The sequence below is a fragment of the Pseudomonas mucidolens genome, from assembly GCF_900106045.1.
GTDB lineage: Bacteria > Pseudomonadota > Gammaproteobacteria > Pseudomonadales > Pseudomonadaceae > Aquipseudomonas > Aquipseudomonas mucidolens.
Genome location: NZ_LT629802.1, coordinates 5,439,269 through 5,669,954, shown reverse-complemented (window position 1 = coordinate 5,669,954; position 230,686 = coordinate 5,439,269). Strand labels below are relative to the sequence as shown.

The following is a 230,686-nucleotide window of genomic DNA, read 5'->3' as shown; positions in this document are numbered from 1 at the left end:
CAATAATGATCCAATCCGCAAACTCTCTACCTTGGGTATTTCGAGCCAAGGTCGAGATCAGCTCACCGTTCCAATAAGTTTCCTTGAAAGCGTCGAATTGATTCGAACTGGTGCCACAAAAATAAATAGTCAAAACTCTCATAGCGTCTCTCTCATATTAAGTTCATTAGAAGTTCTATGCCAAGAGCACAGCAAAACCACACTATTCCCTCACAGAGAATAACCACTTAGCGCATTACCCAATTGAATGCATGGACATGAGTTATGGAATTACACGCACACAGATATATAGTTTAACTTTTCAACACACTCCTCTGATTCTCCACACCGGTTTTAGTCATTGATCACATTTGAAAATATCCACACCAACAGTATTCACGCTAAGCAAATATAAACTGCCTTTAAATTCCGCCAAACAAGGTGAGCCTTTTAACCTCAACCCATGGATAGCTTGGGGTTCAGACCAGACCGAGTCTGAGTAACTGGAGATCAAACAGGCATTGGTTGACTTGTGAGCAGATGCGCAGTAAAGCTTGCCTTTTGATGCACAAAGCGACGGCGAGCCTGCTGCTGAATAGGTCAAATTTATTTCGGTCTGAGGAACATCATAAAGCATAGGCATTATGTACGTCCCCTCCCCTATCATTATGTCGTTCAAAGCCACATAAACCATATCTTCAAAAGCAGCCACCGCTACACCACCCAAAGGTACAGTGGGGTTGGAATCCAGATCTCTCGAACTCCATTTGCTACCGTTATAATGACGAATGCTTAGCACGCATTTGGACATCTCTTGAAAAACCAATGTCAAGTCAAAACTCCATGCATCATACTCCACCGCCACTCCCGGCCCGCTCATGCTATCCACTGGAGCACGGTGGGGCCCAGTCCACTTCGCACCATCATAGATTGAATAACACATAGCCTTATCCGTGCGAACATAAAAACAATAGAGTAAATGTTCATAAACAAGCACCGCTGGCCTAAGCCCGCTGATACCCGCGAACTCAGGGCCGTCTGCTACTGTTATCACTCGGTTCTTATCAGCGCTCCCGATGAATTGGGTATGAGCCAAAACATTCCCGTTTTCGGTCTGCCTGACATAAAAAATCTCCAACACGCCATTAAACTCAACAGCCGCCGCGGGACTCGCTACCGCCCGGTCTCTGACATAATCGATGTAGGGCCAATTCAACTCAGTTTTCTGCAGTTCTTCGGGCAGCTCGGTTTTTTTAGGTTCAGGAAGATCAAACATTTAAACCTCCACATATTTTTTTTCGAAAAGATGGTTACATGTCTGCTGCTCCATCCCGCTCGTCCATGCTCTTCACAACCTATTTAATGAAAGGTCTGATTCATGACAAAACCTACATTTAAACCATTATCCAATTGAATACGTGGGCATGGCTAATGGAATTATAAGCACACCAATATATAGCCCATTTCCAACGCACCTTTACAACATGCTTAGTTATTGCTCACTTTTGAAAATGTCTACACCAACAGCATCTACGCTAAGTAAATATAAATCGCCTTTAAACTCCGCCAAACAAGGTGAGCCCTTTAATCTCAGCCCATGGATAGCTTGGGGTTCAGACCAGACCGAGTCTGAGTAACTGGAGATCAAACAGGCATTGGTTGACTTGTGAGCAGATGCGCAGTAAAGCTTGCCTTTTGATGCACAAATCGACGCCGAGCCTGCTGCCGAATAGGTCAACTTTATTGCGAGTTGGGTATAGGGTTGGGTATCGTCATCGGACGGAGGAAGAATGTACGTATTATCTGTTAATATATCATTAAAAGCCGCATAAAATTTATCTTCAAAAGCAGCCGCCGCAATACCAGAGCGTGGTGCACTTGGGGTAGAACACCTACGAAATGTTGACCGCCATTCGCTACCACTGTTATGTAGAAATATAAACTCCCTTGGATTAATCTCTTTAAAAATCAAGGTCAATTCCAAATCATCCCATTTGTTACGTCTTACCGCAGCTCCCAGTTCACTCAAGGTACGCCCCTGAATTCTGTGAGGTCCCTTCCACCCGGTGCCATCGTACGTTGAGTAGCACACTGCCGCATCATCCGCATGAACATAAAAACAAAAGAGTAAGTCTTCATAAACAGCCACCGCAGGTTTGAACTTGCTGATGCCCACAAACTCAGGCCCGTCTGCCACTTTTATAGCCCGGTTCTTATCAGCGCTTCCCGTGAACTGGGTATGAACTAACACATTTCCATTTTCGGTCTGCCTGAGATACAAAATTTCCAGTTTCCCGTTAAATTCCACAGCCGCCACGGGACTTGCTACCGCCCCATCTCTGACATAATCGATGAAGGGCCAATTCAACTCGGTTTTCTGCAGTTCTTCGGACAGCTCGGATTTTTCGGGCTCTGGTAGATCAAACATTTTAACCTCCATCTATTTTTGCATACCTGTTGTTTTGTACCACTCGACGATGTCTTTCACCATTTATTTAAAGTGAGACATCCGCCTAAAATGATGAGTTACTTATTTAACCTTTCGAGGCTCAAGGTAACCGTCATGTCAAAGTTCGTCACCTGTAAGAAGCAACAGTTTTTAATACGCAATAGTGATAAGCACCCAAACAAACCACACTTCACAGAATAAGCGGTGAAAAGCATACAAGTATTTTCTTTATCTCATGCCAATACACACACTTTTTCACAACAGACAATCTCTAAGGTCGCTACCCAATTGAACATATGGAAATTACTCAATGAGTATAAATATACGGGACTATAGTTCACTTTCAACACGCCCTCCCCCTCTACAATACGCTTAATCATTGCTCTTTTTAAAAATATCTACACCAACAGTATTCACACTAAGCAAATATAGGCTGCCTTTAAACTCTGCCAGACAAGGTGAGCCTTTTAATCTCAGCCCATGGATAGCTTGGGGTTCAGACCAGTCTGAGTTGGGGTTGGGGTAACTGGAGATTAAACAAGCATTGGTTGGAGCGTGAGTGGTTGCACAATAAAGTTTTCCGTGTGACGCACAAAGCGACGGCGAGCCTACCGCCAAATAGGTAAAATCCACTTCGAGCTGGAGAGGGAGAGAACCATTGGGCATAGGCATAATGCACGCTCCCTCTGCGGACACATCGTTAAAAGCCACACAAGCCGTACCTTTAAAAGCAGCCACCGCTACACCACTTTGTGGTCGGTCTGGATTAAAATAAGCAAGATTCATCGAATGCCACTCCTTACCATCATTATTATAAGAAGCGCTTAACGGTCCTTCCTCTTGAAAAATCAAGGTCAATTCCAAACCCCGTACATCCGTCACCGCCACTCCCGGCCCGATCACGCTATTCGCCTCAACACTGTGAGGCCCATTCCACGCAATGCCATCATACGTTGAGCACCACATTGCCATGTCCGTGCGAACATAAATACAATAGAGTAAGTCATTATAAACAGCCACTGCTGGCCGGAGTTCGCTCATACTCGCGATTTCAGGACCGTCTACCACTTTTATGACCCGGTTTTTATCGGACTTCCCAGTGAACTGAGTATGAGCCAATACATTTCCGTTTTCGGTCCGCCTGACATAAAAAATTTGCAAACTGCCATTAAATTCCACGGCCGCCACGGGACTCACTACCGCCCCATCTCTCACATAATCGATGAAGGGCCAATTCAACTCGGCTTTCTGCAGCTCTTCGGGCAACTCGGATTCTTCAGGTTCCGGTAGATCAAACATTTTAACCTCCCCTTATTTTTGATTGCATACCTGTTACTTCGTACCGTTCGATGATGCCCTTCACCATTTCTTAAAGTGAGTCATCCGCCTAAAAAGATGAGCCACTTATTTTGCCTTTCGAAATCAAATGTAGCGGGAATGACAAGAGCCGTCAGCTGTGAAAAGTGACAGTTTTTAATACGCATTAGCGATAAGCAGGTATATGCGATACAACTCATCGAATAAACAGCGGCTAGCATACAAGTAGTTTTTTGTTTACATCACTCAAATAAAAAAGCCCACATCTACGATGCAGGCTTTAAGTCAGCGGACAGTTACAGTGTGGACATTTGCATTATCGCCTCAGCAAGCGCACCCATCCTTCACTCATAAGCATAGGTATCTACACACCTTTGCCTCAACGTTTAAATCCAAGCGGATAGGGCTGTTGTGGCGAGCGGGCTTGCCCCGCGCTGGGCTGCGAAGCAGCCCCAGTAAGCCGAATGCGGTGTGTCAGATACTTCGTAGCGGCTGGTTTTGGGGCTGCTTCGCAGCCCAGCGCGGGGCAAGCCCGCTCGCCACAGGGAAGTTCGTCAGTTTTTGAAAGTTGTGTAGATGCCTATGCTCATAAGCATAGGTATCTACACAACTTTGCCTCAACGCTTAAATCCAAGCAGATTGAGCTGCTGTGGCGAGCGGACTTGCCGGGGGAATACCCTCAGTGATGGCGTTTGGCGAGCAAGGCGTCAGGCAGGTGCGGACCAATAAAACCTGCGCCGTCGATGATTGATACAAAGCCTTCAGCCATGGCGATAGAACCTATCCAACAAGACCGGGAGTGCGGCCCGCCACGCGCGCGGCTTGATGCCGAAGGTGTGGAGGATTTTCTTGCAGGCCAGCACCGCATGTTGCGGTTCATCGGCGGCGTCCGGCCGGGCGGCGTGAGCCTGGGGCGTGGGGGACTCGACCGCCAGCGCATGAAAATTGCGCGCCTCGCTGAGGATCGCCTGACCCAGCGCCACTGGCGTGGTCGCTTCTTGCCCGGCGTAGTGATAGGTGCCCCACAGCGGCGCCGCGCAATCGAGCTGCTTGAGTACGGAAATAATCACCCGCGCCGCATCGTCCACTGGCGTCGGATTGCCCCGTCGGTCATCGGCCAGCAACAATTCCTGCAGTGTCTCGGCACGTGCCAGGAAACGCCCGAGCGTGCCGTCGACGCTGTCATCGAGCAGCCAGCCAAAGCGCAACAGCACATGCTGCGGACAGGTGGCGCGTACACTTTGCTCGATCCGCCATAACGCCTGCCCGCGCAAGCCCAGCGGCACCGGTTCGTCTTTTTCGCTGTAGGCCGTGGCACGCGAGCCGTCGAACACCCGATAGCTGGAGGGTTGCAGCAACGTGATGGTGTGATGCTGACACAGCTCGGCCAGCCGTTCGACCGCCAGTTCCTGCGCGGCCAGACGGGCCTCGTTGACTGCCTCCGCCTGAAACCAGTCGAAGTAATAGGCGAGGTTGATCAAGGCGTCGGGACGGGTGTCGTCGAGCAATTGGGTGAGGCTGGCGGCATCCCAGCCGTCCTGGGGCGGACGCGGGGCGAGGAAGCCGATGTCTTCCTCCGCACCGAGGCGAATCAGCGCCTGCCCAAGGGCATTCCCGCCGCCCAGTAACATAAGGCGCATTCGCATAGATTGAGCAGGCCCGGCCTGTTTGGAACGATGGCTATTATCGACAGGCGGATAAGCCGTGCCGTGGGTATTTTCCAGATCGTGGCATTTTGCGGGTTTGTAGCGCAACCGTCACTTATAAAGTGCCTTGGCCCGTGAGTACCCTTTGGGTCCTGCGCTTTGCCGCTGGAGGTGTGCCGTCCGTAGGACCATCGAAACTTTCTCTGGAAAATCATAGTCAGCCTTAAACGGAGGTCATTCGACATATCATCCAGAGGAGCAACCATGGCTGCGATTCCAGAATGGGTGCCTGTCACGCCCAGCGCCGCCATCACGCGCTTTACCGTGTTGACGGTCAACACCCACAAGGGCTTCACCGCCCTGAACCGACGGTTCATCTTGCCGGAGCTGCGCGAAGCGATTCGCAGCGAGGCCGCCGACGTGGTGTTCCTGCAGGAAATCCACGGCACCCACGAGCGGCATCCTCAACGCTACAGCAACTGGCCGAGCATGCCCCAGTATGAATTTCTCGCCGACAGCATCTGGCCGCAATTCGCCTATGGCCGCAATGCGGTATATCCCCACGGCGATCATGGCAACGCGCTGCTGTCGAAATTCCAGATCATCCAGCATGAAAATCTCGACATTTCCCAGAGCGGCCATGAAAGTCGCGGACTGTTGCACTGCGTATTGCGCCTGCCCGGCAGCACCAAAGAGCTGCATGCCATCTGCGTTCACCTGGGGTTACGGGAAGTGCATCGCCAGCAGCAACTGAAGTTGTTGGCCCGGCGCATCAGCGAAATCCCTGACGACGCACCGTTGATTGTCGCCGGCGATTTCAACGACTGGCGCCAGCAGGCCGACCTTAGCCAGAGCGGTCTGCAAGAGGTGTTTGCGCACGCCCATGGCAAGCACGCACGCACGTTCCCGGCGCGGCTGCCGCTGTTGGCGCTGGACCGCATCTATGTGCGCAACCTCAAGGCGCATCGACCGCACGTGCTGACCTCCCGTCCCTGGTCCCATCTGTCCGATCACGCGCCCCTGTCAGTGGAGGTCGAACTATGAACAGTGCCCCCGTGGAAAAGGTCGCGGTGGAGCACATCGCCACCGATCAGCCGCCGCAGGAAGCCAATACCCGTGACCTGGACTACGGCTGGCAGCCTGGCAACCAGATTGAACTGCTGGAAAACGGCGAGGCGTACTTTCCCAAGGTCTTCGATGCGTTGCGCGAGGCGCGCCGGGAGATTCTGCTGGAGACCTTTATTCTGTTCGAGGACAAGGTCGGTCACGAGCTGCAAGGCATTCTGATCGAGGCGGCGCAGCGCGGCGTAAACGTGGTGGTCAGCCTCGACGGCTTTGGTTGCGGCGAGCTGAGCCCGGGCTTTCTGGGTGAACTGGCAGCGGCCGGGGTGTCAGTGCAGATCTTCGATCCAGCCTCCAAGACCCTGGGGGTGCGTACCAACTGGTTCCGCCGCCTGCACCGCAAGATCGTGGTGGTCGATGCCACTGTCGGGTTTATCGGCGGGATCAACTTTTCCGCCGATCACCTGGGGGATTTCGGTCCCGAGGCCAAGCAGGATTACGCGGTGCAGGTGACCGGGCCGGCGGTGGCAGATTTGCACCACTTCGCCTTGGCGCAAAGCGGTCGCCAGGTGCGCACGCGGCGCGGCTGGCGGCGCCGGGGACAACGCCCGTCGCTCTGGGCTCCGGGTGACGGTGATGGCTGGGTACGGCTGATCTACCGCGACAACCTGCTACACCGCTCGGACATCGAAGAAGCTTACCTGCACGCCTTGCGCAAGGCACAACAGCGGGTGGTGATTGCCAACGCCTATTTCTTTCCGGGCTATCGCTTGCTGCGGGAAATCAGAAATGCCGCCCGACGTGGTGTGCACGTACAACTGATCCTGCAAGGCGAACCGGACGTACTACTGGCCAAGCTGGCGGCGCGCATGCTTTACGACTATTTGCTCAAGGAAGGCGTGGTCATCCACGAATACTGCGAGCGGCCGCTGCACGGCAAGGTGGCGCTGGTGGACGATGACTGGAGCACCGTGGGTTCGAGTAATCTCGATCCGCTGAGTCTGTCGTTGAACCTGGAAGCCAATGTGCTGATTCATGACCAAGGCTTCAATCAACAGCTGTATGAACGCCTGGAAGTGTTGAGCAGGAACCATTGCAAGACCATGCCGGAAAACCGCACCCCACGCGGCTGGTTATGGCGGGTCACCGTGGGTTTTATGGTGTTCCATGTGTTGCGTCATTTCCCGGCCTGGATCGGCGGGCTGCCAGCGCATAAACCGCGCTTGAAACCCTTCATCCAACAGCCTCGGAGCCAGGATCATGACCCAAGCCCACGCGGCTGACGGTAGACAACCAGGGTTTTTCGCGCGCTGGAAAAAGCCCCTCACCATCGCTTTTTTCCTGCTGCTGATCGTGCTGTTCACCCTGCTCGCCCGGCGTATCGACTGGAGTGAAGTGCTCGCGACCCTCAGCGACTTCAAACTGCGGACCTTGCTGATCGCGGCCGGGCTGACCCTGTGCAGCTTCCTGGTATATGCATGTTTCGACTTGATCGGTCGCACCTATGTGCGCCAGCCCTTGCGCTGGAAACAGATCCTGCCGGTAGGGTTCATCAGCTACGCGTTCAACCTCAACCTAAGCGCCTGGGTCGGCGGTATCGCCATGCGCTATCGGTTGTATTCACGACTGGGTGTCAGCAACGGCAATATCGCAAAAATCCTTGGCTTGAGCCTGGCCACCAACTGGTTTGGCTACATGACCCTGGCCGGCGCGGTGTTCTGCAGCGGCCTGGTGACACTGCCGCCAGGCTGGAAACTCAGCAGCGGCGCATTGCAAGGGGTCGGCGTTCTGCTGCTACTGGCCAGTTTGAGTTACTTGGCGGCCTGCCGTTTTTCCCAGCGCCGGTCTTGGTCGGTGCGGGGCATCGAGATCAATCTGCCGTCTTTGCGCATGGCGCTGCTGCAACTGGCACTCGGCGCGCTGAATTGGTCGCTGATGGCTGCGGTGATTTTTACCTTGTTGCCGAAAAACCTCGAGTATCCGGTGGTGCTGGGCGTGTTGTTGATCAGCAGCATCGCCGGGGTGGTGACGCATATTCCTGCGGGGCTTGGCGTGTTGGAGGCGGTGTTTATCGCGCTGCTGCAACACGAAGCATCACGCGGCAGTCTGCTGGCCGGCTTGATTGCCTATCGGGCGATCTATTTTATCTTGCCGCTGCTGGTGGCGCTGGTGATGTACCTCGGCGTGGAGGCCAAGGCCAAGGCACTGCGGGTGAAAAAGACACCCTCTTGATCAACCCTGGGATTGGATAATGCTCAAGCGCTCGCCCACCACCATTTCGGTCACCCAGCTCACCAGGATCGAGGTGTAGGCCTGCTGGGACACCGGATCAGTCAATGAATGGTCGGCACCGTCGATGATCCGGTGGGTCAAGGAATGGGTCTGCTGGCAGGCTGCCCGATAACTCATGATGGTGGAATGGGGCACATGATCATCGGTTTCCGATTCGACGATCAGCACATCACCGGTAAACGCCGCACACGCGTGTAACGCGCGGTTGGTTTGCGCGTTTACCAGGGTACTGCGGTAATCGAGCAAATCGACTTTATCCAGGTCGCGCTTGGGTGTATGCCATTTCTCGTCGCGGTACAGCGCCGGCACTCGCAGCGCCAGCCAGCGTACCGGGCGCAACGAGGTGAGGATCGCCGACAGATAGCCGCCGTAACTGGTGCCCACCACCGCCACCGCCGAGGTGTCGATGGCCGGATGTGCCAGCAATCGATCGTAGGCCGCCAGCAGGTCGCGCAGATTGTCCTCACGGGTAACCCGCGACAGCGGAATGCCATTGTCGGCATGCCCGCGCAAGTCGAAGGTCAGGCACACGCAACCCAGCCCGGCGATGCCTTTGGCGCGCTCCAGGTCGCGCTCCTGGCTGCCGCCCCAGCCGTGCACAAACAACACGCCCGGCACCTTGGATTTGGGGCTGAGGAAGGTGCCGTTCATCTGCTCGTCGTCGATTTCGATAGTGATGGTTTCGCTTCTAGCCGTCATAGGATTTGACCGTTACATATTTGAGAAGGAAGTCACTGCTGTCTGCCGGTCCTCGATAAACCTCAATGGCACCGGTGGGCAAGGCCTGCTCGACATAGGTTTCCACGGATGACACGCGAACCGCCTTCAGCCCGGGGTTGTCGATGAAGCTTTGCAGCGCCGCGACTTCCGCGCCGCTGGCGCCGCCCATGCGCCAGGATTGCTCCAGCACACCACTGCGGCGTTGACCTTCAGCATCCAGGCCCTGGGCAATGTCGTAGTTGCGTCGGGACGCATAAAAACCAGGATAGGCCTCATCTGCCGCGTTATCGAATGTCTGGGCCTGATTGATGGCCAAGCGCACATCATCCGGCAGCTCAAGGGCGAGCAGATCTTCGTAGTAACCCTGAACCACCAGCAGCTCAGAACCGCCATAGACGGCTTCGCCCTGCCCGTCCTCGGTCAGGAACTGTTCACCGCAATAACTGAAGACATGACCGCCGATAAAACTCTGGCCGACGCTGTGGGTCACCACTTCTTGCAAGTCCTGCTCCAGCACCACGCCTTCGCTGAACAGCTGCGCGGCATCGGGACGAGCGAGTATGGCCTCGAATTCGTCGAGGCTACGCACCACTTCCTGACCGCGCCCGGCGCAGGCATGCACCGGTTTCAGACGCATCGGGCCGCCATATAGCACGTGCGTGGCCGCATCGAGCGCATCCTGCAGGGCAAACACGCTCAGGCCGTCCAGCACCACCCCACGCACGCGCTCGGAAAACAACGGCGACCAGCCCTCGGGCGCAATCGCGTCGCTACTGCGCAGGCCGTGGCTGATAGCCTTGGTGCAGATGAAATCGTGATCGACATACCCGCCCCACAGGTCTTCCGGCCCCTTCACGCCGAGGGACAACGCCTGCGCCGGTCCCACAAGGGTCTGGGTCGGCAATAAATACACCTCCAGATGGGCATGTTGCTCGGCGCTATAGCTGCCGCCGAACTCAAGCCCGAGCGTGCGCGCCAGCCAACGGGCGAGCTGGAGGTTGGTATTCACTTCATGGAGCGGCGCCGTCGGACAAACCGAATGGGCGACGACGAGGTTTTTGCGCTGATTGGAGTTCATGCAGCCCCCTTGGCGATCCAGCCAGGTATGTAGGCTTTGAGTTGCAGGGATCAGGCCAAGCCGCAGGCGGACCGAGGAAGCCGACGCAAATCAAACAGATGCGAGGCGCGTGATAGCACTTGGCCCGTTTGCTTATGCACGATGCGCCAGCCGTGACGCGGTAATTTGCACGATCCAGGCATTGCTCGATAATCGAGCGCTCCTGAGCCATCGTCAGTTTGCCTCCCTGCTATTGTCGGTGTGGCCAATCCCAAAACCATGCGCCAGCCACGATACTGAACGCATCAACCCATCACGAGGCAACCTTTATGACCAAGCAAGCACTCATCCTAATCGATATCCAGAAGGACTACTTCCCCCAGGGCAAATGGCCGCTTGACGGGGTGGAAGCGGCTGCAGATAAGGCACAGCGACTACTCAAAGCATTTCGCCAGGCCGGCGATGCGGTGATCCATGTGCGTCATGAGTTCACATCGCAAGATGCGCCTTTCTTCACGCCGGGCTCGGAAGGCGCACATCTGCATCCCAAAGTGTTGAACGAACACCACGAGCCGGTGGTACTCAAACACTTCGTGAATGCGTTTCGCGAGACCCACCTGCGCGAACTGCTGGAACAACGCAGCATCACCGATCTGGTGGTAGTCGGCAGCATGAGCCACATGTGCATCGATGGGGTCGTGCGGGCAGCGGCAGACCTGGGCTACAAGGTCACGGTGATCCACGATGCCTGCGCCACGCGCGACCTGGAGTTCAACGGCGTGACCATCCCGGCAGCCCAGGTGCATGGCGCTTATATGGCCTCATTGGCGTTTGGTTATGCGAGCGTAGTAGCGGCAGATGAATTTCTGACGACTCAAGTGGCAATCTGACCGCCACTTGAGCGCCTGAGACGTTAGCGTGTGGCGATGATGAACAGCCGCGGAAAAGCCAGTAATACGCTGCCATCCTCCAAGGCCGGATAGGCCTCGGTGATCCGCGCCAGATAGGTGTCGAGGAATGCGCTTTTCTCGGCATCGTCCAGTGGCGCCAGGAATGGGCGCAATGCCGAAGCCTTGAACCACTCCACCACCGCGCCATGGTCACTGAGCGGATGATGATAGGTGGTGCGCCATACGTCGACGGTGTCACAGCACCGGCCAAGTAGCTCGAAGTAGTAGCTCGCGGTGTGGCGCTCGTTGTGCTTGACCGTACCGATCTTGCCCGCCCAACGGACGTCTGCCGCCACTTCACGCGCCACTGCGTGGGCGGGCTCATTGAGGTTGTCCGGGGTTTGCACGGCCAATACGCCTCCAGGCGCCAGTTGCTCGGCCAGATGCGGATACAGCGTGGCGTGGTCCGGCAGCCATTGCAGCGAAGCATTGGCGAGGATCACATCGACTTTTTGCGCTGGATTCCAGGTGCCGATGTCGGCCAGTTCGAAGTGGAGCGCGGGCAACCTTTCGCGTGCGCTGACCAGCATGTCTTCGGAGCTGTCGAGGCCGGTCACGGTCGCATTGGGGAAGCGCTGCGCCAGGATTTCAGTGGAGTTACCGGGGCCACAGCCCAGGTCGACTGCGGCGCGCACAGCCATTTCCGGGATCGCCGCAACCAGATCCCGCACGGGTCGGGTACGCTGTTGTTCGAACATCGAATACTGCTTGGCGGACCAGGTCATCGGTGGATTCCTTCTTCGCTGCGGGTTAGCGGCACAGCCTAGATCTAATGACGCGTCAGGACAAACTTCAGGGCTGAGGCGCTACGGATAAAGTCGGCATGCGTGATGGCGCGTACGACAAGCATATCCAAAACATATCAATCTGACACTTTCTATATATTTTCAATCTGACGACCAAATCGTTAGCCTGCGCTAGCCGGGCGCGCCTCCCTGTCGCCGCCCAGCCACACAACTCTAAAAACAAGCAGCAGCCAACGGGAAACAACAATGAATAAATCCCCTATTGCCCTGGGCCTCACGTCGGCCACCCTGGGTTTGACCCTGGCGTTCCCCTCTTTCGCGGAGGCGGATTTTTTCAAGGACAGCAAGGCTGACCTGGAACTTCGAAACTTCTACTTCAACAGCGACTATCACCAGGATGGCGCCAGGCAATCCAAGCGCGATGAATGGGCCCAAGGCATGATCCTGAACTATCAGTCGGGGTTTACCGAGGGGCTGGTGGGCTTCGGTATCGATGCCAGTGGGTTGCTGGGGTTGAAGCTCGACTCCGGTCCCGACCGGCAGAACAGTGGCCTGTTGCCGGTAGGCGATGAAAAGGCTCCAGACAGCTACAGTCGCCTGGGCGCGGCGGCCAAGGTGCGCATTTCCAAGTCAGTGTTGAAAGTCGGCACCCTGGAGCCAAGACTGCCCATTGCCCTGTCAAACGACAGCCGCCTGCTGCCCCAGACCTTTCGCGGTACTCAGTTGAGCAGTCAGGACATCGACGGCCTGACCTTCAACGCCGGACGCCTGACGAGCAACACCCTGCGCAACGTCAGCGGCCATGACGACCTCGAAGTCGCCGGCAAAGGCATCAAGGGGGCGACGCCCAGCGACAAATTCGACTTCGCCAGCGCCAGCTACAAGTGGACGAAACACCTCACCACCGGATACCACTATGCCGGCCTCGAGAATAACTACAAGCAACACATCTTCAACCTGTTGCACACCCTGCCCCTGGGCAAGTCGCAGTCATTCAAGACCGACCTGCGCTACGCCGACTCCAATAAGGCGGGCAACACTAACGTCGACAACCAAGCCTTCGGCGCCCGGTTCACTTACAGCATTCAGGGCCACTCGTTCGGCGCTGCCTACCAGCGCATGAAAGGGGCTACCGGGTTTCCACACTTGGATGGCACCGACTCCTACCTGGTCAACTACGTGATGGTCTCGGCGGACTTCGCCAGTCCGGAAGAGCGCTCCTGGCAAGCGCGCTATGACTATGACTTCGCGGCCATCGGCTGGCCCGGGCTGACCTTCATGACGCGCTACGTCAAGGGCGATAACTTCGAGCGTTCCCGTGGCGTGGAAGGCACCGAGTGGGAACGCGACACCGACATCGGCTATGTATTTCAGAGCGGTACGCTGAAGAATCTCGGCGTGAAATGGCGCAACGCAACCTACCGAAGCAACGGCTCAGGCAACGACGTTGACCAGAACCGCTTCATCGTCAGCTACACCTTGCCCCTGTTGTAATTTTTTCGGAGCCTTGCCGTGAATACCAAAAAAACCTTGATCCACCTCGCCGTCGTCGTCGCGCTGCTCAGCAGCTACGGCGCCTATGCCGCCGACACTGGCCAACTGCCGTGCAACACCACTGAACAATGCGCGGCCCAGGCGGCGAAAATCGGTGCCACGCCGGACGCGTCGCAAACGCAGCGCAAGACCAAGGGTGACCCCACCCAAACTCAGTTCGCCTGGCTCAACCGCATCAACAAAGCCTCGATTGTGATGCTGACCGAAGAGCGCATCGTCACGCCCCAGATGGGCCGCAAGATCGCCGGCGGCGTGCGCTACGCCATTGACCAGGCCGACCAGCCTGGCGGCAAGCGCCCCAGCGATGTGCTGCAACTGGAAAAGATCATGACCGACAAGATCGGTCCCGAAGGCTCGCTGATTCACTCAGGCCGCAGTCGCCAGGACATGCTCGCCACCTACCGCCTGGCCAACCTGCGAACTCAAGTGCTGGCCTACAGTGGCGCCTTGAATGCCACTCGCCAGCGCATCCTGGCTCTCGCGGAAAAGAACGTCGACACCCTGGTACCGGCCTACACCAACGGTGTGCAGGCCATGCCCATCAGCTATGCCCATTATTTGCTGGCGTTTGAAGCGGCGTTTGAGCGCGATGGCCAGCGCATCCGCGAACTCTATGCCCGCCTTAACCTGAGCCCCATGGGCACGGCAGTCCTGGCAAATTCTGCTTACCCGTTGAACCGCGAGCGCCTGGCCCTGTTACTGGGCTTCGATGGCGTAAGGGAGAACTCACTGGACTCCAGCCAGGTCTCCACCTATGACATTCCGATCGAGGCCGCCAACCTCGCGGCATCCTCAGCGATTCGCGTCGGAGCGATGATTGGCGATATCCATACTCAATATCACCAGATCCGTCCGTGGTTGCTACTGGATGAACAGTCCACCTACACCAGCAGCGCGATGCCGCAAAAACGTAACCCTGGATTGCTGATGCGTACCCGTGAAGCGGCCTCGAATGTGGTGAGCCAGGCACAAGGCGTGACGCTGCGTGCCCATAACGTCACCACGGGAATGACCGATTACAAGTTCGCCTTCGACTCGCTGGGACTGTTCCGCTCCACCGCCTCCATGTTCAAGAACCTGGATGCGGTGCTGGACGCCTTGCAGGTCAACCCGCAGCGGGCGCTAGAGGAACTGGAGTCGGAGTGGACCACGTCCATGGAGCTGGCCGACACTTTGGAGCGTCAATACAAGGTGCCGTTCCGAATTGGCCACAGCTTCGCGTCGCTGATCGTGACAGAAGCACGCAGCAACGGCAGCACACCGAAAACCTTCGCCTACGCGGATGCGCAGAAGCTGTATCGCCAGGCCGCGGACAAATACAAATGGGCGCCCAACACGCTGCCACTGGATGAGGCTGCCTTTCGCGCAGCGCTGTCCCCCACCACCATGGTCAAGACTCGCAAGGGCACGGGAGGACCGCAGCCCGAAGAGGTCAAGCGCATGCTGGTTGAGGCCCGCAAATCCCTGGACAGCGACCAGCAGTGGCTGGCCGAGCGTCGGGTGAAGCTGATGAAAGCCGAAGGTGATCTGGATAAGGCGTTCGATAAGCTGGCCAATCAACAGGATTAACATGCGATCAGTCCGTGGGACGGGGCTTGCTCCTTCCCACTGTTGAGCCGCTGGAGCGCTGAAAGATGAAGCACCTTCAGGTCGCCAACTCGCGGCGCAATACCTCACGGTCCACCGCTCCCTGCCATCTGCAAATCGCCAGGCACGCCACGCAATTGCCCAGCACATTGGTCAACGAGCGACACTTCATCAGTCGCTCCACGCCCAACAACAAGCCGACCCCTTCCACCGGCACCAGTTGCAGGATGTTCAAGGTGGCGATCAACGTAAACAAGGCGGAACCGGCCACACTGGTCGAGCCCAGTGACGTGAACAAACAGACCAGCAACACCGCCAGCAGCTCCGGCACGCCAATTTCCACACCTGCCAGATGCGCCAGGAACATGAACGCCGTGGTCAGGTAAATATTGCTGCCGGACAAATTGAAGGTATAGCCGGTGGTCAGTACCAATCGAACCAACTTTCGCTCACAGCCCAATGCCTCAAGTTTCCCGACAAACCCCGGAAGTGCCGCAACCGAAGAACCGGTAAACACCACCAACAGCAACTCTTCTTTCAAATATATAATCAACCGGGATAATCGAACACCTACCCACTTAGTAATCACCGCCAATACACCCACAATAAAAACCGCGCTGGCCAGGTAAATAACCAGAATAAATTTCAGCAACGGCAATATCGATTCCGGGCCATATTTCCCCACCACAAACGCCATGGCGCCAAAGGCTGCCAGCGGTGCGAACTTCAAGATAATCCGCAACAGGCGAAACAGCCCTTGTACGGCAACTTCCATATAACCGAGACAACGATTGCCGACAGCGCCCCCGCGACCGATCAGCAACCCGCAGAGCAGGGCCAGGAACATCACTTGCAAGACCAGGCTTTGGGAAAAAACCTTGTAGACGCTGGACAAAACAGATGTCATCGACAGTTCATGCAGGCTTTCACCGAGGACTGCCGGCGCCGCTAAATGGCCTGAGAGCAGCGATTGATCCAGCTCGAACAACAGCCCCGCCGCCATGCCCAGCGCCAGCGCGGCGAGGGACATCAGTTGAAAATACACCACGACCCTGGTCACCATGTGGCGATGTTTTTGCTCACGCCTGATGCCGGAAACCCCTGTGCATACCAATACAAACAAGAGAAACGGCATCACTACCCCCACCAACTTGATGAAGGCATCACTGAGCGGTTTCATATCGATAGCCAAGGCCGGGTAAATCCAGCCCAGCATCATGCCCAGCACAATGGCAATCACGATGGGCAATGTTCCGTGCCTGGCAGATAGAGAGTTCATTCAGGCTCCGTGGCACTTTTTAATTATTGTTATTGTGGTGACAAGCCACTTTCGGCATATTGCTCGCCAACGGTCGATTCAAGCTCCGAATAATAAAGTCTTGGCACGGGATATACCACCATGGAACTTCGCCATTTACGCTATTTCATCATGGTGGCCGAAGAACGCCATTTCACCCGCGCCGCCGCCCGCCTGAACATGCAACAGCCGCCTCTCAGCCAACAGGTTCGCGCGCTGGAGCAAGAACTGGGATTCGACCTGTTCAAGCGTCACGCCAAAGGCGTCGACCTGACGGCTGGTGGCCTGGTGTTCCTCGAAGAAGCCCGAACCCTCCTCGCCCGTCTTGAACAGGGTTGCCGCAAGGCCTACCGAGTTGCCCACGGCATCGAAGGGACCTTGATGATCGGCTTCACCAGCTCCACCGCCGCGCATCCGCTGATACCGAAAATCATCCGGGCCTACCGCGAACGGTACCCCGGGGTGGAGCTCTCTCTCAATGAAGGGAGTGCGCGGGAAGTGACCGAGGACACCCTCGAAAAACGCATCGACATCGGCATTCTCCGCGCCCCGGTAAGCGGAGCCCAGGACTTGACCTACCACCCTCTGCTCAGCGAAGAAATGTTGCTCACCCTGCCCATCGGACATCCATTGTTCAAAGGGACCGACGTCAGGATCAGCATCCATGATCTCAAGCATGAACGCCTCATTCTGGTGCGCCGTCCCGGCGCGCCAGGCATGTATGCCAGTCTGATTGAGGCTTGCCGGAACGCAGGCTTTGAGCCGACGATCGCCTTTGAGGTCGAACGCATGCTGACCAACGTCAGCCTGGTAGCGGCTGGCGAAGGGATCTCGGTGGTACCGGCGTCGATGCGCGGTGTACATAGCGAAAGCGTGGTGTATTGCCGAATCAGCGACGCTCAACCGGAACTGGTGGCACCGATCAACCTTGTGCGACGCACGTTCAATCCGTCGACACCGTTGCAGAACTTCATAGACCTGGCGCAGGAGCTGGCACAGGTTTAACGCAAGCGCCAAGACCGACCGCCGTGATGTTTCAGGCAGAAAAAAGCCCAGCGTCCTTGGGGACGCTGGGCTTTTTTAGCAAATCGGTGGTAGCTGTTTCTTAGAACGGAATATCGTCATCAAAGCTGTCGAAATCCTGAGCCGGTTGCGGTGCTGCCTGCTGTGGCGCTGGACGCGACTCACGCTGTGGCTGCTGGCTTGGCTGCGGACGGGACTGCTGTGGACGCGGCGCCGAGTTGGACATGCCACCCTGGCCTTGTTGGTCGCCTTGTGGACGGCCGCCCAGCAGTTGCATGGTGCCTTGCATGTCGACCACGATTTCAGTGGTGTAACGCTTGATGCCGTCTTTTTCCCACTCGCGGGTTTGCAATTTGCCTTCGATGTAGACCTGCGAACCTTTGCGCAGGTATTCACCGGCGATCTCTGCAACCTTGCCGAACATCGACACACGGTGCCATTCGGTTTTCTCGACCTTCTGGCCGGTTTGCTTGTCGGTCCACTGTTCGCTGGTCGCCAGACTCAGGTTGGTCACGGCGTTACCGTTAGGCAAGTAGCGAACTTCGGGATCCTGGCCGCATGTACCGACCAATATGACTTTGTTAACCCCACGGGCCATAACGTTCTCCTAGGCTGGGCGCGCTGTCGGCACTGGGTTGACCAACTGCTCGAGCGTCGCGCGATCCAATAATTCGGTGTCCAATTTGATGTAAATCGCAGCTTCTTCTGCGACCACTACTGCATCCGTCACTCCGACGACGGCCTTCAGGCGCTCGACCAGGCCGACTTCGCGGATCGCTTCAGGCGATAACGGCAAGCGCAGGCTCGTCACATACGGAGGTTCGCGCATGGTAACAGCAAAGGCCAGCCAGAGGGCAGCCAGACCTGCGCATCCCAAGAACACAACCGACAAACCGCCATGCTGAAACATCCAGCCGCCCAGGATGCCGCCCAATGCAGAACCGAGGAACTGGCTGGTGGAGTAAACCCCCATCGCCGTGCCCTTGCCGCCGGCCGGTGAAACTTTGCTGATCAGCGACGGCAACGAAGCCTCAAGCAGGTTGAACGCGGTGAAAAACACCACCGTGCCGATTACCAGTGCGCGCAGGCTGTCGCCGAACTGCCAGAAGAATAGCTCAGTGAGCATCAATGTCGCGACGGCGCCCTGCAGAACTCGTTTCATTTTGCGTTTCTTCTCGCCATAGATGATGAACGGGATCATGGCGAAGAACGAAATCAGCAGCGCGGTGAGATACACCCACCAGTGCTGCTCCTTGGGCAGCCCGGCTTTTTCCACCAGGGCCAGGGGCAATGCGACGAAGCTGCACATCAGCATCGCGTGTAATACGAAGATACCCAAATCCAGACGCAGCAGGTCAGGATGCTGGAGGGTCGGCAATAAATCCTTCCGTGCGACGCCGGACTCACGGTGCTGGAGCGTCCCGGTGGAACGCGGGACCATCCAGGCAACGATCACGATACCGAACAATGCCAGGCCGCCCGTGACCAGGAACAGCCCGTGCAGGCCGAAGGCACGTGTCAGCAACGGGCCAACCACCATGGCCACGGCAAACGACAGGCCGATGGTCATGCCGATCATGGCCATGGCCTTGGTGCGATGCTGTTCGCGGGTCAGGTCGGACAGCAGCGCCATGACCGCCGCGGAAATCGCCCCGGCACCTTGCAGGATACGTCCGGCAATCACGCCCCATATCGAGTCGGACTGAGCCGCAAGCACGCTGCCCAGGGCAAAGACGATCAGCCCCAGGTAAATCACTGGCCGCCGACCGATGCGGTCGGAAACAATCCCGAACGGAATCTGGAAAATCGCCTGGGTCAGGCCATAGGCACCAATGGCCAGGCCGATCAATGCGGGGGTCGCTCCTGCGAGATCCATCCCATAGGTCGCCAGCACCGGCAACACCATAAACATGCCAAGCATACGGAACGCGAACACTAGGGCCAGACCACTTGCCGCTCGGGTCTCGCCGCTACTCATGCGTTCGCTGTGGGGATCGTGCATGGAAAAACCTCGTGTGAACCGGCGGCGATTCTACCAGTCCCATCGATTGAGAGGGTATATGCGGCGCTTTGCCGCGCAGGTTTCATGTAAGGCTGCACCCGGCACTTTGACAGTGTATATTCATCCAGTCTTTAGCCGTATACTCCCGCATTATTTAAGCCCGCCGTGCGAGGCCATCTTGGACAAGATCCTGATTCGTGGGGCTAGAACCCACAACCTGAAGAACATCGACCTGACCCTGCCCCGGGACAAACTGATCGTCATCACCGGCCTGTCGGGGTCCGGCAAGTCGTCCCTGGCTTTCGATACCCTGTATGCCGAAGGCCAGCGCCGCTACGTGGAGTCGCTGTCGGCCTACGCCCGGCAGTTTCTGTCGATGATGGAAAAACCTGACGTCGACACCATCGAGGGCCTGTCGCCGGCGATTTCCATCGAACAGAAATCCACATCGCACAACCCTCGCTCCACTGTCGGCACCATCACCGAGATCTACGACTACCTGCGTCTGCTGTACGCCCGCGTCGGTATTCCGCGCTGCCCGGATCACGATATCCCGCTGGAAGCCCAGACCGTCAGCCAGATGGTCGACCTGGTGCTGACGCAGCCGGAAGGCGCCAAACTGATGCTGCTGGCGCCGGTGATTCGCGAGCGCAAGGGCGAACACCTGTCGGTCTTTGAAGAACTGCGGGCACAAGGTTTTGTGCGGGCGCGGATCAACGGCAAGCTGTACGAGCTGGACGAAGCACCGAAGCTGGATAAGCAGAAGAAGCATTCCATCGACGTGGTGGTCGACCGCTTCAAGGTGCGTGCAGATCTGCAACAACGCCTGGCGGAGTCGTTCGAGACCGCGCTGAAACTGGCGGACGGTATCGCCCTGGTGGCGCCGATGGACGACGAGCCCGGCGAAGAAACCATCTTTTCCGCACGCTTCGCCTGCCCGATTTGTGGGCATGCTATCAGCGAGCTTGAACCCAAACTGTTCTCCTTCAATAACCCGGCTGGTGCCTGCCCGACCTGCGACGGCCTGGGGGTCAAGCAGTTCTTCGATATCAAGCGCTTGGTCAATGGTGAGTTGACCCTGGCCGAAGGGGCGATACGTGGCTGGGACAGGCGTAACGTCTACTATTTCCAGATGCTCGGTTCCCTGGCCTCGCACTATAAGTTCAGCCTGGAGGTGCCCTTCAAGGAGCTTCCGGCGGAGCAGCAAAAAGTTATCCTGCAGGGCAGCGGTTCGCAGAACGTCGACTTCAAATACTTGAACGATCGCGGCGATATCGTCAAACGCTCGCACCCGTTCGAAGGCATCGTGCCGAACCTGGAACGGCGCTACCGCGAAACCGAATCGGCCAGCGTCCGTGAAGAACTGGCCAAGTTCCTCAGCACCCAACCTTGCCCGGATTGCCGAGGCACTCGCCTGCGTCGTGAGGCGCGGCATGTGTGGGTCGGTGAAAAGACCCTGCCGGCGGTGACCAACCTGCCGATCGGTGATGCGTGCGAGTACTTTGGCGTACTCAAGCTGACGGGACGCCGGGGGGAGATTGCCGACAAGATCCTCAAGGAAATCCGCGAGCGTTTGCAGTTCCTGGTCAATGTCGGCCTGGACTATCTTTCGCTGGACCGCAGCGCAGATACCTTGTCCGGCGGCGAGGCCCAGCGGATTCGCCTGGCCAGCCAGATCGGCGCCGGCCTGGTGGGCGTGCTCTACATTCTCGACGAGCCGTCCATTGGCTTGCACCAACGGGACAATGATCGCCTGCTGGGCACGTTGAAACATCTACGCGACATCGGCAACACGGTGATCGTGGTCGAGCACGATGAAGACGCGATTCGCCTGGCCGACTATGTGGTCGACATCGGCCCGGGCGCGGGTGTGCATGGCGGCAATATTGTTGCAGAGGGCACCCCGGCCGAGGTCATGGCCCATCCCGACTCGCTGACCGGCAAGTATTTGTCCGGCCGGGTGAAGATTGCGGTGCCAGCCAAGCGCACCCCACGCAACAAGAAGCTGACACTGCAGCTCAAGGGCGCACGCGGCAACAATCTGCGCAATGTCGACCTGGAGATCCCGCTCGGCCTGCTGACCTGTGTTACCGGCGTGTCCGGCTCGGGTAAATCGACACTGATCAACAACACGCTGTACCCGTTGAGCGCCACCGCGCTGAACGGCGCGACCACACTGGAGGCCGCCGCTCACGACAGCATCAAGGGCCTGGAACACCTGGACAAGGTGGTCGATATCGACCAGAGCCCGATTGGACGGACGCCGCGCTCCAACCCGGCGACTTACACCGGCCTGTTCACGCCGATTCGCGAGTTGTTCGCCGGCGTGCCGGAGTCGCGCTCCCGCGGTTACGGGCCGGGACGTTTTTCGTTCAACGTCAAGGGTGGGCGCTGTGAGGCCTGCCAGGGCGATGGCCTGATCAAAGTGGAGATGCACTTTCTGCCGGACATCTATGTGCCGTGCGATGTGTGCAAGAGCAAGCGCTACAACCGTGAAACCCTGGAGATCAAGTACAAAGGCAAGAACATCCACGAAACCCTCGAAATGACCATCGAGGAAGCCCGGGTGTTTTTTGATGCGGTTCCGGCACTCGCGCGCAAGCTGCAGACACTGATGGACGTCGGCCTGTCCTACATCAAGCTCGGGCAATCGGCGACCACGCTGTCGGGCGGTGAAGCGCAGCGCGTGAAGTTGTCTCGCGAGCTGTCCAAGCGTGACACCGGCAAGACCCTGTACATTCTTGACGAACCAACCACCGGCCTGCACTTCGCGGACATTCAGCAATTGCTGGACGTGCTGCACCGCTTACGCGACCACGGCAACACCGTGGTTGTGATCGAACACAACCTGGACGTGATCAAGACCGCCGACTGGTTGGTCGACCTCGGGCCGGAAGGCGGTTCCAAGGGTGGCCAGATCATTGCGGTGGGTACGCCGGAGCAAGTTGCCGAAATGCCACAATCGCATACCGGTTATTACCTGAAACCCCTGTTGGAGCGCGACAGGGCCTGATTCGTCAGCCCCATGAAAAAGCCCCTGTCACTTTCTCGGCGACAGGGGCTTTTTTGTAGCTGATGGAATCAGAATTGCGATTGCAGGTAATTCTCGAGGCCGACCAGCTTGATCAGACCCAACTGCTTTTCCAGCCAGTAGGTGTGGTCTTCTTCGGTGTCGTTGAGCTGGACCCGCAGGATTTCCCGGGTGACGTAGTCATTGTGTTGCTCGCACAACTCAATGCCCTTGCACAGGGCGGCGCGGACTTTGTATTCCAGGCGCAGGTCAGCGGCCAACATCTCCGGTACGGTGCTACCGGTATCCAGGTCGTCAGGACGCATGCGCGGCGTGCCTTCGAGCATCAGGATACGGCGCATCAGTGCGTCGGCGTGTTGCGCCTCTTCTTCCATTTCGTGGTTGATGCGCTCGTAGAGCTCGGTAAAGCCCCAGTCTTCGCACATCCGCGAGTGAATGAAATATTGGTCACGAGCTGCCAGTTCGCCCGTCAGCAACGTGTTGAGGTAATCGATTACGTCGGGGTGACCTTGCATCGCCCTAAATCTCCCTGCTTGAAAGTCTGTAGTTTGAACCATGACGACTTGCAGGTCACGGGACGAACGGCAGAAAAGTGAAGATTTTCAGAGAAAAGTAGCCGAAATAACGCAAAAACAGCCCAAATGAGGGCGGTTCTGCTTATCACTTAGAGTTAGTTAAGCGATACACCCAGCGCCTTTGCGATTCCTTCTCCATAAGCGCGATCGGCCTTGAGAAAGTGTTGCAATTGACGCTGAACCACATCGCTGGAAACGCCGTCCATCGCGCCGGCGATATTGTTGATCAACAGCGTTCTCTGCTCATCACTCATCAGGCGAAACAGCGCTCCGGCATGGCTGTAGTAGTCGGTATCCTCGCGATGATCGTAACGATCAGCCGCCCCGCTAAGTGCCAAGGCTGGCTCGGCATATTGTGCAGCCTGCTTCGGAGCATCGGCGTAGCTGTTTGGCTCGTAATTCGGAGCTGCACCGCCGTTGCCGCCAAATGCCATGGAACCATCGCGCTGGTAGCTGTTGACCGGACTGCGCGGCGCATTCACCGGCAGTTGCTGGTGATTGGTACCCACACGGTAACGGTGAGCATCCGCGTAAGCGAACACACGGCCTTGCAGCATGCGGTCCGGTGACAGGCCGACACCTGGAACCATGTTGCTCGGACCGAATGCCGCCTGCTCTACTTCAGCGAAGTAATTCAGCGGGTTGCGGTTCAATTCCAACTCGCCGACTTCGATCAGTGGAAACTCTTTTTGTGACCAGGTCTTGGTCACATCGAACGGGTTTTCGTAATGTGCATTGGCCTGAGCCTCGCTCATGATCTGGATGCAAACACTCCATTTCGGGAAATCACCCCGTTCGATCGCACCAAACAGATCACGCTGCGCGTAATCCGGATCCGTACCCGCCAGGCGCGCCGCGTCTGCCGGCGTCAGGTTCTTGATACCTTGCTGAGTCTTGTAGTGCCACTTTACCCAGTGACGCTCGCCATTGGCGTTGATCAAGCTGTAAGTGTGACTGCCAAAGCCGTGCATATGACGGTAGCCGTCCGGAATACCACGATCCGAAAACAGAATGGTGACCTGGTGCAGCGCCTCAGGGGAGTGCGACCAGAAATCCCACATCATCTGCGCGCTTTTCAGATTGCTTTGAGGAAGGCGTTTTTGGGTGTGGATAAAATCCGGAAATTTCAGCGGATCACGGATAAAGAACACCGGGGTGTTGTTGCCTACGATGTCCCAGTTACCTTCTTCGGTGTAGAACTTCAACGCAAAGCCACGCGGATCCCGCTCAGTGTCGGCCGAACCGCGCTCGCCACCCACGGTGGAGAAACGCAGGAAGGTCGGAGTCTGTTTGCCAACGGACTCGAAGAGCTTGGCGCTGGTGTATTGAGTGATATCCCGGGTGACAGTGAATGTACCGTAGGCGCCCGAACCTTTGGCGTGCACACGACGCTCTGGGATATTTTCACGATTGAAGTGAGCGAGCTTCTCGATCAGGTGAAAATCGTCGAGCAGCAACAGGCCACGCGGGCCAGCGGAACGGGAATTCTGGTTATCCGCAACGGGAGCACCGCTGGCGGTAGTAAGGACTTTATTCTGGCTCATGCTCAATTTTCCTTAGGTCGGACTTAGAACTGCCGGCTAATCGGCTTGGAGGGAGTATTGATCATCAATATGAAGACTACCAATTCATTAACCCGTAGGCATCAATAGAAAATAACTACCACGACTCCCAACGTCCATAGTGCCAATCACCACCGCTGGAAACTTGTACAAAACGCGCTTTTATCACGCGCACAAAAAACCGGGCGCTAGGCCCGGTTCTTCGTTGCAGACTGTCGTCTTACTCGGCGGATACAGCTTCGCCGGCAGTAGCACGATCAACCAACTCGACGTACGCCATAGGCGCGTTGTCGCCAGCGCGGAAACCGCACTTGAGGATGCGCAGGTAGCCACCCTCACGGGTAGCGTAACGCTTGCCCAGGTCGTTGAAGAGCTTACCAACGATAGCTTTCGAGCGAGTACGGTCGAAAGCCAGACGGCGGTTAGCCAGGCTGTCTGTCTTGGCCAAAGTGATCAGCGGCTCAGCAACGCGACGCAGTTCTTTAGCTTTCGGCAGTGTAGTTTTGATCAGCTCGTGCTCGAACAGCGACACCGCCATGTTCTGGAACATGGCCTTGCGGTGCGAGCTGGTACGGCTCAGGTGACGACCACTTTTACGATGACGCATGGTTCATTCCTTACCAAACTCACGTTCGGTGATTACGACGATCAGGCAGTCGCCTTGTCGTCCTTCTTAAGACTTGCAGGCGGCCAGTTGTCGAGGCGCATGCCGAGGGACAGACCGCGGGAGGCCAGAACGTCCTTGATTTCAGTCAAGGATTTCTTGCCCAGGTTCGGAGTCTTCAACAGTTCTACTTCGGTACGCTGAATCAGGTCGCCGATGTAGCAAATGTTTTCCGCCTTAAGGCAGTTAGCCGAACGTACAGTCAGTTCCAGATCGTCAACCGGGCGAAGCAGGATCGGATCGATCTCGTCTTCCTGCTCGATTACCACTGGTTCGCTGTCACCCTTGAGGTCGACGAACGCAGCCAACTGCTGTTGCAGAATGGTTGCAGCGCGGCGAATAGCCTCTTCAGGATCCAGAGTACCGTTGGTTTCCAGATCAATAACCAGCTTGTCCAGGTTAGTACGCTGTTCGACACGGGCGTTTTCCACCACGTATGCGATACGGCGAACCGGGCTGAACGAAGAGTCAAGCTGCAAGCGACCAATGCTGCGGCTTTCGTCTTCATCGCTCTGACGCGAATCGGCCGGTTCATAACCACGACCACGAGCTACGGTGAGCTTCATGTTCAGGACGCCGTTAGACGCCAGGTTAGCGATTACGTGATCGGGGTTAACGATCTCGACATCATGATCCAGCTGAATATCGGCAGCGGTAACCACCCCCGAACCCTTCTTCGACAAGGTCAGCGTAACTTCGTCACGGCCGTGTAGCTTGATAGCCAGACCTTTAAGGTTCAACAGGATTTCAATTACGTCTTCCTGTACACCTTCGATGGCGCTGTACTCGTGGAGCACACCGTCAATCTCGGCCTCGACTACTGCACAGCCGGGCATTGAGGACAACAGGATGCGGCGCAGCGCGTTGCCCAGGGTGTGGCCAAAACCACGCTCGAGAGGCTCGAGAGTGATCTTGGCGCGGGTTGGACTGACAACCTGCACATCAATGTGGCGGGGTGTCAGGAACTCATTTACCGAAATCTGCATGGATGCACCTATTTTCTAGCCCTTACTTGGAGTAGAGCTCGACAATCAGGCTTTCGTTGATGTCGGCGGACAGATCACTGCGAGCAGGAACGTTCTTGAAAACGCCCGACTTCTTCTCAGTGTCTACTTCTACCCATTCTACGCGGCCACGTTGGGCACACAGATCGAGAGCTTGGACAATGCGAAGTTGATTTTTTGCTTTCTCGCGAACAGCAACCACGTCACCAGCACGAACCTGGTAGGACGGAACGTTTACGGTCTGACCGTTAACGCTGATCGACTTGTGCGATACCAGCTGACGGGATTCGGCACGAGTAGAACCAAAGCCCATACGGTATACAACGTTGTCCAGACGGCATTCGAGCAGTTGCAGCAGGTTTTCACCGGTTGCACCTTTCTTGCCAGCAGCTGCCTTGTAGTAGCCGCTGAATTGACGCTCGAGAACGCCGTAGATACGACGGACCTTCTGCTTTTCACGCAGTTGGGTGCCGTAATCGGACTGGCGACCGCGGCGTTGGCCGTGGATACCAGGTGCTGCTTCAATGTTGCACTTCGATTCGATCGCGCGCACGCCGCTCTTCAGGAAGAGATCGGTGCCTTCGCGACGAGCGAGTTTGCATTTTGGACCAATGTAACGAGCCATTCTTTACGATCTCCTGGATTACACGCGGCGCTTCTTCGGCGGACGGCACCCGTTGTGCGGGATAGGCGTCACGTCGGTGATGCTGGCGATCTTATAGCCACAGCCGTTCAATGCACGGACAGCGGACTCACGACCTGGACCTGGACCCTTGACGTTGACGTCGAGGTTTTTCAGGCCATATTCCAGCGCAGCTTGACCAGCACGTTCAGCAGCTACTTGAGCAGCAAACGGGGTGGACTTGCGGGAACCGCGGAAACCCGAACCACCGGAGGTAGCCCAAGAAAGCGCGTTACCTTGACGGTCGGTGATGGTCACGATGGTGTTGTTAAAAGAAGCATGGATGTGGGCGATGCCATCAACCACTGTCTTTTTAACTTTTTTACGAGGACGAGCAGCAGGTTTTGCCATGATTAATTTCCTGTCGATTCGCTGGGGCGATTACTTGCGGATCGGCTTACGCGGACCTTTACGGGTGCGCGCGTTAGTCTTGGTACGCTGACCGCGTACTGGAAGACCACGACGATGACGCAGACCGCGATAGCAACCGAGGTCCATCAAACGCTTGATTTTCATGTTGACTTCGCGACGCAGGTCACCTTCAGTGGTGAACTTCGCCACTTCGCCACGCAACTGTTCAATCTGCTCGTCGCTCAGATCCTTGATCTTAGCGGCTGGGTTTACCCCAGCGTCTGCGCAAATTTTCTGCGCAGTTGTGCGACCAACACCATAGATGTAGGTCAGCGAGATAACAGTGTGCTTGTTATCTGGAATGTTAACGCCTGCAATACGGGCCATTCAGTGGGACTCCAATTGACAGCTACCTACGCCCCGGAAGCCAAGAAATAGGGCGCGAGATAATATCGCTGTAATAACAAATAATCAACCCGGTAGCGCACTAGCTACCGGGCTTCAAGCGGATCACACTCAGCCTTGGCGCTGTTTGTGACGCGGTTCCGCGCTGCAAATTACTCGAACAACACCTTCGCGGCGAATAATCTTGCAGTTACGGCACAGCTTTTTCACCGATGCACGAACTTTCATCACCAACTCCTCGAACCTTATGGGTACTCAGCGCAACATGCCGCTGCCGTAACCCTTCAGGTTGGCTTTCTTCATCAGGGATTCGTACTGGTGCGAAACGAGGTGCGATTGTACTTGGGACATGAAGTCCATCACAACCACGACCACGATCAGCAACGAGGTCCCGCCAAGGTAGAACGGAACGTTTGCCGCGACCACCAGGAACTGGGGAAGCAAACATACGGCCGTCATATAAAGAGCACCGAACAGGGTCAAACGAGTCAAAACGCCATCAATGTAGCGCGCCGACTGCTCGCCCGGACGGATACCCGGAATAAAGGCACCGGACTTCTTCAGGTTTTCCGCTACGTCTTTCGGATTGAACATCAACGCCGTATAGAAGAAGCAGAAGAAAATAATCCCTGCACTAAACAGCAGAATATTCAACGGCTGACCAGGAGCGATCGACTGCGAGAGGTCCTGCAACCAGCCTAGACCATCAGACTGACCGAACCAGGCCCCCAGCGAAGCCGGGAACAGCAAAATGCTGCTTGCGAAAATGGCCGGAATAACACCAGCCATGTTCACTTTCAAAGGCAAATGGCTAGTCTGTGCAGCAAACACCTTGCGGCCCTGCTGACGCTTGGCGTAGTGAACAGCGATACGACGCTGACCACGCTCAATGAACACCACAAAACCGATAATCGCTACTGCCAGCAGACCGATGGCAACCAGGGCGAAGATATTGATATCACCCTGACGCGCAGACTCGAAAGACTGCCCTATTGCCCTCGGAAGACCGGCGACGATACCTGCGAAAATCAACATCGAGATACCGTTGCCAACTCCACGCTCAGTAATCTGCTCACCCAGCCACATCATGAACATCGCGCCAGCCACAAATGTGGTTACCGCAACGAAATGGAAGCCAAAGTCACCAGTGAACGCTACGCCCTGCCCCGCCAAGCCTATGGACATGCCAATAGCCTGGACGAGAGCAAGAGCGACAGTGAGGTAGCGGGTGTACTGGCTTATCTTGCGACGACCAGCTTCACCTTCCTTCTTCAACTGCTCCAGCTGCGGGCTCACGGCGGTCATCAGTTGCATGATGATCGATGCCGAGATGTACGGCATGATCCCCAGTGCAAAGATGCTCATCCGTTCCAGCGCGCCGCCGGAAAACATGTTGAACAAGCTAAGAATGGTCCCCTCATTCTGTCGAAACAGGTCTGCGAGTCGGTCCGGGTTGATACCTGGAACCGGGATGTGTGCGCCTATTCGGTAGACGATAATCGCCAGGAACAGAAAACGCAGACGAGCCCAAAGTTCAGACATACCGCCTTTGCCGAGCGCTGAGAGAGCACCTTGCTTAGCCATTTATTCCTCGAACTTGCCGCCAGCTGCTTCGATAGCCGAACGCGCACCTTTGGTGGCGCCGATTCCCTTGCCGATAGTGACAGCGCGAGTCACTTCACCGGACAGCATGATTTTCACACGCTGTACGTTGACGTTGATCACGTTGGCATCTTTCAGGGTCTGCACGGTAACGATGTCGCCTTCCACTTTGGCCAGCTCGGACAGACGCACTTCTGCGCGATCCATGGCTTTCAGGGAAACGAAACCGAACTTCGGCAGGCGACGATGCAGCGGCTGTTGACCGCCTTCAAAGCCTGGAGCGATGGTGCCACCGGAGCGGGAGGTCTGACCTTTGTGACCACGGCCACCAGTCTTACCCAAACCGCTACCGATACCACGGCCCGGACGATGCTTTTCGCGACGGGAACCCGGCGCTGGACTCAGATCATTGAGTTTCATCGATTAACCCTCGACACGCAGCATGTAGTAAGCCTTGTTGATCATCCCGCGATTCTCGGGAGTATCAATGACTTCTACAGTGTGACCGATGCGACGCAGACCCAGACCCTTAACGCACAGTTTGTGGTTAGGGATGCGGCCGGTCATGCTTTTGATCAGCGTTACTTTTACGGTAGCCATGATCAGAAGATCTCCTGGACGCTTTTGCCACGCTTGGCGGCAATGGATTCAGGGGACTGCATAGCCTTCAAACCTTTGAAAGTGGCGTGAACCACGTTTACCGGGTTAGTCGAGCCGTAGCACTTGGCCAGAACGTTCTGAACGCCAGCAACTTCGAGAACGGCACGCATAGCGCCGCCAGCGATGATACCGGTACCTTCAGAAGCAGGCTGCATGTACACCTTCGAAGCGCCGTGGGCGGACTTCATTGCGTACTGCAGCGTGGTGCCGTTCAGATCAACCTGGATCATGTTGCGACGAGCAGCTTCCATTGCCTTCTGGATCGCAGCAGGCACTTCACGTGACTTGCCACGGCCGAAGCCAACGCGCCCTTTACCATCACCCACCACGGTCAACGCGGTGAAAGTGAAGATACGGCCGCCTTTAACGGTTTTGGCTACGCGGTTAACTTGAACCAGCTTCTCGATGTAGCCTTCGTCGCGCTTTTGGTCGTTATTTGACATAACTTAGAACTCCAGCCCAGCTTCACGAGCAGCATCAGCCAGCGCCTTGACGCGACCGTGGTACTTGAAGCCAGAGCGGTCGAAAGCCACCTGCGAGACGCCAGCGGCTTTAGCACGCGTAGCGACCAGCTGGCCAACCTTAGTGGCCGCGTCGATGTTGCCAGTGGCACCATCACGCAGTTCTTTATCCAAAGTCGAGGCGCTTGCCAGGACTTTGTTGCCGTCGGCCGAAATGACCTGGGCGTAGATGTGCTGCGACGAGCGGAACACGCAGAGACGCACGACTTCGAGTTCGTGCATTTTCAGGCGTGCTTTGCGAGCGCGACGCAGTCGAGTAACTTTTTTGTCGGTCATTTGCTATGCCCTACTTCTTCTTGGCTTCTTTACGACGGACGACTTCGTCCGCGTAGCGCACACCTTTGCCTTTGTACGGCTCTGGTGGACGGAAGTCGCGGATCTCAGCGGCCACCTGACCTACCAGCTGCTTGTCGATACCCCTGATCAGGATATCGGTCTGGCTAGGGGTCTCAGCGGTGATGCCTTCCGGCAGTTCGTAATCCACTGGGTGCGAGAAGCCAAGGGCCAGGTTCAAAACCGAGCCTTTTGCTTGCGCTTTGTAACCAACACCGACCAGCTGGAGCTTACGCTCGAAGCCTTGGCTTACGCCCTGGACCATGTTGTTTACCAACGCACGCGTGGTACCGGCCATTGCGCGAGTTTGTTGATCGCCATTGCGAGCAGCGAAACGCAGCTCACCAGCTTCTTCAACGATCTCAACGGACGAATGGATGTTCAGTTCAAGAGTGCCCTTGGCACCCTTCACCGAAAGCTGTTGGCCTGCGAATTTGATTTCGACACCGGCTGGCAGCTTAACGGGGTTCTTAGCGACGCGAGACATGCTTATCCCCCCTTAGAACACAGTGCAAAGAACTTCGCCGCCGACACCGGCAGCGCGCGCAGCACGATCCGTCATCACACCTTTGTTGGTGGAGACGATAGACACGCCGAGACCGCCACGAACTTTCGGCAGATCTTCAACGGACTTGTACTGACGCAGGCCTGGACGGCTAACGCGCTTCACTTCCTCGATGACCGGACGGCCTTCGAAGTACTTCAGCTCGATGGACAACAGCGGTTTGCTTTCGCTGCTGATCTGATAACCCGCAATGTAGCCTTCGTCTTTGAGAACTTTGGCAACAGCTACCTTCAACGTGGAAGATGGCATGCTTACGACGGACTTTTCAGCCATCTGGGCATTACGGATACGAGTTAGCATGTCCGCTAACGGGTCCTGCATACTCATGGGCTAGACGCTCCTAATACAAAAAAATCAGCCTTGCGGCTACATATGTCGCCGAGAATCTCCGAGCACAAAAAACACGGGCTCAGGCGAGCCGCGTATTTTAGACACACTGCAGAAATGAAACAAGCCCCAAAAGGGGCTTGTTCCAGATTCTAGGCCACCGGCGGTCAGTATCTTGCGATTCTGACCGCTTGGACGTCGAAAGTACTTACCAGCTGGCTTTAACCAGACCCGGTACGTCACCACGCATTGCCGCTTCACGCAGTTTGTTACGGCCGAGGCCGAACTTGCGGTAAACGCCGTGTGGACGACCGGTCAGGCGGCAGCGGTTACGCATGCGCGAGGCGCTTGCGTCACGTGGCTGCTTCTGCAGGGCAACTGTAGCTTCCCAACGCGCTTCTGGACTTGCGTTCAGATCAACGATGATAGCTTTCAGTGCTGCACGCTTTTTGGCGTACTTGGCAACCGTGAGCTGACGCTTCAGCTCGCGGTTTTTCATGCTCATCTTGGCCATGGTCCTACTCCAATCAGTTGCGGAACGGGAATTTGAACGCACGCAGTAGAGCGCGGCCTTCATCATCGTTCTTGGCAGTGGTGGTCAGGGTGATGTCCAGACCGCGGAGAGCATCGATCTTGTCGTAGTCGATTTCCGGGAAGATGATCTGCTCTTTAACGCCCATGCTGTAGTTACCACGACCATCGAAGGACTTGGCATTCAGGCCGCGGAAGTCGCGAACCCGAGGCAGGGAGATCGACAGCAGACGATCCAGGAATTCATACATACGCTCACGACGCAGGGTCACTTTGACGCCGATCGGCCAACCTTCACGGACTTTAAAGCCAGCGATGGATTTCCGAGCGTAGGTCACAACGACTTTCTGGCCGGTGATCTTTTCCAGGTCAGCAACAGCGTGCTCGATGACTTTTTTGTCGCCGATCGCTTCGCCCAGACCCATGTTCAGGGTGATTTTTGTAACGCGCGGAACTTCCATCACGTTCGAAAGCTTAAGTTCTTCCTTAAGCTTAGGAGCGATTTCCTTCCGGTAAATCTCTTTTAGTCGTGCCATGGTCTCATCTACCTAGCAGTGTTCAAGCATCAACCGCTTTTTGGGTCGACTTGAAGACACGAATTTTTTTGCCGTCTTCTACTTTGAAACCAACGCGGTCAGCCTTGTTGGTTTCGCCGTTGAAAATGGCAACGTTGGAAGCGTGCAATGGCGCTTCTTTCTCGACGATACCGCCCTGTACGCCCGACGCCGGGTTAGGCTTGGTATGACGCTTAACCAGGTTCAAACCACCAACGACCAGACGGTCGTCAGCGAGAACCTTAAGCACCTTACCGCGCTTACCTTTGTCTTTGCCGGCGATCACGATGATCTCGTCGTCACGACGAATCTTTTGCATGTCGGATCTCCTTACAGCACTTCTGGGGCGAGCGAGACGATCTTCATGAACTTCTCAGTACGAAGTTCACGGGTCACTGGCCCAAAGATACGGGTGCCGATCGGCTCTTGCTTGTTGTTCAGAAGAACAGCAGCGTTGCCATCAAAGCGGATAATGGAGCCATCTGCACGGCGCACGCCGTGACGAGTGCGGACTACAACAGCAGTCATCACTTGGCCTTTTTTCACTTTACCGCGAGGAATTGCTTCCTTCACGGTAACTTTGATGATGTCACCGATACCAGCGTAACGACGATGGGAGCCACCCAGCACCTTGATGCACATAACACGGCGAGCGCCGCTGTTATCGGCCACATCGAGCATGGATTGAGTCTGAATCATATAATTTCTCCGACCCCTAGCCCTTAGACTTCCACAGCGCGTTCGAGAACATCAACCAGTGCCCAAGACTTAGTCTTGGCCAGCGGACGAGTTTCACGAATAGTGACCTTGTCGCCGATGTGGCACTGATTGGTTTCGTCGTGCGCGTGCAGCTTAGTCGAACGCTTAACATATTTACCGTAGATCGGGTGCTTAACGCGACGCTCGATCAAAACGGTGATGGTTTTGTCCATCTTATCGCTGACAACACGGCCAGTCAGCGTACGGACAGTCTTTTCGGCTTCAGCCATGATCACTTACCTGCCTGCTGGTTGAGCACAGTCTTCACGCGAGCGATGTCACGCTTAACTTGCGAGAGCAGATGAGACTGCCCCAACTGGCCAGTTGCTTTCTGCATACGCAGATTGAACTGGTCGCGCAGCAAGCCGAGCAGTTGCTCGTTCAGCTGCTGTGCGGATTTTTCACGAAGTTCTTTCGCTTTCATCACATCACCGTCCGTTTAACAAAGGAGGTGGCGAGCGGCAGCTTTGCAGCAGCCAGGGCGAAAGCCTCACGCGCCAGCTCTTCAGAAACACCCTCGATTTCATACAGGACTTTGCCTGGCTGAATCTGGGCAACCCAGTACTCCACGTTACCCTTACCTTTACCCATCCGAACTTCGAGTGGCTTTTTGGTTACAGGCTTGTCCGGGAATACACGGATCCAGATCTTGCCGCCACGTTTAACGTGACGGGTCAGTGCACGACGCGCTGACTCGATCTGACGAGCGGTGAGACGACCACGAGCTACAGACTTCAGCGCGAACTCGCCGAAGCTGACTTTGCTACCGCGCTGAGCCAGACCACGGTTGTGGCCTGTCATCTGCTTGCGGAACTTCGTACGCTTAGGTTGCAACATTTGGCGTACCCCTTACTTAGCAGCTTTTTTACGAGGCGCTGGTGCTTGTGGCTTCAGCTCTTCTTGGCGACCACCAATTACTTCGCCTTTGAAGATCCAAACCTTTACACCGATCACACCGTAAGTGGTGTGAGCTTCGTAGTTGGCATAGTCGATGTCGGCACGCAGGGTGTGCAATGGCACACGACCTTCGCGATACCATTCAGTACGTGCAATTTCAGCACCGCCGAGACGACCGCTCACTTGGATTTTGATGCCTTTGGCACCAATGCGCATGGCGTTCTGTACTGCGCGCTTCATAGCGCGACGGAACATTACACGACGCTCCAGCTGCTGAGCTACGCTCTGCGCAACCAGCATACCGTCGAGCTCCGGCTTGCGGATCTCTTCGATATTGATGTGCACAGGCACACCCATTTGCTTGGTCAGGTCCTGACGCAGTTTCTCAACATCTTCACCTTTCTTCCCGATAACGATACCTGGGCGAGCGGTGTGGATGGTGATACGTGCAGTTTGAGCCGGACGATGGATATCGATACGGCTTACGGACGCGCTTTTTAGTTTGTCTTGGAGATACTCGCGCACCTTCAGATCAGCGAACAAATAGTCCGCATAAGTCCGACCGTCTGCGTACCAGACGGAGGTGTGCTCCTTGACGATTCCCAGGCGAATGCCAATGGGATGTACTTTCTGACCCATCTCTTCGACTCCGTTACTTGTCAGCAACCTTGACAGTGATATGGCAAGACCGCTTGACGATGCGATCAGCACGGCCTTTGGCACGTGGCATGATGCGCTTCAGCGAACGCCCTTCGTTGACGAAAACGGTGCTGACCTTCAGGTCATCAACGTCTGCGCCTTCGTTATGCTCGGCGTTGGCTACGGCCGACTCCAGCACTTTTTTCATGATCTCGGCGGCTTTCTTACTGCTGAAAGCCAACAGGTTGAGCGCTTCGCCCACCTTCTTCCCGCGGATCTGGTCGGCGACCAAGCGGGCTTTCTGGGCGGAGATTCGAGCGCCCGACAACTTAGCGGCTACTTCCATTTCCTAACCCCTTAACGCTTGGCTTTCTTGTCTGCCACGTGCCCACGATAAGTGCGGGTACCGGCAAACTCGCCTAGTTTGTGGCCGACCATGTCTTCGTTAACGAGAACCGGGACGTGTTGACGACCGTTGTGTACTGCGATGGTCAAACCGACCATTTGTGGCAGGATCATCGAACGACGCGACCAGGTCTTAACTGGTTTGCGATCGTTCTTTTCCGCCGCCACTTCGATCTTCTTCAGTAGGTGAAGATCAATAAAAGGACCTTTTTTCAGAGAACGTGGCACTGTCGTATCCCTCTATTTACTTGCGACGACGGACGATCATTTTGTCGGTACGCTTATTACCACGAGTCTTCGCGCCCTTAGTCGGGAAGCCCCATGGCGATACCGGATGACGACCACCAGAGGTACGACCTTCACCACCACCATGTGGGTGGTCAACCGGGTTCATGGCAACACCACGAACGGTTGGGCGAACGCCACGCCAGCGTTTGGCACCAGCTTTACCCAGCGAACGCAGGCTGTGCTCGGAGTTCGAGACTTCACCCAAGGTCGCGCGGCATTCAGCCAGCACTTTACGCATCTCACCAGAACGCAGACGCAGGGTCACGTAGACACCTTCACGAGCGATCAGCTGAGCCGAAGCACCAGCGGAACGAGCGATTTGCGCGCCTTTACCTGGCTTCAATTCGATGCCGTGTACGGTGCTACCAACTGGAATGTTACGCAGTTGCAGAGCGTTGCCCGGCTTGATCGGCGCCAAGGCACCTGCGATCAGCTGGTCGCCAGCACTCACGCCTTTAGGCGCGATGATGTAGCGACGCTCGCCATCTGCGTACAGCAGCAGAGCGATGTGAGCAGTACGGTTTGGATCGTATTCGATACGCTCGACGGTGGCAGCGATGCCATCCTTGTCGTTGCGACGGAAGTCGACCAGACGATAATGCTGCTTATGGCCACCACCGATGTGACGAGTGGTAATGCGACCATTGTTGTTACGACCACCAGACTTCGATTTTTTCTCGAGCAGCGGTGCGTGAGGAGCGCCTTTATGCAGCTCCTGGTTGACCACCTTGACCACAAAACGGCGGCCAGGGGAAGTCGGTTTGCATTTAACGATTGCCATGATGCACCCCTTCCTTACTCAGCACTGCTGCTGAAATCGAGATCTTGGCCTGGCTGAAGGGAGATAACTGCCTTCTTCCAGTCATTACGCTTGCCCAGACCGCGAGCAGTGCGCTTGCTCTTACCCAGAACATTCAGGGTAGTAACACGCTCTACTTTCACGCTGAACAGGCTTTCGACGGCCTTCTTGATTTCCAGCTTGGTTGCGTCAGTTGCAACCTTGAAAACGAACTGACCTTTCTTGTCAGCCAGAACCGTAGCCTTTTCGGAAACGTGCGGGCCAAGCAGAACTTTAAATACGCGTTCCTGGTTCATCCCAGCAGCTCCTCGAATTTCTTCACGGCCGACACGGTGATCAACACCTTGTCGTATGCGATCAGACTAACTGGATCGGAACCTTGCACGTCACGTACATCAACGTGGGGCAGGTTGCGAGCAGCCAGGTACAGGTTCTGATCAACAGCTTCAGACACGATCAAAACGTCGGTCAGGCTCATGTTGTTCAGTTTGCCCAGCAGATCTTTGGTCTTCGGACTTTCAACAGCGAAGTCCTGAACCACGACCAGACGGTCAGTACGCACGAGTTCAGCAAGGATGGAGCGCAGAGCTGCGCGGTACATCTTCTTGTTGAGCTTCTGCGAGTGATCCTGCGGACGAGCTGCGAAAGTGGTACCACCGCCACGCCAGATTGGGCTACGGATAGTACCGGCACGAGCACGGCCAGTACCTTTTTGACGCCAAGGGCGCTTACCGCCACCACGAACGTCGGAACGGGTCTTTTGCTGCTTGCTACCTTGACGGCCGCCGGCCATGTAGGCCACGACTGCTTGGTGAACCAGCGTCTCGTTGAACTCGCCGCCAAACGTCAGTTCGGAAACTTCGATCGCTTGAGCGTCATTTACATTTAATTGCATGTCAGCTTCCCCTTAACCGCGAGCCTTGGCCGCTGGACGTACAACCAGGTTGCCGCCAGTAGCGCCAGGAACAGCACCCTTGACCAACAACAGATTGCGTTCAGCGTCGACGCGCACTACTTCGAGGGACTGCACGGTCACGCGCTCAGCGCCCATATGACCGGACATTTTTTTGCCCTTGAATACACGACCAGGAGTCTGGCACTGGCCAATAGAGCCCGGGACGCGGTGGGAAACGGAGTTACCGTGAGTGTTGTCTTGACCACGGAAATTCCAACGCTTGATCGTACCCTGGAAGCCTTTACCCTTGGACTGACCGGTTACATCAACCAGTTGACCAGCGGCGAAGATTTCAGCGTTGATCAGATCGCCAGCCTGGTAGTCGCCGTCTTCGAGACGGAACTCCATAACAGTGCGACCAGCTGCAACGTTTGCTTTAGCGAAGTGACCCGCTTGAGCAGCAGTCACACGCGAAGCACGACGCTCGCCGACAGTGACTTGCACTGCACGATAGCCATCGGTCTCTTCAGTTTTGAACTGGGTGACGCGATTCGGTTCGATCTCAATGACCGTGACCGGAATGGAGACACCTTCTTCGGTGAAAATACGGGTCATACCGCATTTACGACCGACTACACCAATAGTCATGTTGTAAACCTCATGAGTGTACGGGGCTTTCACCCGCTATGGCCGCCCATTTCAGAGCGTTACACGACTAAGACCCGAGTCTTAGCCGAGGCTGATCTGTACTTCCACACCGGCCGCCAGATCAAGCTTCATAAGTGCATCAACGGTTTTATCCGTTGGCTGGACGATGTCCAGAACGCGCTTATGAGTACGGATCTCGTACTGGTCACGCGCGTCTTTGTTGACGTGCGGAGAGACCAGAACGGTGAACCGCTCTTTGCGGGTAGGCAGTGGAATAGGACCACGCACTTGAGCACCAGTACGTTTCGCGGTTTCCACGATTTCCTGGGTGGATTGGTCGATCAGGCGATGGTCAAAAGCCTTCAACCTGATACGGATTTGCTGATTTTGCATTGGATTTCAGACTCCGGCTGCTATTCCCACCGGGCGCACTGCGCCCGTTAAAAGGAGGCGCAATTCTATAGACGCCCCTGATAGGTGTCAACCCAATAAAAAAGCCCCCGCTGAGCGGGGGCTTTTTCAAAACATCAAAGCTAACTCAAAAGAGCTTACTCGATGATTTTAGCTACAACACCAGCACCAACGGTACGGCCGCCTTCACGGATAGCGAAGCGCAGACCGTCTTCCATTGCGATGGTCTTGATCAGGGTGACAACCATTTTGATGTTGTCGCCCGGCATTACCATCTCAACGCCTTCCGGCAGTTCGCAGTTACCAGTCACGTCAGTAGTACGGAAGTAGAACTGTGGACGGTAGCCTTTGAAGAACGGAGTGTGACGACCGCCTTCTTCTTTGCTCAGCACGTACACTTCAGCTTCGAACTTGGTGTGCGGCTTAACCGAACCTGGCTTGACCAGAACCTGGCCACGCTCAACGTCGTCACGCTTGGTACCACGCAGCAGAACGCCGCAGTTCTCGCCAGCACGACCTTCGTCGAGCAGCTTACGGAACATTTCAACACCGGTGCAGGTGGTGACGGTAGTGTCACGCAGACCAACGATTTCCAGTGGATCCTGAACCTTGACGATACCGCGCTCGATACGGCCAGTTACAACAGTACCACGACCGGAGATCGAGAATACGTCTTCGATTGGCATCAGGAACGGCTTGTCGATAACACGAACTGGATCTGGAATGTAGCTGTCCAGAGTCTCAACCAGCTTACGAACGGCAGTGGTGCCCATTTCGTTTTCGTCGTTACCTTCCAGAGCCATACGAGCAGAACCGATGATGATCGGAGTGTCGTCGCCTGGGAAGTCGTAAGTGCTCAGCAGATCGCGCACTTCCATCTCAACCAGTTCCAGCAGCTCAGCGTCGTCTACCAGGTCAGCCTTGTTCAGGAAAACCACGATGTACGGAACGCCAACCTGACGGGACAGCAGGATGTGCTCACGGGTTTGTGGCATCGGACCATCAGCGGCCGAGCAAACCAGGATTGCGCCGTCCATCTGGGCAGCACCGGTGATCATGTTCTTCACATAGTCAGCGTGACCTGGGCAGTCAACGTGAGCGTAGTGACGGATCAGCGAGTTGTATTCAACGTGCGCGGTGTTGATGGTGATACCACGAGCTTTTTCTTCTGGCGCGCTGTCGATTTTATCGAAATCAACGATTGCCGAACCGAATACTTCGGAGCAAACGCGAGTCAGAGCAGCAGTCAGAGTGGTTTTACCATGGTCAACGTGACCGATAGTGCCAACGTTGACGTGCGGTAGGGAACGATCAAATTTTTCTTTAGCCACGACAATTAACTCCTTGCCTAAAGGACTGAATCAGCCTTGTTTTTTGGTAACAGTTTCGACGATATGCGACGGCGCTGTATTGTATTTTTTGAATTCCATAGAGTAGCTTGCGCGACCTTGGGACATGGAACGAACGTCGGTTGCATAACCGAACATCTCACCCAACGGAACCTCGGCACGAATTACTTTGCCGGAAACCGTGTCTTCCATACCCAGGATCATGCCGCGACGACGGTTAAGGTCGCCCATCACGTCACCCATATAGTCTTCAGGCGTAACAACTTCTACTGCCATGATTGGTTCAAGCAACTCACCACCGCCCTTCTGGGCCAGTTGCTTGGTAGCCATGGAAGCAGCCACCTTAAACGCCATCTCGTTGGAGTCGACGTCATGGTAAGAACCATCAAAAACGGTCGCCTTCAGGCCGATGAGCGGATAGCCGGCAACAACACCGTTCTTCATCTGCTCTTCGATACCCTTCTGGATCGCCGGGATGTATTCCTTAGGAACCACACCACCAACCACTTCGTTCACGAATTGCAGACCTTCCTGACCTTCGTCAGCAGGAGCAAAACGGATCCAGCAATGACCGAACTGGCCACGACCGCCGGATTGACGAACGAACTTGCCTTCGATTTCACAGTTCTTCGTGATGCGCTCACGATAGGAAACCTGAGGCTTACCGATGTTGGCTTCGACGTTGAACTCACGGCGCATCCGGTCAACCAGGATGTCCAGGTGCAACTCGCCCATGCCAGAGATGATCGTTTGACCAGTCTCTTCATCAGTTTTGACGCGGAAAGATGGGTCTTCCTGAGCAAGCTTGCCCAGAGCGATACCCATTTTTTCCTGGTCATCCTTGGTCTTGGGCTCAACGGCAACCGAAATTACCGGCTCCGGGAAGTCCATGCGAACCAGGATGATTGGCTTGTCAGCGTTGCACAAAGTCTCACCAGTGGTGACGTCCTTCATGCCGATCAGGGCCGCGATGTCGCCAGCGCGCACTTCCTTGATCTCTTCACGGGCGTTTGCGTGCATTTGCACCATACGACCCACGCGCTCTTTCTTACCCTTGACCGAGTTGATTACGCCGTCGCCGGAGTTCAACACGCCCGAGTAAACACGAACGAAAGTCAGGGTACCCACGAATGGGTCGGTAGCGATCTTGAACGCCAGAGCCGAGAACGGCTCGTTGTCGTCTGCATGACGCTCCATTTCCTTTTCCTCGTCATCCGGGTCAGTACCCTTGATGGCAGGAATGTCGCTAGGAGCAGGCAGGTAGTCGATAACAGCGTCGAGAACCAGGGGAACACCCTTGTTCTTGAACGAGGAACCGCAAACAGCCAAGACGATCTCGCCAGCGATAGTACGCTGACGCAGAGCAGCCTTGATCTCCGCGAGGGTGAGCTCTTCACCTTCGAGGTACTTGTTCATCAGCTCTTCGTTGGCTTCGGCCGCAGCCTCAACCAAGTTGTTACGCCACTCGTCAGCCAGTTCCTGCAGCTCAGCAGGAATAGCTTCACGACGAGGAGTCATGCCCTTGTCAGCATCGTTCCAGTAAACAGCTTCCATGGTCAGCAGATCGATCTGGCCCTGGAAATTGTCTTCGGAACCGATTGCCAACTGGATAGGCACCGGAGTGTGACCCAGACGCTGCTTGATCTGACCGATCACGCGCAGGAAGTTCGCACCAGCACGGTCCATCTTGTTGACGTAAACAAGACGCGGAACGCCGTACTTGTTGGCTTGACGCCATACGGTTTCCGACTGAGGCTCAACGCCCGAGGTACCGCAGAACACAACGACAGCGCCGTCGAGTACACGCAGGGAACGCTCAACTTCAATAGTGAAGTCAACGTGGCCCGGGGTATCGATTACGTTGAAGCGGTGCTCGTCTTTGTACTGCTTGGCAGAACCTTTCCAGAAGGCGGTAATAGCAGCAGAAGTAATGGTAATACCACGCTCCTGCTCCTGAACCATCCAGTCTGTGGTCGCGGCGCCATCATGCACCTCGCCCATTTTGTGACTTTTGCCGGTGTAAAACAGTACGCGCTCGGTGGTGGTGGTTTTACCAGCATCCACGTGAGCAACGATACCGATGTTACGGTAGCGGCTAATCGGAGTAGTACGAGCCATAAAGCCCTCGCAAAATTAGTGAAGCTAAGATTAGAAGCGGTAGTGCGAGAAAGCTTTGTTAGCTTCAGCCATACGGTGCACGTCTTCACGCTTCTTAACAGCAGCACCTTTACCTTCAGCAGCGTCCAACAACTCGCCGGCCAAACGCAGAGCCATAGACTTCTCGCCGCGCTTACGGGCGAAGTCTACCAACCAGCGCATTGCCAGAGCGTTACGACGGGACGGACGAACTTCGACCGGAACCTGGTAAGTAGCACCGCCTACACGGCGCGACTTCACTTCGACCAGCGGAGCGATGGCGTCGAGAGCTTTCTCGAAGATTTCCAGGGGGTCGCTGTTCTTGCGTTCTTTAACCTTTTCCAGCGCGCCATAAACGATACGCTCGGCAACGGCTTTCTTGCCGCTTTCCATCACGTGGTTCATGAACTTGGCCAGAATTTGGCTTCCGTATTTTGGATCGTCAAGCACTTCGCGCTTGGCTGCTACGCGTCTTCTTGGCATGGATAAGCCCTCAAACGGTCTTCAGGTTCGTTCGGAATCGGTGCCCTTGCGGGACGCCTCCGACCTTACTCTTATCGACTCAGAAAATAAGATGATTCAGTTTTACAAAAAGCCGCTACTACTTAGGCTTCTTGGTACCGTACTTCGAACGACCCTGGTTACGACCTTTAACGCCGGAAGTATCCAAGGAGCCGCGTACGGTGTGGTAACGAACACCTGGCAAGTCTTTTACACGACCGCCGCGGATCAGTACCACGCTGTGCTCTTGCAGGTTGTGACCTTCACCACCGATGTACGAGGAAACCTCGAAACCGTTGGTCAGGCGCACACGGCATACTTTACGCAGTGCCGAGTTAGGTTTTTTCGGCGTAGTGGTATACACGCGAGTGCATACGCCACGACGTTGCGGGCAGTTCTGCAGCGCAGGCACGTCGGATTTCTCGACGATACGCTTACGCGGCTGACGTACCAGCTGGTTGATAGTTGCCATCTACTAGCTCCACTGTTGTCTTGCGACGCTATTGTCTTGCAAGAAAAGCAAAATGGCAGGAACGAATTCCCGCCAAATTTAGGGGTACAAGAGTCTAAAGAGGATCTTGTCCCCAGTCAAGGCAAGGCCCCGACCTCCCCTCTCATCGATCCGGGACAAAATTGCCTCGATCCGACGAATGGGGCTGCCAGGGCCCAGACTTATCTATCGCAGAACTCAGTTACCGCTTGAGTTCAGCGCTTCGGTCAGTGCAGCTTCCACTTCACTGGCGCTTACGCGCAGCGGTTTGTCAGCTTCACGGCGGCGCTTACGCTCGCTGTGGTAAGCCAAACCGGTACCGGCCGGGATCAGACGACCCACGACTACGTTTTCTTTCAGGCCGCGCAGGTAATCGCGCTTGCCGGTTACCGCCGCTTCGGTCAGTACGCGAGTGGTTTCCTGGAAGGAAGCCGCCGAGATGAACGATTCGGTGGACAACGACGCCTTGGTGATACCCAGCAGCACACGAGTGAACTTGGAAACGAATTTCTCGTCGCCAGCCAGACGCTCGTTCTCTACCAGTACGTGAGTCAGTTCCATCTGGTCGCCCTTGATGAAACTGGAATCGCCGGATTCAGCGATTTCAACTTTACGCAGCATCTGACGCAGGATGGTCTCGATGTGCTTATCGTTGATCTTCACGCCCTGCAGACGGTAAACGTCCTGGATCTCGTTGACGATGTACTTGGCCAGCGCGCTCACACCCAGCAGACGCAGGATGTCGTGCGGATCGCTTGGGCCGTCGGAGATAACTTCGCCGCGGTTTACCTGTTCGCCTTCGAACACGTTCAGGTGACGCCACTTCGGAATCAGCTCTTCATACGGATCGCTACCGTCGTTCGGGGTAATGACCAGACGGCGCTTGCCCTTGGTCTCTTTACCGAACGCGATGGTGCCGCTGACTTCAGCCAGAATCGAGGCTTCTTTCGGACGACGAGCTTCGAACAAGTCGGCAACACGCGGCAGACCACCGGTGATGTCACGGGTTTTCGAAGTTTCTTGCGGGATACGCGCGATAACATCACCGATCGCGATCTTCGCACCATCCGCTACACCGACCAGGGCGTTGGCTGGCAGGAAGTACTGAGCGATTACGTCAGTGCCTGGCAGCAACAGATCCTTGCCGTTGTCATCGACCATCTTCACGGCAGGACGGATGTCTTTACCGGCCGCTGGACGATCTTTGGCGTCGAGTACTTCAATGTTGGTCATACCGGTCAATTCGTCAGTCTGACGCTTGATCGTGATGCCTTCTTCCATGCCCACGTAGGTCACGGTACCTTTCATTTCGGTAACGATTGGGTGAGTGTGCGGATCCCACTTGGCCACGATTGCGCCAGCGTCGACCTTGTCACCTTCTTTAACCGAAATCACAGCACCGTACGGCAGCTTGTAACGCTCGCGCTCACGACCGAAATCATCAGCGATCGCCAGCTCACCGGAACGGGACACAGCCACCAGGCAACCATCCACTCGCTCAACGTGCTTCAGGTTATGCAGACGGACGGTACCGCCATTCTTCACCTGAACGCTGTCGGCTGCGGAGGTCCGGCTTGCCGCACCACCGATGTGGAACGTACGCATGGTCAGCTGGGTACCCGGCTCACCGATGGACTGGGCAGCGATAACGCCGACCGCTTCACCGATGTTCACCTGGTGACCACGAGCCAAGTCACGGCCGTAGCACTTGGCGCAAATGCCATAGCGGGTTTCGCAGCTGATCGGCGAGCGAACAATCACTTCGTCGATGCTGTTGAGTTCGATGAACTCGACCCACTTCTCGTCAACCAGAGTGCCGGCAGGAACGATAACGTCCTCGGTACCTGGCTTGAAGACGTCACGGGCAATGACACGACCCAATACGCGCTCACCCAACGGCTCAACAACGTCACCGCCTTCAATGTGCGGAGTCATTACCAGGCCATGTTCGGTGCCGCAATCGATCTCGGTCACAACCAGATCCTGCGCCACGTCTACCAGACGACGAGTCAGGTAACCGGAGTTCGCAGTTTTCAACGCGGTATCCGCCAAACCTTTACGAGCACCGTGAGTGGAGATGAAGTACTGAAGTACGCTCAAACCTTCACGGAAGTTCGCAGTAATCGGCGTTTCGATGATGGAACCGTCCGGCTTGGCCATCAGGCCACGCATACCGGCGAGCTGACGGATCTGCGCAGCAGAACCCCGCGCGCCCGAGTCAGCCATCATGTACATCGAGTTGAAGGACTCTTGGTCGACTTCGACACCGTGGCGGTCGATGACTTTCTCTTTCGAGAGGTTGGCCATCATCGCCTTGGAAACTTCGTCGTTGGCCTTGGACCAAAGGTCGATCACCTTGTTGTACTTCTCGCCCTGGGTTACCAGGCCGGAGGCGTACTGGCTCTCGATTTCCTTCACTTCGTCGGTAGCAGCACCGATGATGCGCGCTTTTTCATCAGGGATAACGAAGTCGTTAACCCCGATGGAAACGCCGGAAATGGTCGAGTAGGCAAAACCGGTGTACATCAACTGGTCAGCGAAGATCACGGTCTCTTTCAAACCAACCACGCGGTAGCACTGGTTGATCAGCTTGGAGATCGCCTTTTTCTTCATCGGCAGGTTGACGACGTCGTACGACAGGCCTTTTGGCACAACTTGATACAACAGCGCACGGCCAACAGTGGTGTCGACGATACGGGTGTTGGTCACGCTGCCGCCATCACGGTCGTTGACGGTTTCGTTGATCCGCACTTTGACCTTGGCGTGCAGTGCGGCTTCGCCAGCACGGAACACACGGTCAACTTCCTGCAGATCCGCGAATACACGGCCTTCGCCCTTGGCGTTGATCGCTTCACGGGTCATGTAGTACAGACCCAATACAACGTCCTGCGACGGAACGATGATTGGCTCACCGTTGGCTGGCGACAGAATGTTGTTGGTCGACATCATCAACGCACGCGCTTCCAACTGGGCTTCCAGTGTCAGCGGTACGTGCACGGCCATTTGGTCGCCGTCGAAGTCGGCGTTGTACGCAGCACAGACCAGAGGGTGCAGCTGGATAGCCTTACCTTCGATCAGTACTGGTTCAAACGCCTGGATGCCCAGACGGTGAAGGGTCGGCGCACGGTTGAGGAGAACCGGGTGTTCGCGAATCACTTCAGCGAGAACGTCCCAAACCTCAGGCAGTTCGCGCTCGACCATTTTCTTGGCCGCTTTGATGGTGGTCGCGAGACCGCGCATTTCCAACTTGCCAAAAATGAACGGCTTGAACAGCTCGAGCGCCATCTTCTTAGGCAGACCGCACTGGTGCAGACGCAGGGTCGGACCTACGGTAATTACCGAACGACCCGAGTAGTCAACACGCTTACCGAGCAAGTTCTGACGGAAGCGACCTTGCTTACCCTTGATCATGTCAGCCAGGGATTTCAGAGGACGCTTGTTCGAACCGGTGATAGCGCGGCCACGACGACCGTTGTCGAGCAGAGCATCGACAGCTTCTTGCAACATACGCTTTTCGTTGCGCACGATGATGTCCGGAGCGGACAGATCGAGCAGACGCTTCAAGCGGTTGTTACGGTTGATCACGCGGCGGTACAGGTCGTTGAGGTCGGACGTCGCGAAACGACCACCGTCCAACGGTACCAGCGGACGCAAGTCTGGCGGCAGAACCGGCAGAACGGTCAGCACCATCCACTCTGGCAAGTTGCCGGAACCCTGGAAGGCTTCCATCAACTTCAGACGTTTGGACAGTTTCTTGATTTTGGTTTCGGAGTTGGTTTGCGGAATTTCTTCGCGCAGACGACCAATCTCGTGCTCCAGGTCGATCGCGTGCAGCAGCTCGCGGACAGCTTCGGCACCCATGCGGGCATCGAAATCGTCGCCGAACTCTTCCAGCGCTTCGAAGTACTGCTCATCGTTCAGCAGCTGGCCTTTTTCAAGCGTGGTCATGCCTGGATCGATAACGACGTAGCTCTCGAAGTAGAGAGCACGCTCGATATCACGCAGGGTCATGTCCATCAGCAAGCCGATACGGGACGGCAGCGACTTCAGGAACCAGATGTGGGCAACCGGCGAAGCCAGTTCGATGTGCGCCATGCGCTCACGACGAACCTTGGCCAGTGCAACTTCAACGCCGCACTTCTCGCAGATCACACCACGGTGCTTCAAGCGCTTGTACTTACCGCACAGGCACTCGTAATCCTTTACCGGGCCAAAGATCTTGGCGCAGAACAGGCCGTCACGTTCAGGTTTGAACGTACGGTAGTTGATGGTTTCCGGCTTTTTAACTTCACCGAACGACCACGAACGGATCATCTCAGGCGATGCCAATCCAATACGGATGGCGTCGAACTCTTCGACTTGACCCTGGTTTTTCAGCAAATTCAGTAGGTCTTTCAAGGCCTTTCCTCCTGGCGGAGCAGAGAGCGGGCATCACTGCCACGCTCTCGATTCGCGTCACGTGTTATTCGGTTTCCAGATCGATATCGATGCCGAGGGAACGAATTTCTTTGATCAACACGTTGAAAGACTCGGGCATGCCCGGCTCCATACGGTGATCGCCATCCACGATGTTCTTGTACATCTTGGTACGGCCGTTCACATCGTCCGACTTCACTGTGAGCATTTCTTGCAGAGTGTATGCGGCACCGTATGCTTCCAGTGCCCAGACCTCCATCTCCCCGAAACGCTGACCACCGAACTGCGCCTTACCACCCAGCGGCTGCTGGGTAACCAGGCTGTAAGAACCGGTAGAACGAGCGTGCATCTTGTCGTCTACCAAGTGGTTCAGCTTCAGCATGTACATGTAGCCAACAGTAACCGGGCGCTCGAACTTGTTGCCGGTACGGCCGTCGAACAGCTGCATCTGGCCGCTTTCTGGCAGGTCTGCCAGTTTCAGCATGGCCTTGATTTCGCTTTCCTTGGCACCGTCGAACACCGGGGTAGCCATTGGAACGCCGCCGCGCAGGTTCTTCGCCAGATCCAGGATTTCCTGGTCGGAGAAGGTGTCCAGCTCTTCGTTGCGACCGCCGATCTCATTGTAGATCTCGTGCAGGAACTTACGCAGGTCTGCGACCTTGCGCTGCTCTTCGATCATACGGTTGATCTTCTCGCCCAGACCTTTGGCCGCGAGGCCCAGGTGGGTTTCGAGGATCTGACCAACGTTCATACGCGAAGGTACGCCCAACGGGTTGAGGACCACATCGACCGGGGTGCCATTGGCATCGTGCGGCATGTCTTCAACCGGCATGATCACGGAGACCACACCTTTGTTACCGTGACGACCGGCCATCTTGTCGCCCGGCTGGATGCGGCGACGGATTGCCAGGTAGACCTTGACGATTTTCAGCACGCCTGGAGCCAGGTCATCGCCTTGCTGCAGTTTGCGCTTCTTGTCTTCGAACTTGTCGTCCAGCAGACGGCGGCGATCAACGATATAGGCCTGAGCCTTCTCGAGCTGCTCGTTCAGAGCATCTTCAGCCATGCGCAGCTTGAACCACTGGCCGTGCTCAAGACCGTCGAGGACTTCGTCGGTGATTTCCTGACCTTTCTTCAGACCGGCGCCGCCTTCGGCTTTGTGGCCGACCAGAGCGGAACGCAGACGTTCGAAAGTGGCGCCTTCAACGATACGGAACTCTTCGTTCAGATCCTTGCGGATCTCGTCGAGTTGAGTCTTCTCGATCGACAGTGCACGAGCATCACGCTCAACGCCGTCACGGGTGAAGACCTGTACGTCGATGACGGTACCCTTGGTGCCGGTAGGCACACGCAGGGAGGTGTCTTTAACGTCGCTGGCTTTTTCACCGAAGATGGCACGCAGCAGTTTTTCTTCCGGAGTCAGTTGGGTCTCGCCTTTCGGAGTGACCTTACCCACCAGGATGTCGCCTGCGCCAACTTCAGCACCTACGTAAACGATACCGGCTTCGTCCAGTTTGTTCAGTGCAGCTTCACCCACGTTCGGGATGTCCGCAGTGATTTCCTCAGGCCCAAGCTTGGTGTCACGCGCCACACAGGTCAGTTCCTGAATGTGGATCGTGGTGAAACGATCTTCCTGAACAACACGCTCGGACAGGCAGATGGAGTCTTCGAAGTTGAAGCCGTTCCATGCCATGAACGCGATACGCATGTTCTGACCCAGAGCCAGCTCACCCATATCGGTGGACGGACCGTCGGCCATGATGTCGCTGCGCTGAACCCGATCACCCTTGCTCACCAGCGGACGCTGGTTGATGCAGGTGTTCTGGTTGGAGCGGGTGTACTTGGTCAGGTTGTAGATGTCGACACCAGCTTCGCCGGTTTCAACTTCATCATCAGCAACACGAACCACGATACGGCTAGCGTCGACGGAGTCGATCACGCCGCCACGACGAGCCACGACGCAAACGCCGGAGTCACGGGCTACGTTACGCTCCATACCGGTACCGACCAGCGGCTTGTCAGCGCGCAGGGTGGGTACAGCTTGACGCTGCATGTTCGAACCCATCAACGCACGGTTGGCGTCGTCGTGCTCGAGGAACGGGATCAGCGACGCTGCAACCGAAACTACCTGCTTGGGCGATACGTCCATCAAGGTGACGTCTTCCGGCGCCTTGACGGTGAACTCGTTCAAGTGACGAACAGCTACCAGCTCGTCGATCAGGACTTTCTTGTCGTTCATCGTGGCCGAAGCCTGAGCGATCACGTGATCAGCTTCTTCGATGGCGGACAGGAATACGATCTCGTCGGTGACCAGAGCGTCTTTCACCACACGGTACGGGCTCTCGAGGAAGCCGTACTGGTTGGTGCGCGCATAGGCCGCCAAGGAGTTGATCAGACCGATGTTCGGACCTTCCGGCGTTTCAATCGGGCATACACGACCGTAGTGAGTCGGGTGTACGTCACGTACTTCAAAGCCAGCACGCTCACGAGTCAAACCGCCAGGGCCGAGTGCAGAAACACGACGCTTGTGGGTGATCTCGGACAGCGGGTTGTTCTGGTCCATGAACTGGGAAAGCTGGCTGGAACCGAAGAACTCTTTCACCGCCGCAGCCACTGGCTTGGCGTTGATCAAGTCTTGCGGCATCAGGCCTTCGCTTTCAGCCATCGACAGACGCTCTTTGACCGCACGCTCAACACGTACCAGGCCAACGCGGAACTGGTTCTCGGCCATTTCGCCTACACAGCGAACACGACGGTTACCCAGGTGGTCGATGTCGTCGACGATGCCTTTACCGTTACGGATGTCGACCAGGGTCTTCAGTACCGCGACGATGTCTTCTTTGCACAACACGCCCGAACCTTCGATCTCGGTACGACCGATACGACGGTTGAACTTCATCCGGCCGACCGCAGACAGGTCATAGCGCTCTGGACTGAAGAACAGGTTGTTGAACAGGGTTTCGGCTGCGTCTTTGGTAGGTGGCTCGCCAGGACGCATCATGCGATAGATCTCGACCAGCGCTTCCAATTGGTTGCTGGTGGAGTCGATCTTCAGGGTGTCGGAGACGAACGGACCGCAGTCGATATCGTTGGTGTACAAAGTCTCGATGCGAACAACCTGGGCCTTGGCGATTTTTGCCAGGATCTCGGTGTTCAGCTCGGTGTTGCACTCAGCCAGGATTTCGCCGGTGGCCGGATGCACGATGACCTTGGCGGTAGTGCGACCCAGGACGTAGTCCAAAGGCACATCCAGCGAGGTGATACCGGCTTTTTCGATCTGGTTGATGTGGCGCGCAGTAATACGACGACCTGCTTCAACAATGACCTTGCCCTTCTCATCCTGGATGTCCAGGACGGCAATTTCACCACGCAGACGCGATGCGATCAGTTCCAGGCTGAGGGTTTCATCCTTCAGGCTGAATACGTTGGTGGTGTAGAAGGCGTCCAGCACTTGCTCAGTGGTATAGCCGAGCGCGCGCAGCAGTACCGAGGCCGGCAGCTTACGACGACGGTCGATACGCACGAACACGCAGTCTTTCGGATCGAACTCAAAGTCCAACCACGAACCGCGGTACGGAATGATCCGCGCGGAGTACAAGAGTTTGCCGGAGCTGTGCGTCTTGCCGCGGTCGTGGTCGAAGAACACGCCCGGGGAACGGTGCAGCTGGGAAACGATAACACGCTCGGTACCGTTGATAACGAAGGTACCGTTTTCAGTCATCAGTGGGATTTCGCCCATGTAGACTTCTTGCTCTTTGATGTCCTTGATCGCTTTATTCGACGATTCTTTGTCGAAAATGATCAGACGGACTTTTACCCGCAAAGGTACGGCGTACGTAACACCACGCAACACGCATTCTTTGACATCAAATGCCGGTTCGCCCAGGCGATAACCGACGTACTCCAGCGCAGCATTGCCGGAGTAGCTGATGATCGGGAAAACGGATTTGAAGGCCGCATGCAGGCCCACGTCGCGGAACTGATCTTTGGTCGCTCCCGCCTGCAAGAATTCACGATACGAATCCAGCTGGATAGCCAGAAGGTACGGGACATCCATGACGTCCGGCAACTTGCTAAAGTCCTTGCGGATACGTTTTTTCTCAGTATATGAGTAAGCCATCAGCGTTCCCCAGCTTGGTCACCTGCTTGTTTGGCCCTCCCGACGGGAGCAGCCAGAAAATCTTGCAAACCCCATGGTTTGCACCACCGCATCGGGTGGCTACAGCGCGTTAATGGCGGCGACCGAGTCGACAGCCAAGAACGGAAAAAGGCCGGTGGCAAGAGCCACCAGCCATCAGCCTTCAGCTTAACGCTTGGGCTGGAGACGCAAGGTCGATGCTTACTTCAGCTCGACTTTAGCGCCTGCTTCTTCCAGAGTAGCTTTGGCTTTGTCAGCGGCGTCTTTCGACACTGCTTCCAGAACCTGGGCAGGAGCGCCGTCAACTACAGCCTTGGCTTCTTTCAGGCCCAGACCGGTCAGTTCACGTACTGCCTTGATCACGTTTACTTTCTTCTCGCCAGCTTCCAGCAGCATGACGTTGAATTCGGTTTGCTCTTCAGCAGCGACAGCAGCAACAGCTGGGCCAGCGGAAGCAGCAGCAGCGGAAACGCCGAATTTTTCTTCGAAAGCTTTGATCAGCTCAACAACCTGCAGAACCGACATTTCAGCTACGGCGTTGAGGATATCGTCTTGGGAGATAGACATTGCTGTATTTCCTGAATTGGGGGACGGCCTACGCGGCCATCGAAATAAACAAAAATACGCGAGAGAAAGTGCTCAGCCTTAGGCTGCGGCAGCTTCTTTTTGCTCGCGAACTGCAGCCAGAGTACGAGCCAGCTTGCTGGTAGCGCCTTGAATCACGCTCATCAGCTGCGAAATAGCTTCGTTACGGGTCGGCAGTGTTGCCAGTACGTCGATTTGGTTAGCTGCGAGGAACTTGCCCTCGAACGCAGCTGCCTTGATCTCGAACTTATCCTGACCCTTGGCGAATTCCTTGAACAAACGGGCAGCAGCGCCAGGATGTTCGTTGGAAAATGCAACCAGGGTCGGGCCAGTGAACACGTCGTTGAGCACATCATATTGAGTGCCAGCAACGGCGCGCTTGAGCAGGGTGTTACGTACAACACGTACGTATACGCCAGCTTCACGAGCCTCTTTACGGAGTCCGGTCATAGCGCCTACTGTCACACCACGGGCATCAGCCACGACAGCGGACAGAGCAGCTTTGGCAGCCTCGTTGACTTCAGCGACGATGGCCTTCTTGTCTTCGAGATTAATTGCCACGGGTTTAACTCCTGCTTGTTACCGTTTCATCTGGCCGAAGCCGGATGTCGTTTTGGTGTCTGATTCGGTAAGGAACCGGGAGCACCATCTGCGTAGGCTTGATGGTTTAAGACTTGCGTCGCCTACGGTCTTGGATAGCCCCCGCCAGGCAGGGACCCCAATTTTTCAATTGACGCAATCGCTTGCGCCAACGTGTGTCTTATACGTCCAGCGAGCCTTGGTCGATGACCAGACCTGGGCCCATAGTGGTGCTCAGGGTAACGCGCTTGACGTAGATGCCTTTCGAGGAAGCTGGCTTGATACGCTTGAGATCAGCGATCAGGGCTTCAACGTTTTCCTTCAGCTTGACGGCATCAAAGCCGACTTTGCCAACGGAGGTGTGAATGATGCCGTTTTTGTCGGTGCGATAACGAACCTGACCAGCCTTGGCGTTTTTAACCGCGGTAGCTACGTCCGGGGTTACGGTGCCGACTTTTGGGTTAGGCATCAGGCCGCGTGGACCGAGGATCTGACCCAACTGACCGACAACGCGCATTGCATCCGGGGATGCGATAACCACGTCATAGTTCAGGTCGCCGCCTTTCATTTCGGCAGCCAGGTCGTCCATACCAACGCGATCAGCACCAGCAGCCAGAGCAGCTTCAGCTGCCGGGCCTTGGGTGAAGACAGCAACACGTACAGTCTTGCCAGTACCGTGTGGCAGCACAGTAGCGCTACGAACGACCTGGTCGGATTTACGCGGGTCAACACCCAGGTTTACAGCAACGTCAACGGACTCGCTGAACTTGACAGTCGACAGCTCGGTCAGCAGAGCAGCAGCGTCTACAAAATTGTAGGACTTGCCCGCTTCGATTTTGCCGGCGATAGCCTTTTGGCGCTTGGTCAGCTTAGCCATTACACACCCTCCACGTTAAGGCCCATGCTACGAGCAGAACCGGCGATGGTACGCACGGCTGCATCCATATCAGCTGCAGTCAGATCCGCGTTTTTGGTTTTCGCGATTTCTTCCAGCTGAGCACGAGTTACGGTGCCAACCTTAACGGTGTTCGGACGAGCGGAACCGCTAGTCAGACCAGCAGCTTTCTTCAGCAGAACCGAAGCCGGGGTCGACTTGGTTTCGAAAGTGAAGCTACGGTCGCTGTATACAGTGATGATCACTGGAGTCGGCAGACCTGGCTCAATACCCTGGGTACGGGCGTTGAAGGCCTTGCAGAATTCCATGATGTTCACGCCGTGCTGACCCAGAGCTGGGCCGACGGGTGGACTTGGGTTGGCCTGAGCGGCCTTCACTTGCAGCTTGATGTAAGCGGTAATCTTCTTGGCCATGAGGCACTCCAATTACGGGTTCAAACGCCTCGAAAGGCTCCCCGGTTACTTGCGCGTTTATCCCAGTGACGACAAAACCCCACAGCCTTAGGCTGCGGGGTTGGGATGCGTTTCCAGCTAGACCTTTTCGACCTGGCTGAACTCCAACTCCACCGGAGTGGAGCGTCCGAAAATGAGCACCGCCACTTGGATCCGGCTCTTTTCGTAGTTAACTTCTTCGACGGTACCGTTGAAATCAGCGAACGGACCATCAGTGACACGAACAACCTCGCCTGGCTCGAACAACGTCTTCGGCTTCGGCTTGTCACTACCGTCAGCAACACGACGCAGAATTGCTTCCGCCTCTTTGTCGGTGATCGGAGCAGGCTTATCAGCGGTACCGCCGATGAAACCCATGACGCGAGGCGTATCCTTGACCAAGTGCCAAGTACCCTCATTCATGTCCATCTGAACCAGCACATAGCCAGGGAAGAACTTGCGTTCGCTTTTGCGCTTCTGGCCATTCCGCATTTCAACCACTTCTTCAGTGGGAACCAGAATTTCGCCGAAGCCATCTTCCATGCCTGCCAGCTTTACGCGCTCTAGCAAAGAGCGCATGACATGCTTCTCGTAACCCGAGTAAGCATGCACAACGTACCAACGCTTAGCCACGGGACACCCTTAGCCAACAATCAAGGAAACAAGCCAGCCGAGCAGGGAATCAAGCCCCCACAACAGCAACGCCATAACCAGAACAACAGCCACTACGATCAACGTGGTCTGCGTGGTTTCTTGGCGAGTCGGCCAAACGACTTTACGAATCTCGGTGCGAGCTTCCTTAACCAGTACAGCGAAAGACTTGCCCTTGGCAGTCTGCAGACCTATAAAGGCAGCTACAGCAGCAAGAGCAAGCAAAGCGAGTACACGGTACAGGATCGGCGAAGCAGAATAATACTGGTTGCCAACAACGCCCACGACCACCAAAGCGACGACAGCGAGCCACTTAACCAGATCGAAACGAGAGCTTTGAGCTTCAGCCTTAGGAGTCATCTATGAAGATCCTGTGAAAAGAAAGCCAGACACACAAGGTGAATCTGGCAGGTCAGGAGGGAATCGAACCCCCAACCTACGGTTTTGGAGACCGTCGCTCTGCCAATTGAGCTACTGACCTAAAACAAAATCAGGCCGACCATTATGCAGGCCTGAAAAAGACTTTACAACAACCAACCCCAATAGACCTGAAATCACCCAGCATTTAACGCCAGACAAAGAACAATCAAGCCGAGACAGCTGTTAAAACAAAGGCAGATATTTTCATATCTGCCTTGTTATATGGAGCTCTTGAGCGGATTTGAACCGCTGACCTCACCCTTACCAAGGGTGTGCTCTACCAACTGAGCTACAAGAGCAAAACACCTTGCACAACCTGCAAACATGGAGCGGGTAGCGGGAATCGAACCCGCATCATCAGCTTGGAAGGCTGAGGTTCTACCACTAAACTATACCCGCGGAGCTTACAGCTCACGCTAAAAATGGTGGAGGGGGAAGGATTCGAACCTTCGAAGTCGTAGACGTCAGATTTACAGTCTGATCCCTTTGGCCGCTCGGGAACCCCTCCTAAGCGAGCCGGCATTTTACTTCATACCAGCCTTCTGTCAAGCATTTTCTCATTAAAAAATATGAGGTTAGCTGCGTTGACGTCGCTTCGCGCCGTTTCCCTCGAAAGGTCATCACTGCGAAGCGGGCGCCATTCTATGCAAACTAATCGACACTTGCAATGCCTTCGCACGGCATTATTTTGTGTTTTAACTCATTGAATTCGTTGGCAAGGCTTTCAAAGGGCAGATCATCCGCCAAACGCCTGCTTTCAGGCGCCACACGCAGCCAAAACGTTGAAACACCGGACACGTCCAATGAAAGCATCTTGGCCTTGATATCCAGACTGATCAGCCGCTGCTCTACAAAGTGCGCATCATCCTTTCGGGCAAAGCCACCGATATATAGGCAGCCGCTTTGTGTTTCAGTTGCCCTGGAACCATCACGGCGCACCTTCACATCAGCCGACTCACTCAATAACCGGATATCTTGCTGGGATCCGCGATAGAGCGCCAAGGGGGTCACGTCTTTCGCACGCAACGGAGCCTCTTGTTGATGCCAGATGTAATAGAAGACATTGAGAACCAGTAATAACAGGAACAACCAACGCATAGAGACCTCAGGACAAAGGACACGCCATCGCCAAACCGATGAAAACCAGATCCGGGACGAGTTCGGCCTGCGGCACAGCAGCCGACACCAGGTCAGCATCCCCGCCCGTCAGGAATACAGTGAAATCTTCCCCCCAATAGCTGCGAGCCAGCTCTAACTGCGTCAATACGAAGCCTCTCAACATCAGCGTACAACCGCGCTCGACAGCCTCAACGGTAGTGCGCCCCGGGGACAAGCGCTCGAGCGCCTGCTCAGCAGCCTCATCGTTGTAACGGATCTTACGGGTGTGGGTTCGCAGTTGGTTGCGCATCAGCGGCATGCCCGGACAAATGAACCCTCCCAGGTGCTCACCATCGGCAGCAATGAAATCCGCGGTCGCGGCCGTACCAAAATCAAGCACCAGGCAGGCCCCCGACGCCAACTTGAACCCACCCAGCATCGCTAACCAACGATCGAGGCCAAGTCGCTCAAAATCTTTATAGCCATTACGCACACCTGCCATCTGTGTTGCAGAAGTAGCACACGACACAGTAACGCCGAACGCATGAACCAGAGCATCAACCAACTTACTGGTCTCCTCCGCGGCTCGGACGCTTACCAGTCGGCAGCGCGTCAGCAACAAATCAGGGAGCGCTATCAGGCTATCAATCAATGCAACGTCCGACCCCACGATCCCTTCAGCGAAGGCAACTGCCTTGACCGGGTCAAATACACGCCATTTGATAAAGCTATTCCCACAGTCGAGCTCAAGAATCATCACGCAACCTCAGGCTTAGCTCACCACCGCTGAATACTTTCTCGACACCATCCACACTCAAGCGTAGTGCGCCCTGACCGTCGATACCCAACACCAGTCCATCAACTTGATTAAGACCGGCAATAACGGATACAGGCCGCCCCTGCCAGAGATGGTTCAGCTCCCACTCCTCCTGGAGAGCAGCAAAGCCTGAGGCTCTGTGTCGATCCAGATAGCTTTGTAGCTGCAAACCCAGTTTCGCTATCAGATGATTGCGATTAACGGGGCCGCCCGTCTCCAACTGCACGGAAGTCCATTGCTGATCAACATCATCCGCGCTCTGCATATTCACGTTGATACCTATACCCAGGACGACGTGACAGATATCCGCAGGATCCCCCACCAACTCCAACAGAATACCGGCAATTTTCTTTTGCCCGACCAAGACGTCGTTTGGCCACTTCAAGCCAGCAGCTTGCACGCCCGACTCTCGCAGGGTCTGCATGACGGCCAGACCGACCACCAGACTCAGGCCTTCCAACTGACGCAGGCCACCTTCGATACGCAATACGAGGCTGTAATAGATATTCTGAGCCAGTGGACTCACCCATTTTCGCCCGCGCCTTCCTCGCCCCGCCGCTTGCTGTTCCGCGAGCACCAGGAACGGCGCAGCTATGCCCGCGTCAATCAGACGCAGCGCCTGCGCATTAGTAGAGTCAATAGATTCGGATATGTAGACAGGCCAGGCCGAAGAGGGTGCATTCGCCGCAATTTCGTTTGCATCCAGCAGGACCAGCGGCGAAACCAACTGATATCCCCTGCCCCGAACCTTATGGATAGGCAGACATAACTCGGCCTCAAGATGCTGCAGCTGCTTCCACACCGCACTGCGACTGACGCCCAAAGCAGCACCCAGCGCTTCTCCGGAATGGAATCGGCCATCTTTCAGAAGTTTCAACAACGTCAGCATGCATGTATCGCCTCACAATAAGGCACGCATAATAGCCATGCCTAAGGCCATTGCATAGAAAGTAAGCGGCAAGCGAGGTGCGTGATATCAGGTAGCAAGCATTATCGTTGACGCTCTTCGCCAGCAAGGGCCAGGCGCGCCCCTCGCTCCTACAGATCGCCCAAAAACAAAACCCCTGTCTGCGTGAGCAGACAGGGGTTCTGGAATTTAATCTTGACGATGACCTACTCTCACATGGGGAAACCCCACACTACCATCGGCGATGCATCGTTTCACTACTGAGTTCGGGATGGGATCAGGTGGTTCCAATGCTCTATGGTCGTCAAGAAATTCGGTAGCCGGCGCGTTTTCTCTAACGAGATCACGTTCCAGCGAATGGGTATGTAATAGATTTGTGTGTGCTGCAAACTTTCGGTTTGTATCGTCTTCACACACCGCAATCTGGTTGCTCTGGATTAGAGAGCCGACGCAAATTGCTTGGGTGTTATATGGTCAAGCCTCACGGGCAATTAGTATTGGTTAGCTCAACGCCTCACAGCGCTTACACACCCAACCTATCAACGTCGTAGTCTTCGACGGCCCTTCAGGGAACTCAAGGTTCCAGTGAGATCTCATCTTGAGGCTAGTTTCCCGCTTAGATGCTTTCAGCGGTTATCTATTCCGAACATAGCTACCCGGCAATGCCACTGGCGTGACAACCGGAACACCAGAGGTTCGTCCACTCCGGTCCTCTCGTACTAGGAGCAGCCCCTCTCAAATCTCAAACGTCCACGGCAGATAGGGACCGAACTGTCTCACGACGTTCTAAACCCAGCTCGCGTACCACTTTAAATGGCGAACAGCCATACCCTTGGGACCGGCTTCAGCCCCAGGATGTGATGAGCCGACATCGAGGTGCCAAACACCGCCGTCGATATGAACTCTTGGGCGGTATCAGCCTGTTATCCCCGGAGTACCTTTTATCCGTTGAGCGATGGCCCTTCCATACAGAACCACCGGATCACTAAGACCTACTTTCGTACCTGCTCGACGTGTCTGTCTCGCAGTCAAGCGCGCTTTTGCCTTTATACTCTACGACCGATTTCCGACCGGTCTGAGCGCACCTTCGTACTCCTCCGTTACTCTTTAGGAGGAGACCGCCCCAGTCAAACTACCCACCATACACTGTCCTCGATCCGGATAACGGACCTGAGTTAGAACCTCAAAGTTGCCAGGGTGGTATTTCAAGGTTGGCTCCACGCAGACTGGCGTCCACGCTTCAAAGCCTCCCACCTATCCTACACAAGCAAATTCAAAGTCCAGTGCAAAGCTATAGTAAAGGTTCACGGGGTCTTTCCGTCTAGCCGCGGATACACTGCATCTTCACAGCGATTTCAATTTCACTGAGTCTCGGGTGGAGACAGCGCCGCCATCGTTACGCCATTCGTGCAGGTCGGAACTTACCCGACAAGGAATTTCGCTACCTTAGGACCGTTATAGTTACGGCCGCCGTTTACCGGGGCTTCGATCAAGAGCTTCGCGTTAGCTAACCCCATCAATTAACCTTCCGGCACCGGGCAGGCGCCACACCCTATACGTCCACTTTCGTGTTTGCAGAGTGCTGTGTTTTTAATAAACAGTCGCAGCGGCCTGGTATCTTCGACCGGCATGAGCTTACGGAGCAAGTCCTTCACCCTCACCGGCGCACCTTCTCCCGAAGTTACGGTGCCATTTTGCCTAGTTCCTTCACCCGAGTTCTCTCAAGCGCCTTGGTATTCTCTACCCAACCACCTGTGTCGGTTTGGGGTACGGTTCCTGGTTACCTGAAGCTTAGAAGCTTTTCTTGGAAGCATGGCATCAACCACTTCGTCACCCAAAGGGTAACTCGTCATCAGCTCTCGGCCTTAGAATCCCGGATTTACCTAAGATTCCAGCCTACCACCTTAAACTTGGACAACCAACGCCAAGCTGGCCTAGCCTTCTCCGTCCCTCCATCGCAATAACCAGAAGTACAGGAATATTAACCTGTTTTCCATCGACTACGCTTTTCAGCCTCGCCTTAGGGACCGACTAACCCTGCGTCGATTAACGTTGCGCAGGAAACCTTGGTCTTTCGGCGTGGGTGTTTTTCACACCCATTGTCGTTACTCATGTCAGCATTCGCACTTCTGATACCTCCAGCAAGCTTCTCAACTCACCTTCACAGGCTTACAGAACGCTCCTCTACCGCATCATCCGAAGATGATACCCGTAGCTTCGGTGTATGGTTTGAGCCCCGTTACATCTTCCGCGCAGGCCGACTCGACTAGTGAGCTATTACGCTTTCTTTAAAGGGTGGCTGCTTCTAAGCCAACCTCCTAGCTGTCTAAGCCTTCCCACATCGTTTCCCACTTAACCATAACTTTGGGACCTTAGCTGACGGTCTGGGTTGTTTCCCTTTTCACGACGGACGTTAGCACCCGCCGTGTGTCTCCCATGCTCGGCACTTGTAGGTATTCGGAGTTTGCATCGGTTTGGTAAGTCGGGATGACCCCCTAGCCGAAACAGTGCTCTACCCCCTACAGTGATACATGAGGCGCTACCTAAATAGCTTTCGAGGAGAACCAGCTATCTCCGAGCTTGATTAGCCTTTCACTCCGATCCACAGGTCATCCGCTAACTTTTCAACGGTAGTCGGTTCGGTCCTCCAGTTAGTGTTACCCAACCTTCAACCTGCCCATGGATAGATCGCCCGGTTTCGGGTCTATTCCCAGCGACTAGACGCCCTATTAAGACTCGCTTTCGCTACGCCTCCCCTATTCGGTTAAGCTCGCCACTGAAAATAAGTCGCTGACCCATTATACAAAAGGTACGCAGTCACCCAACAAAGTGGGCTCCCACTGCTTGTACGCATACGGTTTCAGGATCTATTTCACTCCCCTCTCCGGGGTTCTTTTCGCCTTTCCCTCACGGTACTAGTTCACTATCGGTCAGTCAGTAGTATTTAGCCTTGGAGGATGGTCCCCCCATATTCAGACAAAGTTTCTCGTGCTCCGTCCTACTCGATTTCATGACTAAGAGATTTTCGCGTACAGGGCTATCACCCACTATGGCCGCACTTTCCAGAGCGTTCCGCTAATCTCAAAGCCACTTAAGGGCTAGTCCCCGTTCGCTCGCCACTACTAAGGGAATCTCGGTTGATTTCTTTTCCTCAGGGTACTTAGATGTTTCAGTTCCCCTGGTTCGCCTCTTGCACCTATGTATTCAGTACAAGATAACCATCTTATGATGGCTGGGTTCCCCCATTCAGACATCTCCGGATCAAAGTCTGTTTGCCGACTCCCCGAAGCTTTTCGCAGGCTACCACGTCTTTCATCGCCTCTGACTGCCAAGGCATCCACCGTATGCGCTTCTTCACTTGACCATATAACCCCAAGCAATCTGGTTATACTGTGAAGACAACATTCGCCGAAAATTCGCAATCACTCACAAATTTTACCTTAGCCTGATCCGTTACCAGTGAAAGTAACGTTCAGTCTATCTTTCTATCACATACCCAAATTTTTAAAGAACGATCTAATCAAAGACTAGAAATCAACATTCACCATCATCACAATGGAATGCTCATTTCTAAGCTTTAAACAGTAGAAGCAGTAGTGGTGGAGCCAAGCGGGATCGAACCGCTGACCTCCTGCGTGCAAGGCAGGCGCTCTCCCAGCTGAGCTATGGCCCCGTATTTCTACAGGCGTTTCCCACACAAAATTGGTGGGTCTGGGCAGATTCGAACTGCCGACCTCACCCTTATCAGGGGTGCGCTCTAACCAACTGAGCTACAGACCCAATTTCGGGCTGCTTCTTTCGTCTTCTTCAATGAATCAAGCAATTCGTGTGGGAACTTATGGAGCAGCTGATGTCGTCGATTAAGGAGGTGATCCAGCCGCAGGTTCCCCTACGGCTACCTTGTTACGACTTCACCCCAGTCATGAATCACACCGTGGTAACCGTCCTCCCGAAGGTTAGACTAGCTACTTCTGGTGCAACCCACTCCCATGGTGTGACGGGCGGTGTGTACAAGGCCCGGGAACGTATTCACCGCGACATTCTGATTCGCGATTACTAGCGATTCCGACTTCACGCAGTCGAGTTGCAGACTGCGATCCGGACTACGATCGGTTTTATGGGATTAGCTCCACCTCGCGGCTTGGCAACCCTTTGTACCGACCATTGTAGCACGTGTGTAGCCCAGGCCGTAAGGGCCATGATGACTTGACGTCATCCCCACCTTCCTCCGGCTTGTCACCGGCAGTCTCCTTAGAGTGCCCACCATTACGTGCTGGTAACTAAGGACAAGGGTTGCGCTCGTTACGGGACTTAACCCAACATCTCACGACACGAGCTGACGACAGCCATGCAGCACCTGTCTCAATGTTCCCGAAGGCACCAATCTATCTCTAGAAAGTTCATTGGATGTCAAGGCCTGGTAAGGTTCTTCGCGTTGCTTCGAATTAAACCACATGCTCCACCGCTTGTGCGGGCCCCCGTCAATTCATTTGAGTTTTAACCTTGCGGCCGTACTCCCCAGGCGGTCAACTTAATGCGTTAGCTGCGCCACTAAGAGCTCAAGGCTCCCAACGGCTAGTTGACATCGTTTACGGCGTGGACTACCAGGGTATCTAATCCTGTTTGCTCCCCACGCTTTCGCACCTCAGTGTCAGTATCAGTCCAGGTGGTCGCCTTCGCCACTGGTGTTCCTTCCTATATCTACGCATTTCACCGCTACACAGGAAATTCCACCACCCTCTACCATACTCTAGTCAGTCAGTTTTGAATGCAGTTCCCAGGTTGAGCCCGGGGATTTCACATCCAACTTAACAAACCACCTACGCGCGCTTTACGCCCAGTAATTCCGATTAACGCTTGCACCCTCTGTATTACCGCGGCTGCTGGCACAGAGTTAGCCGGTGCTTATTCTGTCGGTAACGTCAAAATTGCAGAGTATTAATCTACAACCCTTCCTCCCAACTTAAAGTGCTTTACAATCCGAAGACCTTCTTCACACACGCGGCATGGCTGGATCAGGCTTTCGCCCATTGTCCAATATTCCCCACTGCTGCCTCCCGTAGGAGTCTGGACCGTGTCTCAGTTCCAGTGTGACTGATCATCCTCTCAGACCAGTTACGGATCGTCGCCTTGGTGAGCCATTACCCCACCAACTAGCTAATCCGACCTAGGCTCATCTGATAGCGCAAGGCCCGAAGGTCCCCTGCTTTCTCCCGTAGGACGTATGCGGTATTAGCGTCCGTTTCCGAACGTTATCCCCCACTACCAGGCAGATTCCTAGGCATTACTCACCCGTCCGCCGCTCTCAAGAGAAGCAAGCTTCTCTCTACCGCTCGACTTGCATGTGTTAGGCCTGCCGCCAGCGTTCAATCTGAGCCATGATCAAACTCTTCAGTTCAAACATCTTTGGGTTTTTAAGAAACCCTAAACTTGGCTCAGCAATCGTTGGTTACATCTTTGATTTCTCGCGGAGTAACTTGTGATGCTGATAATCTTGTTGACTATCAGTCTTACTCCACAAGCACCCACACGAATTGCTTGATTCAGTTGTTAAAGAGCGGTTGGTTAAGATCTTTCGTCTCAACCGAGGCGCGCATTCTACAGCAGCCTCTGTTGCTGTCAAGCGGTTATTTTAAGAAGTTTTCAAAGTTTCCTCTGCAACTTCAACCACTTGCGCTTCCGATCTCTCGTTAGCGGGAGGCGAATTCTACAGCGTTACACGCTGCTGTCAACACCTCTTTTTTACCACTTTCGACCGAGAAGATCGAACCGTTGATAGAGCCATACAACCTTGCTCCAGCAACTTCTTCCAGGCTTCGATGATCTGAAGCAGGCCGCTGTCGAACTCTGCATAACTCTTTGTTTACCAAGGAGTTTTCCGTTTCGACTGCGCCGGAAGTGGGGCGAATTATAGACAGATATAATTCGCCGTCAACCGTTAATTTCAGGATTACTCGGATTTAAGCGTAATACGCGCAAATGCCTTCTTTCCGGCCTGGCAAACGTGGGTAGCACCCAGCTCGTATATAAAGGTGCGATCCACCACCTCACCATCTATGCGCACACCACCGGAGCCGAGAAGGTCCCGCGCCACCGCCGAGTTCTTCACCAGCCCCGCCTTATTAAGGACCGCGGCAATCGGCATCGCCTCAGCAGCGCTCAACTCAATCTCCGGCAGATCATCCGGCAACTCACCATCCTTCATACGATTGCCCGCCGCCCGATGAGCATTGGCCGCCGCCTCATCACCATGGAAGCGCGCGACAATCTCTTCAGCCAGCTTGATCTTGACGTCACGCGGATTGGCGCCTGCCTCTACATCAGCACGCAGCGCATTGATCTCATCCATCGAACGGAAGCTCAGCAACTCAAAGTAACGCCACATCAGCGCATCGGGAATCGACACCAGCTTGCCGTACATGACGCCCGGCGCCTCCTGGATCCCCACATAGTTACCCAGCGACTTGGACATCTTCTTCACGCCGTCCAACCCTTCCAGCAACGGCATGGTCAGAATGCACTGGGCTTCCTGCCCATACGAACGCTGCAGTTCACGCCCCATCAGCAGATTGAACTTCTGATCGGTGCCACCCAGCTCGATGTCCGCGCGCAACGCCACCGAGTCATACCCCTGAACCAGCGGGTACAGGAACTCGTGAATCGCAATCGGTTGATTGGTGGAGTAGCGCTTATCGAAGTCGTCACGCTCAAGCATACGAGCGACGGTGTACTGAGACGTCAGACGAATGAAATCCGCAGGCCCCATCTGATCCATCCAGGTGGAGTTGAATGCCACCTCGGTCTTGGCCGGATCAAGAATCTTGAATACCTGATTCTTATAGGTCTCGGCATTGTCGAGGACCTGCTCCCGCGTCAACGGTGGACGGGTAGCGCTCTTGCCGCTAGGGTCACCGATCATCCCGGTGAAGTCACCTATAAGGAAGATCACCTGATGCCCCAGCTCCTGGAACTGGCGCAGCTTATTAATAAGCACGGTATGACCCAGGTGCAGATCCGGCGCCGTCGGATCAAAGCCAGCCTTAATACGCAGCGGTTGACCACGCTTGAGCTTTTCAATCAGCTCAGCCTCAACCAACAATTCTTCCGCACCACGTTTGATCAGCGCTAGCTGCTCTTCAACCGACTTCATAACAGACCCGCAAGGCTCAGATTCAAAGGGAACCAACCATACAAGATCAGGGACTAATTACAAGTTTTGCCCTGCAAACGGACACCATTCAGCAAGCCCAGCGTTCGCGAGCTTGCACCACAGATGATTTGGTTATATTTTATACAGTTATTTCATCTTCATCATGTCATTCATCTTTTCCATTTCATCTTTTCAAAGTCAAAATTACCTATGACCACTGAACCATCTAAAGCGCCACCGCTTTACCCGAAGACCCACCTGCTCGCCGCAAGTGGTATCGCCGCCCTTCTCAGCCTGGCACTTCTGGTATTCCCTTCCAGCGACGTAGAAGCCAAACGGACTACCCTGAGTCTTGACTTGGAGAGTCCGGCTGAACAACTGACACAAGATCAAGACGCTTCCGACGCCCAACAAGCCACAACCGATGCAGTCGAGACGCCGTTTGCACAGATTGAAGACAGCCAAGATGACGCCAAGGAAACCGCTCAGGCGCCAACTGGCCCGCAACACCGCGAAGTGATCGTGGCCAGTGGCGACACACTGTCGACGCTGTTCGAAAAAGTCGGGCTGCCGGTCTCGACCGTCAGTGAGATACTGGCCAGTGATAAGCAGGCCAAGCAATTCGCCCACCTCAAGCGTGGCCAAAAGCTCAATTTCGAACTGAGCCCCGAGGGTCAACTGACCAGTCTGCAGACCGATCTCAGCGACCTGGAAAGCATAACGCTGACCAAAGACGCCAAGGGCTTTGCCTTCAATCGCATTACCACCAAGCCTGTCGTACGTTCCGCCTATATCCACGGCGTAATCAACAGCTCCCTCTCCCAGTCCGCCGCCCGCGCAGGACTGTCGCACAGCATGACCATGGACATGGCCCGCGTGTTTGGCTACGACATCGACTTCGCCCAGGATATTCGCCAAGGCGACGAGTTCGACGTGATCTACGAACAGAAAGTAGTCAAGGGCAAAGTGGTCGGCACCGGCAATATTCTTTCGGCACGCTTTACCAACCGCGGCAAAACCTATACCGCCGTGCGCTACACCAACAAGCAAGGCAATAGCAGCTATTACACCGCCGACGGCAAGAGCATGCGCAAGGCGTTCATTCGTACGCCCGTTGACTTCGCTCGTATTAGCTCGCGTTTCTCCATGGGCCGCAAGCATCCAATTCTGAACAAAATTCGCGCCCACAAAGGTGTGGACTATGCCGCGCCTCGCGGCACACCGATCAAGGCTGCGGGTGACGGCAAGGTGCTGCTGGCCGGTCGCCGTGGCGGCTACGGCAATACCGTGATCATTCAGCACGGCAATACCTACCGCACGCTCTACGGCCACATGCAAGGTTTTGCCAAAGGCATCAAGACCGGCGGCAACGTCAAGCAAGGCCAGATAATTGGCTATATCGGCACCACCGGCCTGTCCACCGGACCGCACCTGCATTACGAGTTCCAGGTCAACGGCGTCCACGTCGACCCATTGGGCCGGAAGCTGCCCATGGCCGACCCGATCGCCAAGGCCGAACGCGCGCGTTTCATGCAACAAAGCCAGCCACTGATGGCACGCATGAACCAGGAGCGGGCAACCATGCTGGCTTCGGCGAAGCGCTGAGCCATGCCGCTCTATATAGGCGTAATGTCCGGGACCAGCCTTGATGGCCTGGACATTGCGCTGATTGAACAGGACCCGGCGATCAAACTGATTGCCACTCACTACATCCCGATGCCCGAGCCTCTGCGGGCCGAGTTGCTGGATCTGTGTACCAGTGGTCCGGATGAGATTGCCCGCTCGGCAACTGCTCAACAAAGCTGGGTAACACTCGCTGCACAAGGTATTCACGCACTGCTCGAGCAGCAGCGACTCGCACCCCACGACATCCGGGCGATTGGCAGTCATGGGCAAACCATTCGCCACGAGCCAGGACGCGGCTTTACCGTGCAGATCGGTAATCCGGCACTGCTCACCGAATTGACCGGCATAACCGTCGTCAGTGATTTTCGCAGTCGCGATGTCGCCGCTGGCGGCCAAGGCGCGCCCTTGGTACCTGCCTTCCATGAAGCCTTGTTCGACACCCACAGCGGCCATCGGGCAGTGTTGAATATCGGCGGCTTCAGCAATCTCAGCCTGATTGAAACCGGCAAACCGGTCACCGGCTTCGACTGCGGCCCCGGCAACGTCCTGCTGGACGCCTGGATTCAGCAGCAGCGCGGTGAAAATTTCGATCGCGATGGCCAATGGGCTGCCAATGGAAAAGTTGCGCCCGCATTACTCAGCGCACTGCTCAGCGACCCATTTTTCCTGACTAAAGGCCCGAAAAGCACCGGCCGCGAAGTTTTCAACCTTGTTTGGCTGGAGCACCACCTTGGCCGGTTGCCGGCATTCAGTGCTCAAGACGTACAAGCGACGCTGCTGGAACTCACAGCCTTGACCATCGTCGACGCCTTGAAAGCCGCACAGCCTCAGACCGACACCCTGCTGGTCTGTGGCGGAGGCGCCCATAACACCACACTCATGAACCGTCTCAGCGCCCTGCTACCTGGCACACGAGTCAGCAGTACCGCCACTAACGGCGTGGATCCCGACTGGGTCGAGGCCATGGCCTTTGCCTGGTTGGCCCACTGCTGCCTTGAAGGTATCGCCGCCAACCGTCCTGGCGTGACCGGTGCGCGTGGTCTTCGCGTGCTCGGCGCGATCTATCCCGCCTGATCCGCAGATAGCAAAACGCCGGTTGGCTCCATGCGAGCCAACCGGCGTCTTTTCCAGCCCAATATTGATCAGATCGAGAACGACGAGCCACAACCACAGGTCGTGGTGGCATTCGGGTTCTTGATCACAAAGCGCGAGCCTTCCAAACCTTCCTGGTAATCCACCTCGGCACCTGCCAAATACTGGAAGCTCATTGGGTCCACAACCAGGCTGACACCTTCGCGCTCGACGATGGTGTCGTCATCGGCTACATCTTCATCGAAGGTGAAACCGTACTGAAACCCGGAACAACCGCCACCCGTAACAAATACGCGCAGCTTCAACCGGTCATTACCCTCTTCATCGACCAGGCTCTTCACCTTGTGCGCGGCACCGTGGGTGAATTGCAAAACCGTGGGGGTGAAGGATTCAACGCTCATGCTGATAATCTCCCGGCGTAACGCCGCCATATGCGTGATAGCCGACATTATCCGCTTCTCCTAGAAAAGCGGTCAACTATTGTTACGGTATATCAATCTGCACATCGCCCCTTAAAAACACAAAAGGCCCGATCAACGGGCCTTTTGCACAGCAGCCAAGGCCTTACGGCATCATGCCCGCGTGAGACAAGCCCAGTTTCTCATCCAGCCCGAACAGGATATTCATGTTCTGCACAGCCTGGCCGGACGCGCCCTTGACGAGATTGTCGATGACCGAAAGCACCACCACCAGGTCACCGTCCTGCGGGCGGTGCACGGCAATACGGCAGACATTCGCGCCACGCACGCTACGGGTTTCCGGGTGGCTGCCGGCCGGCATCACATCGACGAACGGTTCGTTGGCATAACGCTTCTCGAACAACGCCTGCAGATCTACCGAGCGGTCCACGACGGTTGCATATAGTGTCGAGTGGATCCCGCGGATCATCGGGGTCAAGTGCGGCACGAACGTCAGGCCGACATCCTTGCCCGCTGCACGGCGCAGGCCTTGGCGAATTTCCGGCAAGTGACGATGCCCTTTAACCGCATAAGCCTTCATGCTTTCCGAAGTCTCGGAGTACAACGATCCCACGGCCGCGCCGCGACCTGCACCACTGACACCCGACTTGCAATCAGCAATCAAGCGCGAAGCGTCGGCCAGTCCCGCCTCCAACAGAGGCAGGAACCCCAACTGCGTGGCAGTCGGATAGCAGCCCGGCACGGCAATCAGGCGCGCCTGCCTGATCTGCTCGCGATTGACTTCCGGCAGGCCATAGACCGCCTCCTCAAGCAGCTCTGGAGCACCATGCGGCTGGCCATACCATTTGGCCCATTCCTGCGCGTCTTGCAAACGAAAGTCCGCCGAGAGGTCAATAACCTTGGTTCCAGCCGCCAGCAACTCACCGGCCAGGGCATGGGCGACACCGTGAGGCGTGGCAAAGAACACCACATCGCAGGCCCCCAGGGTCTTGATATCCGGAACGCTGAAAGCCAGACCGTCGTAATGACCGCGCAGATTGGGGTACATATCGGCAACAGCCATGCCGGCCTCGGATCGGGAAGTGATGACCACCACTTCCGCTTGCGGATGCTGGGCCAACAGACGCAGCAATTCGACACCGGTGTACCCCGTGCCGCCGACAATACCGACCTTGACCATAAACCTGCCCTCAACGAACCACTGGAAAGCCGTCGATAATAGGGGCCGTATCGTTCTGCGACAACCGCCAAGGTGACGTGCGGGCGCGCTAACCTCTACTATCCCCAGTTACCGTGAACCTGGGATAACTAAAAATGCTCTATCTATGGATAAAAGCCTTTCATATCGTCAGCATCGTCTGCTGGTTTGCCGGGCTGTTTTACTTGCCGCGCCTGTTCGTCTATCACGCGCAAAGCGAAGACAGCACCAGCAAAGAACGTTTCTGCATCATGGAGCGCAAACTGTACCGCGGCATCATGCTGCCTTCGATGATCGCCACGCTGGTATTCGGCATCTGGTTGATCAGCCTCAACCCGAGCGTGTTCAGCCAAGGCGGCTGGATGCACGCAAAACTGACCCTGGTGGTGCTCCTGATCGGCTACCACCATATGTGCGGCGCTCAAGTGAAGCGCTTCGCACGTGGCGAAAACACCCGCAGCCATGTCTTTTATCGCTGGTTCAATGAAGTGCCAGTTCTGATATTGCTGGCGATTGTAATTTTGGTTGTCGTAAAGCCGTTTTAACTCTCATCAGCCGCACTTTAATCCGGGGTACTTCCAATGTCGCTGCCCGCTTTGCTTGAACACCGTTTACGGCTGCCCGTAGTGGCAGCGCCGATGTTCCTGATCTCCAACCCGCAACTGGTCCTGGCTTGCTGCCGCAACGGCGTGGTCGGCAGCTTCCCGGCGCTCAACCAGCGCGAAAGCAGTGGCTTCAAGGCCTGGCTGGAAGAAATCGAGACGGGCCTGGCGCTGCTGGACAACCCCGCGCCCTACGCGGTCAATCTGATTGTGCATAACAGCAACCCGCGCCTTGCGGCTGACCTGGCGATTTGTGTCGAGCACAAGGTGCCAATTGTCATCACCAGTCTGGGAGCAGTGAAAGAACTGGTGGACGCTGTACACAGCTACGGTGGACTGGTCTTCCATGACGTCACCACAAGGCGCCACGCAGAGAAGGCCGCAGAAGCCGGTGTCGATGGCCTGATTGCGGTCGCGGCGGGCGCTGGTGGCCACGCCGGAACGTGGAGCCCGTTCTCGCTGATCGCCGAAATCCGTCAGTTTTTCGACAAAACCCTGCTGCTGGCCGGCTGTCTCAACCACGGGCACGAAATTCTGGCGGCGCAATTGCTCGGGGCGGACCTTGCCTATTTCGGCACCCGGTTCATCGGCACCACCGAAAGCCATGCCCCGGATGCGTATAAAGAGATGTTGCTCACATCGCGCGCCGCGGACATCGTGCACACGCCGGCCGTTTCGGGTGTACCCGCAAGTTTTATGCGCCAGAGCCTGGAAAACGCCGGTTTCGACCTCGCCGCCCTACAAGGCAAGGGCGAAGTCAATTTCGGCTCCAAGCTCAAGCCATTGAATGATGAAGCCAAGGCCTGGAAGACTGTCTGGTCGGCAGGCCAGGGCGTCGGACAAATAGATGACTTGCCCAGCGTGGCTGAACTCGTCGCGCGACTGGATAGCGAATACCGCAAAGCGCTCGAACACACGGCACAATTGTCGAAACACTGGCCGCGCTGATTGAGCAAGGATCCATCGCCTGCCCATCGGGGCAGGCGCTACACTTCCGACACCACACTTACCTACTTCAAGTGACAAGGATGCCCGCATGAGCGACAACCGTTTCAAGATTGTGTTTGAGGGCGCATTGCTGCCCGGTGTCGAACCCACCACCGCCAAGCTGAACCTCGCCGATCTGTTCAAAAGCGATATCGAGACAATCGAAAAGCTGTTTACCGGGCGCCCGGTTGCCCTTAAGCGCGACCTGGCCCACGCCGACGCTCAAACCTATCTTGAAGCGCTGACCAAAACCGGCATCGAAGCGCGCATCGAAGCCGAACAACCGGTGGCCTTCAGTCTGGCGGAGACACACGAAACCCATTCCGAACGCAGCACCTCGGCAACCTCGCCTTACGCCCCACCCCGCGCCACGGTGGGCGACGACCTGCCAGAGTTCTCGACGCTGAAAGTCTTCACCATCAACGGGCGTATCGGCCGACTGCGCTTTCTGGCGTGGACGCTGGTGCTGACGCTGGTCATGCTTGCCGTCCTGGGCGTGGCAGTTAGCGTTGGCCTGGGGATCGCGGCGGTATCTTCCACCGCGGCCATCGTCCTTGGCAGCCTGGTGGGCTTCGCACTCTTTGTCGCGTTTATCTGGGTCAGCGTGCAGATTACCGTGCAACGCTTGCATGACCTCGGTTGGTCCGGCTGGTTATGGTTCCTTAATCTGGTGCCGTTCGTTGGCAGTATTTTCCCGATCCTGTTGATGGTGCTGCCAGGCAACGGCGGCGCCAACCAGTATGGCGCGCCACCGCCACGCAACAGCACTGCCGTCAAAGTACTGGCCGTGATGTGGCTGGCATTCATACCGTTGCTGTTCTGCGCTGTATTGCTCTCGGGCCTGAGCGGCATGCTGGATGAGATGGACACTCACTTGGAAAGCAGCTCGATGAGTACTTATGACGGGGTTGAGCAGAGCGTTATCGTCGACGAAGAAGATGGGCAAAGTGCTGATGACGTGGCCGAACCTGTAGACTCTGCGCAAGAATGAAGAAACACGCCGCACCTGTGATGCCTCTGTTACAGGTGCGGCGGCGTTGCGATGGAGAAATACATGACCCGTTACGCTCTGATCACCGGTGCTTCCAGCGGCATTGGCCTGGCTTTGGCCGAAGCACTCGCGCGGCGTGGTCGCAGCTTGATTCTGGTGGCCCGCCAGCGTGATCAGTTGGAAAGTATTGCCATCGAGCTGACCCAACGCTTTGGCGTCGACGTACTGTTTCGCGCCTGTGACCTGGGCGAGCCGTTGCGCCTCTCCGGCTTTTTGCTGGAGCTGGAAGAAGGCGAGCGGCAGATCGACTTACTGGTCAACTGCGCCGGCATTGGTAGCAGTGGTCCGTTCCTGGCCCAGGACTGGATGACCGAGCAGGACCTGATGGAGGTCAACATCCTGGCCTTGACCCGCCTGTGTCATGCCGTTGGTAACTCCATGGCCCTGCAAGGCGGCGGGCAGATTCTCAACGTTGCCTCGGTTGCGGCCTTTCAGCCTGGGCCGTGGATGAGCACCTACTACGCCAGCAAAGCCTATGTCTTGCACTTTTCCGAAGGTTTGCGCGAGGAGCTGAAAACCTGTGGCATACAGGTTTCGGTACTCTGCCCAGGCCCGACGCGCACCGCTTTCTTCGGCAGCGCACAGATGGATACCGCCAAACTCGACCGCAGCCAGCAACTGATGAGTGCCGAAGAGGTTGCGCTCTACACCGTGCGCGCCCTGGAAAAGAACAAAGCCATCATCATTCCCGGTCGCCGGAACCGCTGGCTGGCGTTCAGTCCGCGCTTGAGCCCACGCTGGCTGACCCGCAAAATCGCCGGTGCAGTCAACAAGGCCTATTGCTCACGATAGCGGCTCACACCAATGGCTGTGTGCATGCAGTACACTCACCCGGCACTTTCACTACGGAGAAACAGCTGTGGATACTCTGTTCACCAAGATCATCAACAGAGAAATACCTGCGAAGATCATCTACGAGGACGATCAGGTCCTGGCCTTCCACGATATCGCCCCACAGGCACCGGTACACTTTCTGGTTATCCCGAAGAAGCCCATCCGCACGCTTAACGACCTGACCGAGGCCGACAAGGCCCTGGCGGGACATATTCTGTTCACTGCCCAGCGCCTGGCCGTGGAACAGGGCTGCGAGAAGGGGTTCCGCGTTGTGATGAACTGCAACGAAGACGGCGGGCAAACCGTCTATCACATTCATATGCATGTACTGGGGCAACGCCAGATGAACTGGCCGCCGGGCTGATACCCCAGGCGTCTGCAGGCGCTGCCTCGCCAGCGCCTGCAGAAAGCACGCAAGATCCTGACCCAGCGCAAACGCTCGCCCTTCTCTTGCGGTAAACTGCTCGTCGAGATTTTTCCCGGAGGTCAGCATGACTACCCAGCGTCACTACTCGCCAATTGACCGTCTGTTGCTGCAAGCCGACACCGCCATGCGTACGTTGCTGCCTTTCAGTGGCCAACCGCAGCGTCCCTCGCCCGCCATCGTGCAACCCGAAGCACAGATGAGCGAAACCGAGAGCCGTCATGTCGCCGGCCTGATGCGTATCAACCATACTGGCGAAGTGTGTGCCCAGGCGCTGTATCAGGGACAGGCCCTGACCGCCAAGCTGCCGCAGGTGCGCGCAGCCATGGAGCATGCTGCCGAGGAAGAAGTCGACCATCTGGCGTGGTGTGAGCAACGTATCCGCCAATTGGGTAGCCACCCAAGCGTGTTGAACCCACTGTTTTACGGTTTGTCATTTGGCATTGGGGCGGCTGCCGGACTGATCAGCGACAAGATCAGCCTCGGTTTTGTCGCGGCGACTGAGCACCAGGTCTGCAAACACCTTAATGAGCATCTCGAACAGTTGCCGGCCGAAGACGAAAAATCCCGGGCGATTCTCGAGCAGATGCGCACTGACGAAGAACTTCATGCCGAAAGCGCGCTGGATGCCGGTGGTTTGCGCTTTCCCGCACCGGTGAAGTTCGGCATGAGCCTGATGGCCAAGGTCATGACCAAAAGTACTTACCGCATCTGAGCGGCGGAAAAAGCGCGCTCAAAGCACCAATGCCGATCAGTTAGCCCTTGTAGGAGCGAGCTTGCTCGCGAAAACCGTCAACGTTAACGCGTGCAGCCAGGGTAACGCGGCGCTTGTAAGTTTTTCGCGAGCAAGCTCGCTCCTACAGATTGCTAATCTGATCGGCATTATGCGCTAAGAGCACCCTGTCTTTTTGCCTGAAAACCGCTCGTTCAACCTAACTCAATGATCTCGTAGTCATGAGTAATGGCCACGCCGGCCGCCCCGAGCATGATCGAGGCCGAGCAATACTTTTCGGCCGACAACTCGATAGCACGCTTGACCTGGGCGTCCTTCAACGCCCGCCCCTTGACCACAAAATGCATATGGATCTTGGTAAACACCTTCGGATCTTCCGTGGCGCGCTCGGCTTCGAGAAAGGCTTCGCAACTTTCCACCGCCTGACGGGACTTCTTCAGGATGCTGACCACATCGAAGTTGCTGCAACCGCCGACACCCAGCAGGAGCATTTCCATAGGCCGTACGCCCAGATTACGGCCACCGGCTTCCTGCGGGCCATCCATGACCACCACATGGCCGCTGCCCGACTCACCGAGGAACATGGCTTCGCCCGCCCATTGGATGCGTGCCTTCATCGCCCAGACTCCACTGCTAAAAAAGGGTCGCCAGCTTAGCACAGGGCCTTGAAGCAGCAGTGTTTAGCCTGAAAACGATCATGCGGCGGGATACAGAGACAAATTCCCTGATCGTGCCAGAACGTGTCTGTTAAGCTGGCGCCAAATCAATGACGCATAGCCAGCTACTACGCAGCAGTGTGTAACCGTTGATTGTGCTCGATAAAAATACAAGTCCTACCACACCCTGCCGTCTTTTTTCGGGATACAACCATGGTTGCTATTACTCCCACACTCACGATCAAGAACCTCGACAAGCTCCTCATGCATTGTCAGCGCCGCCGCTATCCGGCCAAGCACAATATCATCTGCGCGGGTGAGCGCTCGGAGACCCTGTTCTTCATCATCAAGGGTTCTGTAACCATCCTGATCGAGGATGACGACGGTCGCGAAATGATCATCGCCTACCTCAATTCCGGTGATTTTTTTGGTGAGCTGGGGTTGTTTGAGCAAGCCGGGAGAGAACAGGAACGCAGTGCCTGGGTAAGGGCCAAGATCGAGTGCGAAGTCGCCGAAATCAGCTACACCAAATTCCGCGAATTGGCTCAGCAAGATCCGGACATTCTGTATGCCTTAAGCGGTCAGATCGCCCAGCGTCTGCGCGACACCACTCGCAAGGTCGGCGACCTGGCGTTCTTCGACGTCACCGGACGCGTCGCCCGTTGTCTGCTGGAACTGTGCAAGCAGCCGGACGCGATGACTCATCCGGACGGCATGCAAATCAAGATCACGCGTCAGGAAATCGGGCGTATTGTCGGCTGTTCCCGAGAGATGGTCGGACGGGTGCTCAAGGATCTGGAAGAGCGCAACCTGGTTCACGTCAAAGGCAAGACCATGGTGGTGTTTGGTACGCGTTAAGGCGCCAGGAAGCCTGCGAGCATTTGCCGGTACAACGTATTGAGCCGGCCAATGGCGTCCGGCGCAGCAAAGGCTTCATGCAACGCGATATGACTTTCAGCACGCACCCGTTGCTCAAGGCCGCACGCTTCGTTGAAACGATTGACCGCCGCAATCAACTCGACGCGATCGTCATCCAACAATAGCGCGCCATGCACCAGCCCTACCGGCCGCCCACCACTCTGGCGCCAGCGCTGGGCAGTACCGACCATTTTTCGACCGTCGAGATTGACGTTGTAACGACCGTCGCAAAACGCACCGTCGATTTCTCCCACAGACGCATCGCCACCCAACTCGATGAGCAAATCGCAGATTGGCTGGCACAGCCGCTGGTAGCCGGTTTCGATTCGCCCCTGATCGCCCTCGCTGCGCGGCGGCGCGTAGACCAGCGCGATATTGACCGTGGCCGCCGACTGCGGTACTGGCTCGCCGCCGGTTTCCCGCAGCAAGACCGGCCAGCCGTGATCGGCGGAGACCTTGCTGGCGGCTTCAAAAGCCGGAAGGCGGCTCAAGCGTCGGGGCATGACCAACGCCTGATCGCAAGGCTGCCAGAACAGCAGGCCGAAGGATTGTTCACCCGCACACACGGCGGCCAACAGATCCTGTTCGGCCTGCAAACCGGCCTCGACCGTCATGGCGATGGGCTGGATCATGCTCAATCCAGCGTCGAACCACTCACCGGAACACCACGCTCCGGGAAGAACAGGCGCTGCAGTTCAACTCCCGGATTCTCGGCGCGCATAAAGGTTTCGCCCACCAGGAACGAGTAGACGCCGCTGATCTCCATCAGCTCTACATCAGCCCGGTTGACGATCCCGCTCTCGGTGATCAGCACTCGGTCGCGGGGTATACGCGGCAACAGGTCGAGGGTGTTTTCGAGGTTGACTTCAAAAGTGTGCAGGTTGCGGTTATTGACGCCCACCAACGGTGTATCGAGGGTTTTCAGTGCACGTTCCAGTTCGTCACCGTCATGAACTTCGACCAACACATCCAACCCTACACTTTTAGCCACAGCCGCCAGTTCGGCCAGCTTCACATCATCCAGCGCGGAAACGATCAGCAATACACAATCGGCGCCCAGCGCCCGCGCTTCGACGATCTGGTACGGATCGACCATGAAGTCCTTGCGGATCACCGGCAGCCTGCACGCGGCGCGTGCCTGCTGCAGGTAGAGATCGCAACCCTGGAAGTAATCGATATCGGTCAACACTGAAAGACAGGTCGCCCCGCCCTTCTCGTAGCTCAGTGCAATCTCGTCCGGCACGAAGTGCTCGCGGATCACGCCTTTGCTTGGCGAAGCCTTTTTGATTTCAGCGATAACCGCTGGCTGCTTGAGTTTGGTCTGTGCAATCAGGGCATTGGCAAAACCACGTGGCGCATCGGCGCTCTTCGCCAACCCTTCCAGCTCCGCCAAGCTCACACGAGCACGACGCTCGGCCACCTCTTCGGCCTTGCGCGCGAGGATTTTCTCCAGAACTGTCGGAACGCTCATCCTTCATTCTCCATCTTGAATACCGCGGTGAATGCTCCCAGCTCTTCGAGCTTTTCACGCGCCAGCCCGGTATGCAAAGCATCATGGGCCAAGGCAACGCCTTCCTTGAGACTATAAGCGTGATCTGCCGCATAAAGTGCCGCGCCAGCATTCAGAATAATCATCTCCGCGGCTTTCTGACCATTTTCGGTCTTGCGACGTCCCAAGGCATCACGAATCAACTCAAGGGAAGCCGCCGGGCTTTCCACCGCCAGCCCGTGCAGACTCTGGCTCTTCATGCCCAGGTCTTCAGGCTCGACCCAATATTCGGTGACCTGATCATTTTTCAGCTCCGCCACAAAGGTCGGTGCCGCCAGGCTGAACTCGTCCAGGCCATCCTTGGAATGCACCACCAACACATGCTTACTGCCCAGACGTTGCAGGACTTCAGCCAATGGACGGCACAGCGCCTGACTGAACACACCCACTACCTGATGCTTCACACCGGCCGGATTCGTAAGCGGGCCGAGCATGTTAAACAGGGTGCGCAGGCCAAGTTCCTTGCGCGGGCCGGCCGCGTGCTTCATTGCGCCGTGATGGGACTGGGCGAACATGAAACCGATACCGACGTTATCGATGCAGCGTGCCACTTGCACAGGCGTCAGGTTCAGATAGATCCCCGCCGCCTCCAGCAGATCGGCGCTGCCGCTTTTACCCGAGACGGCACGGTTACCGTGTTTGGCCACGGTGCAGCCGGCTGCCGCCACCACAAAGGAAGAGGCCGTGGACACGTTGAAAATATTCGCACCGTCGCCGCCGGTACCGACCACATCGACCACGCCGTCGAGGGTGTTGAGTTCAACCTTATCCGCCAGTTCGCGCATCACCGACACAGCACCGACGATCTCGTCGATGCTTTCGCTTTTCATGCGCATGGCCATCATAAAGGCGCCAATCTGCGCGTCGCTGCATTGACCGGTCATGATTTCACGCATGACGTCGCTCATTTCAGCGGTGCTCAGGTCCAGATGGCCGACGATACGGCTCAGGGCAGTCTTGATATCCATGGAAAGTCCTTAGCGCGTGCCGCCGCTTTGCTTGAGAAAATTAGCGAACAGCTCGTAGCCCTGCTCGGTCAGAATTGATTCAGGGTGAAACTGCACCCCTTCGACATTCAGTGTCTTGTGCCGCAGGCCCATGATCTCGTCGACCGAGCCATCCTCCAATTGAGTCCAGGCCGTCAACTCGAGGCATTCGGGCAAGGTGTCGCGTTTGACTACCAATGAATGGTAGCGGGTCACCGTCACCGGCAGATTCAGTCCCTGAAAAACCCCTTGATCATGGTGGAACACCGGGCTGGTCTTGCCATGCATCACCTGGCGGGCGCGAACCACGTCGCCGCCAAACGCCTGGCCGATGGATTGATGTCCCAGGCACACGCCAAGAACCGGCAGCTTGCCAGCGAAGAATTTAATCGCTTCCAGAGAAATACCCGCTTCGGTCGGGGTACACGGGCCAGGAGAAACCACAATCCGCTCTGGATTCAGGGCGGCAATTTCGGCAACCGTCATTTCGTCGTTGCGCACCACTTTGACGTCGGCACCGAGCTCGCCCAGGTATTGCACGACGTTGTAGGTAAAGGAATCGTAGTTATCAATCATCAGCAACATGCGGGTTAAAACCTCTTGAATTCACTGACTTCTAATGACGACCTTCCATGGATTACCCGCTGCCAGACGCACTTGCGGGTGTCGGGTTGGGCCGACAAGGCGCGTCAAACAAAAGGTGAAGAAGGTAAATCGGTACAGGTCCGGTCGAGCCGGCAAAGAAAATTCAGGCGCGCCAACGCCAACGGGCGTGTGCCTTGATTACTCGCATCAAGAGCTTGCTGATGATCAACACGGGGAGGGTCTCGTTCATACGTTCAGGCACAGTAACGTAGCCTCGTCAGCGGTGCAATATGGAGCAGCAAATACGGGGGAAACGTCGCGCAGGTTATTTGCCGTCGAAAGCACTTTTGCGTTGAAGAAAAGCGCAAATACTTTGCTAAGGTTTTGGCTGCCTGTCCCAACAATAATTAAATGGACGATTTCATGCTCAGACCACCGTTCTTTGTGCCGCTCGCCGGCTGCCTCCTGTCACTGGCCTGTAGCCAGGCGATTGCGGGACCGTCGCCCTATTCAACCATGGTGGTTTTCGGCGACAGCCTGGCCGATGCGGGCCAGTTTCCTGACGCTGCCGGCCCGGCGGGAGGGTCACTGCGGTTTACCAACCGTACCGGCCCCACTTACCTGAACAACGGCACCGAGAATTTTGCCCTGGTCTCCTCCACCTTGCTCGGCGCGAAACTGGGCGTTGCGCCTAACGACCTGAACGCTTCCACCTCGGTGGTCCGCGCCGCCCAGGGTTTGCCGGACGGTAACAATTGGGCGGTGGGCGGTTACCGTACCGATAATATCCTCGACTCCATTACCAGCGTTTCCAATACCGCCATTCCACCGGGCAACCCGGGGGCCGGCACCGTGCTGCGCAGCCGCGACGGTTATCTGCCGGCGAATGGCGGCCGGGCAGATCCGTCGGCGCTGTATTTTCTCTCCGGTGGTGGCAATGACTTCCTTCAGGGGCTGGTGCAAAGCCCGACGCAAGCCGTCGCCGCTGGCGGGCGCCTGGCTGACAGCGCCCAAGCCCTGCAACAGGCCGGCGCGCGCTACATCATGGTGTGGATGCTGCCCGACCTGGGCCTGACGCCTGCCATCAACGGGACGCCAAGCCAAGCGGCGAGCAGCGCCTTGAGCGGCGTGTTCAACCAGGCGCTGGTGCAACGCCTGGCGCAGGTCGACGCTCAGATAATCCCGTTGAATATCCCGTTGCTGCTCAATGAAACCTTCGCCGACCCCGCCCGCTTCGGACTGGCCACCGGACAGAATCTCACGGGCACCTGCTTCAGCGGCAATGGCTGCACCGCCAACCCCGTCTACGGCATTGGCGGCACGAATCCGGACCCGAGCAAGTTGATCTACAACGATTCGGTCCACCCCACCGAAGCCGGGCAACGCCTGATCGCCGACTGTGCCTACTCACTGTTGGCCGCGCCGTGGGAAGTGACACTGCTGCCGGAAATGGCCCACGGCACCTTGCGCGCCCATCAGGACGAACTGCGCAATCAATGGCAGGCCGACTCGGGCAATTGGCAAGCCGTGGGCCAATGGCGCGCGATTGTCGCCGGCGGTGGCCAGCATCTGGATTTTGATGAGCAAAGCAGTGGCGCCAAGGGTGATGGCAGCGGCTATAACCTGAACATTGGCGGCAGCTACCGACTCAACGAAGCCTGGCGCGTCGGCGTCGCGGCGGGCTTCTACCGCCAAACCCTGGAAGCCGGCGCTAGCGATTCGGACTACAAGCTCAACAGCTATATCGGCACCGCGTTTGCCCAGTATCAGCAAAATCACTGGTGGGTCGATGCGGCGTTGAGCGCGGGCAAACTGGACTTCGACAGCCTCAAGCGCAGGTTTGCCCTGGGCGTCAGTGAAGGTGCGGAGAAAGGCGATACCGACGGCTGGCTGTGGGCCTTGAGTGGCCGGGTCGGGTATGACATTGCCCAGCCGGGCAGTGAATGGCATCTGTCCCCCTTCATCAGTGCCGATTACGCGCGGATCGAAGTCCAGGGTTACGCGGAAAAAGACAGCCGCTCCACCGCCCTGACGTTCGATGACCAACAACGCGACTCCAAGCGCCTTGGCGTAGGCCTGCAAGGAAGTTATCGCCTCACGCCCCACACCCAGGTATTCGGCGAAGTGGCTCATGAGCATGAATTTGAAAACGATACCCAGCGGGTGAACATCGCCCTCAACAGCGTCCCCGGGATTGATTTCAAACTGGACGGGTACACGCCGCGCAGCAATTCGGATCGCCTGAGCCTGGGGGTCAGCCACAAACTGACGAAGGAGTTGGCGTTGAACGCTGCTTATAACGTGAGGAAGGACGACAGCCTGACCCAGCAAGGGGTCAGTGTCGGCGTGACACTGGACTTCTAGCCCAACCACTGACCAATGTGGGAGCGGACTTGCTCCCACATTTTGACCTGCATTTAGTTTCAGTCCTGCGGCGTCTGCTCGGCCAACGCCACAGCCCGGAACATCGCACGGCGCTTGTTCAGGGTTTCTTCCCATTCCAGGACCGGCACCGAATCGGCAACAATCCCGCCGCCCGCCTGCACATGCAGTTCACCGTCCTTGATCACCGCCGTACGGATCGCAATGGCGGTATCCATGTTGCCGTTCCAGGCGAAATAACCCACGGCGCCGCCGTAGACGCCACGCTTGACCGGCTCCAGCTCATCAATGATCTCCATCGCACGAATCTTCGGTGCGCCCGACAATGTGCCCGCCGGCAAAATCGCACGCAACGCATCCATCGCCGTCAGGCCAGCCTTCAACTCTCCGGTGACGTTAGACACGATGTGCATCACGTTGGAGTAACGCTCGATCACCATCTTCTCGGTGAGTTTCACCGAACCGATTTCCGAGACGCGCCCGGTGTCGTTGCGGCCCAGGTCAATCAGCATCAGGTGCTCGGCGATTTCCTTGTCATCGCTGAGCAAGTCTTCTTCCAGCGCCAGATCCGCTTCTTCGGTTGCACCACGAGGGCGCGTGCCGGCAATCGGACGTACGGTGATCAGGTTGTCTTCGACACGCACCAGGACTTCCGGCGAACTGCCCACCACGTGGAAGTCGCCAAAGTTGAAGAAGTACATGTACGGCGTCGGATTGAAACAGCGCAGCGCGCGATACAAGTCAATCGGCGCAGCCTTGAAATCGATGGACATGCGTTGCGACGGCACCACCTGCATGCAGTCACCGGCCAGGATGTATTCCTTGATGGTGTCGACGGCACGCTCGTAATCATCCTGGGTAAAGCTGGAACGGAACACCGGGTCGGCGGCCGGTGGACGGCTGAGGTCGAGGCCGCGACGCGGGGTGATCGGCTGGCGCAACTTTTCCAGCAGGGCTTCGAGGCTGGCCTGGCCCTGCTCGAAAGCGTCCGGACGGGACGGGTCCGCGAGCACAATCGCGTGCATCTTGCCGGCGAGGTTGTCGAACACCACGACCGCGTCGGACACCATCAACAGAATATCCGGCACGCCCAGCGGATCGGGGTTCGGGCACTTACCCAGGCGCTGTTCCACATACCGCACACAGTCGTAGCCGAAGTAGCCGACAAGACCGCCATTAAAGCGCGGCAACCCGGCAATGGTCGGCACGTTATACCGAGCCTTGAACGTCTCGACGAAGGCCAGCGGGTCTTCCACATCATGGCTTTCGATTTCGACGCCGTCGTGGCTGATGCTGACGTGATGGTCATAGACACGCAGCACCGTGCGGCACGGCAAGCCGATGATCGAGTAACGCCCCCACTTTTCGCCGCCCTGTACCGACTCCAGCAAATAGGAGTTCGGCTCGTCGGCCAGTTTTAGGTAGATCGACAGCGGTGTGTCGAAGTCGGCCAGGGTTTCGCAGGCCAGGGGAATACGGTTGTAGCCGGCAGCGGCCAAACGCAGGAATTCTTCGCGGATCATGAGGTGCCTCGTGGCTTGAGGATCTGACAGTCAGGTATGCAAACGTGCCGCAGCGCGGCGAGGATCAGTCAGGCGCGCCAACGCCAGCGGGCCAGGGCCTTGATGACTTTCATCCAGAGTTTGTGAGTGACCACCACGATGGCATTTCCAGAAGGGGGAGAAACAGCGTCGGCCAACGTTATCTCAGCGCCCGTCGCCAAGCAACCGGGGATTAGCAGGCGCAGGTCATCAATCACCAACGCCGGCGACTCTTCGGCGATCGGCCGACCATGGTTATAGCCATAACTCAAGGCCACGCACTTCACTCCCGCCGCTTTCGCCGCCAGCACATCACTGCGTGAGTCACCGACAAACAGCGATTGAGACGCCGGGATATTGGCCATTTTCATCACGAAAAACAGCGCCGCCGGATCGGGCTTTTTCTGCGGCAAGGTGTCACCACCGATGATCCAGCGGAAATAACGACCGATTTTCATCTGATCCAGCAACGGCGCGACGAAGCGCTCCGGCTTGTTGGTGATCAGGGCCATTTCCACGCCCTGCTTGTGCAGCCATTTGAGGGTGTCGCGCACGCCGGGATAGACCACGGTCAATTCGTGGCCACGTTCATAGGCTGCGTTGAACAACCCCAGGGCATGTTCGGCTTCGACTTCATCGACATGCTCGGCGTCCAGGCTATTGGCCAGGGCCCGGCGCACCAGCATCGGCGCACCGTTGCCGACCCAATTGCGCACCGACTCGATACCCGCCGGCGCACGCCCCAGCTTGAGCAGCATGTCATCCACCGCAGCCGCCAGATCCGGCACCGAGTCGATCAGGGTGCCGTCCAGGTCGAACATCACCAGCCGAGGCATTGTGCCTGGAAACAACTGCTCAAAACCGCTCATGGACGTGCCAGCGCCAACTCTGCACGCATTTTGCCGATCACTTCCTGATAGTCCGGGGTGTTGAAGATCGCCGAACCTGCGACAAAGGTGTCGGCGCCAGCGGCAGCGATCTCGCGGATGTTGTTGAGGTTGACGCCACCGTCGATCTCCAGGCGGATATCGCGGCCGCTGGCATCGATCAGCGCACGGGCTTCGCGCAGCTTGTCGAGCGTGCCCGGGATGAACTTCTGCCCGCCAAAACCTGGGTTGACGCTCATCAGCAGCACCATGTCTACCTTGTCCATCACGTACTTGAGCGTATCCAGCGGGGTTGCCGGGTTGAACACCAGGCCGGCCTTGCAACCGCCTTCGCGGATCAGTTGCAGGGAACGGTCGACGTGCAGCGTGGCTTCCGGATGGAACGTGATATAGGTCGCACCGGCTTCAATGAAGTCACCGATGATGCGATCTACCGGGCTGACCATCAGGTGCACATCGATGGGCGCGGTCACACCGTACTTGCGCAAGGCCGCGCAGACCATTGGACCAATGGTCAGGTTCGGCACGTAGTGGTTGTCCATGACATCGAAGTGGACGAAGTCGGCACCGGCGGCCAATACGCTGTCCACTTCCTCGCCCAGGCGGGCGAAGTCGGCGGAGAGGATCGATGGAGCAATAACGAAGGGCTGCATGACGCACCTTTTCTGAGCTAAATCACGATGGCGCGCATTGTATACCTCATGCTTTGTCGCGCGCACCGTGACCTGACTCAATGCTAGTAGGCAGCGCGATAGATTTTCTCGATATCCGCCACGCTGAGCTGGCGCGGATTATTGCGCATCAGGCGCTCAATGCCCGCCGCCTCTACCGCCATGGCCGCAATGGCCTCTTCGGGAACGCCGAAGCTGCGCAGCCCCGAGGGGATTTCAACTGCGGCACACAGTCGCGCCATCGCCTCGACGGCCTGATCGGCGGCATCATTGACACTCAACCCGTTGAGATTGACGCCCATCGCCTGGGCGATGTCCCGCATGCGCTCGACACATGCCAGCTTGTTCCACTGCATGACGTAGGGCAGCAGCAAGGCATTGCTGACGCCATGGGCAATATTGAAGCGCCCGCCCAGCGGGTAGGCCAAGGCATGCACCGCGCCCACCCCGGCATTGCCGAAGGCCATGCCGGCCATCAGGCTGGCGGTGGCCATATCGTCACGCGCCTGCAGGTTGACCGGGTTGGCGTACGCCTTGGGCAACGCATTGGCGATCAGTTTGATGGCGCCAATCGCCAGGGCGTCGGTAATCGGCGAGGCGTTAAGCGACAGGTACGACTCGACGGCATGCACCAAGGCATCCACGCCGCTGGCGGCGGTCACGCTGCGGGGACAGGTCAAGGTCATTTGCGGACAGATCAACGCGACATCCGGCAGCAGGAAGTCGCTGACGATGCCTTTCTTCAATTGCGCGACCTTGTCCGAAAGAATCGCCACATTGGTGACTTCCGAACCGGTCCCGGCCGTGGTGGGAATGGCGATCAATGGCGGGCCTTTGCGCGGCACCTGATCAACCCCGAACAGGTCCGCCAGCGCACCGTGATAACCGGCATAGGCGGCGACACTCTTGGCAATATCAATGGCGCTGCCACCGCCCACCCCGATCAGGCCGTCATGCCCTCCCTCGCGGTAGACCTGCATACAGTCTTCGACAATCGCGATTTCCGGATCGGGCAAAACCCGATCGAAAATTTCGTAGCTGCGGTCACCCAACTGCGCCAGCGCCAACTGCACGGTGCCCGACTTGACCAGTACCGCATCGGTGACAATCAGCGGGTTGTCCACATCCAGCCGCGTTAATTCGTTAGCCAATTGCTCGATGGCACCTGGGCCGGTGAGCAGTTTATGGGCAATCTTGAATGAGGATGTACTCATGTGCGCGGCCTCTTATAAGTGGGGGGCTGGCACAAGAGTAACTCCGAATTCAGGGTTGTCTGCCATTCAGCGGCTGAATGGTCGTCAGACCGGTGCCGTACGCAACTTCTCGCTACGGCCGCGCAACCATTCCAGGGTCAGCAGCAGCACCACCGAGAAGGCGATCAACAATGTCGCCGCCGCGGCAATGGTCGGGCTGAGGTTTTCGCGAATGCCGCTGAACATCTGCCGAGGCAGGGTCGCCTGTTCCGGACCGGCAAGGAACAACGTCACGACCACCTCATCGAACGATGTGGCGAACGCGAACAAGGCCCCGCTGATGACACCGGGCGCGATCAGCGGCAATGTCACCCGGCGAAAGGCCGTCAACGGTGACGCCCCCAGGCTGGCCGCCGCCCGTACAAGGTTATAGTTGAAACCCTGCAACGTTGCCGACACCGTGATGATCACAAAGGGCACGCCGAGCACCGCGTGCACCACGATCAACGAAAAGAAGCTGTTACCCAGCCCCAGCGGCGCGAAGAACAGATAACTCGCCACCCCGACAATCACCACCGGCACCACCATCGGCGAAATCACCAGCGCCATCACCAACGCCTTGCCGGGGAAATCGCCACGGGTCAGGCCGATCGCCGCCAGCGTGCCGAAGACCATCGCCAGCACCGTCGCCGCCGGGGCGACGATGATGCTGTTTTTCAAGGCGCGCATCCATTCCGCTGACGCGAAGAAGTCCTGGTACCACTGCAGTGAAAAGCCCTGCAGCGGATACACCAGGAAACTCCCGGCGTTGAACGACAGTGGAATGATCACCAGCACCGGCAGGATCAGGAATAACAGGATCAAGCCGCACAGTATCCGCAGGCTGTAGTACCAGATCCGCTCTATGGGTGACATGTAAGCGCTCGTCATCTCAAGACTTCCTCAGCTCAGGCGCAGGCGGCTGGCGCCCACCAGCCAGTTGTAGATCAGGTACAGCACGACCGTGGCCAGCAGCAGCAAGCCGCCCAGCGCCGTGGCCATGCCCCAATTGATGCTGGTATTGGTGTAAAAGGCCACGAAATAGCTGACCATCTGATCGTTCGGACTGCCCAGCAAGGCCGGGGTGATGTAGTAACCGATCGCCAGAATGAACACCAACAGGCAGCCGGCACCGACACCGGCATAGGTCTGCGGGAAGTACACCCGCCAGAAGCTGGCGAACGGGTGACACCCCAGGGAAATGGCCGCGCGCATGTAGGTGGGGGAAATACCCTTCATCACGCTGTAGATTGGCAAAATCATGAACGGCAGCAAGATATGCACCATGGAGATGTAGACCCCCATCCGGTTGAAGACCAGTTCCAGTGGCTTATCGATGATCCCCAGGCTCATCAGCGCACCGTTGATCAACCCGCCGGATTGCAACAGCACAATCCAGGCGGCCACACGCACCAGCACTGACGTCCAGAACGGCAGCAGCACCAGAATCATCAGCAGGTTGCTTTGCCGCGCAGGCAGGTTGGCCAGCAAGTAAGCCAGCGGATAGGCCAGCAACAGGCAGCAGACCGTGATCACCAGGCCCATCCAGAACGTACGGACAAAGATATCGAGGTAAATCGCCTGGTCCGGGGTCGCGGGTGCCACCTCACCGAGGTCGTCGATACGATGATCGACCGCGGCCAGCAGGTAGTAAGGCGTGAAGCTGCTGGTGTTACGCCGGATCGCCTGCCAGTACGCCGGGTCGCCCCAGCGCTCATCGAAGTTTTCCAGCGCATCTTTATAGGAGGAGCCCGGCGCTTCGCTGAACGGCAGCGCCCGGGCGGTTTTGGTCAACAGGCTGCGGTAGCCCGCCAACTCCATGTTCAAGCGTTTGGACAAATCGCCCAGGGTCTGGTTTTTACGGGCTTGCGCCAAATCCTCGGTGATCGCCTGGTACACCGGTTCGCCAGGCAAACCGCGACCATCCCAGGCCGTGACCGCGACCACGGTGCGCGGCAGGCCAGCCACCACTTCAGGATTACCCACACTTTTATAAAGCAGCGCAACAATCGGCACCAGGAACACCAGCAGCAAAAACACCACCAGCGGTGCAATCAACGCCTGGGCCTTCCAGCGGTTGAGCCGTTCGGCACGCGCCAGGCGCTGCTTCAAGTTGGGTGTGGTGACCTGGTTCGAGGGAACGGCGAGGGCCATGGCAAACTCCGGGACAAAAAGAAAACAATCCCCTCGTAGGAGCGAGCTTGCTCGCGAAGAACCCGAGAGCGCCGCGCTCATCCAGACACGCTGCGTTCTCGTTGACGACCTTCGCGAGCAAGCTCGCTCCTACAGGGTAAACGGTGAGGCGTATTACTTGGCGGCCCAGGAATTGAAGCGCTGTTCCAGTTGCTCACCGTTGTCCGCCCAGAAACTGACGTCGATCTGCACCTGGTTGGCGATGTTTTCCGGCGTGGTCGGCATGTCCTTCAACACCTCCTTGGCCAGCAACGGCACCGCCTGAGTGTTGGCCGGGCCGTAGGCGATGTTTTCCGAATACGTCTTCTGCTGCTGTGGCGCCACCGAGAAGGCGATGAATTTCTTCGCGGCTTCTGCACGGTCCTTGTCCAGGCCCATTGGAATAGCCCAGGCATCAAAGTCATAGATGCCGCCGTTCCACACCACTTTCAGGTTGCTTTCGTTTTGCACGGCAGCGATCCGGCCGTTATAGGCCGAACTCATGACCACGTCGCCCGAGGCCAGGTATTGCGGCGGCTGGGCGCCGGCTTCCCACCATTGAATGGACGGCTTGAGTTCGTCGAGTTTCTTGAAGGCACGATCCTGACCGTCTTTGCCAGCCAAGACCTTGTAAACGTCCTTGGGCGCCACGCCGTCTGCCATCAAGGCAAATTCCAGGGTGTACTTGGCGCCTTTGCGCAAGCCGCGCTTGCCGGGGAATTTCTTGGTATCCCAGAAATCCGCCCAACTGGTCGGCGCGGTCTTCAGCTTGTCAGCGTTGTAGGCCATGACGGTCGACCACACGAAGAAGCCTACGCCGCAGGGCTGGATTGCGCCCTTCACGTAATCCTCGGCCTTGCCGAACAACGCGGGGTCCAGCTCTTCGAACAGGCCTTCGTCACAACCACGGGACAGCTCCGGCGATTCGACCTCCACCAAATCCCAGGACACGCTCTTGGTGTCGACCATGGCTTTGACCTTGGCCATCTCACCGTTGTATTCCCCGGCGATGATCTTGCCGTTGCCCGCGCTTTCCCACGGCGTATAGAAGGCCTTGACCTGGGCTGCCTTGTTCGCACCGCCGAACGACACCACCGTCAGGTCCTGAGCCGCCATGACCTGTGAAGCACCCGCCAGGCCGATGGCCAAAGCAGTCAATTTGAGGGATTTCAACATTTCTTATTCTCTCCACGTGCAGGGTTGGATGAAGCCAAGGGGGCGATCAACTCGCCTCTAAAAGTGGGTCGAGTGCGCGAACGTGCTCGACTTGCCAGCCAATCGGTACCACATCGCCAACCGTCAACGTCGCGTCCAGCTCGGCGATCGGTTGTTTCACAAAAAAGTCGCCTTTACCGCAGACTTCCAGGCGCACCCGCACGTGGTCGCCCAAGTAGATAAACTCCGCCACCCGCCCGGAGAAGCGGTTGACGCAGTGCTCGCTGGTACCATTGAGACTGACCCGTTCCGGGCGCACCGACAGGGTGACCGGGCCGCCGACCTGGCCGACATTCACCGCCAGCGCCTCGACCTTCTCGCCCCGCGCCAACTCGACCACGCAACGCTCACCGGTGTGGCTGTGCAAGCGGCCGTTGAGACGGTTGTTCTCACCGATGAAGTTGGCAACGAAGGTGTTTTTCGGTTCTTCATACAAGGTGCGCGGCGCAGCGATCTGCTGGATCTCGCCTTGATGGAACACCGCGACACGATCAGACATGGTCAGCGCTTCACCCTGATCGTGGGTCACGTAGACCACAGTCAGTCCCAGGCGCTGGTGCAGGTGCTTGATCTCCATCTGCATGTGTTCACGCAGTTGCTTGTCGAGGGCGCCAAGCGGTTCGTCCATCAGCACCAGCTGCGGCTCGAATACCAACGCCCGGGCCAGCGCCACCCGCTGTTGCTGGCCACCCGAGAGTTGCGCCGGATAGCGTTGGGCAAAAGCGTCGAGCTGGACCATATTCAGTACACGTTTGACGCGCTCGCTGATATCGGTCTTGCTCAGACCCCGTACCGACAGCGGAAAGGCCAGGTTTTCAGCCACCGTCATATGAGGGAACAACGCATAGTTCTGGAACACCATGCCGATGTCACGCTTGTGCGGTGGCACGTTATTGATGGAGCGCCCGGACAGTTGGATCTCGCCGGCGGTCGGTGTTTCGAAGCCGGCGAGCATCATCAGGCTAGTGGTCTTGCCCGAACCGGAAGGGCCCAGCAGGGTCAGGAATTCGCCTTTGCGAATCTCCAGGTTGAGGTCTTTGACGATCAGGTTCTCGCCGTCGTAGCTCTTCTGCACACCACGAAAGCTGACCAGCACATCATTTGAATCCACCTCGTTCATACCTGCACCTTTTTGTTTTGGACTGCTGTAAAGCCAGCGTAGTCCAGGGGCAAGCCCCCGGAAATCGGGGTGCAGGAGAGATTCACATCAGCCTGTTGGAAGGTTTTGGGTAGGGATCGCCCTACACGGATGGCGGGCATGGGACAGTGCAGTGGCAAGTTTCAAGCAACAAGCTGCAAGAATGGGTCCGGCGGTATTCGGGGGATGTCGCAAACAGATACGGTCCTACAGCAGTTTGTGCTCCATCGCGTACTTCACCAGTTCCGCCAGCGAGGTGATATTGAGTTTCTGCATCAGCCGTGCCTTGTGGGTACTGATGGTCTTGCTGCTCAGCGCCAGTTGCTGAGCAATCTCATTGACATTGGCGCCCTGTGCCAGCCGCTCGAATACCGAGAACTCGCGCTCCGACAACAGTGAATGCAGGGGCCGCGCATCGGTGAGACCGACTTCAAAGACCATCCGGTCGGCCAGGTCCGGGTCGATATAGCGCCCACCCGCCGCCACTTTGCGGATAGCCGTCAACAACAGTGCGGGATCGCTGTCCTTGGTGGCATAACCGGCCGCGCCGACCTTCAGCGCGCGGGCGGCCATTTGCGCTTCATCGTGCATGGACAGCACCAGGATCGCCGGCGGATTGTTCAGCGCGCGAATCCGCGCAATCGCTTCCAGCCCGTTGACACCCGGCATCGAGATATCCAGCAACACCACCTCGCATGGCACATGCCGCAAGGTTTCCAGCAACTGTTCGCCGTTGCTCGCCTCCCCGACCACCAACAGGTCTCTGGCCAGGCCGATCAACTGCTTGATGCCTTCACGAACGATGGTGTGGTCTTCAGCTACCAGTACACGAATCACGGGGTTTTCCTCTTTTTATAGTGATGCATCCAACGGCACCGTCACACTCAGGATAGTGCCCTCCCCCGGTTCACTGTCGAGGGTCAACTGTCCGCCCATGATCAGCACCCGCTCGCGCATCCCCACCAGACCAAACGACACCGGACGACCTGGCGCGGCAACAAAACCGACGCCGTCATCGCTGATGGTCAGCCGCAGGTCAGCGCCTTCCACCACCAGGGTCAGCTCGACAGTATGCGCCTGGGCATGCCGCATGACATTGGTCAGCGCTTCTTGCAGGATGCGAAACAACCCGATGGCCTTGGCATCGCTGAGCGCGGGCAGGTTATCCGGCACTTGAACCAGGCAGGGGATCTGCGTGCGCGCCTCAAACCGTCGTGCCTGCCACTCAATGGCCGAGGCAATCCCGGCGTCGAGAATCGGCGGGCGCAATGCGGTGGCCACATCACGGACCAACTGGAACAGTTGGGCGATCAGGCGCTTCATACTGTTCAAGCGTTCGTGCAGGCCAGGGTCAAGTTGTGCATACGCCAACTCACACATTGAGGTTTCCAGCTTGAGCACGGTGAGCATCTGCCCCAATTCGTCATGCACCTCACGCGCAATGCGCGCCTTCTCTTCTTCCCGCACGCTCTCCAGGTGTGCTGACAGCTCGCGCAATTGCGCACGAGAGGCGTCCAGCTCCAATTCGATACGCTTGCTTTCGCTGATGTCCCAGACAATCCCATCCCACACCACTGAGCCATCCTCCTGACGGCGGGTGACGGCCTTGATATCCGCCCAACGCTGCTCACCGTGACGCGTCAGGATGCGCCCTTGCCACGACCAGTTGCTCTCCGTGTCGATCGCCTGGTCCTGGGTGCGGTGATAACTGGCGCGGTCGTCGGGATGTACGAGGCTGCGCAGGCCCACGTCATGATGCCTGAGCACCGTCGGGGAATAGCCCACCAGACGCTCGCTGCCTTCGCTGATATAGGCAAACTCGATCGCGGCGCTTGAAGACGCGCGCTCCAGCCGGAATACCAGCCCCGGGACATTGGCCGCGATCCCTTGCAGGCGCGCCTCACTTTCCTGCAGCGCGGCCAATGCCCGGCGCCGCTCGGTGACGTCATTGAGATAAACCACCAGGTATTCACCCCCGGCAAAACGCAGGAAGCTCAGTGAGACGTCCGTGGGCAATAGGCTGCCGTCTGCCCGCAGGCATTGCGTGGCGTAGCTTTGCGGCCCGTCTTCACTGGCGCGGGCGCGCTTCCACAGGTTCAGCCAGCGGTCCATGCTCAGGGTGGGTTCGAACTCGACCAGCGGCCGTTCGATCAGTGCACCGGGGGCATAACCGAGCATGTTTTCAGCGGCTACGTTGGCATAGCGCACGTGACTGTCCCAATTGACCCAGAGGATTCCGACGGTGCTTTGATCAATCGAAAACTGCGTCAGGCGCAACGCTTCAGCGCCGGCAGCACGGGCCGCGCTTTCTTCCCGCGTGGCCAGCAGTTCCTGCTCCAGGGCACGTTGATGGCGGCGCTGCCACGCGACAAACACCACGCTGCTGAGCAACAGAAGGCCCAACAACAGACTCAGGTGTTGCCAGAACCTGGGAGATTGGGGCAGACGCGGGTATTTGGGCTGCAACCAGCGCGCATGCAACTGATCCAGCTCACGCGCCGGGATTGCCTGCAGGGCACTCTGCATGATGTCGGCCAATTGCGGCCAGTCGCGGCGGCTGGCCACTCGCAGCAGTTGGGGCAAGCCGATATCACCGACCACCGCCAATCCATCGAACTCGGGCTCGACGGACAACCGGCTCAACTGCGCCTCATCAATCACCGCGTAGCGCGCTTGCTGGCTCAACAATAACTGCAACGCCTCGCGCTCCCTCGGAACGCCTTGCAGGTTCAGGGCCGAGTAATTGCCGCGCAGGTAATCGGCCACGGCGCTGGGCATACGCACGGCGACTCGGGACCGTCCGTCGAGGTTTTCCAGATCCACCGTTCCACTGCCGTCGCGGACCCCGACAATCAGCTGGGGAATCCGCATATACGGGTCGGAAAACCGCCACAGGTGCAGGCCGTCCGGGGTTTGCAGCAGCCCGGGAGCCACATCCACCTCATCGTTGCGCACGGCGGTTTCCAACTGTTCCTGATTAGCGAAGTGGCGCCAGCTCAGCTCAATATTCAACGCTTTGGCCAGCGACTGCATCAATTCCACATTCGCCCCGGACAAATGCTGCAAGCGTCTGTCGTACTGCGCATAGGGCGCCTGCAACACCAGGCCGATCCGCAATTGCGGGTGTTCGGCCAACCACTCGCGCTGTTGCGGGCTGAGCACGGCCGCTGGCACGACAGATGCAGCCGCGCCCCCCACCATCAAGGGAAAGCACAGCCAGCCAATAATCAGCAGACAGCGAAAATTCATGATTCACATCTCACATCACTGACAAATACTGACCAACCCATTAGGCTGCCGGAATCACTTCTGGCCGGGAATCCACGATGCCGTTTCTTCACCGTTCGACACTGCCAGCATTGTGCCTGTCGTTACTCTTTACCAGCACCTTTTATGTCCAGGCCGCCGACACAGCACCGGTTGCCGCGGAAAAACCGCTGGAACGCCAGCCGCTGCCCGAACGCAGCCAGGAAGAAGCCCGCGCGCTCGAGCGGCAACTTCCGCAGCAGGAGCAGCAACAACTGCAGGCGGGGGATGATTCTTTCCTGGCACTCTGGAAACCGGCCAATAGCGCCGAAGCAGAAGGTGTGGTGATCATCGTCCCGGGAGCCGGGGAAACGGCGGACTGGCCTCAAGCAATCGGGCCGTTGCGGCAAAAATTGCCGGACGCCGCCTGGAGCAGCCTGAGCCTGACGCTGCCGGACCGAAGCCTGGACACGCTGCCCCCACGAGTGATCGAAGCACCCGACGCCGCGGTGGATACCAGCGCCAAAGACGCCGATAACGCCGCGCCCAAACCCATAGAGCAAGCCGCCAGTGCCGAAGCCGAAGGCACCGACCCGGCGGTGGTGGCCGGCGCCGATGAGCAAGACAAGACCGACGCCACGCGAATCTTCGCCCGCATCGATGCCGCCGTTGCTTACGCCCAGACCCAAAATGCCCGCAGTGTGGTGCTGCTTGGGCACGGTACAGGTGCCTGGTGGGCAGCCCGCTACCTGAGCGAAAAACAACCGAGCCAGGTGCAGAAATTCATCATGGTTGCGGCCCGGACGCCGGCGGGACGCATGCCGGACTTGCAACAGCTGGCACCCGCCCTAAAACTGCCCACGGCTGACTTTTTCTACCAGGACCATGCCCTGGCGCGCAAAAATGCCCGGGAGCGGGCCCAGGCCAGCAAACGCTTGAAAAATGACACCTATCAACAGGTGTCCTTAAATGCGTTTCCCGACAACAGCCCCGCCGGGCAGGAACAGCTCTATCGACGTGTGCGTGGCTGGTTGAGCCCCCAAGACAGCGGGAGCTGATCATCCCTAGCGCAAATCCCGTTGCTGCCGAATCAGCGCATACGCGCTATGCAGCTCGCGGGTTCTCTCCGTCGCCTCGCGCACTTGCGCGGGGGTCGCGCCACTGCCGGCAATCTTGTCCGGGTGGTGGCGGCTGAGCAGCCGCCGATACGCCCGCTTGATGACCGCCGACTCCGTGGTGGCCGTCACGCCGAGGATCCGCAGCGCCTCCTGATAACTCCCGCCGCGGTTGGCCAGCGGTTTGCGTTCAGGCTGGTAGTCATGAGCGAGTGCCTGGACTTGTTGCGGTGTCCAGCCCAACCACTTGCCCCACAGCAGAATCAATTCGCGTTCGGCGCTGCTGGCCTTGCCATCGGCCCAGACCATACGCCAGCAAGCGCGCAACACGCCTTCCGCCGCATAGGGTTGAACCTTGAGCAGCCGCAGGTAGCCACGCACCTGGTCCGATCCCGTCTTGCCGCGATTGAACGCGGCAATCGCCCGCCGCCGAGCCGCTTCGGACATCTCCAGAGCGCTCATTTCCACCCGCGCCTGCTGGATATGCCCATCCACTATCCGCCCATTGCTCTTGGCCAGGCGGCCCAATAAGACAAACAACAATTCGTCGTTGCGCAGCGCCGGACGGCCGCCCAAGCGCTCGCGCAACTGTGCCCAACTGTGCAGTTGCAAGCGCCGATCCAGCGCCTGGCCCAGCAGTGCACCGAGCATGGCCCCGGGGATACTGGCGATGGCAAAGCCCGCCCCGGCTCCAATCAGAGTCCCTGGCCAGAGCATCTTACTGCTCCGCGGTCAGCAGGGTTTCGACTTGCGCCAGCCGCTCTAGCGTACCGACATCGATCCAGCGTCCGTCCATGTGTTCTCCCGTCACTTGACCTTTGCTCATCGCCGCACGCAACAACGGCGCGAGCTTGAAGGCACCGGCACTGCAGCCCTCGAACAGCTTGGGGTGCAGCACTGAAATGCCACTGAAGGTCAGGTTATCGGCACCGGCCACGGCATCATGAACCACACCGCCCTGAATGTAGAAGTCGCCGCCGGAGGGGTGATGAGCCGGATTGTCGACCATCACCAGGTGAGCGAGGCCTTGCAACGGGCGTTTCAAGGGGGCGAAGTCGTAATCGGTCCAGATGTCGCCATTGACCACCAGAAACGGCTCATCGCCCAGCAGCGCCAAGGCCTTGAAGATCCCGCCACCGGTTTCCAACGGTTCGCCCTCGGGGGAGTAGCGGATCCGCAGGCCAAACTGCGCACCGTCGCCGAGATAGCGTTCAATCTGCTGGCCGAGCCAGGCATGATTGATGACGATATCGCTAAAACCGGCCTTGGCCAGCGCCTCCAGGTGATACTCGATCAGACGCTTGCCTCCCGCCTGAACCAGCGGTTTCGGAGTGTGCAAGGTCAGCGGACGCATCCGCTCACCCTTGCCGGCGGCCAGGATCATGGCCTTCATACACCCACCTCCGCCGGCTGACGCAGACTCGCCAGCAACTCAGCCAAGTCGTCCAGTTCCGCACGCTCCGCGAGCACCGCCTCTATATAAGCGAAGAAGCGTGGTACATCCGCCAAGTAGCGCGGCTTGCCGTCACGGTGGCAGATACGCGCGAAGATACCGATCACCTTGAGGTGACGCTGCACGCCCATCAGGTCACTGGCGCGCAGAAACGCTTCAAAATCCGCCTGCACGGGAATCCCCAGTTGGCCAGCACGCACCCAATAGCCGTGCTGCCATTCGCGCACGCGGGCCTGAGGCCAACTGAGAAACGCATCCTTGAACAGGCAGGTAATGTCGTAGGTCACCGGTCCGTAGACCGCGTCCTGGAAATCCAGCACGCCCGGGTTCGGTTCGCTGATCATCAGGTTGCGCGGCATATAGTCACGGTGCACCAGCACCTTGGGCTGGGCCAGCGCGCTGTCGATCAGCAGGTCGCTGGCACGCTGCCATAGCGCCAGCTGCTGCGCGTCGAACTCAATGCCCAGGTGCCGGCGTACATACCATTCGGGGAACAGTTCGAGTTCCCGGCGCAACAAAGCCACGTCATAGCTGGGCAGTGGCGCGTCCATCGGCAATTGCTGGAATGCCAGCAAGGCGTCGATGGCATCGGCAAATAATTGATCGGCATTTGCGTCGTCAATCACGTCCAGGTAGGTTTTTTTGCCCAGGTCATTGAGCAAAAGGAAGCCTCGCGGCAAATCTTCTGCATAAATTTGTGGAACATTAATTCCTGATTTCGCCAGCATTTGCGCAATTTCGACGAAAGGCTTGCAGTTTTCCTGGGGGGGAGGCGCGTCCATCACCACCAGGCTGCGGCCACCGCCCTCCCAGCGGAAGTAACGCCTGAAACTCGCGTCGCTGCTGGCCGCGGTCAACGTGGCCGGGGGTACGGCACCCCAGCCCTGGGCATTGAAAAGGATCGGCAACTGCTCATCGAGCCAGACTTTCAGGTATTGCAAACGTAGATCTTGGTCGGGCATTACAAGGGTCTCCGACGGCGCTAGCCGTCAAGCGGGTCATGCTTTATTATCACGCATCTTTTTCAGACCATCGAGAGGCGTGCGGCCCACACCGCGGGCAGATGGCACGCAGGAAGCCCGGACTAATAAGATGGCATTGAAATCCCCCGCGTTTCGTAGAAAATTTCCGTTGCTGGTAACCGGCAGTCTGCTGGCCATGCAACCCTTCGCCACCTCATTCGTGGTCGCCGCGGAACAGTATGACTGCTCAGTCTCTGCTTCGGGTGCCTGGGATTGTGCACCGAAAACCAGCGCCGCCCCACTACCACCGCGCCCGGTGCATGACGGCAGCGCCGTCAGCTCGGCCAACAGCACGCCGCAAGGCGAGGCTGCCAGTGCCGAGGCCGAACCCAAGACCCTGCTGGTCACTGAATCCAAGGGCCGTGGCCTGCGTTCGCGCAGCGCCGACTACAGCCACCTGGACTGGGTTCCGCGCGAGAAACTCACCGCTGCGCAACTGGCCGAAACCGGTCCTTATTGCGCCGGTGCGTACATCGAGCCGATCCGCCCCGGCATGAACGACAAGACGGACAAGAGCGACGCCCCAACCTTCATCGGTGCCAAGGCGTCCCGTTACGAGCAGGAGCAGCAGATCGCTTCCCTCGCCGGCGACGTGGTCATGCGTCAAGGCAGCATGCAGATTGAGGCCGACGAGGCCAACCTGTACCAGGCCGAGAACCGTGGCGAGCTGAACGGCAAAGTCCGTCTGCGCGACAACGGTGCGCTGATCGTCGGCGATCGCGCCGAGGTCCAACTGGACACCGGTGCGGCGCAGATCGACAACGCCGAATACGTCATGCACAAATCGCGCATCCGCGGAAACGCGCTGTACGCCAAGCGTGCCGAAAACGCGATCATCCGTCTCAAGGACGGTACGTACACCACCTGCGAGCCAGACAGCAATGCCTGGCAGCTGCGGGGCAACAACATCACGTTGAACCCGGCGACCGGTTTCGGTACCGCCACCAACGCGACGTTGCGGGTCAAGAACATTCCGATCCTGTACACCCCGTATATCTATTTCCCGATCGACGACCGTCGTCAGTCCGGCTTCCTGCCGCCAAGCTTCAGTACCGGCAGCGAAACCGGGTTTACCTTGACGACCCCGTACTACTTCAACCTGGCGCCAAACTACGACGCCACGTTGTACCCGCAATACATGACCAAGCGCGGCCTGTTGATGGAAGGCGAATTCCGCTACCTCACCAAGTCCAGCGAAGGTCAGTTCGGCGGCGCGTATCTGAATGACGACAACGACGAGCGCAAAAAACAGACCGATTACGAAAAAACTCGGTACATGGTGAACTGGCAGCACAAGGGTGGTTTGGATTCGCGGGTATTGACTGAAGTCGATTACACCGACATCAGCGACCCATTCTATTTTCAGGATCTGAAGTCCAATCAGATTGGCATTGAAACTCAGGACGTCGTCAACCAGCAAGGTGCTGTCAGTTATCGCGGTGATGGCTACACGGCTCGCCTGAATCTGCAAGCTTACGAGCTGGCAACGATTTCCCAGATAACCCCGTATAATCGGCTGCCTCAACTCACCTTCAACGGTGCACTGCCTTATCATCCGGGTGGACTGAATTTTGCCTATGAAACCGAAGCGGTCCGATTTGATCGGAACCTCAGGACCGGCAATGTAACCAACGAAGATGGTGGGCCGTTCAACGATGACGGCACTGTAGGCGAACTTCGCCTGGATGAAAACGTTCGAGGCTTGAAACGCGCCAACGGTACTCGACTGAACTTCGCGCCAAGCATTTCGCTGCCGATGAATGCGTCCTACGGCTATATCACGCCGAAGCTCAAGTACGTCTATACGAAGTACGACCTCGACCTGGATAACAAAGGCAAGGATGCTCTTGTTGCAGCTGGCGACGAGTTCAAAAGTTCCCCGGATCGCTCCGTTCCGATTGCCAGTATCGACAGCGGTCTTTACTTCGATCGCTCCACTCAATGGTTCGGCAAGAACTACAGTCAGACCCTGGAACCGCGTCTGTTCTATCTTTATGTACCCGAGAAAGATCAGACCGACATTCCGGTGTTCGACACCAGTGAATCGACCTTCAGCTACGCCTCGCTGTTCCGTGACAACCGCTTCTCGGGCGGCGATCGGATCGGCGACGAGAACAAGCTGTCGTTTGGCCTGACCAGTCGCTGGATTGAAGAGAACGGCTTTGAACGTCAGCGCGTAGCTATCGGCCAGGCCGTGTATTTCAAGGATCGTGAAGTCCAGCTGCCAGGCGTCCTTGCCGCCGACCGCGCCGACTCCCAATCGAATGTCTCGCCAATCGCCCTGGACTACGAGTTCCGCTTCAACCGCGACTGGCGCGCCACTGCCGACTACAACTGGGACACCGACAGCCACAGCCCGCGTTCGGGCAGTGCAATGTTCCACTACCAGCCGGAAGACAACCCGAACAAGATCGTCAACATCGGTTATCGCTATCGCAACGACCAGGTGGTCTACAACCAGCTGACGGGTGAATGGCAGTTTGGCGGTGACTACGGACGTCCCGGCCAAGCGAACTACGTGGAGGATTACTACAAAATCCAGCAACACGACTTCTCGATGATGTGGCCGATCATTCCGCAGTGGAACCTGATCACCCGCTGGCAGTACGACTACGCCCGCAACCGCACGCTGGAAGCCTTCGGTGGTTTCGAGTATGACAACTGCTGCTGGAAACTGCGTGTGATCAACCGTTATTGGGTTTCCAACGACGAATACACCCAGCTCGCCCCGCTGAACGAAAAAGGCGACCATGGGCTCTTCTTCCAAATTGTCCTGAAGGGACTTGGTGGCCTGACCGGCGCCAAGGTAGAGAGCTTCCTCGACAAAGGCATCCAAGGTTATCGTAAACGTGAAGATCAAGCTTTCTGATTGTCTGCGCCCGCTGATGCTGGGCGCGCTGTTCCTGGGTACTGCAACGGCACAGGCTGCCGTTCAACCGCTGGACAAGGTCGTGGCCATCGTCGACAACGACGTGATCATGCAGAGCCAACTGGACCACCGGGTCAAGGAGGTTCAGCAGACTATCGCCAAGCGTGGCGGTGGCGTGCCGCCGACCAGCGTGCTGGACCAGCAAGTCCTGGATCGCCTGATCGTCGAAAACCTGCAATTGCAGATCGGCGAACGCTCCGGTATCCGTATCACCGACGAAGAGCTGAACCAGGCGATCGGCACAATTGCCCAGCGCAACAACATGAGCATTGATCAGTTCCGCGCCGCCCTGGCCCGCGACGGCCTGTCCTATGAGGACGCCCGCGACCAGATTCGCCGCGAAATGATCATTAGCCGTGTACGCCAGCGCCGGGTGGCCGAGCGGGTTCAAGTATCGGAACAGGAAGTGAAGAACTTCCTGGCGTCGGACCTGGGCAAAATGCAGCTTTCCGAAGAGCTGCACCTGGCCAACATCCTGATCCCGACGCCAGACAGCGCCAACGCCGAGCAACTCAACGCAGCCGCGGCAAAAACCCAGGCGATCTATGAGCGACTGAAAGCCGGTGCCGACTTCGCACAAATGGCGATTACCCAGTCCGGCAGCGACAACGCACTGGAAGGCGGCGACATGGGCTGGCGTAAAGCGGCTCAATTGCCCCCGCCGTTTGACCGCGAACTGAGCGCCATGCAAGTTGGGGACATCACCCAGCCTGCTCGTACGCCAGGCGGTTTCATTATCCTCAAGTTGCTGGAGCGCCGTGGCGGCGAGACTTCGCTGAAAGACGAGGTGCACGTTCGTCACATCCTGGTCAAACCCAGCGAAATCCGTACCGAAGCGCAAACCAAGGAATTGGCCGAGAAGATTTATGACCGCATCGAAAGCGGTGAAGACTTCGCCACCCTGGCCAAGAGCTTTTCGGAAGATCCAGGTTCCGCCCTCAACGGCGGCGACCTGAACTGGATCGATCCGAAAGCACTGGTACCCGAGTTCCAGCAAGTAATGGCCGAGACCCCGCAAGGCGTATTGTCCAAACCTTTCAAGACTCAATATGGCTGGCATGTCCTGGAAGTCCTTGGCCGCCGCGCCACCGACAACACCAGTCAGGCCCGCGAACAACAGGCGCTGAACGTGCTGCGTAACCGCAAATACGACGAAGAGCTGCAAACCTGGCTGCGTCAGATCCGTGACGAAGCCTACGTGGAAAACAAGCTTCCTGGCGCCGAGCAGATCGACACCGACCAGGCTGCTCAGTGAAACCCCAGCGTTTCGCGGTAACACCCGGCGAGCCGGCCGGCATTGGTCCAGACCTGTGCCTGCTGCTCGCCACGCAACCTCAGCCACATCCCCTGATTGCCATTACCAGCCGCGACCTGCTCCTCGAGCGGGCCGCGCAGCTGGGTGTGGCTGTCGATCTACTGGACGTGGCGCCCGGCAACTGGCCCGACCTGCCCGCCCCGGCGGGTAGCCTGTATGTGTGGGATACCCCGCTTCAGGCGAAGGTCGTCGCCGGAACACTGGACAAGGCCAACGCGGCCTTTGTCCTGGAGACCCTGACCCGCGCCGGGCTCGGCTGTGTCCAAGGCGACTTTGCCGGCATGATCACCGCGCCTGTGCACAAAGGCGTGATCAACGAAGCGGGCATCGCCTTTTCCGGCCATACCGAGTTTCTTGCCGAGCTGACGAACACCGCACAAGTGGTCATGATGCTGGCTACACGCGGGCTGCGAGTCGCGCTGGTGACCACGCATCTGCCGCTGCGCGATGTCGCCGATGCCATCACCGCCGAACGCCTGGAGCGCGTAACGCGCATCCTGCATGCCGACCTGCAACAAAAATTCGGCATCGCCCATCCGCGCATCCTGGTCTGTGGCCTCAACCCCCACGCCGGCGAAGGCGGTCATTTGGGCCATGAAGAAATCGACATCATCGAACCGACACTAGAGCGCCTGCGCAACGAAGGCATGGACCTGCATGGCCCATTGCCTGCGGACACTCTGTTTACCCCTAAATATCTGGAGCACTGTGATGCAGTGCTGGCGATGTACCACGACCAGGGACTGCCCGTACTGAAGTACAAAGGCTTCGGCGCCGCAGTCAACGTGACACTTGGCCTGCCGATCATCCGCACTTCCGTCGACCATGGCACCGCCCTGGATCTGGCGGGCAGTGGAAAAATCGACACCGGCAGCCTGCACGTGGCCCTGGAAACCGCCTACCAGATGGCCGAGACCCGTATATGACCGAGCATTACCAACACCGCGCGCGCAAGCGTTTCGGGCAGAACTTCCTGCACGACGCTGGCGTGATCGACCGCATCCTGCGCTCCATCCATGCCAAACCCGAAGACCGTCTGCTGGAAATCGGCCCTGGCCAGGGCGCCTTGACCCAAGGCTTGCTCAACAGCGGCGGCCAACTGGATGTGGTTGAGCTGGACAAGGACCTGATCCCGATTCTCAACCAGCAGTTCGCCAGCAAACCCAACTTCAACCTGCACCAGGGCGACGCGCTGAAGTTCGACTTCACTAGCCTGAACGCCGCGCCGAACAGCCTGCGGGTGGTCGGCAACCTGCCTTACAACATCTCCACCCCGCTGATCTTTCACCTGCTGAACAACGCCAGCATCATCCGCGACATGCACTTCATGCTGCAAAAGGAAGTGGTCGAGCGCCTGGCAGCCGGTCCTGGTGGTGGCGACTGGGGGCGTTTGTCGATCATGGTTCAGTACCATTGCCGGGTTGAACATCTGTTCAATGTCGGCCCGGGGGCATTCAATCCGCCGCCCAAGGTCGACTCAGCCATCGTGCGCCTGGTGCCTCACGCCGTCCTGCCGCACCCGGCCAAGGATCACCGTCTGCTCGAGCGCGTGGTGCGTGAAGCCTTCAACCAGCGCCGCAAGACCCTGCGCAACACCCTCAAAGCCTTGCTCAGCAACGCCGAGATCGAGGCCGCGGGCGTCGACGGCAGCCTGCGCCCCGAGCAACTGGACTTGGCTGCCTTCGTGCGCCTGGCCGATCAACTCGCGATCCAGCCCGCGCCGGCAGCGGAATAAGGCGTAGGACAGTCACTCGACGCGATCTAAAAGGTGGGAGCAAGCCCGCTCCCACATTGAACCGCGCCCCATCGACAGAACTTTTTCATCTGGCAGGCGTGCATTACTACATGTCTGGTCTAGCGCCTGATAATTGGCCTAGACTGATCGACATCAGTTGTTCCCCCGCTTTTGCTTTTAAGGCCTCTCGCATGTCCGATCCTCGTTATCAGATCGACGTCAGCGTCGTCACCCGCTTCCTGACGGAACAATCACAACCCGAACAGAACCGCTTCGCCTTCGCTTACACGGTAACCGTGAAGAACAACGGCTCGATTGCGGCCAAGCTGCTGTCCCGCCACTGGGTCATCACTGATGGTGATGGTCAGGTGGAAGAAGTCCGCGGCGCCGGCGTCGTCGGCCAGCAACCGCTCATCGCCCCCGGCAAAAGCCACACCTACAGCAGCGGCACGGTGATGACATCGCACGTGGGCAACATGCAAGGCAGCTATCAAATGCTCGCCGACGATGGCAAACATTTCGACGCCATCATCGCCCCCTTCCGCCTGGCCGTGCCCGGAGCCTTGCACTGATGGCGACGTATGCCGTCGGTGATCTGCAGGGCTGCCTGGAGCCACTCAAGCGCCTGATGGACCGTGTAGCTTTCGACCCGGTGAAAGACCGTCTCTGGCTGGTGGGTGACCTGGTAAACCGCGGCCCGAAGTCCCTTGAGACACTGCGTTTTCTCTATGGCATGCGCGACGCCCTGGTGTGCGTGCTGGGCAACCACGACCTGCACCTGCTGGCAGTCGACAGAAACATCGAGCGTCTGAAAAAGGGCGATACGCTGCGCGAAATACTTGAAGCACCCGATCGCGCCGAGCTGCTGGACTGGCTGCGCCGGCAAAAACTCGTGCATTACGATGAAAGCCGCAACACCGTGCTGGTCCATGCCGGCATTCCGCCACAATGGACGCTGAACAAAGCCCTCAAGTGCGCTGCCGAAGTCGAAGCGGCCCTGGCCGATGACAATCTGTTCGCAACCTATCTGGACGGCATGTACGGCAACGAACCGGTGAAGTGGGATAACGACTTGGCCGGCGTTGCGCGGCTGCGAGTCATCACTAACTACTTTACCCGCATGCGCTTCTGCACCGCCGATGGCAAGCTCGACCTCAAGAGCAAGGAAGGCGTCGATACCGCACTGCCCGGCTACAAGCCCTGGTTCGAGCACCAGGAGCGCAAGACCGCTGAGACCCGGATCATCTTCGGTCATTGGGCAGCCCTTGAAGGAAAATGCAATGAGCCCGGCGTGTTCGCCCTCGATACCGGCTGTGTCTGGGGTGGCGCCATGACCCTTATGAACATCGACACCGGTGAGCGCCTGGACTGTCAGTGCGACACTCTTCTTTTTGAACAACACCAAGCCACGACAAAGCGCTAGACAGCGCTTTCACTCAGCCCCAGGATCCCGTGATGAGCGAATTCAAACGTATCCCTCCCGAACAAGCCCAGGCGCTGCGCGAACAAGGCGCGGTGGTCGTCGATATCCGCGACCCGGCCACTTATGCTGCGAGCCACATCAGCGGCGCCCGGCATCTGGATAACCATTCCATCGCCGACTTCATCCGTGCCGCCGACCTCGATGCGCCGGTGATCGTGGCCTGCTACCACGGCAACTCCAGCCAAAGCGCGGCGGCCTATCTGGTCAGCCAAGGCTTCAGCGATGTCTACAGCCTGGATGGCGGCTTTGAGTTGTGGCGGACGACGTATCCCGAGGAAATTGCCTCGATCGATTCACAATAATTTTTTTCAAACCTCGCTAGCCCACGTGATGCTTGGGCTAGCGCCGCTTCTGACAAACGGTACGCGCAAACTAATTGCGTATCTCGCCTTGAACTCCCGGATTCCGAACTATCCTTAAGCGCAGGCCATCCAAAACAGGGGAGAGCCGGTACACCGGCGTACGGGTCATCGGTAGCATTTTCAGGGTGTTCTGGGGGGAAAACAGCCACGGCCAACACCCGTGGCTGCCAGCATCGACTGATTGATCCGGCGTCGGCTCCACGTATCGAGCGAGGTGACGACGTCATGAGTATTTTTAGCCACTTCCAACAACGCTTCGAGTCCACACGCCAGGAAGAGCTCTCGCTTCAGGAATACCTTGAGCTGTGCAAAGCGGACCGCAGCGCCTACGCATCTGCCGCTGAGCGCTTGCTACTGGCGATTGGCGAGCCGGAGCTGGTGGACACCGCGTCCAACTCGCGGTTGTCGCGAATCTTCTCCAACAAGGTGATCCGACGTTATCCGGCGTTTGAAGACTTCCATGGCATGGAAGAATGCATTGACCAGATCGTCTCCTATTTCCGCCACGCCGCCCAAGGCCTGGAAGAGAAGAAACAGATTCTTTACCTGCTCGGCCCGGTGGGCGGTGGTAAATCGTCTCTGGCAGAAAAACTCAAGCAACTGATCGAAAAAGTACCGTTCTACGCGATCAAGGGTTCCCCGGTGTTCGAATCGCCACTGGGCCTGTTCAATGCCACGGAAGACGGCGCGATCCTCGAAGAAGACTTCGGCATCCCTCGTCGCTACCTCAACACCATCATGTCGCCCTGGGCAACCAAGCGCCTCTCCGAGTTTGGCGGGGATATCAGCCAGTTCCGGGTGGTGAAGCTGTATCCGTCGATCCTTAACCAGATCGCCGTGGCCAAGACCGAACCGGGTGACGAGAACAACCAGGATATCTCGGCGCTGGTGGGCAAGGTCGATATCCGCAAGCTCGAGGAATTCCCGCAGAACGATGCCGATGCCTACAGCTACTCGGGCGCGCTATGCCGGGCCAACCAGGGCCTGATGGAGTTCGTGGAGATGTTCAAGGCACCGATCAAGGTGCTGCACCCACTGCTGACCGCCACCCAGGAAGGCAACTACAACAGCACCGAAGGCCTGGGCGCCATTCCGTATAGCGGGATCCTGCTGGCCCACTCCAACGAATCGGAATGGCACACCTTCCGCAACAACAAGAACAACGAGGCGTTCATTGACCGGATCTACATCGTCAAGGTGCCGTATTGCCTGCGTGTCAGTGATGAAATCAAGATTTACGACAAGTTGCTGTTCAATAGCTCTCTGGCCAAGGCACATTGCGCACCCGACACCTTGAAAATGCTCGCGCAGTTCACCGTGCTGTCGCGTCTCAAGGAGCCGGAAAACTCCAATATCTACTCGAAGATGCGCGTCTACGACGGTGAAAACCTCAAGGACACCGATCCCAAGGCCAAATCGATCCAGGAATACCGCGACACAGCCGGGGTTGATGAAGGCATGAACGGCCTGTCGACGCGTTTTGCCTTCAAGATCCTGTCCAAGGTATTCAACTTCGACCCGCACGAGATCGCCGCCAACCCGGTCCACCTGCTGTATGTACTCGAGCAGCAGATCGAACAGGAACAGTTCCAGGCCGAAACCCGCGAACGCTACCTGCGCTTCCTCAAGGAATACCTGGCACCGCGCTATATCGAATTCATCGGCAAGGAAATCCAGACCGCGTACCTGGAGTCCTACAGCGAGTACGGCCAGAATATTTTCGACCGCTACGTGCTGTACGCCGACTTCTGGATCCAGGACCAGGAATACCGCGACCCGGAAACCGGCGAAATCCTCAATCGCGTGGCACTCAACGAAGAGCTGGAGAAGATCGAAAAACCGGCGGGCATCAGCAATCCGAAGGATTTCCGCAACGAAATCGTCAACTTCGTCCTGCGCGCACGGGCCAACAACAACGGCAAGAATCCGACCTGGCTCAGCTATGAAAAGCTGCGGGTGGTCATCGAGAAGAAAATGTTCTCCAACACCGAGGACCTGCTGCCGGTCATCAGCTTCAACGCCAAGGCCAGCAAGGAGGATCAGCAAAAACACAACGACTTCGTCACACGCATGGTCGAGCGTGGCTACACCGACAAACAGGTGCGCCTGCTCTCCGAGTGGTACCTACGGGTCCGGAAATCGCAGTGAAACAGCTGCAAGCTTCCAGCTACAAGCTGCAAGGGAAAAGCGGTTGAGCATCCGGCTCGACGGTTCTTCGCTTGCGGCTTGAAGCTTACGACTTGAAGCTCCCCGGAGGGGCCTATGAGCTATGTGATCGACCGACGTCTCAATGGCAAGAACAAGAGCACGGTAAACCGCCAGCGTTTCCTGCGGCGCTACCGTGACCACATCAAAAAGGCCGTCGAAGAGGCCGTCAGCCGCCGCTCCATTACCGACATGGAGCATGGCGAACAAATCAGCATTCCCGGCCGGGATATCGATGAACCGGTGCTGCACCATGGGCGCGGCGGCAAACAGACCGTGGTTCATCCGGGAAACAAGGAGTTCACTACCGGTGAACATATCCAGCGCCCCCAAGGCGGCGCCGGTGGTAAGGGTCCTGGCAAGGCCGGCAGCTCCGGCGAAGGCATGGACGAATTCGTGTTCCAGATCACCCAGGAGGAATTTCTCGAGTTCATGTTCGAGGACCTGGAGCTGCCCAACCTGATCAAACGCAACCTGACCGGCACCGATACCTTCAAGACCGTACGCGCCGGGATCAGCAGTGAAGGCAACCCTTCGCGGATCAACATCATCCGTACCCTGCGCTCGGCCCATGCCCGACGCATTGCGCTATCGGGCAGCAGTCGCGCCAAATTGAGGGAAGCCAAGGAAGCGCTGGCGCGCCTGAAGCGCGAAGAACCAGACAATTTCGGCGATATACAGGAAATAGAGGCCGAAATAGCGAAACTCAGCGCGCGCATTCACCGCGTGCCTTTCCTCGATACCTTTAACTTGAAATACAACCTGTTGGTCAAGCAGCCCAATCCCAGCTCCAAGGCCGTGATGTTTTGCCTGATGGACGTTTCCGGCTCCATGACCCAGGCCACCAAAGACATCGCCAAGCGCTTCTTTATCCTGCTGTACCTGTTTCTCAAGCGTAACTACGACAAAATCGATGTGGTGTTTATTCGTCATCACACCAGCGCCCGTGAAGTCGACGAGGAGGAGTTCTTCTACTCGCGAGAAACCGGCGGCACCATCGTTTCCAGCGCCCTGAAGCTGATGCAAGAGATCATGGCCGAGCGTTATCCGGCCAACGAATGGAACATCTACGCCGCCCAGGCCTCCGATGGCGACAATTGGAACGACGACTCACCTATCTGTCGCGACCTGCTGATCAACCAGATCATGCCGTTCGTGCAGTACTACACTTATGTGGAAATTACCCCCCGCGAACACCAGGCCCTGTGGTTCGAATACGAGCGCATCGCCGAAGCCTTCGCTGATACGTTTGCCCAACAACAACTGGTCTCGGCCGGCGATATCTATCCGGTCTTCCGTGAACTCTTCCAGCGCAGGTTAGTGACATGACCGCCAAAGAGCATAAGCGCCAACCCCTTTCCACGGGGTCCGAATGGACCTTCGAACTGATCCAGGCCTACGATCGGGAAATCAGCCGCATCGCGGCCGGGTATGCCCTGGACACTTATCCCAACCAGATCGAAGTGATTACCGCCGAGCAAATGATGGACGCCTATGCGTCGGTGGGCATGCCGCTGGGCTATCACCATTGGTCCTACGGCAAACACTTTCTCAGCACCGAAAAGTCCTACAGCCGCGGCCAGATGGGCCTGGCCTATGAGATCGTGATCAATTCCGACCCTTGCATTGCGTACCTGATGGAAGAAAACACCATCTGCATGCAAGCGCTGGTGGTTGCGCACGCCTGCTATGGGCATAACAGCTTTTTCAAGGGCAACTACCTGTTCCGCACCTGGACCGACGCCAGTTCGATCATCGATTATCTGGTGTTCGCCAAGCAGTACATCATGCAGTGTGAAGAACGCCATGGCATCGATGCGGTGGAGGACCTGCTGGATTCCTGCCACGCCTTGATGAATTACGGCGTAGACCGCTACAAGCGTCCGTATCCGATTTCCGCCGAGGAAGAACGGCTGCGCCAGAAGGAACGTGAGGAGCATCTGCAAAAACAGATCAACGACCTGTGGCGCACCATTCCCAAACGCGCCGACAAGAACAGTGACAAGGACAATGCGCGCTTCCCCGCCGAGCCCCAGGAAAACATCCTGTATTTCATCGAAAAGCACGCGCCGCTGCTGGAACCCTGGCAACGCGAGATCGTGCGGATCGTGCGCAAGATTGCCCAGTACTTTTATCCACAGCGCCAGACCCAGGTGATGAATGAAGGCTGGGCGACCTTCTGGCACTACACCCTGATGAATGACCTGTACGACGAAGGCCTGGTGACCGACGGCTTTATGATGGAATTCCTGACCTCCCACACCAGCGTGGTGTTTCAACCCGGTTTTGACAGTCCGTACTACAACGGCATCAACCCCTATGCGTTGGGTTTTGCCATGTATCGGGACATTCGTCGCATGTGCGAACACCCCACCGAAGAAGACCGTCGCTGGTTCCCGGAAATCGCCGGAAGCGATTGGCTGTCGACGATCAAGTTCGCCATGAGCAGTTTCAAGGACGAGAGTTTTATCCTGCAGTACCTCTCGCCCCAGGTGATTCGCGACCTCAAGCTGTTCAGCATTCTGGACGACGACCTCAAGGACGACCTGCTGGTGCCGGCGATTCATGATGAGGTCGGTTATCGCACCATCCGCGAGACCCTGGCCGCCCAGTACAACCTGGGCAACCGCGAGCCGAATGTGCAGATCTACAACATCGATGTGCGCGGCGATCGCTCACTGACCCTGCGCCACCAACAACACGACCGCAAGCCCCTCGGCGACTCCACAGACGAAGTCCTCAAGCACCTGCACCGACTGTGGGGGTTTGATATCCATCTGGAGACACTGCAAGGCGACCAGGTGATGAAAACCCACCATGTGCCGCCGCGCAATGAATCCAGCGACAACGAATATGGGCGCCTGGACTTGGCCGTTATCCACCTTTGATGCGGCAAAGCCTCCCTTGGCCGAACACAGGCGTTATCCTGTAAGGCTAACGGAGGCTTTTTCATGCAAATCTACAAAGTCGGCGGAGCAGTGCGAGATCGTCTGCTGGGGATTCCTGTCACCGATATCGACCGTGTCGTCGTAGGCGCCACCACCGAGGAAATGCTCGCCAAGGGCTTCAAGCCCGTAGGTGCTGACTTTCCGGTTTTCCTTGATCCGAAAAACGGCGACGAATATGCCCTCGCCCGCACGGAGCGCAAGAGTGGCCGCGGTTATGGCGGTTTTGTTTTTCATGCCAGCCCCGACGTCACGCTGAAAGAAGACCTGATGCGCCGCGACCTGACGATCAACGCGATGGCCGAAGATGACGACGGCAATCTGACCGACCCGTATCACGGCCAACAGGACCTTGAAGCGCGCATTTTGCGCCACGTTTCCCCCGCATTCGCCGAAGATCCCCTTAGAGTACTGCGCGTTGCCCGCTTTGCCGCACGCTACGCGGGACTTGGCTTCAGCATCGCTCCCGAAACCCTGGAGCTGATGCGCCAACTCAGTGAATCCGGCGAACTCGAAGCGCTGACGCCCGAACGTAGCTGGAAGGAAATTTCCCGGGCACTGATGGAAGATCAGCCACAAGTATTTATCCAGGTACTGCGCGATTGCCACGCACTGAAAACCTTGCTGCCGGAAGTCGACGCGCTATTCGGCGTGCCGCAACCCGAAGCTCACCATCCTGAAATAGACACCGGCGTGCACACCTTGAGCGTATTGGAGCAGGCAGCGCGTCATGGCCAACCCTTGACCGTGCGCTGGGCCTGCCTGATGCATGATCTGGGCAAAGCGCTGACGCCTGTGGATAAGTTACCGCGGCATATTGCCCACGAGCAGAAGGGCCTGAAGCTGATAAAAGCGGTCAACGAGCGCTTCAAAGTGCCGAAAGACTGCCAGGAACTGGCCCTGCTGGTGGGTGAATATCATACCCACGGCCACCGGGCGCTGGAGCTCAAGGCCTCGACATTGCTGGAGCTGTTGCAGAGTTTCGACGTCTATCGCCGTCCGCAGCGTTTTGAGGAGTTTGTCGTCGCCTGCGAAATGGACGCGCGAGGCCGCAAGGGCTTTGAGCAGAGAAGTTATCCACAGGCGGATTATTTACGTAAGGCCGCGTTGGTGGCGCGCGGCGTGGCCGTGGCGCCGCTGCTGGAGAAAGGCTTCAAAGGCCCGGCGCTCGGCGAGGCACTCAAGCGCGAACGACTCAACGCGCTCAAAGCCTACAAGGCACAACACCCACTGTAGGAGCGGGCTTGCCCGCGAAGATCATTAACGATTACGCGAACTTGCGGGTTAACGCGGCGCCCTCACACTTTTCGCAAGCAAGAACCAGGCGCCTCCTCGCCCCTACAGGAGTGTGGCAGGCGTCAGTTGCTGGTCGCGCCATTCGAACGCCACGGGCGCCAGCACCTGATCGATCTGTGCATCGCACCACAACACCGCAAACGTTTTACCCACTGCGGGATGCACACGCTCTGGCGCCATCAACGACAGCGGCCACAGCACAAAGGCATTCTTCAGTATTTCCGCCCGAGGCAACACCAACCCCTCGAAATCACCGCTCAGGTCGCCATACAACAGCACATCGATATCCAGCGGCAGCCCTTTGCGGTCCGGCGCGTAACGACCGTTGTCGGCTTCAATGAGCTTCAACCGGCGATCCAGCTCTTTCAACGGCAAATCGGTATACGCCGAGACCACCAGATTGAAGAACGGTCCGCTCTTGATACCCACCGGCTGACTTTCGAACACGGCCGAGCAACGCAGATCCGTCAAAAAGCCAGCCAGCGCATCGAGGCCCGCCCGCAAATGGGATTCGCGCTCGATATTACTGCCAAGGCCAAGGTAAACCTGAGTTAGCGACATCCGCGCTCGATCTCCACGCCCACGCCTTTGGCTGCCGGGACGGCACCGGGCTTGGTCAATTTGAGGTGCAGCCAGGGAATCTGGAACTCGCTCATCAACACTTCGGCCAGGCGCTCGGCGAAGGTTTCCACCAGCTGGAACTGTGTTTGCGCGGCAAAGTCCTGGATGCGTGTGGAGACGCTGGCGTAGTCGAGCGCCAAGGTCAGGTCGTCACCGGCGGCGGCCGGACGGTTATCCCAGGCGAAACTCAGATCCAGACGCAAGCATTGCCGGATACCTCGCTCCCAGTCGTAGGCCCCGATCACGGTGTCGACTTCCAGGCCTTCGATAAACACTCTGTCCAAGCACTCTTCTCCACAGCACGACAAGGGCGCAATGCCCCGTTAGAATCAAGGCGTCCTCGCCCGGAATAGTTAGCATGTTTTGGTTACTGGCGATCCTCGCCTACCTGCTCGGCTCTCTGTCCTTTGCCATCTTGCTCAGCCGCCTGACGGGAAATCCCGACCCGCGAATGAGTGGTTCAGGCAATGCTGGCGCCACCAATATGTTGCGCCTGGCCGGCAGGAAACTGGCCGTCCTGACGCTGCTGGGTGACGCCTGCAAAGGCCTGCTGCCGGTACTGATCGCCCACCTCGCCGGTCTTTCCCTGCAACAACAAGCCTGGGTAGGCGTGTGTGCCGTCCTCGGCCACCTGTTCCCGCTGTACTTTCGCTTCCGTGGAGGCAAGGGCGTCGCAACGGCCGCCGGCATGTTGCTGGGTATCTACCCACCCGCCGCCCTGCTGGCCGTGGCCGCCTGGCTGCTGACGTTCTACCTGACCCGCACCAGTTCCCTGGCCGCGCTGATCGCCACGCCATTGACCCTGCCATTACTGGCCTGGCAAGAGCCCGCGGCGCTGATACCGATGAGCGCGCTCACCTTGCTGATCGTCTGGCGCCATCGCGGCAATTTACGCGACCTGTTTGCCGGGCGCGAACGGCATTTTTAAATACGCCGCCGAGCCCGACTCAGATTCGCTGCTTACAACGCTGACAACTGCTCCATGGGCCAACGCGCCTGCACGCTGATGGCCAGGCTTTCCTGCTGACCGGCCTGCAGCCGCTGACAACCCGCAAAGGCAATCATCGCGCCGTTATCCGTACAGAACTCGGGGCGCGCGTAAAAAACCTCACCCTGCATGTCGCCGAGCATTTTCTCCAGCGACACGCGTAATGCGCGGTTGGCGCTAACGCCGCCGGCGATCACCAGGCGCTTCATGCCCGCGTGCTTCAACGCCCGCTTGCACTTGATGGTCAAAGTCTCTACCACGGCTTGCTGGAACGCCAGTGAGATGTCGCAACGGGCTTGTTCGCCGTCGTCTCCGGCGCTGACACTCTGCTGCCAGGTGTTCAGCGCGAAGGTTTTCAAGCCGCTGAAACTGAACATCAGGCCGGGCCGATCACACATCGGACGCGGGAACGTGTAACGACCCGTCACGCCCTTTTCTGCCAGACGCGCAATTTCCGGACCGCCGGGATAATTGAGGTCCATCATTTTCGCGGTCTTGTCGAAGGCTTCACCGGCAGCATCGTCCAGGGTTTCGCCCAACAGTGTGTATTGACCAATGCCGTCGACTTGAACGAGCTGCGTATGCCCGCCCGAAACCAACAAAGCGACGAACGGGAACTCCGGCGGGTTTTCTTCCAGCATCGGCGCCAGTAAATGGCCTTCCATATGGTGCACGCCCAAGGCTGGAATACCCCAGGCGAAGGCCAGCGCCTGGGCACAGGAAGCCCCCACCAGCAGGGCTCCAACCAAGCCTGGGCCCGCGGTATAGGCAATCGCATCAATCTCGGTCGGCACACACCCCGCCTCGTCCAACACCTGTCGGATCAACGGCAGCATGCGTTTTACGTGATCACGGCTCGCCAGCTCCGGCACCACGCCGCCATAGGCGCGGTGCAAGTCGATCTGACTGAACAGTGCATCGGCCAAAAGCCCGCGTTCACTGTCGTAAAGTGCGACACCGGTTTCGTCGCAGGAGGTTTCTAAGCCCAGAACTAGCATGGGTTTGCGCCTTGTAGCGGCTGAATTCGAAGGCGCGCATAATAGTCGCCACTCCCCCTCCCGACTAGCGGTTTTCGATCAGAGGCTTTGCATTCCGGGCAATGAGGGGTTAACATCCGCAACCCTTAAAAACCGACGACCTCAGCCGCGAATTTTTTGCGACGAGAACGTTGATTCCCGGTAATGAAAGAAGGTAGCTCTGGATGCCAGCCGTCAAAGTAAAAGAGAACGAACCCTTCGACGTAGCTCTGCGTCGTTTCAAGCGCTCCTGCGAAAAAGCCGGTGTTCTGGCTGAAGTTCGTAGCCGCGAATTTTATGAGAAGCCAACTTCTGAGCGTAAGCGCAAAGCAGCAGCCGCTGTTAAGCGTCACGCCAAGAAAGTTCAGCGCGAGCAGCGCCGCGCCGTTCGTCTGTACTAATACACAGACGTTCGTAGCAAGCTTCTGCCAAGCCCGGCCCTCAGCCGGGCTATTGGCATTTGCGGATATCGCTTGATGCTTCACCGTCAACGCCGCACACGCGACCGCGACAAACTGCTTCACACGTCAGACCTGGCTCTTTTGCCAGCGGTGCACGTCTCTTCTGACGAGCCTATCAAGGCTACTGACGAGCACACCTTAATTTTCAGACAGGCGATCAACAGGTCGACTGTGCCCGACACTGAGCTTCCGAGGCCGTCTTTGGCCGTGACCGGACGCCGGGGCAACACGCTCAAGCACGTCGAAGGCTGATTGAACTAACGTCAGTGAATGTTCGACAGATACACTCCCTGAAGCCCCAGCAGACGACAGATGATCGAGCCACCGACATGCGTGCCTTGAGTGCGTCGCGGGCCCGCACTTATACGCAGTGATGACGAGAACGCCATGGCCGGGCTAATTCCCCAGAGCTTTATTGACGACCTTCTGAACCGCACCGACATCGTCGATGTCGTCAGCTCGCGCCTGCAAATGAAGAAAGCCGGCAAGAATTACACCGCCTGCTGCCCGTTCCACAAAGAAAAAACCCCGTCATTCAGCGTCAGCCCCGACAAGCAGTTCTACTATTGCTTCGGCTGCGGCGCCGGTGGCAACGCCCTCGGCTTCATCATGGACCACGACAACCTGGACTTTCCCCAGGCCGTCGAGGAACTGGCGAAAGCCGCCGGCATGGAAATCCCCCGCGAAGAAAGTGGCCGCCCGCACAAGCCGCGCCAACCCACCGACTCGCCGCTGTACCCGCTGCTCACCGCCGCCGCCGACTTCTACCGCCAGGCACTGAAAAGCCACCCGCAGCGCAAAGCCGCTGTCGACTACCTCAAGGGCCGCGGCCTGACCGGAGAAATCGCCCGCGACTTCGGCCTCGGGTTTGCCCCGCCCGGCTGGGACAATCTGTACAAGCACCTGAGCAGCGATACCCTGCAACAAAAAGCCATGATCGACGCCGGCCTGCTGGTGGAGAACGCCGAGACAGGCAAGCGCTATGACCGCTTCCGCGACCGGGTGATGTTCCCGATCCGCGACAGTCGCGGCCGGATCATCGCCTTCGGTGGCCGGGTCCTGGGCGACGACAAGCCGAAATACCTGAATTCACCGGAAACCCCGGTGTTTCACAAAGGCCAGGAACTCTACGGCCTGTTCGAAGCACGCAAGAACAACCGCAACCTCGACGAGATCATCGTGGTTGAAGGGTATATGGACGTGATTGCCCTGGCCCAGCAAGGGCTGCGTAACGCGGTGGCGACACTCGGCACCGCTACCAGCGAAGAGCACTTGAAGCGCCTGTTTCGCATCGTGCCCAACGTGCTGTTCTGCTTTGACGGCGACCAGGCGGGCCGGAATGCCGCCTGGCGCGCCCTTGAGGCCGCACTGTCGAGCCTTCAGGACGGGCGCCGCGCACGCTTCTTGTTTCTGCCCGAAGGCGAAGACCCGGACACTCTGGTCCGTGCTGAAGGCACCGATGCGTTTCGTGCACGCATCAACCAGCACGCACAGCCGCTGGCCGATTACTTTTTCCAGCAACTGACCGAAGAGGCCGACCCGCGCTCGCTCGAAGGCAAGGCTCACATGGCCACCCTCGCCGCGCCACTGATCGACAAGGTGCCTGGCGCCAACCTTAAGGCCCTGATGCGCAAGCGCCTGCTGGAAATCACCGGACTGAGCGGCGAAGCGGTCAGCCAACTGGTGCAGAGTACGCCGCAAGACGCGCCACCGACTTACGACCCAGGCATCGATTACGACGCCATGCCGGACTATTCGGACTTTCACCAACCTCAAGAGGCCTACGCGCCTCAACACGAGTGGACCCCGAAGAAACCCGGCGCCGGCGGCAAGAAGTGGGATAAAAAACCCTGGAGCAAGAACGGCAAGCGTGGCGACCGCGACGAACCCTACGCACCACGCACACCGGTTGCCGTAGAAGCCCCGACGCTCATCGCCCTGCGCACCCTCATCCATCACCCGCAGCTGGCGGGCAAGGTGGAGAGCGCCGATCATTTTGCGAACGAAAGCAACACTTATGCCCAGGTACTGATTGCCCTGATCGAGGCGGTACAGAAAAATCCTAAGCTAAACTCTATTCAACTGATGGCTCGCTGGCACGGCACCGAACAAGGACGCCTCTTGCGAGCGCTCGCAGAAAAGGAGTGGCTAATTGACGGCGACAACCTTGAACAACAGTTTTTAGACACCATTACTAGGTTATCCGCGGGCCAGCACACGCAGACCCTCGACGAACTTATCAAGAGAGCAAGACAGCCGGGATTGTCGGCTGAAGAGCAAATTCAGATAGCAAAACAGATGCGCGACCTCTTAAAACAGAATGTTTCAGCATCAAACCCGACCTCAGCTGGCGCGTGAGGTCATAGCTCGGGTATAATCCTCGGCTTGTTTTTTGCCCGCCAAGACCTTCAGTGGATAGGGTGTTATGTCCGGAAAAGCGCAACAGCAGTCTCGTATCAAAGAGTTGATCACACTTGGTCGTGAGCAGGGCTACCTGACTTACGCGGAGGTCAACGACCACCTGCCGGAGGATATTTCAGATCCGGAACAGGTGGAAGACATCATCCGCATGATTAACGACATGGGGATCAACGTATTCGAAGTTGCGCCAGATAAGGACTCCCTTATGCTGGCCGACGCTGATACCGACGAGGCCGCCGCTGAAGAAGCCGCTGCCGCGCTGGCTGCAGTAGAGACCGATATCGGCCGCACCACCGACCCTGTGCGCATGTACATGCGCGAAATGGGTACGGTAGAGCTGCTGACACGTGAAGGCGAAATCGAAATCGCCAAGCGTATCGAAGAGGGCATCCGTGAAGTGATGGGCGCAATCGCGCACTTCCCTGGCACGGTTGACCACATTCTCTCCGAATACACCCGCGTTACCACCGAAGGTGGTCGCCTGTCCGACGTCCTCAGCGGTTATATCGACCCGGACGACGGCATTACGCCGCCTGCGGCTGAAGTGCCAGCACCTGTCGATCCTAAAGCGGCCAAGGCTGACGACGACTCCGACGACGACGAAGCTGATGCAAGCGACGACGACGACGAAGTCGAAAGCGGTCCAGATCCGGTCATCGCGGCCCAGCGTTTTGGCGCTGTTTCCGACCAGATGGAACTGGCCCGCAAGGCGCTGAAGAAGCACGGTCGCGGCAGCAAGCAGGCAACCGCCGAGCTGCTGGCCCTGGCCGAGCTGTTCATGCCGATCAAACTGGTGCCGAAGCAATTCGAAGGCCTGGTTGAGCGGGTGCGTGGCGCGCTTGAGCGTCTGCGTGCACAAGAGCGGGCAATCATGCAGCTCTGTGTCCGTGATGCGCGCATGCCGCGCACCGACTTCCTGCGCCAGTTCCCGGGCAACGAAGTTGACGAAAGCTGGACCGACGCACTGGCCAAAGGCAAAAGCAAATACGCTGAAGCCATTGGTCGCTTCCAGGCCGACATCGTTCGTTGCCAGCAGAAGCTGACAGCATTGCAGACCGAAACCGGCCTGACGATTGCCGAGATCAAGGACATCAACCGTCGCATGTCGATCGGCGAGGCCAAGGCCCGCCGCGCGAAGAAAGAGATGGTTGAAGCGAACTTGCGTCTGGTGATCTCCATCGCCAAGAAGTACACCAACCGTGGCCTGCAGTTCCTCGACCTGATCCAGGAAGGCAACATCGGCTTGATGAAGGCTGTGGACAAGTTCGAATACCGTCGCGGCTACAAGTTCTCGACTTATGCTACCTGGTGGATCCGTCAGGCGATCACTCGCTCGATCGCCGACCAGGCCCGCACCATCCGTATTCCGGTGCACATGATCGAGACGATCAACAAGCTCAACCGTATTTCCCGGCAGATGTTGCAGGAAATGGGTCGCGAACCGACCCCGGAAGAGCTGGGCGAACGCATGGAGATGCCCGAGGATAAAATCCGCAAGGTATTGAAGATCGCTAAAGAGCCGATCTCCATGGAAACGCCGATTGGTGATGATGAAGACTCCCATCTGGGTGATTTCATCGAAGACTCGACCATGCAATCGCCGATCGATGTCGCCACCGTTGAGAGCCTCAAGGAAGCGACACGCGACGTGCTGTCCGGCCTCACCGCCCGTGAAGCCAAGGTACTGCGCATGCGTTTCGGCATCGACATGAATACCGACCACACCCTTGAGGAAGTCGGTAAGCAGTTTGACGTGACCCGCGAACGGATCCGTCAGATCGAAGCCAAGGCACTGCGCAAGTTGCGCCACCCGACGAGAAGCGAGCATCTGCGCTCCTTCCTCGACGAGTGATCACAAAACCCCCGGCCCTGCCGGGGGTTTTGCTTTGTGCAGATTAATGCCCCCCGCGTCACCTCCTCCCGCTATGCCCGTCTACACTCGAACATTCCCCGTGCCATAACGAGACCGTTATGCCCAGATTGCCGATTGTGCTACTGCTGTCGCTGCTGACCTGGACCGCAACGGCTGCTGCGCTGACTCTCACCGATGAAGAGCATGACTGGCTGGCGGACCACCCGGAGTTACGTCTGGGCGTTGATGCAGCATGGCGGCCGTTTGAGTATCGATGAAGACGGCCGCTACCAGGGCCTGGCGGCAGGCCACATGCGCCTGATTCAGAAGCGCTTGGCGGTCACCCGATTGGCGACCTGCTGCTCAAGGGCATCGCCGTTCGGCTCAAGGATCAGTTGCGCGACATCGATACGGTAGCCCGACTGGGAGGCGACGAATTCATCATCCTGTTACTGGAACAAGCCTGCCGACAGAAGCGTGCCTGGAGAAAGTCCCATGACGACTTCGGTACAGACTACTACTCCCTCCGTTACCTGAAACGCCTGCCGCTGGACTTCCTGAAAATCGACCAATCTTCGTCCGCGGCCTGCCGAACGCCCCCCACGACGCGGCTATCGTGCGCGCTATCATCGCCCTGGGTCACAGCATGCAATTCACCATCATCGCCGAAGGCGTGGAAACTACCGCCCAGCAAGCCTTCCTCGCGGCAGAGGGCTGCCAACAGATGCAAGGCTACATCGTCAGCCTGCCCCTGCCCGCCGACATCTTCGCCACAACCGTCCTTCGTATGACCCATTCGGATTTTTCGGATAGCACAGTAGAGAAACCATCGTTATAATCCGCGACCTACTGAGGGCCTATAGCTCAGTTGGTTAGAGCAGAGGACTCATAATCCTTTGGTCGTAGGTTCGAGTCCTACTGGGCCCACCATATAAATCAAGGGTTGCAGCAACGCTGCAGTTTCGAGAGGGTGTTTTGGAATGCCTCCGAGGTACAGTTTCGGTACAGTCCGTGCCGATGTCTTCGGAGAACAGCATGGCAACTCTCGTAAACACCCCTTCAGGCACGTGAAAAGCGGTCATTCGAAAAATCGGATGACCGACAGCTTCCAAGACGTTCCGCACCAAACGCGATGCAGAAGACTGGTCACGTCGAGCCGAAGACGAGATGGTCAGAGGTGTCTACATCCAGCGGAGCGGATCAGAGCGGATGACCCTAGAGGCGGCGCTGAAGCGTTATCTGTCTTATCCCCACCAAAAAGCCTCCGACTCAGAAAGGCGAGGCGAGCAAGGCAAAAAAGCTCACTACCGAGCTGGGTAAATACTCGCTTGCAGCCCTCTCCAGCGAAATCATTGCGGCTTACCGTGATAAGCGACTGTCTCAGCCCGCAGCCCGCAAGAGCACATTGACCAGCAATAACACCGGTCGGCTTGAGTTGGCGCTCCTGGACCATCTTTACTCCACAGCAATCAAAGAATGGGGGCTCGGCCTCACGTTCAACCCTGTCGTGGGCATTCGAAAGCCCAAACCTGGAAAGGGTAGAGAACGGCGCTTCGTAGGAGACGAAGAAGGGCGGCTCCTGGGCGCAGCTATACGCGTATCGCGAGACCTTTCAGACTGAGTGACGCCATACGGGCCCGGAAGAAGCTGCGCTCGATTGGTTCATCAGGGTATCGTCCCGAATCGTGGAAGACTTCAATGCAGTCGACAACGCCGACAAAAACACGAGGCTGGAGTCAGAGCAATTCTACACAAGGCAAACCGCCCTCCCCGGCCACAGGCGCAGGGAGGGGGGAAGGTGCAGGTGCCGGGATCAGCTCCGGGCTTTGCTCAGGCGGGTGAAAAGCTCGGTGGGTACTTTCTTGCCGTTGGAGGTGTACTGGTTGCTCCTGAACGTGTAGACCTCGCCCTCGGAGAGGTAACCATCGTTGTTGGTGTCCATCGCTTTGAATTCCTCACCACCCTTCGGAGCCACGGTCAAAAGCTCCTTGAGCGAAACGAGGCCATCGCCGTTGGTGTCGGTGCTGGTGAAGGAGTCGTCGCCACACTTGCCTTCCCCGCATTTACCCTCGACCGTGGTGGCCTTCGTACTGGCTTCGCTGGAACCACACTTGCCTTCACCACATTTGCCCTCGGCCGTGGTGGCTTTCGCACTGGCTTCGCTGGAACCGCATTTGCCTTCACCACACTTGCCTTCCCCGGTTTTTTCCGCCGCGGCCAATTGGTAGCCCTGAGGCAATGCTTCCACGGCAAAGGCGGCGGACGACGCCAGGCTCATGCCGCCGGCCAAAGCAATGGTGGCCAGGCCGAGACTGGTTTTGTTCGAGAACGGGATACGGTACATAGTGTTTCTCCAGATACTGTGTGCGGCCAGGCCGCGGGTCATGCCACAAGGACGGGTAAACCCTCAAGGAAGCGCAAGGCGAAGTGGAAGAAGCCGGGAATCCCCGAGCGGCATGCGCGTAAGCATCCTCCACCTCGACAGGGCAAACTTCATTCGGGCAAGACCATTTAGCCGTAGCAATGTATCTACGGTGTATCCACTGGAAAGAGCATTTGTAAGCCAACTCCCGGATGTCACGCCCGGATACACAGGGGTACAAGTCACACGGAGTTTCGGCCAACGGGAAACCCGTTCCCGGCGGCGTGGTGCTTCAAGATCGAAAGGGAGAAACAGGTGAAGTGTCCGACAGCGTCGGCTGATGAGGTGAATGTTTCGCAGGGTATTGCAAGGCACAGTTCATGCTGGAGAAATCAAGGCGATTACCGAAGACGCACGGATGTGGCCTGGCTCTGGATCGAGCCAGGCCTTGCAAGCCCGACGGTTATTGGAGCGGGTACTTCTCACGTACCAGATGCCCAATCCCCATGCGGTCGAGGATGTCCATAGGACATAGGAAAGTGACGCGGACGGTGCCGGGTAATCGGCTGATTTCTATGGAGCCGGTGATCGTGGCGCGGTTGAGGACTTCATCGTAGGGCAATCCGGTTACTGCCGCAGCGCGCTGCAATCCATTCTCGGTTGCACGGTTGAGGTTCACGCCGCTGCCAATGAAGGTGATCGGGCCATTTCGCTCGACCTCGAGTTGGCCCCAACGCACACCCAGTTCAAGCACTTTTTGATGTTGCTCGGCACTCATTGGCCGCGCCATGGGAGGCAGGTCGTCGATGTTCTGCAGCAGGATCGGGCCTTCGAGCATGAGGTTTTTGATGACCTCCACCGTCAACTCCGTTTCGCCCGAGACATCCGTGGCGTGCCCAGCGATCTCGCCATTTCCTTGCTGCGCGTGCATGTCGCCCATGTACGAACCTTGACCGGGCAGATCAGGATGGCTCCTTCGCGCACCGAGTTCGTGTCCATGTGCCCATCGGTCTTGGCTGCATGCAGTTCGTCATGGGTCAGGCCGTAACGATGCGGGGCTCCAACCAGATACTGGCCGAAATCGGCACAGTTGTGCGAGTCCGGAATATCCCGAGCGGGCGTGGTGCCGATGTTGCCGAGAAACGGCCGCATGTGAGCGGCCAGGCCGGGAATCTCAGCGCGAGCCAGCGAGAGAATCGAATGCTGCGCCGCCAGCTCCGGCAATGCAGCCATTTGCGAGGCGTTACCCGCCAGGCGGTTCGCCACGTCTTGGTTGACCGTCAGACTGACCTGGTTTTCCTGGTCAAACACGATCACGTAGCCATGGCTGAACTGGAAGGCGCTTACCTCCTCGCCACAGTGATTGCAGCGTATCGCCTCCTCGCCAATCCCTTCGACATGACTGGCCGGATGTTCAGTGCCACAGGTCGAACAAAACTTGGATACGAACGGGTCACCGTGATATCGACCTTCGACAAACTTCATCACCCCTGAAGAGGTGGCAAGCGAGGTGACGCGCATGCGCTGGATCTTCAGTGCGACAGCATCACCGACTTCGGCACCGACTATCGCAACCGGCTGGGTCACCTCGTGGCCACCCTGGAATGACGGTGTGATCATCGGGCCCCAGCAGCCCGGTGGGGTACCCGTGATCAGGGTTCCACCATCGGATAATGGTCCCAGCATTGGCAGGCTGGGACCAATTATGCCGTTGGTGTAGGTCTGGACCCTTAGCCGGTCCACTGCTGGACGCCCGGATTTCATATCAGATTGGATTTTGCTCATTGCTTACTCCTATGCCCACATAGCGTGCGCAGTGATACCGCTAAAACTAGGCGCGCTCGCCGTGCCGACGACGGCCTGTTTATGCAGCTGGCGCAAAAGCACCAGCGCGTCGGCAACGAAGCTGGCCAGGTCTGGCGCGCCAACCTCCCCGGCCAATGCCTGCAACTGCGCTCGGCCATCCAACGCTGGGAACTGCTCGATCCGCTGCAGCAGGCGCCATGCCAGCGGGCTGAGCTCGGAGAATCGCACCTGCCCACCCGGTACACGGCAGATCAGGAGTAACGTTGGCGGCTCCAGTGCTGCGGCTGGTAGGTGACCAGGCCCGAGCCGGTGTACAGCCCATGTGTAGGCCAGCGGCCAGGCGAGCGGTGATAACCGAAGCGGACGTTCGAGTAACTGCTCGGCATCGCCTGTCTGAAACGGCGCCGCATCGACCTGTTGCAACGCCATCTCCATCCACTCGTAATGGGCGAGCTCAGGCAGGAACGGGTACCAGGGGTGTTCCTGGCCTGGCGACTCCTCCAGGCTGGCGACGAACGCTACAAACTCCCGGGCAACTTCACCGAAGTACGGCGTTTGCGATCGGTAGTCACGCAAGAATCTTCGCACCAGGGCCCGCCAACCGGCCTCACCCAGCACGGCAATCAATACCGGAAATGTTCCGCCCAACAACCCCAACAGGTTGTTGAGAATCAGGTTGAGATAGACTTTCGCCCGTACGGGGTCCATCCCCGCCGGGGGCGCATGGCCGTCCGGGTCACGCAGGTAACGGGTCAGCGCGAGCTGTTGGCTGTGCAAACTCGGGGAGAAGTCAGCCATCGACGGCCACCCGCACCATCGCATTCGCCTCGCATTGCAGCCGCCTGATGATATCCAGCTCGGCGACCAGCGCGTTGTAAGGTGGAAAGTTGAAATCGCGTTCGAGCAGCGTAGGTTTCGTTCCAAAGAGCTCATAGGCTTGGGCCAGCAACGACCAGACTACCGGTTTGACCGAGGCACCATGGCTGTCGATTATCAAATCATCGGCTTCGTCATAGTGTCCGGCCACATGCATGGCGATCACACGGTTTGGCTCCACACCTGCCAGGAAAGCCTTCGGGTCAAAACCGTGGTTCACCGAGTTGACGTACACATTGTTGACGTCGAGCAAGAGGTCGCAGTCGGCTTCGCGCAGTACCGCATTAGTGAAGGCCAGCTCGTCCATGTCCTGATGTGCAGCGGCGTAGTATGAGACGTTCTCCACCGCCAGCCGACGGCCGAGGATGTCCTGCGCGCAACGGATGCGCGCTGCGACGTGATGTACCGCCTCCTCGGTAAATGGTAACGGCAGCAGATCGTAAAGATGTCCGTCGTCGCTGCAATAACTCAGATGCTCGCTGTAAAACGGCACGTTGAAACGATCGAGAAACCCGCGTACCTGCCCAAGAAAGGCTTTGTCGAGCGGCGTACTGCCACCTAGCGATAGGGACAGGCCGTGGCACGACAGCGGATAGCGTTCGGCCAGCGATTGCAGGGCCTCACCGTGAGCGCCACCGATACCGATCCAATTTTCCGGAGCCACCTCCAAAAAGTCGAAATCACCGAAGGGTGCGTCACTCAGCATGTTGAGCAGTGCACGACGCAACCCAAGCCCTACGGAAGCCTGAAAAGGTGGCCGTGAAGCCTCGGGAGGAGCCATATGTATAGGTGAGGAGATGTTTGTTTGCATGAGTTTGATTCTCCGATCCAGTATTAGAAAGGTGAGGACACCCCTGTACGCGATGGATAGACGCACGGCCGGGTTTCAGCGTGTTTACCGACGCTTGACGCATCGCTCAATGAGCGCATCCAGGCTCAGCTTGCCGGCGCCCGTGAACAACAACGGCAGGAGCGCTACGAGGTAGATCAAGGGCAGTTTGTAATTGCCGTAGCCTTTGTTGCTGATGGAGTAGCCTTGGGCTAGTTCGCTCAATGTCGACCAATCGGCTGGCCAATGGACTGCGGCAGTTGCCACGACGGTTACCGCTATCAGGATGAGTGCCGAGAGGCGTGTTCCAAGGCCCACAAGCAGGGCAATGGAGCAGAGCAATTCGGCCCACATTGAGAGCTGCCAATTCAGCGTCGCCGGCACATAGTTAAATGGAAAAGGAAAGGCGGCCTGAATGCTCTGGAACCAATTTTCACCGTTCCATTTCTCCAGGCCCGCCTCGAGAAATTCCCATGCCAGGAAAACTCGCAGGCTCAGTGGTGCGACCCAGGCTCCAGCACGATCAAGGTTAAGGTGCAGCCACTTCAGGGCTGATGAGATGTTTGCTTGCATGGGTTTAATCCTCCGATTCATTGTCAAGAAAGTGGCTGCCGGACCTGACTGCGTTTGTTGGCCTGAGCCAGCTTGCCGACCAGGCGGATGGTTATGGCGGCACAGGTGATACCAAACGGCAGCACGTACCAGGCGTTCATGGGGATGCGCTTGAAGTTGGCGTAGGCGAACACAGCAACGATGATCCACATGCCGGTGGTATGCAGAACCTTCCAGGCTTGCGCCCCCAGCAGGTGTGCCGGGCCTTTGAACGAGGTGAGTGCCATCAGCAGGATGAACACATAGGCGACCGTGCCTGGGGTGTTGTCGACTACCGTGCGCATTGGCCAGAATTCTGTGTTCAGTTGCCCGTAGGCATAGATCAATACGGCATGGACAAAATGGGAAAAGGCGAAGGCCAGACCGATAAAGCGTCGTTCGCGTACCAGGGCTTTAGAGAATGGCGAGGGGACCAGGACAGCAAAGGCAGAGGCGGTAAAGGCCGCGAAAAACAATGCAAAGGATGAACGTGCAGTGGCGCGAACGGCACTGCGTAACCCCTCGACCAGATCCGGCTGCAGCGCCACGGCCAGCGCACTCATCACCAGGATCAACAGTGCGAGCAGGCTGAACAGTTGCCAGCCTTTGAAGGTTGGGGTTTGGCTGATCATGACAATACTCCTGTGGCAAGGGCCTTCGCCATCCGGGGTGTCCGGATAGCCAGCCGAAGGTTGGGAGTCTTGCAAGAGCATGTACGCCAGTCATGTCTGAAACCGGCCGTTGCGCAACATTGTGTGTGTACTGCAGCGGTCGATACAGTCCCATACAAAAGGCCAGCCGGCCTGAACCAAAACCGCCGTACATCGGTGTGTTCTATTGGCCCCCGGCCAGGGTCAGAGTTACGCAGAGGCCACCGCCCTCGCGGTTGCCCAGGGTCAGCGAGCCGCCAATGGCCTCGGCCAATTGCTGGGCGATGGCCAGGCCCAGCCCCGTACCGCCACTGCTGCGGTTGCGGGAGCTTTCCACGCGGTAGAACGGTTTGAAGACTTCGTCCAGCACGTCTTCATCAATGCCGGGGCCACGGTCCAGCACCTTGATCGATAGGCCCGCCCCTGCCCGGCCTTCCACCAGTACCTCGGCGGCACCGGAGAACTTCACTGCGTTGTCCACCAGATTGACCAGAATCCGTCGCAGGGCATGGGGGCGGGTATCGATAACTGCGCCATTTTTTCCTGCAAGCGTCACGGCCTGCCCGGTGTCCTGATAGTCGAAGACCAGGCTGTCGAGGAACGAGTCCAGGTTGATGCGACAACTGGTCTCGGTGGCGCCATGGATGCTGCGTGCATAGGCAATGCCTTCGCGCACCAGGTGTTCTATTTCATTGAGGTCATGGACCAGCTTGTCCTTCTCGGCCGACTCGTCGGCGAATTCAGTACGCAGCTTCATTCGGGTAATGGGTGTTTGCAGGTCATGGGAGATCGCTGCGAGCAGTTGCATGCGCTCCTTGAGGTAGGTGGCGATGCGCTCCTGCATGGTGTTGAAGGCTTTGGCAGCATGAGCCACCTCTGTGGGGCCGCTTTCATCCAGGTGCACGGGATGTGCATTGGGGTCGAGATTCTCTACCGCCTCGCCCAATCGGGTCAGCGGCCGAACCGCGATTCTGACGGCGAGCCAGGTGCAGCCGATCATCAGCATGAGCTGGCCGAGCAGGACGAAAGGCAGCCATGGCGACAGCGGCACCATGGCGGGCCAGACGTCGATGGTGACCGGGTTGCCGTCACTTAACTGCAACTGCACCTGGAAGTGTTGCCTGAGGCCGGGAATCTCAACGAACGTCAACGCGTAATCATGGCCGATGGCGGTTTCGATCGAGTTCACTGCGATGGGTATGTTGTCCTGATCCATCGGCACACCGGGCTCGCGCTCGCTCAGCAGATAGCCGTAGGTACGGCGCTGCAGACGATCGAGCCAGCCCGGGCGCTCGTCGGCAGGCAAACGGTCGAGGATCGCGATGGAGGTCGAGACGTCGGTTTCAAGGTTGCCCAGCATCGTCGACTTCGCACTCTGGTAGCGCTCGTAGTACTGGGCACCGAACGACAGGGCTTGCGTGAGAATCAGGCCAACGAGAAAGATCAGCGACAGGCGTGAGGCCAGGGTGCGCGGCCAATGCAGCGCGACGTTCATGGCTGTTCCGGGAGGATTTCGACGGGAAAGGTGAACACGTAGCCTTCACTGCGCACCGTCTTGATATAGGCCGGATCGCGCGCGTCATCCAGCAAGCGCTGGCGCAGGCGGCTGACCAGCAGGTCGATGGAACGATCGAACAGGTCGGCATCGCGGCCCTGGGTCAGGTTGAGCAATTGATCGCGACTGAGCACCCGCTGTGCATGATCGAGGAACACCCGAAGCAACCGGTATTCGGCCCCGCTCAGGGCGACCAGCGTGCCATCTTGATCGAGCAGGTGGCGCGCGGTGGTGTCGAGGCGCCAGCGACCGAACCCCAGTAGCCGACCACTTTCGCTGACCACCAGGTTGGGCGGCAGCATCCGCGTGCGTCTGAGCACGGCGTTGATCCGCGCAAGCAACTCACGGGCGGAGAACGGTTTGCTCAGGTAATCATCGGCACCCATCTCCAAGCCGATGATACGGTCGGTTTCGTCGTTGCGCGCGGTAAGCATCAACACGGGAATCTTCTTGTGCTTGCCGGCGCGTAGTTCGCGACACAGCAATAGACCATCGTCGCCCGGCATCATGATGTCGAGCACGATCAGGTCAACCTGATTGGCTTCCAGGAAGGCCCGCATCTGGCGGCCGTCTGCCATTACCGTGGTGCGCAACCCATTCTTCTTCAGGTAGTTGCCCACAAGCTCTCTGATCTCGCGATCGTCATCAACGATCAACACATGATCGACATGTTCCATACCCTCAACCTCTCAGTGTGTGCTGGTTACCCAGTGTAACGAGGCGTCAGGCTTCTGCCCGCAAGCCTTTGTATTGCAGTGTATCGGGCGCGTCATGGATACACGCGTATGCAAATCGGGGCGATCGTATCCCTCTGTATCGAACCCCCTCTTCGACACTTAATGAATTCAACAGCGGTAATGCCCGACACATCCGAGATACCCGGCAGGCTTTCAATGGGCTCCATCGAGGCGTTATGACTGGCCTCACCAGCCCCACAACGATCTACCCATTGAATGCGAGGAAAAGATCATGAACCACATAAAGAGCTTTTTGACCGCGGTTTCCTTTTCCATTGCAGGTGCCGCCGCGCACGCCAACGCAGCTATTGAACAGAGTAGCGGTGGCAGCGCCACGTGTTTTCAACTGACGCCCGTGAGTGGAAAAGACACGCATGCCCTCCTTGCTACTGACGGCTCCAGCCGCACTGCGCAAGAACAACCGGTGCATGACCAGACTGCCTGAAGCACTCCTGAAATCAACACCCGCGTGCCTCGTTGATCGGGGCACTTTGTGAACACATTTGCCAGGTGATCTCATGCTCCTTATTGCTTTCCTGGGCGGCATCTTGACCGTCCTCAGCCCCTGCATTCTTCCGGTGGTGCCGTTTCTGTTCGCTGGCTCCGACCGTAAGCGCTCATCAATCCTGCTGACCCTCGGGGGTATGGCCCTGACTTTCGCCTTGATCTCCAGCCTGGCCGTGGTCAGCAGCGAATGGGTCATTCAAGCCAGCAATGCCGGGCGGTATGTTGCACTCATGGTGATGGCGCTGTTCGCGTTATCACTGATTTTCGCACGGGTCGGCGGATGGCTGGCACGCCCATTGGTGGCGCTCGGTAACCTAATTTCCCCCAACACACGACAGATGTCCGGTCCGCTGGGTTCAGTGATGATTGGTGTCGCCACCGGGCTGCTGTGGGCGCCATGCGCCGGGCCTATCCTCGGAGTAATTCTGACGAGTGCCATGCTCCAGGGCGCCAACGCGCAAACCAGTCTTTTGCTGGTTGCATACGGTCTGGGCAGCGCCCTTTCGCTCGGCACCCTGATCTTCGCCGGCCGCGGGCTGGCCAAACGACTGAAACCGTCGATCCCCATCACTGGCATGCTGCGACGCTTAGGTGGAGTAGTCGTCCTGGCAACAGCAGCGGTGATCGCCACCGGAACCGACAACGCGCTGCTCGCCAGTACATCTTCCGAAGGTGTTGCCAGCATCGAGAGACGTGTGCAGGAAACCATCCCGAAAATTATCGATTACTTCGCCAGCCAGGTTAAGGCAGACACCTCATTGGACGCGGCTAAAGGTGCTATGCCCTCGATAGCCGGTGCTGTGCAATGGATCAACTCGCCAGAGCTGAGCAACGAATCACTGAAAGGTAAAGTGGTGCTGGTTGATTTCTGGACCTATGACTGTATCAACTGTCAACGCACCCTGCCTTACGTTAAGAACTGGGCGCAAAAGTACGAAAAGGATGGACTGGTGGTGATTGGCGTCCATACGCCAGAGTACGGTTATGAACGCATCATCGATAACGTCAAGGATCAGGTAAAAAAACTCGGTATCACCTTCCCAGTAGCGATCGACAACAACTATGCGATTTGGCGTAATTTTGATAACCAGTACTGGCCGGCTCATTACTTGATCGATGCCAAGGGTCAGGTGCGTTACACGCACTTTGGTGAGGGGCGCTACGACACACAAGAGAAGGTGATTCAGCGACTGTTGGAAGAAGCCAATACAAGTACCACTCCACCAACAGCCGCCTAACCGCTAAGTCAATAGTTCATGGATAAGTCCATGAACTATTGACCTGTTTGTTCAGAATGGCTGCATAGCTATCAAGACCACTTTATAACGACTACATCGACGTCGAAAAAGCGGCACGCTGCCCACACTTCACACGCTTTCTAAACATTGTGTACCCGTCTGTATCAGAACCCCGGACGGATACGCAGGCACCGATTTGGATGCGTTTAAGCACACATCACCGATACACCCAAGCGTTTAACTATGTTCATCGGATAGCCGCAGCTACCGACCCACTCAAACCAAATACGCGGAGCAACTCCTATGTTCAATTTCTCGAAAGTTTCATCACTGGCACTCGGTCTGGCACTGGTAGGCGGTCTCGGTTTATCGAACCTGGCGTCGGCCAATACCCTGAGTACTGTGTCTCACGGCCAGATCCAGCAATTGCTTGTGGAAGGTGGCTCTGATCGTCTGAACCAGAATCGCGTGGCTGAAGGTGGCTCTGATCGCCTGAACCAGAATCGTGTGGCTGAAGGTGGCTCCGATCGCCTGAATCAGAACCGTGTGGCTGAAGGTGGCTCCGATCGCCTGAATCAGAACCGTGTGGCTGAAGGTGGCTCCGATCGCCTGAACCAGAACCGTGTAGCTGAAGGCGGTGCCGAACGGTTGCAAGAAGTGCGCGAGCGTGTCGCCTAACGCAGTGCGCGCGGTGTGATTGTTGCGAAGTTCGGCTAGAAATATCAGCGGTATTGATTCCGACAAGCCAACACCCCAAGCCCGGAGGCCAAAAGCCCTGGGCTTTTTTTCACGTTAAAAACCGCTTAACGAATTATCGGGTTAGACGCTCTTGGCCGTCATAAAAAACATCGAGGTGAGATGCTTACTTGCGTGCCCTTTTCCGGCGACTTTTGTATTTACGTGTATCAGTGGTCACCCCAGATACGCACCGAATTACACGGGCCTGTTTTCGACACAGACGAGATACCTCGCGGGCTTCTAATAGGTTCCATCGAGGCAAACCCAAACCCCTCGATTCAATTGAACGACCTACCGATTAAAGCCTTTAGGAAATCACAATGAATACCAAAACTGTCGTCGCCGCTTGCCTGTTTGCCGCACTGAATATCTGCACCCTGTCAGCCCGTGCCGAAGTGGATATCACCCCCAAAACCTACACCTACGGCACGCACCTGGACATCAAGAAGGTCGTGTCGCTGCAGCAGGACGCCACGCCTTCCTGCGGGATCGTGAATGCCCGGATGACCTACCTGGATTCCCAGGACAGAACCCAGGTCCTGGATTACAGCAAAATTTCTGGCAACTGCAACTCAGACAACTGAGTCCCTCGCTTGCCCATTGCCCACATCGATCCTCGAGTACAGCCACCTGTCGTTAAAGGTCCAGATATGAACCATCAGTTGAACCGCGTCATCGAGGCCCTGCCCGCCATCGTCTGGACGGCAACGGCAGAAGGCTGGATCGGTTTTTTCAATCAGCGCTGGTACGACTACACCGGCCTTGAACTTGAGCAGGCCCAACACCGGGGGCTGGAGGCGGCCATCCACACGGAAGACCTCAGCCGCCTTGTCCAAAGCAGGCAAACCACAGCGCCATCGTAACCGCTCCACGAACCCCAAATTCAAAGCCAGCAGTTGATCCCCGAAGCTGTATTCCGATTTCTCTCTGGAGCCAGCACGTCACACTACAAACAGATATCAGTCCAGGGCAGCAAAAGCATTGCATGCTGCCAGGAAGGGCCTCACGGCGCTCCACAAGGTTTTTAAATAATTTCCCTATTCGGAATTCACCTACCAGCATACGGCCAGAGAAGGGGTTTCCCGGTAGCGCACAGTGGTGGAAAACCTGAAGGCCCTTGCATATAGCCGGAATTCTTCCCCCTTTTAAGTCCAAGGATCGTATGGCTGATTGGAAGAAAAGGGAGGGGGGCTGTGTATGTGATGCTCAAGCGCACGATGATGGAAGAGCGGGACGAGTGACATGTGCATCGTGCCCCCCGACACTGCTAGGCACTATCCAGGCGACACGCTTCTGTTAACCACTCACGAAATGCCACGATCTTTGGTGAATTTCTCTGCGTGTGCCGATAGCAAAGAAAATGGATTTCGCACATCACAGACCGACAATCTTCAACAAAGTATTTGACCAAGCTGCCGTTGGCCAACTCCTGCTGGGAGAAGCGCACACTCTCCAATGCCAAGCCCAAACCGTCGACTGCAGCGGCTAGCGCCAGGGCGCCTCGGTCAAATGACGGGCGATGCATAATCTCGGGTATACGCTTTCCATGCTGACGAAAGTAGTCTTGCCAAGAGAGAGGGTTGAGCTGTGATTCGATCAGCGGAATGGTGTCCAACTCGTCGAACATGATTTCAGTTCGACCGCCCAACAGCATCGGCGCACCGAGGGTGCAGCACTCTTCGCCCCCCAAGCTCTGGACACAAATATCAGAGCTTTTTAGTGCAGCTCCGTAAGCAATCACCATGTCCAATTCAGAATGCTTATGCAAATCTATCGGAGTAGCACTGGATGACAGCTGAATAGTGAACTGGGGATATCTGGCGAAAAAATCTGGCAGCCTTGGGCCAAGCCATTTACTTGCGAAGCTAGGCGAGCAATGAACCGAAAGCTTCTCCGTCTCAGCAAAGGGGCGAAGCTCCATGCAAATCTGATCGACCGCATTGAAAGCAGGCTGGATGACATCGAACAACCTACGACCCTGATTGCTGAGCTCAAGATGTCGACTATGACGGATGAACAGCGGAAAGCCGAAAAATCCTTCGAGATTTTTTATCTGGTGGCTGACCGCAGATGGGGTCTGGTGTAGCTCAGCAGCAGCAACACTGAAATTGCCGTGCCTCGCAGCGGCCTCAAAAGCTCTGAGCGCTATCAAGCTAGGTCGATTACTCATTATTGTTATCCTGTGAAATTATTTCACAGTGCAGTGAAATAGCATCGTTTGTGAGTGTTTGCAAGGTTTGTGAAGGTACAACCTCAACCGAGCCAATGGCGGATGCCCAGATGAATATCAGCGTTAAACAAGCTGACACCACACTGACCAAATCTAAAAACAGAATCTCTATTTATCAGCCCGAACAAGAGGGCTTGATCTATCCGGAGGTGCCTGAGTTCGAAACTTACGCCGAACAACGCAAGCATCTGAAAGAGCGCCTGGTTGCCGCGTGTCGTGCATTCGCTCTGCAGGGCTACGACTATGGCTTCGCAGGTCACTTGACCGTAAGAGATCCGGAGTTTCCAGAGCTTTATTGGACGAACCCTATGTGCGTCCACTTCTCTCAGGTCAAGGTGTCCAATCTGATCCTGGCTGACCACAATGGCACAATCGTCGAGGGTGAGTACGCCATCAACCGCGCCGGTTTCGTGCTGCATGCCAACGTCCATGAAGCTCACCCGCACATTGTTGCAATGTGCCATGCCCATACCGTGTATGGGGGCGCATGGGCCAGCACCGGCTTGCCGCTGGAACCTATCACACAGGACGCTGCTGCATTTTTCGAGGATCAGTTGGTGATCACTGCCGAGGCGGGCGCCGTGGCAGTCAAGACTGATTCAGGCAAATCCATCGCCTCGCTCTTCGGCAAACACAAAGCCATTCTGCACCAAAACCACGGCCTGCTGACTGCGAGTAGCCACAGCATAGAAAGCGCTGCATTTTGGTTCATTGCGCTTGAGCGATGCTGCCAGCAGCAGTTAATGGTTGCGGCGACCGGTATCAAGCCAAAATTGGTCACTGACGAACGCGCCCGCTTCAGCCGTGAAAACGTCGGCAGCGATTACATCGGCTGGCTGCACTTCCAACCTATATGGGGGCAATTGCTGCAAACCCAGCCAGACATGCTGGATTGATAGCTTTCTGACTCTCAGCCCCTGAAAAATACGACACCCCTTGCAGCGCTTGAACACCGGGCAAGGGGTGAGACGCGAGCCTTATAAATTTAACAATGCTTGGAGGCGTCCTCATGAACACCATTGCCGACCGTGCCCAGCCACTACCAGGAATACTGATTAATACAGAAGACCTCATCTATAAAAAGGTGATGTTCCGACTCATTCCATTCCTGTTCCTCTGCTACGTCTGCTCCTACCTCAACCGCATCAACGTGAGTTTTGCGAAGCTCCAGATGGCTCAAGACCTGGCATGGAGCGATGCCGTTTATGGACTCGGAGCAGGTATGTTTTTCATTGGCTATTTTGCTTTTGAAATCCCGAGCAACATCATCATGTATAAAGTTGGAGCAAGACGCTGGATTGCCAGGATCATGGTGACCTGGGGTGTGATTTCTGCAGCCATGATGTTCGTCAACACACCGATGCAGTTCTATGTCATGCGGTTCCTCTTGGGCGTAGCTGAAGCCGGTTTCTTCCCGGCGATCCTTCTATACATTTCCCAATGGTTCCCTTCATCCAGAGGCGCAAAGGTCACCGCTCTTTTCATGGCAGCGATTCCAATGTCAGGCGTCATCGGCGCTCCGCTGTCAGGGTGGATCATGCATTCGCTGAGCGGTGTGCAGAATCTCGCAGGTTGGCAATGGCTGTTCATACTCGAAGGTCTTCCCACCATTATTGTCGGTATCTGCGCTTATTTTTATCTGACGGATCGGATTGAGGATGCACACTGGCTGAACGAAGAAGACAAGAAGATTCTCCGCCACAACATCGACAGGGAATCTAATGGTAAACACCTTCATCGGATGATGGATGGACTCAAAGATCCCAAGATATGGCTGTTGAGCTTTATCTATCTGTTTTTCACCATGGGGTTGTATGGCGTTAGCTTTTGGCTGCCTACGCTAATCCAGGCGTCCGGTGTAACAGACTCAATGCACTTGGGCCTGCTTACAGCAATACCTTATGCCTGTGCTGTAGCTACGATGGTCGTGGTCGGCAGGAGCTCGGATCGCTTCAAGGAGCGCCGTTGGCACCTTGCTATTCCTGGAATTCTCGCGGCAGCCGGCTTCCTGATCAGCGCATCGTTTCAGGCAAATCTGATGATTAGCCTTCCTGCATTATGTTTAGCAACGATGGGGGTCATGACTACAATTTCTCAGTTCTGGACGTTACCTCCTGCAATTCTCACAGGTGCTGCAGCCGCTACCGGCATTGCACTGGCTAACTCAATCGGAAGTGCTTCCGGCTTTATCAGCCCATACGCGATGGGCACGATTAACGCTGCGACGCAAAGTACCTCCTCAGGGATTATCTTGCTGTCGGTCGTTCTAGTTGGTGGTTGTCTGCTTGTATTTTTAGTCCCTAAAAATTTACTGACATACAAATAATCAAAGCCCTCGTAAGAGGGCTTTTTTTCGAGCCACTGTTGATCAAGCATATTGGCCATCTCATACAAATACAAAATGGTCATTGAAATGCGAGAAATTAAATTTTTGGCACTGTGTGGCAACCTGCGTCATGAGCCCAACAATGCGGCGATCCTTCGCACCATAGCCTGTGAGCTGCTACCCCCAAAAGTTTCGCTACATACTCATTCGCTGCATGACCTCCCGTTGTATGACAGCGATCTCGACATGGGGGATACGCCTGCATCTGTTAATGATCTGCGCAGGGCGATAACGGAATCGGAAGAGGTGGTGATCGCCGCCCCTGAAATAAGTTATGGGATGTCAGGTGGACTGGCTGTCTAGCCAAGCGTCTCTCTGCCCACTCAAAGGCAAGCCCGTGATGACGCTCACTGGTTCACCAGCCGTTACAGCTGGTGCACGTGCGCAGTTGCAGCTCAGCGAAACGCTCTGGGCAATTGAAGCAATGCCAGTTTCATATCCACAAATAGTCATTGCCGGTACGAAGTCGAAAATGTATGAGGGTCGTCTAGCGGACGAGGCTACCCGTCAGTTTCTGGCTGCAGGTATGCTGGCGATGGAGGAAATGATCCGACTGCAAAATGTCTCCAGACTGCCGTTTACCTGGGCGTAGGGGGGCACGGATAACTGAAATGTTCGCTGCAACTGTTCAAACGATGAACAGCCAATTGATGACCGCTGACCCGCAGCGGTATACCGACGACATACCCTACAAACCGCCGCCCTCCGTAGAAGCCCCACGTCAAAGATGTTGGGCTTTCATATCACGCGTACAAAAGCCGATTTGTTGACTGCTCTCGCTCTCACGAGTCATCAACCAAATCGGCCTTTCAGGTTCCGTAATTTCTTGACGGAAGATACGTTCGCTATCTTTAAAGGTCTAGGACTAGGGTGCCGCTCGCTGCCCGCGAGACGCAGCAAGTGAGGAAGTCAGGTCTCTCGCTGTCATCGAGTATGAAGTCCTGATGGTCGACAGTGCCGGCCAAGTAACGCACCTTGCATGTCCCACACAAGCCAGACTGGCAGGACGTTTCCACGGGATAACCAGCGCTGTTCAAAGCCTCTGCCAAGCTCTGGTCGGGCGCCACCTCCAATCTCTCACCTGTGCTGGCGATCTGGGCAATGAATCCCCCGACAATCGAGCACTCATCGGTCTGCGACTTGACGGGAGCCTTGAAGTGCTCGAAATGTACCGATCCACTAGGCCAGTGTTCCGAAGCGTCCTTGCAGGCCTGCATGAAGCCCCCTGGCCCGCAGTAGTAGAGATCGCACGCACCCTCGGGATTTTTCAAGATCGAAGAAATATCTAGCTTATTACTGGGATCCCCACCATCGAAATGGAAGCTGATTCGACCCGATTTCGCTAACCCTTCGAGCTCGGATTTAAAGGCAGCGTATTCCGGCCCTTTGGCGCAGTAGTACATCTCATATGAAATGTTCTGCGCCTCTAGATGGTGGGCCATCGACTTCATCGGTGTTACCCCAATGCCACCAGCAAGCAGGACGACCTTGGTGGAGCCTGGGTGCAGCTCAAAATTATTCCTGGGTGCGCTCACGCGCACCCTGTCACCTACTTTGATGCTTTCATGAACAGCCGCCGATCCACCGCGACCATTAGGATCCTTTAACACAGCAATCATGTAGCGATGATGTTCTGAAGGAGAGTTGCAAAGCGAATACTGACGAATTACGCCAGAGCCGACGTGAATATCAATGTGCGCGCCGGCAGTGAAAGGCGGCAGAGCGGATCCGTCCGGAGAGACGAATTCGTACGAATTTACGCCGTTCGCTTCCATCCTGATTTGTTTGACCACCAGCTCCAGATCCTTAGCGGCAGTGTTATCTACAATTGCGTTCATACCTCACCTCGGCGATGCGCTTACAACTTCCGAGATAAGGGCTATCTCGGAAGTTGACGTGGGCCTTTTTTTTATTTTTTGAAGCTTTGCTCAAGCTGCTCGAGCCGTTCCTTAACGAACGTGGCTCGCTCATCCCCCTTCAATTGATCAGCCTCAGTAAGGATGGCCACCGTTTCTTTGGCCAGTCGGCGGCGGTTAGCAACTTCTTGCTCCACGGTGTCGGCGATAGGCATTTCGAAGACATTACCCGCGCAGTAGCTGTTAGGTGCCCCGTTCATGGAGCGCAGCCACTCTGCGAAACCATGCGCACCTGCTGCCGGGTTGGTTCCGCGAACAGCGTCACGGAGCATTTTGCGGAACGCATACACACCCGCATCGAACTTCGTAGGGTTTTCGAGCTTGTGTACCGCGATGGGACGCTGCGAAATGATCGCCTCGTAGTCACCTGGCGCGTATTGGGCGTCTTTATATATCTCACGTTCACGGTGATTCGTAGGGATAGGCGGCAATTCATCCAGTTTGTATTTGCCGAAACGCTCAGGCCGGCGCATAGCCACCTGCCCCTCAAGAAAGTCGATGGTTTCGTAACCGACCATGCTCTTGTCACCGATCCCACGTGTATCGATACCTGGCCCCATCACGCGCCAGCCCATCATCTTGCTATTCTCGTCGTCGACTGGAACTGTCCAGCGAACGATATGGAACCGGCTGAAGAGCTTCTTCGCCGAGCCATCTTCGGAGGTGTACGCGTGCAAGCTCAGGTTGGGCAGTACCTGGTGTTGGATACGCAGGAACATCCTATCGTCATTAACTCGACGTGCGCCGGCGCAGGCAAGACTTCGGCCTTGATGGACTGGGATGAACTGCATGTCTGGTGCGACTTCCATGGACGCTGCGCCCACTTCATCGAAGGTTGTGCCTTGGAAGTTTTTGTTCACCACATTCTTGGCTGAGTGCAAGGCGGTGGGGTGGAAATTGTCTGCTGCGTTGTCCTGAACCTGCATCCAGTTGCAATGCTGGAAGTTGCTGTAAGGAACCAGCTCATCGCCTTCAGCAACGGTAAAGTTTTCTTCCCACTCTGGAAATGGCGGCTCTTCATCTGGTGGGCCCATGTAAGCGAACACCAATCCATGACGCTCAAACGCCTTATACGCGCCTTGGCGAATTGAGCAGGCATATTTTTCCGCCTCTTTCTCCTCGCCAGCAGGAAATGGTACGTGCAAACAAGCACCATCCACGTCAAACACCATGCCGTGGTAGCAGCACTTGATACCGCGCTCTTGGATGGCGCCATATTCCAGGGATGCCCCTCGGTGGCAGCAGTGAGCATGCAATACGCCGATCTGGCCACTGCCGTCACGGAATGCCACGAGCTCCTCGCCAAGGATCTTCATGAAGCGAGGGGTATCAGTCAGCTCAAGCGACATACATACTGGATGCCAGAAACGGCGCAGGTATTCTCCCATTGGAGTACCAGGCCCAGTTTCAGTCAATTCAGGATCATGTCCCGGAACATTGTTGGTGTGGTAACCACCATAAGCTATAAGTTTTTTGGCAATCGGTGCACCGGCGCCGCTCGACTGTTTGGCTTCGTGCTGTTCGAATTTCTCGGTCATGACCATGTCTCCGCTCTTATTTTGTCGTCAGAGCTCAGGCTACGGAACTCTGTATACATATTATTTGAACACGCTGGTACCATCGGTAGTGCTTAGGTGACGTCTAATGCCTCATCGTTAAGTTTTGAGATTCAGTTGTGAGCTTTATCAACCAAGGCTGAGGCCTTGATCCAAGGCATCATTGCCCTGAGCTGCTCACCCACAACTTCAATCGGATGACGTTTGAGTTGATTTCTGCGAGCAGTTAGCAGTGAGTTACCAGCCTTGCTTTCAAGGATGAATTGTTTCGCGTACGAACCATCTTGAATGAACGCTAGAACCTCACGCATGGCTTGCTTGGTTTCAGCAGTCACAATCTTGGGCCCAGAGACGTATTCGCCAAACTCAGCATTATTAGAGATGCTGTAGTTCATGTTAGAGATGCCACCCTCGTAGAGCAGATCCACGATCAATTTCAACTCATGCAGGCACTCGAAGTAAGCGAGCTCTGGGGAATACCCGGCCTCTACCAAAACCTCAAAGCCGCCTTTGATAAGCTCTACCGCACCGCCGCACAAAACTACCTGTTCACCAAAGAGGTCGGTTTCTGTCTCCTCCCGGAAATCGGTTTCGATGATGCCTGCCTTGCCGCAACCAATGGCCGAGGCATAAGCCAGTGCCAGATCCTTGGCAAGATCGGAAACGTTTTGAGAAATGGCGATCAGGGCTGGCACGCCACCACCCGCCGCGAATGTAGAGCGTACAGTGTGCCCTGGTGCTTTAGGTGCAACCATGAATACGTCGAGGTCAGCCCGTGGCGTCACCTGACCATAGTGGACGTTGAAGCCATGGGCAAAGACCAGTGCCGCACCTTTACGAATGGCGGGCTCAACTTCGTCTGTATAGACCTGGGCAATGGACTCGTCGGGAATGAGCATGACCACCAGATCTGCACCACTTACAGCTTCGCCGACTTCCATTACTGACAGACCAGAAGCAGCTGCTTTTGCCCAAGAAGCCCCACCTGCTCGTAGGCCAACGACAACATCAATGCCACTGTCTCGCAGATTCAGCGCTTGGGCATGCCCCTGCGAACCGTAACCGATAACCGCTACTCGCCTGCTTTCTAGCAGAGCCAGGTCTGTGTCTTTGTCATAAAACACTTTCATTGGAAATCCTCGTCTGTTTTCTATATTCTACATACTGTGTTCTGTATACAGATAAGCCATTCTTGGCCTGCCTACCAAGATTGTCAAGCCACCCCGTTGGAATCATTCTGGAGAACGTGGACAATGACCATCGCAATCAAGCCACCGAAGGCACCACTGAACGCCATGACTACTAAGCTGCAGAGGATTCAAGTACGCCCGGACTATGTAGACGAGGTCTACAAGGCGCTTCTAGACGCGATCAGTGATGGAACGATGGCCCCTGGGGTTCGATTTACCCAAGAAGAAATCGCGGAACAGATGCATGTCTCGCGATCTCCAGTGCTCCAAGCCATTCGTCTGCTGAAAAAGGACGGTTTGGTTCAGGACGCTCCTGGTAAAGGGGTGCTGGTAACTCCTTTGACCGTTGAGTCAATCAGTAATCTCTATCTGATAAGGGGAGCTCTGGACAACTTGGCAGCAAAAATGGCGGCTGAGAAGCGCCATGAGATGGACCCAGGTATTATCGAGAACGGCCGGCGCGTTGCGAAGGGTAAAGATCTGAAAGCGATGGTCGATGCGGACGTTGCATTTCATCACGACATATACGCGGCTTCGGGAAATCCTTTGATCGCGGAGAGCGCTCAGGTCTATTGGGTGCACCTGCGTCGCGCAATGGGGACAGTGCTGCAATCCTCCGCGTCTCAGCGTCAGTCAATCTGGGATGAACATGAGGCAATCGCAAAAGCCATTGCTGAAGGTGACTCGAAAAAGGCTGGCGAACTTTCTGATGTTCACACTACCAAAGCGAGAGAATATCTCGCCTCAAGACTTGATGAATATCTGGGGCAGCGCGATCAGTAACTTGTGATCTTGCGAGCTAGCCGCTAGAGCCTAAGCCTGGTTGGGGCCGTCAACGTCGATACAGACCCAGTACATCTGGTGATTTTTGCTGCATGAAAAAAAGACCCAACCGACAAAGGAAAAAGGACTGAAACATGCAAAGAATAGACGTTCTTAAAAAGCTCAAACTGGCACATGACGAATATTTCAAATTATTATTGAGCACCTACCCGACGAAGCAGCCCATCACGGAGCACTCAGGTTTTGGTGATCCACGGGCGTGCGAGCTGGCGACAGAGGCCCAAGCATGCCTTATAGCGTTAGGATCAAGTGCGCAAAACCGCATGATCCGGTTAGGTTTCGACTTGCTATACCCATACAACAACATAGTAGATCAGTATAACTGGCGCTCAAAAATAATCGCTGACAATATAAGCTTTACGACATTCGCATCCATTGCCATAAGAATTGACTCTGAAATAGACATCATCGAGAAACTGATTTCGATGGAGCAGTCTGAAAACTACGACACGATTCCAGAGAGCTTGTTTACTCAATCGAAGTCTCGCTACACGCGAACCCCATCACCCGATCTCGACCTTGACATCAACCGCCCGCCACCATCGTCTGATGGAAGCCCTGACCTTATAAAAGAAGATGCCGACGCCGAAGCAATAAACCAAATCAGGAAACTCGAACAAAAAAGCAACATACTCTCTAACCTGGCAACGGTAGCCACCTCAATAAAAACGCTTTTTCTTTAGGTAAACTTATCACAACCCCTAAAACTTATAAAATTCGAAAAATGGACCGCGAAAGAAGAGCGGATTTTTCTGCTTGAAAAATGTGCCAGCCCTTTCTTATTACTTTTGTGGCATCCCCCAAATTATTTCTCCGACAACCTTAAGCCCCAGCGTTTATTGGACGCTTCGCTTTCGCTAAACCACCTGGCGAATACCTCTTGGCATTCCCAGTCCGTACACCGATGAAATTCATCCTGATTATAGTAAGTTCCACGCCGCATCAGTTCCCAGGCACGGCGCGTAACCTTTAAGACCCTTACATCCTTATAAGAAGCGCCTCGCCTCAATAAAGCCTGGATTAATATTTGAATATTTATCTGGCCGCCGCCGCTAGAAGCAAACGAGCACAACAAATCTCCAATTACGATTTTCGAAAACGCACCTTCACTTCTCTCAAAAGCAATTTTACAAAATAGCTCACTTCTCTCGTCAGGACAGCAGAGCACAACGGGGTTATAACCTTGCGAGAGGTAGCGTTCAACTTCAAACTCACACAAGTGAAAACTCGAAAAAATGCTTTCACTGACCCCATCCAGATACGCTGGTCTGACAGAAAAACATGCTTCAAATTTCTTCAAGAGTGGAAGGGGAAACTCTTCGACACCTGACTCATACTTTTCGAGATCAGAAACCTTTTTAATCTCTAAGATTTCACTTAGCTGCCTCAAGCTCAAATTCAAGATATCGGTGCGTATGAAGCTTATTTTTTCTCCGACCGCCAACGCATATGAAGAGTCCTCCAGTACAAGCGGCCGCATGTCTTGCGGGCAAGGCAGGTTTTGCTTTCGACTTCTACGCTCTTTTAACCAATCGGATAGGAGAGTCGCCCCTATACCGGAAAACAGCCATTCGACCATAAGGATCTTCCTCAGAACTTTTTCTTCTTAGCACCTTGACCGTATCCAATGCACAAAAAAGCATTGGCAGAAATACACCCCATCCAGATCCCTGGCAGGTACATAGGCGCCACACAAACCGGTTTTAAAGCTTTACACCTATATATGCGTGAGATCCAGCAGCAGCACGCATGAGCCTGTAACATGCTCCCTCATTGCCGCCCGCGTCGGAGACCAACTTGTCCGTCAACCGCCCTCCCGTCCTTGATGAAATCGACCGGCAGTTGATCGCTGCCTTGCAGATCAACGCCCGCGAAAGCGTCGCCATGCTTGCCCGGCAGTTGGGCATCGCCCGTACCACGGTGACATCTCGCCTGGCACGCCTGGAAAAAACCCAGGTCATCACCGGCTATGGCGTGCGCCTCGGGCAGCGCGTGGTGGATGGCGGGTTGCAGGCGTATGTGGGGATCACCGTACAACCGCGCTCGGGCAAGGAAGTGCTGCGGCGTCTCAGTGCCATGGCCCAGGTTCAGCAGCTGTGCGCGGTCAGCGGCGAGTTTGATTATGTGGCCTGGTTGCGCACCGATTCGCCGGAACAGCTGGATCAACTGCTGGACCAGATCGGCAGTGTCGATGGCGTGGAAAAAACCACCACTTCGATCATCCTCAGTAACAAATTGGATCGTGGACAACCAATTTGACCGATAGCTTCGTCACTCTGACTAAAAACAATTCATTTCGACAACACTTTGCGTCTTATTAACGAACAAGACGCTCCCTAAACTGGCTGCCATCTTTTCCTATACTCCACGGGCCATTTCCCGCCGAGTCGTCAGCAAGGTCAGCCATGAGCATTCCTTCCAGCACCATCAGCAAAACCAATCGCCACCCTGCAGATGGTAAAAAACCCATCACCATCTTCGGCCCGGACTTCCCGTTCGCCTTCGATGACTGGATCGAACACCCTGCCGGGCTGGGCAGTATTCCCGCCGCCAAACATGGCGCGGAAGTGGCGATTGTCGGTGCCGGGATCGCCGGACTGGTGGCGGCCTATGAGTTGATGAAACTCGGCCTCAAGCCCGTGGTGTACGAAGCCTCGAAAATGGGCGGTCGCCTGCGTTCACAGACCTTTGAAGGCGCTGACGGCATCATCGCGGAACTCGGCGGCATGCGTTTCCCTGTGTCCTCCACGGCGTTCTACCATTATGTGGACAAACTGGGTCTTGAGACCCGGCCTTTCCCCAATCCGCTGACCCCGGCATCCGGCAGCACCGTGATCGACCTGGAGGGCCAAACCCACTACGCACAGAAACTATCCGATCTTCCCGCGCTGTTTCAGGAAGTGGCTGACGCCTGGGCCGACGCCCTGGAAGCCGGCTCGCAATTCGGCGATATCCAGCAAGCAATCCGCGACCGCGACGTACCGCGCCTCAAAGAGCTGTGGAACAAGCTGGTTCCGTTGTGGGACGACCGCACCTTTTACGATTTTGTCGCCACCTCGAAAGCCTTCGCCAAACTGTCGTTCCATCACCGCGAAGTGTTCGGTCAAGTGGGGTTCGGCACCGGCGGCTGGGACTCGGACTTTCCCAACTCGATGCTGGAGATCTTCCGCGTGGTGATGACCAATTGCGATGATCACCAGCACCTGGTGGTGGGCGGTGTGGCGCAAGTGCCCATGGGCATCTGGCGCCACGTGCCGGAGCGCTGCGCGCATTGGCCGCAAGGCACCAGCCTGAGTTCGCTGCACCATGGCGCACCGCGGGCCGGGGTCAAGCGGATTGCCCACGCCGCCGATGGCCGTTTCGCAGTGACCGACAACTACGGCGACACCCGGGAATACGCGGCAGTCCTGACCACCTGCCAGAGCTGGCTGCTGACCACCCAGATCGAATGCGACGAAACCCTGTTCTCGCAGAAGATGTGGATGGCCCTGGACCGCACGCGCTATATGCAATCCTCGAAGACTTTCGTCATGGTCGACCGGCCATTCTGGAAAGACAAAGACCCCGAAACCGGCCGCGACCTAATGAGCATGACCCTCACCGACCGCTTGACCCGTGGCACCTACCTGTTCGATAACGGCGACGACAAGCCGGGCGTCATCTGCCTGTCCTACTCGTGGATGAGCGACGCCCTGAAGATGCTGCCGCAACCCATCGAAAAGCGCGTAAAACTGGCCCTCGACGCACTGAAAAAGATCTACCCGAAAGTCGATATTGCGGCGCGCATCATTGGCGACCCGATCACCGTATCCTGGGAAGCCGATCCGCACTTTCTCGGGGCGTTCAAAGGTGCATTGCCGGGCCACTACCGCTATAACCAACGGATGTACGCGCACTTCATGCAAAAGGACATGCCGGCGGAGCAACGGGGGATTTTCATCGCCGGTGACGACGTGTCCTGGACCCCGGCATGGGTCGAAGGCGCGGTGCAGACCTCGCTGAACGCGGTGTGGGGAATCATGACCCACTTTGGCGGCAGCACTCACCCAGAGAACCCAGGGCCAGGCGATGTGTTCGACGACATCGGGCCAATTGCCCTGGCCGAATAAGGAGCCAAGCCATGCGTGTCGCCCTGTACCAATGTCCGCCGTTGCCGCTGGACGTGGAGGCTAATCTCACGCGCCTGCACCAGATAGCACTGGAGGCCGGCGACGTCGATTTGCTGGTATTGCCGGAGATGTTCCTGACCGGCTACAACATCGGTTTCGAGGCGGTGGGTGCCCTGGCTGAAGCCCAGGATGGCGAATCCGCGCAGTACATTGCCAATCTGGCGCAAAGCTGTGGCTTGGCGATTCTCTACGGCTACCCGGAACGGGCCGAGGATGGGCAGATCTACAACGCCGTGCAGTTGATCGACGCCAACGGCCAACGCCTGTGCAACTACCGCAAGACGCACCTGTTCGGCGATCTTGATCATTCGATGTTCAGTGCCGGCGACGACGAGCTCCCCATTGTCGAGCTGAACGGCTGGAAGCTCGGCTGTCTGATCTGCTACGACCTGGAGTTTCCGGAAAATGCCCGACGCCTGGCCCTGGCCGGCGCGCAATTGATCCTGGTGCCGACCGCCAATATGGTGCCGTTCGACTTTGTCGCCGAGGTCACCGTGCGGGCACGGGCCTTTGAAAACCAGTGCTACGTGGCCTACGCCAATTACTGCGGGCACGAAGGCGAGATTCAATATTGTGGACAAAGCAGCATTGCCGCGCCCAATGGGGATCGCATCGCCCTGGCTGGGCGGGATGAAGCCTTGATAATCGGGACCCTGGAACACCAATCGATCCTTCTCGCCCGCGCCGCCAATCACTACCTGCAAGACCGGCGACCCGAGCTCTACAGCGCGCTTCACAAGCCCTGATCCGGCGGGTTTGCTAGCATAGGCACTTCCTACCTTTCGGAAGTGCTCATGCCTGCGCCGGCCCACCCTCATTTCCTGCACCTGACCCTGGCCAACGGCCTGCAGGTTTTCCTGCACCATGCGCCACGCCTCAAGCGCTGCGCGGCGGCCTTGAGGGTCGCTGCCGGCAGCCATGACGTGCCATTGGCCTGGCCGGGGCTGGCGCACTTTCTTGAACATCTGTTGTTTCTCGGTACCGAGCGCTTTGCGACGAATCAAGGGCTGATGGCCTACGTGCAACGCCATGGCGGACAGGTCAATGCCAGCACTCGCGAACGCACGACCGACTTTTTCTTTGAAGTGCCCACCTCAGCCTTCAGCGCTGCGCTGGAACGCCTGGGCGATATGCTGACTCATCCGCGCCTGGCGCTGGACGATCAGATGCGGGAGCGTGAAGTGCTGCAGGCGGAATTCATCGCCTGGTCCCAGGATGCCCAGGCGCAACACCAACGGACGGTGTTGGAAGGCTTGGCGGCCAATCATCCGCTGCGTGGCTTTCACGCTGGCAATCGCGACAGCTTGCCGGTCCCGCGTGAGGATTTTCAGCAGGCGCTGCATGATTTTTATGAAGGTTTCTATCAGAGCGGGCAAATGACCTTGAGCCTTGCCGGTCCGCAATCTCTGGAAGCACTGCAGGCGCTGGCCGAGCAGTTCAGCGTAGGCCTGCGGTCCGGGCCGCTACGCCCTCAGGAAACGCCACCGGCGTTGATGAACGGTGATAAATCGAGCTTCCAATATGCGGACACACAGCATCTGCACCAGCTCATTGCCTGCAATGCGCCCCGTGAAGCGCTGGACTTTCTCTGTACCTGGCTCAATGCCTCGGCCCCGGGTGGACTGTTTGCCGAACTGAAGGCCAGACAATGGGTGACGGCGCTGGAAGCAAAGGTGCTGTACCAGTTCTCCGGGCAGGCACTGTTGGATATTGACTTCACCTTGGGGGCCAACGGCGCGCAACAGGCCACACAGATCGAAGCACTTTTGTACGACTGGCTCAGCTTTTTCACACATTGCGACTGGCGTGCCTTGCGGACCGAATACCAACGGTTGGTCAGTCGCCAGCAACAGATCCGCGGCGCCCTCGCATTGGCGCGTCACGCCACGGAAAACCTCGCACCGCAACTGTCCGACCAGCATTGCCACGCGCTCAAGGCATTGCTCAACGCACTGCACCTGGCGCCCGCCACAATCAGTTGGCAGCTCCCACCCGACAACCCATTTTTGCAACCGCCCGCCAGAGCGGAGCGTACAGGTCTGATTCGCGGCCAAACCAGCGCCCATCGCGGCCTGCGGACCTTTGCCCAGGACCGCTCGCGCGGCAGACGGGAGCTGACTGCCCTGACTTTCAGCCACGCTCTGCCGGATGACATCGACGAAGGCGCGCTTTACCTGCGCTGGCAGCTGGATTCGCCGCTGCAAACAGATTTCTTCCTGCGCCTGGCACACACCTTGGGGCCGTTGCGGGAAAACGCCCGTCAGGCAGGCGTCGACTTGTCCTTCGAGGCATCCGGCAATGCCTGGCAGCTGAAAATGAGCGGGCTTCATGAACCCATGCCGGCCATACTGGAACAGCTTGCTCGCAGCCTGGTCCAGCCCGACGAACAGCTTTGGCAAACAGCGCTGCCCCGCCCTGCGCCCATGATTGCGCTCCGTGAGTTGCTCAAGGCCCTGCCGGTCTGTTGTGCCGGAGTTCAGCCCGGTATGACTGCGGCGCATCTCGGTGATCTGCCCGGTGTATGGTCAAACGCACGCTGGCAAGGACTTGCAGCGGGTTTGCCGACTGCTTGTGAACAGGCCATCCGGCACGCGGCGGCGCGTCTTCCGGGACAATCGGCGACGCTTGACGAGCACCCGCCGTCCTTCCACGGCCAACACCTCTGGCATGAAGTGAGCACCGATTCCAGCGACGCCGCCTTGCTACTCTTTTGTCCGGCACCGACACCAAGCCTGGCCGACGAAGCCGCCTGGCGACTGCTCGCACATGTGGTGCAAGCACCGTTCTATCAGCGCCTGCGGGTCGAACAGCAAGTGGGCTACGCGGTGTTCAGCGGCATCCGACAAATCAACGGACAAACCGGCCTGCTGTTTGGCGTGCAATCGCCCAGCGTGGCGCTGGAGGGCATCCTCGAACAGGTGCAGACATTCCTCACACAACTGCCTGACTTGATCGACACTCAGGAGGATCCAGGCTGCCTGGCCCTGGCCGAGCAGTTCTCGCCACAGGCATTACCCACCGCTCAAGCTGCCGAGCTGCTCTGGCAGGCACAGCTGGCGAGCCATCGGTCGGATTACCTGGAGCAGCTCCAACAGTTGATCAAAACCTGTAGCCGTGAGGACCTGTTGAACGCTGCACAGTCGCTCAACCAAGCCGCAGGCGGCTGGCGCTGTGTGGCCAACGGCGCGCCCGTGACAGGCGCGTGGCTCCCGGCGGGCTAATCATTGCCGATGCTGCAACAGGCTTTTTCTGTCGAGACAGCGCTAACCTGTGAATAATTGCGTAATATTCCCTACGCGCACCTGAACATCTCCGGTAGGAGATGGACTATATGTATCAGTTAGTAGTAAATATCCCATCCCTTCGTAGGAGTATGAACATGACTTGGTCCAAACCTGCTTACACTGATCTGCGTATCGGCTTTGAAGTCACCATGTACTTTGCCAGCCGCTGATTGGCTTTGTATTGCACTGCAACGCCTCGGCTCGCCGGGGCGTTTTTATTTTTGAGTCTTGTGTAGAGGAACGGCGATGTTTGTCCAGATTCTAGGTTCCGCCGCCGGCGGCGGTTTCCCGCAGTGGAACTGCAACTGCGTGAACTGCGCGGGTTTTCGTGACGGCAGCCTGCGTGCTCATGCGCGCACTCAGTCGTCCATCGCGATTTCCGACGACGGGGTGAACTGGGTACTGTGCAACGCCTCCCCGGATATCCGTGCCCAACTGCAGAGTTTCGCGCCGATGCAACCCGGCCGCGCCCTGCGCGACACCGGTATCAGCGCAATCATCCTGATGGACAGCCAGATCGACCACACCACCGGTCTGCTGAGCCTGCGCGAAGGCTGCCCGCATCAAGTGTGGTGCACCGACATGGTTCATGAAGACCTGAGCACCGGATTCCCGCTGTTCAGCATGCTGACCCATTGGAACGGCGGCCTGACCTGGAATCGCATCGAGTTGGACGCAAGCTTTACCATCCCAGCCTGTCCCCACCTGCGCTTCACACCGCTACCGCTGCGCAGCGCCGCGCCGCCCTACTCGCCGCACCGTTTCGATCCGCACCCTGGCGATAACATCGGCTTGATCGTCGAAGATCTGCGCAGTGGCGGCAAACTGTTCTACGCCCCTGGCCTGGGCAAGGTGGACGACCCCCTGTTGAACATCATGGCCGCCAGCGACTGCCTGCTGGTGGACGGCACGATGTGGGACGACGACGAAATGCAACGTCGCGGCGTAGGCACCCGGACCGGCCGTGAAATGGGCCACTTGGCGCAAAACGGCCCAGGTGGCATGTTGGAAGTGCTCGAACAGCTGCCAAAGCAACGCAAGGTGCTTATCCACATCAACAACACCAACCCGATTCTCGACGAAGACTCAACCGAGCGCGCCGAACTGGCACGGCGCAATGTTGAAGTGGCCTACGATGGCATGAGCATTGAGTTGTAGGAGCAAACCCATGACCGAACAACCGCTGTCCCCTACTGAGTTTGAACAGGCCTTGCGGGCCAAGGGCGCTTTCTACCATATCCATCACCCTTATCATGTGGCGATGTACGAAGGGCGCGCCAGCCGCGAACAGATCCAGGGTTGGGTCGCCAATCGCTTCTATTACCAAGTCAACATTCCCCTCAAGGACGCTGCGATCCTGGCCAATTGCCCGGACCGGGAAATCCGTCGCGAGTGGATTCAACGCCTGCTCGACCACGATGGGGCACCTGGCGAAGACGGTGGTATCGAAGCCTGGCTGCGCCTGGGTCAAGCGGTTGGCCTGGACCCGGACCAATTGCGCTCCCAGGAACTGGTACTGCCCGGCGTGCGTTTTGCCGTCGATGCCTATGTCAACTTTGCCCGCCGCGCCAGTTGGCAGGAAGCAGCCAGCAGCTCGCTGACCGAACTGTTCGCCCCGCAGATCCACCAATCGCGGCTCGATAGCTGGCCCCAGCATTACCCGTGGATCGACCCCACCGGTTACGAATATTTCCGCACGCGCCTGGGCCAGGCTCGACGTGATGTCGAACACGGACTGGCCATCACGCTGCAGCACTACACCACCCGCGAAGGCCAGGAGCGCATGCTGGAAATTCTCCAGTTCAAACTGGACATCCTGTGGAGCATGCTTGATGCCATGAGCATGGCCTACGAACTGAAACGCCCGCCGTATCACAGCGTGACCGAGCAACGGGTCTGGCATAAGGGAATCAACTTATGAGTATCGACCGCAGCAAAAAACCGACCTGGCGCCAAGGCTACCGTTACCAGTACGAACCCGCACAAAAAGGCCACGTACTGCTGTACCCGGAAGGCATGATCAAGCTCAACGAAAGTGCCGCGCTGATTGGCGGCTTGATTGATGGCGAGCGTGATGTGGCAGCGATTGTCGCTAAACTGGAGGAGCAATTCCCCGGTGTGCCTGAACTCGGTGATGACATCGAGCAATTCATGGAGGTCGCCCGTGCACAGCACTGGATCGAACTTGCCTGACAAACCCGAAATTGGCCTGCCGCTGTGGCTGCTGGCGGAGCTGACCTATCGCTGCCCGCTGCAATGCCCGTATTGCTCCAACCCGCTGGATTTTGCGGAGCAAGGCAAGGAGCTGAGCACCGAGCAATGGATCAAGGTATTTCGTGAAGCAAGGGAAATGGGCGCTGCACAACTGGGTTTTTCCGGCGGCGAACCGCTGGTGCGCCAGGACCTCGCCGAGCTGATTGGCGAGGCCCGCAAGCTGGGGTTCTATACCAACCTGATCACCTCCGGTATCGGCCTCACCGAGCAGAAGATCAGCGACTTCAAGAAAGCCGGCCTCGATCATATCCAGATCAGCTTTCAGGCCAGCGACGAACAGGTGAATAACCTGTTGGCCGGCTCGAAAAAAGCCTTTGCGCAAAAGCTGGAAATGGCCCGCGCGGTAAAAGCCCATGGTTATCCGATGGTGCTGAACTTCGTCACGCATCGGCACAATATCGACAAGATCGACCGCATCATCGAGCTGTGCATCGCGCTTGAGGCCGACTTCGTCGAACTCGCCACCTGCCAGTTTTATGGCTGGGCCCAGCTCAATCGTGTCGGCTTGCTGCCGACCCAGGAGCAACTGACCCGCGCCGAACGCATCACCAACGAGTACCGCGCCAAACTGGAAGCCGAAGGTCATCCGTGCAAACTGATCTTCGTCACCCCGGACTACTACGAAGAACGCCCCAAAGCCTGCATGAACGGCTGGGGCAGTATCTTTCTGACGGTGACGCCGGACGGTACAGCGCTACCCTGCCACGGCGCCCGACAGATGCCGGTGCAGTTTCCCAATGTGCGCGATCACACCATGCAACACATCTGGTACGACTCGTTCGGCTTCAACCGTTTTCGTGGCTATGACTGGATGCCCGAGCCGTGCCGCTCCTGCGACGAGAAGGAAAAGGACTTTGGCGGCTGCCGTTGCCAGGCGTTCATGCTGACCGGTGACGCCAGCAATGCCGACCCGGTGTGCAGCAAATCCGCCGATCACGGCATTATCCTCAACGCCCGCCTCGAGGCCGAACAGGCCACGCAGACCATCGAGCAATTGGCCTTTCGCAACGAGCGAAATTCACGCCTGATTGCCAAAGGCTGACGGTTTAGCGTTTGGCGATGATGTAGACCGCATGCACGATGCCCGGGATGTAGCCGCACAGCGTGAGCAAAATATTCAGCCAGAACGCGCCGCCGAAACCCACTTGCAGGAACACGCCCAAGGGCGGCAACAGAATAGCGATGATGATTCGAATGATGTCCATGGGTTCAGCTCCTGAAAATCGGCTCGTGTGAGCCGTACAGCTAATCGACCTTGAGCATTCGTGAGGGTTCAGTGGAATCTGGCACGCGGCCAGCGCTCTCTTCAGGCAAGGATTTCCAAGCCGTGTTTCTGCACGATGAAAACCCTCGAGACAAAAAAACGCCCCAGCCAAACAAACCAGGCTGGGGCGCCGCGTATACCGCGAGACGGTTCAGGATTGCGGGGTTAAACGGCGATGCCTTTGCGGCATTGCACTTGGGCGGTGTGGACGCGGGCGAAGGCGCGGGTCAGGCGCAAGAGCATTTCGTCGATGTTGCTTTTGCTGACGGTCAGCGCCGGGGTGAAGCGCAAGCAATCGGGTTGCGCAGCGTTGAGGATCAGGCCTTCGTGCAGCGCTGCCTTCACTAGCGCGTCTGCCGAGTCATTTGACACCGACAGGCCCCACAGCAGGCCTTGACCACGCAGTTCGCCCTGGCCGTAGCGGCGCGCAAGGCGTGCCAGCCCTTCGCCCAGGTACTGGCCATTAGCACGCACATGGTTTAGAAAGTTGCTGTCCAGCACGGCGTCGAGCACGGCGACCCCGGCAGCCGCCATCAAGGCGTTGCCGTGATGAGTGCCTTCCAGCTCGCCCCACTCAAAACAACAGGCTTTGCCCCGGGCCAGCAAGGCGGCCAATGGCACGCCGCCGCCCAGGCCTTTGCCGAGGGCGATGATGTCGGCACGCACGCCATAGCGCTGCTCCGCGAGCAAGCTGCCGCAGCGGCCGATTCCGCTCTGCACTTCATCGAGGATCAACAGGATCCCCAGTTCGCGGCACAGCCGTTCGACACCCTTGAGATATTCTTCGCGCGCCGGGATGACGCCGGCCGCGCTCTGGATCGGCTCCAGCATGATTGCCACCGTTTGTGCATCCACCGCTGCATGCAGCGCGGGCAGGTCATTGAACGGGACATGGCTGAAGCCAGGCAATTGCGGTTCGAAACGGTTCTGGCGCGCATCCGCCGACGCCGCCAACGCACCCAGGCTGCGACCGTGACACGCGCTGCTGGCGGTGATGATGTGGTGAGCGCCGCCGCGATGCAGTTGGCCCCACTTGCGCGCCAGTTTGATCGCCGCCTCACAGGCTTCCGCGCCGGTGTTGAGCACATAGGCCTGGTCGCTGCCAGTGCTGTGGCACAGGCGGTCAGCCAAATTCAACCGAGCGCGGTTGTGCAGGCCGTTACCTGGGTTAATCAGCGCTTGCGCCTGGTCCGCCAGGGCAGCGACCAGCGCCGACGGACTGTGTCCCAGGCTATTGGCGGCGCCGCCCTGGGAAAAATCGAGATAGGCGCGATCATCGCTGTCCCACAGCCAGGAACCCTGGCCACGCACAAATACCTGGGACGGTCGGTCCACGCTAGGCATCAGACACTGGGTGGACGGGTTATCGCGCAGCGTCACGGGCTGGGACTCCAGGATCAGGTCGTCAAGGCTGGGGCCGGGGCGACGCAGGTTAAACAGATTCATGCGCGTCCCCCCGTCAGCCATAATCGGTGCCGTCTGGCAACCGCCTGTGTACAGACTTCACCCCTGAGGTATTTTGTCCTGCCTATGTAAACACCATCGACGCAAACGCTATTCATCGTGCAATCTGGCCCTGTAAGCCGTGTGATTAGGCGCTAGACTAGGCGCCTCGGGGGCGCACAGCCATTTCGATTTTCCAGCTTTTTCGATAAGCATTACTTATGGATTTCAAGCAACTGCGTTATTTCGTCGCGGTGTATGAAGAAGGCCACGTAGGCCGCGCCGCCGAGCGCCTGTCGATCTCCCAGCCGGCGCTGTCGCAACAGATCCGCCAGCTCGAACAAAACCTCGATGTGAGCCTGTTCGAGCGCAGCAGCAAACGGCTGCTACCGACCTTGGCTGCCCATACCCTGTATAACCACGCCTTGCCGCTGCTCGACGGCATGCAACAGGCGATCGAGGCCCTGCGTAACTTCAAGGGCCAGGCGTTGCGCACCTTGGCCATCGGCGTGCTGCAAACCGTGCACACCAGCCTTGTCCCAAAAATGCTGGAACGCGTGCGCAAAGCCCAACCGCACCTGGTCGTGCAAATCTATGAGTTGACCGGACTTGAGATCGAGCGACGCTTGCTCAATGGCTCGCTGGACATCGGCATCAGTTACCTGCCGCCACGCCAACCCGGCTTGCACGGTGTGCTGTTGTACGAAGATGAACTGAAGGTTGTGATACCAGTTGAACATCCACTGCGCGAATTCAAGAAAGTCTCCCTGAAGCAGGCCGCCGAATTGCCCATGCTATTACTTGGCGAGGAGTTTCAAATCAGGCAGATCTGGCAAGCTCAACTGGCCAACCTCGGACGCCGGCCACAGGTACAGGCTGAGCTGAATACCATGGTCGGGATTCTCGACAGTCTGCCCCATACCAGGCTGGCCACCGTACTGCCCGGGCGTTCTCAGGACGAGCACAGCCACCAGGCATTGCTATGGAAACCCTTGAGTGAACCGCGGGTGCCATTGAAAGTGGGGTTGGTGTGTCGGGATGTGCAGCGGCAACAGGCAACACTGAAGTTGTTGCGCACCTTGCTCGAAGACGTGATGAATGGCCCGCATGGACCGATGGCGCCACTGGACGGGCTGACCTGAACTTTTTCGCGGACCAAAGAAAACCCCGCCGAAGCGGGGCTTTGCAGACTGTTTCCCTGACATCCATTTCACTCCGCCATCCTGGCAGAATCCTACGTGTCCGTGTTGTTGCTTTGCGCTTCCTGCGCGACGTCCATGTGAAGTAGATTAACCGTGGATCCAATGTGGCGATAGAGGACGAACAGCAGCACGTCATGTAAGAGAATGCTTACAAACCCTTCCTACCCTAGAACTGCGCTTCGTCCAGCAGGAACAACGATTCACTGCCAGCTTTTACCGAAGCACTCAAGGAGTGAATGCGCGGCAACAGACGGGCAAAATAGAAACGCGCAGTGCCCAGCTTGCTGGCGTAGAAATCCTCTTGGGCTTCTTTCCCCAAAGCCGCCTTGGCCATCAGCGCCCACATGTAGGCGTAGGCCATGTAACCGAATGCATGCAGATATTCCACCGAAGCCGCGCCGATTTCATTCGGATTGTGCTTGGCGCGATCCAGGACCCACGCGGTCAACGCATCAAGCTCATCCACCGCGGCGCTCAGCGGCTTGGTGAACTCGGCCAGGTCTGGGTTGGACGTGGCGATGAAGTGGCGAACCTCATCGGCGAACAAGGTGTAGAACGCCCCGCCGCTGCCCACGATCTTGCGCCCCACCAAGTCCAGGGCCTGAATGCCGTTAGTGCCTTCGTAGATCTGGGTGATACGCACATCACGCACCAGTTGCTCCTGGCCCCATTCGCGGATGTAGCCATGGCCGCCGAAAATCTGCTGGCCGTGAACGGTGGTTTCCAGGCCCAGGTCGGTCAGGAACGCTTTGGACACAGGTGTCAGCAACGCCACCAGGTCATCCGCGCGTTTACGGGTGGCCGCGTCTTCGCTGAACTTGGCCGTGTCCAGTTGCATCGCCACGTAGGTGGAGAACGCACGACCGCCTTCGTTCGCGGCTTTCATGGTCAACAGCATGCGACGCACATCCGGGTGGACGATGATCGGGTCAGCGATCTTGTCCTTGGCCTTGGGGCCGGTGGGTGAACGGCTTTGCACACGGTCACGGGCGTATTCAATCGCGTTCTGGTAGGAACGCTCACCGGACGCCAGCCCCTGAATACCGACGCCCAGACGCTCGTAGTTCATCATAGTGAACATCGCCGCCAGGCCACGGTTCGGTTCGCCGACCAGATAGCCGACGGCTTCGTCGAAGTTCATCACACAGGTCGCTGACGCCTGAATCCCCATTTTGTGCTCGATGGAACCGCAGCTCACCGGGTTACGCGCACCGAGGCTGCCATCGGCATTGACCAGGAATTTGGGCACCAGGAACAACGAGATGCCCTTGGGCCCCGCCGGGGCGTCCGGCAGTTTGGCCAGCACCAGATGGATAATGTTGTCGGTGAGGTCGTGCTCGCCACCGGTGATAAAAATTTTGGTCCCACTGACCTTGTAGGAGCCGTCCGCCTGAGGCTCGGCCTTGGTGCGGATAATCCCCAGGTCGGTGCCGGCATGGGGCTCGGTCAGACACATGGAACCGGCCCACACGCCGGAGTACATGTTCGGCAGGTAGGTGGCTTTCAGTTCGTCACTGGCGTGGGTGTTGATCGACACACAGGCGCCGGACGTCAGCATCGGGTACAGGCCGAACGCCAGCCCCGAAGAGTTGATCATTTCCTCGACCTGGGCCGAAACCGCCTTGGGCATGCCCATGCCGCCGTAGGCTGGATCGCCGCCCACGCCCACCCAGCCACCCTCGGCGTAGGTTTTGTAGGCTTGCTGGAAACCCGCCGGCGTGGTGACCACGCCGTTGTCCCAGCGGCAACCTTCCTCGTCGCCGTCGCGGCTCAGCGGCGCGATGGTCTTGGCGGTGACTTTGCCGGCTTCCTCAAGGATCGCCTCGACGGTTTCAGCGTCGACGGTGTCTGCCAGGGCCGGCAGTTGTGCCCACAACTTGGCGACCTCGAATACTTCGTTGAGGACGAAGCGCATATCGCGCAGCGGCGCTTTGTAGTCAGCCATGGCAAACCTCGTGAGAACGTTAAAAGTGATTCGGTAGGATCGGTTTCATAGACCCCGAGTGTAACCGAACAACTTTTGCGACACATAGGGTCTGCTTGTGACTGATTGGTATTTTTTAGTCACTTCCCGTTATAGCGCAAACAACTCCGCCGGCAGGCTCATCAGGCATTCGCTGCCCGCTTCCACCGCCGCTCGATGGGTTGCGGTGCGCGGCAACAGGCGTTTGAAGTAGAACTCACACGTGGCCAGCTTGCCACGGGCGTAGTCAGGGTCGCCGCTGCCATTGTCTATCTGCGCCTGGGCGACCAGCGCCATGCGCAGCCACAGGTAGCCGAGGATGATGTAGCCGCTGTACATCAAATAATCGAGGGCCGCGGCACCGACCTCATCGGGATTCTTCATCGCCGCCATGCCGACCTTGGCCGTCAGTTCGCCCCATTGCTGATTCAACTGATTGAGCTTCGCGACCTGGACTTTCAACTGCGGATGCTCGGCATTGGCGGCACAGAATTTATGCACGATTTTGGTGAAGCCACGCAACAACTTGCCCTGGCTACCTAGCACCTTACGACCCAGCAAGTCCAAGGCCTGTATGCCGTTGGTGCCTTCGTAGATCGGCGCAATCCGACAATCGCGGACCAACTGCTCCATGCCCCATTCGCGAATAAAACCGTGACCACCAAACACCTGCATGCCGTGATTGGTCACCTCCAGCCCGGTTTCGGTCATGAAGGCTTTGCAGATCGGCGTGAGAAACGCCAACAGATCCTCGGCCTCCTGGCGCTGATCCGGATCGGCACTCAGGTGCGCCGTGTCCAGCAGCTGTGCGGTGAAATAGGCCAACGCGCGATTGCCTTCGTTGAAGGCTTTCATGGTCAGCAACATGCGCCGCACATCGGGGTGCACGATGATCGGGTCGGCGGCCTTGTCCGGCGCTTTCGGCCCCGTCAGGGAGCGCATCTGCAGGCGATCATTGGCGTATTTGACCGCGCCCTGGAAGCTCGCCTCGCCATTGCACAAGCCCTGCATGCCGGTGCCCAGGCGTGCGTGATTCATCATGGTGAACATGCAGTTGAGGCCTTTGTTCGCCTCGCCGATCAAATACCCCTCGGCGCCATCGAAGTTCAGCACACAGGTGGCAGACGCCTTGATCCCCATCTTGTGCTCGATGGAGCCGCAACTCACCCCGTTGCGCTCACCCGACTCCGGCAGAAACTTGGGTACGATAAACAGCGAGATTCCCTTGGTGCCGGCCGGCGCATCCGGCAATTTGGCCAGCACCAGGTGGATGATGTTCTCACTCATGTCGTGCTCGCCGGCCGAGATGAAGATCTTGCTGCCGGTCAGCGCATAACTGCCATTGGCCTGGGGCACGGCGCGGGTCTTGATGATGCCCAGGTCCGTGCCGCAATGGGCTTCGGTCAGGCACATGGTGCCCGTCCATTGGCCGGCAGTCAGTTTGGTCAGATAGGTGTCTTTCTGGGCCTGGCTGCCATGAGCGTGAATCGCCGACATGGCACCGTGGGTCAGGCCGGGGTACATGCCCCACGACGTGTTGCTGGAGCCGATCATCTCGCTCAACACCAAGCCCAGGGACGACGGCAAGCCCTGCCCGCCATAGGCCGGGTCTGCTGCCACGCCGTGCCAGCCGCCTTCGACGTATTGCGCAAACGCTTCCTTGAAGCCCTTGGGCGTGGTCACCACACCGTTATCAAAATGGCAGCCTTCTTCATCCCCAGAACGATTCAACGGAGAGAGCACGTTTTCGCAGAACTTGGCGCCTTCTTCGAGAATAGCGCCGACCATGTCCGGACTGGCGTCGGTAGCGCCCAGTCCAGCGTAGTGGCCATGAAAGTCAAAGACATGATCGATCAGAAAACGCATGTCACGCAGGGGAGCTTTATAGTCGGGCATGGTGATATCTCCGGCGGCAGATGGCTCCAAGCTACTGCCGCGCGACACCCTGGACAATCACTGTACAGGCGCTGAATACATCACCATCACTCAACCGGCAGCGCTTTGCATACGCACTGCACCGCGGCGGTTCTGGCCAGCGGCTAGCACGCAGTTACGCCCCGCGCCCTTAGCGTTGTATAGCGCCTGGTCGGCGCACTTGAGCACCTCTTCCGGCGTGCGCTGCTCGGACTGGCGTTCGGCCACGCCAATGCTCACCGTCACTGAAACACTGGTAGCACCGCTGCCCGCACGGCGCTGCCGGCCCTGGTGATCGTCCAGGGGTCGACTGTCCAGGCTGCGTAACTTGATGTGGTAGTGGGCGATGACTTCGCGGATCTGTTCCAAATGCGGCATGCATTCATCCAGGGTCTTGCCGGCAAACACCACGGCAAACTCTTCACCACCGTAGCGATAGGCTCGACCGCCGCCGCCGACTTTCGACAATTTGCTGGCCACTAGCCGCAGTACCTGGTCACCCACGTCATGTCCATGGGTATCGTTGAAACGCTTGAAGTGATCAACGTCACCCATGGCCAGCACATAATTGCGCCCCAGGCGCTGCATCCGCTCATTCAGCGCACGTCGCCCCGGCAGACCGGTCAGCTCATCGCGAAAGGCCATCTGATAAGCCTCATGGGCGACACCCGCGGCGATCATCAGCATTACCTGGCTGCACATAATGTTCAGCGTAAACGGCAGGATAAAGGTCTGGGGCAACATCCAGAACATTCCCAGCAACCCCACCAACTGTGCCGCATGCAGGGGTCTTGGCTCGCGCCAGTACTGCAATGCCAGCGCAATGAAACCCAACACGAACATCGGGTAGGACAGTTGGATCAAACTCATCCAGGTACCATGCAACGCCGGCCAACGAATCTCCGCCAGCCAGTTCAACAGCGCCTGGGGATAGCTTTGTTCAAGGGCCAGGGCAACGCCGCCCAAGGCCAGCACCACAGCGCACCGAGCGACAAAGTCGCGAAACAGGTGGGTTTTCTCCTGCCACAACGCGTAAACGCTGAACAGCAGCGGCAGCAGCAGACACACCAGATGGAACGCCACGGCAGCGTCATCTCGCACCCGGCCGTTATCCCGGTAGAAATCGGTCTGGGTATCCAGCAGGAAATAGGCGATGTACACGCTGATCATCAGAAACAGTTCACGCTGACGACGGTACACCGCGCAATACGCACCGCCCAGCAGCAACACCAGGGTCGGCAGCACGTTGAACAGCGAGGTGAAGAAAACGTTGAGGTCCTTGGCGTACGCAGCCGCCACCCCCGCCAGCAATAACAGCAACGATGGTAGGAAATGGCTGAAACGTACAGCAGACGCGCGCGACAAGGGTAAAGCTCCGACCCACAAAAAATGGCAAAATGCCTTCACCTCAGCCAGTTAAGCACACTCGCTGTGACGTGTATCACATTGCCATCACTGTAACGGCAGCAAAACCCGATCCCTGAGCGCGCAACTCAGTTTTTTCGCTCAAAAAAAACCGCCGCTCCCGAAAGAGCGGCGGTCTTGGCGTGAACCGGCTAGGACTTAGTAGCCCAGGTCGAAGTTCTCTTCTTTCATGTCCATCAGGTTGTTGGCGCCCGACAGCATAGTCGCGACATGAGTGCGGGTACGCGGCAGGATGCGCTGGAAGTAGAAACGCGCCGTCTGCAGCTTGGCGGTGTAGAACGCCTCTTCGCTGGTACCGGCAGCCAGTTTCTCGGCAGCCAGGCGTGCCATGTCAGCCCAGAAGTAAGCCAGGCAGGCATAGCCGGAGTACATCAGGTAGTCCACCGACGCCGCACCGACTTCTTCACGATCCTTCATCGCCGCCATGCCGACCTTCATGGTCAACTCGCCCCATTCCTTGTTCAGTGCGGCCAGCGGTGCAACGAACTCTTGGACCGCTTCGTTGCCTTCGTTGGCCTGGCAGAACTTGTGCACGATCTTGGTGAAGCCCTTGAGCGCTTCGCCCTGGGTCATCAGCACCTTACGGCCGAGCAAGTCCAGCGCCTGAATCCCGGTGGTGCCTTCGTACAGCATCGAGATACGGCTGTCGCGAACGTTCTGCTCCATGCCCCACTCGGCAATAAAGCCGTGACCGCCGTAGATTTGCACGCCGTGGTTGGCGGACTCGAAACCGACTTCGGTCATGAACGCCTTGGCAATCGGGGTCATGAAGGCCAACAGCGCATCAGCCTGTTTCTTGGCTTCTTCGTCGGTGCCGTACTTGACCACGTCCACTTGCTTGGCGGTGAAGTACACCATCGCACGGTTACCTTCGGCGAAGGCTTTCATGGTCAGCAGCATGCGGCGTACATCAGGATGCACGATGATCGGGTCGGCCGCCTTGTCCGGCGCTTTCGGGCCCGTCAGGGAACGCATTTGCAAGCGATCACGCGCATATTTCAGACCGCCCTGAAAACCGATCTCGGCGTGGGCCAGGCCTTGCAGCGCGGTCCCCAGGCGAGCGGTGTTCATGAAGGTGAACATGCAGTTCAGGCCTTTGTTCGCCGGGCCGATCAGGAAACCGGTGGCCGCGTCAAAGTTCATCACGCAAGTGGCGTTACCGTGGATACCCATTTTGTGTTCCAGGGAACCACAGGACACGGCATTGCGCTCACCCACCGAACCGTCGGCGCCAGGCAGAAACTTTGGCACGATAAACAGCGAGATGCCTTTGGTGCCGGCCGGCGCATCCGGCAGGCGAGCCAGCACGATATGGACGATGTTGTCGGCCATGTCGTGTTCACCGGCCGAGATGAAGATCTTGGTCCCGGAAACCTTGTAGGAACCGTCGGCCTGAGGTTCGGCCTTGGTGCGCAGCATGCCCAGGTCGGTACCGCAGTGCGGTTCGGTCAGGCACATGGTGCCGGTCCACTCGCCCGATACCAGTTTGGTCAGGTAAGCGTCTTGCTGCTCGGGCGTGCCGTGCTCGGAAATGGTGTTCATCGCGCCATGGGACAGGCCTGGGTACATGCCCCACGACCAGTTAGCTTCGCCGACCATCTCGCTGACGGCCAGGCCCAGGGATTCCGGCAGGCCTTGGCCGCCGTGTGCAACGTCGTGGGCCAGGCTCGGCCAGCCGCCTTCGACGAATTGCTTGTAGGCTTCTTTGAAACCAGCGGGGGGTTTTAACGCCTGACTCGCTCCAGGTACACCCTTCGATGTCACCCACGCGGTTCAGCGGTGCCAGCACTTGCTCACAGAACTTGGCGCCTTCTTCGAGAATGGCGTCAACCATGTCCGGGGTAGCGTCCTGGCAAGCCGGCAGACTCTGATAGTGCGCTTCGTAGCCGAGCAGTTCGTCACGAACGAAGCGAATATCACGCAAGGGGGCCTTGTAGTCAGGCATAGCGATAAACCTCTGCTGATGAATCCTGGAATGAACAACCGCGTGGATTTGTTATAGCGGTCAAACAGTTGTTTGAAACATACGTTTACGACCAATCCTTGTCAAGCGCCCTTCGGCTGCCGTCTGTCTTGACGGGGGTCAATAGCAGGCACGACGAGGCCTGCAGCGCAATGCCGCATCAAATTTCAAAGTTGAAAGCTGCCAGTAGGGCTAATACAGGTATGTGGGAGCGAGCGTGCTCGCGAAAAACGTCAACGATAATGCGTGCATTCAGACTGAACGCGGCGCCTAGCTCTTTGCGAGCACGAGCTAGGCGCCCCCTAACGCCTACAAAAAAGGAGGTATGGGATCAGGCGTAGGTATCGATCAACGTACCGAGCATTTCGTCGGAGGCCTTGGCGACTTTTACGCCCAGCTCCACTTGAAACTTGCCTTCGGCCATTTCCACCATATTACTTGCCGAGGTGGTCGATTGACCGCGATCAACCGCGCGCAGCCGATCATTCTGAGCGTCCGACGGCTGGGTGGTGGCAGCACTGGCGATCTTGCCGGCGGCCTGGTCGACACGGTTCTGCCCGGTCTGAATACTGCTCAGTCCCGAATAAAACGCACTGCTTCCAGAGATTTCCATCGCGTGAACCTGCCTTGCAATAAAGCGTGAACCCTTATTGAAGCAGACAATCTGGCAAAAGGCCCGTCAAAAACACTAATGGCACTGTGCCCTAACCGTTAAGAAAATCAATCAAGCAGGTCCAACTGCAAGTACCCGGCCACCGCTTCGGCAGACGGTTGCTTGAGCCTGGGCACCCGCCCCAGGCACGGCGCGGGCAGGCGTTCGGCCAGCGTCCCGAGATTTTCTTCCAGACGAGAGGTCTTGGGATCAATGATATTGGCCACCCATCCGGCCAACGGCAAACCGTCCCGGGCGATCGCTTCGGCGCTCAATAGCGCGTGATTGATACACCCCAGGCGTACGCCCACCACCAGAATCACCGGCAGTTGCAAAGCCTTGGCCAGGTCCGAAAGGTTGTCCTGATCGGCCAACGGTACACGCCATCCGCCCGCACCTTCGATCAAGGTGAAATCCGCGTGCTTGGCGAGGATCTGCTGCATCGGTGTCAACAAGGCTTGCACGGTCAACGCCACGCCAGCCTCACGCGCCGCCAGATGAGGCGCAATGGCCGGCTCGAACGCCAGCGGATTGACCTCGGCGTAAGTCAGCGGCAACGAGCATTCAGCCAGCAATGCCAGGGCATCGGCGTTGCGCAGGCCTTTGGGCGTCAGTTCACAGCCCGAGGCCACCGGCTTGCCCGCAGCGGTGCTCTTGCCTGCCTGCCGAGCGGCATGCAGCAGCCCGGCGGCGATCGTCGTCTTGCCGACATCGGTATCGGTACCGGTGATAAAATACGCAGCACTCATAGCGGTTTCTCCAGCACGCCATACACCACTTGATAAGTTGCCGGCAGACCCTTGGCCTGGCGGAACTGCTCGTACGCTTGAACCAGCGCAACAATCCGCGCGCGCCCGGTCAAGCCGCCAGGGCGTCCCGGATTCAGATTGTGCGCGCCCAATGCTTTCAATTCATGGGTCAGGCTGCGCACGTCCGGGTAATACACGACGTGAGCACGTCGCTCCAAACTCACCACACGCAGTCCGCTGGCTGCGCACAGCTGTTGATAGGCAGTGAACGCTCGAAAGCGATTGACGTGAACCATGCCATCCGCCGCCCGCCAACTTTCGCGCAGCTCATCCAGGGTCCCGACGCACAGGCTGGCAAACGCCATCACGCCACCCGGCTGCAACACGCGTTGCGCTTCATTGAGCACTGAGGCGAAATCCGCGCACCACTGCACCGCCAGGCTGGAGAAGATCAATTCGCAGCAGCCATCCTGCAGCGGCATGCGCTCGGCATCGCCGGCGACAAAATGTTCGGCGCCACCCAAGGGCCGTGCGTGATTGAGCATGCCTTCGGCGATATCCAGCGCCACGCCGTGCCCCTGGGGAAACACCGTGTTCAACGCACGGCTGAAATAGCCGGTGCCGCAGCCCAGGTCAAGCCAACGTCGCGGCCTGAATCCAGACGGCAGACGTCCGAGCAACTCGCCGCCCACGTCGCGCTGCAGCGCCGCGACACTGTCATAGCTGGACGCAGCCCTGGAAAAGGACGCCGCGACCTGGCGCTTGTCAGGCAAGGCGCCCGGCAGCGGAGGATGGGATAAATCAGTCATCACCGCACTCATGCAAAAAAGCCTGAATCGCCCCCGCCACTCCGTGGGGGTTATCCAGAAGAAAGGCGTGCCCGGCCTGTTCAATCAGGCCGATCTCGATATCGGGCAATAACTTCAGCAACTCAGTCGCAGCCTCGCAGGGCACCAACTCATCCAGGCCGGCAAACACGTGCAGTTGCGGGCCACGGAACGCTTGCAGGGCATCACGCGTGTCCAGTTGCGCGAGTAACTCCAGGCCGCTCATCAAGCCTTTGGAGGAGGTCTTCGGTGCACTGCTGACCAGCAGACGCGCCAGTCCCTTGGGGTCTTGCGCGCCCTTGGCGCAGAGCAGGCCGAAACGTTTGAGGGTGACTTGGGAGTCGGCATGGCAACCGGCCAGGAACGCATCGAAGGTTTCGCCGGGCATCGCACACGGCCAGCCAGCATGGGCCACAAAACACGGGTTGCTGGCCAAGGTCAGCAGGCCGCAACAGCGCTCACCACGCCGCGCTGCCAGTTCGGACGCGAGCATTCCACCCAGAGACCAACCGCCGAGCCAGGCGTTGTCCGGCAAGGTCGCGTCAAGTTCATCGAGCCATTCGTCGAGGTCGCTGCAATCCAGCTCCGGCAAAGGCTCGATATCCACCCGCAAGTGTTCGTCCAGCCCGCGCAACGCGGCGGCCAACGGTTCCAGCGGCGATACCCCAAGCCCCCAGCCGGGGAGCAATATCAGTCGATCACGCATGCTCGGGTTCCTCACCCAACAAGCGGAAACACGCTTCCAATGCGTTTAACAATAGCTGCACCTGGGCCTCGCTGTGGGCCGCCGACAAGGTCACCCGCAAACGCGCGGTGCCGTTGGGCACGGTGGGTGGGCGGATCGCCGTTACCATCAAGCCGCGCTCACGCAGCATCTGCGACAGGCGAATCGCCCGGCCGCTGTCGCCGATCATGATCGGCTGGATCGGCGTGAAGCTGTGCATCAACTCCAGGCCGATCTGCTCGGCGCCCTGGCGGAACTGGCGGATCAGCGCGTTCAAATGCTCACGCCGCCAGTGTTCGGTACGCAGCAACTCCAGGCTTTTCAGGGTCGCGCAGGCCTGGGCCGGGGGTTGGCTGGTGGTGTAGATGTAGGGTCGAGCGAACTGGATCAGGCTTTCGATCAACTCTTCGCTGCCGGCAACAAAGGCGCCAGCCGTACCGAATGCCTTGCCCAGGGTGCCGACCAGCACCGGCACATCGTCCAGGCTCAAGCCGAAATGCTCGACGATGCCACCGCCAGTGGCGCCCAGCGTGCCGAAGCCGTGGGCATCATCGACCATCAGCCACGCGCCCCTGGCCCGGGCTTCGCGAACCAGCGCGGGCAGATCGGCGAGGTCGCCGTCCATGCTGAACACCCCATCGGTCACCACTAGCGTATTGCCGCTGGCCTTCTCAAGGCGCTTGGCCAGGCTCACGGCGTCGTTGTGCAGGTAACGGTTGAAGCGCGCCCCGGACAATAAACCGGCATCCAGCAGCGAGGCATGGTTGAGGCGATCTTGCAGCACTGTATCGCCCTGCCCCACCAGCGCCGTGACCGCGCCGAGGTTAGCCATGTAACCGGTGCTGAACAGCAGCGCACGCGGTCGGCCAGTGAAGTCGGCCAAGGCCTCTTCCAAGGCGTGATGCGGCGTGCTGTGGCCAATCACCAAATGCGACGCCCCGCCGCCCACGCCCCAGCGGGACGCTGCGGCGCGCCAGGCTTCGATCACTTGAGGATGATTGGCCAAGCCCAGGTAATCGTTATTGCAAAAGGCCAACAACGCTTGGCCATCCACCACCACTTGCGGACCTTGAGGACTTTGCAGCAGCGGGCGCTGGCGATAGAGGTGTTCTGTACGGCGGGCAGCGAGGCGCGCGGCGAGATCAAAAGACATGCGGGGCCTCGGAGTTGGCGGATTGGACTCGGTCAAAATGTGGCCGCGGGCTTGCTCGCGATAGCTGTGTGTCAGTCAACACCTGTACTCACTGATACACCGCTATCGCGAGCAAGCCCGCTCCCACATTTGGATTGCACTTCAATCAGACGGCGGCGTTATAAAACTGCTCGCTGTTCTGTTGTTCCACCAACGCCTGCTCAATCGCGGCCTGGTGGACTTCGTCGGCGTGCTCTTCGCGGGCTTCCGGCAGGATCCCCAGGCGCGAGAACAATTGCATGTCCTTGTCCGCCTGTGGGTTGGCGGTGGTCAGCAACTTGTCACCGTAGAAAATCGAGTTGGCGCCGGCGAAGAACGCCAGGGCTTGCATCTGCTCGTTCATCGCCTCGCGGCCGGCAGACAACCGCACATGGGACTTCGGCATCAGGATGCGCGCCACGGCCAACATGCGGATGAAGTCGAACGGGTCGATATCGTCGGCATTCTCCAGCGGCGTACCGGCGACCTTCACCAGCATGTTGATCGGCACCGACTCCGGATGCTCCGGCAGGTTGGCCAGCTGGATCAACAGGTTGGCGCGGTCGTCGAGGGATTCACCCATGCCGAGAATCCCGCCGGAACAGATCTTCATCCCCGAATCCCGCACATACGCCAGGGTCTGCAGGCGCTCGCTGTAAGTACGGGTGGTGATGATCGATCCGTAGAACTCCGGGGAGGTATCCAGGTTGTGGTTGTAGTAGTCGAGCCCGGCCTCGGCCAGGGCGGACGTCTGATCCTGGTCGAGACGACCGAGGGTCATGCAGGTTTCCAGGCCCATGGCTTTTACGCCTTTGACCATTTGCAACACGTAAGGCATGTCCTTGGCCGACGGATGCTTCCAGGCGGCGCCCATGCAGAAACGCGTCGAACCAATGGCCTTGGCGCGCGCGGCCTCCTCGAGGACCTTCTGCACTTCCATCAGCTTTTCTTTTTCCAGGCCGGTGTTGTAGTGGCCCGACTGCGGACAATATTTGCAATCTTCCGGGCAGGCGCCGGTCTTGATCGATAACAGGGTGGATACCTGAACCCGATTGGCATCGAAATGCGCGCGGTGCACGGTCTGCGCCTGGAACAACAGGTCATTGAACGGTTGGACGAACAGTGCCTTGACCTCGGCCAAAGACCAGTCGTGACGCAGAGTGGCAGTGATGCTGGCGCTCATGGGCGATTCCTTGATTATGCTTTGGCAAGCGCTGCGGGAAGGGCAATACCCACAGGCACGACACGGATGCTCGGCATATTTAAGGAAGATTCATGCACTGTCAACCTGAGCGCAAACCCAAGGTTTACATCTGGTCAAAAAACAAACAATACTGTTTGATCTGCAATGAAACCACCGATTCCCCCATGGCCGTGTGCAACCTCTGCGAAATCGAGCTGCCGTGGCTGCTGGCGCAGTGTGAAGTCTGCGCCCTGCCGCTGCCGATGAGTGGCCTGGTCTGCGGCCAATGCCAGAAATCGCCCCGCGCGTTCAAACAGGTGGTGGCGCCCTGGAGCTACAGCTTCCCGGTCGACAGCCTGATCAGCCGATTCAAGCACCAAGGCCAATGGCCTCTTGGACACCTGCTGGCAAACCTGCTGGGGCAATACCTTCAGGATCGCTTCGAAAACACCCAACTGACTCGCCCCGACTGCCTGCTGCCCGTGCCGATGGCCGGCAAACGCTTGCGCCAGCGCGGATATAACCAGGCCGTGATGCTCGCTCGCTGGCTGAGCAAGGACCTCAATGTGCCGGTCAATGAACACCTGTTGTTGCGCCCCCAGGAAACTGTCGCCCAGCAGGAACTGGACGCCAGGACCCGCCAGTGCAACCTGCTCAACGCCTTCGCCTTGGCCGCCGATACGCAGGTCGAAGGTCGGCACCTGGCCCTGGTGGATGACGTGTTGACCACTGGCGCCACCGCCCACAGCCTGGCGCGCCTGTTGATGCAGGCCGGCGCCCGACAGGTCGACGTATATTGCCTGGCGCGCACCCCCAAACCCGGCGCCTGACTTGACTCCAACGCCGCCTGCCCGCAACGTCTCGAGCATCCAAGCCAGCGCGTAACCGTTCGCCATGCCTTTACCCACACTGTTGAGCCAACACATCGTCCGACGCCCGCAGCGCATTGCCCTGCTGCAACACATCGCCGAGCAGGGTTCCATTACCCGCGCGGCGAAAAGCGCGGGCTTGAGCTACAAGGCCGCGTGGGACGCCATTGATGAGTTGAACAATCTGGCGCAAAAGCCTCTGGTTGAACGCAGCGTCGGCGGCAAGGGCGGCGGCGGTGCGCGGTTGTCGGCAGAAGGCGAACGGGTGCTGCGTCTGTACCTGCGCCTGCAAACCCTGCAGGCCCAGGTGCTGGAAGCCGCCGAGGACGCCAGCGACTTCAACCTGTTGGGCCGCCTGATGCTGCGCACCAGTGCGCGCAACCAGTTGCACGGCCAAGTCGTCGCCATCACCCGCAACGGCCACAATGACCTGATTCGCCTGCAACTGGCCGCCGAGTTGACCCTCGAGGCGCAGATCACCCACGACAGCACCCTGCGCCTTGAATTGGAAATCGGCACGCAAGTCGTGGCGTTGATCAAGGCCGGTTGGCTAGAGCTGCTCGGCGCCAACGACGCCGCAACGCCTGACTACAACTGCATGAGTGGCCAGGTCGACGCGATTCTCGAGGCCGACGACGGTCCCAGTGAAGTACGCATCAGCCTGTCGAATGGCCAGGTGCTCTGTGCATTGGCCTCGCCGGGGCAGCTTGCGGCCCTGGGCGCGGTCAAGGGAAACCCTCTCCAGGTGCAATTTGCCCCGAGCAATGTGCTGCTGGGTACCCCGGCGTAATTGACGCATTCACTAAACTGAAACCGTTTCGTCATAAACGCTCCCTAAGGTGTCTGCAAAAACATCAAGGAGCCTGAGATGAACCTATTAGAAGAAAACCAAGCCACCGATCTCGAACAGATGGTCGGCCTCACTCGTCGCCGTTTTATCGGTGCCGGCGCCCTGTGCGGCGCCGCGATGTTTCTGGGTGGCAACCTGCTGACCCGCAGCGCCCTCGCCGCTGGCGTCAGCGCCGCCTCCAATAGCCCGTTGCTGGGTTTTGCCAGCATTGCCGCCAGCACCCGCGACACCCTCACCTTGCCGCCCGGCTACACCGCCTCGGTGCTGATCAGCTGGGGGCAGCCGCTGCACCAGGATGGCCCGGCCTTCGACCCGAGCGGCAACGGCACGGCCAAGGCCCAAGAACAGCAATTTGGCGATAACAACGACGGCATGAGCCTGTTCGCCTTCCCCGATGACGACACCCGCGCCTTGCTGGCCATCAACAATGAGTACACCAACTACCGCTACCTGTTCGCCCACGGCGGCATGCCGCAATCCGCCGAGGAGGTACACAAGGCCCAGGCCAGCGAAGGCGTGTCGGTGATCGAAGTCAAACGCCAGGGCGACACCTGGCAATTCGTTCAGGGCTCACGTTACAACCGACGTATCCACGGCAACACGCCGATCCGCCTGAGTGGTCCGGCGGCCGGCCACGACTGGTTGAAAACCAGCGCCGACACCTCCGGCCAACACGTCCTCGGCACCTTCCAGAATTGCGCCAACGGCATGACGCCGTGGGGCACGTACCTGACCTGCGAAGAGAACTTCACCGACTGTTTCGGCAGCAGTAACCCGCAACAGGCCTTTGACGCCGGGCAAAAGCGCTATGGCGTGGTGGCCGCCAGCAAGGAGATCAACTGGCATCAATACGACCCGCGTTTCGACATCGCCAAGCACCCCAACGAACTCAATCGCCATGGCTGGGTCGTGGAAATCGATCCGTTCGACCCGCAATCGATTCCAGTCAAGCGCACCGCCCTGGGCCGCTTCAAACACGAGAACGCGGCCCTGGCGCAAACCCGTGACGGCCGAGCGGTGGTCTACATGGGCGACGACGAGCGCGGCGAGTTCATCTACAAGTTCATCAGCCGCGACACGATCAATCACCAGGACCCCAAGGCCAACAAAGACCTGCTGGACCACGGCACCTTGTACGTGGCGATCTTCGACGCGGGCGACGGCAATACCGACCACCCCAAGGGCAAGGGACAATGGGTCGAACTGAGCTTCGGAAAAAACGCTATCGACGCCAGCAGCGGTTTCACCAGCCAGGCCGAAGTGCTGATCCATGCACGCCTGGCCGCCAGCGTGGTGAAAGCCACGCGCATGGACCGCCCGGAATGGATCGTCGTCAGCCCCACCGACGGCCAGGTCTATTGCACCCTGACCAACAATACCAAGCGTGGTGAAGACGGCCAGCCGGTGGGCGGCCCCAACCCTCGGGAGAACAACCTCTACGGCCAGATCCTGCGCTGGAAGGCCAATGCGGATGACCACGGCGCGTCAGACTTTACCTGGGACCTGTTCGTGGTGGCCGGCAACCCCGGCGTACATGCCGGCAGCCCGAAGGGCGGCTCGTCCACTATCACCCCGCAGAACATGTTCAACAGTCCCGACGGCCTGGGTTTCGACCAGGCCGGGCGCCTGTGGATCCTCACCGACGGTGACTACAGCAACAGTGGCGACTTTGCTGGCATGGGCAATAACCAGATGCTCTGTGCCGACCCGAACACCGGTGAAATCCGCCGATTCATGGTGGGACCTGTGGCGTGCGAGGTGACCGGCATCAGCTTCTCGCCGGACCAGAAGACTTTGTTTGTGGGGATTCAGCATCCGGGTGACACGGGTGATTCAACCTTCCCGGAACATCTGCCCAACGCCAAGCCGCGCTCCTCGGTGATGGCGATTCGGCGCGAGGATGGCGGGATCGTCGGCGCCTGATAAACCGCAGCCCTCTGTAGGAGCGGGCTTGTCCGCGAAGATCGTCAACGAAAACACGGGAAGCCTGACACCCCGCGTGCGCCTGAAGTTCTTCGCGAGCAAGCTCGCTCCTACAAGGCCCCTTTCTCCCTTCCTTGTGCGTTACCATACGCGGCCGGACGCGGCGCTCTGCTGCGCGCAGGAGTTCGCATGGCCCATCCGTTTGAAACACTGACCCCTGACCTGGTACTCGACGCTGTCGAAAGCATCGGTTTTCTCAGCGACGCCCGCGTGCTCGCGCTGAACAGCTACGAAAACCGTGTCTATCAAGTGGGCATCGAAGACTCCGAGCCGCTGATCGCCAAGTTCTACCGCCCTCAGCGCTGGACCAACGAAGCGATCCTCGAAGAACATCGTTTCACCTTCGAACTGGCCGAGTGCGAAGTCCCGGTGGTCGCGCCGATGATTCACCACGGCGAAAGTCTGTTCGAGCACGCCGGTTTCCGTTTCACCCTGTTCCCCCGTCGCGGTGGCAGGGCGCCGGAGCCGGGCAATCTGGACCAGCTGTATCGTCTTGGGCAATTGCTCGGGCGCTTGCACGCCGTGGGTTCCACCCGCCCGTTCGAACACCGCGAGGCGCTGGGAGTGAAGAACTTCGGTCACGACTCCCTCACCACCCTGCTCGAAGGCAACTTTGTTCCCAAGAGTCTGTTGCCGGCCTACGAGTCCGTGGCCCGCGACCTGCTCAAGCGCGTGGAAGAGGTCTACACGGCCACGCCGTACAAGAACATCCGCATGCACGGCGACTGCCACCCCGGCAACATGATGTGCCGCGACGAGATGTTCCACATCGTCGACCTTGACGACTGCCGCATGGGCCCGGCGGTCCAGGATCTGTGGATGATGCTGGCCGGTGATCGCCAGGAATGCCTGGGGCAATTGTCAGAATTGATGGACGGCTATCAGGAGTTCCACGACTTCGATCCCCGCGAACTGGCGCTGATCGAACCGTTGCGCGCCCTGCGCCTGATGCACTACAGCGCCTGGCTCGCACGGCGCTGGGACGATCCGGCGTTCCCGCGCAGCTTCCCGTGGTTTGGCAGCGAGCGGTATTGGGGCGATCAGGTGCTGGCGCTGCGCGAGCAATTGTCGGCACTCAATGAAGAACCGTTGAAACTGTTCTGACGATTATTCCGTGGGAAGCGGCGGTCCGCCGTATTCCCACAGAAAGCCAATCCCCATCCTCGACAAATTTACTTACAATCACGCTTTTGTTAGCTGCCTAAGCAAGGATTCAGCATGCACGCTGCCAACCCGCGTCGCGGGTACATATTAGGCCTGAGCGCCTACATCATCTGGGGCTTGTTCCCGCTCTACTTCAAAGCCATCGCCAGCGTTCCCGCCGCCGAAATCATTGTCCACCGGGTGCTCTGGTCGGCGCTGTTCGGCGGCCTGCTGTTGCTGGTCTGGAAACACCCCGGCTGGTGGCGAGAACTGCGCGACAACCCCAAGCGCCTGGCGATCCTCGCGCTGAGCGGCTCACTGATCGCCGGCAACTGGCTGACTTACGTCTGGTCGGTAAACAGCGGACGCATGCTTGAAGCCAGCCTGGGTTACTACATCAACCCGCTGATCAATGTGTTGCTGGGCATGCTGATCCTCGGCGAACGCCTGCGTCGCCTGCAATGGGTGGCGGTCGCACTGGCCGCGGTGGGTGTCGCGCAACAAGTGTGGCAAGTCGGCAGTTTGCCGTGGGTGTCGCTGGTGCTGGCACTGACATTCGGTTTCTACGGCTTGATCCGCAAACAAGCACCGGTCAAGGCGCTGCCCGGCCTGGTGGTGGAAACCTGGATGCTGGTGCCGATTGCGCTGGCGTGGCTGCTGTTCAATCCTACCGCCCATAGCGCCGACCTGGCGTTCTGGAGCACGTCCGAAGCCTGGTGGCTGGTGGCGGCAGGCCCGGTGACGCTGGTCCCGTTGGTGTGTTTCAACGCGGCAGCGCGGCATTTGCCCTATACCACTCTGGGCTTTTTGCAGTACCTGGCGCCGACCCTGGTGTTGTTGCAAGCCGTGCTGCTGTTCGACGAACACATGAGCCCCAGCAGCCTGGTGGCCTTCGTGTTTATCTGGGTCGGGCTGGCGGTCTACAGCGTGGATGCGTGGCTCAACCTGCGCAAACGCTGATCAAATAACGTACAAAACCCTGCAGGCCTCAGCTGCCGTGGCCTGCAGGGTTCCACCCCAAGGTTATCCACAGGCTGGTCCCCGGCGCTTGTGCACAAGCCGTTGAAATTGCTCGTTTTTTGCTCAAAACCCGACAAGCCCCAGCAGACGTGGTCTGGGGCCAGGTTTCTACAGCTTATCCACAGGCCCATGCAGGTTTTCCATGAACAACCTGGTGGACAGTTATTCCTCGTTGCGCAGCGCCAGCTCTACCATCAAGTCATCCGCCAGGGTTTCCAGAGCGGCTTGCAGCGTATCCAGCGTCAACGTCGCCGGCACGGCCAATGACGCTTCGGCATAAAACAACGGATCACCACTCATGGGCGCTGGACGCACATCGGTGTTCAGCCGCTCAAGGTTGACGCCCTGGCTGCTCAACAGCGCGGTGATCTCGCGCACGATGCCCGGCCGATCATTGCCCACCAGCGTCATCAGAATCGCTTTGTTCGCCGCCGCCAGCCCGGCGCTGCTTTCACCCACCAGCACACGAATGCCATGGGTGGACAAGTCTTCCAGCGCGTCCATCAATGCCTGCCGACTCTCCGCCGGAACGCTCACCCGCAGGATCCCGGCGAACTGCCCAGCCATATGCGCCATGCGGCTTTCCAGCCAATTTCCGCCCTGCCCGGCAATGCACTGGGCGATGCGTCCAACCAGGCCTGGTTTATCCGCGGCGATGATCGTGAGTACGAGATGGTCCATGGCACAGTCCTCTGGAGTTCAACCTACAAGGTGGACGCAGGTTCCCATGAAAACAAATCGTGTACCATTTTTAGATTTATCTGGGACAATCCAATAGTTTTTTGAGAACATCCCATACCCCGCTGTGACCGTATGACCAAAGTGGGTCGCTTAACGACGTATTTAGTCTAATTTTCACAACCGCAACTCATCATGTAGTATGCCGCAGCGCGCACTACATAACGTTAGGTCGATGTCTGCCAAGGCGCCGTGATAACCCCGAACACCCCGTCAGCAAGCTTTGCGCCGTTGATTGGAACCACCCAGCCGCCATCGATTGGCATGTACTGGTACCCTGGGTTTGTGGTTTAAATGGCCAGAGGCTGCATTGGTAAATTGAAAAGCTGAAAAGCGAATAGCTGAGCAGAGTGAGGCAAGCAATGACTGAACACGTTCAAGTCGGTGGCCTGCAGGTCGCCAAAGTCCTGTTCGACTTCGTGAACAACGAAGCCATTCCCGGTACCGGCCTGACCGCCGACCAGTTCTGGGCCGGCGCCGACAAGGTCATTCACGACCTGGCACCGAAGAACAAAGCCCTACTCGCCACACGCGACGATTTCCAAGCGCGGATCGATGCCTGGCACCAGACCCATGCTGACCAGGCCCACGACGCGGTGGCCTACAAGGCCTTCCTGCAAGACATCGGATACCTGCTGCCAGAAGCCGCGGATTTCCAGGCGACGACACAAAACGTCGATGACGAGATTGCCCGCATGGCCGGCCCGCAGCTGGTAGTGCCGGTGATGAACGCGCGTTTCGCCCTCAACGCTTCCAATGCGCGCTGGGGTTCGCTGTACGACGCGCTGTATGGCACCGACGCCATCAGCGAGGCCAACGGCGCCGAGAAAGGCCAGGGCTACAACAAAGTGCGGGGCGACAAGGTCATCGCCTTTGCCCGCGCGTTCCTCGACGAAGCGGCACCCTTGACGGCCGGCAGCCACGTGGATTCGACCGGCTACAAGATTGTCGACGGCAAGCTCATCGTCAGCCTCAAGGGTGGTAGCAACAGCGGCCTGCGTGACGATTCCCAGTTGATCGGTTTCCAGGGCGAGACCGCCCAACCGATCGCGATCCTGCTGAAAAATCACGGCCTGCATTTCGAGATCCAGATCGACGCCAGCACCCCGGTCGGCCAGACCGATGCCGCCGGCGTCAAAGACATCCTGATGGAAGCCGCACTGACCACCATCATGGACTGCGAAGACTCGGTTGCCGCCGTCGATGCTGATGACAAAGTGGTGATTTACCGCAACTGGCTCGGCCTGATGAAGGGCGACCTGGCCGAAGAAGTGGCCAAGGGCGGCAAGACCTTCACCCGCACCATGAACGCCGACCGCGTCTACACCGGCGTGGACGGCCAGGACGTAACGCTGCACGGCCGTTCGCTGCTGTTCGTGCGCAACGTCGGCCACCTGATGACCATCGACGCGATCCTCGACAAGGACGGCAACGAAGTGCCGGAAGGCATCCTCGACGGCCTGTTGACCAGCCTCGCGGCGATCCACAGCCTCAACGGTAACAACACCCGCAAGAACAGCCGCACCGGTTCGGTCTATATCGTCAAGCCGAAGATGCACGGCCCTGAAGAAGCGGCGTTCACCAACGAGCTGTTCGGCCGTGTCGAAGACGTGTTGAACCTGCCGCGCAACACTCTGAAAGTCGGGATCATGGACGAGGAGCGCCGCACCACGGTCAACCTCAAGGCCTGCATCAAGGCGGCCAGCGAACGCGTGGTATTTATCAACACCGGTTTCCTCGACCGTACCGGCGACGAAATCCATACGTCCATGGAAGCCGGCGCGATGGTGCGCAAGGCCGCGATGAAAGCTGAAAAGTGGATTGGCGCCTACGAGAACTGGAACGTCGATATCGGCTTGAGCACCGGCCTGCAGGGTCGTGCGCAAATCGGTAAAGGCATGTGGGCGATGCCCGACCTGATGGCGGCCATGCTCGAGCAGAAGATTGCTCACCCGCTGGCCGGCGCCAACACCGCGTGGGTACCTTCGCCGACCGCCGCCGCGTTGCACGCGCTGCACTATCACAAGGTCGACGTGTTCGCCCGCCAGGCCGAGCTGGCCCAGCGCGAGCGTGCCTCGGTCGACGATATCCTGAGCATTCCTCTGGCCAGCAACACCGATTGGTCTGACGAGGAAATCCGCAACGAACTGGACAACAACGCTCAAGGCATCCTCGGTTATGTGGTGCGCTGGATCGACCAGGGCGTGGGGTGTTCCAAAGTGCCGGACATCAACGATGTCGGCCTGATGGAAGACCGCGCCACCCTGCGGATTTCCAGCCAGCACATTGCCAACTGGCTGCGCCATGGCATCGTCAACGAAACCCAGGTCATGGAAAGTCTCAAGCGCATGGCACCTGTGGTGGATCGGCAGAATGCCGGTGACCCGCTGTACCGCCCACTGGCTCCGGACTTCGATAGCAACATTGCGTTCCAGGCAGCGGTGGAACTGGTGGTCGAAGGTACCAAGCAGCCCAATGGTTACACCGAGCCGGTGTTGCACCGTCGGCGCAGGGAGTTCAAGGCCCGGAATGGTCTGTAAATGAAAAAAGCCCTGATCGAGAGATCGGGGCTTTTTCTTAGGCTTCATGCTGATTTGACTGGCGCCGATGAGGCCGGCACATTCAGCGCGAGTTTCAGGAAGCCATTCCCAGCTCGCGCTTCACCATCTTCGCCAATTTCACGCTATCGATCGGCTTGAGCAGGAAGTCCACCACGCTCAAGTGCATGGCATCGATCACATCCGGCGCCTCGGCGTCCCCCGACACCACGATGATCGGCAGCGCTGCACGGGTGGAACCGCGAACCTGACGAATCAATTCCAGGCCATTGCTGGGCGCCATGCGCAGGTCGGTGATCAGCAAACCGATCGAGGCGTGAGTGTTCAACAACGCCCACGCCGCTTCGCCACTACTCGCCGTCATGCAGCGAATGCCGTCCAACCCAAGGATTTCCGCCAGCAGTTCGCGCGCGTCCTTGTCGTCGTCCACGATCAGCACGCGTTGTGGCGGTAAATCAGGTTCGAGCATCACGGCGCTCAGCGCCTCGCGCTCGTCATCACTCAAAATATCGTGGTCGGACATACGTCTCTCGGCAGTTTTCAACACTCTCCAGCTCAGACGTCAGACATCAGCGCAAGGGCGCTCAATGTGCACTTCGTCGGAAAGTTTTCCTAGTGGGCCTTCTACGGAGTTTGGACGATATTCATGTAAGGCTTTTCCCTAATCACGGACAGTGACATAGCTACCTAGACTTACGTCCAATGGGCACTCCGCGCGCAGGAGTCGACCATGCAGGACGATAACGACAAAAACTGCGGTCATGGTTATGAGTAAAGCTGATGCTTTCACCCAGGCAGGAAAAACTGCGGTGTTGCAGAACATCCACGGCACCCTGCAATTCCTCCAACGATTCCCGCCTTTCAACCAAATGGAGTACGCCCACCTGGCGTTTCTGGTGGAGCAGTGCCAATTGCGCTTCTACGGTCCCGGCGAGAGCATTCTCAAACCGTCGTCCGGCCCGGTAGAACACTTCTATATCGTCAAGCAGGGACGTGTCGTCGGCGAGCGGCTGCATTCGGCCACCGGCGGCACTGAAACCACGTTCGAAATCACCACGGGCGAGTGCTTTCCGCTGGCGGCGCTGCTGGGCGAGCGGGCTACGCGTACTGAACACCTGGCGGCCGAGGACACCTTCTGCCTGCAATTGAACAAGCCGGCCTTCATCAAGCTGTTTGCGCTGTCCGGCGCTTTCCGCGACTTCGCCTTGCGCGGCGTGAGTAGCCTGCTGGACCAGGTCAACCAGCAGGTCCAGCAAAAAGCCGTGGAAACCCTTGGCACCCAATACTCATTGAATACCCGCCTGGGCGAGCTGGCCATGCGTCATCCGGTGACGTGCAGCCCGCTGATGCCGCTGCGCGAGGCTGTGACACTGATGCATGAGCAGCAGGTCGGCAGCATCGTGGTGGTGGACCCAGACAAGGCGCCCGTGGGGATTTTCACCCTGCGTGACCTGCGCCATGTGGTGGCGGACGGTACCAACGACTTCAATCAGGCCATCGAAGGCCATATGACCCCGGCACCGTTCTTCCTCAGCCCGGACCACAGCGCCTTCGATGCGGCCATCGCCATGACCGAACGCCACATCGCCCATGTGTGCCTGGTCAAGGACCGGCGTCTGTGCGGCGTGGTCTCCGAACGCGATCTGTTTTCCCTGCAACGGATCGACCTCGTTCACCTGGCCCGGACCATCCGCAACGCGCCCCGGCTGGACAACCTGGTAGCGATGCGTGGCGAGATCGGCCAACTGGTGGAGCGCATGCTGGCCCACGGCGCGTCTTCGACCCAGATCACCCACATCATCACCCTGCTCAACGACCATACGGTGTGCCGGGTCATCGAGCTGACCCTGGCGGAGCGCGGCGATCCCGGCGTGCCCTTCAGTTGGCTGTGTTTCGGCAGCGAAGGCCGTCGCGAACAGACGCTGCACACCGATCAGGACAACGGCATTCTGTTTGAAGCCAAGGATGGCGTCGAAGCCGCCGAGATTCGTCGGCGCCTGTTGCCGCTGGCGCAACAAATCAACCAGAGTTTGGCACTGTGTGGTTTTACCCTGTGCAAGGGCAACATCATGGCCGGCAACCCCGAGCTGTGCCTGTCCCGCGCCGAATGGGCCCGACGCTTCGCTGCGTTTATCCGCGAAGCGACCCCGGAGAACTTGCTCAGGTCCAGCATCTACTTCGACCTGCGGGTCGTCTGGGGCGATGAACGCGGCTGCGAGCAACTGCGCCAGGGCATTCTGGATCAGGTCGCGGACAACCGCCTGTTCCAGCGCATGCTGGCCGGCAACGCCTTGCGCCAACGCCCGCCGCTAGGACGTTTGCGCGACTTTGTGCTGACGCGCAAGGGCAGTGACAAAGCCACACTGGACCTCAAAGTGCAGGGGCTCACACCGTTCGTTGATGGCGCCCGTCTGCTGGCCCTGGCCAACGGCATCGCCACCAATAATACGTTGCAGCGTTTGCAACAACTGGTGGACAAGGGCGTGATCGAACGCCTGGACGGTGCCGCCTATGAGGAGGCGTATCACTTTATCCAGCAGACGCGCATGCAGCAGCACCAAGTGCAAACCCGTGAGAACCAGCCTTACTCCAACCGGGTCGACCCGGACAGCCTCAACCATCTGGACCGTCGTATCCTGCGCGAATCCCTGCGCCAGGCCCAACGCCTGCAAAGCAGCCTGGCCCTGAGGTATCAGTTGTGAGTTGGTTCAGTTGGCTACGTCCGTCACGGCCAGCTTTGAGCGCCACACAACAGGCTCGTCTGGAACAGTTGCCAGGCGCCCGGCCGTTGGGCGACGGCTCGCTGCGGGCGCAACGCTGGGTAGTGCTGGACCTGGAGACCAGCGGCCTCAACCTCAATCGCGACCAGGTGCTGTCGATTGGCGCGGTGGTGATCGAGGACGCAGCCATCGACTTTTCCCAGCAGTTCGAGCGCACCCTGCAACGGGCCGATGCCAAGCCCGGCCCCAGCGTGCTGATCCACGGCCTGGGGCCCAGCGCCATTGCCGCAGGGTGCGATCCGGTCGAGGCGTTGCTGGATTTCATGACGTTTGTCGGTGACAGTCCGCTGCTGGCATTTCATGCGCCGTTCGACCAGCACATGCTCGGCCGTGCGCTCAAGGACAGCCTCGGCTATCACCTGGCTCACCCGTTTCTCGACGTCGCCGACCTGGCGCCGCTGTTGTGTCCGCAAGCCTCGATCCGTGAGACGGGCCTGGATAACTGGATCGATCACTTCAACCTGCAAGTCGGTGAGCGCCATCATGCCAGCGCCGATGCCCTGGCCACGGCGGAGCTGGCCTTGATCCTGTTCAGCCGAGCACGTCAGCAACACCTCGACAGCCCCCTCGCCTTGCAACAGCGCGTGAGCCAATGGAAGCGGCGCACGCAGGCACCCTCTTTCTAGCGATGCCGCGCAACTTCGGGGTGAGCGGGCTCATGCCTTCAGGGTGACCGGTCCGCTACCCGACCAATGCCAATTGCCAGCATCTCGCGCCTCTGACACAATCGCGAATAATTCTCGTTATTTTAAACTTTTAGTCGGTGATGCCTTGTCGTCAGCCCAAAGTCCCCACAGTGAGCTTGTTGGCGCGTTATACCGCGACCATCGCGGCTGGCTGCTGGCTTGGCTGCGGCGCAACGTGGCTTGCCCGAGCCGCGCCGAAGACCTGAGCCAGGACACGTTCATGCGCCTGCTGGGGCGTGACGAACTGCGCGCGCCTCGCGAACCTCGGGCGTTTCTGGTGGCCGTCGCCAAGGGGCTGCTGTTCGACTATTTCCGCCGCGCTGCGCTGGAACAGGCCTACCTCACCGAACTGATGCTGATCCCGGAGAGCGAACACCCGTCGCCGGAAGCACAGCAACTGATCCTCGAAGACCTCAGGGCTATCGACCGCTTGCTCGGCAAACTTTCCAGCAAGGCCCGCGCGGCGTTTTTCTATAACCGCCTCGACGGTCTTGGCCACGCCGAAATCGCCCAACGCCTGGGTGTCTCGGTACCTCGTGTGCGGCAATACCTGGCCCAGGGCATTCGTCAGTGTTACATCGCGCTGTATGGCGAACCGCAGTGAGCCCGATCAGTTCCAAACCGGTTTCCGCCCGCGTGTTGGATGCCGCCATCGCCTGGCAACTGTCTCTGGATTCCGGGGACGGCAGCTTGATTGCTCACGAAGAATTCAACAAATGGCTGGCCAGTGATGAAGAACACGCCCGAGCCTGGCGCCAATTGGGCATGCTCGACCAGCGCTTCAGCATCGCCTCGGGGCCGGCGCGGGCGGCGCTGTTGCAGTCGCGCGAAGGCATTCGCCAGCGTGTGCGCAAACTCGGCAGCGGACTGGCCAGTGTGGTCCTGGTCTGTGGCCTGGTGTTGTTTGCCGGACAACGTTATTTGCCCATCGACTATTGGCTGGCCGACCAACGCACGGCCACCGGCGAACAGCGCACGCTGAGGTTGGCGGACGGTACGCTGGTCAACCTCAATACCCACAGCGCGATTGACGTGCAATTTGACGACAAGCGCCGGCTGATCGTGCTGCAGGAAGGTGAAATTCTTGTCGAGACCGGTCACAACGACAGCCGCCCGTTTATCGTCAAAACCCGCGAAGGCAGTCTGCGGGCCCTGGGTACACGCTTCATCGTCAAACGCGAGGACGATGGCACACGGCTGAGTGTGCTGCAGTCCGCCGTCGCCGCCCAACCAGAGACGCTGCATCGGGAACAGATCTTCAAGCAAGGTCAACAAGTGCTGATGCGCAGCGATGGCCTCGGCCCACTGCAGGCTGTCGCGCCCGGCAGCGATGCCTGGACCCGCGGCATGCTGGTGGTGGATAACGCGCGGCTGGGGGATGTGATCGAAGAACTCGGGCGTTATCGCAGTGGCTATCTGGGAATCGAGCCGCAACTGGCCGACCTGAGGATCACCGGCAGCTTCCCACTGCACGACACCGACCTGGCGTTGAATGCACTGTTGCCGACGTTGCCGGTGCAGATCCGACAGCGCACACCGTGGTGGGTAACGGTTACCGTAAAACCTTAAGTTTTGCGGTGCCTGGGCGATTCGACTTGCTCGCGATGAGGCCCTAAAAACCACCGAAAATCCCCAGGCAAGAAAATATTTTCACCCAGCCCTATCACTTTTTGATTCTCGTGCGGCACACAGGCAATTGAGAAATATTTCCATTCAGGAGCCCTTCCATGTCCCGCACGCTCGATACGTTGTTGCGTCCCAGCCTGTTAGCCGTGGCCATTGCCCTCAGCGCCCCGCTGGCCAGCACCCAGTTGATCGCCGCCGAACAAGCCTCCAGCGTGCGCGCCTACAACCTGCCCGCCGCGCCTTTGGCCAGCACCCTGAACCAGATCGCCAGCCAGGCCGGCCTGGCGCTGACGCTTGATCCGGCACTGGCGGCAGGCAAGACCTCGACGCCGGTCCAGGGTCAGTTCGACGCACCGGGCGCCTTGCGTGAAGCCTTGCGCGGTACGGGTTTGCAACTGGAACAAAGCAGCGCCGGCACGTTCAGCCTGGCCGCGATTCCGCAGGGCGTGGTGGCCCTGCCGGAAACCAGCATCATTGGCCAAAGCAACTATGAGAGTGCATGGGGACCGGTGGAGGGTTATGTCGCAACGCGGACGGCAGCGGGGAGCAAGACTGATACCGCGCTGGTAGAAGCACCCCGATCAATCTCGGTCGCTACCCGCCAGCAGATGCAGGACCGCAACGTCCAGAACCTTGATGACGCCGTGCGCTACATGCCCGGTATTGTTTCCGCCAGCTACGGCAGTGACACCCGCTACGACTGGATGCGTGTACGTGGCTTCGAACCCACCCAGTTTCTCGACGGACTGCCACTACCAAGGGGTGTATATGCCAACCCGAAAGCGGAAACCTGGAACCTCGACCGCATCGCGCTGCTGCGCGGCCCGGCCTCCTCTGTCTACGGCCAGACCCCACCGGGCGGTTTGCTGGACATGGTCAGCCGGCGCCCAAGCGCCGAATCGAGCCATGCCATCCAGGTTCAGTACGGCAGTGACAACTATCGCCAGATCAACTTCGCCAGCACCGGCAAGATCGACGACGAAGGTGAGTTTCTCTACGGTGTCAGCGGGGTCGTGCGCGATGCGGGAACCCAGGTTGATCATATCGACAACAAACGCTACAACATCGCCCCCAGCCTGACCTGGAACATCAATACCGACACCAAGCTGACACTGCTGTCGCAGTTCACCCGCGACGATACTGGCGCCACCAGCCAGTTCCTGCCGATACAGGGCACCAAGATCAAATCGCCGCTGGGCGACGTCTCGCACCACAAGAACCTGGGCGATCCGGACTACGAGTTCTACGACCGCACCTACTACGCACTGGGCTACGCCTTCGAGCATCGCTTCAACGACACCTGGCAGTTCCGTCAAAACTTGCGTTATACCAAGTCAGAGCTGTCCTTCCAGCAACTGACCGTCGGCGCTTATGGCTATTCACCTGCTGACGCGCAAGGAAATATCAGTCGCTCGTCGACCAACGTTGACGAGAATATTGGCCAGTTCGCGGTCGACAACAATTTCCAGGCTGACTTCGCCACTGGCGACATCACCCACACATTGCTGCTCGGTCTGGATCATCAACGCACCGACACCTCCTACCTGTCGATTTTCGGTACAGCGCCAGGTACCAACATCTACAACCCGATCTACGGCCAGCCGATCGAGCGCCCGGCGCGCTCAGGCGCGTTCTATGACTACAACCAGAAAACCGTACAGACCGGTCTCTACGTGCAAGACCAGATGGCCTTGGATAACTGGCGCCTGACCCTCGGTGGTCGTGAAGACTGGGTGCACCAGGGCACCACTTACTTCAACAAGAACGATGCGACCAACACTGACCGCAGCAAGAATTTCAGTGGCAATGCGGCGCTGAGCTACGTGTTCGATTCGGGCATTGTGCCCTACATCTCCTACGCCGAATCGTTCCAGCCTGCCAGTAACGCCAGCGTCTCCCCTACCGAGTCGTATAAACCCACCGAAGGCAAACAATGGGAATTGGGGATCAAGTATCAGCCGCCCGGTTCAAATACATTGCTCAGTGCGGCGATTTACGACCTGACCCAGAAAAACGTGCTGGTCACCAGCTTCGAACCCGGGGGCGTGTCGACCACCGACCAGACCGGCGAAGTGAAGGTCAAGGGCCTGGAACTGGAAGCCGTGTCTGACGTGACTGAGAACCTCAAGGTCATCGCCGCTTACACGCTGGCCAAGTCCGAGGTACAAAAAGGCGAGCACAAAGGTAATCGCCTGCAATTGATGCCAAACCAGCAAGCCTCCCTATGGACTGACTACACTTGGCACAACGGCGTGCTGGACGGTTTCGGCATCGGCGCGGGGGCCCGCTACACGGGCAATACCTACGGCGACCAAGCCAACACATGGCTGGGCAAAGCCGATGCCTACACCGTATTCGACGCCGCGGTGCACTACGACCTCGGCCGCCTGGACAACAGCCTCAAAGGCGCCTCGGCAAAGCTCAACGCCACCAACCTGTTCGACAAGGACTACATTTCCACCTGCGACGGCTCGTACTGCTACTACGGCGACCAACGCAGCGTCGTCGCCAGTGCAACCTATCAGTGGTAATGCGCTGAGCTAACCGGCTCCACAACCAGACCGTCCCATGAGGACGGCTTTGGCTTGTCTGAAGGCAATGAAATGAAAAGCAAAACCATCCGCCGCTGGTCCTTCATCCACACCTGGACCAGCCTCATCTGCACCGTGTTCCTGCTGATGCTGGCCCTCACCGGCCTGCCGCTGATCTTTCACCACGAGATCGATCATCTGCTGGGCAATGAGCCCGAACTCAAGCAGATGGCGGCCGATACACCGCAACTCAATCTCGAACAACTGGTCACAGCTGCACAGGCCCACCGCCCCGGCGAAGCCATGCAGTACCTGGCCTGGGATGAGGATGACAAGAACGGCGTGATCGCGATCATGGCTGCCACCGCGGGGACCGAACCCAATTCGTCCCACACCTTCATGCTCGACGCCCGTACCGGGGAAAGTGTGGAGATGCCGTCGGCCAATGGCGGGTTGACGATGTTCCTGCTGCGCCTGCATGTGGACATGTTCGCCGGCCTGCCGGGCAAGTTGCTGCTGGCGTTCATGGGGTTGCTGTTTGTGCTGGCGATTATCTCCGGCACGGTGTTGTACCTGCCATTCATGCGCCGTTTGAAGTTCGCCACCGTGCGCCAGGACAAATCCACGCGCCTGCGCTGGCTGGACCTGCATAACCTGATCGGCGTTGTCACCTTGACCTGGGCGCTGGTGGTGGGTGTCACGGGGGTGATCAGCGCCTGTGCCGACCTGATCATCGCCGCCTGGCGCAGCGACAGCCTGAGCGCGATGGTCGAGCCGTACAAAAACGCCCCGCCGCTGACCTTGCGCGCCCCTGCCACGAACCTGCTGACAATTGCCGAGCAGGCTGCGCCGGGTATGACGCCGGACTTTATCGCCTTCCCCGGCACACGGTTTTCCAGCGAGCATCATTACGCCGTCTTCATGAAGGGCAGTACCCACCTGACCTCACATCTACTGACGCCGGTGCTGATCGACGCCAGCAACCTGCACGTGACCGCCGTCGGCGAACGGCCGTGGTACTTGGATGCCATGGGCATGTCTCAGCCCCTGCACTTTGGTGACTACGGCGGTATGCCGATGAAAATCCTCTGGGCGGTACTCGATGTGTTGACCATTATCGTGCTGGGCAGCGGCGTGTACCTGTGGCTGGTGCGGCGCAAGGCGGGGCAGCCATGAAGCCCCGGCAGTCGAGTTTCTGGAAGGTGTTCGGGATTCCGCTGGTGATCGGTGCACTGAGTACGACGGGGCTGTTCGCCGCGCTGCTGGGGGATGGGTTGTGGGACTCATTGAGCTGGGTCGGGTTGGGCGTACCGGCTGTTATCGGAATATGGGCATTTCGCAAGTAGGAAAAAACCTGAGAACCCCGCGTTAAACCCGGCACGCTGCGTTATCGTTGGCATTCTTCGCGAGCACGCTCGCGCCTACAAAGGATTGAATTGCCCATGTCCGTGCCCAGCATGACGTTGTTCCACAACCCCGCTTCGCCGTTTGTCCGCAAAGTCCTGGTGCTGTTACATGAAACCGGCCAACAAGACCGGGTGGCCTTGCAAACCGTATTGCTCACGCCAGTCAACCCGGTGGGCGTGCTGAACGAGAGCAACCCGGTGGGCAAGATCCCGGCCCTGCGCCTGGCCGATGGCAATGTATTGCACGACAGTCGAGTGATCCTCGATTACTTCGACCATCAACACGTCGGCAACCCGTTGATCCCACGTGACGGCTCGGCCCGCTGGCGGCGCCTGACATTGGCGTCGATGGCTGACGGGATCATGGACGCAGCCGTGCTGGTCCGCTATGAAACCGCCCTGCGCCCGCCGGAAAAACACTGGGACAGCTGGCTGCAAGAGCAGCGCAACAAGATCCACCGCGCCGTTGCCGAACTTGAAGCGGATGCCATCGCCGAACTGACCAGCCATTTCGACGTCGCCGCCATCAGCGTCGCCTGCGCCTTGGGTTACCTGGACTTCCGGCACCCGGACCTGTCATGGCGCTCGGACAACCCCAAGCTCGCGGCGTGGTATGCCGAGGTCAGTCAACGCCCCTCGATGCAGGCAACCCAACCGCCGGCCTGATTCATAGGACAAGATTGGGGAATAAGGCTCTCCCTGTAAAAAGGCTTGTCCTGTGCTGAGGAGTGCTTGTCCTGTGGCGGAGCTTGTCCTGTGGCGAGGGGGCTTGTCCCCCGTTGGGCTGCGCAGCAGCCCCAAAACCAGCCACTGAGGAATGCCTGATACACCGCATGCTGCTTGAATGCTTGGGGCTGCTGCGCAGCCCAACGGGGGACAAGCCCCCTCGCCACAGGGCAAGCACCCTTCCCGCAGGGAAAACTTTCTTCCACAGGCCGCGCCACCGGAAACAGCGCATTGATTCTGCTGATCAATCGCACTGCCATCCGCCGATCCTCGCGCAGCCCGATCATTGCACCGCCTCCAGGTCAAACTCCAGCGGCGCGGCGGCCTTGCGTTTGCCCACGCCGTACCAGTCGAGTTTGCGCGTCAGCACCATCACCGTGCCCAACAGGCCGAACAACAGCAGCGAGCCCATCAGCAGCGCGTAATCCTCGGCGCTCAACAACCCGTACAGCAAGCCATACAGCGCCGCCAGTCCCGCCGAGAACCCCACACCATGGACGACGCTGCGCAGCACATGGCAGACATAAAAGCCAATCAACAACACGCACGCGCTGGCCGATATCAGGTACGCCAGGGCGAAGCCGATGTGTTCGGACAACGACAACAGCAGCAGGTAGAAAAACGCCAGGGCCACCCCGACCAGCGCGTACTGGATCGGGTGTACCGCGAGGCTCTTGAGCACCTCGAAGAGGAAAAATCCGGCAAATGTCAGGGTGATAAACAACAGCGCATATTTGATCGCCCGATCACTCTTGAGGTACTGGTCCACCGGGTCGATAAAGTTCACGCCAAAGCTGCGGCCATTGAAGTCTTCACAACCGCGTTCCGACAGGCAACCGCGCAGGGCCTCTTCCAGGTTGGTGGAGAAAAACGAGGTGTGCCAGTTCGCGCTAAAGCCTTGATCAGTGATTTCACGCTGGGCCGGCAGGAAGTTGCCGATAAAACTGGGATGCGGCCAGTTGGACGTCAGCTTGACCTGACTGGTCTTGCCCACGGGCAGCACTTGCAACTGCTCGGTACCTTGCAGGCGCAGGTCGAAGGCGAAGTCCAGCGGCGCCGGTTTTTTGCTGTCGAGGACGGGCAACAGCACACTCACGCCCTCGCCCAACCACGCCACTTGAGTCCCCGGCGAAAACGCCAGGCGCTGACTGCCCAGCTCCAGCGTCAGGGCATTTTCGATGCCGCGAATATCACTGATACCCACCGCCAGAAACGCCGGGTCAAACTGGTAGTCGGCAAAGTTTTCCTTGATACCCAACTGCTCCGGCAATACAAAGCGGCCGCTGATGCGGTTATCCGCATGGAACAGCCGCGCCTGATAAATCCCCCGTGCCCGCAGTTCGGTTTGCACCTGGCCGTCGAGTTCGAAGTGCTCCGGCAGGAAATACAGACGACCGTGCACCTCGCGAGTTTGCTCATAGCGCTTGTTGAGTTTTTCGTTGAGCTTCCACTCACGCACGGTCTTGCGATACGGCACGACCATCACCGGCCCGCTCACCTGCTGGCTGTAGCTGGAGCTGCGGGCAATGTCCATCAATACACCGTCGCGCAGTTGCTGGCGCTCATCGATGATGCCATCGATCATCAACAACGGAATCAGCAATAGCAGGATCAGCAGCGCAATCGCGCCCAGTTTGAATAGCAGGCTGCGGTTCATCGGTCTCTCCCTGTTTTGATGAGCAAGAGTCTGGGAGCCGACTGTGGGCGGTTTATGAGGGCAATGTGGAGACTGTGTGGAGATGCAGTACCACCTGCACGCCACCGGGCACGTTGCCAATCTGCAACGAGCCGCCATGCAACTTCATGACTTCTTCGACAAAGTTCAGGCCCAGCCCGGTGCTCTTGCGACCATTGCCCGGACGCGGCAAGGAATAGAAACGCTCGGTCAAGCGCGGCAAGGCGTACTCGGGAATCGCTTCGGCCTGATTGAACAGGCTGACCTGCACAGCGTTGCGTTGTACCGCGGCGCTGAAGCGCAGAGTGCCGCCGGGCGGGGTGAAGTCCAAAGCGTTTTCCAGCAGATTACCCAGGGCCTGGCGCAGCAGGAAAGGTTCGCCGAACAACGTCACATCGGCATCGATCAAGCGCTCGATGTGCAAGCCGGCCTGCTCGATCCGCGCACACTGGGCCTTGATCACCTCATCCACCAAAGCCGCCAGCGGCACCGGGGCTTGCTGCTCCAGGCCCTGGCGTTGCTCGACCTGGGCCAGGTTCAACAGACGCTCGATCAACTGTTGCAAACGCGCACTTTCACTGGCGATATTGCCGACAAACCGCTGCTGCTGAACCGGGGTCATCTGCCCTTGCAGCAGCTCCGCCGCGCCGCGAATCGCCGCCAGCGGGCTTTTCAGTTCGTGGGTCAGGGTATGCACATAACGTTCGACGTAGGCCTTGCCCTCCAGTTGCGTGCGCATGTGCTCCACGGCCGTGGACAGTTGCTCAAGCTCGCCGCCACGGTAATGCGGCAACTCGGCACGTCGCCCTTCACTGACCGCCTGTGCATAGCTGGTCAGGCGCCGCAGCGCGACGCTCAGCCACCACGACAACAACGCCCCCAGCAGCAACCCCAGCGCCACCAGCCCGGCGCCGTACCACAGCAAACGGCGTTCGGTGCGATCGACATAAGGTTGCAGCGAACTGTTGGGTTTGGCCACGGTGACCACCCCGATAATCTGCCCGTTATCGCGGATCGGCGCACCCACGTGCATCACTGATGAAGCCGGATCTTCGGCATTGCTGCGGGTCGAACGCGCACCATACTCACCGCGCAGGGTCAGGTAGACATCATTCCATTTCGAATAATCCTGGCCCAGCGCCTCAGCGCTGGAATCGAGCAGCACGATGCCCTTGGCGTCGGTGACATAGATGCGGTGGTTGACCTGGTTTTTCGCCAGGCCCCAAATGGTCGCGCCCGGCCGACGGTCGCCGTAGGACTTGAGCACGCTCGGCCAATGGCTTTGTCCGAGGGTGCCGTTCTTGACGTCATCGCGCAGGACTTCCGCCAGCAGGTTGGCGGTATCCACCAAGGTTTCTTCGGTGGACTGGCGCACGCCGGGGCGAATTTCCTTCATCACCGTGCTGAGCACAAAATAGCCGGTCAGACCGATAAACAGCGCGTACACCAGGAAAATCCGCAGTCCCAGACGCATCAGGCGTGGCTCGGGCTGTAGCTGTAACCCAGGCCACGGTGAGTCTGGATCGGCTCGGCATCCAGGGCGACTGCGCGCAACTTGCTGCGCAGGCTTTTGATGTGACTATCGATATTGCGCTCGTAACCTGCATCGGCGGGCACGCCCACCGCATCCAGCAACTGCTCGCGACTGAACACGCGTTCGGGCTGCTCCAACAGGCAGTTGAGCAGGCGAAACTCATGACGGGTGAGGTTCAGGGGCTGGCCGTGGTACTGAATCTGGACCCGCTCGGGGTCCACCAGGAACACCCCGCTGCTGGCGGGAGCCGCAACGGGTGTCACACGTTTGAGGATCGCCTTGACCCGCGCCGCCACTTCCCGTGGACTGAAGGGTTTGACCACATAATCGTCGGCACCGATCTCCAGGCCCACCACGCGATCGATTTCCGCGTCCCGGGCACTGAGGAACATCACCGGCACTTCGGTGAAGCGGCGCAGTTGCTTGCAGGTTTCAAAACCGCTGATATCCGGCAAACCGATGTCGAGGATGATCAAGTCGGCGGGGGTCTGGCGCTGGTGCTCCAGCGCGACCTGGCCAAGGGTCAGCCAGGTGGTGGTGAAGCCTTCACCCTGCAGGGCAAATATCAGCGTATCGGCTATTGCCGCTTCGTCTTCGACAATCAGGATATGAGGCATGGCATCCGAGCACAGGGAAGGCAAAGGTGAACGGTGCCCCATGCCTCATTGCGCGTCAATCAGCAGTCGGGCTTGTCGGCTGTGTAGCGACGGGCCGGGTTCACCGCAGCATCAAACTTACGCAGCGCCTTGGCGCCGATCAACAGCGGGTAGTTGAAGCTGCTGCGGTCGGTGAGGTTAACCTCCACCGTGCGCTTGACGTTGCCCAGGCACATCTGCAGTTCCACCACCGGGCGCTTGGCCACGCTGGTTTCATCCTTGTCATCATCTTCGTCGGCGCGGTTCTTGATCTTGCTGATGCGCGCCACCTTGTGTTCATACACTTTGTTGTTCTCGGCTTTGTCACCCAGGCGGAAACGCACCCAGTCCTCGCCATCGCGAGTGAAGGTCTCAATGTCGCGGGCCGACAGCGAAGCGGTCAACGCGCCGGTGTCCATCTTGGCCTTGAAGGTTTCACCGAATTCCGGCAACTGAATGTATTCGTAGCGCCCGTAAAGGGTCGGCTCGGCGGCCATGATCGGCAGGGCGACGAGGGATAACAGGGCAAGGAGGGATTTCACGTGGCAGGTTTCCTTGAGATAAGTAGGCAAATACTAGACTGCAAACACAGCCCAAAGTTGGATCGTTGCCCAGCATACGCAATACAACGTGAAACATTCGTCAGGCGATTTGCGATTTGGTCTCTAGACTGAAGCTGCTTATCATGGCCCGCCCAACCGTTTTCAAGAGTTACTTATGCGCCGCCTGCTCACCGGCTGTTTCGTCACACTGCTGCTGTTACTCAACACGCTGATCCTGATCGGCCCTTTACTGGTGTTCGCCCTGCTCAAGTTGGTGGCGCCCGGTCGCTACCGCGACCACGCCTCAGGGGCGGTGATGTGGATCGCCGAAACCTGGGCCGAAATCGACAAGCTGATCTTCGCCCTGTGCATCCCCACCGCATGGGATATTCGCGGCGGCGAAGGCCTGCGCCGCGATACCTCGTACCTGGTGATCAGCAACCATCAGTCCTGGGTCGACATCCCGGCGCTGATCCAGACCCTCAACCGGCGTACACCGTTCTTCAAGTTCTTCCTGAAAAAGGAACTGATCTGGGTGCCGTTCCTGGGGTTGGCCTGGTGGGCGCTGGATTACCCGTTCATGAAGCGCTACACCAAGGCGTTCCTGGCGAAAAATCCGCAGTTGGCGGGCCAGGACCTGAAAATCACCCAGCAAGCCTGCGAGCTGTTCAAACGCCAGCCAGTGACCGTGGTCAATTACCTGGAGGGCACGCGTTTTAGCGAAACCAAGCACGCACAGCAGAATTCACCCTTCACCCGCCTGCTCAAACCCAAGGCCGGCGGCGTGGCATTCGTCCTGGCGGCAATGGGCGAACAGCTGGATGCTATCCTCGACGTCACCGTGGTGTATCCACAGGACAGGATTCCGGGTTTCTGGGATCTGATCAGCGGTGCGGTGCCTCGCGTGATCGTGGATATCCGCACCCGCGAGCTCGACCCGGCATTGTGGCAGGGGGATTACGAGAACGATCCGGCGTTCCGCCAGACCGTCCAGAACTGGGTCAACCAGCTCTGGATGGAGAAGGATGCGCGCATCGACGCGCTGCGCGCGGGGCGCCCTTAGCTGCCGGTGCCCCAGGCCTGGGCCAGTTTGCCGAGCAAGGAACTGTCGGCACCCTGTCCGCCCAGGTACTGCAGGATCACCGGGGCAAACTGGCCGATCATGCCACTGTCCATGCCCAGCGCACTGAACGCGGTGTTCAGGTCGCTGGTGGTCTTCACGTTGCCCAACAGACCGTCCAGACCCGACGTCTTGCTGCCGCCATTCTGGCCGAGCATGCCACTCAGCGCCCCGAGGCTGTCCAACGAGTTGCTGCCAGACAGCTTGTCGAGGCCGGGCACGCTTTTGCTCAGTTGCGAATAATCACCGCCGCCCAACTGATTCTTGGCCAACCCCAGCATCGCGCCGGTCCCGCCGACAGCTTGCTCGGGTGTGATATTCAACTGCGAGGTCAACGCGCTGAGCAAACCAGCGGTTTCTGACGTAGGAGCTGCGGCGGCGGCCTTGTTGCCGCCCTGCATGCCGGAGATGGCATTGGCCGCATCACCCAGACTGAAACCGGCTGCCAGCACCGGACCGGCTGCCAGGCTCATCAGGCAGGAAAGGGCCAAACCGCGTGAAATTTTCATCGAGACAACCTCTAAATTCAGGAGCCACACCCCACATGCGGGTGGGCAGAAGCACGCATTTGACCGGGATCTTACGGGGATTGTTCCGTGGCTGAAGGTACCTGCAGATTTGTTCAGGAACACCGCTCTTTCAGCGGAGAACGGTTCCAGGCGAGGCGATTTGACATCACCCAACCCCGTAATCATTGCGCCAGCTCCGGAACCTGACGCTGTTCTCAGGGTCAATTTCACTACTGAGAATGCCCGTAGCAGTTAAAATCAAAGAGCCATTACTGGCCGCTGCGTATTGCACTCAACCACTGTCAGGAACAGCCTTATGACTCACGTGATTGACCAAAAACCCAGCTTCTGGACCCGTCCACGCTTGTTCGTTGGCGTTTGCGTCGTGGTGATTGCCGGTATCGGTGGCGCGCTTTACACCCAGGACAGCGTCAAGTCCTCGGCAACCTTGGTAACCACCACTCAACAGCCCGCCGCGCAAATCATGGCCCACAAGGATTACCTGGAGGTTGAACCGATTGCGTCCACCGCGCCGGAACCGGACCGCAGCCTCGAACTGTGGGCTCTTCCCGCCGGCGGCACACCGGTTTCCCTGGGCCTGTTACCGGAAGACGGTAAAGGCATCATCGGCCTCAACCCCCGCCAGCAGGAAACCATCAGCCAGCCGGTGGAACTGATGGTCAGCTCGGAAAGCAAGGGTGGCTCGCTGAGCAAGCAACCGACTGGCCCGACGGTCTATCAAGGCGCGCTGGCCGCTCGCTGAACGCCTGGACACCGCATAAAAAAGGGCGACCCGAGGGTCGCCCTTTCATTTGCCCCAGATTCAGGCAGCGCTGAACAGTTTGTGCGGGTCGATCACGAATTTCTTCGGTACGCCAGCATCGAACTCGCCGTAGCCACGCGGTGCATCGTCCAGGCTGATGACCTGTACACCAACGATTTCGGCGATGTTGATGCGGTCCCACATGATCGCCTGCATCAGCTGGCGGTTGTACTTCATCACCGGCGTCTGGCCGGTGTGGAAGCTGTGGGACTTGGCCCAGCCGAGACCGAAGCGGATGCTCAGGCTGCCCATTTTCGCGGCGGCGTCCACAGCACCCGGATCTTCGGTGACGTACAGGCCGGGAATACCGATCTTGCCCGCCACGCGCACCACGCCCATCAGCGAGTTGAGCACGGTGGCCGGCGCTTCAGCCTTGACTCCGTCGTGGCCGTGACCGCGCGCTTCGAAGCCCACGCAGTCGACGGCACAGTCGACTTCAGGCTCGCCCAACAGGGCCGCGATTTGTTCGTGCAGTGGCGTGTCGGTGGACAGGTCGACCACTTCAAACCCTTGCGCCTTGGCGTGGGCCAGGCGGATCGAGTTGACGTCGCCGACGATCACCACCGCCGCACCCAACAGGCGTGCGGAAGCGGCGGCCGCCAGGCCGACCGGACCGGCACCGGCGATGTAGACGGTGCTGCCCGGCCCGACGCCCGCCGTCACCGCACCGTGATAACCGGTTGGCAGAATGTCGGAGAGGCACGTCAGGTCGCGGATTTTTTCCATGGCCTTGTCGCGGTCCGGCAGCTTCAACAGGTTGAAGTCGGCGTACGGCACCAGTACATATTCAGCTTGGCCTCCGGTCCAGTCGCCCATGTCGACGTAGCCGTAGGCGCCACCGGCACGGGCCGGGTTGACGGTCAGGCAGACGCCGGTGTGCTGTTCCTTGCAAGAACGGCAGCGGCCGCACGCGACGTTGAACGGCACCGACACCAGATCGCCGATTTTCAGGTTCTCGACGTCACTGCCCTTCTCGATCACTTCACCAGTGATTTCGTGCCCCAGCACCAGACCGGTCTGGGCGGTAGTACGGCCGCGCACCATGTGTTGGTCGGAGCCGCAGATGTTAGTGGACACCACGCGCAGGATCACGCCGTGCTCAATCTTCCTGCCTCGGGGGTCCTGCATTTTGGGATAGTCGATTTTCTGTACTTCGACCTTGCCGTTGCCGAGATACACGACACCACGATTACCAGACATGCTTTCACCTCGCTGTTGTTTTTATGGAACCGCGTTGCCCCTTTGGGTGGGCAGCGCATTAAGTGCTCGGGTACAGATGCTGTTTTTTATGTTGTGCGTGATGGCCCTTTCGACTTGTTCGCGAAGGCATCCATCAGAGCACCACCGTCCGATTGGCGTTCAGGAACACCCGCCGCTCGATGTGATAACCCACGGCGCGAGCCAAGGTGAGCCCTTCGATATCCCGCCCCTTGGCAATCAAGTCCTCGGGGTAGTGACTGTGGTCCACCACCTCGACGCCCTGGGCGATGATCGGGCCTTCATCCAGGTCGTTGTTGATGTAATGCGCGGTGGCGCCCACCAGCTTCACCCCCTTGTTGTACGCCTGGTGATACGGCTTGGCGCCCTTGAACCCCGGCAACAACGAGTGGTGGATATTGATCGCCTTGCCATCCAGCTTGCGGCACAGCTCCGGCGACAGCACTTGCATGTAGCGCGCAAGGATCACCAGTTCAGCGCCGGTGTCTTCAACCACTTGCCATACCTGACGTTCCTGGGACGGTTTGTCGTTGGGGTCGAGGGGGAAATGGTAGTAGGGAATCTGATGCCAGTCGGCCAAAGGTTTGAGATCGGGGTGATTGGAGACCACCGCAACCACATCCATCGACAGTTGACCGATACGCTGGCGGTAGAGCAAATCGTTCAGGCAGTGATCGGCCTTGGAGACCATGATCACGACTTTTGGCCGATAGTTCGGCGCCACAAGTTCGAAGATCATGCCAAAGGCTTCGCCACGACTGGCCAAGCCATCGCGGAACGCCTGTTCGTCAAAACCGTCCGGTTGGCGAAACTCCACCCGGATGAAGAAGCGGCCCGAGAGCCGGTCATCGAAGGAATGGTGCTCAGTGACGTAGCAACCCTGTTCGAACAGGTAGCGAGTGACCGCATCCACCGTGCCGAGCACGCTGGGGCAGTCGGCGGTCAAAATCCATGTATCGGGTGCGCGGCTCATTGCGGAAACTCCTAAAACAACTCAAGGCCTCAACTACCTTCGCCCTCTGTAGGAGCGAGCTTGCTCGCGAAAATCGTCAACGATAACGCCGGCATTCTGATTCGCGCGGCGTTCTTGCGTTTTTCGCGAGCAAGCTCGCTCCTACAGAGTGGGCGCGGCAATAGCCGTCGGGGGGCATGTCAGGCTTGGACGCTCAGGCCATACTCGGCCGATGCATCCTGCAACCACAACCACCAGTAATCCGAGAAACTGCGCCGGATCACCAGCTCCCAGGTATCTTCAGCGGTATGCCGGATCACCAGTTGCGACTTGGCGAACACCGTGCCGACGGCTTTGCCCACCGGGAAATTAGTCGGATGCACGTCATAGCTGGTGGACTTCATCAGCACATCACGCACATTCGGGCCAGTCAGTTCGAGGATCTGCTGGCCGCCGCTGACATTGACGATCTGGATATGCAGATCCCCCAACGCCTCACGCAGATTTTTCTCGGCGGCAAACTCTTCACCGCTCGGCACGATCAACAGCCACTCATCCGGGCCGAGCCATTGCAGGCTAGTTTCGCCCTTGACGATGACCGCCAAGGCGCCCGGCAACTCGATGCCCAGCGCCTTGTGGATGCCGGCGGCAAACGCCGCGTCATGCCCGTCGCCACGAATGGTCAGGTGGCCGAGGAGTTTCTTTTCGCGCACGGTCACGCCGGCGTTCTTGCGCCCCTTGCCCGCGAGGCTGGCGAGGTCGGCATGGTGCAGCAACGACTCGGCCTTGGCGTCGGTGGTGGGGCGTTGTTGGTACACATTGGCTGCTGTCATAGAGCACCTGTTCTGAATTCTGTGGTGAATCTACTGCCGCCTTCGCGAGCAAGCCAGCTCCCACAACTGTGGGAGCTGGCTTACCTGCGCTGCAGGCGACTCGGTCCATCAGATGTTCTGGCGTTCGCCTTTCGGGTCAAAGAACACCGAAGACACAATCTCCGCCTCGATCACACTGCCATCCGCCAACGGTGAGAAAACCCGCTCACCGATGCGCTTCAAGCCGTCCTTGACCACGCCCATGGCAAACGAATAGCCGAGAGAGTTGTGGGCATAACTTGAGGTGACGTGGCCGACCATCTTCATCGGGATCGCCTGTTTGGCGTCGAACACCAATTGCGCGCCTTCCGGCAACCACACCTTCGGATCGATCGGCTTCAGGCCCACCAGTTGCTTGCGCTCCTCACGCACGCAGTCTTCACGGTTCATCCCGCGCCAGCCGATCCACGAGAACGGCTTGGTACGACCGACGCACCAGCCCATGTTCAGGTCGTCCGGGGTCATCGAACCGTCAGTGTCTTGCCCGACGATGATGAAGCCCTTCTCAGCCCGCAGCACGTGCATGGTCTCGGTGCCGTACGGGGTCAGGTTGTACTTTTTGCCGGCCTCGACGATCTGTTCCAGCACGCCCATGGCGTAGTCGGCCTGCACGTTGACTTCGTACGACAGCTCGCCGGTAAACGAGATTCGGAACACCCGCGCCGGCACGCCGCCGACCAGACCTTCCTTCCAGGTCATGAACGGGAAACCGTCCTTGTCCAGGTCGATTTCGGTGACTTCGCTCAGCAACTTGCGGCTGTTGGGGCCGGACAAGGTCATGGTCGCCCAATGGTCGGTGACCGAGGTGAAGTACACCTTGAGGTCTGGCCATTCGGTCTGCTGATAGATTTCCAACCACTGCAACACGCGAGCCGCGCCGCCGGTGGTGGTGGTCATCAGGAAGTGGTTGTCGGCCAGACAGGCGGTGACGCCGTCGTCGAAAACCATGCCGTCTTCCTTGCACATCAGACCGTAGCGCGCCTTGCCCACGTCAAGCTTGGTCCAGGCGTTGCTGTAGATGCGGTTGAGAAACTCGCGGGCATCCGGGCCCTGGATATCGATCTTGCCGAGGGTCGAGGCATCGAGCAGGCCGACGCTGTCGCGCACCGCCAGGCACTCGCGTTTCACCGCGGCATGCAGGTCTTCACCGTTGCGCGGGAAGTACCAAGGGCGTTTCCATTGGCCGACGTCTTCAAACTCGGCTGCGTTTTTCACGTGCCAGGCGTGCAGCGCGGTGTAGCGCACTGGCTCGAAGATATGCCCACAGTGACGGCCCGCTACGGCGCCGAAGGTGACCGGCGTGTAGTTGGGACGGAACATGGTGGTGCCCATCTGCGGGATGGTCACGTTCAGCGAACGGGCGGCAATCGCCAGGCCGTTGACGTTACCCAGCTTGCCCTGGTCGGTGCCGAAGCCCAGCGCGGTGTAGCGTTTGACGTGTTCCACCGACTCGAAACCTTCGCGGGTCGCCAGTTCGATGGCGGCGGCGGTCACGTCGTTTTGCAGGTCGACAAATTGCTTCGGCGCCCGTGCGGTAGCTTTTTCGTGAGGCACCTGGAACAGCGCCAGGGTTGGCTCTTCCAGACGGCTCAGGGCTTTGGGCAGCGTGCCCTCGACCGGCGCAAAACCGGCTTCGCTGGCCGCGCGCACGCCGCCTTCAAAACCGTCCGCCAGGGAATCGCCCAGGCCGTAGACGCCATTGATGCCGCCGACGCACACACGCTTCTGCGGGGCTTCGCCCGGTACAAAACCGAGGATATCTTCACGCCAGGTCGGCTTGCCGCCCAAGTGCGAGGCCAAGTGCACCACCGGGCTGTAACCACCGGAACTGGCGACCAGGTCGCAATCCAGCCATTCGCCGGGGCTGGTGACTGTGTGTGCCTTGACGTCGATGGCCGCGATCCGTGCAGCGGTCACGTGTTTGCTGCCACGGGCTTCGATCACTGCGCTGCCGGTAAGGATGCGAATCCCTTTGGCGCGGGCTTCTTCCACCAGCGCGCCGCGCGGGTTGGGACGCGCGTCAGCCACCGCGACAACTTGCAGGCCGGCATCGAACCAGTCCAGCGCAACGCGATAGGCGTGATCGTTGTTGGTCGACAACACCAGTTTCTTGCCCGGCGCCACGCCGTAGCGGCGCACATAGGTGGACACCGCACCCGCCAGCATGTTACCCGGCACGTCATTGTTGCCATACACCAGCGGACGCTCGCACGCCCCGGTCGCCAGCACCACACGCTTGGCGCGTACCCGGTTGATACGTTGGCGCACCTGGCCAATCGGCGCACGATCACCGAGGTGGTCGGTCAGGCGTTCGTGAATGGTCAGGAAGTTATGGTCGTGGTAACCGTTGACCGTGGCGCGTGGCAGCAGCACCACGTCCGGCAAGGCTTGCAGTTCGGCAACCACACTCGCGACCCACTCGGCAGCCGGCTTGCCGTCGAGGCTTTCGCGGGAATCGAGCAGCGTGCCGCCGAACTCTTCCTGCTCATCGGCGATGATCACGCGGGCGCCGCTGCGCGCGGCCGCCAATGCAGCGGCCAGCCCCGCAGGACCGGCGCCGACGACCAGCACGTCGCAATGACGGTTGAGGTTATCGTAGGTGTCCGGATCATTTTCGGTCGGCGAACGGCCAAGACCGGCAGCTTTACGAATGTACTTTTCGTAGGTCATCCAGAACGATTGCGGGTACATGAAGGTTTTGTAGTAGAACCCCGGCGGCATCAGCTTGCCGCCGACCTTGCCGAGAATACCCATCATGTCGTTATTGACGCTCGGCCAGCCGTTGGTGCTGGTGGCGACGAGGCCTTGGTACAGCGCCTGTTGCGTGGCGCGCACATTGGGAATCTGCGTGGCTTCGGTGGCACCGATCTGCAGCACCGCGTTCGGCTCTTCGGCGCCGGCGGCGTAGATACCGCGTGGACGCGAGTACTTGAAGCTGCGACCGATGATATCGACGCCATTGGCCAGCAAGGCGGCGGCCAGGGTGTCGCCTTCATAGCCTTTGTAGCTCTGGCCATTGAACGTGAACGTCAGGACTTTATTCCGGTCGATCCGGCCGCCGTTGGACAGGCGATTGATCTGGCTCATACCTTCTCTCCAGAAGCCTTGGCGGTGAATTGCGGCTTGGCGCCAATCTTGTAGGTTTCAAGAATCTCGTAGGTCACGGTGTCGCGGGTAGCGTTGAAGTACTGGCGGCAACCGGCGGCATGGATCCACAACTCATGGTGCAGGCCGCGAGGGTTATCGCGGAAGAACATGTAGTCGCCCCACTCTTCATCGGTGCAGGCATTCGGGTCCAGCGGGCGCGGGATGTGCGCCTGGCCGGAGGCGTGGAATTCCTCTTCGGAGCGCAGCTCGCCACAATGAGGACAGAAGATATGCAACATAGGAATTTCTCCTGTTAGTGGGCGACGGCCGCAGCGCCGTGTTCGTCGATCAACGCACCGTTGTGGAAACGGTCGATGGAGAAAGGTGCGGCCAGCGGGTGCATTTCACCCTTGGCCAGGCTGGCGGCAAACACGTTGCCCGAGCCCGGAGTGGCCTTGAAGCCACCGGTGCCCCAACCGCAGTTGAAAAACATGTTCGGCACTGGGGTCTTGGAGATGATCGGGCAGGCGTCCGGCGTGGTATCGACGATGCCGCCCCATTGGCGGTTCATGCGCACCCGCGAGAGCACCGGGAACATCTCGACGATGGCCTGCACGGTGTGTTCAATCACCGGGTACGAGCCGCGCTGGCCGTAGCCGTTGTAGCCGTCGATACCGGCGCCGATCACCAGGTCGCCCTTGTCGGACTGGCTGATGTAGCCGTGTACGGCGTTGGACATGATCACGCTGTCGATGATCGGTTTGATCGGCTCCGACACCAGCGCTTGCAGCGGGTGGGATTCGATCGGCAGGCGGAAGCCCGCAAGCCCCGCCATATGCCCGGAGTTACCGGCCGTCACCACACCGACGCGCTTGGCGCCGATAAAGCCTTTGTTGGTTTCCACGCCGATGCACACGCCGTTTTCCTTGCGGAAACCGATCACTTCGGTCTGCTGGATCAAGTCCACGCCGAGTGCGTCGGCGGCGCGGGCAAAGCCCCAGGCCACGGCATCGTGACGGGCCACGCCGCCACGCCGTTGCACGGTCGCGCCGAGTACCGGGTAGCGGGTGTTTTTCGAGCAGTCGAGGTACGGAATCTCGTCGGCCACTTGCTGGGCATTGAGCAGTTCGCCGTCCACGCCGTTGAGGCGGTTGGCGCTGACGCGGCGCTCGGAATCGCGGATGTCCTGCAGGGTATGGCACAGGTTGTAGACGCCACGCTGGGAGAACATCACGTTGTAGTTCAAGTCCTGAGACAGGCCTTCCCAGAGTTTCATCGCGTGTTCGTAGAGGTGCGCCGACTCGTCCCACAGGTAGTTGGAACGCACGATCGTGGTATTACGCGCGGTGTTGCCACCGCCCAGCCAGCCCTTCTCGACCACGGCCACGTTGGTGATGCCGTGTTCTTTCGCCAGGTAGTACGCCGTCGCCAGACCATGCCCGCCACCGCCGACGATGACCACGTCGTAGAGCTTTTTCGGCGTGGGCGTGCGCCACATGCGCTGCCAGTTTTCGTGATGGCTGAGTGAGTGCTTGAAGAGGCCGAAGCCCGAGTAGCGTTGCATAGTCATTACTCCAAAACCGCGCTCAGCGATAAACCGGGAAATCAGCGCACAGGGCGGACACATGCTTGGCCACGTTGGCCTCGACGTCGGCGTCGCCGAGGTTGTCGAGGATGTCGCAGATCCAGCCTGCCAACTCGGTGCACTGCGGCACTTTGAAACCACGCGTGGTCACCGCCGGAGTGCCGATGCGCAAACCCGACGTCACGAACGGCGACTGTGGATCATTCGGCACCGCGTTCTTGTTGACGGTGATATGCGCGCGACCCAGGGCGGCGTCTGCCTCTTTGCCGGTGAGGCCCTGGCGGATCAGGCTGACCAGGAACAGGTGATTATCGGTACCGCCGGACACTACATCGTAGCCGCGTTTGATAAACACGCCGGCCATGGCCTGGGCGTTGTCGATCACTTGTTGCTGATACGCCTTGAAGCCAGGTTCCTGCGCTTCCTTGAAGCACACCGCCTTGCCAGCGATCACGTGCATCAACGGGCCGCCCTGGGCGCCGGGGAATACGGCTGCGTTGAGTTTCTTTTCAATCTCTTCGTTGGCCTTGGCCAGGATCAGCCCGCCACGCGGACCGCGCAGGGTCTTGTGGGTGGTGGTGGTGACCACATCGGCGTACGGCAGCGGGTTCGGGTACAGGCCGGCGGCGACCAGGCCGGCGACGTGAGCCATGTCGACGAACAACAGCGCACCGACCTTGTCGGCAATCTGACGGAAGCGCGGGAAATCCAGGGTTTTCGAGTAGGCGGAGAAGCCTGCGACCAGCATCTTCGGCTTGTGCTCGACGGCCAGGCGCTCGACTTCGTCATAATCGATCAGGCCGGTGTCGGTGTTGATCCCGTATTGCACGGCGTTGTACAGCTTGCCCGAGGACGACACCTTGGCGCCGTGGGTCAAGTGACCGCCGTGAGCCAGGCTCATGCCGAGGATGGTGTCACCGGCGTTCAACAGTGCCAGATATACCGCGCTGTTGGCGGAGGAACCGGAATGCGGCTGGACGTTGGCGTAATCGGCACCGAACAGCTGCTTGGCACGCTCGATGGCCAGGGCTTCGACCTTGTCCACGTGCTCGCAACCGCCGTAATAGCGCTTGCCCGGATAGCCTTCAGCGTATTTGTTGGTGAGGCCGCTGCCTTGAGCCTCCATCACGCGCTTGCTGGTGTAGTTCTCTGACGCGATCAGCTCGATATGATCTTCCTGACGCTGTTCCTCGGCATTCATCGCCGCCAACAGTGCGTCGTCATATCCCTGGATCTGGTCTTGTTTGCTGAACATCGCGTCTCTCCCAGCCTTTCGTATTGTTGAGGCCCGTGCAGGGCCCTTTGATGCGATGGTAGGGCTGGCTTGAAGAGGTCAAATGCCTACGGGCGCCACGCAAAGGTGCGTTTACGACATGGCCTGAGCAAATAGTTTTGAGGGGGGCTGAAAATGTGCAAGAGCGAGCTTGCTCGCGAAAAACCAGAGGGCACCGCGCTCATTCAGCATGCACGCGTTATTTTGGCGTTTTTCGCGAGCAAGCTCGCGCCTACAGAGGATCAGGCGATGAGCTGGCGGATAAGTAGCAGCACGAGGAAATGCCCGGGGTAAAGCGCATACGCCCAGCGACGCATGGCCGGTGGCGAGGCGTTTGCGGCATGTCGCAACAGGACCAGGCCGGCCAATGGCGCGATCAGGCAAGCGACCAACCCCGACAATGCGACGGCGTTGGCGCTTTCGAGCAGAACGTGCCATTGGTTGGCGGCAACACAGACCAGTCCCGGCAACAGGCTGAAATACCATGGGCGACGGAACACCAACAGCATTGCCAGCGGCAGTAATACACCAAAGAAGCCGAACATCAGGTGCGTGGAAAACACCGCGGCTATTGCGACGGCGATCAGCGCCAAACCTCGATCAAAAAGCGTCTTTTGCTGCCATCCTCTGGCAACCAGCAATCCCAGCGCCAGGCTCGGTAATACGTTGAGCGTCGCGGCATCGGCGATAAACATCCGATACGGCACCTCACTGATCACGCTGAACAGCAGCAGCCAACCCAGGTAACGCCATTGAAAGGTCGGCGAGGCATCCTTGACCCGGTGCAGGTTCGCTGCAATCGCCAGGCAAAACCACGGGAACGCCAGACGGCCCGGTACATACAGCCCGTCAAGACTCAACCCGATATACCGCAGGTGATCCAGCACCATGCACAGCAGTGCCAGCCATTTGAGCAGGTCAAGCGCGCCATCGCGGACGCGCCTTACAGGAATCGTTTCAGTACCGTGCATAATTCCCCACAGATTTTGCATTAACACTGCGTGCGCACGCCGGATATTCTTGGTTAAAGTGCGCACCAATATCGATCACAGGAACGGGCCATGACTGACAAGAGCCAACAATTCGCCAGCGACAACTATTCCGGTATCTGTCCGGAAGCCTGGGCCGCCATGGAGCTCGCCAACCAGGGCCATCAACGTGCGTATGGCGATGATGAATGGACCCTCCGCGCCGCCGACGGTTTCCGCAAACTGTTCGAAACCGACTGCGAAGTGTTCTTCGCCTTCAACGGCACTGCGGCCAACTCCCTGGCACTCTCTTCACTGTGCCAGAGCTACCATAGCGTGATTTGCTCGGAAACCGCCCACGTCGAAACCGACGAATGCGGCGCGCCGGAGTTTTTCTCCAACGGCTCCAAGCTGCTCGTCGCCCGCACCGAAAACGGCAAGCTGACGCCGGAGTCGATCCGCGAGATCGCCCTCAAGCGCCAGGACATTCACTACCCCAAGCCCCGCGTTGTCACCCTGACCCAAGCCACCGAAGTGGGCAGCGTCTACACCCCGGAAGAAATCCGCGCCATCAGCGTGACGTGCAAGGAGTTGGGGTTGAACCTGCATATGGACGGCGCGCGTTTCTCCAACGCCTGCGCGTTCCTCGGCTGCTCGCCCGCCGACCTGACCTGGAAAGCCGGCGTCGACGTGCTGTGCTTCGGCGGCACCAAAAACGGCATGGCGGTGGGCGAAGCGATCCTGTTCTTCAACCACAAGCTGGCCGAGGACTTCGATTACCGCTGCAAACAGGCGGGACAGTTGGCCTCGAAAATGCGCTTCCTATCGGCGCCCTGGGTCGGCTTGCTGGAAAACGACGCCTGGCTCAAACATGCCCGGCATGCCAACCACTGCGCGCAGTTGCTCAGCCACCTGGTGGCGGACATTCCGGGAGTTGAGTTGATGTTTCCGGTGCAGGCCAACGGCGTGTTCCTGCAACTCTCCGAACCGGCCATCGCCGCGCTGACAGCCAAGGGCTGGCGCTTCTACACCTTTATCGGCAAGGGTGGCGCGCGGTTCATGTGTGCGTGGGACACCGAAGAGGCGCGCGTGCGAGAACTGGCGGCGGATATTCGGGAAGTGATGGGCGCCTGAGACCCGCTCCATCTGTGGCGAGGAGACTCGCCACAGATGGAGCCCTCGTATCAGAACTCGATACGCACGTCGCCCTTCGGCACGCTGCAGCACGACAGGATGTAGCCTTCGGCTTCGTCTTCCTCGGTGATCCCGCCGTTGTGCTCCATCTCCACTTCGCCGCCCAGCTTCATCACTTTGCAGGTGCCGCAGATCCCCATGCCGCAGGCTTTGGGAATCAGCAGGCCAAGCTTGGCCGCAGCGGCGTGGACTGTCTCGCCCGGGGCCACGCGAATGCTCTTGCCCGACGAAATGAACTCCACCTGGTGCAGATCCGCCAGGTCGATTTCCGGGGCGTCCGCCGCTTGTTCGGCTTGCTCCACCGCATCGGCGCGGGCTTCGGCCGGCGTCGCGCCAAACGATTCCTCGTGGTAGCGACTCATGTCGAAGCCATTGGCTTCCAGCAGGCGCTTGACCGCGTTCATGTACGGCGTGGGGCCGCAGCAGAACACTTCACGCTCAAGGAAGTCCGGCACCATCAGTTCGAGCATTTTCTGGTTCAGATAACCGCGATAACCCGCCCATGGCTCGCCCAACCCGTGCTTTTCGCAAATCAGGTGCAGGCTGAAGTTATCGATCCGCGACGCCATGTGCTCCAGCTCGCGGTGGTAAATGATGTCTTTGGGCGTGCGGGCGCTGTGGACAAACACCATGTCGACATTGGCGTTGGTGTCGTAATACCAACGCGCCATGGACATCACCGGTGTGATACCCACGCCACCACTGAGGTACAGCACTTTCGGATTGGTGTAGTCGATGGCATTAAACAGCCCGACCGGCCCGTGCACCGCCAGCTCTTGCCCTTCGTGAAGCGTGTCGTGCAACCAATTGGAAACACGGCCGCCCGGCACGCGCTTGATAGTCACCGAGAAGCTGTAGGGCACCGACGGCGAACTGGAAATGGTATAGGAGCGCATGATCGGCTGGCCTTCGATTTCCAGCTCCAGGGTGACGAACTGCCCGGGCTTGAAGAAGAACAGGATCGGCTGGTCGGCCATGAAGCAAAACGTGCGCACGTCCCAGGTTTCCTGGATGACTTTGACGCAACGGACTATATGACGACCATTGGCCCAGGTCTGGGTGGTGACCGGATTCAGGAAGCTGTTGGACATGCTGTTCTCCACGGCCGTACGTCGGCTTTATGCTGGCGATTCTGCGTAAGGCGAGATTCGTCCATTTACCTGCCAGCGACATTCACATACTTATCGCAACCAGCCCCTATACCACTGGGGTTGCGCGTCGGGAACAGAGTGGGGCATGTCGCTCATGGACAAGGTTACGGATGAAGCCGGGCCCACACTCGCACCCATCAAATACACAGTTTTACGCCTTGCAATGCAATAACCGTAGCCACTTATCCCGGCCACACAGAATGGCCTTGAGGACACATACGATGGACGTCACCGCAACCTTAAGCCTCGGCGATCCGCTGGAACCCGCACGCAAGGCCACCGCGCAAATGCTGCAAGAGCGCGAACGCACCTTTTCCCTGCCCCAGCCGTTTTACTCTGATGAACGGCTGTTTGATATCGACATGCAGGAGATCTTCCAGAAAGAATGGCTGATCGCCGGCATGACCTGCGAAATCCCCGCCAAAGGCAACTACTTGACCCTGCAAGTGGGCAAGAATCCGATCATCGTGATCCGCGGTGCCGAAGGCGTGGTACACGCGTTCCACAACGTCTGCCGCCATCGCGGTTCACGCTTGTGCACCAGCGACAAGGGCAAGGTCGCCAAGCTGGTCTGCCATTACCACCAGTGGACCTACGAACTGGACGGGCGCCTGTTGTTCGCCGGCACCGAGATGGGCGCCGACTTCGACATGCAGCAGTACGGCCTCAAGCCCGTGAACGTGAAGACCGCGGGGGGCTATATTTTCATCAGCCTGGCCGAAAACCCGCCGGCCATCGATGACTTCCTGGCGACGCTGACCCATTACATGGAACCGTACGACATGGAAAACACCAAGGTGGCGTTGCAAACCACCTTGAGGGAACAAGCCAACTGGAAACTGGTGTTGGAAAACAACCGCGAGTGCTATCACTGCAACGCGTCGCACCCCGAGCTGTTGAAAACCCTGCTGGAATGGGACGACGTTACCGACCCGCGCGCCGACCAGGCTTTCAAGGACCACGTGGCCGCCTCCGCCGCCGCCTGGGATGCGGAAAAAATTCCTTACGCCCACGCCAGCTTCGGCCTGCGCAACCGTATCGTGCGCATGCCACTGCTCAAAGGCACTGTGTCGATGACCCTCGATGGCAAGCAAGGCTGCCAGAAGCTCATGGGCCGGATCAAAAACCCGGACCTCGGCTCGATGCGCATCCTGCACCTGCCCCACTCGTGGAACCATTGCATGGGCGATCACATCATCGTCTTTACCGTGTGGCCGATCAGCGCCCAGGAAACCCTGGTCACCACCAAATGGCTGGTCCACAAGGATGCCGTGGAAGGCGTGGATTACGACGTCGAGCGCATGCGCCTGGTATGGGACGCCACTAACAACCAGGACCGACGCCTGGCCGAAGAGAACCAGCGCGGGATCAACTCCACCGCTTACCAGCCCGGGCCGTACTCCAAGACGTACGAGTTTGGCGTGGTGAACTTTGTGGATTGGTACAGCGAACGGATGCTGAACAATCTGGGCGCTGAACCTGCGGCGTACCTCAAAGGCGTCGCGGCCCACGAATAACTGAGCTACCGGCAACCAAAATGTGGGAGCGGGCTTGCTCGCGATAGTGGTGTATCAGCCAACTGATTCGTTGAATGACACTACGCTATCGCGAGCAAGCCCGCTTGTGTCTTGATCTAGGAATAAACTCTGGGGTGAGAGGGGTGGATGGCAAGCTGCAAGTCCGCGGTGCTCAAAGCACGTGTGGGAGCCGAGCTGCCATCCACCTTTCCACTCTGGCCTACAAGCCCGAACAGTTGGACGAGCAGCCACTCGAAATCACAAGCGTGGGCAAAGCCAGAGCACTCTCACATCTGAGTGTAAGAGGGTTTTGCCATGATTTCCTGGGTCGGTATCGACATCTCAAAATCAAACCTTGTCGTCTGGGTTAAACCACAGAGCGAAGGTTTCGATGTTTCAAACACTTCAGAAGGATTTCTTGAGCTGATTCGACGATTGAGTCAGTTTGAAGTCAGTCTGATTTTGCTGGAGGCCACCGGGGGCTATGAGCGTAATGCCATGGCGGCTCTGCAAGGCGCAAACTTCAAGGTGCTCAGGGTCAATCCTCGCCGAGCCAGATCCTTTGCCGTGGCGATGGGCAAGAATGCGAAGACTGACGCTATTGATGCGGCCGTTCTAGCAGACTTTGCTGAAGTGCTGAATGCCTCAAGCAGCAAGGTTATTTCGCCTGAGCGTGAAGCGCTCCGCGAGCTGGTTCAGCAGCGCGAGCATTTCGTTCAGCAACGAGACGACAATAAGCGCCGTCTTCAGCAAGCCCAGCTACCAGCCGTTATTGCGCTGATCAAAGGCCATATTCACTTCCTGCAAACGCAAATCAGGCAACTTGATAAGGCCATCAATCAGAGCATGCACGAACTGGACGCAGAAAAAGCCCAGCGGCTCATCTCTGTTAAAGGTATCGGTACGGTTGCCACCGCGAGTTTGCTGGTTTATCTGCCCGAACTAGGTGAGCTTGATCGCCGTGAGGTTGCGGCCTTGGCAGGTATCGCGCCCTTGAACGACGACAGCGGTAATCACAGCGGGAAGCGACATATCTATGGAGGCAGAGCCCGTGTCAGACGGGCTCTGTACATGTCCTGCTGGGTTGTAATCCGCCATCAGCCCGACTTCAAGGCACGCTACGAAGGCCTTCGAGAGCGAGGTAAGAGCGCGAAGGTCGCGCTCATCGCCTGCATGCGTGTACTGCTGATTAGGCTCAATGCCATGTTGCGAGATGGCACTGAGTGGCGGTGACGAATGGCATGGTGAAGACAGTTGCTCCCACACGCAGATTTGCGCTGTACAAAAAACACCCAATAATGTGCAGGCCCCCTGATACTCACGCTCCCAGCCTTTGCCCAACAACTTATCCACAGAGCCACCCACAGCAATTGTGGGCAACTGCTCTCGTTTCTCAAAATAAAATCATGAAAATCCGTGACTTATTCAAAAGCTGCGTATTTACTCCCAACTGATCATTTTTTGATCTAAAGCCCTGAGACCCCGATTTATAGGGGCTGCAGCTGTACTGCGAACACCTTATCCACAGAAGCACCAACAGACTTTGGGGGCAACTTCGGCCGATCTGTGGAAAACCTGCTGAAGCCACGCAGAATCGCGGCTTTGAGGGGATTTAAATGCTGAAATGACGACATTGATCATATTTTGACCAAACAGACAAAAGCCTCTGTCTACGTGGCCTGCAGCGGATAGCAAACATCTTATCCACAGAAGCGCCAACAGACTTTGGGGGCAAGTCGGGATCGGTATTTTACTTTTTCCACAGAAAAACCCGAGAAAAAACCGCAGGTTATGTTGATCAGTTTTCGTACAGAGGGCTGCAGGCGTTTATTTGCCTGGGGTGCAAGGAGCCGCGAACAGGTTATCCACAGATACGCCAACAGGGATTGTGGGTAACCAGTGATCACAACATGTTGGTCGCCCTCCAGCGCAGATTAAGACTGCGTTGGAGAACATAGACTTCTGAGCACCTGCGGCGGCGAAGTGCTGGAGGGTGATAGAAGAATCAACTTAGATGGCAGGCTTATGGCTGGCAGTGCCGGCCAGTACATGACGACCGGCGGGCATACCGGTCTCGGGATTGGCCGGGCGTCATCGTTACGGGTGCTCAGCGCACCACACCTTCCTCGATCAACAACTTGAGAATCGCCTGGGCACCCTCTTCCGGGCTGACGCCCTTGAGTACTTGCCCACCGCCGCCACTGGCCTTGGCCGTCGCAGCCTTCATCCGGTCAGCGCCGCTTTTGGCCTTGATCACCTTCAGACGCTTGGGCCGGGGCTTGGCCGGTTGCAACACAGCGCCTGTGAATAACTCATCCTCCACCACATGCACCTCGTGGGCCTCCAATACGCCACGCTGGGCCGGGCCGTAGGCACTTTGCCGAGGCTTGGGCGCGGCGTTGTCCACCGTGGCGAGGAACGGCAAGCGCACTTTCAAGCGGCGCCGTTGACCACGTGGCAGGGCTTGCAGCACCTGGGCCACGCCGGCATCGATGGATTCCACCTGGGCCAGGCCAACGATCAGCGGCCAACCCAACTGGTCGGCCAGCAGGTACGGCAGCATCCCTGAACCTTCACCGGTTTCCGCCTGGCTGCCGGTGAGGACCACTTGGGTATCGGAACCGCGCAGATAATCACTGAGCACCGGCAAGGCGTCGGCGCCCTCCGGTTGTTCCAGCACATACAGTTGGGTAAGCCCCATGCCCAGATAAGCGCGCAGGGTCGGCTCGGCAATATCACCTGCGTGCAGCACTTGCAGGTTATCCCCAGCCAGTTGCAAACCCAGTTCCACGGCGCGCGCGTCTTGTTCGGCGCGGCGCGGCCGGCCGGAGGTCGGGTGCGCGCCGATGGACACCAGGCTGATTACATTGGTCGTCATGGCCATATCCTTTGCTTAAGCCGCATCGCGCTTGGCGCCATTGCGGTAGGTCTCGACCGCCGTGATCAAGGCTTGCAGAATCGCGGCGCTTTCGCCGATCACCGACAAGTCGGCACGCTTGATCATGTCGCAACCGGGATCGAGGTTGATCGCCACCACCTTGTCGCAGGCACCAATGCCTTGCAGATGCTGGATCGCCCCGGAAATACCCACGGCCACGTATACCCGGGCGGTCACCCAGATGCCGCTGGCGCCGACCTGACGATCACGCGCCATAAAGCCATCATCCACCGCGACCCGCGACGCCCCTTCGGTCGCGCCCAGGGCGGCGGCGGTCTGGTGGAACAAGTCCCAGTCCTTGACGCCGTTGCCACCGGAGAAAATAAACTCGGCTTCGGCCATCGGAATCGCGCCTGGGTCCACCGCGACCGCGCCCAGGTCTTCAATACGCGGCAAGCTGCGCGCCAGGGCTGTGGATAACTCCACGGGCAACACTTCATGACGCGTGTCACTGACCGGATCCGCGCACTCTGCAGCGGCCAGAATCATCCGCGGCAGTGACCGGGCCAAGTCTTGCTGGCCCGCACCGGCACGGCCGATGCACGTTTGGTCCTTGACCTGCCAAACCCGAGTGGCCGGGCGTTCCTGGATGCTCGCCGCGAAGCGCCGGCCGAGTTCCGCGCCGCCGCTGCGGCTATCCGGCAACAGCCAGTGGCGCGGGTTGAACTGGTTATCCACAGCCCGCAAGCCCTGGACCCGCTGTTCCGGTGAATAACCCTCGAACACTGGACCCTCCAACACCAGCAGGCGGTCCACTCCGGCGCTGTCGAAGGCGCTTTCCTTATGTTCACCGAACACCACCGCCAACACCGCGCCGTCGCTGCCGGCCAACTGTCGCGCCAGGCCCAGCAAGTCGCGGTCGTGGCTGCTCAATCGGCCACCGACCATGTCCGGTACTACGTTTATGTAGAACGCCGGGGTTGTGATCTGATGCAGCGGCAGTTGCACCGCCACCGCTGCTGTACGCTTGGCCGCGCCGCCCTGCTGGGCGCCGCTGCGGTCTATACGCTTGATGCCGTTGGGGCCGATAAAACCGACACCGTGGACATTTTTGCGCACGACACCGTTGGGCCCCATCCAGCTGTGTTGTACCGGCTGCATGGCTGCGTGCAGCGGGTGCAAGCGGTTGCGGGCGATCCATTCGGCCCGTGGGTCACGGCGGATAATGTCGCTCATCAATGCACCTCCGCGGGTTCACGCTTGGCCGGTGTGCTGGCGGCTGCGGCGTCATCCAGCAACGCGTCCGCCACCAACTCGGCAATGTCTTTGATCAACGGGCGCGGTTCGACCACGCCTTCGAGCATCGCCGTACATTGTGGACAGCCCACGGCCACCAGTTCGGCGCCGGTCTCACGGATGTCTTCCATACGCATGTCGGGAATCCGCTGCTTGCCAGGAATATCGGTGATCGGCGCACCACCGCCACCACCGCAGCAACGCGAGCGGAAACCGGAGCGTTGCATTTCCTTGACCTCGATGCCCAGCGCCCGCAGCACATCTCGCGGTGCTTGGTACTCGCCGTTATAGCGGCCCAGGTAGCAGGGATCGTGGTAAGTCACGCTATCGCCTTTATGCCGGCCCAGGTTCAGGGCGCCAGCGGCGATCAGCTCGGCCAGATAGGTGCTGTGGTGCTGCACGAGGTAGTTGCCGTCGAACGCGCCGTATTCGTTTTTCAGCACATGAAAGCTGTGCGGATCGCAGGTGACGATGCGCTTGAAGCTGTATTTGGCCAGGGTCTGGATATTGCGTGTCGCCAGCAACTGGAACGTCGCTTCATCGCCCAGGCGCCGCGCAACGTCGCCGCTGTCGCGCTCTTCCAGGCCGAGCACGGCGAAGTCGACCTTGGCCGCTTTCAGCACTTTGACGAAAGCGCGCAAGGTGCGCTGGTTGCGCATGTCGAAGGCACCATCACCGACCCAGAACAGCACGTCGGTGGTCTGCTTGTCGCTGAGCAAGTTCAGGTTCAAATCCGCCGCCCAGTTCATCCGTCCGCCCGGGGCAAAACCGCCGGGGTTGTCGGTGGCGATCAGGTTTTCCAGGACTTCGGCGCCCTTATTCGGGGTCGCGCCTTTTTCCAGGGTCAGGTGGCGGCGCATGTCGACGATGGCGTCCACGTGCTCGATCATCATCGGGCATTCTTCCACACAGGCCCGACAGGTGGTGCAGGACCACAGCGTCTCGGCATCCACCAGGCCGTTGACGATTGGCTGGTGCGGATTGCCGCTGTGCTCGCCCACCGGCTTACCTGGATAAGGGCTGCCGGCGAACTTTGCATCGGTGCCACCCGCCAGGCCGACCACCATGTCCTGGATGAGTTTTTTCGGGTTCAGCGGCTGGCCGGCGGCGAACGCCGGGCACGCGGCTTCGCACTTGCCGCATTGCACGCACGCGTCAAAGCCGAGCAGTTGGTTCCAGGTGAAATCCTTGGGTTTTTCAACGCCCAGGGGAGCGTTTTTGTCTTTCAGGTCCAGTGCTTTCAGACCGGTCGAGCGGCCACCACCAAAGCGTTCCGCGCGACGGTGCCAGGCCAGGTGCAACGCACCGGCAAAGGCGTGTTTCATCGGGCCGCCCCAGGTCATGCCGAAGAACATCTCCGACACGCCCCACAGCACACCCACACTCAGCAGCGCCGCCAGCAGCCAGCCGCCAAAGTCCGCCGGCAGGATGCCGGCTACCGGCAAGGTCACCAGGAAGAAACTCACCGAGAACGCCATCAGGCTTTTCGGCAGGCGCATCCACGGGCCTTTCGACAAGCGTGACGGTGGATTGCGGCGACGCAGGTAGACAAAGGTGGCACCGACAAACATCAGCACCGAAGCCAGCAACAGCGCATAGCCAAGGAGGCGATTGTGCAGGCCGAAGCCATGCACCAGCACCGCCAGCAGCGCCGACAGCACAAAACCCAGCGCCGTGGCGACGTGGGTATTGGCGATGTACTTGTCGCGGGCGACCACATGGTGCAAGTCGACCATGTAGCGCTTGGGCATGGCCAGCAGGCCGCCGAGCAAATCCACCTTGGAAGCCCGGCCACGACGCCACATGTTCACCCGCCGCAAGGCGCCAAGGACCGCGAGGCCCAGCGCGGCGAACAGCAGGATGGGAAGAAGGATGTTCAACATGGTGAAGCTCCCGCAAGGGTTTTGTAGGAGCGAGCTTGCTCGCGAAGATCGTCAACGATTACGCGCCCAATCTGGATGAACGCAGTGTCTTTGAGTTTTTCGCGAGCCAGCTCGCTCCTACAAAGGAGGTTGCCTAGAAATCCTTGCACAGGCGCAGGGCGTCATAGATCGCGGCATGGGTATTACGCTGAGCCACGCAGTCGCCGATGCGGAACAGCAAGTACCCATCGCCCGCCTCGCTCAGGCACGGTTGCGGCTTGATCGCAAATAACGCTTCGACGTCGATCTGGCCTTTGTTGCGCGAGCCCGGCTTGAGTGCGTAGTAGATTTCTTCGTCAGGCCGCACACCATTCTCGATCACCACCTGATCGACGACCCGTTCCTCCTGGGCGCCGGTGTATTCGTTCTCCAGCACCGCCACCAGCTTGTCGCCTTCGCGATAGACCTTTTCCAGCATCATGTCGCCGGTCATGATCACTTCCTTGGGGTACATGCTGCGGTAGTAGGTAGGGAACGACGTCCCGCCCACCGCCACGCCCGGTTTGATGTCGTCGGTGACGATTTCGACCTGGCAGCCTTTGTCCGCGAGGAAGTCGGCCACCGACATACCGGTGAACTCACAGATAGTGTCGTAGACCAGCACGTTCTTGCCCGGCGCAACCTTGCCGTCGAGCACGTCCCAACTGCTGACCACCAGCCCTTCGGCCGCGCCCCAGTGTTCGTTCTGCTCGATGAACGGATGCCCGCCGACGGCCAGCACCACCACATCCGGACGCACGTCGAGAATGGTCGCGGCGTCCGCGGCCACGCCCAGGCGCAGATCGACTTTCAAGCGCGCCAGTTCCAGCTGATACCAGCGGGTGATGCCGGCGATCTGATCGCGCTGCGGGGCCTTGGAGGCCGTGGTGATCTGGCCGCCAATGAACTCCTTTTTCTCGAACAAGATCACATCGTGCCCACGTTCGGCGGCCACGCGTGCGGCTTCCATCCCTGCCGGGCCGGCGCCGACCACCACCACCTTGCGCTTGGGCCCGGTGGTTTTTTCGATGATGTGCGGCACGCCCATGTATTCACGGGAAGTCGCGGCGTTCTGAATGCACAACACATCCAGGCCCTGGTATTGACGGTCGATGCAATAGTTGGCGCCAACGCACTGCTTGATCTGGTCGATCTGGCCCATCTTGATCTTGGCGATCAGGTGCGGGTCGGCGATGTGCGCGCGCGTCATGCCGACCATGTCCACGTAGCCGCCTTCAAGAATGCGCGTGGCCTGGTTCGGGTCCTTGATGTTCTGCGCGTGCAGCACCGGGACCTTGACCACTTCCTTGATGCCGGCCGCCAGGTGCAGGAACGGCTCCGGTGGATAACTCATGTTCGGGATAACGTTGGCCAGGGTGTTGTGGGTGTCGCAACCCGAGCCCACCACACCGATGAAGTCCAGCATGCCGGTGTCGTCGTAGTACTTGGCGATTTGCTTCATGTCCTCGTGGGACAGGCCGTCCGGATGGAACTCGTCGCCGCACAGACGTATGCCCACGCAAAAGTCGTCACCGACCTCGGCGCGCACGGCTTTCAGTACTTCCAGGCCGAACTTCATACGGCCTTCGAAGGAGCCACCCCATTCGTCGGTACGCTTGTTGACCCGTGGGCTCCAGAACTGGTCGATCATGTGTTGGTGCACCGCGGACAATTCAACACCGTCCAAACCACCGGCCTTGGCACGTCGCGCGGCTTGGGCGTAGTTGCCGATCACGCGCCAGATTTCCTCCGGCTCGATGGTCTTGCACGTCGCGCGGTGTACCGGCTCACGCACGCCGGACGGCGACATCAGGGTCGGCCAGTTAAAGCCGTCCCAACGCGAGCGACGGCCCATATGGGTAATCTGGATCATGATCTTGGCGCCATGCTTGTGCATGGCGTCGGCCAGATTCTGGAAGTGCGGGATGATGCGGTCGGTGGACAGGTTCACCGAACACCACCATTCCTGCGGACTGTCGATGGCCACCACCGACGAACCGCCACAGATCGCCAGGCCGATGCCGCCCTTGGCTTTCTCTTCGTAGTATTTGACGTAGCGGTCAGTGGTCATGCCGCCGTCGGTGGCATACACCTCGGCGTGGGCAGTACTGAGCACGCGGTTGCGGATGGTCAGTTTGCCGATCTGGATCGGCGCGAACATTGCTTCGAAAGCCATGGCAGGGTCCTCGACTTACAGCGGCTTGACGGTGAACAGGCCATCGTCGTGGCCTTCTTCGGAGCCGCCGTAGACTTGTTCGGCGACGGTGCGAATACTGCTGCCGCGCGCTTGCAGGATTTGGTCCATGGCGCCGGCAAACCAGCCGGTGAACATGTAGTCGACCTTGCGCCCGACCTTGCCATACACGTAGACGAACGCCGAGTGTTCCAGCTTGACGCTGGCGGTGCCTTTGTCGAGGTCGATGTCCTGGATCTTGAACAGGCCCCAGCCGCGTTGCGACAGGCGCTTCATGTAGTGCTCGAACACCGCGACACCTTCCAGGCCGTGGCACTCGGCCTCTTTCTCGCACCAGTGCCAGGCGGATTTGTAGCCGGCCTTGTAGAGGATTTCGGCGTAGGCATCAGCGCCGAGGACTTCTTCGATGCCCATGTGGTTGTTGACGAAGAAATGACGCGGCACATACAGCATCGGCAAGGCATCGGAGGTCCAGATACCGGTTTCACTGTCGACTTCGATAGGTAATTGCGGGGCGATCTTGGCCATGGAAACTTAACTCCAGAAAAATTCGATGTGTGGTTGAGTGGCGGCTTATTCGCCCCAGACATCCTTGAGGACGTTGACCCAGTTCTGGCCCATGATCTTGCGCACCACGTGCTCACTGTGGCCGCGCTTGAGCAGGGTCTCGGTGAGGTTGGGGAACTCGCCCACCGTGCGGATGCCCAGCGGATTGATGATCTTGCCGAAGCTGGTCAGGCGGCGGGCGTAACCCTTGTCGTGGGTCAGCATTTCGAAGAAATCCTGACCATGGCCCTGGGTGAAGTCGGTGCCGATGCCGATGGCATCTTCGCCGACGATATTCATCGTGTATTCGATGGCTTCGGCGTAGTCATCGATGGTCGAATCGATCCCCTTGGCCAGGAACGGCGCAAACATGGTCACGCCGACAAAACCGCCGTGGTCGGCGATGAACTTCAGTTCTTCATCGGATTTGTTGCGCGGATGCTCTTTCAAACCCGACGGCAGGCAGTGGGAGTAGCACACCGGCTTTTTCGATTCGAGGATGACTTCTTCGCTGGTTTTGGAACCGACGTGGGACAGGTCGCACATGATGCCGACGCGGTTCATCTCGCCGACGATTTCACGCCCGAAACCCGACAGGCCGCCATCGCGCTCGTAACAGCCGGTGCCCACCAGGTTCTGGGTGTTGTAGCACATCTGCACCACGCCAACGCCAAGCTGCTTGAAGATCTCGACGTAACCCAGTTGGTCTTCAAAGGCATGCGCATTCTGGAAGCCGAAGATGATCCCGGTCTTGCCCTGTTCCTTGGCCCGACGAATGTCGGCGGTGGTTTTCACCGGGATCACCAAGTCACTGTTTTCGCGGATCAAGGTCTGGCTGGCGACGATGTTATTGATGGTGGCCTGGAAGCCTTCCCACACCGACACGGTGCAGTTGGCGGCGGTCAGGCCGCCCTTGCGCATGTCTTCAAACAGCTCGCGGTTCCACTTGGCAATGATCAGCCCGTCGATAACGATGCTGTCGGCGTGCAATTCGGCTGGGCTCATCAGGCGTCCCCTTTATAGGTGATTCACGCGCCGAATCGTCTGCCGGCGCTTTGGGGCCAGCATATGCCCAGGGACTGACCGAGCCGGGTGCAAAAACGACAGGGGAATTGCCGAAAGCGTCAATCGACGACAAAGGGTGCACAGACGTATCTGTCTTGTGTCTGTTCTTTGCCCTACGCTTGAGCCAGAATTTGACGATCAACCGATATGAGACGGCGTAATGAAACCGATTTTCCTGGCCCTGGCACTTATCGCGAGCGCTGTCCACGCAGCCGAAGACCCCGACAGCACCCCGTGCGACGGCATCGAAAACGACAAGCAAACCCTGGAATGCGCCAGCTACAACAAAACCACCGCCGCGCAGTTGCTCAATGACAACTACCAGAGCCTTCAGGAACGCCTGGCCAGCCTCTATGGCAGCGCCCCCTCCGAACTGGCGGACATAACCGCTCGTCTGAAGGATGCCCAGCAGAAATGGGAAAAACTGCGCGACGCGGATTGCGCCATCGAAACCTTCCCGGCAGTCAGCGGCAGCAAGGCCTATGCGATTGCACAGAACGACTGCCTGGCGCGGATGAGTGATGAACGGTCGGAGTTCCTCGAGTCGATCGGACAGGAGTAGGTAGTTTCAATGGGTATTGAGGAAGATCGACATTACTGACATCGATTATCCAGCGAACACTTCATCTTAAATAGGTTATTGAATGAACATCTGCGGCATCGAAATCAAAGGTAGTGAAGCCATCATCGCCATCGCATCGCTCGACGGCCAGGCATTCAACCACATTGCCCTGGCCACCAAGAAAATCGCGCTGGAAGACGATGATGAAGCGGCCAACGTCAAAGCCTTCGCGGCCCAGATGAAAGCGTTCGTGCAGGCCAACGCCATCACCCGTATCGCAATCAAGAAGCGCGGCAAGAAAGGCGAGTTCGCCGGTGGCCCGACCACGTTCAAGATTGAAGGAGTGTTTCAGTTGCTCGACGGCTGCGAGGTGACATTGCTGTCGCCGCAGACCATCAACGCACAGAACAAAAAACACGACTTCGCCCTGCCGGCGACGCTGAACAAGTATCAGCATGAGGCCTATAAAACGGCGTGTGCGGCGCTGCTGAAAAAGTAGACACCGCGACCTGTGGCTGGGGCTTTTCCTTTGACTTGCCTATGGCTGAAGGCTTTCCTGTGGAGAGGGGGCTTGTCCCAATGCAGTTCAGTTAAGGCTATTTGTAGGAGCGAGCTTGCTCGCGAAGAACTCATAAGCGCCGCGTTTATTCAGGAAACACGCGTCATCGTTGACGTTTTTCGCGAGCAAGCTCGCTCCTACAGTGGACGCTATTCGCTTAACTGAACGGCATTAGGGCTTACCCCCTCGCCACAGGAAAAGTCACTTCCTCACAGGACAAGCCCCCCTCAAACCACCTCCCCGCGCCGATCCTCCCGCGGACATTTGGCAAACCGCGCCCGGTAGCTGCGGGTGAAATACGACGGCGATTCAAACCCACACGCGATGCTCACCTCCAGCACGCTCATACCGCTCTGGCGCAAGAGCTGTCGGGCCTTTTCCAGGCGCAGGCCGAGGTAGAAATTGCTCGGGGTGTCGTTCAGGTGCAGGCGAAACAGGCGCTCCAGTTGACGGCGTGTGACCTTGATCGATTCGGCCAGCGCCAGCGTGCTTAGCGGCGGTTCGGTATGTTGCTCCATCTCACCGATGACCTGTACCAACTTCTTGTTAGTGATGCCGTAGCGCGTGGCAATTTGCATGCGCTGGTGGTCTTTGTGCGGGCGGATGCGGCCAAGCACGAATTGTTCGGACACCTGAATCGCCAGATCCGCGCCGTGCGCCTGGCTGATCAGGTCAAGCATCAGGTCGATGGAAGCCGTGCCGCCGGCGCAGGTGATGCGCCGACGGTCAATTTCAAACAGCTCCTGAGTCACGCTGAGCTGTGGATAAGACTCCTTGAAGGCCTCGATCGCTTCCCAATGCAGGGTTAGCCGATAACCGTCGAGCAAACCGGCCTCGGCCAGCACGCAGGCTCCGGTGTCGATGGCGCCGAGGCTCACGCCCTCGTGGTCGAGGCGGCGTAGCCAGTGCTGCAGTGCCGGAGTGGCGAATTTCAGCGGTTCGAAACCCGCCACCACCAGCAGGGTCGCGCCCTTTTTTCAGCGGCTCCAGGGCCGCGTCGGCGTTGACCGACATGCCATTGCTCGCGAGCACCGCGCCCCCGTCGGCACTCAGCACCTGCCAACGGTACAACTCACCACGAAAACGGTTGGCGACACGCAGCGGTTCAATCGCGGAAATAAAGCCAATGGCGGAAAACCCCGGCATCAGCAAAAAGTAGAAGTCCTGGGTCATGATGCGCGCTCGTGGGACGGGTAGCGTGGTCACTGTGATACGCCAGTTCAATCGGTCATTCAAGAACACAGGTCGCCGCAGTGCAAGAGTGGGTCGCCGCCGTGCGTGTTATCGCCTTTCAAGCTGCGTAAGTTGGCTACACGGTGCACAAAGACGCCGGACTCCACAATAACGATCTGCCGAGGGCCCCACCATGAACCGAATGATCAGCCGCTGTGTGCTTGCACTTGGCGTCAGCGCCATCTTCAGCACCAGCGTATTGGCAGCCGATGCAGCGTCCTGCCGAAACGTGCGCATGGGCGTAGTGAACTGGACCGACGTGATCGCCACCAGCGCCATGACCCAAGTGTTGCTCGATGGCCTCGGCTACAAGACCAAACAGACCAGCGCGTCCCAGCAAATCATCTTTGCCGGGATTCGCGACCAGCGCCTGGACCTGTTCCTTGGTTACTGGAACCCGCTGATGACCCAGACCATCACGCCGTTCGTCGAAGCCGGACAGGTAAAAGTCCTCGACAAACCCAGCCTCGAAGACGCCCGTGCGACCCTGGCGGTGCCAACCTACCTGGCGGACAAAGGCCTGAAAAGCTTTGCCGATATCGCCAGGTTCGAGAAGGATCTGGATGGCAAGATCTACGGCATCGAGCCGGGCTCGGGCGCCAACACGCAGATCAAGGCGATGATCGCCAAGAATCAGTTCGGCCTGGGCAAGTTCCAATTGGTGGAATCCAGCGAGGCCGGCATGCTCGCCGCCGTGGACCGCGCCGTGCGCCGCAAGGAGGCCGTGGTGTTTTTCGGTTGGGCGCCGCACCCGATGAACGTCAACGTCGCCATGACCTACCTCTCCGGCAGCGAGGACGCCCTCGGCCCGAATGAAGGCAAGGCGACCGTCTGGACCGTGACCACGCCGAATTACGCGGAACAATGCCCGAACATCCACAGACTGCTGACTAACCTGACCTTCACCGCTGCCGACGAGAGCCGGATGATGCAGCCGCTGCTGGAACACAAGGACGCCTTCGAATCCGCCAGGCAGTGGCTCAAGGATCACCCGCAAGATCAGCAGCGCTGGCTGGAAGGCGTCACCACCTTCGACGGCAAACCGGCGGCGGCCCATCTGCAACTGAGTAGCCAATAACCTTTTTAGAAACACCGTTTCGCAGCCGATGACGGCTGCGAACGGCATCATCACGCCTGTAAGGAATCCGACTCATGAATCACGACGTCATCATCACCTGCGCACTCACCGGTGCTGGCGACACGACCGCCAAGAGCCCGCACGTGCCGGTCACCCCCAAGCAAATCGCCGCCGCCGCCGTCGAAGCGGCAAAAGCCGGAGCCACGGTCGTGCATTGCCACGTGCGTGATCCGCACAGCGGCAAATTCAGCCGCGATGTAGCGCTGTACCGCGAAGTGATGGAGCGCATCCGTGAAGCGGACATCGACATCATCGTCAACCTCACCGCCGGGATGGGCGGCGACCTGGAAATCGGCGCTGGCGAGCGCCCTATGGCGTTCGGTCCCAATACCGATCCGGTAGGTCCGCTGACCCGGCTGGCCCATGTCGAAGAACTGCTGCCGGAAATCTGCACCCTGGACTGCGGCACCCTGAACTTTGGCGATGGCGACACTATTTACGTTTCCACCCCGGCGCAACTGCGAGCGGGCGCCAAGCGTATCCAGGAACTGGGCGTGAAGGCCGAACTGGAAATCTTCGACACCGGCCACCTGTGGTTCGCCAAGCAGATGATCAAGGAAGGCTTGCTGATCGACCCGTTGTTCCAACTGTGCCTGGGCATTCCGTGGGGCGCACCGGCGGATACCACCACCATGAAAGCGATGGTCGACAATCTGCCCGCCGATGCGGTGTGGGCGGGGTTCGGGATCGGGCGCATGCAGATGCCGATGGCGGCCCAGGCGGTGTTGCTGGGCGGCAACGTGCGGGTGGGTCTGGAGGACAACCTGTGGCTGGACAAGGGCGTGCTGGCGACCAACGGACAGTTGGTGGAACGGGCCGGTGAAATCCTCAGTCGCCTCGGCGCGCGGGTCATGACCCCGGCCGAAGGCCGCCTAAAAATGGGCCTCACTAAACGCGGTTAACCACCTGCCGAAACCGGATCAAAAATGTGCCAGCGGGCTTGCTCGCTGCCACATTTGAGCCGGTGACCACCCAAATTCTGCGAATACCCAAGGAACCTCGCCATGAGCTTTATCACTGAAATCAAGACCTTCGCAGCCCTGGGCAGCGGTGTTATCGGCAGCGGCTGGGTGTCCCGCGCCCTGGCTCACGGCCTGGATGTGGTGGCCTGGGATCCTGCGCCCGGTGCCGAAGCGGCGCTGCGCAAACGCGTGGCCAACGCTTGGGGCGCATTGGAGAAACACGGCCTGGCACCGGGCGCGTCCCAGGACCGTCTGCGGTTTGTCGCCACTATCGAAGAATGTGTGAAAGACGCCGATTTCATTCAGGAAAGCGCCCCGGAACGCCTGGAACTGAAACTCGAACTGCACAGCAAGATCAGCGCCGCAGCCAAGCCCGACGCATTGATCGGATCCAGCACGTCCGGGCTGTTGCCGAGTGAGTTTTATGAGGGCTCTACCCACCCGCAACGCTGCGTGGTCGGCCACCCGTTCAACCCGGTTTACCTACTGCCGCTGGTGGAAGTGGTCGCCGGAAAACACACCGCACCCGAGGCTGTGCAAGCGGCCATCAAAGTCTATGAATCCCTCGGCATGCGCCCCTTGCATGTGCGCAAGGAAGTCCCGGGTTTTATCGCTGACCGCCTGCTGGAGGCACTCTGGCGCGAGGCGCTGCATCTGGTCAACGATGGCGTCGCGACGACCGGCGAGATCGATGACGCGATTCGCTTTGGCGCCGGTTTGCGCTGGTCGTTCATGGGCACGTTCATGACCTATACATTGGCGGGTGGCGACGCCGGCATGCGCCACTTCATGGCGCAATTTGGCCCGGCGCTGCAACTGCCGTGGACCTATCTGCCTGCGCCCGAGCTGACCGACAAGCTGATCGATGATGTGGTTGAAGGCACGCGCGAACAGTTGGGTGACCACAGCATCTCGGCGCTGGAGCGCTATCGTGATGATTGCCTGCTGGCGGTGCTGGAGGCGGTGAAGGTGACGAAGGAGAAGCATGGGATGGCGTTTGCCGAATAGGGTTGGGTTGGCCCAAGAGCCGCCCCTCACCCTAACCCTCTCCCCGGAGGGGCGAGGGAACCGATTGGGGGATATTGCAGTTTTACCTCGACCTGAAAGGTCAGCTGTAAATCCATAACCGACTCGGTCTCTCAGGTCGCGGTATGTCTCAAAACATTTCGGTCAATCCCCTCGCCCCTCCGGGGAGAGGGGACCGATTGGGGGATATTGCAGTTTTACGCCGACCTGAAAGGTCTGCTGTGAATCCATAATCAATACGGTTTTTCAGGTCGCAAATTTTCTCAGCACACTTCGATCAGTCCCCTCGCCCCTCCGGGGAGAGGGTTAGGGTGAGGGGCTGGCCCTCAAACCCACCACACTATTATCTGCGGAACCCCCAACCATGCCCGCTCTCACCACCTACAGCACAAAAATCATTCCCGACTGGGTCGACTACAACGGCCATCTGCGTGACGCGTTCTACCTGCTGATCTTCAGCTACGCCACCGATGCGCTGATGGACACTTTGGGGCTTACCAGCGACAACCGCGACGCCAGCGGCCACTCGCTGTTCACCCTGGAGCTGCACCTCAACTACCTGCACGAAGTCAAGCTGGGGGCCGAAGTCGAAGTCCACACCCAACTCATCGCCCACGATCGCAAGCGCCTGCACCTGTATCACAGCTTGCACCTTGTCGGCGACGCAAAGGAGCTGGCCGGCAACGAGCAGATGCTGTTGCACGTTGATCTGGCAGGGCCACATTCGACGCCGTTCAGCGAGGCCGTATTGGCCAGGCTGACGGCCATCAGTGACGAACACCTCAAGCTGCCCAAACCAGCCTTGCTCGGCCGGGTCATCGGTCTTCCCTCTCAAAAATAAGGAATCGCAATGCACACCGCCGCCGCTGTTGCCGACTTCCACACATACCCGTTGATCAGTGCCCTGACCCACCTTGAACGATTGCCCGATCAGCTGCGGGTGCAATGGGCCGACGGTCGGGTCAGCCCGTTTCATTATCAATGGCTACGGGACAACTGCCCGTGCCCGCAGTGTGTCTACAACGTGACACGTGAACAGGTACTGGAAATTGTCGATGTCGACGAGGACCTGGTAGCCCTCGACGCCCACATCGAACAAGGCCTTCTTTGCGTACGCTGGCACGGCGGCCACACCAGCCGTTTCGATCCAGGCTGGCTTCGGGCTCACGCCTACGACGACGAATCCCGGGCCGAGCGCCTGGCGGCCAAACCGAAGAGCCAGCTCTGGGACCGCGCATTCGAGTGGCCGGTCTTCGATTACGCCGCGCTGATGGAAGATCCCGCGGCCCTGCTGCAATGGTTGCTGGCGCTACGTGACAGCGGCCTCACTCATGTGCGCGGCGTGCCCACCGAGCCCGGTTCACTGGCACTGATCGCCAAACGTATTTCGTTTATCCGCGAAAGCAACTTCGGGGTGTTGTTCAACGTGCAATCAAAGGCCGACGCCGACAGCAACGCCTACACCGCTTTCAACTTGCCGCTGCACAGCGATTTGCCGACTCGCGAGCTGCAACCGGGACTGCAGTTCCTGCATTGCCTGGTGAACGATGCCGACGGGGGCGAGAGTATTTTTGTCGATGGGTTCGCGATCGCCAACGCTCTGCGTGATGAGGACCCTGAAGCCTTCCGCGCCCTGTGTGAAATTGCGGTGGAGTTTCGCAACAAGGATCGCCACAGCGACTATCGGCGCCTGGCACCGATTATCGCCCTGGATGCCTTGGGCGAAGTCGCCGAAATCCGCATGGCCAACTTTCTGCGCGGGCCGTTCGAGACCAGCGTGGCGCAGATGCCGCTGCTGTACCGTGCTTACCGGCGTTTTATCGCCATGACCCGCGACGAGCGTTTCCGCCTGGTCAAGCGCCTGAACCCCGGCGAGCTGTGGTGTTTCGATAACCGTCGCACCCTGCATGCGCGCAATGCCTTTGACCCCGCATCCGGCGCCCGGCACTTCCAGGGTTGCTACATAGACCGGGATGAGTTGCTGTCGCGCATCCTGGTGCTGCAGCGCTAGAAAAAAAGCCCCGATCAAGCCGTGACAAGATCGGGGCTGAGTGCCTTGTGTGAGCCGTGCATCCGGAGGGTGACCAAACCGTCAAGTTGCTAGCTTGAGACCAGTGTGCCTACTCCCTGCGCGGAGCAGTTAGCCGAAAACGACCTGCTCATAGGTGTCACGGTCATTCGTGCATTCAGGCCTTGCCGCCCCGCTGATGGCCCACCAGAATCAAGCTTGATCCCCCGCTCCCTTCACCAGGATAAACGTCATGATGCATGCGGATTTGATTGACCAGGATGACCTGCTGAGCCAACTGCGCTCGCTGGGTTTCGAGGTGTCCAGCGGCGCCACCGCCGAGCAGGCGTGCGAATGTGCAGTGCGCGGCCTGGACCAGGCACGGGCCAAGGCACTCAAGGGCATGGTCGAACAGATGTACACCAGCAGTGCGACCATTTTGCCGGCGGTGCGACAGGCGATCGACAAGCAATTGCTGCCGGCTTTGGTGGCATTCAGGCAGGGGTCCGGGGCCTGATACACCGTTATCGCGAGCAAGTCGAATCGTCGCACAGCCACTCCCACATTTGACCGTATTCACACGTCAAAATGTGGGAGCGGCGGTGCGACTTGCTCGCGATGCAGACGCCTCGGTCTACAGCCTTACGCTGGCAAACGTCGACTCGTTCCTGGCCTGACTCAACGCCGACATCGGCCCGGACAACGGTGACAACACCAGCGCCGTCGGAATCGGCATCATCGCCACTTGCTGGGTGGTATTGGAGCCCACACGCTCATCGCGAGGTGGAATGCCGAAGTATTCGCGGTAGCACTTGGAGAAGTGCGGTGTAGACACGAATCCGCACACCGAGGCGACTTCGATGATCGACATCGGCGTTTGCTTGAGCAATTGCCGCGCACGGATCAGCCGCAGCTTGAGGTAGTAGCGCGACGGCGAGCAGTGCAGGTATTTCTGGAACAGTCTTTCCAACTGCCGCCGGGAGACCGCGACGTATACCGCCAGCTCATCCAGGTCGATCGGTTCTTCCAGATTGGCTTCCATCAGCGTCACGATTTCCTGCAATTTCGGCTGGTTGGTGCCGAGCATGTGCTTGAGCGGTACACGCTGGTGATCCTGCTCATTGCGGATGCGTTCGTAGACGAACATCTCGGAAATCGCTGCCGACAATTCACGACCGTGGTCACGGCTGATCAGGTGCAACATCATGTCCAGCGGCGCGGTGCCGCCGGAGCTGGTGAAGCGATTGCGGTCGAGGGTGAACAGGCGCGTGCTCATCGATACTCGCGGAAAGGCTTCCTGCATAGCCGCCAGGCATTCCCAGTGCACACTGCAGTCAAAACCGTCCAGCAGCCCCGCGCACGCCAGGGCCCAACTGCCAGTACAGACTGCGCCGAGGCGACGCGACTGGCGCGCCTGGCCCTGCAACCAGGACACGTGTTCACGGGTCACCGAGCGCTGGATACCCACGCCACCACAGACAATCACTGTGTCGAGGACCGGCGCTTTGTGTATGGAGGCGTCGGGGGTGATTTGCAGCCCGTCGCTGGCCCACACCTGGTTGCCGTCGACACTCAGGGTCGTCCAGCGGTACAGCTCGCGACCGGACAACTGATTGGCCATGCGCAGCGGTTCCACTGCGGAGGCCAGGGAAATCAGCGTGAAATTGTCCAACAGCAAAAAGCCGATGGATTGAGGCGCACGGTTCTGGGGTTGAGCCCCAGCGTTGGACGACGTCATCGCGGTATCTCCTCACACAAAGCGGGTGGCGGCCTCAGGCGAGGCTCTTGTTATTGCGCTCATCATCCGACGGGAGAGAGGCTTTGAATTGATAGAGCAAATGCCATGCCTAAACTTGAATGCACATTCAATAAATCCTGAAAACGACCTGCTGAAGCCTTTAAACACGCCCGCGGATCAAGTGTAGGATATGACCCGAAAAGGAGGTGTGAGCAGTCCTTCCCCAGCCGGTGAGCAGAACGGTAGCACTTGTGGGAAGGCGCTTTCAGCGTGTGTAGGAAGTGTGTCACCACAAGCACAGGTGACGGGTGGTCAGGCGCAGAATCGTTTGCAAGCTACTTATCTATTTGCGACGCACTAAAAGGTGGCGCTCTGGGTCTCTGTGTTCACTTTATGAGCAGTGTTGCCTGCGCTATCGCATTCGCGAGCAAGCCCGCTCCCACACTCGACCGAACCCATTGGGCGAACGCCGAACACAGGCGGGAGCAACTGTCTTCACCATGCCATTCGTCACCGCCACTCAGTGCCATCTCGCAACATGGCATTGAGCCTAATCAGCAGTACACGCATGCAGGCGATGAGCGCGACCTTCGCGCTCTTACCTCGCTCTCGAAGGCCTTCGTAGCGTGCCTTGAAGTCGGGCTGATGGCGGATTACAACCCAGCAGGACATGTACAGAGCCCGTCTGACACGGGCTCTGCCTCCATAGATATGTCGCTTCCCGCTGTGATTACCGCTGTCGTCGTTCAAGGGCGCGATACCTGCCAAGGCCGCAACCTCACGGCGATCAAGCTCACCTAGTTCGGGCAGATAAACCAGCAAACTCGCGGTGGCAACCGTACCGATACCTTTAACAGAGATGAGCCGCTGGGCTTTTTCTGCGTCCAGTTCGTGCATGCTCTGATTGATGGCCTTATCAAGTTGCCTGATTTGCGTTTGCAGGAAGTGAATATGGCCTTTGATCAGCGCAATAACGGCTGGTAGCTGGGCTTGCTGAAGACGGCGCTTATTGTCGTCTCGTTGCTGAACGAAATGCTCGCGCTGCTGAACCAGCTCGCGGAGCGCTTCACGCTCAGGCGAAATAACCTTGCTGCTTGAGGCATTCAGCACTTCAGCAAAGTCTGCTAGAACGGCCGCATCAATAGCGTCAGTCTTCGCATTCTTGCCCATCGCCACGGCAAAGGATCTGGCTCGGCGAGGATTGACCCTGAGCACCTTGAAGTTTGCGCCTTGCAGAGCCGCCATGGCATTACGCTCATAGCCCCCGGTGGCCTCCAGCAAAATCAGACTGACTTCAAACTGACTCAATCGTCGAATCAGCTCAAGAAATCCTTCTGAAGTGTTTGAAACATCGAAACCTTCGCTCTGTGGTTTAACCCAGACGACAAGGTTTGATTTTGAGATGTCGATACCGACCCAGGAAATCATGGCAAAACCCTCTTACACTCAGATGTGAGAGTGCTCTGGCTTTGCCCACGCTTGTGATTTCGAGTGGCTGCTCGTCCAACTGTTCGGGCTTGTAGGCCAGAGTGGAAAGGTGGATGGCAGCTCGGCTCCCACACGTGCTTTGAGCACCGCGGACTTGCAGCTTGCCATCCACCCCTCTCACCCCAGAGTTTATTCCTAGATCAAGACACAAGCGGGCTTGCTCGCGAATGCCGGTGACCCGGCTTTACGGGTTCAGCACTCCACCATACTCACGGCCAAACCGCCTCGCGAGGTTTCCTTGTACTTGTCGTGCATGTCCGCCCCGGTATCGCGCATGGTGCGGATCACTCGGTCCAGCGAGATGAAGTGCTGGCCGTCGCCGCGCAATGCCATCTGCGCCGCATTGATCGCTTTCACCGCGGCGATTGCATTGCGTTCGATACACGGCACCTGCACCAACCCGCCGACCGGGTCGCAGGTCAGGCCCAGGTTATGCTCCAGGCCGATTTCCGCTGCGTTGCATAACTGCTCCGGCGTGGCGCCGAGAATCTCCGCCAGGCCCGCTGCCGCCATCGCACAGGCGGAACCCACTTCCCCCTGGCACCCGACCTCGGCACCCGAGATCGAAGCATTCTTTTTACACAGAATCCCCACCGCTGCCGCACCGAGAAAGTAGTCCACCACGTTGGCTTCGGTGACCTCTTCACTGAACTTCATGAAATAGTGCAGAACTGCCGGGATGATCCCCGCCGCGCCATTGGTCGGTGCCGTGACCATGCGCCCGCCGGCCGCGTTCTCTTCGTTCACCGCGAGCGCGAACAGGTTGACCCATTCCATGGCGCTCAGGGTCGAGCCGATCACATTGGGCTTGTTCAACTCCTGCAAACTGCGGTGCAACCTGGCCGCTCGTCGCCGCACATTCAGGCCACCAGGAAGAATGCCTTCGTGCTTCAGGCCCTGCTCCACACAGTCTTGCATGGCGTGCCAGAGTGTCATCAAGCCGCTGCGAATTTCCGCCTCCGAGCGCCAGACTTTTTCATTGGCCAGCATCAGCTCGGCCACCCGCAGGTTGTGGGTTTTGCACAGGCTCAACAACTCCACTGCGCTGGAGAAATCGTAAGGCAACTCGGTGCGATCCGTGTCCGCCACGCCGCTGCGGGCCTGGGCCTCGTCCACCACAAAACCGCCACCGACCGAGTAGTAGGTGTCGCGGTGTAGCTCGGCCTCATCACCGAACACCACCAGGGTCATGGCATTGGGATGGAACGGCAGGTTTTCATCGAGCAGGCGCATGTCCCTTGACCACAGGAAAGGCACCGGTAACCGGTTATCCAGCAGCAGTGTGTTAGTCTTTCGGACGGTATCGATGCGGGGGCCGATCTGAGAGGGGTCAATCGCATCCGGCCATTCGCCCATCAGTCCCATGATCACGGCGTTATCACTGCCGTGGCCAATGCCGGTGGCCGACAATGAGCCGTAGAGTTGAACCTCGACGCGCCGCACCTGCTCCAACATACCGCGTTCGCGCAGCACCTGAGCGAACAACGCCGCAGCCCGCATGGGGCCGACGGTGTGAGAACTGGAAGGACCGATGCCGATCTTGAACAGGTCGAAAACGCTGATAGCCATTGCCGTGAAACTCCTCGATAGCACACGCCAGGCGCAGTAACACCTGGTGGCGGAGCTGCTACGCTCAAGTCGCCTGATGGCGGCATCATCAAGCTTTCGTTGCACCCTGCGGCGTCTCACACCGACATACCCATGCTCGCCAGCGTCGTCCCCGGGCATTGGGGCGAAATGGCCGTTTTTTGCGGTGCAAGTCGCCAAAAAGTGCTGTTTTGGCTTTGGAAAAAGCTGTAAGCGACGTCACCGACACTGGATACGACCATCCCTGTACTGGATACGACGCCCCCTGTAGGCGTCAGATTTTCACTGGTACATGATCAGTCTCGACTCGTTTGCAAGGCACTGAGGCCACGCGGTCATCGCACGCCCCAACTGCAATACTTATAAGCGCGGTCAAGCACCGCTAGAAAAATACCAGGAGTCCACGTTCATGAAAGGTTCCCACCCGTTGTTGTTGACCGCCATGCTGAGTCTGTCGCTCGCCGCCAATGCCGCTGAGCCGGAACAATGCAGCACTGTCAACTTCTCCGACGTCGGCTGGACCGACATCACCGTCACTACCGCGACGACCAGCGTCGTACTTGAAGCCCTAGGCTATAAAACCAAGACCACGATGATTTCCGTACCGGTGACCTACAAGTCCCTGGCCGACGGCAAGAACATGGACATATTCCTCGGCAACTGGATGCCGACCATGGAAAACGACATCAAGCAGTACCGTGATGCCGGCACCGTCGACACCGTGCGCGCCAACCTGGAAAACGCCAAGTACACCCTGGCGGTACCTGAGGCGCTGTACAACAAAGGCCTGAAGGATTTCGCCGACATTACCAAGTTCAAGAAAGAGCTCGGCGGCAAGATCTACGGCATCGAACCGGGCAACGATGGCAACCGCACCATCCAGAGCCTGATCGACAAGAATGCCTTCGGCTTGAAGGACGCCGGGTTCAAAGTGGTCGAGTCCAGCGAAGCCGGCATGTTGTCCCAAGTCGATCGCGCCGAGCGGCGCGGGACCGATGTGGTGTTCCTGGGCTGGGAACCACACCCGATGAACACCCGCTTCAAGATGAAGTACCTCACCGGCGGTGACGATTCGTTCGGCCCCGATTACGGCAAGGCCACCATCTACACCAACACCCGCAAAGGCTACGTCGAGGAATGCAGCAACGTGGGTCAGTTGCTGAAAAACCTGGTGTTCACCCTGGACATGGAAAGCACCCTGATGGGCAATGTCCTGGACGACAAGATGAAGCCCGAGGCCGCGGCCAAGGCCTGGCTGAAAAAGAATCCGCAAGTGCTCGACACCTGGCTCGCCGGGGTAACCACCATTGATGGCAAACCCGGAGCGCAAGCCGTGAAAACCTACCTCGCCAACTAGGCGAATACTGGCCCCCACACACAACCGCTAACCCCGGGTCGGCGTGCCGCCCCGGGATGTTTTCCCACTTCGCATGTGGACACTCACTACCATGCTGACTGATCATAAAATCCCGCTAGGCCAGTACATCGCTGCCTTCGTCGAATGGTTGACGCAAAACGGCGCCGACTATTTCGACGCAATTGCATCGACACTGGAAACGATGATTCAAGGCGTGACGTTTGCGCTGACCTGGTTCAATCCACTGGCATTGATCGGTCTGATTGCGCTACTCGCTCACTTCATTCAACGTAAATGGGGATTGACTGTTTTTGTGGTCGTCTCTTTTGTGCTGATCCTCAACTTGGGGTACTGGCAGGAAACCATGGAGACCCTGGCGCAGGTACTGTTCGCCACCCTGGTCTGCGTGGTGATTGGTGTGCCGCTGGGGATCGTCGCCGCACACAAGCCCATGTTCTTCACCGTGATGCGGCCGGTGCTCGATCTGATGCAGACCGTACCGACCTTCGTCTACCTCATCCCTACCCTGACTCTCTTTGGGCTGGGTGTGGTGCCCGGCCTGATTTCCACGGTGGTGTTCGCGATTGCCGCGCCAATCCGTCTGACTTACCTGGGTATCCGTGATGTACCGCAAGAGTTGATGGA

General features: G+C 58.2%; 213 protein-coding genes, 7 tRNA genes, 3 rRNA genes and 5 pseudogenes (2 of these 228 cut by a window edge). 88 read left to right on the top strand and 140 right to left on the bottom strand.

The genetic code is table 11. The annotated features are described in order from the left end of the window. The 5 genes from BLU75_RS26195 to BLU75_RS26175 all read right to left on the bottom strand — a co-directional run. On the bottom strand, positions 1–142 hold the beginning of the coding sequence (locus BLU75_RS26195) for a hypothetical protein (RefSeq protein ID WP_084379750.1). The gene continues 992 nt to the left of window position 1, outside the view; the window shows 142 of its 1,134 coding nt (coding positions 1–142); its start codon is at positions 140–142; its stop codon lies beyond the left edge, outside the window. A 195-nt stretch (positions 143–337) separates the two neighbouring features. Next, positions 338–1,255, bottom strand: coding sequence for a hypothetical protein (locus BLU75_RS26190; RefSeq protein ID WP_084379749.1), 918 nt, complete (start codon positions 1,253–1,255; stop codon positions 338–340). Between the two features lie 216 nt (positions 1,256–1,471). Next, positions 1,472–2,407, bottom strand: coding sequence for a hypothetical protein (locus BLU75_RS26185; protein ID WP_084379748.1), 936 nt, complete (start codon positions 2,405–2,407; stop codon positions 1,472–1,474). Positions 2,408–2,800: 393 nt separating this feature from the next. After that, on the bottom strand, positions 2,801–3,727 hold the full coding sequence (locus BLU75_RS26180) for a hypothetical protein (protein ID WP_084379747.1): 927 nt from the start codon (positions 3,725–3,727) through the stop codon (positions 2,801–2,803). Between the two features lie 779 nt (positions 3,728–4,506). Then, on the bottom strand, positions 4,507–5,391 hold the full coding sequence (locus BLU75_RS26175) for a sugar nucleotide-binding protein (RefSeq protein WP_084379746.1): 885 nt from the start codon (positions 5,389–5,391) through the stop codon (positions 4,507–4,509). A gap of 264 nt (positions 5,392–5,655) precedes the next feature. Here BLU75_RS26175 and BLU75_RS26170 point away from each other — a divergent pair, with 264 nt between their 5' ends. Genes BLU75_RS26170 through BLU75_RS26160 form a run of 3 tightly spaced genes read left to right on the top strand, consistent with a single transcriptional unit; the run spans position 5,656 to position 8,685 of the window. Next, entirely contained in the window at positions 5,656–6,435 is a 780-nt protein-coding gene (locus BLU75_RS26170; RefSeq protein WP_084379745.1) for an endonuclease/exonuclease/phosphatase family protein, read from the top strand. Further along, entirely contained in the window at positions 6,432–7,736 is a 1,305-nt protein-coding gene (gene clsB, locus BLU75_RS26165) for a cardiolipin synthase ClsB (RefSeq protein WP_084379744.1), read from the top strand. The genes BLU75_RS26170 and clsB overlap by 4 nt, the downstream gene beginning before the upstream one ends. Next, on the top strand, positions 7,714–8,685 hold the full coding sequence (locus BLU75_RS26160) for a lysylphosphatidylglycerol synthase domain-containing protein (RefSeq protein ID WP_084379743.1): 972 nt from the start codon (positions 7,714–7,716) through the stop codon (positions 8,683–8,685). Before clsB ends, BLU75_RS26160 begins: the two co-directional genes overlap by 23 nt. Here the strand turns inward: BLU75_RS26160 and BLU75_RS26155 are convergent, their stop codons facing one another. After that, complete coding sequence (locus BLU75_RS26155) at positions 8,686–9,444, bottom strand: alpha/beta hydrolase family protein (RefSeq protein WP_084379742.1); 759 nt, start codon at positions 9,442–9,444, stop codon at positions 8,686–8,688. It abuts the gene before it with no gap. Beyond that, on the bottom strand, positions 9,434–10,543 hold the full coding sequence (locus BLU75_RS26150) for a DUF3182 family protein (protein WP_084379741.1): 1,110 nt from the start codon (positions 10,541–10,543) through the stop codon (positions 9,434–9,436). The genes BLU75_RS26155 and BLU75_RS26150 overlap by 11 nt, the downstream gene beginning before the upstream one ends. Positions 10,544–10,851: 308 nt before the next feature. Between BLU75_RS26150 and BLU75_RS26145 the strand changes: the two genes are divergently transcribed. Then, a complete protein-coding gene (locus tag BLU75_RS26145) occupies positions 10,852–11,412 on the top strand; it encodes a cysteine hydrolase family protein (protein WP_084379740.1) in 561 nt (186 codons plus the stop codon). A gap of 23 nt (positions 11,413–11,435) precedes the next feature. Here the strand turns inward: BLU75_RS26145 and tam are convergent, their stop codons facing one another. Next, complete coding sequence (gene tam / locus BLU75_RS26140; protein WP_084379739.1) at positions 11,436–12,197, bottom strand: trans-aconitate 2-methyltransferase; 762 nt, start codon at positions 12,195–12,197, stop codon at positions 11,436–11,438. Between the two features lie 267 nt (positions 12,198–12,464). On the opposite strand from tam, the gene BLU75_RS26135 reads away from it, so the two are divergent. Next, a complete protein-coding gene (locus BLU75_RS26135) occupies positions 12,465–13,712 on the top strand; it encodes an OprD family porin (RefSeq protein ID WP_084379738.1) in 1,248 nt (415 codons plus the stop codon). Between the two features lie 18 nt (positions 13,713–13,730). Next, positions 13,731–15,341 carry an argininosuccinate lyase gene (locus BLU75_RS26130; RefSeq protein WP_084379737.1) on the top strand — a complete coding sequence of 537 codons (1,611 nt, stop codon included), beginning with the start codon at positions 13,731–13,733 and terminating at the stop codon, positions 15,339–15,341. 76 nt (positions 15,342–15,417) lie between these two features. On the opposite strand, the gene BLU75_RS26125 is transcribed toward BLU75_RS26130, so the two are convergent. Continuing rightward, positions 15,418–16,638, bottom strand: coding sequence for a cation:dicarboxylate symporter family transporter (locus BLU75_RS26125; RefSeq protein ID WP_084379736.1), 1,221 nt, complete (start codon positions 16,636–16,638; stop codon positions 15,418–15,420). 120 nt (positions 16,639–16,758) lie between these two features. On the opposite strand from BLU75_RS26125, the gene BLU75_RS26120 reads away from it, so the two are divergent. Continuing rightward, the gene (locus BLU75_RS26120) at positions 16,759–17,661 is read left to right on the top strand and encodes a LysR substrate-binding domain-containing protein (protein ID WP_084379735.1); all 903 of its coding nucleotides are present in this window, start codon (positions 16,759–16,761) and stop codon (positions 17,659–17,661) included. 100 nt (positions 17,662–17,761) lie between these two features. Here the strand turns inward: BLU75_RS26120 and BLU75_RS26115 are convergent, their stop codons facing one another. Both BLU75_RS26115 and BLU75_RS26110 read right to left on the bottom strand, forming a co-directional pair. Beyond that, complete coding sequence (locus BLU75_RS26115) at positions 17,762–18,277, bottom strand: single-stranded DNA-binding protein (RefSeq protein ID WP_020302451.1); 516 nt, start codon at positions 18,275–18,277, stop codon at positions 17,762–17,764. A 9-nt stretch (positions 18,278–18,286) separates the two neighbouring features. Then, positions 18,287–19,681 (bottom strand): MFS transporter, encoded by a 1,395-nt coding sequence (locus BLU75_RS26110; protein WP_084379734.1) that lies wholly within the window; start codon positions 19,679–19,681, stop codon positions 18,287–18,289. Positions 19,682–19,859: 178 nt separating this feature from the next. Here BLU75_RS26110 and uvrA point away from each other — a divergent pair, with 178 nt between their 5' ends. Continuing rightward, positions 19,860–22,694: an excinuclease ABC subunit UvrA gene (gene uvrA / locus BLU75_RS26105; protein WP_084379733.1), complete on the top strand. Its 2,835-nt coding sequence runs from the start codon at positions 19,860–19,862 to the stop codon at positions 22,692–22,694. A 68-nt stretch (positions 22,695–22,762) separates the two neighbouring features. On the opposite strand, the gene bfr is transcribed toward uvrA, so the two are convergent. The 55 genes from bfr to tyrS form a co-directional block, all read right to left on the bottom strand. Continuing rightward, on the bottom strand, positions 22,763–23,227 hold the full coding sequence (gene bfr, locus BLU75_RS26100; RefSeq protein WP_084379732.1) for a bacterioferritin: 465 nt from the start codon (positions 23,225–23,227) through the stop codon (positions 22,763–22,765). A 155-nt stretch (positions 23,228–23,382) separates the two neighbouring features. Further along, positions 23,383–24,831 (bottom strand): catalase, encoded by a 1,449-nt coding sequence (locus tag BLU75_RS26095; RefSeq protein WP_084379731.1) that lies wholly within the window; start codon positions 24,829–24,831, stop codon positions 23,383–23,385. A gap of 238 nt (positions 24,832–25,069) precedes the next feature. Continuing rightward, positions 25,070–25,456, bottom strand: coding sequence for a 50S ribosomal protein L17 (rplQ, locus tag BLU75_RS26090; protein WP_003176402.1), 387 nt, complete (start codon positions 25,454–25,456; stop codon positions 25,070–25,072). Positions 25,457–25,497: 41 nt separating this feature from the next. Beyond that, positions 25,498–26,499 (bottom strand): DNA-directed RNA polymerase subunit alpha, encoded by a 1,002-nt coding sequence (locus BLU75_RS26085; RefSeq protein ID WP_090221592.1) that lies wholly within the window; start codon positions 26,497–26,499, stop codon positions 25,498–25,500. Between the two features lie 22 nt (positions 26,500–26,521). Continuing rightward, positions 26,522–27,142, bottom strand: coding sequence for a 30S ribosomal protein S4 (rpsD, locus tag BLU75_RS26080; RefSeq protein ID WP_084379730.1), 621 nt, complete (start codon positions 27,140–27,142; stop codon positions 26,522–26,524). Positions 27,143–27,160: 18 nt separating this feature from the next. Beyond that, positions 27,161–27,550 (bottom strand): 30S ribosomal protein S11, encoded by a 390-nt coding sequence (rpsK, locus tag BLU75_RS26075; RefSeq protein WP_002555466.1) that lies wholly within the window; start codon positions 27,548–27,550, stop codon positions 27,161–27,163. Positions 27,551–27,580: 30 nt separating this feature from the next. Further along, positions 27,581–27,937 carry a 30S ribosomal protein S13 gene (gene rpsM / locus BLU75_RS26070; RefSeq protein WP_047295790.1) on the bottom strand — a complete coding sequence of 119 codons (357 nt, stop codon included), beginning with the start codon at positions 27,935–27,937 and terminating at the stop codon, positions 27,581–27,583. A 129-nt stretch (positions 27,938–28,066) separates the two neighbouring features. Then, positions 28,067–28,183, bottom strand: coding sequence for a 50S ribosomal protein L36 (gene rpmJ / locus BLU75_RS26065; RefSeq protein WP_002555468.1), 117 nt, complete (start codon positions 28,181–28,183; stop codon positions 28,067–28,069). 27 nt (positions 28,184–28,210) lie between these two features. Further along, complete coding sequence (gene secY, locus BLU75_RS26060; protein ID WP_084379729.1) at positions 28,211–29,539, bottom strand: preprotein translocase subunit SecY; 1,329 nt, start codon at positions 29,537–29,539, stop codon at positions 28,211–28,213. Then, a complete protein-coding gene (gene rplO / locus BLU75_RS26055) occupies positions 29,540–29,977 on the bottom strand; it encodes a 50S ribosomal protein L15 (protein ID WP_003176407.1) in 438 nt (145 codons plus the stop codon). It lies immediately after the preceding gene. Positions 29,978–29,980: 3 nt separating this feature from the next. Next, a complete protein-coding gene (gene rpmD, locus BLU75_RS26050; RefSeq protein WP_084379728.1) occupies positions 29,981–30,157 on the bottom strand; it encodes a 50S ribosomal protein L30 in 177 nt (58 codons plus the stop codon). 2 nt (positions 30,158–30,159) lie between these two features. Next, positions 30,160–30,660 carry a 30S ribosomal protein S5 gene (rpsE, locus tag BLU75_RS26045; RefSeq protein WP_010566852.1) on the bottom strand — a complete coding sequence of 167 codons (501 nt, stop codon included), beginning with the start codon at positions 30,658–30,660 and terminating at the stop codon, positions 30,160–30,162. Between the two features lie 3 nt (positions 30,661–30,663). Continuing rightward, positions 30,664–31,014, bottom strand: coding sequence for a 50S ribosomal protein L18 (rplR, locus tag BLU75_RS26040; RefSeq protein WP_003186037.1), 351 nt, complete (start codon positions 31,012–31,014; stop codon positions 30,664–30,666). Positions 31,015–31,024: 10 nt separating this feature from the next. Next, positions 31,025–31,558 (bottom strand): 50S ribosomal protein L6, encoded by a 534-nt coding sequence (rplF, locus tag BLU75_RS26035; RefSeq protein ID WP_084379727.1) that lies wholly within the window; start codon positions 31,556–31,558, stop codon positions 31,025–31,027. Between the two features lie 12 nt (positions 31,559–31,570). Beyond that, the gene (gene rpsH / locus BLU75_RS26030; protein WP_084379726.1) at positions 31,571–31,963 is read right to left on the bottom strand and encodes a 30S ribosomal protein S8; all 393 of its coding nucleotides are present in this window, start codon (positions 31,961–31,963) and stop codon (positions 31,571–31,573) included. A 208-nt stretch (positions 31,964–32,171) separates the two neighbouring features. Continuing rightward, a complete protein-coding gene (gene rpsN / locus BLU75_RS26025; protein ID WP_003176414.1) occupies positions 32,172–32,477 on the bottom strand; it encodes a 30S ribosomal protein S14 in 306 nt (101 codons plus the stop codon). Positions 32,478–32,490: 13 nt separating this feature from the next. Further along, positions 32,491–33,030, bottom strand: a complete 540-nt coding sequence (gene rplE / locus BLU75_RS26020; protein ID WP_003210069.1) for a 50S ribosomal protein L5 — start codon at positions 33,028–33,030, stop codon at positions 32,491–32,493. A gap of 22 nt (positions 33,031–33,052) precedes the next feature. Beyond that, positions 33,053–33,367, bottom strand: a complete 315-nt coding sequence (gene rplX, locus BLU75_RS26015; RefSeq protein WP_033059465.1) for a 50S ribosomal protein L24 — start codon at positions 33,365–33,367, stop codon at positions 33,053–33,055. An 11-nt stretch (positions 33,368–33,378) separates the two neighbouring features. After that, positions 33,379–33,747 (bottom strand): 50S ribosomal protein L14, encoded by a 369-nt coding sequence (rplN, locus tag BLU75_RS26010; protein WP_002555479.1) that lies wholly within the window; start codon positions 33,745–33,747, stop codon positions 33,379–33,381. Between the two features lie 23 nt (positions 33,748–33,770). Beyond that, positions 33,771–34,037: a 30S ribosomal protein S17 gene (rpsQ, locus tag BLU75_RS26005; protein ID WP_003176419.1), complete on the bottom strand. Its 267-nt coding sequence runs from the start codon at positions 34,035–34,037 to the stop codon at positions 33,771–33,773. A 2-nt stretch (positions 34,038–34,039) separates the two neighbouring features. After that, complete coding sequence (gene rpmC / locus BLU75_RS26000) at positions 34,040–34,231, bottom strand: 50S ribosomal protein L29 (RefSeq protein WP_084379725.1); 192 nt, start codon at positions 34,229–34,231, stop codon at positions 34,040–34,042. Then, positions 34,231–34,644: a 50S ribosomal protein L16 gene (gene rplP, locus BLU75_RS25995; protein ID WP_021209374.1), complete on the bottom strand. Its 414-nt coding sequence runs from the start codon at positions 34,642–34,644 to the stop codon at positions 34,231–34,233. Before rplP ends, rpmC begins: the two co-directional genes overlap by 1 nt. 12 nt (positions 34,645–34,656) lie before the next feature. Then, the gene (gene rpsC, locus BLU75_RS25990) at positions 34,657–35,343 is read right to left on the bottom strand and encodes a 30S ribosomal protein S3 (RefSeq protein ID WP_003176422.1); all 687 of its coding nucleotides are present in this window, start codon (positions 35,341–35,343) and stop codon (positions 34,657–34,659) included. Positions 35,344–35,356: 13 nt separating this feature from the next. After that, positions 35,357–35,689 (bottom strand): 50S ribosomal protein L22, encoded by a 333-nt coding sequence (gene rplV, locus BLU75_RS25985; RefSeq protein ID WP_003103908.1) that lies wholly within the window; start codon positions 35,687–35,689, stop codon positions 35,357–35,359. Positions 35,690–35,700: 11 nt separating this feature from the next. Then, positions 35,701–35,976 carry a 30S ribosomal protein S19 gene (rpsS, locus tag BLU75_RS25980; RefSeq protein ID WP_002555486.1) on the bottom strand — a complete coding sequence of 92 codons (276 nt, stop codon included), beginning with the start codon at positions 35,974–35,976 and terminating at the stop codon, positions 35,701–35,703. Between the two features lie 16 nt (positions 35,977–35,992). After that, positions 35,993–36,817 carry a 50S ribosomal protein L2 gene (rplB, locus tag BLU75_RS25975; RefSeq protein WP_003186055.1) on the bottom strand — a complete coding sequence of 275 codons (825 nt, stop codon included), beginning with the start codon at positions 36,815–36,817 and terminating at the stop codon, positions 35,993–35,995. Between the two features lie 14 nt (positions 36,818–36,831). After that, on the bottom strand, positions 36,832–37,131 hold the full coding sequence (rplW, locus tag BLU75_RS25970) for a 50S ribosomal protein L23 (RefSeq protein ID WP_002555488.1): 300 nt from the start codon (positions 37,129–37,131) through the stop codon (positions 36,832–36,834). Next, a complete protein-coding gene (rplD, locus tag BLU75_RS25965) occupies positions 37,128–37,730 on the bottom strand; it encodes a 50S ribosomal protein L4 (protein ID WP_003176424.1) in 603 nt (200 codons plus the stop codon). The genes rplW and rplD overlap by 4 nt, the downstream gene beginning before the upstream one ends. A gap of 12 nt (positions 37,731–37,742) precedes the next feature. Then, positions 37,743–38,378 (bottom strand): 50S ribosomal protein L3, encoded by a 636-nt coding sequence (rplC, locus tag BLU75_RS25960; protein ID WP_003194649.1) that lies wholly within the window; start codon positions 38,376–38,378, stop codon positions 37,743–37,745. Between the two features lie 81 nt (positions 38,379–38,459). Further along, positions 38,460–38,771 carry a 30S ribosomal protein S10 gene (gene rpsJ, locus BLU75_RS25955; RefSeq protein ID WP_003186070.1) on the bottom strand — a complete coding sequence of 104 codons (312 nt, stop codon included), beginning with the start codon at positions 38,769–38,771 and terminating at the stop codon, positions 38,460–38,462. 155 nt (positions 38,772–38,926) lie between these two features. Next, positions 38,927–40,120, bottom strand: coding sequence for an elongation factor Tu (tuf, locus tag BLU75_RS25950; protein WP_029299269.1), 1,194 nt, complete (start codon positions 40,118–40,120; stop codon positions 38,927–38,929). Positions 40,121–40,150: 30 nt separating this feature from the next. Further along, positions 40,151–42,256: an elongation factor G gene (gene fusA / locus BLU75_RS25945; RefSeq protein ID WP_084379724.1), complete on the bottom strand. Its 2,106-nt coding sequence runs from the start codon at positions 42,254–42,256 to the stop codon at positions 40,151–40,153. 30 nt (positions 42,257–42,286) lie between these two features. Beyond that, the gene (rpsG, locus tag BLU75_RS25940) at positions 42,287–42,757 is read right to left on the bottom strand and encodes a 30S ribosomal protein S7 (RefSeq protein WP_002555493.1); all 471 of its coding nucleotides are present in this window, start codon (positions 42,755–42,757) and stop codon (positions 42,287–42,289) included. A gap of 118 nt (positions 42,758–42,875) precedes the next feature. Continuing rightward, on the bottom strand, positions 42,876–43,247 hold the full coding sequence (gene rpsL, locus BLU75_RS25935; protein WP_002555494.1) for a 30S ribosomal protein S12: 372 nt from the start codon (positions 43,245–43,247) through the stop codon (positions 42,876–42,878). A gap of 216 nt (positions 43,248–43,463) precedes the next feature. Further along, positions 43,464–47,663 carry a DNA-directed RNA polymerase subunit beta' gene (gene rpoC, locus BLU75_RS25930; RefSeq protein ID WP_084379723.1) on the bottom strand — a complete coding sequence of 1,400 codons (4,200 nt, stop codon included), beginning with the start codon at positions 47,661–47,663 and terminating at the stop codon, positions 43,464–43,466. A 64-nt stretch (positions 47,664–47,727) separates the two neighbouring features. Then, positions 47,728–51,801, bottom strand: a complete 4,074-nt coding sequence (gene rpoB, locus BLU75_RS25925) for a DNA-directed RNA polymerase subunit beta (RefSeq protein WP_084379722.1) — start codon at positions 51,799–51,801, stop codon at positions 47,728–47,730. A 219-nt stretch (positions 51,802–52,020) separates the two neighbouring features. Then, a complete protein-coding gene (rplL, locus tag BLU75_RS25920; RefSeq protein WP_003176432.1) occupies positions 52,021–52,386 on the bottom strand; it encodes a 50S ribosomal protein L7/L12 in 366 nt (121 codons plus the stop codon). 78 nt (positions 52,387–52,464) lie between these two features. Beyond that, positions 52,465–52,965 carry a 50S ribosomal protein L10 gene (gene rplJ / locus BLU75_RS25915; protein WP_084379721.1) on the bottom strand — a complete coding sequence of 167 codons (501 nt, stop codon included), beginning with the start codon at positions 52,963–52,965 and terminating at the stop codon, positions 52,465–52,467. A gap of 199 nt (positions 52,966–53,164) precedes the next feature. Continuing rightward, entirely contained in the window at positions 53,165–53,860 is a 696-nt protein-coding gene (rplA, locus tag BLU75_RS25910; protein ID WP_003176434.1) for a 50S ribosomal protein L1, read from the bottom strand. After that, the gene (gene rplK / locus BLU75_RS25905; RefSeq protein WP_003210097.1) at positions 53,860–54,291 is read right to left on the bottom strand and encodes a 50S ribosomal protein L11; all 432 of its coding nucleotides are present in this window, start codon (positions 54,289–54,291) and stop codon (positions 53,860–53,862) included. The genes rplA and rplK overlap by 1 nt, the downstream gene beginning before the upstream one ends. A gap of 117 nt (positions 54,292–54,408) precedes the next feature. After that, positions 54,409–54,942: a transcription termination/antitermination protein NusG gene (gene nusG, locus BLU75_RS25900; protein WP_003176436.1), complete on the bottom strand. Its 534-nt coding sequence runs from the start codon at positions 54,940–54,942 to the stop codon at positions 54,409–54,411. A 9-nt stretch (positions 54,943–54,951) separates the two neighbouring features. Beyond that, positions 54,952–55,320 (bottom strand): preprotein translocase subunit SecE, encoded by a 369-nt coding sequence (secE, locus tag BLU75_RS25895; protein ID WP_076952596.1) that lies wholly within the window; start codon positions 55,318–55,320, stop codon positions 54,952–54,954. Between the two features lie 45 nt (positions 55,321–55,365). Then, positions 55,366–55,441 (bottom strand) — tRNA-Trp (locus BLU75_RS25890). A gap of 162 nt (positions 55,442–55,603) precedes the next feature. Then, a tRNA-Thr gene (locus BLU75_RS25885) sits at positions 55,604–55,679 on the bottom strand. A gap of 26 nt (positions 55,680–55,705) precedes the next feature. Further along, positions 55,706–55,779 (bottom strand) — tRNA-Gly (locus BLU75_RS25880). 24 nt (positions 55,780–55,803) lie between these two features. Beyond that, positions 55,804–55,888: transfer RNA gene (locus tag BLU75_RS25875), tRNA-Tyr, on the bottom strand. Positions 55,889–56,031: 143 nt separating this feature from the next. Beyond that, on the bottom strand, positions 56,032–56,478 hold the full coding sequence (locus BLU75_RS25870) for a hypothetical protein (protein WP_084379720.1): 447 nt from the start codon (positions 56,476–56,478) through the stop codon (positions 56,032–56,034). Positions 56,479–56,485: 7 nt separating this feature from the next. Continuing rightward, positions 56,486–57,235 carry a pantothenate kinase gene (locus tag BLU75_RS25865; RefSeq protein WP_084379719.1) on the bottom strand — a complete coding sequence of 250 codons (750 nt, stop codon included), beginning with the start codon at positions 57,233–57,235 and terminating at the stop codon, positions 56,486–56,488. Next, positions 57,225–58,184, bottom strand: a complete 960-nt coding sequence (gene birA / locus BLU75_RS25860) for a bifunctional biotin--[acetyl-CoA-carboxylase] ligase/biotin operon repressor BirA (RefSeq protein ID WP_084379718.1) — start codon at positions 58,182–58,184, stop codon at positions 57,225–57,227. The genes BLU75_RS25865 and birA overlap by 11 nt, the downstream gene beginning before the upstream one ends. 211 nt (positions 58,185–58,395) lie before the next feature. Further along, positions 58,396–58,511, bottom strand: a 5S ribosomal RNA gene (rrf, locus tag BLU75_RS25855). A gap of 161 nt (positions 58,512–58,672) precedes the next feature. Further along, positions 58,673–61,566 (bottom strand): 23S ribosomal RNA (locus tag BLU75_RS25850). 233 nt (positions 61,567–61,799) lie between these two features. After that, positions 61,800–61,875, bottom strand: a tRNA-Ala gene (locus tag BLU75_RS25845). Between the two features lie 30 nt (positions 61,876–61,905). After that, a tRNA-Ile gene (locus BLU75_RS25840) sits at positions 61,906–61,982 on the bottom strand. An 81-nt stretch (positions 61,983–62,063) separates the two neighbouring features. Then, positions 62,064–63,600: ribosomal RNA gene (locus BLU75_RS25835) — 16S ribosomal RNA — on the bottom strand. The 16S, 23S and 5S rRNA genes sit together here with 2 tRNA genes alongside, the layout of an rRNA operon. A gap of 552 nt (positions 63,601–64,152) precedes the next feature. Then, positions 64,153–65,352 carry a tyrosine--tRNA ligase gene (gene tyrS / locus BLU75_RS25825; protein WP_084379506.1) on the bottom strand — a complete coding sequence of 400 codons (1,200 nt, stop codon included), beginning with the start codon at positions 65,350–65,352 and terminating at the stop codon, positions 64,153–64,155. A gap of 210 nt (positions 65,353–65,562) precedes the next feature. Here tyrS and BLU75_RS25820 point away from each other — a divergent pair, with 210 nt between their 5' ends. Together BLU75_RS25820 and BLU75_RS25815 are read left to right on the top strand one after the other, a co-directional pair. After that, positions 65,563–66,957 carry a peptidoglycan DD-metalloendopeptidase family protein gene (locus BLU75_RS25820; RefSeq protein ID WP_084379507.1) on the top strand — a complete coding sequence of 465 codons (1,395 nt, stop codon included), beginning with the start codon at positions 65,563–65,565 and terminating at the stop codon, positions 66,955–66,957. A gap of 3 nt (positions 66,958–66,960) precedes the next feature. After that, positions 66,961–68,052 carry an anhydro-N-acetylmuramic acid kinase gene (locus BLU75_RS25815; RefSeq protein ID WP_084379508.1) on the top strand — a complete coding sequence of 364 codons (1,092 nt, stop codon included), beginning with the start codon at positions 66,961–66,963 and terminating at the stop codon, positions 68,050–68,052. Between the two features lie 68 nt (positions 68,053–68,120). Here BLU75_RS25815 and erpA read toward each other — a convergent pair whose 3' ends face one another. Then, the gene (gene erpA, locus BLU75_RS25810; RefSeq protein ID WP_084379622.1) at positions 68,121–68,471 is read right to left on the bottom strand and encodes an iron-sulfur cluster insertion protein ErpA; all 351 of its coding nucleotides are present in this window, start codon (positions 68,469–68,471) and stop codon (positions 68,121–68,123) included. A gap of 163 nt (positions 68,472–68,634) precedes the next feature. Then, entirely contained in the window at positions 68,635–69,669 is a 1,035-nt protein-coding gene (gene argC / locus BLU75_RS25805) for an N-acetyl-gamma-glutamyl-phosphate reductase (protein ID WP_084379509.1), read from the bottom strand. A gap of 134 nt (positions 69,670–69,803) precedes the next feature. On the opposite strand from argC, the gene hemJ reads away from it, so the two are divergent. From hemJ to coq7, 6 genes are all read left to right on the top strand, one after another. Further along, positions 69,804–70,232: a protoporphyrinogen oxidase HemJ gene (gene hemJ, locus BLU75_RS25800; RefSeq protein WP_084379510.1), complete on the top strand. Its 429-nt coding sequence runs from the start codon at positions 69,804–69,806 to the stop codon at positions 70,230–70,232. Between the two features lie 36 nt (positions 70,233–70,268). Continuing rightward, positions 70,269–71,237 (top strand): NAD(P)H-dependent flavin oxidoreductase, encoded by a 969-nt coding sequence (locus BLU75_RS25795; RefSeq protein ID WP_084379511.1) that lies wholly within the window; start codon positions 70,269–70,271, stop codon positions 71,235–71,237. A gap of 88 nt (positions 71,238–71,325) precedes the next feature. Further along, positions 71,326–72,267 carry a DUF805 domain-containing protein gene (locus BLU75_RS25790; protein ID WP_084379512.1) on the top strand — a complete coding sequence of 314 codons (942 nt, stop codon included), beginning with the start codon at positions 71,326–71,328 and terminating at the stop codon, positions 72,265–72,267. Positions 72,268–72,330: 63 nt separating this feature from the next. Continuing rightward, entirely contained in the window at positions 72,331–73,119 is a 789-nt protein-coding gene (locus tag BLU75_RS25785; RefSeq protein ID WP_084379513.1) for an SDR family NAD(P)-dependent oxidoreductase, read from the top strand. Between the two features lie 67 nt (positions 73,120–73,186). Then, positions 73,187–73,525, top strand: a complete 339-nt coding sequence (locus tag BLU75_RS25780) for a histidine triad nucleotide-binding protein (RefSeq protein WP_084379514.1) — start codon at positions 73,187–73,189, stop codon at positions 73,523–73,525. A gap of 127 nt (positions 73,526–73,652) precedes the next feature. Beyond that, complete coding sequence (gene coq7 / locus BLU75_RS25775; protein WP_084379515.1) at positions 73,653–74,300, top strand: 2-polyprenyl-3-methyl-6-methoxy-1,4-benzoquinone monooxygenase; 648 nt, start codon at positions 73,653–73,655, stop codon at positions 74,298–74,300. 212 nt (positions 74,301–74,512) lie between these two features. Here the strand turns inward: coq7 and BLU75_RS25770 are convergent, their stop codons facing one another. Continuing rightward, positions 74,513–74,935 carry an OsmC family protein gene (locus BLU75_RS25770; protein WP_084379516.1) on the bottom strand — a complete coding sequence of 141 codons (423 nt, stop codon included), beginning with the start codon at positions 74,933–74,935 and terminating at the stop codon, positions 74,513–74,515. Between the two features lie 252 nt (positions 74,936–75,187). On the opposite strand from BLU75_RS25770, the gene crp reads away from it, so the two are divergent. Further along, positions 75,188–75,832 carry a cAMP-activated global transcriptional regulator CRP gene (gene crp / locus BLU75_RS25765; RefSeq protein WP_084379517.1) on the top strand — a complete coding sequence of 215 codons (645 nt, stop codon included), beginning with the start codon at positions 75,188–75,190 and terminating at the stop codon, positions 75,830–75,832. On the opposite strand, the gene BLU75_RS25760 is transcribed toward crp, so the two are convergent. The 4 genes from BLU75_RS25760 to BLU75_RS25745 are packed head-to-tail and all read right to left on the bottom strand — an operon-like array spanning position 75,829 to position 79,012. Next, on the bottom strand, positions 75,829–76,524 hold the full coding sequence (locus BLU75_RS25760; RefSeq protein ID WP_084379518.1) for a lipoate--protein ligase family protein: 696 nt from the start codon (positions 76,522–76,524) through the stop codon (positions 75,829–75,831). The two genes, crp and BLU75_RS25760, sit on opposite strands and share 4 nt — an antisense overlap. 2 nt (positions 76,525–76,526) lie before the next feature. Then, complete coding sequence (gene trpC / locus BLU75_RS25755; RefSeq protein WP_084379519.1) at positions 76,527–77,363, bottom strand: indole-3-glycerol phosphate synthase TrpC; 837 nt, start codon at positions 77,361–77,363, stop codon at positions 76,527–76,529. After that, positions 77,360–78,409, bottom strand: coding sequence for an anthranilate phosphoribosyltransferase (trpD, locus tag BLU75_RS25750; protein WP_084379520.1), 1,050 nt, complete (start codon positions 78,407–78,409; stop codon positions 77,360–77,362). The genes trpC and trpD overlap by 4 nt, the downstream gene beginning before the upstream one ends. A gap of 9 nt (positions 78,410–78,418) precedes the next feature. Continuing rightward, positions 78,419–79,012 (bottom strand): aminodeoxychorismate/anthranilate synthase component II, encoded by a 594-nt coding sequence (locus BLU75_RS25745; RefSeq protein WP_084379521.1) that lies wholly within the window; start codon positions 79,010–79,012, stop codon positions 78,419–78,421. A gap of 423 nt (positions 79,013–79,435) precedes the next feature. Between BLU75_RS25745 and estP the strand changes: the two genes are divergently transcribed. After that, positions 79,436–81,376, top strand: a complete 1,941-nt coding sequence (estP, locus tag BLU75_RS25740; protein WP_084379522.1) for an esterase EstP — start codon at positions 79,436–79,438, stop codon at positions 81,374–81,376. A 59-nt stretch (positions 81,377–81,435) separates the two neighbouring features. Here the strand turns inward: estP and trpE are convergent, their stop codons facing one another. From trpE to BLU75_RS25690, 10 genes are all read right to left on the bottom strand, one after another. Continuing rightward, on the bottom strand, positions 81,436–82,917 hold the full coding sequence (gene trpE / locus BLU75_RS25735; protein WP_084379523.1) for an anthranilate synthase component I: 1,482 nt from the start codon (positions 82,915–82,917) through the stop codon (positions 81,436–81,438). Between the two features lie 68 nt (positions 82,918–82,985). After that, a complete protein-coding gene (locus tag BLU75_RS25730; protein WP_084379524.1) occupies positions 82,986–83,804 on the bottom strand; it encodes a phosphoglycolate phosphatase in 819 nt (272 codons plus the stop codon). Further along, positions 83,801–84,475: a ribulose-phosphate 3-epimerase gene (gene rpe / locus BLU75_RS25725; RefSeq protein ID WP_084379525.1), complete on the bottom strand. Its 675-nt coding sequence runs from the start codon at positions 84,473–84,475 to the stop codon at positions 83,801–83,803. The genes BLU75_RS25730 and rpe overlap by 4 nt, the downstream gene beginning before the upstream one ends. Positions 84,476–84,558: 83 nt before the next feature. After that, the gene (locus BLU75_RS25720) at positions 84,559–85,707 is read right to left on the bottom strand and encodes an iron-containing alcohol dehydrogenase (protein ID WP_084379526.1); all 1,149 of its coding nucleotides are present in this window, start codon (positions 85,705–85,707) and stop codon (positions 84,559–84,561) included. Between the two features lie 84 nt (positions 85,708–85,791). Further along, positions 85,792–86,616, bottom strand: a complete 825-nt coding sequence (locus tag BLU75_RS25715) for an ABC transporter permease (RefSeq protein ID WP_084379527.1) — start codon at positions 86,614–86,616, stop codon at positions 85,792–85,794. A gap of 12 nt (positions 86,617–86,628) precedes the next feature. After that, positions 86,629–87,879, bottom strand: a complete 1,251-nt coding sequence (locus tag BLU75_RS25710; protein ID WP_084379528.1) for an ABC transporter permease — start codon at positions 87,877–87,879, stop codon at positions 86,629–86,631. 153 nt (positions 87,880–88,032) lie between these two features. Next, positions 88,033–89,073 (bottom strand): ABC transporter substrate-binding protein, encoded by a 1,041-nt coding sequence (locus tag BLU75_RS25705; RefSeq protein WP_084379529.1) that lies wholly within the window; start codon positions 89,071–89,073, stop codon positions 88,033–88,035. A gap of 46 nt (positions 89,074–89,119) precedes the next feature. Continuing rightward, a complete protein-coding gene (locus BLU75_RS25700) occupies positions 89,120–90,232 on the bottom strand; it encodes an ABC transporter ATP-binding protein (RefSeq protein ID WP_084379530.1) in 1,113 nt (370 codons plus the stop codon). A gap of 225 nt (positions 90,233–90,457) precedes the next feature. Continuing rightward, on the bottom strand, positions 90,458–91,087 hold the full coding sequence (locus BLU75_RS25695) for a response regulator (protein ID WP_084379531.1): 630 nt from the start codon (positions 91,085–91,087) through the stop codon (positions 90,458–90,460). 15 nt (positions 91,088–91,102) lie between these two features. Next, positions 91,103–93,499, bottom strand: coding sequence for a PAS domain-containing sensor histidine kinase (locus BLU75_RS25690; protein WP_090221591.1), 2,397 nt, complete (start codon positions 93,497–93,499; stop codon positions 91,103–91,105). A 77-nt stretch (positions 93,500–93,576) separates the two neighbouring features. Here BLU75_RS25690 and BLU75_RS25685 point away from each other — a divergent pair, with 77 nt between their 5' ends. Further along, positions 93,577–94,554 (top strand): alpha/beta hydrolase family protein, encoded by a 978-nt coding sequence (locus BLU75_RS25685; RefSeq protein WP_084379533.1) that lies wholly within the window; start codon positions 93,577–93,579, stop codon positions 94,552–94,554. 6 nt (positions 94,555–94,560) lie between these two features. Here the strand turns inward: BLU75_RS25685 and BLU75_RS25680 are convergent, their stop codons facing one another. Genes BLU75_RS25680 through BLU75_RS25670 form a run of 3 tightly spaced genes read right to left on the bottom strand, consistent with a single transcriptional unit; the run spans position 94,561 to position 97,026 of the window. Further along, a complete protein-coding gene (locus BLU75_RS25680) occupies positions 94,561–95,328 on the bottom strand; it encodes a DnaJ domain-containing protein (protein WP_084379534.1) in 768 nt (255 codons plus the stop codon). A 1-nt stretch (position 95,329) separates the two neighbouring features. Then, complete coding sequence (gene murU, locus BLU75_RS25675; protein WP_084379535.1) at positions 95,330–96,004, bottom strand: N-acetylmuramate alpha-1-phosphate uridylyltransferase MurU; 675 nt, start codon at positions 96,002–96,004, stop codon at positions 95,330–95,332. Next, positions 96,001–97,026: an aminoglycoside phosphotransferase family protein gene (locus tag BLU75_RS25670; protein ID WP_084379536.1), complete on the bottom strand. Its 1,026-nt coding sequence runs from the start codon at positions 97,024–97,026 to the stop codon at positions 96,001–96,003. The genes murU and BLU75_RS25670 overlap by 4 nt, the downstream gene beginning before the upstream one ends. A 130-nt stretch (positions 97,027–97,156) precedes the next feature. On the opposite strand from BLU75_RS25670, the gene BLU75_RS25665 reads away from it, so the two are divergent. The 11 genes from BLU75_RS25665 to BLU75_RS25615 all read left to right on the top strand — a co-directional run bounded on the left by BLU75_RS25665 (position 97,157) and on the right by BLU75_RS25615 (position 111,296). Then, on the top strand, positions 97,157–99,955 hold the full coding sequence (locus BLU75_RS25665) for an LPS-assembly protein LptD (protein WP_090221590.1): 2,799 nt from the start codon (positions 97,157–97,159) through the stop codon (positions 99,953–99,955). Then, positions 99,936–101,270: a peptidylprolyl isomerase gene (locus BLU75_RS25660; RefSeq protein WP_231982593.1), complete on the top strand. Its 1,335-nt coding sequence runs from the start codon at positions 99,936–99,938 to the stop codon at positions 101,268–101,270. The genes BLU75_RS25665 and BLU75_RS25660 overlap by 20 nt, the downstream gene beginning before the upstream one ends. Continuing rightward, complete coding sequence (gene pdxA / locus BLU75_RS25655; protein WP_084379538.1) at positions 101,267–102,256, top strand: 4-hydroxythreonine-4-phosphate dehydrogenase PdxA; 990 nt, start codon at positions 101,267–101,269, stop codon at positions 102,254–102,256. Before BLU75_RS25660 ends, pdxA begins: the two co-directional genes overlap by 4 nt. After that, entirely contained in the window at positions 102,253–103,065 is an 813-nt protein-coding gene (rsmA, locus tag BLU75_RS25650; protein ID WP_084379539.1) for a 16S rRNA (adenine(1518)-N(6)/adenine(1519)-N(6))-dimethyltransferase RsmA, read from the top strand. The genes pdxA and rsmA overlap by 4 nt, the downstream gene beginning before the upstream one ends. A gap of 191 nt (positions 103,066–103,256) precedes the next feature. Continuing rightward, entirely contained in the window at positions 103,257–103,637 is a 381-nt protein-coding gene (gene apaG / locus BLU75_RS25645) for a Co2+/Mg2+ efflux protein ApaG (RefSeq protein WP_084379540.1), read from the top strand. Beyond that, entirely contained in the window at positions 103,637–104,488 is an 852-nt protein-coding gene (locus BLU75_RS25640) for a symmetrical bis(5'-nucleosyl)-tetraphosphatase (RefSeq protein ID WP_084379541.1), read from the top strand. The genes apaG and BLU75_RS25640 overlap by 1 nt, the downstream gene beginning before the upstream one ends. 32 nt (positions 104,489–104,520) lie before the next feature. Beyond that, complete coding sequence (gene glpE / locus BLU75_RS25635) at positions 104,521–104,850, top strand: thiosulfate sulfurtransferase GlpE (protein ID WP_084379542.1); 330 nt, start codon at positions 104,521–104,523, stop codon at positions 104,848–104,850. 285 nt (positions 104,851–105,135) lie between these two features. After that, a complete protein-coding gene (locus BLU75_RS25630; protein ID WP_090221589.1) occupies positions 105,136–107,058 on the top strand; it encodes a PrkA family serine protein kinase in 1,923 nt (640 codons plus the stop codon). A 114-nt stretch (positions 107,059–107,172) separates the two neighbouring features. Then, entirely contained in the window at positions 107,173–108,444 is a 1,272-nt protein-coding gene (locus BLU75_RS25625; protein WP_084379544.1) for a YeaH/YhbH family protein, read from the top strand. Continuing rightward, positions 108,441–110,003: a SpoVR family protein gene (locus tag BLU75_RS25620; RefSeq protein ID WP_084379545.1), complete on the top strand. Its 1,563-nt coding sequence runs from the start codon at positions 108,441–108,443 to the stop codon at positions 110,001–110,003. The genes BLU75_RS25625 and BLU75_RS25620 overlap by 4 nt, the downstream gene beginning before the upstream one ends. A gap of 63 nt (positions 110,004–110,066) precedes the next feature. Continuing rightward, positions 110,067–111,296, top strand: a complete 1,230-nt coding sequence (locus BLU75_RS25615; RefSeq protein WP_084379546.1) for a multifunctional CCA addition/repair protein — start codon at positions 110,067–110,069, stop codon at positions 111,294–111,296. Positions 111,297–111,398: 102 nt separating this feature from the next. Here BLU75_RS25615 and folK read toward each other — a convergent pair whose 3' ends face one another. Both folK and folB read right to left on the bottom strand, forming a co-directional pair. Continuing rightward, entirely contained in the window at positions 111,399–111,917 is a 519-nt protein-coding gene (folK, locus tag BLU75_RS25610; RefSeq protein WP_084379547.1) for a 2-amino-4-hydroxy-6-hydroxymethyldihydropteridine diphosphokinase, read from the bottom strand. Further along, on the bottom strand, positions 111,908–112,261 hold the full coding sequence (folB, locus tag BLU75_RS25605; protein WP_084379548.1) for a dihydroneopterin aldolase: 354 nt from the start codon (positions 112,259–112,261) through the stop codon (positions 111,908–111,910). Before folB ends, folK begins: the two co-directional genes overlap by 10 nt. A gap of 74 nt (positions 112,262–112,335) precedes the next feature. Between folB and plsY the strand changes: the two genes are divergently transcribed. Further along, positions 112,336–112,905 (top strand): glycerol-3-phosphate 1-O-acyltransferase PlsY, encoded by a 570-nt coding sequence (gene plsY / locus BLU75_RS25600; RefSeq protein WP_084379549.1) that lies wholly within the window; start codon positions 112,336–112,338, stop codon positions 112,903–112,905. 32 nt (positions 112,906–112,937) lie between these two features. On the opposite strand, the gene tsaD is transcribed toward plsY, so the two are convergent. Next, positions 112,938–113,963 (bottom strand): tRNA (adenosine(37)-N6)-threonylcarbamoyltransferase complex transferase subunit TsaD, encoded by a 1,026-nt coding sequence (gene tsaD / locus BLU75_RS25595; RefSeq protein WP_084379550.1) that lies wholly within the window; start codon positions 113,961–113,963, stop codon positions 112,938–112,940. A 203-nt stretch (positions 113,964–114,166) separates the two neighbouring features. On the opposite strand from tsaD, the gene rpsU reads away from it, so the two are divergent. The 7 genes and pseudogenes from rpsU to BLU75_RS28045 form a co-directional block, all read left to right on the top strand. Then, a complete protein-coding gene (rpsU, locus tag BLU75_RS25590; protein ID WP_002551877.1) occupies positions 114,167–114,382 on the top strand; it encodes a 30S ribosomal protein S21 in 216 nt (71 codons plus the stop codon). A 447-nt stretch (positions 114,383–114,829) separates the two neighbouring features. Continuing rightward, positions 114,830–116,800 (top strand): DNA primase, encoded by a 1,971-nt coding sequence (dnaG, locus tag BLU75_RS25580; RefSeq protein ID WP_084379552.1) that lies wholly within the window; start codon positions 114,830–114,832, stop codon positions 116,798–116,800. 67 nt (positions 116,801–116,867) lie between these two features. Beyond that, the gene (gene rpoD / locus BLU75_RS25575; protein ID WP_084379553.1) at positions 116,868–118,715 is read left to right on the top strand and encodes an RNA polymerase sigma factor RpoD; all 1,848 of its coding nucleotides are present in this window, start codon (positions 116,868–116,870) and stop codon (positions 118,713–118,715) included. Positions 118,716–118,834: 119 nt separating this feature from the next. Then, on the top strand, positions 118,835–118,993 hold the full coding sequence (locus tag BLU75_RS27405; RefSeq protein ID WP_157720804.1) for a hypothetical protein: 159 nt from the start codon (positions 118,835–118,837) through the stop codon (positions 118,991–118,993). Positions 118,994–119,053: 60 nt separating this feature from the next. Beyond that, positions 119,054–119,553: pseudogene (locus tag BLU75_RS25565) on the top strand (EAL domain-containing protein); the annotation flags it as partial. 15 nt (positions 119,554–119,568) lie between these two features. Further along, positions 119,569–119,645: transfer RNA gene (locus tag BLU75_RS25560), tRNA-Ile, on the top strand. Between the two features lie 150 nt (positions 119,646–119,795). Continuing rightward, a pseudogene (locus tag BLU75_RS28045) lies at positions 119,796–120,327 on the top strand (site-specific integrase); the annotation flags it as partial. 201 nt (positions 120,328–120,528) lie between these two features. Here the strand turns inward: BLU75_RS28045 and BLU75_RS25550 are convergent. The 8 genes and pseudogenes from BLU75_RS25550 to BLU75_RS25515 all read right to left on the bottom strand — a co-directional run bounded on the left by BLU75_RS25550 (position 120,529) and on the right by BLU75_RS25515 (position 128,061). Then, entirely contained in the window at positions 120,529–121,059 is a 531-nt protein-coding gene (locus BLU75_RS25550) for an HvfA family oxazolone/thioamide-modified RiPP metallophore (RefSeq protein WP_084379554.1), read from the bottom strand. Positions 121,060–121,540: 481 nt separating this feature from the next. After that, positions 121,541–122,841: pseudogene (locus BLU75_RS25545) on the bottom strand (acetamidase/formamidase family protein). Positions 122,842–122,871: 30 nt separating this feature from the next. Next, positions 122,872–123,681, bottom strand: coding sequence for an HvfC family RiPP maturation protein (locus BLU75_RS25540; RefSeq protein WP_084379555.1), 810 nt, complete (start codon positions 123,679–123,681; stop codon positions 122,872–122,874). After that, a complete protein-coding gene (locus BLU75_RS25535; protein ID WP_084379556.1) occupies positions 123,674–124,570 on the bottom strand; it encodes an HvfB family MNIO-type RiPP peptide maturase in 897 nt (298 codons plus the stop codon). Before BLU75_RS25535 ends, BLU75_RS25540 begins: the two co-directional genes overlap by 8 nt. An 84-nt stretch (positions 124,571–124,654) precedes the next feature. Then, on the bottom strand, positions 124,655–125,161 hold the full coding sequence (locus BLU75_RS25530) for an HvfX family Cu-binding RiPP maturation protein (protein ID WP_084379557.1): 507 nt from the start codon (positions 125,159–125,161) through the stop codon (positions 124,655–124,657). Between the two features lie 23 nt (positions 125,162–125,184). Beyond that, positions 125,185–125,811 (bottom strand): ferric reductase-like transmembrane domain-containing protein, encoded by a 627-nt coding sequence (locus tag BLU75_RS25525; protein WP_084379558.1) that lies wholly within the window; start codon positions 125,809–125,811, stop codon positions 125,185–125,187. Between the two features lie 202 nt (positions 125,812–126,013). Then, positions 126,014–127,324, bottom strand: a complete 1,311-nt coding sequence (locus tag BLU75_RS25520) for an ATP-binding protein (RefSeq protein WP_084379559.1) — start codon at positions 127,322–127,324, stop codon at positions 126,014–126,016. Continuing rightward, the gene (locus BLU75_RS25515; RefSeq protein WP_084379560.1) at positions 127,321–128,061 is read right to left on the bottom strand and encodes a response regulator; all 741 of its coding nucleotides are present in this window, start codon (positions 128,059–128,061) and stop codon (positions 127,321–127,323) included. Before BLU75_RS25515 ends, BLU75_RS25520 begins: the two co-directional genes overlap by 4 nt. A gap of 292 nt (positions 128,062–128,353) precedes the next feature. On the opposite strand from BLU75_RS25515, the gene BLU75_RS25510 reads away from it, so the two are divergent. From BLU75_RS25510 to BLU75_RS25490, 5 genes are all read left to right on the top strand, one after another. Continuing rightward, on the top strand, positions 128,354–128,566 hold the full coding sequence (locus tag BLU75_RS25510) for a hypothetical protein (protein WP_084379561.1): 213 nt from the start codon (positions 128,354–128,356) through the stop codon (positions 128,564–128,566). A 73-nt stretch (positions 128,567–128,639) separates the two neighbouring features. Continuing rightward, entirely contained in the window at positions 128,640–129,866 is a 1,227-nt protein-coding gene (locus tag BLU75_RS25505) for a cytochrome c biogenesis protein DipZ (RefSeq protein WP_084379562.1), read from the top strand. A 303-nt stretch (positions 129,867–130,169) separates the two neighbouring features. After that, on the top strand, positions 130,170–130,544 hold the full coding sequence (locus BLU75_RS25500; protein ID WP_084379563.1) for a hypothetical protein: 375 nt from the start codon (positions 130,170–130,172) through the stop codon (positions 130,542–130,544). A gap of 380 nt (positions 130,545–130,924) precedes the next feature. After that, positions 130,925–131,188: a DUF2790 domain-containing protein gene (locus tag BLU75_RS25495; protein ID WP_084379564.1), complete on the top strand. Its 264-nt coding sequence runs from the start codon at positions 130,925–130,927 to the stop codon at positions 131,186–131,188. 66 nt (positions 131,189–131,254) lie between these two features. Further along, on the top strand, positions 131,255–131,467 hold the full coding sequence (locus BLU75_RS25490) for a PAS domain-containing protein (protein WP_084379565.1): 213 nt from the start codon (positions 131,255–131,257) through the stop codon (positions 131,465–131,467). 404 nt (positions 131,468–131,871) lie between these two features. On the opposite strand, the gene BLU75_RS25485 is transcribed toward BLU75_RS25490, so the two are convergent. Then, positions 131,872–132,774 carry a LysR substrate-binding domain-containing protein gene (locus BLU75_RS25485; RefSeq protein ID WP_084379566.1) on the bottom strand — a complete coding sequence of 301 codons (903 nt, stop codon included), beginning with the start codon at positions 132,772–132,774 and terminating at the stop codon, positions 131,872–131,874. A gap of 110 nt (positions 132,775–132,884) precedes the next feature. Here BLU75_RS25485 and BLU75_RS25480 point away from each other — a divergent pair, with 110 nt between their 5' ends. From BLU75_RS25480 to BLU75_RS25465, 4 genes are all read left to right on the top strand, one after another. Beyond that, on the top strand, positions 132,885–133,730 hold the full coding sequence (locus BLU75_RS25480; RefSeq protein WP_084379624.1) for a class II aldolase/adducin family protein: 846 nt from the start codon (positions 132,885–132,887) through the stop codon (positions 133,728–133,730). Between the two features lie 113 nt (positions 133,731–133,843). Then, entirely contained in the window at positions 133,844–135,160 is a 1,317-nt protein-coding gene (locus tag BLU75_RS25475) for an MFS transporter (protein WP_084379567.1), read from the top strand. Between the two features lie 75 nt (positions 135,161–135,235). Then, positions 135,236–135,523, top strand: coding sequence for an NADPH-dependent FMN reductase (locus tag BLU75_RS25470; protein WP_130909359.1), 288 nt, complete (start codon positions 135,236–135,238; stop codon positions 135,521–135,523). Between the two features lie 34 nt (positions 135,524–135,557). Then, positions 135,558–135,812, top strand: coding sequence for a hypothetical protein (locus BLU75_RS25465; RefSeq protein WP_130909358.1), 255 nt, complete (start codon positions 135,558–135,560; stop codon positions 135,810–135,812). A gap of 259 nt (positions 135,813–136,071) precedes the next feature. Here the strand turns inward: BLU75_RS25465 and BLU75_RS25460 are convergent, their stop codons facing one another. The 3 genes from BLU75_RS25460 to ilvC all read right to left on the bottom strand — a co-directional run bounded on the left by BLU75_RS25460 (position 136,072) and on the right by ilvC (position 139,822). Further along, positions 136,072–137,058 carry a PDR/VanB family oxidoreductase gene (locus BLU75_RS25460; protein WP_084379570.1) on the bottom strand — a complete coding sequence of 329 codons (987 nt, stop codon included), beginning with the start codon at positions 137,056–137,058 and terminating at the stop codon, positions 136,072–136,074. Between the two features lie 71 nt (positions 137,059–137,129). Continuing rightward, on the bottom strand, positions 137,130–138,674 hold the full coding sequence (locus BLU75_RS25455) for a Rieske 2Fe-2S domain-containing protein (RefSeq protein WP_084379625.1): 1,545 nt from the start codon (positions 138,672–138,674) through the stop codon (positions 137,130–137,132). 131 nt (positions 138,675–138,805) lie between these two features. Next, positions 138,806–139,822 carry a ketol-acid reductoisomerase gene (gene ilvC / locus BLU75_RS25450; RefSeq protein WP_084379571.1) on the bottom strand — a complete coding sequence of 339 codons (1,017 nt, stop codon included), beginning with the start codon at positions 139,820–139,822 and terminating at the stop codon, positions 138,806–138,808. Between the two features lie 123 nt (positions 139,823–139,945). Between ilvC and BLU75_RS25445 the strand changes: the two genes are divergently transcribed. Next, positions 139,946–140,665, top strand: a complete 720-nt coding sequence (locus tag BLU75_RS25445; RefSeq protein WP_197676945.1) for a GntR family transcriptional regulator — start codon at positions 139,946–139,948, stop codon at positions 140,663–140,665. Positions 140,666–140,799: 134 nt separating this feature from the next. Beyond that, positions 140,800–141,408, top strand: coding sequence for a hypothetical protein (locus tag BLU75_RS25440; RefSeq protein WP_084379572.1), 609 nt, complete (start codon positions 140,800–140,802; stop codon positions 141,406–141,408). Between the two features lie 122 nt (positions 141,409–141,530). Here the strand turns inward: BLU75_RS25440 and BLU75_RS25435 are convergent, their stop codons facing one another. Beyond that, positions 141,531–142,304 (bottom strand): helix-turn-helix transcriptional regulator, encoded by a 774-nt coding sequence (locus BLU75_RS25435; protein ID WP_084379573.1) that lies wholly within the window; start codon positions 142,302–142,304, stop codon positions 141,531–141,533. 218 nt (positions 142,305–142,522) lie between these two features. Here BLU75_RS25435 and BLU75_RS25430 point away from each other — a divergent pair, with 218 nt between their 5' ends. From BLU75_RS25430 to pqqE, 9 genes are all read left to right on the top strand, one after another. Next, complete coding sequence (locus BLU75_RS25430; RefSeq protein WP_084379627.1) at positions 142,523–142,984, top strand: Lrp/AsnC family transcriptional regulator; 462 nt, start codon at positions 142,523–142,525, stop codon at positions 142,982–142,984. A gap of 167 nt (positions 142,985–143,151) precedes the next feature. Continuing rightward, on the top strand, positions 143,152–144,834 hold the full coding sequence (locus BLU75_RS25425) for a flavin monoamine oxidase family protein (protein WP_084379628.1): 1,683 nt from the start codon (positions 143,152–143,154) through the stop codon (positions 144,832–144,834). An 11-nt stretch (positions 144,835–144,845) separates the two neighbouring features. Next, a complete protein-coding gene (locus tag BLU75_RS25420) occupies positions 144,846–145,640 on the top strand; it encodes a carbon-nitrogen hydrolase family protein (RefSeq protein ID WP_084379574.1) in 795 nt (264 codons plus the stop codon). A 48-nt stretch (positions 145,641–145,688) separates the two neighbouring features. Beyond that, positions 145,689–148,115, top strand: coding sequence for a pyrroloquinoline quinone biosynthesis protein PqqF (gene pqqF, locus BLU75_RS25415; protein ID WP_084379575.1), 2,427 nt, complete (start codon positions 145,689–145,691; stop codon positions 148,113–148,115). A gap of 158 nt (positions 148,116–148,273) precedes the next feature. After that, positions 148,274–148,348, top strand: a complete 75-nt coding sequence (gene pqqA, locus BLU75_RS25410) for a pyrroloquinoline quinone precursor peptide PqqA (protein WP_003194766.1) — start codon at positions 148,274–148,276, stop codon at positions 148,346–148,348. A 76-nt stretch (positions 148,349–148,424) separates the two neighbouring features. Beyond that, positions 148,425–149,336: a pyrroloquinoline quinone biosynthesis protein PqqB gene (gene pqqB / locus BLU75_RS25405; protein WP_084379576.1), complete on the top strand. Its 912-nt coding sequence runs from the start codon at positions 148,425–148,427 to the stop codon at positions 149,334–149,336. 10 nt (positions 149,337–149,346) lie between these two features. Continuing rightward, on the top strand, positions 149,347–150,099 hold the full coding sequence (pqqC, locus tag BLU75_RS25400) for a pyrroloquinoline-quinone synthase PqqC (protein WP_084379577.1): 753 nt from the start codon (positions 149,347–149,349) through the stop codon (positions 150,097–150,099). Next, positions 150,096–150,371: a pyrroloquinoline quinone biosynthesis peptide chaperone PqqD gene (gene pqqD / locus BLU75_RS25395; RefSeq protein WP_084379578.1), complete on the top strand. Its 276-nt coding sequence runs from the start codon at positions 150,096–150,098 to the stop codon at positions 150,369–150,371. Before pqqC ends, pqqD begins: the two co-directional genes overlap by 4 nt. Continuing rightward, complete coding sequence (gene pqqE, locus BLU75_RS25390) at positions 150,313–151,494, top strand: pyrroloquinoline quinone biosynthesis protein PqqE (protein ID WP_373863651.1); 1,182 nt, start codon at positions 150,313–150,315, stop codon at positions 151,492–151,494. Before pqqD ends, pqqE begins: the two co-directional genes overlap by 59 nt. A 4-nt stretch (positions 151,495–151,498) precedes the next feature. Here the strand turns inward: pqqE and BLU75_RS25385 are convergent, their stop codons facing one another. Both BLU75_RS25385 and BLU75_RS25380 read right to left on the bottom strand, forming a co-directional pair. After that, positions 151,499–151,657, bottom strand: coding sequence for a YqaE/Pmp3 family membrane protein (locus BLU75_RS25385; protein ID WP_033050408.1), 159 nt, complete (start codon positions 151,655–151,657; stop codon positions 151,499–151,501). Positions 151,658–151,881: 224 nt separating this feature from the next. Continuing rightward, complete coding sequence (locus tag BLU75_RS25380) at positions 151,882–153,162, bottom strand: aspartate aminotransferase family protein (protein ID WP_090221588.1); 1,281 nt, start codon at positions 153,160–153,162, stop codon at positions 151,882–151,884. A gap of 218 nt (positions 153,163–153,380) precedes the next feature. Between BLU75_RS25380 and BLU75_RS25375 the strand changes: the two genes are divergently transcribed. After that, positions 153,381–154,301: a LysR family transcriptional regulator gene (locus BLU75_RS25375; protein ID WP_084379581.1), complete on the top strand. Its 921-nt coding sequence runs from the start codon at positions 153,381–153,383 to the stop codon at positions 154,299–154,301. 226 nt (positions 154,302–154,527) lie between these two features. On the opposite strand, the gene BLU75_RS25370 is transcribed toward BLU75_RS25375, so the two are convergent. The 10 genes and pseudogenes from BLU75_RS25370 to bioB form a co-directional block, all read right to left on the bottom strand. After that, complete coding sequence (locus BLU75_RS25370) at positions 154,528–156,306, bottom strand: acyl-CoA dehydrogenase C-terminal domain-containing protein (protein ID WP_084379582.1); 1,779 nt, start codon at positions 156,304–156,306, stop codon at positions 154,528–154,530. A gap of 129 nt (positions 156,307–156,435) precedes the next feature. Next, positions 156,436–158,220 carry an acyl-CoA dehydrogenase C-terminal domain-containing protein gene (locus tag BLU75_RS25365; RefSeq protein WP_084379583.1) on the bottom strand — a complete coding sequence of 595 codons (1,785 nt, stop codon included), beginning with the start codon at positions 158,218–158,220 and terminating at the stop codon, positions 156,436–156,438. Between the two features lie 90 nt (positions 158,221–158,310). Next, positions 158,311–159,603 (bottom strand): GGDEF domain-containing protein, encoded by a 1,293-nt coding sequence (locus BLU75_RS25360; protein WP_084379584.1) that lies wholly within the window; start codon positions 159,601–159,603, stop codon positions 158,311–158,313. A 198-nt stretch (positions 159,604–159,801) separates the two neighbouring features. After that, a pseudogene (locus BLU75_RS25355) lies at positions 159,802–161,608 on the bottom strand (phenylacyl-CoA dehydrogenase). Between the two features lie 349 nt (positions 161,609–161,957). After that, complete coding sequence (locus BLU75_RS25350) at positions 161,958–162,239, bottom strand: pyrroloquinoline quinone biosynthesis protein PqqE (RefSeq protein WP_084379585.1); 282 nt, start codon at positions 162,237–162,239, stop codon at positions 161,958–161,960. Between the two features lie 107 nt (positions 162,240–162,346). Beyond that, entirely contained in the window at positions 162,347–163,027 is a 681-nt protein-coding gene (gene bioD, locus BLU75_RS25345) for a dethiobiotin synthase (protein WP_084379586.1), read from the bottom strand. Beyond that, a complete protein-coding gene (bioC, locus tag BLU75_RS25340) occupies positions 163,024–163,836 on the bottom strand; it encodes a malonyl-ACP O-methyltransferase BioC (RefSeq protein ID WP_084379587.1) in 813 nt (270 codons plus the stop codon). Before bioC ends, bioD begins: the two co-directional genes overlap by 4 nt. Next, the gene (locus BLU75_RS25335; protein WP_084379588.1) at positions 163,829–164,560 is read right to left on the bottom strand and encodes an alpha/beta fold hydrolase; all 732 of its coding nucleotides are present in this window, start codon (positions 164,558–164,560) and stop codon (positions 163,829–163,831) included. Before BLU75_RS25335 ends, bioC begins: the two co-directional genes overlap by 8 nt. Further along, the gene (gene bioF / locus BLU75_RS25330; protein WP_084379589.1) at positions 164,553–165,731 is read right to left on the bottom strand and encodes an 8-amino-7-oxononanoate synthase; all 1,179 of its coding nucleotides are present in this window, start codon (positions 165,729–165,731) and stop codon (positions 164,553–164,555) included. Before bioF ends, BLU75_RS25335 begins: the two co-directional genes overlap by 8 nt. 145 nt (positions 165,732–165,876) lie before the next feature. Then, complete coding sequence (gene bioB, locus BLU75_RS25325) at positions 165,877–166,932, bottom strand: biotin synthase BioB (protein WP_084379590.1); 1,056 nt, start codon at positions 166,930–166,932, stop codon at positions 165,877–165,879. Between the two features lie 92 nt (positions 166,933–167,024). On the opposite strand from bioB, the gene BLU75_RS25320 reads away from it, so the two are divergent. From BLU75_RS25320 to rarD, 5 genes are all read left to right on the top strand, one after another. After that, positions 167,025–167,762: a ComF family protein gene (locus tag BLU75_RS25320; RefSeq protein WP_084379591.1), complete on the top strand. Its 738-nt coding sequence runs from the start codon at positions 167,025–167,027 to the stop codon at positions 167,760–167,762. A 64-nt stretch (positions 167,763–167,826) separates the two neighbouring features. Continuing rightward, a complete protein-coding gene (locus BLU75_RS25315) occupies positions 167,827–168,591 on the top strand; it encodes a TOBE domain-containing protein (protein WP_084379592.1) in 765 nt (254 codons plus the stop codon). Between the two features lie 78 nt (positions 168,592–168,669). Further along, positions 168,670–170,574, top strand: a complete 1,905-nt coding sequence (locus tag BLU75_RS25310; protein WP_090221587.1) for a PhoX family protein — start codon at positions 168,670–168,672, stop codon at positions 170,572–170,574. 189 nt (positions 170,575–170,763) lie between these two features. Further along, on the top strand, positions 170,764–171,738 hold the full coding sequence (locus BLU75_RS25305; RefSeq protein WP_084379594.1) for a serine/threonine protein kinase: 975 nt from the start codon (positions 170,764–170,766) through the stop codon (positions 171,736–171,738). A gap of 114 nt (positions 171,739–171,852) precedes the next feature. Next, positions 171,853–172,737 (top strand): EamA family transporter RarD, encoded by an 885-nt coding sequence (gene rarD, locus BLU75_RS25300; protein ID WP_084379595.1) that lies wholly within the window; start codon positions 171,853–171,855, stop codon positions 172,735–172,737. 222 nt (positions 172,738–172,959) lie between these two features. Here rarD and BLU75_RS25295 read toward each other — a convergent pair whose 3' ends face one another. Then, the gene (locus tag BLU75_RS25295; protein ID WP_084379596.1) at positions 172,960–173,478 is read right to left on the bottom strand and encodes a glycine cleavage system transcriptional repressor; all 519 of its coding nucleotides are present in this window, start codon (positions 173,476–173,478) and stop codon (positions 172,960–172,962) included. Positions 173,479–173,897: 419 nt separating this feature from the next. On the opposite strand from BLU75_RS25295, the gene BLU75_RS25290 reads away from it, so the two are divergent. Continuing rightward, positions 173,898–176,075 (top strand): malate synthase G, encoded by a 2,178-nt coding sequence (locus tag BLU75_RS25290; protein WP_084379597.1) that lies wholly within the window; start codon positions 173,898–173,900, stop codon positions 176,073–176,075. A 94-nt stretch (positions 176,076–176,169) separates the two neighbouring features. Here the strand turns inward: BLU75_RS25290 and BLU75_RS25285 are convergent, their stop codons facing one another. Next, entirely contained in the window at positions 176,170–176,616 is a 447-nt protein-coding gene (locus BLU75_RS25285; RefSeq protein WP_084379598.1) for a response regulator, read from the bottom strand. Between the two features lie 244 nt (positions 176,617–176,860). Here BLU75_RS25285 and BLU75_RS25280 point away from each other — a divergent pair, with 244 nt between their 5' ends. The 8 genes from BLU75_RS25280 to BLU75_RS25245 all read left to right on the top strand — a co-directional run bounded on the left by BLU75_RS25280 (position 176,861) and on the right by BLU75_RS25245 (position 185,788). Continuing rightward, positions 176,861–178,795 carry a putative nucleotidyltransferase substrate binding domain-containing protein gene (locus BLU75_RS25280; RefSeq protein WP_304362992.1) on the top strand — a complete coding sequence of 645 codons (1,935 nt, stop codon included), beginning with the start codon at positions 176,861–176,863 and terminating at the stop codon, positions 178,793–178,795. After that, positions 178,792–179,499, top strand: coding sequence for a 3'-5' exonuclease (locus tag BLU75_RS25275; RefSeq protein WP_084379600.1), 708 nt, complete (start codon positions 178,792–178,794; stop codon positions 179,497–179,499). The genes BLU75_RS25280 and BLU75_RS25275 overlap by 4 nt, the downstream gene beginning before the upstream one ends. 145 nt (positions 179,500–179,644) lie before the next feature. After that, the gene (locus BLU75_RS25270) at positions 179,645–180,163 is read left to right on the top strand and encodes an RNA polymerase sigma factor (RefSeq protein ID WP_084379601.1); all 519 of its coding nucleotides are present in this window, start codon (positions 179,645–179,647) and stop codon (positions 180,161–180,163) included. Beyond that, positions 180,160–181,128: a FecR domain-containing protein gene (locus BLU75_RS25265; RefSeq protein ID WP_084379602.1), complete on the top strand. Its 969-nt coding sequence runs from the start codon at positions 180,160–180,162 to the stop codon at positions 181,126–181,128. The genes BLU75_RS25270 and BLU75_RS25265 overlap by 4 nt, the downstream gene beginning before the upstream one ends. A 158-nt stretch (positions 181,129–181,286) precedes the next feature. Beyond that, on the top strand, positions 181,287–183,716 hold the full coding sequence (locus BLU75_RS25260; protein ID WP_084379603.1) for a TonB-dependent siderophore receptor: 2,430 nt from the start codon (positions 181,287–181,289) through the stop codon (positions 183,714–183,716). A 72-nt stretch (positions 183,717–183,788) separates the two neighbouring features. Next, positions 183,789–184,892, top strand: a complete 1,104-nt coding sequence (locus tag BLU75_RS25255) for a PepSY-associated TM helix domain-containing protein (protein ID WP_084379604.1) — start codon at positions 183,789–183,791, stop codon at positions 184,890–184,892. Beyond that, entirely contained in the window at positions 184,889–185,062 is a 174-nt protein-coding gene (locus tag BLU75_RS27545) for a hypothetical protein (RefSeq protein ID WP_090221586.1), read from the top strand. Before BLU75_RS25255 ends, BLU75_RS27545 begins: the two co-directional genes overlap by 4 nt. Positions 185,063–185,158: 96 nt before the next feature. Further along, positions 185,159–185,788, top strand: a complete 630-nt coding sequence (locus BLU75_RS25245) for a glutathione S-transferase family protein (protein WP_084379605.1) — start codon at positions 185,159–185,161, stop codon at positions 185,786–185,788. A gap of 343 nt (positions 185,789–186,131) precedes the next feature. On the opposite strand, the gene creD is transcribed toward BLU75_RS25245, so the two are convergent. The 4 genes from creD to rloA2 are packed head-to-tail and all read right to left on the bottom strand — an operon-like array spanning position 186,132 to position 190,234. Further along, positions 186,132–187,505, bottom strand: coding sequence for a cell envelope integrity protein CreD (gene creD, locus BLU75_RS25235; RefSeq protein WP_084379607.1), 1,374 nt, complete (start codon positions 187,503–187,505; stop codon positions 186,132–186,134). A 52-nt stretch (positions 187,506–187,557) separates the two neighbouring features. After that, complete coding sequence (gene creC, locus BLU75_RS25230) at positions 187,558–188,997, bottom strand: two-component system sensor histidine kinase CreC (protein ID WP_084379608.1); 1,440 nt, start codon at positions 188,995–188,997, stop codon at positions 187,558–187,560. Beyond that, positions 188,997–189,674 (bottom strand): two-component system response regulator CreB, encoded by a 678-nt coding sequence (creB, locus tag BLU75_RS25225; RefSeq protein ID WP_084379629.1) that lies wholly within the window; start codon positions 189,672–189,674, stop codon positions 188,997–188,999. Before creB ends, creC begins: the two co-directional genes overlap by 1 nt. A gap of 59 nt (positions 189,675–189,733) precedes the next feature. Beyond that, complete coding sequence (gene rloA2 / locus BLU75_RS25220; protein ID WP_084379609.1) at positions 189,734–190,234, bottom strand: retropepsin-like aspartic peptidase RloA2; 501 nt, start codon at positions 190,232–190,234, stop codon at positions 189,734–189,736. A 175-nt stretch (positions 190,235–190,409) separates the two neighbouring features. Between rloA2 and BLU75_RS25215 the strand changes: the two genes are divergently transcribed. Further along, the gene (locus BLU75_RS25215; protein WP_084379610.1) at positions 190,410–191,297 is read left to right on the top strand and encodes an acyltransferase; all 888 of its coding nucleotides are present in this window, start codon (positions 190,410–190,412) and stop codon (positions 191,295–191,297) included. Here BLU75_RS25215 and BLU75_RS25210 read toward each other — a convergent pair. Continuing rightward, entirely contained in the window at positions 191,294–191,863 is a 570-nt protein-coding gene (locus BLU75_RS25210; protein WP_084379611.1) for a DUF2780 domain-containing protein, read from the bottom strand. The two genes, BLU75_RS25215 and BLU75_RS25210, sit on opposite strands and share 4 nt — an antisense overlap. A gap of 316 nt (positions 191,864–192,179) precedes the next feature. Here BLU75_RS25210 and BLU75_RS25205 point away from each other — a divergent pair, with 316 nt between their 5' ends. Next, positions 192,180–192,626 (top strand): anti-sigma factor domain-containing protein, encoded by a 447-nt coding sequence (locus tag BLU75_RS25205; RefSeq protein WP_084379612.1) that lies wholly within the window; start codon positions 192,180–192,182, stop codon positions 192,624–192,626. 60 nt (positions 192,627–192,686) lie between these two features. Here the strand turns inward: BLU75_RS25205 and fdhA are convergent, their stop codons facing one another. From fdhA to BLU75_RS25165, 8 genes are all read right to left on the bottom strand, one after another. Next, on the bottom strand, positions 192,687–193,886 hold the full coding sequence (gene fdhA / locus BLU75_RS25200; RefSeq protein WP_017530750.1) for a formaldehyde dehydrogenase, glutathione-independent: 1,200 nt from the start codon (positions 193,884–193,886) through the stop codon (positions 192,687–192,689). A 133-nt stretch (positions 193,887–194,019) separates the two neighbouring features. Continuing rightward, a complete protein-coding gene (purU, locus tag BLU75_RS25195) occupies positions 194,020–194,877 on the bottom strand; it encodes a formyltetrahydrofolate deformylase (RefSeq protein WP_084379613.1) in 858 nt (285 codons plus the stop codon). Between the two features lie 179 nt (positions 194,878–195,056). After that, positions 195,057–195,689, bottom strand: coding sequence for a sarcosine oxidase subunit gamma (locus tag BLU75_RS25190; protein ID WP_084379614.1), 633 nt, complete (start codon positions 195,687–195,689; stop codon positions 195,057–195,059). Positions 195,690–195,797: 108 nt separating this feature from the next. Beyond that, complete coding sequence (locus BLU75_RS25185; RefSeq protein ID WP_084379615.1) at positions 195,798–198,815, bottom strand: sarcosine oxidase subunit alpha; 3,018 nt, start codon at positions 198,813–198,815, stop codon at positions 195,798–195,800. Beyond that, positions 198,812–199,114, bottom strand: coding sequence for a sarcosine oxidase subunit delta (locus tag BLU75_RS25180; RefSeq protein ID WP_084379616.1), 303 nt, complete (start codon positions 199,112–199,114; stop codon positions 198,812–198,814). Before BLU75_RS25180 ends, BLU75_RS25185 begins: the two co-directional genes overlap by 4 nt. A gap of 14 nt (positions 199,115–199,128) precedes the next feature. Continuing rightward, positions 199,129–200,379: a sarcosine oxidase subunit beta family protein gene (locus BLU75_RS25175; RefSeq protein ID WP_084379617.1), complete on the bottom strand. Its 1,251-nt coding sequence runs from the start codon at positions 200,377–200,379 to the stop codon at positions 199,129–199,131. A gap of 22 nt (positions 200,380–200,401) precedes the next feature. After that, positions 200,402–201,655: a serine hydroxymethyltransferase gene (gene glyA / locus BLU75_RS25170; RefSeq protein WP_084379618.1), complete on the bottom strand. Its 1,254-nt coding sequence runs from the start codon at positions 201,653–201,655 to the stop codon at positions 200,402–200,404. A gap of 260 nt (positions 201,656–201,915) precedes the next feature. Beyond that, complete coding sequence (locus tag BLU75_RS25165; RefSeq protein ID WP_084379630.1) at positions 201,916–202,644, bottom strand: TraX family protein; 729 nt, start codon at positions 202,642–202,644, stop codon at positions 201,916–201,918. 90 nt (positions 202,645–202,734) lie between these two features. Between BLU75_RS25165 and BLU75_RS25160 the strand changes: the two genes are divergently transcribed. Continuing rightward, on the top strand, positions 202,735–203,775 hold the full coding sequence (locus tag BLU75_RS25160) for a threonine aldolase family protein (protein ID WP_084379619.1): 1,041 nt from the start codon (positions 202,735–202,737) through the stop codon (positions 203,773–203,775). A gap of 50 nt (positions 203,776–203,825) precedes the next feature. On the opposite strand, the gene gbcB is transcribed toward BLU75_RS25160, so the two are convergent. Further along, entirely contained in the window at positions 203,826–204,926 is a 1,101-nt protein-coding gene (gene gbcB, locus BLU75_RS25155) for a glycine-betaine demethylase subunit GbcB (RefSeq protein ID WP_084379620.1), read from the bottom strand. Positions 204,927–205,207: 281 nt separating this feature from the next. Here gbcB and gbcA point away from each other — a divergent pair, with 281 nt between their 5' ends. Both gbcA and BLU75_RS25145 read left to right on the top strand, forming a co-directional pair. Beyond that, positions 205,208–206,503 carry a glycine-betaine demethylase subunit GbcA gene (gene gbcA / locus BLU75_RS25150; protein WP_084379621.1) on the top strand — a complete coding sequence of 432 codons (1,296 nt, stop codon included), beginning with the start codon at positions 205,208–205,210 and terminating at the stop codon, positions 206,501–206,503. 315 nt (positions 206,504–206,818) lie between these two features. Continuing rightward, complete coding sequence (locus BLU75_RS25145) at positions 206,819–207,736, top strand: IS110 family transposase (protein WP_084381955.1); 918 nt, start codon at positions 206,819–206,821, stop codon at positions 207,734–207,736. Between the two features lie 874 nt (positions 207,737–208,610). Here the strand turns inward: BLU75_RS25145 and etfB are convergent. The 6 genes from etfB to BLU75_RS25115 form a co-directional block, all read right to left on the bottom strand. Further along, positions 208,611–209,381, bottom strand: a complete 771-nt coding sequence (gene etfB, locus BLU75_RS25140) for an electron transfer flavoprotein subunit beta (protein WP_084381868.1) — start codon at positions 209,379–209,381, stop codon at positions 208,611–208,613. Between the two features lie 15 nt (positions 209,382–209,396). Then, positions 209,397–210,617 carry an electron transfer flavoprotein subunit alpha gene (gene etfA / locus BLU75_RS25135; protein WP_084381869.1) on the bottom strand — a complete coding sequence of 407 codons (1,221 nt, stop codon included), beginning with the start codon at positions 210,615–210,617 and terminating at the stop codon, positions 209,397–209,399. After that, positions 210,617–212,560, bottom strand: a complete 1,944-nt coding sequence (gene dgcB, locus BLU75_RS25130) for a dimethylglycine demethylation protein DgcB (RefSeq protein ID WP_084381870.1) — start codon at positions 212,558–212,560, stop codon at positions 210,617–210,619. The genes etfA and dgcB overlap by 1 nt, the downstream gene beginning before the upstream one ends. Before the next feature lie 133 nt (positions 212,561–212,693). Continuing rightward, entirely contained in the window at positions 212,694–214,754 is a 2,061-nt protein-coding gene (gene dgcA, locus BLU75_RS25125) for a dimethylglycine demethylation protein DgcA (RefSeq protein ID WP_084381871.1), read from the bottom strand. Between the two features lie 15 nt (positions 214,755–214,769). Then, positions 214,770–215,300: a DUF5943 domain-containing protein gene (locus BLU75_RS25120; protein ID WP_084381872.1), complete on the bottom strand. Its 531-nt coding sequence runs from the start codon at positions 215,298–215,300 to the stop codon at positions 214,770–214,772. Positions 215,301–215,345: 45 nt separating this feature from the next. Continuing rightward, entirely contained in the window at positions 215,346–216,323 is a 978-nt protein-coding gene (locus BLU75_RS25115) for a dipeptidase (protein WP_084381873.1), read from the bottom strand. 220 nt (positions 216,324–216,543) lie between these two features. Between BLU75_RS25115 and BLU75_RS25110 the strand changes: the two genes are divergently transcribed. Both BLU75_RS25110 and BLU75_RS25105 read left to right on the top strand, forming a co-directional pair. After that, the gene (locus tag BLU75_RS25110; protein WP_084381874.1) at positions 216,544–216,945 is read left to right on the top strand and encodes a lysozyme inhibitor LprI family protein; all 402 of its coding nucleotides are present in this window, start codon (positions 216,544–216,546) and stop codon (positions 216,943–216,945) included. An 82-nt stretch (positions 216,946–217,027) separates the two neighbouring features. Continuing rightward, positions 217,028–217,444, top strand: coding sequence for a DUF3010 family protein (locus BLU75_RS25105; RefSeq protein ID WP_084381875.1), 417 nt, complete (start codon positions 217,028–217,030; stop codon positions 217,442–217,444). 287 nt (positions 217,445–217,731) lie between these two features. Here BLU75_RS25105 and BLU75_RS25100 read toward each other — a convergent pair. Next, positions 217,732–218,677, bottom strand: a pseudogene (locus BLU75_RS25100) (GlxA family transcriptional regulator). Positions 218,678–218,870: 193 nt separating this feature from the next. On the opposite strand from BLU75_RS25100, the gene BLU75_RS25095 reads away from it, so the two are divergent. From BLU75_RS25095 to BLU75_RS25070, 6 genes are all read left to right on the top strand, one after another. Then, positions 218,871–219,815: a choline ABC transporter substrate-binding protein gene (locus BLU75_RS25095; protein ID WP_084381876.1), complete on the top strand. Its 945-nt coding sequence runs from the start codon at positions 218,871–218,873 to the stop codon at positions 219,813–219,815. A 74-nt stretch (positions 219,816–219,889) separates the two neighbouring features. Beyond that, positions 219,890–220,777, top strand: a complete 888-nt coding sequence (gene cdhC / locus BLU75_RS25090; RefSeq protein WP_084381877.1) for a 3-dehydrocarnitine:acetyl-CoA trimethylamine transferase CdhC — start codon at positions 219,890–219,892, stop codon at positions 220,775–220,777. Positions 220,778–220,879: 102 nt separating this feature from the next. Further along, positions 220,880–221,845 carry an L-carnitine dehydrogenase gene (locus BLU75_RS25085; RefSeq protein ID WP_084381878.1) on the top strand — a complete coding sequence of 322 codons (966 nt, stop codon included), beginning with the start codon at positions 220,880–220,882 and terminating at the stop codon, positions 221,843–221,845. Positions 221,846–222,227: 382 nt separating this feature from the next. Continuing rightward, positions 222,228–222,704: a thioesterase family protein gene (locus tag BLU75_RS25080; protein ID WP_084381879.1), complete on the top strand. Its 477-nt coding sequence runs from the start codon at positions 222,228–222,230 to the stop codon at positions 222,702–222,704. A gap of 9 nt (positions 222,705–222,713) precedes the next feature. Beyond that, positions 222,714–223,874, top strand: coding sequence for a gamma-butyrobetaine dioxygenase (locus BLU75_RS25075; protein ID WP_084381880.1), 1,161 nt, complete (start codon positions 222,714–222,716; stop codon positions 223,872–223,874). Positions 223,875–224,124: 250 nt separating this feature from the next. After that, on the top strand, positions 224,125–224,388 hold the full coding sequence (locus BLU75_RS25070; RefSeq protein WP_084381881.1) for a hypothetical protein: 264 nt from the start codon (positions 224,125–224,127) through the stop codon (positions 224,386–224,388). A gap of 117 nt (positions 224,389–224,505) precedes the next feature. Here BLU75_RS25070 and gbdR read toward each other — a convergent pair whose 3' ends face one another. From gbdR to BLU75_RS25055, 3 genes are all read right to left on the bottom strand, one after another. Continuing rightward, positions 224,506–225,609, bottom strand: coding sequence for a choline metabolism transcriptional regulator GbdR (gene gbdR / locus BLU75_RS25065; RefSeq protein WP_084381882.1), 1,104 nt, complete (start codon positions 225,607–225,609; stop codon positions 224,506–224,508). Positions 225,610–226,119: 510 nt separating this feature from the next. Beyond that, positions 226,120–227,037: an IS110 family transposase gene (locus BLU75_RS25060; protein ID WP_084381955.1), complete on the bottom strand. Its 918-nt coding sequence runs from the start codon at positions 227,035–227,037 to the stop codon at positions 226,120–226,122. A 252-nt stretch (positions 227,038–227,289) separates the two neighbouring features. After that, entirely contained in the window at positions 227,290–228,666 is a 1,377-nt protein-coding gene (locus tag BLU75_RS25055; protein ID WP_090221585.1) for an L-serine ammonia-lyase, read from the bottom strand. 427 nt (positions 228,667–229,093) lie between these two features. Between BLU75_RS25055 and BLU75_RS25050 the strand changes: the two genes are divergently transcribed. Next, entirely contained in the window at positions 229,094–230,041 is a 948-nt protein-coding gene (locus BLU75_RS25050) for a choline ABC transporter substrate-binding protein (protein WP_084378487.1), read from the top strand. A 91-nt stretch (positions 230,042–230,132) separates the two neighbouring features. Continuing rightward, positions 230,133–230,686: the 5' portion of a choline ABC transporter permease subunit gene (gene choW, locus BLU75_RS25045; protein ID WP_084378488.1), read on the top strand. 292 nt of this gene lie beyond the right edge of the window; only the first 554 of its 846 coding nucleotides appear in the window; the start codon lies at positions 230,133–230,135; its stop codon lies beyond the right edge, outside the window.

Excerpts from the sequence above, each read along its gene's own strand:
- BLU75_RS26190 (WP_084379749.1), bottom strand. The coding sequence starts at position 1,255 with ATGTTTGATCTTCCTGAACCTAAAAAAACCGAGCTGCCCGAAGAACTG.
- BLU75_RS26185 (WP_084379748.1), bottom strand. The coding sequence starts at position 2,407 with ATGTTTGATCTACCAGAGCCCGAAAAATCCGAGCTGTCCGAAGAACTG.
- BLU75_RS26180 (WP_084379747.1), bottom strand. The coding sequence starts at position 3,727 with ATGTTTGATCTACCGGAACCTGAAGAATCCGAGTTGCCCGAAGAGCTG.
- BLU75_RS26175 (WP_084379746.1), bottom strand. The coding sequence starts at position 5,391 with ATGCGAATGCGCCTTATGTTACTGGGCGGCGGGAATGCCCTTGGGCAG.
- BLU75_RS26170 (WP_084379745.1), top strand. The coding sequence starts at position 5,656 with ATGGCTGCGATTCCAGAATGGGTGCCTGTCACGCCCAGCGCCGCCATC.
- clsB (WP_084379744.1), top strand. The coding sequence starts at position 6,432 with ATGAACAGTGCCCCCGTGGAAAAGGTCGCGGTGGAGCACATCGCCACC.
- BLU75_RS26160 (WP_084379743.1), top strand. The coding sequence starts at position 7,714 with ATGACCCAAGCCCACGCGGCTGACGGTAGACAACCAGGGTTTTTCGCG.
- BLU75_RS26155 (WP_084379742.1), bottom strand. The coding sequence starts at position 9,444 with ATGACGGCTAGAAGCGAAACCATCACTATCGAAATCGACGACGAGCAG.
- BLU75_RS26150 (WP_084379741.1), bottom strand. The coding sequence starts at position 10,543 with ATGAACTCCAATCAGCGCAAAAACCTCGTCGTCGCCCATTCGGTTTGT.
- BLU75_RS26145 (WP_084379740.1), top strand. The coding sequence starts at position 10,852 with ATGACCAAGCAAGCACTCATCCTAATCGATATCCAGAAGGACTACTTC.
- tam (WP_084379739.1), bottom strand. The coding sequence starts at position 12,197 with ATGACCTGGTCCGCCAAGCAGTATTCGATGTTCGAACAACAGCGTACC.
- BLU75_RS26135 (WP_084379738.1), top strand. The coding sequence starts at position 12,465 with ATGAATAAATCCCCTATTGCCCTGGGCCTCACGTCGGCCACCCTGGGT.
- BLU75_RS26125 (WP_084379736.1), bottom strand. The coding sequence starts at position 16,638 with ATGAACTCTCTATCTGCCAGGCACGGAACATTGCCCATCGTGATTGCC.
- BLU75_RS26120 (WP_084379735.1), top strand. The coding sequence starts at position 16,759 with ATGGAACTTCGCCATTTACGCTATTTCATCATGGTGGCCGAAGAACGC.
- BLU75_RS26115 (WP_020302451.1), bottom strand. The coding sequence starts at position 18,277 with ATGGCCCGTGGGGTTAACAAAGTCATATTGGTCGGTACATGCGGCCAG.
- BLU75_RS26110 (WP_084379734.1), bottom strand. The coding sequence starts at position 19,681 with ATGCACGATCCCCACAGCGAACGCATGAGTAGCGGCGAGACCCGAGCG.
- bfr (WP_084379732.1), bottom strand. The coding sequence starts at position 23,227 with ATGCAAGGTCACCCCGACGTAATCGATTACCTCAACACGTTGCTGACG.
- BLU75_RS26095 (WP_084379731.1), bottom strand. The coding sequence starts at position 24,831 with ATGAGCCAGAATAAAGTCCTTACTACCGCCAGCGGTGCTCCCGTTGCG.
- rplQ (WP_003176402.1), bottom strand. The coding sequence starts at position 25,456 with ATGCGTCATCGTAAAAGTGGTCGTCACCTGAGCCGTACCAGCTCGCAC.
- BLU75_RS26085 (WP_090221592.1), bottom strand. The coding sequence starts at position 26,499 with ATGCAGATTTCGGTAAATGAGTTCCTGACACCCCGCCACATTGATGTG.
- rpsD (WP_084379730.1), bottom strand. The coding sequence starts at position 27,142 with ATGGCTCGTTACATTGGTCCAAAATGCAAACTCGCTCGTCGCGAAGGC.
- rpsK (WP_002555466.1), bottom strand. The coding sequence starts at position 27,550 with ATGGCAAAACCTGCTGCTCGTCCTCGTAAAAAAGTTAAAAAGACAGTG.
- rpsM (WP_047295790.1), bottom strand. The coding sequence starts at position 27,937 with ATGGCCCGTATTGCAGGCGTTAACATTCCAGATAACAAGCACACTGTT.
- rpmJ (WP_002555468.1), bottom strand. The coding sequence starts at position 28,183 with ATGAAAGTTCGTGCATCGGTGAAAAAGCTGTGCCGTAACTGCAAGATT.
- secY (WP_084379729.1), bottom strand. The coding sequence starts at position 29,539 with ATGGCTAAGCAAGGTGCTCTCTCAGCGCTCGGCAAAGGCGGTATGTCT.
- rplO (WP_003176407.1), bottom strand. The coding sequence starts at position 29,977 with ATGAAACTCAATGATCTGAGTCCAGCGCCGGGTTCCCGTCGCGAAAAG.
- rpmD (WP_084379728.1), bottom strand. The coding sequence starts at position 30,157 with ATGGCTACCGTAAAAGTAACGCTGATCAAAAGCATGACCGGCCGCATC.
- rpsE (WP_010566852.1), bottom strand. The coding sequence starts at position 30,660 with ATGTCAAATAACGACCAAAAGCGCGACGAAGGCTACATCGAGAAGCTG.
- rplR (WP_003186037.1), bottom strand. The coding sequence starts at position 31,014 with ATGACCGACAAAAAAGTTACTCGACTGCGTCGCGCTCGCAAAGCACGC.
- rplF (WP_084379727.1), bottom strand. The coding sequence starts at position 31,558 with ATGTCTCGCGTCGCTAAGAACCCCGTTAAGCTGCCAGCCGGTGTCGAA.
- rpsH (WP_084379726.1), bottom strand. The coding sequence starts at position 31,963 with ATGAGTATGCAGGACCCGTTAGCGGACATGCTAACTCGTATCCGTAAT.
- rpsN (WP_003176414.1), bottom strand. The coding sequence starts at position 32,477 with ATGGCCAAGATGAGCATGAAAAACCGCGAGCTGAAGCGTCAGCTCACG.
- rplE (WP_003210069.1), bottom strand. The coding sequence starts at position 33,030 with ATGGCACGACTAAAAGAGATTTACCGGAAGGAAATCGCTCCTAAGCTT.
- rplX (WP_033059465.1), bottom strand. The coding sequence starts at position 33,367 with ATGCAAAAGATTCGTCGTGACGACGAGATCATCGTGATCGCCGGCAAA.
- rplN (WP_002555479.1), bottom strand. The coding sequence starts at position 33,747 with ATGATTCAGACTCAATCCATGCTCGATGTGGCCGATAACAGCGGCGCT.
- rpsQ (WP_003176419.1), bottom strand. The coding sequence starts at position 34,037 with ATGGCTGAAGCCGAAAAGACTGTCCGTACGCTGACTGGCCGTGTTGTC.
- rpmC (WP_084379725.1), bottom strand. The coding sequence starts at position 34,231 with ATGAAAGCGAAAGAACTTCGTGAAAAATCCGCACAGCAGCTGAACGAG.
- rplP (WP_021209374.1), bottom strand. The coding sequence starts at position 34,644 with ATGTTGCAACCTAAGCGTACGAAGTTCCGCAAGCAGATGACAGGCCAC.
- rpsC (WP_003176422.1), bottom strand. The coding sequence starts at position 35,343 with ATGGGTCAGAAAGTACATCCCATTGGCATTCGCCTGGGAATCGTCAAG.
- rplV (WP_003103908.1), bottom strand. The coding sequence starts at position 35,689 with ATGGAAGTAGCCGCTAAGTTGTCGGGCGCTCGAATCTCCGCCCAGAAA.
- rplB (WP_003186055.1), bottom strand. The coding sequence starts at position 36,817 with ATGGCAATCGTTAAATGCAAACCGACTTCCCCTGGCCGCCGTTTTGTG.
- rplW (WP_002555488.1), bottom strand. The coding sequence starts at position 37,131 with ATGAACCAGGAACGCGTATTTAAAGTTCTGCTTGGCCCGCACGTTTCC.
- rplD (WP_003176424.1), bottom strand. The coding sequence starts at position 37,730 with ATGCAATTAAATGTAAATGACGCTCAAGCGATCGAAGTTTCCGAACTG.
- rplC (WP_003194649.1), bottom strand. The coding sequence starts at position 38,378 with ATGACTATTGGTGTAGTCGGTCGTAAATGCGGTATGACCCGTATTTTC.
- rpsJ (WP_003186070.1), bottom strand. The coding sequence starts at position 38,771 with ATGCAAAATCAGCAAATCCGTATCAGGTTGAAGGCTTTTGACCATCGC.
- fusA (WP_084379724.1), bottom strand. The coding sequence starts at position 42,256 with ATGGCTCGTACTACTCCGATTAGCCGCTACCGTAACATCGGTATCGTT.
- rpsG (WP_002555493.1), bottom strand. The coding sequence starts at position 42,757 with ATGCCAAGAAGACGCGTAGCAGCCAAGCGCGAAGTGCTTGACGATCCA.
- rpsL (WP_002555494.1), bottom strand. The coding sequence starts at position 43,247 with ATGGCAACTATCAACCAGCTGGTACGTCAGCCGCGTAAGCGTATCGTC.
- rpoB (WP_084379722.1), bottom strand. The coding sequence starts at position 51,801 with ATGGCTTACTCATATACTGAGAAAAAACGTATCCGCAAGGACTTTAGC.
- rplL (WP_003176432.1), bottom strand. The coding sequence starts at position 52,386 with ATGTCTATCTCCCAAGACGATATCCTCAACGCCGTAGCTGAAATGTCG.
- rplA (WP_003176434.1), bottom strand. The coding sequence starts at position 53,860 with ATGGCTAAGCTGACCAAGCGCCAAAAGGCTATCGCCGGCAAAATCGAA.
- rplK (WP_003210097.1), bottom strand. The coding sequence starts at position 54,291 with ATGGCCAAGAAGATTACCGCTTACATCAAGCTGCAAGTGAAGGCCGCT.
- secE (WP_076952596.1), bottom strand. The coding sequence starts at position 55,320 with ATGACTCCTAAGGCTGAAGCTCAAAGCTCTCGTTTCGATCTGGTTAAG.
- BLU75_RS25870 (WP_084379720.1), bottom strand. The coding sequence starts at position 56,478 with ATGCGTTGGTTGTTCCTGTTATTACTGGTTCTCAATGTCTTCTATTAC.
- BLU75_RS25865 (WP_084379719.1), bottom strand. The coding sequence starts at position 57,235 with ATGATTCTTGAGCTCGACTGTGGGAATAGCTTTATCAAATGGCGTGTA.
- birA (WP_084379718.1), bottom strand. The coding sequence starts at position 58,184 with ATGCTGACGTTGTTGAAACTTCTGAAAGATGGCCGATTCCATTCCGGA.
- tyrS (WP_084379506.1), bottom strand. The coding sequence starts at position 65,352 with ATGAAGTCGGTTGAAGAGCAGCTAGCGCTGATCAAACGTGGTGCGGAA.
- BLU75_RS25820 (WP_084379507.1), top strand. The coding sequence starts at position 65,563 with ATGACCACTGAACCATCTAAAGCGCCACCGCTTTACCCGAAGACCCAC.
- BLU75_RS25815 (WP_084379508.1), top strand. The coding sequence starts at position 66,961 with ATGCCGCTCTATATAGGCGTAATGTCCGGGACCAGCCTTGATGGCCTG.
- erpA (WP_084379622.1), bottom strand. The coding sequence starts at position 68,471 with ATGAGCGTTGAATCCTTCACCCCCACGGTTTTGCAATTCACCCACGGT.
- argC (WP_084379509.1), bottom strand. The coding sequence starts at position 69,669 with ATGGTCAAGGTCGGTATTGTCGGCGGCACGGGGTACACCGGTGTCGAA.
- hemJ (WP_084379510.1), top strand. The coding sequence starts at position 69,804 with ATGCTCTATCTATGGATAAAAGCCTTTCATATCGTCAGCATCGTCTGC.
- BLU75_RS25795 (WP_084379511.1), top strand. The coding sequence starts at position 70,269 with ATGTCGCTGCCCGCTTTGCTTGAACACCGTTTACGGCTGCCCGTAGTG.
- BLU75_RS25790 (WP_084379512.1), top strand. The coding sequence starts at position 71,326 with ATGAGCGACAACCGTTTCAAGATTGTGTTTGAGGGCGCATTGCTGCCC.
- BLU75_RS25785 (WP_084379513.1), top strand. The coding sequence starts at position 72,331 with ATGACCCGTTACGCTCTGATCACCGGTGCTTCCAGCGGCATTGGCCTG.
- coq7 (WP_084379515.1), top strand. The coding sequence starts at position 73,653 with ATGACTACCCAGCGTCACTACTCGCCAATTGACCGTCTGTTGCTGCAA.
- BLU75_RS25770 (WP_084379516.1), bottom strand. The coding sequence starts at position 74,935 with ATGAAGGCACGCATCCAATGGGCGGGCGAAGCCATGTTCCTCGGTGAG.
- crp (WP_084379517.1), top strand. The coding sequence starts at position 75,188 with ATGGTTGCTATTACTCCCACACTCACGATCAAGAACCTCGACAAGCTC.
- BLU75_RS25760 (WP_084379518.1), bottom strand. The coding sequence starts at position 76,524 with ATGATCCAGCCCATCGCCATGACGGTCGAGGCCGGTTTGCAGGCCGAA.
- trpC (WP_084379519.1), bottom strand. The coding sequence starts at position 77,363 with ATGAGCGTTCCGACAGTTCTGGAGAAAATCCTCGCGCGCAAGGCCGAA.
- trpD (WP_084379520.1), bottom strand. The coding sequence starts at position 78,409 with ATGGATATCAAGACTGCCCTGAGCCGTATCGTCGGCCATCTGGACCTG.
- BLU75_RS25745 (WP_084379521.1), bottom strand. The coding sequence starts at position 79,012 with ATGTTGCTGATGATTGATAACTACGATTCCTTTACCTACAACGTCGTG.
- estP (WP_084379522.1), top strand. The coding sequence starts at position 79,436 with ATGCTCAGACCACCGTTCTTTGTGCCGCTCGCCGGCTGCCTCCTGTCA.
- trpE (WP_084379523.1), bottom strand. The coding sequence starts at position 82,917 with ATGATCCGCGAAGAATTCCTGCGTTTGGCCGCTGCCGGCTACAACCGT.
- BLU75_RS25730 (WP_084379524.1), bottom strand. The coding sequence starts at position 83,804 with ATGAGCGGTTTTGAGCAGTTGTTTCCAGGCACAATGCCTCGGCTGGTG.
- rpe (WP_084379525.1), bottom strand. The coding sequence starts at position 84,475 with ATGCAGCCCTTCGTTATTGCTCCATCGATCCTCTCCGCCGACTTCGCC.
- BLU75_RS25720 (WP_084379526.1), bottom strand. The coding sequence starts at position 85,707 with ATGAGTACATCCTCATTCAAGATTGCCCATAAACTGCTCACCGGCCCA.
- BLU75_RS25715 (WP_084379527.1), bottom strand. The coding sequence starts at position 86,616 with ATGACGAGCGCTTACATGTCACCCATAGAGCGGATCTGGTACTACAGC.
- BLU75_RS25710 (WP_084379528.1), bottom strand. The coding sequence starts at position 87,879 with ATGGCCCTCGCCGTTCCCTCGAACCAGGTCACCACACCCAACTTGAAG.
- BLU75_RS25705 (WP_084379529.1), bottom strand. The coding sequence starts at position 89,073 with ATGTTGAAATCCCTCAAATTGACTGCTTTGGCCATCGGCCTGGCGGGT.
- BLU75_RS25700 (WP_084379530.1), bottom strand. The coding sequence starts at position 90,232 with ATGAACGAGGTGGATTCAAATGATGTGCTGGTCAGCTTTCGTGGTGTG.
- BLU75_RS25690 (WP_090221591.1), bottom strand. The coding sequence starts at position 93,499 with ATGAATTTTCGCTGTCTGCTGATTATTGGCTGGCTGTGCTTTCCCTTG.
- BLU75_RS25685 (WP_084379533.1), top strand. The coding sequence starts at position 93,577 with ATGCCGTTTCTTCACCGTTCGACACTGCCAGCATTGTGCCTGTCGTTA.
- BLU75_RS25680 (WP_084379534.1), bottom strand. The coding sequence starts at position 95,328 with ATGCTCTGGCCAGGGACTCTGATTGGAGCCGGGGCGGGCTTTGCCATC.
- murU (WP_084379535.1), bottom strand. The coding sequence starts at position 96,004 with ATGAAGGCCATGATCCTGGCCGCCGGCAAGGGTGAGCGGATGCGTCCG.
- BLU75_RS25670 (WP_084379536.1), bottom strand. The coding sequence starts at position 97,026 with ATGCCCGACCAAGATCTACGTTTGCAATACCTGAAAGTCTGGCTCGAT.
- BLU75_RS25665 (WP_090221590.1), top strand. The coding sequence starts at position 97,157 with ATGGCATTGAAATCCCCCGCGTTTCGTAGAAAATTTCCGTTGCTGGTA.
- rsmA (WP_084379539.1), top strand. The coding sequence starts at position 102,253 with ATGACCGAGCATTACCAACACCGCGCGCGCAAGCGTTTCGGGCAGAAC.
- apaG (WP_084379540.1), top strand. The coding sequence starts at position 103,257 with ATGTCCGATCCTCGTTATCAGATCGACGTCAGCGTCGTCACCCGCTTC.
- BLU75_RS25640 (WP_084379541.1), top strand. The coding sequence starts at position 103,637 with ATGGCGACGTATGCCGTCGGTGATCTGCAGGGCTGCCTGGAGCCACTC.
- glpE (WP_084379542.1), top strand. The coding sequence starts at position 104,521 with ATGAGCGAATTCAAACGTATCCCTCCCGAACAAGCCCAGGCGCTGCGC.
- BLU75_RS25630 (WP_090221589.1), top strand. The coding sequence starts at position 105,136 with ATGAGTATTTTTAGCCACTTCCAACAACGCTTCGAGTCCACACGCCAG.
- BLU75_RS25625 (WP_084379544.1), top strand. The coding sequence starts at position 107,173 with ATGAGCTATGTGATCGACCGACGTCTCAATGGCAAGAACAAGAGCACG.
- BLU75_RS25620 (WP_084379545.1), top strand. The coding sequence starts at position 108,441 with ATGACCGCCAAAGAGCATAAGCGCCAACCCCTTTCCACGGGGTCCGAA.
- BLU75_RS25615 (WP_084379546.1), top strand. The coding sequence starts at position 110,067 with ATGCAAATCTACAAAGTCGGCGGAGCAGTGCGAGATCGTCTGCTGGGG.
- folK (WP_084379547.1), bottom strand. The coding sequence starts at position 111,917 with ATGTCGCTAACTCAGGTTTACCTTGGCCTTGGCAGTAATATCGAGCGC.
- plsY (WP_084379549.1), top strand. The coding sequence starts at position 112,336 with ATGTTTTGGTTACTGGCGATCCTCGCCTACCTGCTCGGCTCTCTGTCC.
- tsaD (WP_084379550.1), bottom strand. The coding sequence starts at position 113,963 with ATGCTAGTTCTGGGCTTAGAAACCTCCTGCGACGAAACCGGTGTCGCA.
- rpsU (WP_002551877.1), top strand. The coding sequence starts at position 114,167 with ATGCCAGCCGTCAAAGTAAAAGAGAACGAACCCTTCGACGTAGCTCTG.
- dnaG (WP_084379552.1), top strand. The coding sequence starts at position 114,830 with ATGGCCGGGCTAATTCCCCAGAGCTTTATTGACGACCTTCTGAACCGC.
- rpoD (WP_084379553.1), top strand. The coding sequence starts at position 116,868 with ATGTCCGGAAAAGCGCAACAGCAGTCTCGTATCAAAGAGTTGATCACA.
- BLU75_RS27405 (WP_157720804.1), top strand. The coding sequence starts at position 118,835 with ATGCCCAGATTGCCGATTGTGCTACTGCTGTCGCTGCTGACCTGGACC.
- BLU75_RS25550 (WP_084379554.1), bottom strand. The coding sequence starts at position 121,059 with ATGTACCGTATCCCGTTCTCGAACAAAACCAGTCTCGGCCTGGCCACC.
- BLU75_RS25540 (WP_084379555.1), bottom strand. The coding sequence starts at position 123,681 with ATGGCTGACTTCTCCCCGAGTTTGCACAGCCAACAGCTCGCGCTGACC.
- BLU75_RS25535 (WP_084379556.1), bottom strand. The coding sequence starts at position 124,570 with ATGCAAACAAACATCTCCTCACCTATACATATGGCTCCTCCCGAGGCT.
- BLU75_RS25530 (WP_084379557.1), bottom strand. The coding sequence starts at position 125,161 with ATGCAAGCAAACATCTCATCAGCCCTGAAGTGGCTGCACCTTAACCTT.
- BLU75_RS25525 (WP_084379558.1), bottom strand. The coding sequence starts at position 125,811 with ATGATCAGCCAAACCCCAACCTTCAAAGGCTGGCAACTGTTCAGCCTG.
- BLU75_RS25520 (WP_084379559.1), bottom strand. The coding sequence starts at position 127,324 with ATGAACGTCGCGCTGCATTGGCCGCGCACCCTGGCCTCACGCCTGTCG.
- BLU75_RS25515 (WP_084379560.1), bottom strand. The coding sequence starts at position 128,061 with ATGGAACATGTCGATCATGTGTTGATCGTTGATGACGATCGCGAGATC.
- BLU75_RS25510 (WP_084379561.1), top strand. The coding sequence starts at position 128,354 with ATGAACCACATAAAGAGCTTTTTGACCGCGGTTTCCTTTTCCATTGCA.
- BLU75_RS25505 (WP_084379562.1), top strand. The coding sequence starts at position 128,640 with ATGCTCCTTATTGCTTTCCTGGGCGGCATCTTGACCGTCCTCAGCCCC.
- BLU75_RS25500 (WP_084379563.1), top strand. The coding sequence starts at position 130,170 with ATGTTCAATTTCTCGAAAGTTTCATCACTGGCACTCGGTCTGGCACTG.
- BLU75_RS25495 (WP_084379564.1), top strand. The coding sequence starts at position 130,925 with ATGAATACCAAAACTGTCGTCGCCGCTTGCCTGTTTGCCGCACTGAAT.
- BLU75_RS25490 (WP_084379565.1), top strand. The coding sequence starts at position 131,255 with ATGAACCATCAGTTGAACCGCGTCATCGAGGCCCTGCCCGCCATCGTC.
- BLU75_RS25485 (WP_084379566.1), bottom strand. The coding sequence starts at position 132,774 with ATGAGTAATCGACCTAGCTTGATAGCGCTCAGAGCTTTTGAGGCCGCT.
- BLU75_RS25480 (WP_084379624.1), top strand. The coding sequence starts at position 132,885 with ATGAATATCAGCGTTAAACAAGCTGACACCACACTGACCAAATCTAAA.
- BLU75_RS25475 (WP_084379567.1), top strand. The coding sequence starts at position 133,844 with ATGAACACCATTGCCGACCGTGCCCAGCCACTACCAGGAATACTGATT.
- BLU75_RS25470 (WP_130909359.1), top strand. The coding sequence starts at position 135,236 with ATGGTCATTGAAATGCGAGAAATTAAATTTTTGGCACTGTGTGGCAAC.
- BLU75_RS25460 (WP_084379570.1), bottom strand. The coding sequence starts at position 137,058 with ATGAACGCAATTGTAGATAACACTGCCGCTAAGGATCTGGAGCTGGTG.
- BLU75_RS25455 (WP_084379625.1), bottom strand. The coding sequence starts at position 138,674 with ATGACCGAGAAATTCGAACAGCACGAAGCCAAACAGTCGAGCGGCGCC.
- ilvC (WP_084379571.1), bottom strand. The coding sequence starts at position 139,822 with ATGAAAGTGTTTTATGACAAAGACACAGACCTGGCTCTGCTAGAAAGC.
- BLU75_RS25445 (WP_197676945.1), top strand. The coding sequence starts at position 139,946 with ATGACCATCGCAATCAAGCCACCGAAGGCACCACTGAACGCCATGACT.
- BLU75_RS25440 (WP_084379572.1), top strand. The coding sequence starts at position 140,800 with ATGCAAAGAATAGACGTTCTTAAAAAGCTCAAACTGGCACATGACGAA.
- BLU75_RS25435 (WP_084379573.1), bottom strand. The coding sequence starts at position 142,304 with ATGGTCGAATGGCTGTTTTCCGGTATAGGGGCGACTCTCCTATCCGAT.
- BLU75_RS25420 (WP_084379574.1), top strand. The coding sequence starts at position 144,846 with ATGCGTGTCGCCCTGTACCAATGTCCGCCGTTGCCGCTGGACGTGGAG.
- pqqF (WP_084379575.1), top strand. The coding sequence starts at position 145,689 with ATGCCTGCGCCGGCCCACCCTCATTTCCTGCACCTGACCCTGGCCAAC.
- pqqB (WP_084379576.1), top strand. The coding sequence starts at position 148,425 with ATGTTTGTCCAGATTCTAGGTTCCGCCGCCGGCGGCGGTTTCCCGCAG.
- pqqC (WP_084379577.1), top strand. The coding sequence starts at position 149,347 with ATGACCGAACAACCGCTGTCCCCTACTGAGTTTGAACAGGCCTTGCGG.
- pqqD (WP_084379578.1), top strand. The coding sequence starts at position 150,096 with ATGAGTATCGACCGCAGCAAAAAACCGACCTGGCGCCAAGGCTACCGT.
- pqqE (WP_373863651.1), top strand. The coding sequence starts at position 150,313 with ATGACATCGAGCAATTCATGGAGGTCGCCCGTGCACAGCACTGGATCG.
- BLU75_RS25385 (WP_033050408.1), bottom strand. The coding sequence starts at position 151,657 with ATGGACATCATTCGAATCATCATCGCTATTCTGTTGCCGCCCTTGGGC.
- BLU75_RS25380 (WP_090221588.1), bottom strand. The coding sequence starts at position 153,162 with ATGAATCTGTTTAACCTGCGTCGCCCCGGCCCCAGCCTTGACGACCTG.
- BLU75_RS25375 (WP_084379581.1), top strand. The coding sequence starts at position 153,381 with ATGGATTTCAAGCAACTGCGTTATTTCGTCGCGGTGTATGAAGAAGGC.
- BLU75_RS25370 (WP_084379582.1), bottom strand. The coding sequence starts at position 156,306 with ATGGCTGACTACAAAGCGCCGCTGCGCGATATGCGCTTCGTCCTCAAC.
- BLU75_RS25365 (WP_084379583.1), bottom strand. The coding sequence starts at position 158,220 with ATGCCCGACTATAAAGCTCCCCTGCGTGACATGCGTTTTCTGATCGAT.
- BLU75_RS25350 (WP_084379585.1), bottom strand. The coding sequence starts at position 162,239 with ATGGAAATCTCTGGAAGCAGTGCGTTTTATTCGGGACTGAGCAGTATT.
- bioD (WP_084379586.1), bottom strand. The coding sequence starts at position 163,027 with ATGAGTGCTGCGTATTTTATCACCGGTACCGATACCGATGTCGGCAAG.
- bioC (WP_084379587.1), bottom strand. The coding sequence starts at position 163,836 with ATGACTGATTTATCCCATCCTCCGCTGCCGGGCGCCTTGCCTGACAAG.
- BLU75_RS25335 (WP_084379588.1), bottom strand. The coding sequence starts at position 164,560 with ATGCGTGATCGACTGATATTGCTCCCCGGCTGGGGGCTTGGGGTATCG.
- bioF (WP_084379589.1), bottom strand. The coding sequence starts at position 165,731 with ATGTCTTTTGATCTCGCCGCGCGCCTCGCTGCCCGCCGTACAGAACAC.
- bioB (WP_084379590.1), bottom strand. The coding sequence starts at position 166,932 with ATGAGCGCCAGCATCACTGCCACTCTGCGTCACGACTGGTCTTTGGCC.
- BLU75_RS25320 (WP_084379591.1), top strand. The coding sequence starts at position 167,025 with ATGCACTGTCAACCTGAGCGCAAACCCAAGGTTTACATCTGGTCAAAA.
- BLU75_RS25315 (WP_084379592.1), top strand. The coding sequence starts at position 167,827 with ATGCCTTTACCCACACTGTTGAGCCAACACATCGTCCGACGCCCGCAG.
- BLU75_RS25310 (WP_090221587.1), top strand. The coding sequence starts at position 168,670 with ATGAACCTATTAGAAGAAAACCAAGCCACCGATCTCGAACAGATGGTC.
- BLU75_RS25305 (WP_084379594.1), top strand. The coding sequence starts at position 170,764 with ATGGCCCATCCGTTTGAAACACTGACCCCTGACCTGGTACTCGACGCT.
- rarD (WP_084379595.1), top strand. The coding sequence starts at position 171,853 with ATGCACGCTGCCAACCCGCGTCGCGGGTACATATTAGGCCTGAGCGCC.
- BLU75_RS25295 (WP_084379596.1), bottom strand. The coding sequence starts at position 173,478 with ATGGACCATCTCGTACTCACGATCATCGCCGCGGATAAACCAGGCCTG.
- BLU75_RS25290 (WP_084379597.1), top strand. The coding sequence starts at position 173,898 with ATGACTGAACACGTTCAAGTCGGTGGCCTGCAGGTCGCCAAAGTCCTG.
- BLU75_RS25285 (WP_084379598.1), bottom strand. The coding sequence starts at position 176,616 with ATGTCCGACCACGATATTTTGAGTGATGACGAGCGCGAGGCGCTGAGC.
- BLU75_RS25280 (WP_304362992.1), top strand. The coding sequence starts at position 176,861 with ATGAGTAAAGCTGATGCTTTCACCCAGGCAGGAAAAACTGCGGTGTTG.
- BLU75_RS25260 (WP_084379603.1), top strand. The coding sequence starts at position 181,287 with ATGTCCCGCACGCTCGATACGTTGTTGCGTCCCAGCCTGTTAGCCGTG.
- BLU75_RS25255 (WP_084379604.1), top strand. The coding sequence starts at position 183,789 with ATGAAAAGCAAAACCATCCGCCGCTGGTCCTTCATCCACACCTGGACC.
- BLU75_RS27545 (WP_090221586.1), top strand. The coding sequence starts at position 184,889 with ATGAAGCCCCGGCAGTCGAGTTTCTGGAAGGTGTTCGGGATTCCGCTG.
- BLU75_RS25245 (WP_084379605.1), top strand. The coding sequence starts at position 185,159 with ATGTCCGTGCCCAGCATGACGTTGTTCCACAACCCCGCTTCGCCGTTT.
- creD (WP_084379607.1), bottom strand. The coding sequence starts at position 187,505 with ATGAACCGCAGCCTGCTATTCAAACTGGGCGCGATTGCGCTGCTGATC.
- creC (WP_084379608.1), bottom strand. The coding sequence starts at position 188,997 with ATGCGTCTGGGACTGCGGATTTTCCTGGTGTACGCGCTGTTTATCGGT.
- creB (WP_084379629.1), bottom strand. The coding sequence starts at position 189,674 with ATGCCTCATATCCTGATTGTCGAAGACGAAGCGGCAATAGCCGATACG.
- BLU75_RS25215 (WP_084379610.1), top strand. The coding sequence starts at position 190,410 with ATGCGCCGCCTGCTCACCGGCTGTTTCGTCACACTGCTGCTGTTACTC.
- BLU75_RS25210 (WP_084379611.1), bottom strand. The coding sequence starts at position 191,863 with ATGAAAATTTCACGCGGTTTGGCCCTTTCCTGCCTGATGAGCCTGGCA.
- BLU75_RS25205 (WP_084379612.1), top strand. The coding sequence starts at position 192,180 with ATGACTCACGTGATTGACCAAAAACCCAGCTTCTGGACCCGTCCACGC.
- fdhA (WP_017530750.1), bottom strand. The coding sequence starts at position 193,886 with ATGTCTGGTAATCGTGGTGTCGTGTATCTCGGCAACGGCAAGGTCGAA.
- purU (WP_084379613.1), bottom strand. The coding sequence starts at position 194,877 with ATGAGCCGCGCACCCGATACATGGATTTTGACCGCCGACTGCCCCAGC.
- BLU75_RS25190 (WP_084379614.1), bottom strand. The coding sequence starts at position 195,689 with ATGACAGCAGCCAATGTGTACCAACAACGCCCCACCACCGACGCCAAG.
- BLU75_RS25185 (WP_084379615.1), bottom strand. The coding sequence starts at position 198,815 with ATGAGCCAGATCAATCGCCTGTCCAACGGCGGCCGGATCGACCGGAAT.
- BLU75_RS25180 (WP_084379616.1), bottom strand. The coding sequence starts at position 199,114 with ATGTTGCATATCTTCTGTCCTCATTGTGGCGAGCTGCGCTCCGAAGAG.
- BLU75_RS25175 (WP_084379617.1), bottom strand. The coding sequence starts at position 200,379 with ATGCAACGCTACTCGGGCTTCGGCCTCTTCAAGCACTCACTCAGCCAT.
- glyA (WP_084379618.1), bottom strand. The coding sequence starts at position 201,655 with ATGTTCAGCAAACAAGACCAGATCCAGGGATATGACGACGCACTGTTG.
- BLU75_RS25165 (WP_084379630.1), bottom strand. The coding sequence starts at position 202,644 with ATGCACGGTACTGAAACGATTCCTGTAAGGCGCGTCCGCGATGGCGCG.
- BLU75_RS25160 (WP_084379619.1), top strand. The coding sequence starts at position 202,735 with ATGACTGACAAGAGCCAACAATTCGCCAGCGACAACTATTCCGGTATC.
- gbcB (WP_084379620.1), bottom strand. The coding sequence starts at position 204,926 with ATGTCCAACAGCTTCCTGAATCCGGTCACCACCCAGACCTGGGCCAAT.
- gbcA (WP_084379621.1), top strand. The coding sequence starts at position 205,208 with ATGGACGTCACCGCAACCTTAAGCCTCGGCGATCCGCTGGAACCCGCA.
- BLU75_RS25145 (WP_084381955.1), top strand. The coding sequence starts at position 206,819 with ATGATTTCCTGGGTCGGTATCGACATCTCAAAATCAAACCTTGTCGTC.
- etfB (WP_084381868.1), bottom strand. The coding sequence starts at position 209,381 with ATGACGACCAATGTAATCAGCCTGGTGTCCATCGGCGCGCACCCGACC.
- etfA (WP_084381869.1), bottom strand. The coding sequence starts at position 210,617 with ATGAGCGACATTATCCGCCGTGACCCACGGGCCGAATGGATCGCCCGC.
- dgcB (WP_084381870.1), bottom strand. The coding sequence starts at position 212,560 with ATGTTGAACATCCTTCTTCCCATCCTGCTGTTCGCCGCGCTGGGCCTC.
- dgcA (WP_084381871.1), bottom strand. The coding sequence starts at position 214,754 with ATGGCTTTCGAAGCAATGTTCGCGCCGATCCAGATCGGCAAACTGACC.
- BLU75_RS25120 (WP_084381872.1), bottom strand. The coding sequence starts at position 215,300 with ATGGCCAAGATCGCCCCGCAATTACCTATCGAAGTCGACAGTGAAACC.
- BLU75_RS25115 (WP_084381873.1), bottom strand. The coding sequence starts at position 216,323 with ATGAGCCCAGCCGAATTGCACGCCGACAGCATCGTTATCGACGGGCTG.
- BLU75_RS25110 (WP_084381874.1), top strand. The coding sequence starts at position 216,544 with ATGAAACCGATTTTCCTGGCCCTGGCACTTATCGCGAGCGCTGTCCAC.
- BLU75_RS25105 (WP_084381875.1), top strand. The coding sequence starts at position 217,028 with ATGAACATCTGCGGCATCGAAATCAAAGGTAGTGAAGCCATCATCGCC.
- BLU75_RS25095 (WP_084381876.1), top strand. The coding sequence starts at position 218,871 with ATGAACCGAATGATCAGCCGCTGTGTGCTTGCACTTGGCGTCAGCGCC.
- cdhC (WP_084381877.1), top strand. The coding sequence starts at position 219,890 with ATGAATCACGACGTCATCATCACCTGCGCACTCACCGGTGCTGGCGAC.
- BLU75_RS25085 (WP_084381878.1), top strand. The coding sequence starts at position 220,880 with ATGAGCTTTATCACTGAAATCAAGACCTTCGCAGCCCTGGGCAGCGGT.
- BLU75_RS25080 (WP_084381879.1), top strand. The coding sequence starts at position 222,228 with ATGCCCGCTCTCACCACCTACAGCACAAAAATCATTCCCGACTGGGTC.
- BLU75_RS25075 (WP_084381880.1), top strand. The coding sequence starts at position 222,714 with ATGCACACCGCCGCCGCTGTTGCCGACTTCCACACATACCCGTTGATC.
- BLU75_RS25070 (WP_084381881.1), top strand. The coding sequence starts at position 224,125 with ATGATGCATGCGGATTTGATTGACCAGGATGACCTGCTGAGCCAACTG.
- gbdR (WP_084381882.1), bottom strand. The coding sequence starts at position 225,609 with ATGACGTCGTCCAACGCTGGGGCTCAACCCCAGAACCGTGCGCCTCAA.
- BLU75_RS25060 (WP_084381955.1), bottom strand. The coding sequence starts at position 227,037 with ATGATTTCCTGGGTCGGTATCGACATCTCAAAATCAAACCTTGTCGTC.
- BLU75_RS25055 (WP_090221585.1), bottom strand. The coding sequence starts at position 228,666 with ATGGCTATCAGCGTTTTCGACCTGTTCAAGATCGGCATCGGTCCTTCC.
- BLU75_RS25050 (WP_084378487.1), top strand. The coding sequence starts at position 229,094 with ATGAAAGGTTCCCACCCGTTGTTGTTGACCGCCATGCTGAGTCTGTCG.